This window comes from Streptomyces melanogenes (assembly GCF_014649795.1).
Classification (GTDB): domain Bacteria; phylum Actinomycetota; class Actinomycetes; order Streptomycetales; family Streptomycetaceae; genus Streptomyces; species Streptomyces noboritoensis.
On the sequence record NZ_BMTS01000005.1, the window covers coordinates 1 to 229251 of the forward strand.

The following is a 229251-nucleotide window of genomic DNA, read 5'->3' on the forward strand; positions in this document are numbered from 1 at the left end:
CGGACGCTTCCTTCGTTCCCGTTTCCGGGCCCTCCGGGCGCTTCCTTCGTTTCCGACTCTATCAGACTCTTTCGTGTCCGACTTCCTCGGCGCTTTCCAGGTTTTCGCTTTCGCGTTTCCCTTTCCGGCGGCTCCGACTCTATCAGTGCTTTTCCGTCTCCCTGACCACTTCGTTTTGCGGCGCACGGAAATACGGGCACAGCAGAGCGAGGTGCAGGATCAAGATCAGCAAGTAGAAGAGGAGCCTGCCCGTCCCGACACATTCACGTGAAGTTCACACGTTGTCGTCAGGCGGGACTTAGGACAGTACAGCCCCGGGAGCGGTCGGGGCAAATCGGCCCCCGAGCCCCTGGGGGTCTATGGTCTAGTCCACTACCGCACCGGTCTAGTCCAGTAGTCTCCGTCGGGGAAGCCCGGCCTGGAGTCATACCAGGCGAACCCGGACTTCTTATGACTTACCCTTCTGAAAAGTACGCCGTCACACAGCACGTAGTGACGGTGACACGAAGAAGCCCCACCCCTGGGAGGCCATCCATGACCACCGTGACGTCCCCGCTCGCCGGGCGTGCCATCGGACTCGCGGCAGTGCCCGATCCGGTGTTCTCCGGCGCAATGGTGGGCCCCGGTACCGCCATCGACCCCGTACGGGAGCCCTCGGAGGCGGTTTCCCCCGTCGACGGCGTCATCGTCTCCCTGCACCCGCACGCTTTCGTCGTCGTCGACGACGAGGGCCACGGTGTGCTGACGCACCTCGGTATCGACACCGTCCAGCTCAACGGCGAGGGCTTCGAGCTGCTCGTCAACAAGGGCGACACCGTCACGCGCGGCCAGGCCGTCGTGCGCTGGAACCCGGCTGCCGTCGAAGCGGCCGGGAAGTCCCCCGTGTGCCCCATCGTGGCCCTCGAAGCCACTGCTGACTCCCTCGGCGACCTCCGTGCGGACGGCGATGTGAAGGCCGGCGACGCCCTCTTCACCTGGAAGTAGTTCAGCCAGAAGTCGTGACGCCGCCGTCGTCGAGACGGTGAGTCGGACATCCACCGCGGTGGCGGAGACCGCCGCACCAATCGGAGACGGGTGAAATGGAGACAACGCTGCGAGGCGTCGGCGTGAGCCACGGTGTGGCGATCGGCCAGGTCCGGCACATGGGCACTGCGGTCCTGGAGCCGCCGGCCAAGCAGATTCCGGCGGAGGAGGCGGAGCGCGAACAGGGGCGTGCCCGCAAGGCCGTCGAGGCCGTGGCGGCCGACCTGAACGCGCGCGGCAACCTGGCCGGCGGTGAGGCGCAGGCGGTGCTGGAGGCCCAGGCCCTGATCGCCCAGGACCCCGAGCTGATCGCCGACGTCGACCGGCGCATCGCCGTCGGCAGCACCGCCGAGCGGGCCGTGTACGACGCGTTCTCGCACTACCGCGAGCTGCTCGCGGGCGCCGGTGAGTACATGGCCGGGCGTGTGGCGGACCTCGACGACGTGCGCAACCGCATCGTGGCGCGCCTGCTCGGCGTCCCGATGCCGGGGGTGCCGGACAGCGACGAGCCGTACGTACTGATCGCGCGCGACCTCGCTCCCGCCGACACGGCGCTGCTCGACCCGGCGCTGGTGCTCGGTTTCGTGACCGAGGAGGGCGGGCCGACCAGCCACAGCGCGATTCTGGCGCGGGCGCTGGGCGTCCCCGCGATCGTGGCGCTGCCGGGCGCCGGTGAGCTCGCCGAGGGCACGCTGGTCGCCGTCGACGGCAGCACCGGTGAGATCTTCGTCGACCCGAGCGACGACAAGCGCGCCGAGCTGGAGCGTGCCGCGGCCGAGCGCAAGGCCGCGCTGGCCGCGTCCTCCGGTCCGGGTGCGACCTCGGACGGGCACAAGGTGCCGCTGCTCGCCAACGTCGGCGGTCCCGCCGACGTCCCGGCGGCGGTGGAGGCGGGCGCCGAGGGCGTCGGTCTGTTCCGTACCGAGTTCCTCTTCCTCGACGACTCCGCGAAGGCGCCGTCGGAGGAGAAGCAGGTCGAGGCGTACCGCAAGGTGCTGGAGGCGTTCCCCGAAGGCCGTGTGGTCGTGCGGGTGCTGGACGCGGGCGCCGACAAGCCGCTGGACTTCCTGACGCCCGCCGACGAGCCGAACCCGGCGCTCGGCGTGCGCGGTCTGCGGTCGCTCCTGGACCACCCCGAGGTGCTCCGGACGCAGCTGACGGCGCTGGCGAAGGCCGTCGAGGGGCTTCCGGTCTACCTGGAGGTCATGGCGCCGATGGTCGCGGACCGTGCGGACGCCAAGGCGTTCGCGGACGCGTGCCGGGCGGCGGGGCTGCAGGCGAAGTTCGGCGCGATGGTGGAGATCCCCTCCGCCGCGCTCCGCGCGCGCTCGATCCTCCAGGAGGTCGAGTTCCTGTCGCTCGGCACCAACGACCTGGCCCAGTACACGTTCGCGGCCGACCGGCAGGTCGGCGCGGTGTCCCGGCTGCAGGACCCGTGGCAGCCCGCGCTGCTCGACCTGGTCGCGCTGTCCGCCGAGGCGGCCAAGGCCGAGGGCAAGAGCTGTGGTGTCTGTGGTGAGGCCGCCTCCGATCCGCTGCTCGCGTGTGTGCTCACCGGTCTGGGTGTGACCAGCCTGTCGATGGGTGCCGCGTCCATTCCTTACGTGCGCGCGACGCTGGCGAAGTACACGCTCGCCCAGTGCGAGCGCGCTGCCGCCGCGGCCCGTGCCGCGGACTCGGCCGAGGAGGCCCGCGTGGCCGCGCAGGCGGTGCTGTCCGGGGAGTGACCCGGTCGGCCGTCCGCTGCCTGGACGCGGTGTCTGAGTGAGAGGGGCTTCCCGTCGCCGGTGCGTCGGGGAGCCCCTTTCGCTTGTCGGTCAGTGGTTGGTGGCCAGGGGTCAGTGGTCGGTGGTGGGCTGGTCGAACGGGAAGCCCGCCCGGTAGTCCACTCCTGGTTCGGGTGCCACCGGGTCTCCGGTGTCGGCGTCGGTGCAGTACGCGCTGAAGACTTCCCCGGCGGTGAGCGGGAGCAGCCCGCCCTCGTGCAGCCGCCAGCCGTGGACGCGGTCGGGCGCGTCCGTCGCCGTGGTGCGCAGCACCAGGCCGCCCGGGCTGTGCTGGGCGATGCCCGCGGCGAGGACGGTGACGAACTCGGCGACGTCCGTCTCGTCGAGCAGGGCCGGGCCGTCGCCGCGGCCCTCGGCGTGGAGCACGGCGATGAGGTGCTCCTGCTGTGCCTGAACGCTGCACACCATGTGGTGCAGGCCCGGGCCCGCCGCCTCGATCAGGCGGGTGAGGATCGTCGAGGCGCGTTCGAAGGCGGAGCGGCCGATGTCCCGGCCGCATTCGGCGCACTCCCCCAGGTCGGCGAGGAGCAGGGTCGCGTAGTCCCAGGTCGCCTGGCGGACCGCTTTGTTGATGAGCTCGGGCACCAGGCTGTCGATGGGCTGGCCCGCATAGGCGACGCGGGCGCCGCCCGCCGCGATCTCGGCCGTGAAGCGGGTGCGGCTGTCGGCACTGTCGGGGTCGAGGCCTCCGGCCGTGCAGAACTCGGTGAACTCCTCCGGGTCGAAGAGGGCAACCGTGGTGTGCAGGCCCTGGGCGGCGAAGGATCTGAGGAGGCCGTCGACCTGGCGGAGGTAGGCGGTGTGGTCGTCGAAGGCGAAGGTCCGGTACCGCGTCATCGCCTCGAAGTCGTACGCGTCGGCCAGCAGCCCCACCGTGTTCGGCGTCTCCCTGCGCAGGGTCCGCCGCGTGGCTCTGGGCGCGTGGCCGGGCCGGGAGCCGCGGGGTGTTCGGGACCGGGTGGAGGCCGTCGGGCCGGTGGACTTCCTGGAGTTGCGGATGTGTGCCATGTTTCCCCCTGCGTACTGTCGATCAGTGCTCACTCACCGTAACGGAGGGCACTGACAACGCCGGGCGCGGCAGCCGGTCCCGTACCAGCCGGTGCTGAACGCAGCAGGTCAGAGCGATGACGGCGCCGAATGCCGTCCAGCCGACGGGGCCGGTCGCGATGGCCGCGGTGACGGCGAGCGGTCCCGCGCTGCGCTGGGCGGACTGGGCCAGCCCGTGCACGCCGAGGTAGCTGCCCTGGGCCTGTTCCGGCGCCAGCGCGATCGAGAGTTCCCACGAGACGGTGGCGTGGATCATCTCGGCCAGGGTGAAGGCGGCGGCCGAGACGGTCAGGCAGATGCTCGCGGGTACGGCGCCGTGGACCGCCGAGGCGGCCATGGCGACGCCGGCGGCGGCGAAGACGGTGGCGAGCGGGAGGAGCAGCCGGTGGGCCGCCTTGGTGGTCGCGCCGAAGCGGGCGAGGGGGACCTGGAGGCCCACCACCATCACGTTGTTGAGCACCATCAGGAGCGGTACGAGGCCGTGCGGCGCGTCCGTGGCGGAGACGGCCCAGAGGGGGATGCCGACCTTGAAGACGGCGTCGTCCATGAAGAGCACCGCTTCGGTGGCCACATAGGCCAGGTAGGTGCGGTCCTTCCAGGGGTTGGCCGGTCGTGCGGCGGGGGCGGGGTCCTTGGAGGTGGCGACCGTGCGCGTGGGCGAGGGCGGTTCGGCGCAGCGGGCGGCGACCAGGGCGGCGCCCACGAAGGAGAGGGCGTCTCCGGCGAGCAGCCACTGGTAGGCGGCCGTGGTGGCGAGTGCGAGGGCGAGTGCCGCGGCGAGGCCTCCGACGGCCCAGCCCGCGTTGGCCAGGGTGCGGCTGACAGCCTGGTAGCGGACGCGGTCGGGTCCGGCGACGCGGGCCGCGTACAGCTTGGTGAGCACGTTGGCGGAGCGGTCGCCGAAGCTGCCGACGGCCGAGTACACCAGCAGGAGCGCGTAGTTGTCGGTGGTGAGCAGGGCGGCGGAGGCCAGGGCGCGCAGGACCTGGAAGGCGATGAGCACGCGCGTGAGGGGCAGCCGGTCGGCGATGCGGCCTCCTATGGGCGCGCCCGCGATGCCGACCGCGCCGGCGAGGGCGACCAGCGTGCCGACCTGGGCGACGGAGAGCCCAGCCACGTAGGTGAAGTACAGGACCGAGACGGCGGCCCACAGGCCGCTTCCGGTCCGGTCGACGAAGGCCACCCAGAGCATCAGTCGGCCGTCGCGGCCTCCCGGGACTCGTTCCCACAGTGCGGCACGTCGGCTGCGCAAAGTCACTGCTCCCCCTTGACTGGCATTATGTATTGATACATAGTTCAGTACGTGGCAGAACAATATGCGATCAGTGGCACCTCGGCCAAGGGAATTGCCGCTTCCGTCGAACGGGGCGTCGCCGACGGCGGGTTGGCGCCCGGGGACACGCTTCCTCCGGTCCGCCGCCTCGCGGACGACCTGGGCGTGAGTCCGGGCACGGTGGCGACGGCGTACAAGGAGCTGCGCGGGCGCGGCGTCGTGGTCACCCACGGGCGGGGCGGGACCGTGGTCGCCGCCGCGCCCTCGGTCGCCTCACGGCGCCCGCCGAAGGTGCCGGAGGGGCTGCGGGACCTCGCGGGCGGCCACCCGGACCCGGCCTTCCTGCCCGAACTGCCCGCGCCGGTGCGGATGACGGCCGGTGCGCGGTCGCACCGCTCGACGCCACGGCTGCCGCTCCTTGAAAAGCGCGTCCAGGAGTGGCTGGGCGCCGACGGCGTGCCGAGCGGGTCGGTGACCTTCGCGCACGGCGCGCTCGACTGCGTCGCCCGGCTGCTCACCACCGAGCTGCGGCCCGGTGACGCGGTGGCCATGGAGGATCCCGGCTACCACCATCTGCTCGACCTGGTGCAGGTCATGGGGTTGCGTACGGTCCCGGTCGCCGTCGACGACGAGGGGATGCGGCCCGAGGCCCTGCGCGAGGCGCTGCGGGCCGGGGCGCGGGCCGTCGTGTGCAGCCCGCGGGCGCAGAACCCGTACGGCGGCTGCTTCTCGGAGCGGCGCCGGGACGACCTGGTGGAGGTGCTGCGGGCCGCGCCCGAGGTGCTGGTGATCGAGAACGACCACGCCGCGGAGATCGCGGGGGCGCCGCTGTACACGCTGACTGCGGGCGGGCGGCTGGCGCGCTGGGCGCATGTGCGGACGGTGACGAAGTACCTGGGCACGGACCTGCGGTGGGCGGCCGCCGCCTGTGACCCGGCGACGCTGGCGCGGCACGACGGCCGGCTGCTGCTGACCTCCGGCTGGGTGAGCCATCTGCTCCAGGGCACGGTGCTCGGGCTGCTCACCGACCGGATGGCACGGGAACTCGTGCACCGCGCGCGTGACGCCTACGCGGAGCGGCGGAGCGCTCTGGCGGGCGAGCTGGAGCGGCGCGGGATCGCCTCGCACGGGGCGAGCGGGATGAACCTGTGGGTGCCGGTGCGGGACGAGTCGGCGGTGGTGAACGGGCTGCGCTCGCGCGGCTGGTGGGTCGCCGCCGGGGCGCGGTTCCGGATCGCCTCGAGCGCCGGTGTACGGATCACCTCGGCGGGGCTGAAGCCCACCGAGGCGGCCCGGCTGGCCGCGGACTTCGCCGAGGTGCTGGGCGAGTCCGAGGCCACGTACGGAGGGTGACGGGCGGCGCCCCGGCCTTCGAAGGCTGGGGCGCGCACGGGTCAGCCGTGCTTGCGGCCCACCGCTTCGTAGAAGCGGAGGAAGTCGAGGTTGTCGACCGAGCCCGGGTTCACGGCCTTCTCCAGCGGGGTGCCCTGGAGCAGTCGCTTGACCGGCACCTCGATGCGCTTGCCCGTCAACGTGTGCGGGACGCCCGGGACCTCGATGATCTCGTCCGGGACGTGGCGCGGGGAGAGCTGCTCCCGGATCGCCTGCTTCACCTTCGTACGGAGGTCGTCGTCCAGGACGGCGCCCTCGGCGAGGTGGACGAAGAGCGGCATCCAGTAGCCGCCGTCCGGCTCTTCGATGCCGATGACCAGGGACTCGCGGATCTCCGGGAGGCGTTCGACGACTTCGTAGATGTCCGCCGAACCCATGCGGACGCCCTGGCGGTTGAGGGTGGAGTCGGAGCGGCCGTGGATGACCACCGAGCCGTGGTCGGTGATCGTGATCCAGTCGCCGTGGCGCCACACGCCGGGGAACATCTCGAAGTAGCTGTCGCGGTAGCGGCTGCCGTCCGGGTCGTTCCAGAAGCGGATCGGCATGGAGGGCATAGGGTTGACCACGACCAGCTCGCCCACCTCGCCCACGACCGGCTTGCCCTGCGGGTCCCACGACTGGAGGTCGGTGCCCAGACAGGCGGCCTGGAGCTCGCCGATGTGGACGGGCAGCGTCGGGACGGCGCCCGCGAAGCAGGAGCAGACGTCGGTGCCGCCGCTGACCGAGGCGATCCACAGGTCCTCGCGGACCTCGTCGTGGAGCCAGCGGAAGCCGTCCGGCGGGAGCGGCGAGCCGGTGGTGGCGACGCACTTCACGCGCGAGAGGTCGTGGTCGCGCGACGGGTGCACACCGGCCTTGCGGCAGGCCATCACATAGGCGGCGGAGGTGCCGAAGAGGGTGGCCCCGGTCCGCTCGGCGACGCCCCACTGGGCGCCGGTCTCCGGGTAGCCCGGGCTGCCGTCGTACAGGACGACCGTGGTGCCGGTCAGCAGGCCGGAGACGAGGAAGTTCCACATCATCCAGCCGGTGGAGGTGTACCAGAAGAACCGGTCCTCGGGGCCCAGGTCGCAGTGGAGGCCGAGCTGTTTGAAGTGTTCGAGAAGGATGCCGCCCTGCGACTGGACGATGGCCTTGGGCAGGCCCGTCGTGCCGGAGGAGTAGAGCACCCAGAGCGGGTGGTCGAAGGGAACTTGCTCGAAGACCGGCTCGTTGTCACTCTCAGTGAGCGATGACCATGCGAGAGTTCCTTGGGGGGCAGGGGTGCCGAGCAGCGGGATGTGGACGACGGCGCGCAGGGTGGGCAGTTCGCGGCGGAGCTCGGCGACGACGTCGGTGCGGTCGTGCTCCTTGCCGCCGTAGCGGTAGCCGTCGACGGTGAACAGGACGACGGGTTCCACCTGCTGGAACCGGTCGAGGACGCTGCGCGCGCCGAAGTCGGGGGCGCACGAGGTCCACACGGCGCCGACGGCCGCGGTGGCCAGGAGCGCGGTGACGGCCTGCGGGACGTTCGGCAGATAGCCGCTGACGCGGTCCCCGGGCCGGACGCCCAGGGCGCGCAGCTCGGCGGCGAGCGAGCCGACCTGGCGGCGCAGCTCCGCCCAGCTGGTGGCGACGGGCTCGTGCGTCTCGTCGACGTGCAGCAGCGCGGCGTCGTCGGCGCGGGCCGGGTCCTCGGCGGTGCGCAGCGCGTGCTCGGCGTAGTTGAGGGTGGCGCCGGGGAACCACTGGGCGCCCGGCATCGACCGGTCGGCGAGCACCGTCTCGTACGGGGTGGAGAAGCGCACGTCGAACCAGTCGGCGACGGCCTTCCAGAAGGTGTCGAGTTCGGTGACGGACCAGCGGTGCAGCGCCTGGTAGCCGCCCTCGGCGGGGGCGCCGTACCGCTCGGCGGCCCAGGTCTGGAACGCGGTGATCCGCGCCCCGGCGATGCGGTCGGGGCTCGGCTGCCACAGGGGCGCGGGCTGCGGCGCGGCGTTCGCTGGTGAGGTCATGGGTCGGCTCCCGGGCTGGTACGCGTGGTGTGCGTGTGCCGCGCGCACACGCGTAGGGGTGTGCGCATGCGGCGGCTCACAGGGACGATGCCATGTGATCGTCTTCCGCACCAGGGTGTGCCGCCCATAGTCCGGCACCTGACGATGTGGTGCCACCACGGGTGAACGGAAGTTGAACGGAGCACACAGCTCATGATCCGGATGGCAGGGTGAGCCGCATGGACGGCAATGACCTGGTGCGCTCGGTGAAGGCGGTCGGCTCGGTGCAGGGGCTGAGGGCGGTCCGCTCGGCCCTGCGGCGGCGCCGGGCGGACGCGTGGGGGCTGCCCGCGCGCGGTCCGGAGCGCGCCCGGGTGCCCGGTCAGGTCCAGGGCGCGGAGCCCCGGCCGGGCGGTGGCGTGGTGCGGTTCGCGCGCTCCGCCCTGGAGGTGCGGGTGGCGGCGGGCGGCGCCGTGTTCTGGGGCTGGGACGGAGCCGGCCCCGAGCCGTCGTACGCGCTGGCGGGGCCCGCGCCCGAGCCCGACGCGCGCGCCGTCCTGGAGCCCGACACGGACGGCGGCTGGCGGGTGGTCTCCGAACGCGTGATGGTGGCGGTGTCCCGGCACGGGGCGGTGGAGGTGCGCACCCCGGGTGGCGTCGTGCTCCGCCGCGAGCTGCCGCCGCGCTGGTGGGAGCCGGTCGGCGGCGGTCCCGCGCGCTGGGTGCAGCGCTCCGAAGTCGCGGCCGACGCGCGCGTGTTCGGGCTCGGCGGCCGGGCGGAAGGACCCCGGCTGCGCGACGGGGCGTACCGGCTGTGGAACACCGACCCGCGCGGCGGCTTCGCCCCCGGCGACGACCCGCTGTACATCACCATGCCGGTGCAGCTGGTGGTGGCGGACGCCGGGACGCATCTGGCGTTCTACGACAACACCTGGGACGGCCGGGTCCTGCTGCGCGAGGGCGAGGAGGGCGCCGGTTCCGGTCACGACCGGGCCGGGAGCAGCGAGCTGCGGATGGAGGGCGGCCCGCTGCGCTGCTGGGTGGTGGCGGGCACCCCCGCGCGCGTGCTGCAGGGCTGGACGGCGCTGACCGGCGCGCCCGCGCTGCCGCCGTCCTGGGCCCTTGGCCCGCAGCACGCCCGCTGGGGCTTCGGCAGCGAGGCCGAGGTGCGGCGGGTCGTCGCCGGGTACCGGGAGCGCGGGCTGCCGCTGTCCGCGCTCCATCTGGACATCGACCACTACGACGCCCACCAGGTGTTCACGGTCGACCGCGAGCACTTCCCGGACCTGCCCCGCCTCGCCAAGGACCTGGCCGAGGACGGGGTGCGGCTGGTGTCGATCGTCGACCCGGCGGTCAAGGCGCAGCGCGGCAACGCGGTGTACGAGAGCGGGCTCGCGGCGGACGCGTTCGTCCGGGACGCGCGCGGCGACAAGGTGCGGGGCGTGGTCTGGCCGGGCGAGTGCGCGTATCCCGACTTCACCGATCCACGTGCGCGCGAGTGGTGGGGCGGGCTCTACCAGGAGCGGCTCGACCAGGGCTTCGCCGGGGTGTGGCACGACATGAACGAGCCGACGTCGTTCGCGCCCTTCGGCGATCCGACCCTGCCCCGCTCCGCGCGGCACGCGCTGGAGGGCCGCGGCGGCGACCACCGCGAGGCCCACAACGTGTACGGCCTGACGATGGCGCGGGCGGGCTACGAGGGGCTGCGCAGGCTGCGCCCCGACGAGCGCCCCTTCCTGTTCAGCCGCTCCGGCTGGGCCGGGATGCAGCGCTACGGAGGCACCTGGTCGGGTGATGTGAGCACCGGCTGGCCGGGGTTGCGGGCCTCGCTCGCCCTGGTGCTCGGGCTGGGGCTGTGCGGGGTGCCGTACTCGGGTCCGGACGTGGGCGGGTTCAGCGGCACCCCGTCGCCGGAGCTGTATCTGCGCTGGTTGCAGCTGGCTTCCTGGCTGCCGTTCTTCCGTACGCACTCGGCGATCTGGGCCGGGCGCCGGGAGCCGTGGGAGTTCGGGCCGGAGGTGCTCGGCCACGCGCGCGTGGCGATGGCCGAGCGGGAGCGGCTGCACCCGTACTTCACGACGCTGGCGCAGCTCGCCCGGCTGACCGGGGCGCCCTACGCACGGCCGGTGTGGTGGGGCACGCCGGGCGATCGGTCGCTGCGGGAGTGCGAGGACGCGTTCCTGCTCGGCGACGCGCTGCTGGTGGCGCCCGTCTTCGAGCGGGGCACGGACCGGCGGGCGGTGCGGCTGCCGCGCGGCCGCTGGTACGACACGGCGACCGAGGAGCCCCACGAGGGGCCTTGCCAGGTCCTGGTGGACGCGCCCCTGGCCCGTATCCCGGTGCTGGCCAGGGCCGGTTCCGTCATCCCGGTGCGCGGCGCGCAGGGCGAGGTGGAGCTGGAGGTGTGGGCCCCGGCGGCCGGGCGCACCGGCGGCGGCCTGGTCGTCCGGGACGCGGGCGACGGGTGGGCGCCGACGGTGGTGGAGCGTTTCTCCACCCGGATAGCGGGCGGCCGGGTGGTGGTGGAGCGGATCACGGACGAGGGGGCGACGCGGGAGGTGGGGTACGAGGTGCGGGTGCGGGGTGGGGGGCGGTGAGGCGGGGCGGGTGTGCCTGGCCCCGGGAGCGGGTGCCCCTGGCCCTCGCCTCCTCAGCGCCCAGGCATCCTCAACGCCCGCCCGCCGTCACGACCAGCCCCCCTCACCGCACGACCCAGCCTCCCCTCACCGCACGAACCGCCCCGCGAACCACGCCCGTACCACCTCCGTATGCAGCGGAAACGCCAGTTCCTCGGGGCGGCGGAGCACCCGCCAGCCCGCCGTCTCGTCCGTCGGGGCGGGCGGTGGGAGTGCGGCCGCGGCGCGGGCGGGCAGCAGACCGAACAGGAGCACGTGGTGTGGGGAGCTGAGCGCGTCCGCGAGGCGCACCTCGGCGGCGGACGCCTCGATGCCCGTCTCCTCGTACAGCTCGCGGACCACCGCCTCCTGCCACAGCTCGCCGTCGTCGACGAAGCCGCCGGGCAGGGCACGGCGGCCTATATGGGGCTCCACCGCGCGGGTGATGACGACGAGTCCCGTACCGCGCGCGTCCGTCACGGGAAGGAGGGCGAGGGCGACGGGCAGCGGGTTGCGGTAGGTGATGGTCCCGCAGGCCGCGCAGGGGCGGGGCCAGCCGGCCGAGGCCGAGGGGTAGGGCGACCCGCACGCGGCGCAGTGCGAGTCCTTCACAGGCTGCTTCGAGGTCTTCGAGGTCCCGGTCACGCGCGGACTTTAACCGAATACATTCGGCCATCGGATCACATTGCCCCAACTTCCCCTTTTCTACGCCCCGTTGAGCCATGAAGGGTGTGCTCATGACACTCAGATCAACCGTGCGCGGCCTGGTCGCCGCTGCCGCAGCCCTGCTCGCCGTGACCGCCACCTCGTCCACCGCCCGGGCCACGCCCGAACCCAAGGCGCCCGCCGAGTTCGTGGCGCTGGCCACCGTGGACCCGACGATCATCCAGGAGATGCGCTACATCACGCCGCACAACTTCGTGGGCAAGCCGATCGACGGCTACAAGCAGCCGGTGTGCATCCTGACCCGCCAGGCGGCCCAGGCACTGCACCAGGCGCAGCTGAAGCTGCTCCGCCAGGGCTATTCGCTGAAGGTGTACGACTGCTTCCGGCCGCAGCGGGCCGTCGACAACTTCGTGGAGTGGGCCAAGGACCTCGACGACCAGCGGATGAAGACCGAGTTCTATCCGCTTGTCGACAAGTCGAGGCTGTTCGAGGACGTGTACATCGCGGCCAAGTCCGGGCACAGCCGGGGCAGTTCGATCGACGTCACCATGGTCCGGCTGCCCGCGTGGCCGACGCCGCCCTACCGCCCCGGTCAGCAGCTGGTGCCGTGCTTCGCGCCGAAGGACCAGCGCTTCCCCGACAACTCCGTCGACATGGGCACCGGCTTCGACTGCTTCGACACCCTCTCGCACACCGACGACCCACGCATCCAGGGCGTCCAGCGCGCCAACCGCCAGCTCCTGAAGGGCACGCTCCAGGCCGCCGGGTTCGTCGGGATCCCGCAGGAGTGGTGGCACTTCACCTTCCAGCCGGAGCCGTTCCCGGACACCTACTTCGACTTCCCGGTGGCGTGGCGCTCGGTGGCCGGTCACCACTGAGCGACACCCCCTGCCGGAGCACGGCCACCCGTGGCACACTTCTGACGTTCCGTCAGATACGAGCGCCGGGAGGGGTTTTGACGCGCATGCGCACACCCGTGGTGGCGGGCTGGTTCACGGAGGCGGAGGACGAGGGGTTCCGGCTGCTCGGCACCCGGTGCTCGGCCTGCGCCTCCGTGTTCTTCCCCCGCGAGGACTCCTTCTGCCGCAACCCCGGCTGCGCCGGGCGGGAGCTGACCGAGGTCCCGCTCTCCCGGCGCGGGCGCGTCTGGTCGTACACCGACGGGCGCTACCGGCCGCCCGCGCCCTACGTCTTTGACCCCGAGGCCGTCTGGCAGCCGTACACGCTGGTGGCGGTGGAGCTGGAGGCGGAGCGGATGGTCGTCCTCGGGCAGGCCGTGCCGGGGGTGACGACCGCCGACCTCGCCGTCGGGATGGAGGTCGAGGTGGTGCCGGGCGTGCTCAACGAGGAGGCCGGGACCACCTGGACGACCTGGCACTGGCGGCCCGTGGAGGCGGGCGCATGAGCGGCGCGGGCGACATCGCGGTCCTCGGTGCCGGAATGCACCCGTGGGGCAAATGGGGCAGGAGTTTTGTCGAGTACGGGACGGTCGCGGCCCGCGCCGCGCTAGCCGACGCCGGGCTCGACTGGCCGGACGTACGGTCCGTGGTCGGCGCGGCGACCGTGCGCGGCGGCTACCCCGGGTATGTGGCCGGGGCGACCTTCGCGCGGGCGCTCGGCTGGCAGGGCGCGCGCGTGACCAGCGTCTACGCGGCCTGCGCCTCCGGGGCGCAGGCGATCAACACCGCGCGGGCACAGATCCTCTCCGGGATGGCCGAGGTGGTGCTCGTGGTGGGCGCCGACGCGGCGCCCAAGGGGTTCTTCGCCCCGGCGGGCGGCGAGCGGCCCGACGATCCCGACTGGCTGCGCTTCCGGGTGCTTGGCGCCACCAACCCGGCCTACTTCGGCCTCTACGCCCGCCGCCGCATGGCCCTGCACGGGGACACGCCCGACGACTTCGCGCGCGTCAAGGTGAAGAACGCGGCGGCGGGCGCGCTCAACCCGTACGCCCGCTACCGCAAGGCGGTGTCCGCCGAGGAGGTCGCCGCCTCGGCGGTGGTCGCCGATCCGCTGCGGCTGCTCGACATCTGCGCGACCTCCGACGGGGCGGCCGCCCTGGTGCTGTGCGGCATGGACTACGCGCGCCGGCACGGGGCGGTGGACCCGGTCCGCATCCGGGCCGTGTCCACGGTCACGCCCACCTACCCGAACACGGTCCTGGACCTGCCGGACATCGCCACCGACTCGGCGGTCGCGGCCGAGCCCTCGCCGTACTCCTTCCGTGCCTCCATCGCCCGGGCCGCCTACGAGGAGGCCGGGATCGGGCCCGAGGACCTGTCGCTGGCCGAGGTGTACGACCTGTCGACCGCCCTGGAGCTGGAGTGGTACGAGGATCTGGGGCTGTGCGGCGCCGGGGAGGGCGCGAAGCTCGTACGGGAGGGCGTGACGGCGCTCGGTGGTCGCGTTCCGGTCAATGCGAGCGGGGGGCTCGCATCGTTCGGCGAGGCGGTGCCCGCCCAGGCGATCGCGCAGGTCTGCGAGCTGACCTGGCAGCTGCGCGGCACGGCGGGCGAGCGGCAGATCGACGGGGCGAGGACCGGGATCACCGCCAACCAGGGCCTGTTCGGGCACGGCTCGTCGGTGATCGCGGTGCGCTGAGCTCCCGGCCGCCGCCGTGCCCGTACCCCGGCGGCCGGTGCTGTCGGCGACCTTGACGCTCCATCACGGCCGGTGAACACTTCCCGTTGTCTCTCGGCGTCGCCGTTCCTCGGCTCCCGGCCGCGTGCCGTCGCACGCGGCCGCCGGGCTGCTCCCCCACCGGCGGCTCCGCCAGACGAGCACGCTCGTCACGGACGCCGGGCGGGGGCGAGCAGGCCCCCACCACCGGCGCCGCAGCCATGGGAAGCGCGCACCCTGCACGGCGGACCGGGGCCACGCCCCGGGCGAGGGCATAGGAGCAGCCATGAGCAACGGAGACATCTTCCTCGGTGAGGTCATCGGCACGTCCATCCTGATCCTCTTCGGGGCCGGGGTGTGCGCGGCGGTCACGCTCAACCACTCCAAGGCGAGAGGCGCAGGCTGGGTGGTCATCGCGTTCGGCTGGGGCTTCGGGGTGCTGGCCGGGGCGTACACCGCGGCGCCCCTGTCGGGCGGCCACCTCAATCCGGCGGTGACCGTCGGGATCGCCGTCGACACCGGCGAGTGGGACAAGGTCTGGCTCTACGTCCTGGGGCAGCTGACCGGCGCGATGCTCGGCGCGGTCCTCGCCTACCTCGTGTACTTCGCCCAGTTCCGGGCCAACGCCGACCGGGACGGCGCCGTCCCGACGCTCGGCATCTTCTCGACGATCCCCGAGATCCGGAATCCGGCCGCCAATCTCGTCACCGAGATCATCGCCACCGCCGGCCTGGTGCTGCCCGTGCTCGCCTTCGGCGACAACCAGGGCCTGGGCGACTCCGGCAGCACCGTGCTGATCGTGTCGCTGCTCGTCGTCGGCATCGGCCTCTCGCTCGGCGGGCCCACCGGTTACGCCATCAACCCGGCCCGCGACCTGGGCCCGCGCCTGGTGCACAGCGTGCTGCCGATCCCCCGCAAGGGGACGTCGGACTGGGGTTACGCCTGGATACCGGTGGCGGGACCGCTGGCCGGCGGGGCCCTCGGCGGCCTGATCCACCACGCGGCCTTCTGAAGACCCGCCGCCCACCCGCGGCCTTCCGACCTAGGGGTAGCCATGACGGAGAAGTTCGTCGCAGCCATCGACCAGGGCACCACCTCCAGCCGCTGCATCATCTTCGACCAGGGCGGCGCCATCGTCGCCGTGGACCAGCGCGAGCACCGCCAGATCTTCCCGAAGCCCGGCTGGGTCGAGCACGACGCCACCGAGATCTGGTCCAAGGTGCAGGCCGTGGTCGCGGGCGCGCTCGCCAAGGCCGGGATGCGCGCGGAGCAGCTCAGCGCGCTCGGCATCACCAACCAGCGCGAGACGACGGTCCTGTGGGACCGGGCGACCGGCAAGCCCGTGCACAACGCGATCGTCTGGCAGGACACCAGGACCTCCGCGCTCTGCGCCCAACTCGGCGCCGAGGACGGCCAGGACCGCTTCCGGGACGCCACCGGACTGCCGCTGGCCAGCTACTTCTCGGGGCCCAAGGCGGCCTGGCTGCTCGACAACGTACCCGGCCTTCGGACCCGTGCCGAGCGCGGCGAGATCGCGTTCGGGACCGTCGACTCCTGGCTGATCTGGAACCTGACCGGCGGCACGGACGGCGGGGTGCACGTCACCGACGTCACCAACGCCTCGCGGACCATGCTGATGAACCTGTCGACCCTGGAGTGGGACCCCTCGATCCTGGCCGCGATGAACGTACCGGAGGCGATCCTTCCGGAGATCCGGTCCTCGGCCGAGGTGTACGGCACGGCGGTGGGCCAGCTGGCGGGCGTGCCGGTGGCGTCCGCGCTCGGCGACCAGCAGGCGGCGATCTTCGGGCAGGCCTGCTACGACACGGGCACGGCCAAGAACACGTACGGGACCGGGAGTTTCCTGCTGCTCAACACCGGCGGTCGGCCGGTGGCCTCCAAGAGCGGTCTGATCACCACCGTCGGCTACAAGATCGGCGACCAGGCGCCGGTCTACTGCCTGGAGGGCTCGATCGCGATCACCGGGGCCCTGGTCCAGTGGTTCCGGGACCAGCTCGGGCTGATCCGCAGCGCCGCCGAGATCGAGACGCTCGCCGCGAGCGTCGAGGACAACGGCGGCGCCTACATCGTGCCCGCCTTCTCCGGCCTGTTCGCGCCCTACTGGCGCTCGGACGCGCGCGGCGTGATCACCGGCCTGACCCGGTACGTCACCAAGGCACACCTGGCCCGCGCGGTCCTGGAGGCCACCAGCTGGCAGACCCGCGAGGTGGTGGACGCGATGTACCAGGACTCCGGGGTGCGGATCACCACGCTCAAGGTCGACGGCGGGATGACCGTCAACAAGCTCCTGATGCAGCATCAGGCGGATGTGCTCGGCGTGCCGGTGATCCGGCCGAAGGTCTCCGAGACGACCTGTCTGGGCGCCGCCTACGCGGCGGGGCTCGCCACCGGGGTCTGGGCGGGCCTGGACGAGCTCAAGGCGCACTGGCAGAAGGACGTGGAGTGGGTGCCCGCGATGGAGGCGCAGGTGCGGGAGAGCGAGTACGACAACTGGCGCAAGGCGGTGGAGCGCAGCCTCGGCTGGCACGAGGAGGACGGGAAGTAGGCCGCACCGGCGAAAGCCCCCCAAGACGCACGGCCCGTACCCCAGTCGGTGGGGGTACGGGCCGTGTCCTCGCGTAAAGGCCTCAGATCGAGACCGTGCGGCGTCTGCGCTCGGAGAGGACCATCGCGTGTTCCACGACGGCGACCAGGACGTCCTTGACGGCCTCGCGGTCGCGCGCGTCCGTCATCATCAGCGGTACGTCCGGGTCGAGGTCGAGCGCGGAGCGCACGGCGTCGGCCGGGTAGCGGGCCGCGTCGTCGAAGCAGTTGACGGCCACCGTGAAGGGCAGCCCGCGGCGCTCGAAGTAGTCGATCGCCGCGAAGGAGTCCTCCAGGCGGCGGGTGTCCGCGAGGACCACCGCGCCGAGCGACCCCTGCGCCAGCTCGTCCCAGAGGAACCAGAAGCGGTCCTGGCCGGGCGTGCCGAAGAGGTAGAGGACCAGGTCCTCGCGCAGGGTGATGCGGCCGAAGTCCATCGCGACCGTGGTGGTGCTCTTCGCCTCCACGCCCTCGACGTCGTCGACCGGCCGCCCGGCCTCGCTGAGCCGCTCCTCGGTGCGCAGCGGCCGGATCTCGCTGACCGCGCCCACCAGAGTGGTCTTGCCGACTCCGAAGCCGCCCGCCACCAGGATCTTGAGGGTCACCGGTTCGACGGGCCGCTTCCTGCGGCTAGAGCGCCCGAAGGCCATTGATCACCTCGCGGAGAAGGGACTCGTCCGGCAGCTCGGCCGGCGGAACGGGTCGGGAGACGTGCACCAGCTGGTCCTGGACGAGATCGCCCACCAGGACGCGGACCACCCCGACGGGGAGGTCGAGTCCGGCGGCGAGCTCGGCGATGGACTGCGGGGTGCCGACGCAGCGCTCGACGATCTCGACGTGCTCGGGCGAGAGCGAGTGGTCGTGCCCCGGGTCGTCGGCGGCCGGTTCGGGCACCACCACCGCGATCAGGTCGAGCCGGTGCTGACCGACACTGCTGGTGCGGCCGCGTGTCATCGCGTACGGCCGCACCACCGGTCCCGCGTCGTCGTCGAACCAGTGGTGCTGCCGGGGCGGCGACTGCTGCGGCACCCGGTCCGGCTGCTGCGGGCCGTTCGCCGGCGCCCGCTGGTCTGCGTCACTCATACCGTCGCGCTCACCCTGCGGTGGGCAGGCCGGTCCGTGGTGCCGTCGTGAGGTGGGCCCCGACCCGCTTGACCATCAGGGTCATCTCGTACGCCACCTGGCCGACGTCCGACTCGGCGTCGGACAGGACGGCCAGACAGCTGCCGTCGCCCGCGGCGGTCACGAACAGGAAGGCGTCGTCGAGCTCCACGACGGTCTGGCGGACCCCGCCCACGTCGAAGTGGCGGCCGACCCCCTTGGCGAGGCTGTGGAAGCCGGAGGCCACGGCGGCCAGGTGCTCGCCGTCCTCCCTGGTCAGGTCCCTGGACGTGCCGGTGGGCAGGCCGTCGCTGGACAGGACGAGCGCCTTGCGGATGGAACCGACCCGGTCGACCAACTCGTCCAGCAACCAGTTGAGTTCCCCGGCGCCCTTCCCGATGACGTCGTGTGCTGCGGACTTCGGTGCGGTCATCGACCGTCCCCCTCCGGTGTATTGCGTCGTACGCCGCCCAGGGCCTGGTCGGGCCCGTCGGCTGTGGTCTCTGCGCTGGTCATCGCGTTGTGCCGACGCCCGCGCTGCCAGCCACGCTGCATCGACGCCATACGGTTGCGCACTTCCTCTGCGTCGCGCTCGGGCTGCGGCTGAGCGCCCGGGCCGCCCGGCCCGGTGCGGTCCGCGGGCTCGGCGGAGGTCTCTTTCAGCTGGGGGGCGAGGCTGGCCTGGCGGACCCGGCGGGGCAGGGCGCCCTGCAGTCCGGTTCCGTCGGCGCTCTCGCGGGCGTGGGCGGGCCGTCGCAGCGGCTCGGGCGCCGGAGCCGGCACGAGTCCGCTGGCGCGCAGCGCGTCGGCCCGCCGCAGCTCCGGTGACTGCCCGGCCGGACGGACCGGCTCCGCCGCGGACGACGGGTGGTCGCGCCCGGGCTGGTCGTCGACCCGGCGCCCGTGGTCGCTGACCAGGGTCGGCGCGGGCGGACGGCGGCGCGGCAGCGGTACGGGGCCGACCGGCCGGCCCGGGGCTCCGGCGCCCTCGTCGGCCGTCTGCTGGTGCTGCCGGCGGTCGGCCGGGATGCCTCGGGGCGCGCCGAAGAAGACGTCGTCGTCCCGCTCGTCGGCGCCCAGCGCGTGCGGGGCGTCCAGCTCCAACGGGTCCACGGGTGCCTCCAGTTCGACCGGCCCGTCGAGCAGGGCGCGGTCGGGGACGCCCACCGGGAGCGGGGAGAGCGCGCGGGGGCCCGCGTCCCGCTCGCGGCGCCCGGCCGCGTCGCCGTGGGCCGCCTTGCGGTCGAGGCGGAAGCCGGTGCCGTTGGTGTCCGGCGCGTCGGTGAGCAGGGCCGCCGGGATGAACACGACGGCCGTGGTGCCGCCGTACGGGGAGGGCTGGAGCGAGACGCGGACGTTCTGGCGCTGGGCGAGCCGGCTGACCACGAACAGGCCGAGCCGGTCGGTGTCGGAGAGCTCGAACTCGGGGGTCTCGGCGAGGCGCAGATTGGCGTCGAGGAGCGCTTCGGGCGTCATGCCCAGGCCCCGGTCGTGGATCTCCAGCGTGAAGCCGTTGGCCACCTGCTCGCCGTGCACCTGGACGGCGGTGTGCGGGGGCGAGAACACCGTGGCGTTCTCGAGGAGTTCGGCCACCAGGTGGGTGAGGTCGGCGACGGCCGGGCCGCCCACGCCGAGCCGGGGCAGCCTGCGGACCTCTATGCGCTCGTAGTCCTCGACCTCGGCCACGGCGGCGCGGACCACGTCCATCAGCTGGACGGGCTTGCGCCACTGGCGGGAGGGGGCGGCGCCGGAGAGGATCACCAGGCCCTCGGCGTGGCGGCGCATACGGGTGGTGAGGTGGTCGAGCCGGAACAGGTCGGCGAGCTCGTCGGTGTCCTCGGTGCGGCGCTCCATGGTGTCGAGGAGCGTGAGCTGGCGGTGCAGGAGGACCTGGTTGCGGCGGGCCAGGTTGACGAAGACCTCGGCCACCCCGCGCCGCACGTCGGCCTGCTTGACGGCGGCCTCGACGGCCGCGCGCTGAAGGGTGTTGAGGGCCTGGCCGACCTGGCCGACCTCGTCCTTCTCGTAGTCCAGGCGCGGCGCCTCGGTCTCGACGTCGACGTGCTCGCCTGCGGCGAGGCGGCGCATCACGCTCGGCAGGCGCACGCCGGACACCTCGTGCGCCTCCTTGCGGAGCCGGGTGAGGTCGCGGATCAGCTCGCGGCCGATGCGTACGGAGAGGAACAGCGAGAAGACGAGCGCGAGGAAGCCGAGGACGCCCGCGACACCGGCCTTGATGAGGACGTTGAAGGCGACCGGGTGGACGCGGTCGCGGTAGCGGTCGTCGGCGTCCGAGACGGCCTGCGAGAGGCGCGCGAGCAGCGGGGTCGCGGTCTGCTGCCAGCGGGCCAGGTCGACCTTCGGGTTCTTGGTGGGGCCGGCGGTGATGATGTTCTGCTCGGCGGCGCGCAGCGACTCGGAGCCGGCGGCGGCCCAGAACCGCTCGAAGATCTCGCGCTCGCCGCCGGGCAGGTTCTCCAGGCTGATCTCGTACAGGAGCGTGCGGTTGGCGACCAGGTTGACGACCTCGCGCAGTTCGTTCCAGGTGAACTGCGGCGGGGCGACCAGCGAGGAGGCGACCAGGGCGTCCTCGCGCGCCAGCATCTCGCGGGCCCGGGCGAGGCCCACGACCGCGCGGCCCTGCTTGTCCATGTCCACGTTCTCCAGCGCGTGGAGATTGGTCAGGAACGTGTAGCAGGGCTCGATGACGTCGCTGTACGCCTCCAGTGCCCGGGTGCGGTTGAGGCTGCGGCGGTCGACCTGCCGGCGCAGGTCGCCGATGCCGTCGAACTCCTGGAGGACGGTCTTCAGCCGCGCCCGGGCCGCCGGGCGCAGATCGTCGCGCACCTGGGAGTCATTGGCGGCGGAACGAATCTTCGCGACCGCGCGGTCGGTGTCCCGGCGGCGGTTCTGCAGCGCGGCGAGCGCGTCGGCGGCCCGCTGGTCGGCCAGGTAGACGAGCGTCTGGCGACGCTCCTCCTGGATGATCTGGACCGTGTCCTCCATCGGCGAGCCGACCTTGTCCACGATGTACGTGACGTTCAGCAGCTCGTTGGCCTCGCGGCCGGTGATGTAGGTCGTGAATCCCCACAGGGCGGTGAGGGAGACGAGCGGCACCAGCAGCAACGCCACGATCTTCCTGCGGATGGACTTCCCGCGAAAGCGCATGGCCTCCCCCAGATCAACCGTCAACAAACGGCGTGAGCCTACTACTGCCACACAGACAACTCGAAGGCACGTCCGGACGATTTTCGGCCGCCCTCAAGGGAGTTGATCATGGGTTGTCCTGGTATTACGTGAGATCACCTCCAGGGTGTGGCCGAGGACACCCGTAGGGCCGGTGGTTCCCGTCCGGACCCGGATGGCTGGAATTCTGCCTTCCACGCAAATCCGGGGAATCTTCGGGGAGTTCCGTTCGTCCTTCTGTACGGGGGTTGTGACGGGGATGTACGGACCCGTGCGCATCGGCAGGCATCGATGCGCCGGTGGTGGGGAGTGAGTATCCATGGGCACTGAAGGCATGAGTGCGGACCGTGGGGCGGCCGAGGGCTCGCGCGCGGACGGCAGGCATGACGACAGCGGGCACGGCGGAGGCGGGCGCGGCGGGGGTGAACTGCCGCCGCTGTGGGTGGAGGAGCCCGCGATCCGGCCGCGGCTGCCCGACCCGATCAGGGACGCGGCGGTGCGCTCGGTGCTGATCGTCGCGGTCACGCTGATCCAGGCGGTGATCGCGTTCCTGTGCACGGTGGCGGGTTCCTGGCTGGCCTTCCCGATGGTGCTGAGCAGCGTGGCGAGCACGGTGGTGGCGACCTGGGCGGTGCTGGACGTGTGGGTGACCCGCCAGGTGTGGAACCAGCGCAACGGCGTCGTGTCGGTGCCGAGCAGCACCGCGCGCCAACTGCGCCGGGAGCGGCGCCGGGTGCGGCGCGCGGCCCGGGCGGCCGAGCGGTCGGGGACCGGCCGAATAGGCACGGGCGAGACGGGCAGCCTCTCCCGGGCATAGCGGCCCGAGGGAGTGCCGGTGGGTGAGGTGCAGGAGCCGGACGCGGCCGTGGGCAGACGCCGCGGCGGCGCCGGGGCACTGCGGTCGGTCGACCGCGCGGTCAGCGTCCTGGAGGCGCTGGCCCGGCTCGGCGAGGCCGGAGTCACCGAGATCGCCGATGAGTTGGGGGTGCACAAGTCGACCGCGTTCCGGCTGCTCGGGGCGCTGGAGAACCGTGGCCTGGTCGGCCAGGAGAAGGAACGGGGGAAGTACTTCCTGGGCGCGGGGATGCTGCGTCTGGCCGGTGCCGCGGCCGTGCGGCTCGACATCTCGCAGGAGGGCGTGCCGGTCTGCCGCGCGCTCGCGGACCTCACGGGCGAGACCGCCAACGTCGCCGTGCTCGACGGCGACGCGGCCGTCAACATCATGCAGGCGCGCGGGGCGGCGGCCGTCACGGCGTTCAACTGGCTGGGCCGGCGCACCCCGCTGCACGCGACCGCGAGCGGCAAGGCGCTGCTCGCCCACCTCCCCGAGGAGCGCCGCGAGGCACTGCTCGCCCAGGGGCTGGCGCGCTTCACCGCGCACACCCTCACGGATCCGGCCGTGCTCCGCGCCGAGTTGGCGCGGGTGGTCGAGCGGGGGTACGCGCAGACGGCCGAGGAGCTGGAGGACGGGCTCAACGCCCTGGGGGTGGTGGTGCGCGGCCACGACGGCGCGGTGATCGGCGCGATCGGCGTCTCGGGCCCGGCGTACCGGATGCCGCGTGAGTCACTCCCGGAGGTCGCCGAGCGCGTCCTGGAGGCCGCCCGGGACCTCTCTCGTCGCATGGGGCATCCCGGGTAACAGCGGCGCTGACCGTACGTCACATTCGGTTCTGGCCAGGCATGTTCAGGTCCTGGAGCCCTCCGCCGACGTCCGGTCCGACCCTCTTGACGCTCTCCTGGGCCGTCCCCACCATGTCTCACATCGCGCAACCGGTAGTGCTCTGCGCAACAGGAGGGTGAGGCCGTGTCTCACGAGATCCGCACCGCCCCCGCACCCGACCCCGCCCACGCGCGCGTCGTCGTCATCGGCGCCGGGATCGTGGGCTGTGCGCTCGCCGACGAGCTCACCGCACGCGGCTGGTCGCACGTCACCGTGGTGGAGCAGGGGCCGCTGCCCGCACCGGGCGGATCCAGCTCGCACGCGCCGGGTCTGGTCTTCCGGACCAACGCCTCCAGGACGATGACGGCGTTCGCGGCGTACACGGTGGACACGCTCCGAGGGCTGAGCGTGGACGGCGAGCCCTGTTTCCGGGCGGTCGGCGGCCTTGAGGTGGCCACCACCCCGGAGCGCTGGGCCGATCTGCACCGCAAGGTGGGCCTCGCGGCCGCCTGGGGAGTGCGGGGCGAGCTGCTCACCGCGCACCAGTGCCGGGCGCTGTGGCCGCCGCTCGACGGGGAGAAGGTCCTCGGCGGCTTCCACACGCCCGACGACGGACTCGCCGACGCGGTGCTCGCCTCCCGGGCGCTGCAGGCCCGCGCCCAGGCCCGGGGCGCCCGCTTCCTGGCGCGGCACACGGTCACGGACATCGAGCGGGAGGACGGCCGCGTGACCGCCGTCGTCACCGACCGGGGCCGCTTCCCGGCCGACGCGGTGGTCTCGGCGGCCGGTTTCTGGGGCCCGGTGATCGGACGGATGGCCGGGGTGAGCGTGCCGCTGCTGCCGCTCGCCCACCAGTACGCGACGACCGCCCCGCTGGCCGGGCTCACCGCACGGGCGGCGGCCGCCCTGCCGATCCTGCGCCACCAGGACCGCGACCTGTACTTCCGGGCGCACACCGACGCGGACGGGGCCCGGCTGGGCATCGGCTCGTACGCGCACCGGCCGCTGCCGGTGGACCCGTTCGCGGTCCCGGCGTACGACGACGCACCCGTGATGCCCTCCTCGCTCGCCTTCACCCCACAGGACTTCGCGCCGAGCTGGGCGGACGCCACGGCGCTGCTGCCCGAGCTCGCGTACAGCTCGGTCGCACACGGGTTCAACGGCGTCTTCTCCTTCACGCCCGACGGCATGCCGCTGCTCGGCGAGTCCCGGGAGCTGCGCGGGTTCTGGCTGGCCGAGGCGGTGTGGGTGACGCACTCGGCGGGAGCGGCCAGAGCGGTCGCCGAATGGATGACGGACAGCCGCCCCTCGCTCGACGTGCACGCCTGCGACGTCCGGCGCTTCGAGGACGTGCAGCTCACGCCCCCGTACATCGAGGAGCGATCGGCCCGGAGCTTCGTCGAGGTGTACGACGTGGTCCATCCGCTCCAGCCGATGGAGCGCCCGCGCCCGCTGCGGACCAGCCCCTTCCACGGACGCCAGCGCGAGCTCGGGGCGTACTTCCTGGAGGGCGGCGGCTGGGAGCGCCCGCACTGGTACGAGACGAACGCGCCCCTGGTGGACGGGCTGCACATTCCCGTGCGGGACGCCTGGTCGGCGCGGTACTGGTCGCCGATCGCGGCGGCGGAGGCGAAGGCGACGCGCGAGCGGGTCGCGCTGTACGACATGACCCCGCTGCGGCGCCTGGAGGTGACCGGGCGCGCCGCCCTGGCGTTCCTCCAGCGGATGACGACCAACCAGCTGGAGAAGAAGCCGGGTTCGGTGACGTACACGCTGCTGCTGGACGCGGCGGGCGGGATCCGGTCCGATCTGACCGTGGCGCGGCTCGCCCCGGACCGCTTCCAGGTGGGCGCCAACTCCCCCGCCGACCTGGACTGGCTGCTCGCGCACGCGCCGGACTCCGTGACCGTCCGGGACATCACCTCCGGCACCTGCTGCGTCGGCGTCTGGGGCCCGCTCGCCCGCGAGCTGGTGCGGCCCCTGACCCGCGACGACTTCTCACACCCCGCGTTCGGCTACTTCCGGGCGAAGGAGACGGTCGTCGGGAACGTCCCGGTCACCGCGCTGCGGCTGAGCTACGTGGGCGAGCTGGGCTGGGAGCTGTACACGAGCGCGGACCTCGGGCTGCGGCTGTGGGACACCCTCTGGGAGGCCGGGCAGCGGCTCGACGTGGTCGCGGCGGGCCGCAGCGCCTTCGAGTCGCTGCGCCTGGAGAAGGGCTACCGCGCCTGGGGCCGCGACATGACGGCCGAGCACACCCCGTACGAGGCGGGGCTCGGCTTCGCGGTCCGGCCCGGCAAGGGCGAGTTCATGGGACGCGCGGCGCTCGGCGACCCTTCGGCGGTGACCCGCAGGCTCACCTGTCTGACCCTGGACTCCCGTTCCGCGGTGGTCCTCGGCAGTGAGCCGGTGCTCGTCGACGGCGTGCCCGCCGGTTACGTCACCAGTGCCGCGTACGGCTACACGATCGGCCGGTGCGTCGCGTACGCCTGGCTGCCCGTCCTGGCGCCGGGCACTCCGGTCCATGTCGAGTACTTCGGCGAGAAGGTCCCCGCGACCGTCGCCGAAGAGCCGCTGTTCGACCCGCGAATGGCCCACCTGCTGCGTTGACCGACGCCCTGCGGCGCACGGCGGCACGAGACGGGCCCGGCCGGGCACCGACCCCTCCGGGAGGAAGCATGGCTCCGACGTACGACGTGATCGTCCTCGGCCTCGGCGGCATGGGCTCGGCCGCCGCCCAGCACCTCGCCGCGCGCGGCGTGCGGGTCCTCGGCCTGGAGCGGTTCGGCCCGGTGCACGCGCACGGCTCCAGCCACGGCGGCTCGCGGATCACCCGGCAGTCCTACTTCGAGGACCCGGCGTACGTGCCGCTGCTGCTGCGGGCGTACGAGCTGTACGACCGGATCGAGCGGGACTCGGGGCGCGAGATCGCGCTGCTGTGCGGCGGGATGATGGTGGGCCGCCCCGACTGCCGCACGGTCGCGGGCGCGGTGCGCTCGGCCCGGCAGTGGGACCTGCCGCACGAGATGCTGGACGCCCGCGAGATCCGCCGCCGCTTCCCGACACTCAACCCGCTCGACGACGAGGTGGCGCTCCACGAGGCGCGGGCCGGGCTGCTGCGCCCGGAGACCACGGTGGCCGCCCACCTCCAGCTCGCCACCAAGGCGGGCGCCGACCTCCACTTCGAGGAGCCGGCGACCCGCTGGGAGGAGCTGCCGGGCGGGCGCGGGGTCCGCGTCCACACGCCCGAGAACAGCTACACGGCGGGCCAGCTGGTGATCTGCCCGGGCGCCTGGGCACCGGAGCTGCTCGCGGACCTCGGGGTGCCGATCCGTATCGAGCGGCAGGTCATGTACTGGTTCGGGCCCGAGGGCGGCACCAAGCCGTTCCTCCCGGAGCGCCAGCCGGTCTTCGTGTGGGAGGAGGCGGACGGGGTCCAGGTGTACGGGTTCCCGGCCATCGACGGGCCCTCGGGCGGCGTCAAGGTCGCGTTCTTCCGCAAGAACGGCGCGCCCTGCACGCCCGCCACCATCGACCGTACGGTGACGGCGGCCGAGGCCGAGGAGATGGCGGCGGCCATGCGCCGGGTGACCCCGACCCTGCCGGGAACGTTCCTGCGGGCCGTGACCTGCATGTACTCGACCACGCCGGACGAGCACTTCGTGATCGCGCGGCACCCGGCGCACCCCGCGACCGCCACCGTGGCCTGCGGTTTCTCGGGGCACGGCTTCAAGTTCGTGCCGGTGGTCGGCGAGATCCTCGCCGACCTGGCGCTCGACGGCACGACGGCCCATCCCATCGAGCTGTTCGACCCGCTCAGATTCGGTGCGGGGGCGGAGGCGGGCACCACGGCCCCCGCGAGCGCCCGTGGCGGCGCGCGATGACCGCCGGGGCCGCCGGACGCACCCCGAGCCTGCTGGAGACCCTGCCCGGCCGGTTCTACTGCGACCCTGCGGTCTTCGCCCAGGAGCAGGAGCGGATCTTCGAAACGCTCTGGTGCTGCGCGGTGCGCGCCGCCGACCTCGACCGGCCCGGCGCCTTCCGCACGGTCCAGGTGGGCCGCGAGAACGTGCTGGTGGTGCGGACCCGCGAGGGCGCGCTGCGGGCGTTCCTCAACGTCTGCCGGCACCGGGGCGCCCGGGTGTGCGCCGAGGAGAGCGGCACGGTCCGGCGCACCCTCCAGTGCCCGTACCACGCCTGGACGTACGACCTGGAGGGCAGACTCGTCGCCGCGCCGAACCTGGCGCGGATGCCGGACGTGGACCGCGAGGAGCGCGGGCTGCTGCGGGTCGCGCTGCGCGAGTGGCTCGGCTACGCGTGGGTGTGCCTGGCGGAGGAGCCGCCGTCGTTCGAGGACACGGTGGTCGGCGCGGCCACCGAGCGGCTGGGCGACCCGGCGGCGGTGGAGCGCTACCGGGCCGCGGAACTGGCCCTGGGCCGCCGGATCTCGTACGACGTGCGCGCCAACTGGAAGCTGATCGTCGAGAACTTCATGGAGTGCTACCACTGCGCGACGATCCACCCCGAACTCACCCACGTACTCCCGGAGTTCGCCAAGGGGTTCGCCGCGCAGTACTACGTGGGGCACGGCGCCGAGTTCGCGCGGGGCGCCGAGGGGTTCACCGTGGACGGCGGCGCGGGGTTCGGGCGGCTCGCGGGGCTGGCGGACGTGCAGGACCGCCGTTATTACGCGATCACCGTGAAACCGCAGGTGTTCGTGAACCTGGTGCCCGACCACGTGATCGTCCACCGGATGTTCCCGCTGGCCGTGGACCGCACGGTCGTCGAGTGCGACTGGCTGTACGCACCGGAGGTCGTGGCGTCCGGCGCCGACGTGTCGCGGTCCGTGGAACTGTTCCACCGCGTCAACGTGCAGGACTTCGAGGCGTGCGAGCGCACCCAGCCCGCCATGGATTCGCGCGCGTACCGGCGCGGCGGCGTGCTGGTTCCCAGCGAACACCACATCCGCGCCTTCCATGAGTGGGTTCTCACATGTCTGAAGCCTCACATGTCTGAAGTGTGAATACCTGGGTAGCGGCGCCCCGGGGCGCCGAGGTGATCACGGCTGCCCCGACTCGACTCCGGTGACCGAGGAGCTGAGGGAACTGACGGAAGTCAAGGAGCGTCATGCCTGAACTGTTCATCGGCGGCCGATGGAGCGCCGCCGTCGACGGGGAGACCCGCGAGATCCGCTGCCCGGCGGACGGCTCGCTGGTCGCCGTGGTCGACGAGGCGGGTCCCAAGGACGCGGCGGCGGCGCTGGCCGCCGCCCGCGAGGCCTTCGACCGGGGCCCCTGGCCCGGGACCCCCGCCGCCCAGCGGGCCGCGCTGCTGCTGCGCGTCGCCGACCTCATCGAGCGTGACGCGGCCGCGCTGGCCCGCGCCGAGTCCCTGGACACCGGCAAGCGCCTGGTCGAGTCCGAGTACGACATGGCGGACATCGCCAACTGCTTCCGCCACTTCGGCCACCTCGTCGCGGCCCAGGAGCCCGGCCGGGTCGTCGACACCGGCAACCCGGTCACCGACAGCCGTACCGTCACCGAGCCGGTGGGCGTCTGCGCGCTGATCACGCCGTGGAACTACCCGCTGCTGCAGACGGCGTGGAAGGTCGCGCCGGCCATCGGCGCGGGCAACACCTTCGTCCTCAAGCCCAGCGAGCTCACCCCGCACACCGCGATCATGCTGATGCGGCTGCTCACCGAGGCCGGACTGCCGGACGGCGTCGCCAACCTGGTCCTCGGCACCGGCCCCGCCGTGGGGGCGCCGCTGACCGAGGACGAGCGCGTGGACCTGGTGTCGTTCACCGGCGGACTGGCCACCGGGCGGCGCGTGATGGCGTCGGCGGCGGCCACCGTCAAGCGCACCGCACTGGAACTGGGCGGCAAGAACCCCAACATCGTCTTCGCCGACGCCGACTTCGAGACCGCCGTCGACTACGCCCTGACCGCCGTGTTCCTGCACTCCGGCCAGGTCTGCTCGGCGGGCGCGCGGCTGCTGGTCGAGGACTCGCTGCACGACCGCTTCGTCGACGAAGTGGTGCGCCGCGCCCGGCTGATCAGGCTCGGCGGCCCCTTCGACGAGCAGGCCCGCACCGGCCCGCTGATCTCGGCGGGCCATCTCGCCAAGGTCGAGGCGTACGTCGCGGCCGGGCTCGCCGAGGGCGCGGTGCTGCGCTGCGGCGGCGCCCGCCCCGAGGACCCGGCGCTGGCGTTCGGCCACTACTACCTGCCGACCGTCCTGGACGAGTGCACGGCCGACATGTCCGTGATCCGGGACGAGTCGTTCGGGCCGGTGCTGACCGTCGAGCGGTTCCGCGACGAGGACGAGGCGCTGGCGCTCGCCAACGACACCATCTACGGCCTGGCCGGAGCGGTGTGGACCCGCGACGAGGCACGCGCGCGCCGGGTCGCCGCCAGGCTGCGCGCGGGCACCGTGTGGATCAACGACTTCCACCCGTACGTCCCGCAGGCCGAGTGGGGCGGGATGAAGCAGTCGGGAACGGGCCGCGAGCTCGGGCTCGCCGGGCTCGCCGAGTACCAGGAGACCAAGCACATCTGGCGCAACACCGAGCCGCGCCCGCAGCGCTGGTTCGACTGAACGACCGCTGCCCGCGGCGCCGTTCCCCCTGGACTGCCGCCGCCCGCACCGTTCCGCCGCACGCCCGTCCCTGCCCTCCCCTCTGCACGATCCTGTACGAGGAGTGATCCCCGATGACCGCCACCACACCCCCGCCCCCCTCTCCCTCCCCAGCCCGGGCGGGCGCCGACGCCGATGACGCCGCGCTCGCCGAACTCGGGTACAAGCCGGGCCTCAAGCGCACCCTCGGCAACTTCCACACCTTCGCCGCCGGGATCAGCTACATCTCGATCCTGACCGGCACGTTCCAGATGTTCTACTTCGGCGTCAGCCTCGGGGGCCCGGCCTACTGGTGGTCGTGGCCCCTGGTCTTCGTCGGCCAGCTGATGGTCGCGCTCTGCTTCTGCGAGCTGGCCGCCCGCTACCCGGTCGCCGGATCCGTCTACAACTGGGCCAAGAACCTGGGCGGTCCGCACGTCGGCTGGCTGGCCGGCTGGATGATGACGCTGGCGAGCATGGTCTCGCTGGCCGCCGTCGCGCTGGCCCTCCAGCTGACGCTCCCCCAGATCTCGTCGTGGTTCCAGTTCGTGGGCGACGGCAGCGGGAAGTACGACGCGGCCGCCAACGCCGTCGTCCTGGCCTGCGGGCTTGTCCTCTTCACCACCCTGGTCAACGCGTTCGGCGTCAAGCTGATGGCCCGGATCAACACGGCCGGCGTCTTCATCGAGCTGGTCGCCGCGGTGATCCTGGTGATCCTGCTGGCCGCGCACATCACCCGCGGCCCCAGCGCCATCGTGGAGACCCACGGCATCGGCGCCGGCCAGAACCTGGGCTACTTCGGCGCCTTCCTCACCGCCTCGCTCGCCTCCGCGTACGTGATGTACGGCTTCGACACCGCGTCCTCGCTCGGTGAGGAGGCGGTCGACCCCAGCCGCAACGCGCCGCGCGCGATCCTGCGGGCGCTGATCGCCTCGTTCGTCATCGGCGGCCTCATCCTGCTGTGCGCGCTGCTCGCCACGCCGGACCTGAGCGCGCCCGAACTCTCCGTGGACGGGCTCCAGTACGTGGTCCTGAGCACGCTGGGCGACACCATGGGCCAGGCGCTGCTGTGGTGCGTGGTGATCGCGGTCGTGGTCTGCGAGCTCGCCGTGCACACCGCGGGCATCCGGCTGATGTTCGCGATGGCCCGGGACAACAACCTGCCCGGCGGCAGTCGGCTCGCCAAGATCAGCCCGCGCTTCCAGACCCCGATCGCGCCCGCCGTGGTCTGCGGTCTGGTCGCCATCGGCATCCTGCTGGTCAACATCAAGCAGCCGCAGATCTTCTCGGTCGTCACCAGCATCGCGATCATCATGATCTACGTGGCGTATCTGCTGGTCACGATGCCCATGCTGGTCCGCAGGCTGCGCGGCACCTGGCAGCCCGCGCCCGGGCGCTTCTCGCTCGGCCGCTTCGGCCTCCCCGTGAACATCGTCGCGGTGCTGTGGGGCCTGGGCATGACCGTCAACCTGCTGTGGCCGCGCGCCGCCGTCTACAACGCGGCGGCCCCGTACCACTGGTACCTGCGCTGGGGCGGCGTGCTGTTCGTCGGCGCCGTCACCGTGGGCGGCTTCGCCTACTACTGGTTCGTCCAGCGCCACCGCACCGGCGTCCTCGCCGACCACGCCGCCGAGAAGCAGGACACCGACCCCACCACCACCCCCGGCACCACCGCCGCCGCCACCGGCTGAAGCAAGGAGCGAAGGAATCATGAACGAGGCCAACACCGGTACGCACCCGGACGAGTTCGACTACGTCGTCGTCGGCGGCGGCACCGCGGGCAACGTTGTCGCGGCCCGGCTCAGCGAGGACCCCTCGGTGACCGTGTGCGTCCTGGAAGCGGGCCCCTCGGACGTCGGCGACGACAACGTGCTGCGCCTGGAGCGCTGGATGGGGCTGCTCGAATCGGGCTACGACTGGGACTACCCGGTCGAGCCGCAGGAGCGCGGCAACAGCATGATGCGCCACGCGCGCGCCAAGGTGCTCGGCGGCTGCTCCTCGCACAACTCCTGCATAGCCTTCTGGGCGCCCGCCGAGGACCTGGACGGCTGGGCGGCCGAGGGCTGTACGGGCTGGGGCGCCGAGGACGTCTTCCCGCTCTACCAGCGCCTGGAGAACAACGACGCGCCCGGCGAGCACCACGGCCGCAGCGGCCCGGTGAAGCTGCGCACCATCAAGGGCGAGGACCCGTGCGGCAGCGCGCTGCTCGACGCGTGCGCCCAGAACGGCATCCCCACCACGCCCTTCAACACCGGCCGTACGGTGGTCAGAGGCGCCAACTGGTTCCAGATCAACTCGGACGAGAACAACATCCGCCAGTCGTCCTCGGTCGCGTATCTGCACCCGATCATCGGCAAGCGGCCCAATCTGACCGTACGGACCGGGATCCGCGCCAAGCGGCTGGTGATCGGCGAGGACCGGCGCTGCACCGGCGTCGAGTACCTGGACCCCGACCTGGTGCACACCCGTACCGTCTCCGCGCGGCGCGAGGTCGTCGTCAGCTGCGGCTCGATCGACACGCCCAAGCTGCTGATGCTCTCCGGGATCGGCCCCGCCGACCATCTGCGCGAGGTGGGCGTGGAGCCGCTGGTGCACTCCCCCGGCGTCGGCGAGAACCTCCAGGACCACCCCGAGGGCGTCATCATGTGGGACGCCAAGCGGCCGATGCCGACCCGCTCCAACCAGTGGTGGGAGATCGGGATCTTCGCGGACACCGAGCCGGGCCTGGACCGGCCGGACCTGATGTTCCACTACGGGTCGGTGCCGTTCGACATGAACACCGCCCGGCACGGCTACCCGACCAGCGAGAACGCGTTCTGTCTGACGCCCAACGTCACGCACGCCAAGTCGCGCGGCACGGTCCGGCTGCGCACCCGCGACTACCGCGACAAGCCGATGGTCGACCCGCGCTACTTCACGCACGAGCACGACGTGCGGGTGATGACGTACGGACTGCGGCTCGCCCGGGAGATCGCCGCGCAGCCCGCGCTGGCGGACTGGGCGGGCGCGGAGCTGGCGCCCGGGCCCGACGTCCGCACCGACGACGAGCTGTTCGAGTACATCCGCACTACGCACAACACGGTCTACCACCCGGCGTGCACGGTGAAGATGGGCGCCGACGACGACGCGATGGCCCCGCTCGACGCCCGCCTTCGCGTCAAGGGCATCCGCGGACTGCGCGTCGCCGACGGGTCGGTGATGCCGGAGCTGGTCACCGTCAACCCGTGCATCACGACGATGATGATCGGCGAGAAGTGCGCGGACATGATGAAGGCGGACGCGAGCTGAGGGTCCGGGGGGCGCTTGCGCGCCCCCCGGCTCACGCCGGCTTCTTGAACATCCTGGTGGCCGTGATCTCCCCGTGCACCGACCCGTCCGGGTCCTTCGGCAGGCCCGGCCGCAGGTGCTCCTCGACGCTGATGTACTTCAGGCCCGCCCGCAGGTCCGCGTCGTTGCGCAACCGGATGACCAGCGGGAACTCCGCGAGCGCCGTCGTGTCGAACAGGCCCGTGGTGTACAGGAGCTGGACGCCGAGCGCGTCCGACACGGCCCGCTGGAGCTCAAGGAGATACGTGGCGTTGGCGCGGCCGATCGGGTTGTCCAGGAACAGCGTGCCCGCGTGGCGGTGCTTGTCGCGGCCCCGGTCGTTGCTGCGCAGCGCGGCCATCGTGCAGTACAGCGCGATCGCGGCGGTGAGCAGCTGTCCGCCGGAGAACACGTCGCCCATCTGCCCGACCGGGACGCGCTCGGCGCGCAGCACCGCGTCCGGCTTCAGGATCTCCACGGCGATGCCGCGCGGCTCAAGGGCGGCCTGAACTCCCCGCAGCAGCAGGGACATTCCGTCCCGGCGCATGTCGGAGTTCTTCTTCAGGGCCGCGCGCGTCGCCTCGTCGATGACCTCGCCAAGCCGCTCGGTGAGCGTGGCCTGGTCGGGCTCCTCGAAGCGGATCCGCAGGAACTCCTGCCCCGACCACTCGCCGAGCCCCTCCGGCAGCTGCGAGAGCCGCTGGGCCGAGCGCAGCGTGGTCAGCGCCGACTCGACGAGCCCGCGCAGCCGGTCCACGATCGAGTCGCGGTTGCGCTCCAGCTGCTCCAGCTCGTCGGTGAGGACCCGCAGCCGGGGCGCGAACGCCGCCGCCCAGGACGCCGCGTGCTCGGGCAGCGCGGCGGCGGGCAGCTCCCGGATCTGCTGGCGGGCGGGGGTGCGCACCTGCTCGTACCGGGTCGCGTTGGCGTGCCGGACCAGGACGTCCGAGGCCTCCCGGACGGCGGCCTCGGCGCCCGACAGGTCGCCCGCGCAGCCGCGCAGCGACCGCCGGGCCTCGGCGGCCGACTGCCGGGCCTCGGCGAGGTCGCCGGGGAACGGCTCGGGCGACTGCTCGTCCTCCTCCTGCTGGTGGTCGCGGAGCAGGTCGCGCAGGAGCGCGGCCGTCTCGTCGAAGCCGCCGACCGCGTCCTCGGCGGCCCGGTGGGCCTGGAGGAGCTCGGCGTGCGCGGCGCGCGAGGTCTCCAACTCGGCGGTGCGGGCGGCCAGTTCGGCCGTCGCGGTGCGCAGCAGGGCCTGGGCCTGCTCGGCGTCGCCGGGGACCTGCTCGGCGGGCAGCTCGGTGTGCGCCTCGCCGTCCTCGGGGGCCAGCCGCTCGGCCTCGCCGCGCAGCCGCCCGAGCTGCTCGCTCGCCGCCGACGCCCTGGTCTCAAGCAGCTGTACGAGGGATTCGGCGCGGGCCGCGGCGGCCTGCCGGGACGGGCCGTCGGCGCCGTCGGTGCCCTCCAGGAGCTGGGCGGCTCGGGTGCGGACCTTGTTGGTGAGCCGGTCCAGCTCGGCGACCGCGGCGCTCTCGTCGCTCTCCGCGCGCGCCTGCTCGGCGCGCAGATCGGCGCCGACGCCGACCTTCTCGTACAGCTGGGAGGCGGCCCGGTAGGCCTCGCGCAGGGCGGGCAGCGCGGCCTTGGGGGCGGCGGCGTCCGGCTCCGGCAGGTTCTCCGGCGCGCCCGCGATCTCGGCGCGCTCGGCGCGCAGCGCGCGGGCGGTGCGGTGGGCGTCGTCGGCGGCGCGCTGGGCGCCCCTGCGGTCCTCGTCGGCGGCCCGGGCGCGCTCCAGGAGGGACTGGGCGCGGGCCTCGGACTCGGCGGCCTCGTCGACGAGTTCGCGCAGGGTGCTCTGCCAGCCCGCGCGCTCGCGCAGCCGGAAGGCGAGCCCGGCCAGCGCGTCGGCGGCGCGGCGGGCGCGCTGGGCGGCCTCCTGGCGCTCGTCGCGGACCCGGGACGCCTCGGCGGCGGCCTCGTCGGCCTCCGCCCGTTCCGTACGGGCCTCGGCCAGCTCCTCCAGGGCGGCCTTGGCGGCGGCGCGCGCGTCCCGCGCGGCCGTGGCGAGCTCGTCGAGCATCCCGGGCGGGCAGTCGGCGCGCCAGGAGCCGAGCCGCGCGGCGAGCCCCCGGTCGCCCGCGAGGCGGGCGGCGAGGGCGCGGATCTCCTCGTCTCGGGCGGCGGCGCGGGTGCGCAGCGCCTGCCGCTCCTCGTCGGCGGCGTGCTCGTCGTGCATGGCCGGGTTCGGCGGGACGAGGAAGACGTCCGTCTCACTCGCGCCCTGCTCGCCCTGCCGGGGAACCGGCGCGAGCACCGCGGCGGCGGTGCCGACGGCCACCGCGGACCGGGGCAGCAGCGCCGCGCCTGCCAGCGCCTCGCGGGCCCGGACGTGCGAGGCGGGGTCGGTGATCACCACGCCGTCGACCAGCTCGGGGCGGGCCGCGAGGACCGATGCGTGGTCGGCCGGGTCGACGGCCTGGGCGAGGTAGCGCCAGCCGGGCAGGGCGGGGATGCCGTGCTCGCCCAGGTACTCGACGGTGGCGAGGACGTCGGGCCCGGGCGGCAGCAGTCCGCCGTCGCCGAGGGCGCCGAGGATGCGGGCGTCGTCGGCGGCGGCGGTCCGCAGCTCGAACAGGTGCCGCTCGGCGGAGGCGATGCCCTGGTCCAGGAGCTGCCGCAGCTCGTCGGCCTGGCGGTCCAGCTCCTCGGCGGTCAGCGGGGTGTCCGCGCCGTCCGCCCCGAAGGCGGCGGGGGTGCCGTGCACCGCGTGGTGGACGGCCTCCGCCGCGTACATCGCCTTGCGCGGCAGCGGGACCCCGGCCGCCGGGGCGGACGGGAGGCCGAGGAGCTCGGCGAGGCGCTCGTCGGCGGCGATCGACTCGGCGGCGCGGCGCTCCGCGTCGTACGCGTTCCCTGCGGCCTCGGCCGCGTCCTGGGCGCGGGCCGCGGCCAGTTCGGCGCGGGCCTGCTCGGCGGTGGCCTCGCGGGCGCGGTCGGCGGTGGCGCGGGCGCTCTCGCGGGCCGTGTCCCAGGCGGCGACCGCCGTCTTCTCGGCGTCGCTGGCGGCGAGCGCGGCCCTGGCCGGGTCGGCGTCCGGGGCGCTGTCGTCCAGCCAGCCGGCCCGGACCGCCTCGGCGGTCTCCTGCTCGACCTCGGCGAGGCGCTGGCGCAGGTGCCCGGCCTCGCTGCGGGCGCGCTGCGCCTCGGTGGCGGCGGCCGTGGCGTCGCGGTGGGCGGCCTCGCTCGCCTCCTGGAGCGCGGCGGAGCGCTCCTCCTCCTCGGCGGCGACCCGCTCGCCGTCCTCGGCGGCCGTGTGCAGCGCCCGTACGAGATCGGCGGCGGCGGTGGCGCGGGCGGCCAGCGCGGGCGCGGCGTCCCGCTCGGCCTCGCGGATGGCCGCGGCCACGCGCGCGGAGCGGTCGGCGGCGGCCTTGTGCCGCAGCACGGCCTCGGCGGCCTGCCAGGCGGAGTGCAGCGTACGGGCGTCGGCCAGCTCGCGGCGCTGGGCGGTGGCGGCCTTCTCGGCGACGGCGAGCGCCAGCGAGGCGTGCCGGTAGGCGAGTTCGGAGGCGATCAGGGCGCTGCGGCCGCGCGCCTGCTCGGCCTCGGTGACGGTGTGCGCGGCGGCGGTGACCCAGCCCGCGAGGTCGGTGGCGCGTCCGCGCTCCTGGCCCGCGCGCGCGGAGAGCCTGCGCGCCAGCGTACGCGTACGGCGCTCGGCACCGGCGTGGATGTCGCGCGCGCGGGAGCGGGCCTCGGCGGCCTCGACGATCTTGTTGAGCAGGTCCACCGAACCGGCGGTGAAGTCGCGCTCGGCGGTCAGCTCGGCGCGGCGGCCCAGCTTGTTGCCGAAGCCGCCGACCAGGTCCGCGAGGCCGTCGGTGTCCCGGGTGTCGGTGACGGCGCGCAGCAGCAGGTCGGTGAAGTCGGAGTCCTTCTTGACCGCGAAGAGACCGGCGGCCTCGCCCTCGTCCGCGTTCATCTCGCGCTGGTAGCGGAAGAGTTCGGGGTCCAGGCCGAGGTCGCCCAGGTGCTCGTTCCAGCGGTCGTGGATCTCCTCCCAGACCACGTCGAGGTGCGGATACGCCTTGCCCGCCTCGGTGACCGCGTCGCGGAAGCCCTTCATGGTGCGGCGCCTGCCCTGGGCGCCGGAGGCGCCCTCGGCGGCCGGGCGCATCGCGCTGGACTCGGCGACCGGCAGCGAGTCCAGGCTGAGGCCCGGGCCGGGCCGGAACGAGTACCAGGCCTCGGCGAACTTCCTCGGGTCGTTGGAGACCTGCCGCCCCCGCCACTCGCTCACCTTGCCGACCACGACCAGCTCGCCGGTGAGGGTGTGCTGCCACTCCAGGGCGACGTGGCCGCAGTCGTCGGCGAGCAGGAACTTGCGCAGCACGCCGGAGCTGGCGCCGCCCAGGGTGTTGCGGTGGCCGGGCAGCATCACCGAGAAGATCAGCTTGAGCAGGACGGACTTGCCACCGCCGTTCTCCAGGAAGAGCACGCCGGCGGGGGCGGGGCGGCGCGGCGGGCCGACCGGCTCGTCCTCGAAGAACTCCGCCTGGGTGGGCGCCGGGTGGGGCACGGGCGCGCCCACGCCGCGCAGGTCCAGCACGGTGTCGGCGTAACGCGCACCGGCGGGGCCGATGGAGTAGAGGCGGACCCGGGACAGCTCGTACATGGCGGACTCTCGTAGATGGGGCGGGCAGGTACGGGGGGGGTGCTCAGGCGTGGAACGGGAGGCCGGCGTCGGCGGCCAGGTCGAGGTCGTCGCCGTCGGGGGGCGGCAGCAGGGTCGCGCTGCCGTCGCTGACCGCGACGACGCCGAGCTCCAGGAGCTCGGCGAGGGCGGCGCTGCCCGCCATGTCGCGGACCTGGAGCTGGTAGCGGGCGGTGGTGCGGTACGCGCCGCCCGCGTCGTCGCCGGTCCGCTGGAGAAAGCCGGACTCGGTGAGGAACGCGACGGCCTTGGCCACGATGCCGGTGGTGGATCCGGCGAGGCGGCGGGCGTCCTTGGTGGCGCCGGTCGAGCTGCGCCGGGCGTAGATGCGCCAGGCCGCCTCCAGGCCGGGGGCGCCGGTCTCCGGGTCGGTGTTCTCGCCCTGCTCGGCGGCGCGCTCCTCCAGACGGCGGCAGGCCTGGCGGACGAACGCGTCGACGCCGTTGACCGTGATCCGCCCGATGTAGCCGTCGTCGGCCAGGTCCTCGGGGCGGGGGAAGGCCATCGCGGCGACCGCGAGGTGGGCGAGGCCGTGCAGGAAGCGGTCGGCCGAGTCGGTGGCGGCGCGGCGGGCGTAGTCCCCCATGCGGACGGCGAAGACGGAGTCCTCGGCGGCGGTCACGGCCATGCCGGCGCGGGGCGAGACCTCCAGGACGACGAGTCCGAGGCCGGCGGCGACGGCGTCCGCGAGGCGGGCGAACGCGGGGTCCTCGCGGTGGCGGCGGAGCAGTTCCGCGTACTCCGCGTCGCGGGCGGGGAGGAGTTTGGGCTGGAGTCCGAAGGCGACGAGGCGGGCGGCGTCGGCGGCGTCGGCGGGGGTGATGCGCCGCTCGCCCCCGTCCCGGGGTACGTCGACGCCACCGTCGCCGGCGTCGGGCTCACGCTCGGGGTGGTGGTCGGTCACGGGGTCTCCTTGGGGGGTGTTCGTACGTTCGTGGTGGTGCGGGCGGACGTCGCCTGCGGCGGGCTTGCTTCCCCACCCCACCCCTTCCCTGAAGCCCTCTGGCGGGCGGCCGGGTGGTGGGTCGGTGTGGGCTGCTGGGGGCTATGCCCCCAGACCCCCTGGGTTCGTCTGCGGACCGTGCTGGGTTGCGCGCGCAGTTCCCCGCGCCCCTAAAAGCGCCCCTGCGGGGCGCCCCGGGGATTGCCGCGCAGCGGCATCTAAGGGGCGCGGGGAACTGCGCGACCAGCCACAGACGGCCCGCAGACGAAGACAGCGGGGTGCAGTGGCCGCAGGCCCCGCCGCGGGGTCCGGGGGCGCAGCCTCCGGGAGCGGGCCTCCACCACCCACCCACCCCCGGAGGGTTTAGGGAAGGGGCGGGGAGGGGCAATCACGCCGCCTCCCGGGCCGCCGCCATCCCCGCCGCGTCCAGCCGGGCCGTTCCCACGATCAGGTCCGCCCCGCCGAACTCCGGGTCGTCCAGCTGCGTCCCGTCGTCGACGGCGAACAGCAGCCGCTCCTCGCCCTGCCGGTACGCCGTACCGACCGGCGGGCTCGCCGCGTGCACCGCGAGCAGTGCGACCAGGTACGGCAGCTCCGGGTCGAGCCCGCGCGCCTCGGCGAGCAGGCCGGACAGCCGGCGCGGCGCGTCGTGCTCCAGGTCGAGCAGCTCCATCGCCGCCGCCAGCTGCTCCTCGCTGAAGCGGCTGTCGTCGGGCGTGGCGATCAGATCGGGCTCGGGCATCTCCGCCCCGAGGTGCTCCCGCTCTATCGGAGGCGTGAGCAGTATGTCGACGAGGTCGGCCACCCGCACCGAGACGGGCGTGCGCAGCCCCGTACCGCGCGCGAAGAACGCGTCCGTCACCCGTGTCGCGTCCTCGACCGGCAGCGGCAGCAGCGGTGCGACCAGCTGCCCGTACAGGTCGAGGCCGGTCCGGGCGGCCGGGCGGGCGAACGCCTGGCGGTCCTGCTCGGCGCGGAACAGCGGCCCGGCCTCCAGGAGGCGCGACTGCAACTGCGTGTGGCGGCGGATGCAGTCCTTGACGATGTCGACGAGCTCGGCGGCCCGCCGCTTGTTCTCGGGCTCCTCCGCCTCGTCCCGGGCCTTGCGGATGTTGGTCAGGATCGCGTTCTCGTGGCGGTAGCGGTCGGCCACGTGGTCGAGCGCCTCCGCGATCATGTCCGGGACCGCGTTCAGCCAGTCGACCGCCCGCACGTTGCGCCGGGTCGCTTCCAGGGTGCGGCGCAGCGTCTCCGCGTACTGCACGGTCCGGTAGCGCGCCTGCTCGGCGGCGAGCTGGGCGTCGGCGAGCCGGCCCCGGCTGATCAGCACCTCGAGCTTCACCTCGGCGGCGATCTGCGCGCTGGTGACGTCCGTGTCGAGCGCGCCCACCAGCACGTTCACGGCCTCGTCCGTCGTACGGAGGTAGACGCTGCCCCCGTACCCCGGGACCTCTTCGATCAGCTTGAAGTCGTAGTCCCGGCGGACGTAGACGCCGTCCGGGCTGAACGTCCCGTACACCGCGCGGAAGCCGCGGTCCACGCTGCCGACGTTGATCAGGTTCTCCAGGACCCAGCGGGCCACCCGCTCGTGCTCGGCGGCCGGGCGGCCGGGCGCCTGGGCGGCGACCCGCGGGATCAGCCTGGCCACTATCTGCTCGTGGTCGGCGCCCGTGTCGAAGTCCATGTTCAGCGTGACGAGGTCGATCGAGGCGAGGGCGACCTCCGCCATCGCGTACACCGAGTACTCGCCCGCGAGGTTCGCCTTGCGCACGTCCAGGTCGTGCAGCGGGGCGGTGCAGGCGAGCGCGCGCAGCCTGCGCGCCAGCCCCTCGTCGGCGGCCGGGCCCGGTGCCGGGCGCGGCCCCGCGCTGAGCTGGGGCGGAACGGGTTCCGTCGAGGCAGGCGAAGTCACGCTGCACAGATTAGGTCCTCGCACTGACAACGGTCGAAACGGCGCAGATACGACCGCCGTGACCGCCCTGCCGCCGTCTAGTCCCCGGCCGCCACCAGCCCCGCGTACGCCTCCACCAACTGCCTGCGGGAGTCGTCGAGATAGTCCGCGAGGAGCCGGACCGCCCCGTTCCGCTCGCCCGACCGCAGGGCTTCCAGAATCTCCCGGTTCCGTATGAGATAGGGCTGATGGAGCCGTTTCGGGTCGTCCACCACATGGAAGGCGAGCCGCAGTTCGGCCAGGACGCCGCGCATCAGCTCGTCCGTGCGCGCGCTGCCCGCGAGGCCCACGAGCTCCCGGTGGAAGTGGATGTTGGCGGTGGCCACGCCTTTCCAGTCGTGGCGCCGGGCCGCCTGCTCCCCGTCCGCGACCGCCGCGTCCAGGGGCTCCAGTGCGTACGGCGGCCTGCCCAGGCCCTGGACGACGGCGCACTCGACCAGGCGTCTGGTCCGGTAGATGTCCTCGACGTCCTCGACCGCCAGGATCCGCACGAACACCCCGCGGTTGAGCTCGTGGACCAGCAGCCGCTCGTGGGTCAGCAGCCGGAACGCCTCGCGCAGCGTGTTGCGCGAGACCCCGAGCGCCTTGCCGATCGCGTCCTCCGCGAGGCGCTCCCCTGGCGGGAAGTAGCCCTCGGCGATCCGGCCGCGCAGGATGTCCGCGACCCGCTCGGCCGTACTGGTGCGGCCGAGCAGCGGGCGGTCCTCCACCAGCCCGCCGACCTCGGACTCCGTCGTCCCCACGGCATCCTCACTCCCCCGCCGGACTCCCGGCGACGCACGGCTCCCATCGTAGGACGCGGGCGCGGAACGCAGGACGAGCCGACACGACTCTTGTCGGATTGTTCAACGATCCTCTAGCTTGGGCGGCACCGCACGGCCCCACCCCCACGCACGCCCTCCCCCTGCGAGGTGCAGATGAGCACGACCCAGGCACAGCCGGAACAGGGCGAACTCCCCGGCAGCGGCGGCCCCTTCGGGTGGCTGCGCGCCCTCGGCCCGCGCGGCCGCCGCGCCTTCGGCGGCGCGTTCGGCGGCTACGCCCTCGACTCCTACGACTACTTCACGCTGCCGCTGAGCATGGTCGCGATCGGCGCGTACTTCGGCCTCGACCACGGCCAGACCGGTCTGCTCACCACGGTGACCCTGGTGGTCTCGGCGGTCGGCGGCGCGCTCGCCGGGATCCTGGCCGACCGCATCGGCCGGGTGAAGGCGCTGATGATCACGGTGATCACGTACGCGGTGTTCACCGTGGCCTGCGGCTTCGCGCCCACGTACGAGACGCTGATGGTCTGCCGCGCCCTCCAGGGCTTCGGCTTCGGCGGTGAGTGGGCGGTCGGCGCGATCCTGGTCGCCGAGTACGCCTCGGCCAAGGAGCGCGGCCGCACCCTGGGCGCCGTGCAGAGCGCCTGGGCGGCGGGCTGGGCGCTGGCCGTGATCGTCTACACGCTGGTCTTCCACTACGTGGACGCGGACACCGCGTGGCGCGTGATGTTCTGGACGGGCGCGCTGCCCGCCCTCCTGGTGATCTACATCCGGCGCCATGTGAGCGACGCCCCGGAGGCCGCCGAGCAGCGGCGCGCGGCCGGCTCCGGGCGCGGCTCGTTCGCCGCGATCTTCAAGAAGGACCTGCTGCGCGCGACCTTCTTCGCGACGCTGCTCTCCACCGGCGTCCAGGGCGGCTACTACACGCTCGCCACCTGGGTGCCGACCTATCTCAAGACCGACCGCGGGCTCACCGTCGTCGGCACCGGCGGCTATCTGACGTTCCTGATCTCCGGCGCCTTCCTCGGCTACCTCACCGGCGGCGTGCTCAGCGACCGGCTCGGCCGCAAGCGGAACATCCAGCTCTTCGCCGTGCTCTCCGCGCTCTGCATTCTGGTCTACACACACATCCCGTCCGGCGCGAACACCTTGCTGCTCGTCCTCGGCTTCCCGCTGGGCTTCTGCATGTCGGCGATCTTCAGCGGCTTCGGCTCGTTCCTGAGCGAGCTCTATCCGACGGCGGTACGCGGCACGGGCCAGGGCTTCACGTACAACAGCGGCCGGGCCGTCGGCGCCTTCCTGCCCACTTTCGTGGGCTACCTCTCCGACAGCTGGGGCGTGGGCGGCGCGCTGGCCCTCGGCGCGATCGGCTACGCGCTGGCCGTCGTGGCCCTGTTCGGACTGCCCGAGACCCGTGGACAGGAGCTCAAGTGACCCCGGTCATCGACCTCAACGCCGATCTGGGCGAGGGCTTCGGCCGCTGGCGGCTGACCGACGACGAACAGTTGCTGTCAGTCGTCACCAGCGCCAATGTGGCCTGCGGCTTCCACGCGGGCGACGCGGCCACCATGCGGCGCGTGTGCGCGCTGGCGGCCGAGCGCGGGGTGCGGATCGGCGCCCAGGTCTCCTACCGCGATCTGGCCGGGTTCGGACGGCGGGCCATGGACGTCCCGCCGGACGAGCTGGCGGCCGAGGTCGCCTACCAGATAGGCGCGTTGGAGGTCTTCGCGCGCGCCGCGGGCAGCCGCGTCGCCTACGTCAAACCGCACGGCGCGCTCTACAACCGCGTCGTCCACGACGAGGAGCAGGCGGCGGCCGTCGTCGAGGGCGTGCGTCTGGCGGGCGGCGCGCCCGCGGTGCTCGGGCTGCCGGGCTCCCGCCTTCTGGCGCGGGCCGCGAAGGCCGGACTGCCCGTGGTCACCGAGGCGTTCGCGGACCGTGCGTACACCTCGCGCGCGACGCTCGTCCCGCGCGGCCAGGACGGCGCCGTCATCACCCACCCGGACGCGGTCGTGGAGCGCTCGCTCTCGCTGGCCAGGACCGGGACGGTGGTCGCCGCCACGGGCGAGAGCGTCGAGGTACGCGCGCGTTCGCTCTGCCTGCACGGCGACACCCCCGGCGCCGCCGCCCTCGCCCACCGGGTACGGCGGTCCCTGGAGGGCGCGGGCGTACGGGTGGAGGCGTTCGCGTGAGGCGTGTCCTGCCGATGCGGACGCTGCCCGTCGGCGACCGCGCGCTGCTGGTCGAGCTGGACAGCGGCGCGGACGCCGAGGCCCTGCACGCCGAGCTGCTGCGCCGCCGCGCCGCCGGAAGCCTGCCGCCGGTACGGGAGATCGTCCCGGCGGCCCGTACGGTCCTGCTCGACGGTCTGGACGACCCGGCCGGCCTCGCGGCGCTGCTGCCCGGCTGGGAGGTCGCGGCGCCGCGCGCGGACACGGGCGCCGTGGTGGAGATCCCGGTCCGCTACGACGGCCCCGACCTGGCCGAGGTCGCGCGCGCGTGGGGCGTCTCGCCCGAGGCGGCGGTACGGATCCACCACGCGGCCGAGTTCCGGGTGGCGTTCTGCGGGTTCGCGCCCGGCTTCGGCTATCTGACCGGGCTTCCCGAGCGGTACGGGGTGCCCCGCCGCGCCACTCCGAGGACCTCGGTCCCGGCCGGGTCGGTGGCCCTGGCGGGCCCGTACACCGGCGTCTATCCGCGCTCCTCGCCGGGCGGCTGGCAGCTCGTCGGCTCCACGGACGCCGTGCTCTGGGACCCGGAGCGGGAGCCCGCCGCGCTCCTGGCACCGGGCACCCGGGTGCGCTTCGTCCCCCGGGGCGGGGCATGACGGACCGGGCCTTCTGCGCGGTGCGGGCCGGGGCGCTCACCTGCGTCCAGGACGAGGGGCGCCACGGCCACGCCCACCTCGGCGTGCCGCGCTCGGGGGCGCTCGACCTGCCCGCGAGCCGCGTCGCCAACCGGCTGGTGGGCAACCCGCCGGGCGCGGCCGTCCTGGAGACGACGCTGACCGGGTGCGCGGTGCGCCCGCGGCGGGCCGTCACGGTCGCGGTGACGGGGGCACCCTGCCCGGTGTCCGTCGACGGGCGGCCGGCGGCGTGGGGCGCGCCGGTGCGGGTGCCCGCGGGGGCCGTCCTGGAGGTCGGCGCCGCCGTGCTCGGGGTGCGCTCCTATGTGGCGTTCGCCGGGGGGATCGCCGTCGAGCCGGTCCTCGGCAGCCGCTCCACCGACCTCCTCTCGGGGCTCGGCCCGGCGCCGCTCACCGACGGCGCCGTCCTGCCCCTGGGGCACCCGGCCGAGCACTACGCGCGCGTGGACGCGGCCCCGGCGCCTGGCCCGCCACGGGAGTTGGTTCTGCGGATGCTGCCGGGGCCGCGCGCCGACTGGTTCACGCAGAACGCCTTCGCCGCCCTCGCCACCGGCCGCTACCGGGTCTCCGCCGCGAGCAACCGCATCGGCCTGCGCACCGAGGGCCCGGCGCTGGAGCGGGCGGTCCACGGCGAGCTGCCCAGCGAGGGCATGGTGTGGGGCGCGGTCCAAGTGCCGCCGGACGGGCGCCCGGTGGTGTTCCTGGCCGACCATCCGACCACCGGCGGCTACCCGGTGGTGGGCGTGGTCGCCGGGGCGGATCTGGCCGCCGCCGCACAGGCCGCGCCCGGCACCCCGCTGCGGTTCGTGCCCGTACGACATGCCGTACGGACGCGTCAGGCGCCGTAGCCGCCGCCTCCGGGCGTGCGGACGACCAGAACGTCCCCGGGGCCCACCTCGACCGTGTCCACGCCCTCCAGCGGCTCGCTGCGGCCGTCCGCGCGCTCCACCAGGTTCGCGCCGAGCCCGCCCGGCTCACCGCCCGCCATGCCGTACGGCGCCACGCGCCGGTGGCCGGTCAGCAGGGCCACGGTCATCGGCTCCAGGAACCGGATCCGGCGCTCGACCCCGCACCCGCCGGTCCACCGGCCCCGCCCGCCGCTGCCCTCCCGTACGGCGAAGGCGTCCACCCGTACCGGATAGCGCCATTCAAGGACCTCCGGGTCGGTGAGGCGCGAGTTGGTCATGTGGGTCTGCACGGCGTCCGCGCCGTCGAAGCCGTCACCGGCGCCCGAACCGGAGGCCACCGTCTCGTAGTACTGCACCCGGTCGTTGCCGAAGGTCACGTTGTTCATCGTGCCGGAGCCCTCGGCCTGGATCCCCAGGGCCGCGTAGAGCGCGCCGGTGACGGCCTGCGAGGTCTCGACGTTTCCGGCGACGGTCGCGGCCGGGTACCGCGGCGCCAGCATCGAGCCGGGCGGCACCCGTACCTCCAGCGGTTTCAGGCAGCCGCTGTTGAGCGGGATGTCGTCGTCCACCAGCGTCCGGAAGACGTACAGGACGGCCGCCATCACCACCGACCGGGGCGCGTTGAAGTTGCCCGGCTGCTGCGGCGAGGTGCCGGTGAAGTCCAGTACGGCGCTGCGGCTCTCGCGGTCCACGGTGACGGCGACCTGAATGACGGCGCCGCCGTCGGTCTCGTACCTGTACGACCCGTCGCTCAGCTCCGCCACGATCCGCCGCACGGACTCCTCGGCGTTGGCCTGGACGTGCCCCATGTAGGCCTGGACGACGTCGAGCCCGAACTCGTCGGTCATGCGCCGCAGTTCGGCGATGCCCTTCTCGTTGGCGGCGATCTGGGCGCGCAGGTCGGCGAGGTTGGTGTCGGGGTCGCGCGAGGGGTACGCGGCACCGGTCAGCAACGCGCGCGTCTCCGCCTCGCGCAGCCGTCCGTCCCGTACCAGCAGCCAGTTGTCGAAGAGCACGCCCTCCTCCTCGACGGTGCGGCTGAAGGCGGGCATGGAGCCGGGGGTGATGCCGCCGATCTCGGCGTGGTGGCCGCGCGAGGCCACCAGGAACCGCAGCTCCTCGCCGTCGAACACCGGGGTGACCACGGTGACGTCGGGCAGATGGGTGCCGCCGTGGTACGGGTCGTTGATGGCGTAGACGTCACCGGGCCGCATGGCGCCCGCGTTGCGGCGCAGCACTTCCTTGATGGACTCGCCCATCGAGCCCAGGTGCACGGGGATGTGCGGGGCGTTGGCGATCAGGTTGCCCTCGGCGTCGAAGAGCGCGCAGGAGAAGTCGAGGCGCTCCTTGATGTTGACGGAGTGGGCGGTGTTCTCCAGGCGTACGCCCATCTGCTCGGCGATCGCCATGAAGAGGTTGTTGAAGACCTCCAGCATCACCGGGTCGACGTCCGTGCCGACGGCGGTGCGGCCGGGGCGGGGGCGCGCCCGGGTGAGCAGCAGGTGCCCGAGGTCACCGGCGGCGGCCTGCCAGCCGTCGTCCACCACGGTGGTGGCGTCGGCCTCGGCGACGATCGCGGGCCCGGCCACGGTGTCGCCCGGCCGCAGGGCGGCGCGCCGGTACAGCGGGACGTCCCGGCGCCCGCCCGCCACGAACATGGACACGGTGGCGGACGGGCCGTGCTCGCCCTCGCGCGCGTACTCCTCGATCTCGGGGGCGCCGTGCGGCCCGGCGGCGCCGACGGCCTCCACCGACACCGCCTCCACGACCAGCGGCTTGTCCATGGTGAAGGCGTACCGCGCGCGGTGTTCGCGCTCGAACGCCTCCTTCATGGCGTCGGCCGCGTCCAGGGCGACCGGCAGGCTGGCGTCCGTACCGGCGTAGCGGAGCAGCACGCGCGCGTGGGTGGTGATCGCCTCGTCCGGGATGCTGTCGGCGCGCAGTTCGCCACGCGTGCGTGCCGCGAGTTCACCGCACAGCTCGCGCACCCGCCCGACGCAGGCTTCGTCGAGCTCCGCCTCGACGGACCGCTCGCGCATCGCGGTCGCGTCGGCGAGGCCGATGCCGTAGGCGGAGAGGACGCCCGCCAGCGGCGGTACGAGGACGGTGTCGATGCCGAGCGCGTCCGCGACCGCGCAGGCGTGCTGGCCGCCGGCGCCGCCGAAGCTGGTCAGGGCGTAGCGGGTGACGTCGTGGCCGCGCTGCACGGAGATCTTCTTGACCGCGTTCGCCATGTTGAGCACGGCGATCTCCAGGAATCCGGCGGCGACCTCCTCGGGGCTGCGCCCGCCGCCGGTGCGCTCGGCCAGCTCGGCGAACCGCTCCCGTACCGCCTCGGCGTCCAGCGGCAGATCGCCGCCGGGGCCGAACACCGCCGGGAAGTGGGCCGGTTGGACGCGGCCCAGCATCACATTGGCGTCGGTGACGGTGAGCGGGCCGCCGCGCCGGTAGCAGGCCGGGCCCGGGACCGCGCCCGCCGAGTCCGGGCCGACCCGGTAGCGCTGCCCGTCAAAGTGGAGCACCGAGCCGCCGCCCGCCGCCACGGTGTGGATGTTCATCATGGGGGCGCGCATCCGGACCCCGGCGACCTGGTTGGCGAAGTCCCGCTCGAAGGCGCCCGCGTAGTGCGAGACGTCGGTCGAGGTGCCGCCCATGTCGAAGCCGATCACGCGCGCGTGGCCGGCCTGTCCGGAGGTACGGGCCATGCCGACCACGCCGCCCGCCGGTCCGGAGAGCACGGCGTCCTTTCCCCGGAAGTGCGCGGCCTCCCGCAGGCCGCCGTTGGACTGCATGAACATCAGCCGTACGCCGTCGAGTTCCTTGGCGACCTCGTCGACATAGCGGCGCAGGATCGGCGAGAGGTAGGCGTCCACCACGGTGGTGTCGCCGCGCGGCACCAGCTTGATGAGCGGGCTCACCTCGTGCGAGCAGCTGACCTGGGTGAAGCCGAGCGCCCGTGCGGCCTCGGCGACGGCCGTCTCGTGGTCGGGATAGCGGTAGCCGTGCATCAGGACGACGGCGGCGCTGCGCAGACCCTCCGCGCGGGCGGCCCGCAGCCCCTCGGTGACGCCCGCGAGGTCGAGCGGGCGGACGGTGGCGCCGTGCGCGTCGACCCGCTCGGCCACCTCGACGACCCGCTCGTACACCGCGTCCGGCAGCACGATGTGCCGGTCGAACAGCCGCGGCCGGTTCTGGTACGCGATCCGCAGGCCGTCCCGGAAGCCCTCGGTGACGACCAGGACGGTCGGCTCGCCGCGCCGCTCCAGGAGGGCGTTGGTGGCGACCGTGGTACCCATCTTGACGACGGAGATCCGGTCGGCCGGGACCGGCTCGTCGGGACCGAGGCCGAGCAGCAGCCGGATCCCGGCGACCGCGGCGTCGCGGTCGCGGTCCGGGTCGTGGGAGAGGAGCTTGCGGCTGACCAGGCGCCCGTCGGGCCGTCTACCCACCACGTCCGTGAAGGTGCCGCCACGGTCGATCCAGAACTCCCAGCGCCCTGTCATCCCTCCATTCTGGCAAGGCGGCCCTGGCCGGGGGGAGCGCTGACGGCCGCGAGCGCGGCGGAGAGCGCCTCCGCGGCGCGCAGATCGAGGTGGGCGGCGGTGCCGCGCGCGGCGTGCCGCAGCTCGGCCCCGGCCAGGCCGAGGAGCTGGGGCAGCAGGTCCGTGGAGCGCCGCGCCACCCAGGCGGTCCCGGCCGTCGCCAGCCACAGCAGCGCGGCGGACCGGCCGGGCGGCGGCCGGTCCGGCTCGTACGAGGGCGGGGCGCCCGGTGCGAGGCCGCGCTCGGCGAGCAGGGCGTGGCAGGAGGCCGCGATCAGCCGGTGGCCGCGCTCGCCCGGGTGCAGCCGGTCCGCGCTCCACAGCGAGCGGTCGCCGACCCAGGCCCGGTCGGCCAGGTGCAGATGCGCGGCGCCGTACCGCGCGGAGAGGGCGTGCACCACGGCGTTGACCGCCTGCTGGCGGCGGGCCAGCGGACGGGCGAGCGGGCCGGGCAGGGCGAGCGTCGCCCCGGGGTCGGGCAGACAGGCCGTGAGCAGCACCGCCCCCTGCGCGGCGAGCCCGCCGTAGACCGCGTCGAGCCGGGCGGCGACGTGGTGGATGTCGAAGGAGCGGCGCAGGGTGTCGTTGACCCCGACCACCACGGAGGCGAGGTCGGGCGCGAACGCACGCGCGCGTGGCGCCTGTTCCTCGGCCACGTCCCGGGTGAGCGCTCCGCTGACGGCGAAGTTGCGGAACTCGCACCCGGGCCCGTCCCCGGCCAGCAGCGCGGCCCAGCCGCGCCACCCGCCGGGCACGGGGTCGCCGACGCCCTCGGTGAGCGAGTCCCCGAGCGCGGCGAACCGCAGGGGACGCGCAGGGCCGAGGGGCGCGGCCGTCAGGGGCGGCAGGGCCGCGAGCGACGCGGTCATGCCGCCACACCCGGTTTCCGGGGGCGCGGAACGGCGGCGGGCGGTGCCTGGACGACCCGTGCCCTCGCCCGCGCGGCGAGCGCATCCCCCGATGCCCGCACGGGCGCGTCGTGTGCCGCCAGGAACGCCGCCACCGAAGCGTCCCACCCGAAGAGTTCGGCACGCGCGCGTGCCGCGTGCCTGCGGGGCTCCTCCGGTCGGGACAGGAGGTCCTGGACCGCGTCGGCGAAGGCCGCGCCCGTGTCGGCGGCGGCCAGGCCCGCCGTGCCCACCACCTCGGGCAGCGCAGAGGACCGGCTGCACACCACCGGCGTCCCGCCCGCCAGCGCCTCCAGGGCCGACAGGCCGAACGTTTCAGCAGGCCCCGGCGCCAGACAGACGTCCGCCGCGGACTGGAGGTCCGCGAGCCGCGCCCGGTCGCCGACGTACCCCAGGAACTCCACCGGCAGCCGCGCGGCCCGCGCCCGGCGTTCGAGCCCCGCCGCCAGCGGCCCGTCCCCGGCCACGACGAGCCGCGCACGCACGCCCCGGCGCCGCAGCTCCACCAGCGCGTCCAGGGCGGTGCCCGGCCGCTTCTCCACCGAGAGGCGGGAGCACAGCGCCAGCAGCACGCTCTCGCCACGCAGCCAGTGCTCGCGCAGCGGCAGGGAGCGCCGCCCGGGGCGGCACCCCACCAGGTCCACGCCGAGCGGCGCGCGCGTGACGTTGCCCGCCCCGATCCGTACGAACTCGCGCTCGGCCCACTCCGTGGTGCAGACGATGCGCGAATACGCCCAGGCGGAGCGCCTGTTGAGCCGGTCGGCGGCGGCGCGCGCGAGGTGCTCGGGGGCGCCCCAGGTGCGCAGCACGCCGTCCGCCGTCTCGTGCGAGACCATCACCGACGGCACCCGCTCGCGCCGCGCCCACTCCCCGGTCCAGCGCAGGGTCGTCCGGTCCGACACCTCGATCCGGTCGGGGCCGAGCGCCTCCAGGACGCGCCGCACCCGGCGGCGGTCGGCGAGCACCCGGTAGCCGCCGGTGCCGGGCAGCACCACGCCGGGCAGGGTGATCACCCGGCCCTGTTCGGTGTGCTCGTCGCGCGCGTGGGTGCCGGGGACGATCAGCACCGGGTCGTGGCCGGCCGCCAGATAGCCGCGGCCGAGCTCGCGCAGGGCCGTGCGCAGCCCGCCCGAGGAGGGCGTGACGAAGTTCGCCAGGCGGACGATCCGCAGCCCGCTCATGCCGCCACCACCGGGCGCTCGCAGAGCACTTCGGCGTAGTGGTCGAGCAGTTGGTCCCCGACGGCGGCCCAGGTCCGGCCCGCGACGGCGGCCCGCCCGGCCCGCCCGTACGCCTGCCGCAGCGCGGGATCCGCGAGCCGCAGCACCGCGTCGCGGACCGCGTCGGCGTCGCGCGGCGCGACGAGGAGGCCGGTGCGCCCGTGGTCCACCAGGTCGAGCGGCCCGCCCGCCGCCGGGGCGATCACCGCCACCCCGCTCGCCATGGCCTCCTGCACGGTCTGGCAGAACGTCTCGTACGGCCCGGTGTGCGCGAAGACGTCCAGGGAGGCGAAGACCCGGGCGAGTTCGTCGCCGGCGCGGCGGCCCAGGAACAGCGCCCCGGGCAGCGCGCCCCGCAGCGCCCCGGCGCTCGGCCCGTCCCCGGTGATCACCACCCGGACGCCGGGCAGCGCGCAGACCCCGGACAGCAGCTCCACCTGCTTCTCGGCGGCGAGGCGGCCCACATAGCCGACGATCAGCTCGCCGCCGGGGGCGAGTTCGCGCCGCAGCGCCTCGTCGCGCAGCTCTGGCCGGAACCTTTCGGTGTCGACGCCGCGCGGCCACAGCCGCACCCGCTCCACCCCGTGCTCCGCCAGATCGCGGACGGCGGCGGTGGAGGGGGCGAGGGTGCGGTCGGCGGCGCCGTGGACGGCTCTGAGCCGCCGCCAGGCGGTGTTCTCGCCGGTGCCCATGTACGTACGGGCGTACCCGGCGAGGTCGGTCTGGTAGACGGCGACGGCGGGCACCCCGAGCCGGGCGGCGGCCGCCATCCCGCGCACCCCGAGCACGAACGGGCTCGCCAGATGGACCAGTTCGGCCCGGTGGGCGGTGAGGGCGGCGGCCACCCGGCGGCTCGGCAGGGCCACCCTGACCTGCGGATAGCCGGGCAGCGGCAGCGAGGGGACGCGGACCACGGGACAGGGGGCCGTGGTGTCGTCCCCGGCTGCCGCGGCCGGGGCTACTACGAGCGGTTCATGACCGCGGGCGGCGAGGTGCCGGGCGGTCTGCAGGGCGCAGTGGGCGACGCCGTTGACATCGGGCGGGAAGGATTCGGTGACGATGACGACACGCATACCCGTGTTGTCGTCGCTGCCGGGGTGGCCCCGCCGACTTGGATCTTTCCGCCCGGGGAACGTCCCATGAGCTTTTCAGACAGCGTGTCTTTCGGACAGCGCTCCCAGCTCGTTCGGACGGTGCCCGTGGAGCCCGGTCGGCTCATATCGCGGGTGCGTCCGGGCCCATCCGGTTGTGGATGGCGCTCTGTACCTCGGCCTCCTCGGCCGGGTCGTCGGCGAGGCGCCGCAGCCGCTCGGCCACGCGCGCGTCGACGAGCTCGGCGTACTGCGCGGCCACTTCGCGGGTGGTCTCCTCGCAGTCCCACAGGCACTCGACGGCGAAGCCGGTGGCGAAGGAGGGGTCGGTGGCGGCGAGGGCGCGCGCGGTGCGGCCGCGCAGCTCGGAGGAGGCGGTCTCGCGGTAGAGGTGCCGCAGCACGGGGGCGGCGCAGCCGATGCCGAGCCGTCCTGCCCCGTCGACCAGGGGGCGCAGCAGGGGCGCGTCGGGCCCTTCGGAGCGCACGCACTCGCGCAGTGCGCCGAGGACCAGCTGGGCGTCCTCGGCCTCGCCCCGGCAGGCCAGGACGCCCGCGGCGGCGGCGCCGAGCGCGTCGGGCCGGTGCACCCAGCCGCGCGCCCGGTCGACGGCCTCGGGCCCGCACATCCGCTCGAAGGCGTGGACGGCGGCCTCGGCCACGGTGCGGGAGCCGCCGGCGACGGCGGCCTCGATGAGGTCGAGCACACGGGGGTCGCGTGACTCGGTGAGGTAGTGCAGGGAGGCGCAGCGGGCGCCGTCCGAACCGGCGCGCGCGGCCTCGACGATCAGGTCGCGGTCGTCGGGCCCGGCCACCGCGCCCAGGCAGCGGGCGGCGGGCAGAGTGAGGTCGGCGCCGCGCTCCAGGCCCTCCTGGGCCCAGTCGAAGACGGCTTGGACGCTCCAGCCGGGGCGGGGTCCGGACGGCCGCATCTGGCGCTGCCAGCGGTCGAAGGACCCGGCTTCCTGGGCGGCGCGCACCCGGGCGCCGACCGCGTCCCGGGTGTCCTCGGCCCACAGCCGCCAGGGCCGGGGCTCGAAGGCGTCCCGGACGGTGGCGGCCAGTTCGGCGTCGCCCTCGGGGGTGCCGGGGAAGCGGGCCAGGACCGGCTCGGCGAGGGCGCGCAGGCCCGCGTCGTCGTCACGCAGAGCGAGCTCGTCCAGGGCCCAGCCCCAGTTGGCACCACGCACGGCGTACCGCCGCAGCAGCACGAGCGCGTCGTCCCTCCCGTAGGAGGCGAGGTGGCCGAGGACCGCGAGCGCGAGACCGGTGCGGTGCTCGTCGGCGTCGAGGACGTCCTCGGAACTGAAGAGATGGGCCTCGATCTCGTCGAGTCCGCCGTCGAGATCCAGGTAGAGGCGCGCGTAGTACAGGGAGCGGTTCTCCACCTGCCAGTCGTGGCGGGGGTCGCCCAGTACACAGTGGTTCAGGGCCGCCAGGGCTTCTGGGCGCGGGGCGGCGAGCGCGTGCAGGGTGCCGTCGCCGCGGCCCCGCTGCAGCAGGCCGAGCAGCGTACCGCTCGGCGCTATGACCGGATCAAACATGGAAGTAGCCTCACATCAAGCTGTCGACGCAACCGGGATTCGTGCCGTGCCCTAGTAGGCCGCGCGCCAACATGTTCGGCCGTCCGCCGTCTTCCGCTTGCTGTGAGTCATCTTCCTGCCTCTCGTCGTATGGCCCCCGTTGTAAGGACCCTGCCCCTGGTGTGGGGGCTCGTCGTCATGATGACCCAGGCATTTCGCCACCGCGACCACATTTACGAGCCCCTCTCACCAGGTACGCAGGGGGTACCCGGCGCAAACCTCAGCGGTCGCCGAAGAGTGCGATCAGTTCTGTCTTGCCGAACATCCGTGCGGTGTCGAGCGCGGACGGCGTTCCGGCGGAAGGATCGGCTCCGCCTGCCAGCAGCGCCTTGACGACCGCGTCCTCGCCCTTGAAGACGGCACCCGCGAGCGGCGTCTGGCCGCGGTCGTTGGCGCGGTCCGGGTCGGCACCGCGCGCGAGGAGCGCGGAGACCGCCTCCGCGTGCCCGTGGTAGGCGGCGAGCATGACGAGCGTGTGGCCCTTGTCATTGGTGAGGTCGGGCGAGACGCCGGCGTCGACGTAGGCGGCGAGCGCCTCGGCGTCCCCCTGGCGCGCCAGATCGAAGATCCTGCCCGCCAGCTCGACCACCTCGGGATCGAGGGCATCGCTCATCGCACGAACCGCCTTTCGTCTTGTCCGAAGCGCTCATCGGAACGCCTGTGACCTGGCCCGTACGGCATCGGGGCCGTACGAGTGAATCGACAGGGTACTGCCCGTCGGACGACATGGTTCGGTCCGCCCGGGGCAAAGCTCACCGCGAGTGACGGCTTCCGGCCCCGCGGCCGCACAGTGTCCCGCCCGCGACCCGGTTCCGTATCCGCCACTCCAGTGAAAATCAGAGAATTTCACCCGATTGCAGCTTTTATCACATAGATACTTCCTGTGATCCTGGAAGAACTCATGGTGACTGTCCCCATCAACCAGGAGAACTCCTCATGATCCTGTCCATCTCAGGCGTCGTCCTGCTCGGAATCATCGTCTTCCTCTTCTTCCGGAAAGACGGTCTGAAGGCGTCGCACGCCATGGTCTGCGCCCTCTTCGGCTTCTACCTCGCGGGCACCGCGATCGCCCCGAGCATCAAGGCCGGCGGCCAGAGCCTGGCCAGCCTGCTGGGCGGGATCAAGTTCTGACCTCCCGCAGTCCCGACCACCCCCTCAGGAGACCGACGTGGCCCGGCGACCACTCCCCCGCATTCTGAGCAGCACGAGCGTTCCGATCGCCCGCAGCCGCGAGATCGCGCGCACGGCCGCCGACAGCGCCACCGACGTCCTCCATCCGCTCATCACGATCAGCCGCGGCCTGCGGCTGATCGCCGCCGCCCTGCGCGGCAAGTGGGCCGCCACGCCGAGGGAACGGCGTGGTCCCGCGCTGTTCCTGGTGGCGGCCGTGGTCCTGGTGGTCGCGCTCATCCCGTACGGGCCGCTGCTCGCCCTGATCACGGTGATGGCCGCGGCCGCCTGGAAGGGCCGTGAGCGCACCCCCGTCAGGACCGGCCCCGACGAGGCCGAGACCGGCCGCCTCCAGGCGCTGTACGAGGCGCTGGTGCCGTACTTCTCGGTGGCGGAGGACCCCAGCCCGCTCTTCGCCCACGGCGGGGAGTGGGCCAAGGCCTTCAGCGAGTACGAGTTCGACGACGCGGGCCGCGTCACCCGGCTCCTCATCCGCTACCCCGCGTACTTCACGGACGGCGAGCCCGAGGCGCGCGCCCGTATCGAGCAGCTGCTGCACACCAAGTCCGGGCGCGGCCGGGAGTACCGGTTCGAGTGGGACGAGGAGGGCAACCAGCTCGTCATGCGCGTCCTGGACGCGCTCTCCACCTCGATCGCCGCCCAGCGCTTCGTGGCGGGCCCCGGCGAGACCGTGCTCGGGTTCACCGACGCGGACGCGGTGCAGCGGACCGTGCCGGTCACCGAGGGCGAGGACGTCCGCGACGCGCCGCCGGTCGTCTGGCGCACCGGCCCCCGCTCCACCGAGCCGCACCTGCTGGCGGTGGGCGAGCCCGGCAGCGGCACCACGACCCTGCTGCGCTCCATCGCCCTCCAGGCGCTCCAGCACGGCGACGTGCTCGTGGTCGAGGGCAGCGGCACGGGCGAATACGCCTGTCTGACCGGGCGCCGTGGAGTGCTCGCCGTGGAGTGCGGCCTCGCCGGGGCGCTGGCCACCCTGGAGTGGGCCGCGCACGAGACCGAGCGCCGGCTCATCGCCGCCAACCGCGCCCGCCAGGGCGGCCACCCGGCCCCCGACGACATCAAGCGGCCGCTGTGGATCCTGCTCGACCGCCCGAGCGTCTTCGGGCACCTGGCCGCGGCCGACGGGCGCCCCGACCCTCAGCAGCTGCTCCAGACCCCGCTGCGGCACGGGCGGGCGGCCGGGGTGACCGTGGTGGTCGCCGAGCAGTTCGACAGCCTGGAGGCGCTGACCGAGCCGGTCCGCACGCACACCCGCGCGCGCGTGGTGCTCGGCCCCTGCTCCCCGACTCTGGCCGAGTGGGTCCTCGGCGTCCCGCCGCACACCACCCCGACCACCGCGGTCCCGCCCGGCCGCGGCTACGCCCGCCTCGGCACCGGGCCCGTGCTGCGCCTCCAGGTCCCGGCGACGCCGGACCCGTACGACGACGCGACCAGCGAGCAGCACCGCCAGGCGGTCCTGGACCTGCTCCCGGAGCGCGACCTGCCGGTGGAGGCGGCGCCGCCCCAGCAGGCGGTGCCCGCGGAGGGCTGACGGCTGACGGCTTGTGGGCTTGGCTGACAGGCAACAGAAGCTGTCAGCCCACGCCCCTCACGCCACAAACGTCCGCGGCGACTCTCCCCCGTTGCTCGCGCCCTTCTCCACCAGGCGGGCCGCCGCGGCGAGCCGGGCCGCCGCCTCCTCGGCGACCGGGCCGCTGACGGTGAAGGGCAGCCGTACGTACCCCTCGAAGGCGCCGTCCACGCCGAACCGGGGGCCGGAGGGCACCCGGACGCCGACCCGTTCGCCCACCTCCGCCAAGCGCGAGCCGGAGATCCCGCCGGTGCGCACCCAGAGCGTGAGCCCGCCCACCGGTACGTCGAACTCCCACTCCGGCAGCTCCCGGCGGACCGCCGCCACCAGCGCGTCGCGGTTCTCGCGCGCCTGGGTGCGGCGCAGGTCGACCGCCTGCTCCCAACCGCCCGTGGCCATCAGCCAGTTGACGGCGAGCTGCTCCAGGACCGGGGTGCCCAGGTCGGCGTAGGCGCGGGCGGCGACCAGGGAGCGGATCACGTCGGGGGCCGCGCGCACCCAGCCGATGCGCATGCCCGCCCAGAACGCCTTGCTCGCCGAGCCCACCGTGAGCACGGTCGCGCCCGCCGGGTCGAAGGCGCAGACGGGGCGCGGCATGTCGATGCCCTCGTCCAGCCAGAGCTCGGACATGGTCTCGTCGACGACGAGCACGGTCCCGGCCGAGCGGGCCGCGTCGACCAGGGCGCGGCGCTGGTCCTCGTCGGCCAGCGCCCCCGTCGGGTTGTGGAAGTCGGCGACGACATAGGCGAGCCGGGGCGCGGAGTCGCGCAGCACCTGGCGCCACAGCGGAAGGTCCCAGCCGGTCAGACCCTCGGCCATGGCGACCGGCACGAGCCGGGCCCCGGCCTCCCGCATCAGCTGGAGGATGTTGGCGTACGAGGGCGACTCGACCGCGATCCGCTCGCCGCGCCCGGCGAAGAGGTGGCAGATGGCGTCGATGGCGCCCATCGCGCCGGTGGTGACCATGATCTGCTCGGGCATGGTGGGGATGCCGCGCGCGGTGTACCGCTCGGCGAGCATCTGGCGCAGCGCGGGCAGCCCGGCCGGATAGTCGCCGTGGGTGTGCGCGTACGGCGGCAGCTCCTCCAGGGCGCCCTGGACCGAGCGGGTCAGCCAGGGCTCGGGCGCGGGCAGCGCCGCGCACCCCAGGTCGATCATGGAGCCCAGCGACTCCGGCGGCAGCGGCTCCAGGCCGCGCGCGGGCAGCGGGTTGCCCGCGGGCACGGCCGTCCAGCTGCCCGCGCCCCGGCGGGACTCCAGGAAACCCTCGCCGCGCAGCGCCTCGTAGGCGGCGGCGACCGTGGTGCGGCTGACCGACAGGGCCAGGGCGAGCTCCCGCTCGGCGGGCAGGCGGGCGGCCACCGGCACCCGTCCTTCGAGGACGAGCAGGCGGATCCCGTCGGCGAGGGCCCGGTAGGCGGGCGGCTTGCGGGTGCCCGCCGGGCGGGGCTGCTGCTGTGCGTTGAGCTGACGGGCGAGCTGTGCCGGCCCGACCGCCGAGGTCCACTGCGCCATGGAAGTCAGTCCACCTTCCCCGAATTGGCCATGGTTGGGATGGGTTTCCCAGCCACAGAGTGTCATGCGCCGGTCCACCACCACCAGACAGGGGGGCATTCACGTGTCCACGCACCTCACCCGCAGGCTGCTCCAGCTCTACGTCGGCCTGACGCTGTACGGCGTGAGCTCCGCGCTGCTCGTGCGCAGCGGGCTCGGGCTCGAACCGTGGGGCGTGCTGCACCAGGGGATCGCCGAGCGCACCGGAGTGACTATCGGCGTCGTCTCGATCATCGTGGGCGCGCTGGTGCTGCTGCTGTGGATACCGATCCGGCAGCGCCCGGGGCTGGGCACGGTCTCCAACGTCTTCGCCATCGGCATCGCGATGGACGCCACGCTCGCCCTGGTGCCGGAGGTGCACGGGCTCGCCGCCCGGATCCCGCTCCTGGTCGGCGGGATCCTGCTCAACGGCGTGGCGACCGGTCTGTACATCGCGGCGCGGTTCGGCCCCGGCCCGCGCGACGGGCTGATGACGGGGCTGCACCGGCTCACCGGCCGCTCGATCCGGCTGGTGCGCACCTCGCTGGAGGTGGTGGTCGTGGTGACCGGCTTCCTGCTCGGCGGCTCGCTGGGCGTCGGCACGGTCGCGTACGCCCTCGCGATCGGCCCGCTCGCCCAGTTCTTCCTGCGCTACTTCGCCGTCCCCGAGGCGGCGCCCGCCGAGCCCGTCACCGGGGCGACACCCGCACAGGCGATACTGCGCGGGTGACTCGCGTACGCCACCCGTATCTGGACCATCCGACGCCGATCGCCTTCGCCCACCGCGGCGGGTCGGCCGACGGCATCGAGAACACCGCGGCCGCCTTCGGCCGGGCCGCGGCGGCCGGTTTCCGGTACTTCGAGACCGATGTGCACACCACGGTCGACGGCCGTCTGGTCGCCTTCCACGACTCCACGCTTGACCGGGTCACCGACTCGGTGGGGCGGATCGCCGATCTGCCGTGGGCCGAGGTGCGCCAGGCCCGGGTGGCGGGCCGCGAGCCGCTGCCGCTCTTCGAGGAGCTGCTCGAAGCGTTCCCCGAGGCGCGCTGGAACGTCGACCTCAAGGCCGAGTCCGCGCTCGTCCCGCTGGTGGAGCTGATCCGCCGGACCGACGCGTGGGACCGGGTGTGCGTGGGCTCGTTCTCGGAGGCCCGGGTCGCCCGGGCCGCGAAGCTGGCGGGCCCGCGCCTGGCCACCTCGTACGGCGTGCGCGGCGTCGCCGCCCTCAGGCTGCGCTCGCTCGGCCTGCCGGTGCCTCTGCGGCGGGGCGCGGTATGCGCGCAGGTGCCCGAGGCCCAGAGCGGGATCCCGGTGGTGGACCGCCGCTTCGTGGAGACCGCGCACGCCCTGGGCCTGCAGGTACACGTATGGACAATCAATGATCCCGATCGGATGACGAAACTCCTGGACCTCGGCGTCGATGGCATCATGACCGATCATCTGGAGACGCTGCGCAAGGTACTGACCGACCGGGGAACCGGGTTCTGACACCCGGCGCGCGCCCGAGGAACGAACGAGAGGGCGCGGGGTTTGACCGCCGAGACCATGGGCCGGGCCGCCGCACAGGTGGCGCCGGACGCCGACCGCCGCCGCGAGCAACGCGGCTGGTACTTCTACGACTTCGCGTGCTCGGTCTACTCGACGACCGTCCTGACGGTGTTCCTCGGGCCCTATCTGACGGCCATCGCCAAGGACGCCGCCGACGCGGACGGCTTCGTGCACCCGCTGGGCGTCCCGGTGCGCGCCGGGTCCCTCTTCGCGTACGCGGTGTCCGCCTCGGTGGTGCTCGCGGTGGTCCTGATGCCGGTGGTGGGCGCCGCGGCGGACCGCACCGGCCGCAAGAAGCCGCTGCTCGCGGCGGCCGCGTACACCGGAGCCGCCGCGACGGCGGGCATGTTCTTCCTGGACGGGCACCGCTATCTGCTCGGCGCGGTGCTGCTGATCGTCGCCAATGCCGCGCTGTCCGTCTCGATGGTGCTCTACAACGCCTATCTGCCCCAGATCGCCGGCCCCGAGGAGCGCGACCGCGTCTCCTCGCGCGGCTGGGCCTTCGGCTACACCGCGGGCGCGTTCGTCCTCGTCCTCAACCTGGTCCTCTACTCGGGCCACGACAGCTTCGGGCTCTCCGAGGGCACGGCCGTACGGATCTGTCTGGCCTCGGCGGGGGTCTGGTGGGGCGCGTTCACGCTCGTACCGCTGCGGCGGCTGCGGGACCGGCGCGCGCCCGCCGGGCACGTCCCGGCCGAGGGCAGGGTGGGCGCGGGCTGGCGCCAGCTCATCGCGACGCTGCGCGACATGCGCGCGCGTCCGCTCACCCTCGCCTTCCTGCTCGCGTACCTGATCTACAACGACGGCGTGCAGACCGTGATCTCGCAGGCCTCGCTGTACGGCTCCGAGGAGCTCGGGCTCGACCAGAACACGCTGATCGTCGCCGTGCTCCTGGTGCAGGTGCTCGCGGTGGCCGGGGCGCTCGGGATGGGGCGCCTCGCGCAGACGTACGGCGCCAAGCGCACGATCCTGGGCTCGCTGGCGGTGTGGGCGCTGATCCTGGGCACCGGGTACTTCCTGCCCGCCCACTCGCCCGCGCTCTTCTTCGTGCTGGCCGCGGCGATCGGCACGGTCCTCGGCGGCAGCCAGGCGCTGTCGCGGTCGCTTTTCTCACACATGGTGCCGAGCGGCAAGGAGGCCGAGTACTTCTCGGCCTACGAGATGAGCGACCGCGGGCTGAGCTGGCTGGGGCCACTGGTGTTCGGGCTCGCGTACCAGCTGACCGGGAGCTACCGGGATGCGATCATCTCTCTCGTGATCTTCTTCGGCATCGGCTTCGTGCTGCTCGCCCGGGTGCCCGTGAGGGCCGCCGTGGCGGCCGCCGGGAACCCGGTTCCGGCGCGGATTTAGACGTTGAAGTGAAAGGCCGGTAGTGTACGCCTTTGGCCTGCCAGGCGGACCGTTACTGCGTGCTCAAGTAGTGAAGACGCTGGGTGACATCTGCTGCCAGATGTGACAAACCGGGCACTGGTGGGTACAACAAGGGGCGGCACGACGGCGACACATGACCCACAACGGGAATCTTTACCGCCGACCGGACGTTGACCGGATGACGACGACAGCGACACCTGTCCTGTGGGCGACAAGCCCGGGAGGCACGATTCATGAGTGAGCGAGCTCTTCGCGGCACGCGCCTCGTGGTGACCAGCTACGAGACCGACCGCGGCATCGATCTGGCCCCGCGCCAGGCGGTGGAGTACGCATGCGAGAACGGACATCGATTCGAGATGCCGTTCTCGGTGGAGGCGGACATCCCGCCGGAGTGGGAGTGCAAGGCGTGTGGCGCCATGGCACTCCTGGTGGACGGCGAAGGTCCTGAGGAGAAGAAGGGCAAGCCCGCGCGTACGCACTGGGACATGCTCATGGAGCGACGCACCCGCGAGGAGCTGGAGGAGGTTCTGGCCGAGAGGCTGGAGGTCCTGCGTTCCGGCGCCATGAACATTGCCGTGCATCCGCGCGACAGCCGTAAGTCTGCTTAAGCGTTAGCGCAGAGGCAGAAGCAAGAGTCGAGGGCCGGTCACACCGTTTCGGTGTGACCGGCCCTCGACTTTTGTCAGGCTTTGTCGGGCGCCCTGTCGGGCCGGCCCGTCAGGTCAGCGGCGGCCGCGGCCCCCGGTCCTCCCGGTACGGGGCGGAGCCCGCGTCCTCCCGGATGACCTCGCCCTGCACCACCTTGCCGTCCGGCTGGTGCATCCGGGCCTGCTGGAAGGCGTCGCCCAGGCTGCCGGGGCGGGCGGCGCTCATCCGCTTCTCCAGCGAGCGCTCCGCGTACCTGCCGAGCGCCTTGCGCACCGGCGGCACCAGGCAGAGCAGCCCCAGGACGTCCGAGAGCAGTCCCGGGACCATCAGGAGCAGACCGCCGAGCATCGTGAAGGTGTTGCCCTCGCTGCCGGGCTGCGGCCCGGCGACCGGGCCCGCCGCCCCGTACTGCTGCTGCTGAAGCGTTTCCGTGAGGTTCCGGAAGGCCCGGCGCCCGGCGCGCTTGATCACGTATCCGCCGAGCACGGCGCCGCCGACCAGCAGGGCCAGCACGGTCAGTCCCCCGGCGGCGCTCGCCACCGTGATCAGCAGCCAGATCTCCGCGAGGAGCCAGGCGGCGATCGCCAGCGGGACGAGGGTGCGCGCACGGGAGCGCTTGGGCGGGGCGGAGGGCGGGATGCCGGTCGTCATGCTCCCAGTGTGCCTGGGAGCATGACAGGACGGCGTAAGGGATCCGTCAGCGGACGGCGAACAGGAGCGCCGTCACTCTGATCAGGACGGCTTGCGGCCCAGGAGCTTGTTGGCGCGCGAGCCGACGCCCCAGGCCGTGACCCGCCACAGCGCCTCGACGATGATGTCGTTGCTCATCTTGGAGTCGCCGCGCTCGCGCTCGACGAAGGTGATCGGCACCTCGACCACGTGGTAGCCGGCGGCCACCGCGCGGCGGGCCAGGTCGACCTGGAAGCAGTAGCCCTGCGAGGCCACCTCGTCCAGGCCGAGGCCTTCGAGGGTCTCGCGGCGGAAGGCCCGGAAACCGCCGGTGACGTCGCGGATGTCCACGCCGAGCAGCAGCCGGGAGTACGTGGAGCCGCCTCGGGAGATGAACTCGCGGCTCTTGGGCCAGTTCACCACCCGGCCGCCCGGCACCCAGCGCGAGCCGAGGACCAGGTCGGCGCCCTTGAGCGCGGTGAGCAGCCGGGGCAGCTCCTCGGGCTGGTGGGAGCCGTCGGCGTCCATCTCGACCAGGACGCCGTAGCCCTCGTCGACGCCCCAGCGGAAGCCCGCGAGGTAGGCGGCGCCCAGGCCCTCCTTGCCCTTGCGGTGCAGGACGTGGACGTGGTCGTCGTCGGCGGCCAGCTCGTCGGCGAGCTTGCCGGTGCCGTCGGGGCTGTTGTCGTCGGCGATCAGGACGTGGGCCTCGGGGACCGACTCCCTGACGCGGGAGACGATCGGCTTGATGTTCTCCGCCTCGTTGTAGGTCGGGATGATCACCAAGGCTCTGCCGAGCGGGCCGTATCGCCTCTGACCGCCGTCGTTCACTGCTGCCCCTTATTGTCCGTACGCAGGGCACCACCATAGCGAGCGGTCCGGGCACTCCCGCACCGCGAGGTCCCGGGGTGTCGGAATGGGGGCCCGGCGCCCTTCGGGCCGGCCTGGGACCCGCTGGCTGCGGGCTGCCTGGAGCCGTTGTCTACTGAACGTCCGGACCCCATCCGGGTCGCACCCTCCCCCGAGCTCCCGCGGAGCAGGGGGGACCCCCCGGACGGCAGAAACCTTCTGTCGGCCGGACGTCCTGTGGTGGACCCGGCCGAACCTACCGGCCCCCGGCCGCTCTCTGTCAACAGTCGTTTGACCTGCGGCGTCGAGCCGAAACCGCAGGTCAACGAGGAAGATCCGCAGGTGGCGGCGGCGCCGGGAGGGCAGCCTGACGGGTGTACGAAATGTCCCTACGTCACTCGTTCGGCCGGACGAAGACCGTTTGTCCGAACACCACCGTGCGCAGACAGACCGGCAGCTCCGCCCCGGGGCTGAGGTCCGGCAGTCCGGGCGTGCCCGAGCGCGGGTCGGTCGACCAGCGGGCCACCCGGTCGTCCGGCGCCTGCACCACGAGCTCGTCGGTGCGCCACACCGCGTAGTCCGCGGGCGCGCCCGGCACCAGGGTGCCCGCGTCGTCCCGGCCGATGGCGCGCCAGCCGCCCCGGGTGTGGGCGGTGAAGGCGGCGCGGGCCGAGACCCGGTGTTCGGGGGTCCGGTGGAAGGCGGCCGCGCGGACGGTGCCCCACGGGTCGAGCGGGGTGACCGGCGAGTCCGAGCCGAAGGCGAGCGGCACCCCGGCGCGCAGCAGGGCCGCGTACGGGTTCAGGGTGCGCGCCCGCTCGGCGCCCAGGCGCTCGGCGTACATGCCGTCCTCGCCGCCCCACAGCGCGTCGAAGGCGGGCTGTACGGAGGCGGTGAGGCCGAGCTCGGCGAAGGCGGCGATGGTCTCGGGGGTGAGCATCTCGGCGTGCTCGACGCGGTGCCGGGCGGCGCGGATGCGGGCCAGGCCCACCTTGGCGGCGGCGGCCCGGACGCCCTCGACGACCGCGGTGACGGCGGCGTCCCCGATGGCGTGGAACCCGGCCTGGAGCCCGGCCTCGGTGCAGGCGACCACATGGGCGGCGACGTCGGCCGCGTCCAGGTGGCCGGTGCCGGTGTGCGGGGCGTCGGCGTACGGCTCGTGCAGACAGGCGGTGTGCGAGCCGAGGGCGCCGTCGACGAAGAGGTCCCCGGCCGCGCCGAGCGCGCCGAGTTCGCGGATGCGATCGGCGTCCTTGGGGCCGGTGACGCGCTCGGCCCAGTAGCCGAAGACGCGCGGACCGGCCTCCTCACGGGCCAGCTTGAGGAGCGAGGTGAAGTCGTCCTCGTCGGAGATCTCGGGGCCGCCGCACTCGTGGAGGGTGCCGATGCCGAGGGAGGCCGCCCGGTGCAGGGCGGCCCGCTGGGCCTCCTCGCGCTGGCGCGGGGTGATCGCCGCGTGGGCGGCGGCCCGGACCGCGTGGTGGGCGGCGGCGGTCAGCGGGGCGTCCGGGTGGTAGCCGTCGAGGCCGGTGGCGCCCGGGATCCGGTCGAGCAGGGCGGTGGTGGCGACGGCCGAGTGGACGTCGATGCGCGGCAGGTAGAGCGGGCGGCCGCCGGTGGCCTCGTCGAGCTCGGCGCGGGTCGGCGGGGTCCGCTCGGGCCAGCGCGCGGAGTCCCAGCCGTGGCCGAGCAGCACGTCGTCGTCGGGGCGGGACGCGGCGTACGCCCGTACCGCCGCCAGGGCCTCGGCGCGGGTGGCCGCCGACGACAGGTCGAGGCCGGTGAGCGCGAGACCGGTGGCCGTGGTGTGCACATGCGCATCGGTGAACGCCGGGGTGACCAGGGCCCCTTCGAGATCGACCACCTCGTCGACGCCGGCCGCGAAGGCGTCGGCCGCGCCCTCGGAGCCGACCCAGGCGACGTGTCCGCGCTCGACGACCATCGCCGTGGCGAACGGGTCGGCGGGGCTGTGGACCTCGCCGCCGCACAGCAGCACGGTGCGGTGGTCGGGCTCGCCGGTGGACAGCGGGGCGACGGTTCGGGCCGGCAGGGCGGCGGCGCTCTCGGAACTCATGGGAACAGCCTAGATACGCGGCGGCCGTGCCTCGTACGGGGTCGAGAGAACGACGGTCGTCCGGGTGGACACCCCGGCCAGCGAGCGGATGCGGGTCAGCAGGTGCTCCAGCTCCAGGGGCGTGGCCACGCGCACCTTGAGGATGTAGTTCTCGTCGCCCGCGACGCTGTGGCACGCCTCTATCTCCGGCACGTCGGCCAGCCGTTCGGCGATGTCGTCGGGCGCGCTCGGGTCGAACGGCTTGACCGAGATGAACGCGGTCAGCGGCAGCCCCACCGCCTCGGGGTCCACGACGGCGACATAGCCGCGGATGACTCCGCGCTGCTCCAGCCGGCGTACCCGCTGGTGCACCGCCGAGGTGGACAGGCCCGTGGCCTTGCCCAGGTCGGTGTAGCTCATCCGCCCGTCCTTGACGAGCAGATCCACGATCTGACGGTCCAGCTCCTCCATGCGGATCAACCTATTCCCCCAGGTCCCCTCCGGCACAGTCGGCGGCAACCGGAAGGGGCACCTGCGGGCGGCATGTGACGAAGACCACAGCCTTGTAAGGGCGCTCGGGGGCACTGCGCGGTTACGGGCGGGTCTTGGCGGGAATTGCTTGCTGTGGTCGCGGCGACGGCGCCTTGCCGGCCCACCCGAGGGGGAGAACCCAATGCAGAACATCAAGCGTGGCGGACGTGTGTCGAATGAACGCACCGATCCGGAGCCCGTCGAACCCACCGTCGAGGACGACCTCGACGACGAGCTCGCGGCCGACGCCTACGACACCTTCGAGATGTACCGGGTGATCTGCCCGGACTGCGCCCAGCCGATCGCGCTCCTCGCGGACGAGACGGTGCTGCCGGAGCACGCGCTGTGCCCCAGCCCCTGGAACCCGTTCGTCCTCACGGTGTGCGCCGGGACCGGCCGCCCGGCCTCGCAGAGCAGGCCTGCGGACACCTCCAAGGACGTCCAGGAGCAGGACACCGCGCTGCTCCTGACGCTCCCCCAGGGCCTCGACTGGCGGACGCAGCCCTTCTCGCACGTCGGCGGTCCGGGCTCGCGTCCGATGCGGGTCCCGCACATGCGACGCGCGGCGTAGCCGCCCTCAACTCCAGTACGTTCCCCGCACCATCGCCTCCAGGCTGCCCCGGTGCAGGATCAGCGCGTCCGGGTCCTCGGGGACCCGGACCTCGCCGAAGTGCAGCTGCCGGTAGGCGATCCTGAGCATCACCACCGCGTGCCGCAGGGCGGCGTAGAGCGTGTGGAACTCCATGGCGCGCGGCGCGTGCCCGGTCAACTCGGCGTAGCGTGCCTCGATGTGGTCGCGCCGCAGGAAGTCGGGCAGGCCCGGTTGGCCGAAACTCACCGTCAGATCCTGGAAGAAGCGGTGCAGATAGACGGTCCAGCCGAGGTCGAGTTCGCGCGGGCCGAAGGCCGCCATCTCCCAGTCGAGGACGGCGGCGGGCTCGAAGCCGTCGTAGACGATGTTGCCGATCCGCGCGTCGCCCCAGCAGAGCACCGCCGGGCCTTCGTCGGCGGGCCAGTGCGCGTCGAGCCAGTCGAACGCGGACTCGATGAGCGGCGAGCGCGGCAGCCCGTCCACCACCCACTCGTAGTAGGCCCGTTGGGACTCCACATGGCGCCGCAGGGGTGAGCCCTCGCCCTCCGGCAGCAGGAAGGCGGCCTCTCCGGCCGGGAACTCGTCGTGCAGCCGGGCGAGCACCCCGACCGTGGCGTCCTGAAGACGCGCCCGCTCGGCGTCGCTCGCGGAGTGCAGCCAGTTCCCCTCGTACGTATAGGGCATGACGTCGGGCGGTACGCGCCCCTCGGCGCGCTCCATCACGAAGAACGGGGCGCCGAGCGCGGTGGGGTCCTCTTCCAGCCACAGCGCCCGGGGCACCGGGACGTCGGTGTGCTCGGCGACCAGGCGCATCACCCGGTGCTGGCGGGCCATGTCGTAGACGGGGAAGACGCTGTACGCGGCGGGGTCGGCGGCGAGCCGCAGGGCGCAGGCGCGCACCGGTGCGTCCGGGTGGTCGAGGGCGAAGAGCAGGGTCTCGCTGGACATGCCGTTGGAGGCCGGGACCTCAACGCCGGTGACGCGGGCGCCGGGCAGCCGGGCGTCGAGCCAGCCGGTGAGCCTGCGGCCGAGCTCCTGGGGGTCGCGCGTGGTGGTGCGGGGGCGTGGTGCCGTGGCCATGGGCGTATCCCTTCTCGGGGGCGCGCAGGGGCGCGCGGGGGTCAGGGCGCGACGGAGGTGTGGTCGGCGAAGCCGCTGGGGTCGTGGCGGCCGAAGCTGCCGTGCTCGAAGATCCCGTAGCCGGTGCGCCCGTCGAGCGTGAAGCGGGCGGCGTGGTCGGTGACGCCGTAGGCGGCCATCGGGTGGGCGGCCGGGTCGGAGAGGTCGTAGACGCGGCGGTCGGTCCAGGCCCGGCCCCGCCAGGTGCCGTGCTGCCAGTCGTCGGCGGGCGGATAGCCCGCGCCGACGGCCAGCGGCGAGGAGGTGAGCACCTCGACGCCGAGTTCGAGGGGCTTGCGGGCGGCGTCGGTGAGGTGGACGACCGCGCGCTCGGGGTGGCGGGTGCCGGACCGGTAGGCGATGTCGGCCTGGGGCCAGCCGAGTTGGGCGTCGGGGTGGCCGTCCCGTACGAGCACGGCCTCGTTGAGGGTGCGGTAGCCGTCGGCGTCCTCCTGGGCGATCACCATCAGGAAGCGGTCGTCGAAGCGGACCGGCGCCCAGAGCCAGTGGAACCCCTCGGGCCGGTGCTCGTCGGCGCGCCCGTCGCTCTCGCCGGGGATCGGGCGCACCCCCCAGCTGCGGTCCCGGGTGCCCGTCCACTCGCCGGCCGTGACGGGTATCTCCTCGCCCGCGACCCTGATGGCGCCGGTGCAGCGGCCCGCCTGGACGAAGCGGCGGCCCTCCAGGCTGAGGCGGTCGCCCCGGCGCTGGACGTGGTGCGGCTCCCAGACGGCCGGGAAGTCGGCCTGCCAGCCGATCTCGTACGAGAGCGAGGCGGGGGCGGCCGGGTCGGGGGCGCAGTGCAGGGTGAGGCGGCGCAGCGGCTCGTCGACGGTGATCCGCAGCGGACCCACCGAGAGGTCCATCCGGTCGTCGGTGAGCGCGTCGCTGGCCCGGACGGCGTGCAGCCGGTCGCCGAGGCGCAGGGTGGCGTAGGCGTCGATGACCCCGGTGTTGGGGTAGACCCCGAGCCCGGCGATCAGCAGTGCGCGGCCGTGGTGGTCGAAGACGTGGAAGATGCAGCGGTCGTAGGCGTTGCGGTCGCCGGTGGCGACGTGTTTCAGGGAGAGCGGGACCTGGTGGATCGGGTATTCGTCGAGTGCGATCGGACGGTCCTGGGACACGGCAACCTCCTGGACGACAAGGAAAGTTGACGGTACGTCAGAAGCCGAGAAAAACAAGCCCCCGGGAGCCGGGGCGTGCGGACATGGTCCGCGCGCCCCGGCCCGTAGGAGTGGTCAGCGGGTCTCGGGACCGGCCAGGTGGCGGGCGACGACCATCCGCTGGATCTGGTTGGTGCCCTCGACGATCTGGAGGACCTTGGCCTCGCGCATCAGGCGCTCGACCGGGAAGTCGGCGGTGTAGCCGTAGCCGCCGAGCACCTGGACCGCGTCGGTGGTGACCTTCATCGCCGCGTCCGTGCAGAACAGCTTCGCCATCGCGGCCTCCTTGGAGAAGGGCCGTCCGGCGTCCCGCAGCCGCGCGGCCGACAGGTACAGCGCCCGGCCCGCCTCGATCTGGGTGGCCATGTCCGCCAGCATGAACCGCAGGCCCTGGAAGTCCGCGATCGGCCGGCCGAACTGCTGCCTGCCGGTCGCGTACGCCACCGCCTCGTCCAGGGAGGCCTGGGCGACGCCGATGGCGCAGGCGGCGATCCCGAGGCGGCCGGAGTCCAGGGCGGACAGCGCGATCGCGAAGCCCTGGCCCTCCTCGCCGATGCGGCGGCTGTCGGGCACCCGGACGCCGTCGAAGTGCAGCTGGGCGGTGGGCGAGCCCTTCATGCCCATCTTCTTCTCGGGCGCGGCCGCGCTGAGGCCCTCGGCGTCGCCGGGGACCAGGAAGGCCGTGATGCCGCGGGCGCCCTCGGCGCCGGTGCGGGCGAGGACGGTGTAGAAGTCGGCGATCCCGCCGTGGGTGATCCAGGCCTTGGTGCCCGTGATCACCCAGTCGTCGCCGTCCCTGACGGCCTTCGTGCGCAGTGAGGCCGCGTCCGAGCCCGCGGCGGGCTCGGAGAGGCAGTACGCGCCGAGCAGCCCGCCGCCGAGCATGGCGGGCAGATGGTCGGCCTGCTGCTGCTTGGTGCCGTAGCCCGCGAGGGCGTGGCAGGCCAGCGAGTGGACGCTGACGCCGAGGCCGACCGTGAGGCGGGCGGCGGCGAGCTCTTCGAGGACCTGGAGGTACACCTCGTACGGCTGGTCCCCGCCGCCGAACTCGGAGTCGTACGGAAGGCCGAGCAGCCCGGACTCGGACAGCAGCGAGAAGACCTCGCGCGGAAAGCGTCCGGCGTCCTCCTGCTCGGCGGCATGAGGAGCGATCTCCCGCTGGACGATGTCGCGTACCAGCGCGACGAGGTCCCGGGCCTCCTCGGTGGGCAGCTGTCGGTCCACCGGCTGCGGGGCGCGGTCGGGCATGGCGGCGCTCTCCTCCCTGTCGGGCGCTTCGGCGGACGCGCGCGCAGGGTGTGGCGGCGCCGCCGGTGACTCTGCTGGACAGCCGATGCCTACCCTCCCGGATCACGGAAGCTGCAGGCTGGTGGCTGTGGCGCTGTGAGTATGCCCGATCGGACGCGTCCCGTCACGGGGTCCAAGATCACGTTTAGGACAGGGCCGTTCGAGGCGCGGACGTGCGGCGCCGCGCGGGAATCCGCGCTTCCGGAGTTGGTCCAAACCATTGACGAAGTGGTCTAGTCCTTCTAGCGTCTGGGCGAACGCGTTACCGCGTTCATGCCAAGCACCCGTGAACGGCTCCCCTCCCCCACGAGGAGATCACGATGCTCAGACCACCTCGCGCCACCGGTGTGCGCGCCCTGCTCGCCGCCGCCTGCACCGCGGCCCTCGGCGTCACCCTGCTCGCCGGGACCGGCAGCGCCACCGCCTCACCCGAACCCGTCGCCGCCCGGGCCCCGTCGGCGGCCGGGTCCAAGGTCGTCGGCTACTTCACCGACTGGGGCGTCTACCAGCGCAACTACCACGTGAAGAACATCGAGACCTCGGGCTCGGCCGCCAAACTCACCCACATCAACTACGCGTTCGGCAACGTCACCGGCGGCAAGTGCGCCGTCGGGGACGCCTACGCCGACTACCAGAAGACCTATGACGCGGCCTCCAGCGTCGACGGCACCGCCGACAAGTGGGACCAGCCGGTCGCGGGCAGCTTCAACCAGCTGCGCGAGCTGAAGAAGAAGCACCCCGGGCTCAAGGTCCTGTGGTCGTTCGGCGGCTGGACCTGGTCGGGCGGGTTCGGGGAGGCCGCCAAGAACCCGGCGGCGTTCGCCAGCTCCTGCTACAGCCTGGTCGAGGACCCGCGCTGGGCGGACGTCTTCGACGGCATCGACATCGACTGGGAGTACCCCAACGCCTGCGGGCTCTCCTGCGACACCAGCGGGCGGGCGGCCTTCAAGAACGTGATGGCCGCGCTGCGGGCCAAGTTCGGCTCCTCGAACCTGGTCACCGCCGCGATCACCGCCGACGCCTCGGCGGGCGGCAAGATCGAGAAGGCCGACTACGCGGGCGCGGCCCAGTACGTCGACTGGTACAACCCGATGACGTACGACTTCTTCGGCGCCTGGGCGGCGCAGGGCCCCACGGCCCCGCACTCCCCGCTGACCTCCTACAGCGGCATCCCCACCCAGGGCTTCCACACCGACGCGGCCATCCAGAAGCTGAAGGGCCTCGGTATCCCGGCGAACAAGCTGCTGCTGGGCATCGGCTTCTACGGGCGCGGCTGGACCGGAGTGACACAGAAGGCGCCCGGCGGCACGGCCACCGGCCCGGCGTCCGGCACCTATGAGCAGGGCATCGACGACTACAAGGTGCTCAAGACCAAGTGCCCGGCCAACGGCACGGTCGCGGGCACGGCGTACGCGTACTGCGGCAACAACTGGTGGAGCTACGACACCCCGTCCACCATCGCCGGGAAGATGACCTACAAGAACAACCAGGGCCTCGGCGGCACCTTCTTCTGGGAGCTGAGCGGCGACACCTCCAACGGTGAGCTGATCAAGTCCATCAAGTAGCCCGGGAGCGGGGAGGGGCGGGGCGGCCGGCCGTGTGGCCCGGCCGCCCCTCCTTCGTCATGCTCCGGGCGGGGGCGAGGGGCAGGCCGGCTCGAACTCGCCGATGGTGTCCATGGTCCGGCGCAGCATCCGCACCAGCAGATCGCGGACGGTCGCGCGCTCCGGCTCCAGCGTCCCCAGCCACTCCAGGGTCACGCTCTCCACACAGCCCATCCAGCCGAGCAGCGCGAGCCGGGCGAGCACCGGAATGTCCCGTCTGCCGTAGGCGCCCTCCGCGAGGGTGGCGATCAGCTCCTCGCGGACGGCGTCGCGTATCGCCTGCACCTGGGTGTCGAAGCCGACGCCGCCGGTCACGATGGTGCGGTAGGCCGCCTGGTGGTGCTGGGCGTACAGCAGGTAGCCCTCCATCGTGCGGTGGACGCGGTCGGCGCGCGGCAGCTCGGTGTCGCTCGCGGCCCGGGCGACCAGATCGGCCACCGAGTCCTCGACGATGGCCAGGTAGTAGCCGCGTTTGCTCTTGAAGTAGTAGTAGATGAGGCCCTTGGCGACCCCGGCGTGCTTGGCGATGTCGTCCATCGACAAGGCGTCGTACGACGTGTCGGCGAACAACTTCCGCCCCGTCGCGATGAGTTCGGAGCGACGCACCTGGGATTTCTCGGTCGTGCCTCGCTGTTGACTATTATTCAAATTCGGCCCTAGTCTCCAACTGCCACAGGATCTCCGCAGTATGGCAGACCTGCACACGCACTCCCCCTGCACCGCTTCGGGCACGGACGTACGGGAGGAACAAGTGAGCGCAGACAGGCGGCCGTCGGCCGAGGGAAGAACCGCCTGGAAGAAGGCGGCGCTGGTGGCGATGCCGGCGGTCCTCGCGGTAGGGGTCATGGCCAATGTGATGGCCGAGGGCGCGCTGGCCGCCTCCTTCGCCGTCTCGGGCACCAGCTTCCAGGTCTCCTCGGGGAAGCTGACGAGCCAGGGCCTCGCCTCCTACGTACAGACCGACAAGTCCGTGGACGGCAAGGGCCATCCGGTCGCCCTGCTCGGCATCGGGGACGCCCGGCTCAGCGACATCTGCCAGTCCGCCGAGGTCAAGACGCCGGTCGGCACGGTGGTGTTCAAGCTGACGGCGGGCGGCGACGCGGGCGAGGTCACCGCGAGCAACCTGGTCATCGACGGCGAGGACCTGGTCGGGGACGCCCGGTTCGGCACCGCCGAGATCGGCCGGGACGCCTCCACGCTCGACCAGGTGCCCGGGGTCCACGGCGAGAAGGGCAAGTTCGGCCTCCAGGCCGGGGACATCGAGGTCGCCGGGGTGCGCTCGCACGCCTGGTCGGCGACCGGCGGGAACTTCCGGCTGAAGGGCATGCGGGTCGATGTGAGCATCGGCGGCAAGAAGTGCTTCTGAGCGAGGGGTGGCTGGACAAGCGCCTCCCGCTGCCGGACGCCCGCCGGGCCGCCCGGCGCTGGCGCCGCACCCGCCCCTTCTGGGCCGGAGTGCTCCTGGTCCTCGGCGGCGCGGAACTGCTGCTCGTCCCGCTCTCCCCGCTGACGATCCTGGTCAGCCTGGGGCTCGGCGGGATCGCGGCCATCGGGATCGGGCTGGCGCTGATCGTCGCCGGGCTCTTCCTGTGGTTCCTGCCGCACACCCGCCACTACGTCTCGATCAACGCGCTGCTCCTGTCGGTGCTCTCGTTCGTCGCGACCAATCTGGGCGGCTTCCTGGTCGGCATGGGCCTGGGCATCGCGGGCAGCGCCATGGGATTCGCCTGGACCCCGGCGCGCGAGCCGGAACCGGGGCTCTCCGAGCCTCGGGAGGGTCGCGGCACCCGCACGCTCGCGGCCGCGCTGCCGGTCGCGCTGCTGCTGGGGCTCGGCGGCCGAGCGGGCGTGGAGCGGGCCCCCGCGCCGGGCGCCGTCGAGGTGCCGCGCGTCCCGCCGACCGTCACCACCACCCTCTTCGCGCCCAACGGCTTCCTGCTCGCCGGGGTGCGCACGGTACCCAGCGCGGGCGGCCCGGTGAAGGTGATGGTCCTCAAGATGGCCTCCGCCTCGCTCACCGACTACCGGCTGCGCACCCGCGACGGCCACGACGAACTCGCCCTTGGCGCCGACACGTTGGACCTCAGCGGCCATGTGACGCTCTACCTCACCAAGTTCAGCGGCTGTCTGGAGGGCGTCCTCTGTCTGACCTTCACCCCGGACCGGCTGCCGGTGCCGCCGATCGTCCCGCCCTTCGTCTTCATGACCCGGGTCAGCGCCGAGCAGGCACTGGTCACCTCGGACTCGATCGTGGCGGGCGGACTGAAGCTGGAGGCCTCGTGATCCAGATCCAGGCCGCGCTGTTCTGGGCGTACGCGACGGGCGCGACCTTCGCCGTCTCGGCCGGGCGCCAGCTCCAGTGGTGGGAGCGTTCGGTGTACGGAGAGGGGGTCCGCACCCGCAGCCGTGCCGCCAACCCCTATCTGGCGCTCACCCTGCTGTACGCGGCGGTGCTGCTCGTCCCGACCGGTCTGTTCATGCTGTGGCGCAACCCGTCCTGGGCGACCATGCAGGTGGCCCGGGACCACGACGGCGTCTGGGCGGGGTTCGTGCTCTGCTACGCGGGCGGCATCGTCGTCGCCGCGCTGCTCGGCTTCCTGGCCGCCCAGCTCCTGGTGCTGGTCGGGGCGGGGTACTGGGCCTACCTCCAGAGCGTCGGCGGCCACTTCCTGCTGTTCGGGACGCTCATCCACGGCTGGGACGGCAACGGCTATCGCAGAACGCTGACCACCAGCGCCCGGGGCTACCGGGAGTGGCCGCGGGACAGCGTGGTCAACAACGTGCTGCACTTCCTGACCTCGGGCACGTTCCTCGCCCTGCTCGTCCTCGGCTCGGCGGTGCTCGGCACCCTGTTCCTGACCGAGATCGGCTGGCTGGTGGAGGGGTGGCAGCTGCCGGGCGCCGACGAGGAGCGCAAGGTGCCCCGGCCGGTCGCGGTCGCCATCGCGGCGGCCGGGGTCTACGGCCTGCCGTTCACCGGGGCCCTGGGCGCGAGCCTGCTCGTACGTCTGGCGGGGTGGCCGCTGGGGCTCGCGGCCTTCGCGGTCCTGGCGGGAGTGGCGCTGCTCGCCCGGCGCTCGCCGGTGCGGTGGCTCTACGGGCTTGTGGGCGTTCCGGGCCGGCACTGGAAGGCCGGCCTGGAGGTCACAGCAGGCCGGTCTGCGTGACGAGCATCGCCAGCACCACCACGAGGGTCCAGCCCAGGAAGTGCTCCAGGATCTTGGGGCCGTCGTCGGGGCCGCCGGTGCGGGCGCGCAGTTCTGCCAGGGCGCGCGGGTCGTCGGCGGTGGTGGCGTGCAGGGTCATGGGAACTCACTCGGTCGTCTGGCGGTGGACGGTCCCCCCGGGTGCCATTTCAGAGTGCCAGTGGATGCGGCCCCGGAGGGAGAGACGTTGGTCACTGCCGTCGGGGCCGCCGGGTGTCACGCCCGTACGCCCACCGAGGCCAGTGCACGCCTCTGAGCTGCGGAGACGCGCGCGGGCCAGTACAGATAGCAGACCCCGCCGGTGCCCGAGACGACCTTGCCGCTCGCGTTGTACCGCTTGGTGCGCAGCCAGATGTTCTCCCACTCGCGCCGCAGATAGACCCGGCGCACCTCGGGGTCGCCCGGCGAGGCCGGGTCGTTGGCGATCACGTCGCCGTCGGCCGTGAAGCCGATCACCGTCATGAGGTGGCCCGAGGTGCCGTACCCGGCGCCGGTCAGCTCGGTCTTGAGGAACGACTGGGACGTTATCGCCGGGATGCCCGCCCGGATCAGCCTCTCCAGGTCGTTCAGGGACTGCAGCCGGGTCACCACCGCGCTCATGTTCCGGTACGTGGTGGCGTACGCGGCGTTGAAGGGCCAGTTGCCGCAGCCGCCGTACTGGTAGTCATAGGTGTACCGGGCCGCGTGGCAGACCTGCGGGTCGGCGAAGGACGGGTCCACCCAGGCCAGGTCGGCGGCGCTGGGCCTGCGGCCCCAGTACTCGACGATCATCTGCGAGGAGGTCGGGCTGCACCAGGCCTCGCCGCCGTTGTCGTACTGCGGGTACTGCCCCTTGTGGATCTCCTGCGAGTAGCGGGGTACGAGCAGCTCGCCCGCGTACGCCGGGGTCGAGGCGGGGACCGTGAAGCGGTCCGGGACGTCGGAGGCCATCGCGCCGAGCCGCCACACCGTGGGGGTGAGACCGCTGTCCGGGGTGCGGTAGAGGGTCAGCCGCAGCCGGTAGGAGGCCAGGCGCAGCCCGCTCGCCGCGTCGTCGACGGCGAAGGTGTCGGTGTAGATGGTGCTCTTCCCGTCCTTCTGCCCGTCGACCGAGGTGCGCCGGATGTCGGCGTCGCCGTCGCCCGCCGTCCAGCGGCCCAGTACGTACGCCGGGGTCGCCGTGCCGTCCGAGTAGGTGCCGAGCAGTTCGACCTGGAGCCAGGTCCCGGCGGGGGCGTGCGCGTTCCAGTGGGCGATGACCTCGGTGGCCGGGACGGCCGCGCGGTGCACCGGCGAGGTCCAGGTGGCGTACTCCCAGGGGGCCGTCTTCTGGGTGTGCGGGTCCGTGTAGTCGATGCGGCCCGCCGGGCGGGCGATCACCAGGCCGGGGCGGCGGCCCGGCACGGCCCGCACGCCGGCGGCGTCGCCCGAGCGCCAGTCGGCGTGCGTGGTCCAGGAGCGGTTGTCCACCAGCGAGGGGATGCCTTTCGAGGGCCTGTCCGCGGCGGCCCGCGCGGTCGGCGGGGCGGGGGCGGCCGCGGCGGAGGCCGGAACGGCCGTGCCCGCCGCGGCGGCGAGCGCGGCGACTAGGACGGTTCTGCGCGGAGTGGTGCCGGTCATGATCGGGACCCCCAGTCGGACGAGGATGGGGCGGTGGGCGCGACAGTGCGCCAACTATCCCGGGTCCCGGGCGACTTCTGCCAGTGATGCGCGCCGTGCCGCGCCACCAATATGGGTCTGGACCACTGGCACGACCTGCGCCGCCGTCGCCGAGGGATGTCGATCTAGGGTGGGGGCATGGCAGAAATCGACCGAATCGCGGCCGCCGTGCGCGCCCTGCCGCCCTCCTGCGGCCCGGTCCGGCTGGTCGCGGTGGACGGGCACGCGGGCTCCGGCAAGTCCACCTTCGCCGGGCGCCTGGCCGCCGCGCTCGGCGGGGCGCCGGTCGTCCGCCTCGACGACCTGGCCACGCACGAGGAGTTCTTCGCCTGGACGCCCCGGCTGCGCGCGCAGGTGATCGAGCCGCTGGCGCGCGGCGAGGCCGGGCGCGTCACGCCGTACGACTGGAACCTGCGCCGGTGCGGTGCGCCCACCCGGCTGGAGCCCGCGCCCGTGGTGCTGATCGAGGGCGTCGGGGCGGGGCGGCGCGAGGTGCGGCCGTGGCTGGCGCTGCTGCTGTGGATGGACATGGGCGCCGAGGGGTCCTGGGCGCGCGGGCGCCGACGGGACGGAGCGGCGCTTTCCGGCTTCTGGGACGAGTGGACGGAGGCGGAGATGCGCCATTTCGCCGCGGATCCATCCCTTCCGTATGCGGATGCGCTGGTACGGCAGTGTCAGGAGGGATACGAGTGGCTCCCGAGGCGCGATTCCGCACCTCTCGCACACCATTCGGTCACGGACAGTGAGCGACTGCCCCCATCGGGCTGAACCGTCGGAAAACCACCCCTCGCAGTCGTCCAACTCCGCTTGACCCAAGGGCCGTACAGGTCTTACGTTCTGAATGTGCGGCTTTCCGGAGCCGCCGCAGACGCGAAGCCCCCGGTTGTTCCCCCGTGATCGGGGGCTTCGTTCTGCCTTTTCAAGCCCTTTCGGGCCCTTGCGGCACGCCGTTGCAGCGACTTTCGCTCACCCTCGGTCACCGGCCAAGTCGTGCTGCCACTGCCCTCGCGACACCCTTCGGTCCGGGGCCCCCTCGCGGGTACGATGCAACTGGTGCGGTCAATTCCCGTCAATTCCTTTCTGCACTCTGTGAATTGGCGGTTCAGCACGGGGGCACGGTGGTGGGGGACGTGATGGACTTCGGCACGCAGGGCGCGCACGCCCCGGCCGATCTCGCCTGGCTGCGGGGCATCGACGCGTACACCATGGGCGCGTATCCGCAAGCCGAGGAGGAGTTCCGGGCCGCGGTACGGATGGATCCGGGCATGGTGGACGGCTGGCTGGGACTGCACGCACTGCGGGTGGACACCACCACCGCGCTGCTGCGGATGTACCGCCACCGCGAGCGCTTCGGCGAACAGCGCGCCCGGCACCGACGCACCCTCAACTCCTGGTACTGGCTGGGCTGGTGGGTCCAGCCGGTCCTGGAGAGCCCGCGCGACCTGCTGCTCGCGCACGCCTCGCACTGGCTCGACGGCCGCCATGTGCCGGAGCTGGACCGGGCGCTGGCCGGTCTGCCACCGGTCGACACCGACCCCCAGGTCCGCTTTCTGCACGCCTGCCGGGCGTATCTGGTCAAGGACTGGGACCAACTGGTGCGGCACACCGAGCCGTTGCTGAACGATCCGCTGCTCGGGATCGAGGCCGGACTGTTCGGCGGGATGGCGCGGGTGCGCCTGGAGATGTTCGGGCAGGCCGAGCCGCTGCTCTCGGCGGCCCTGATGCGCTGCCGCAGCGAGCAGCCGCAGCGCAAGGAGCTGCGCTACTGGCTGGCCCGCGCCCACGAGGGCACCGGCCGCTCGGCCGCCGCGCTGCCGCTGTACCGGGCGGTGCACCGGGTCGACCCGGCGTTCATGGACACCTCGGCGCGACTGGCCGCGATCACCGAGTCGGACGGCCTGGACGGGTCGTACGGCTCGGACGACCCGGCCGATCTGGCGGCCGTCTCGCTGGCCGGGTTCGGCCAGGACACCGCGGCGGACGGCGCCGAGCCGGAGGCCGCGCCGCTGGAGCCGCCGGAGGGGCGCGAGGTGCGGGTGCCACTCGCCGGCCCGGCGGTGGTGGTGCCGCCGCCCGACGGCATACGGGAGAAGGCGGGCGTCCCGGCCCAGCCGGCCCCGCCCCCGGTGCCGACCGGCCCGACGGACTCCGCGCTGCTCGCCCAGGCGCTGGCGGAGCTGGAGCGGATGGTGGGCCTGGAGCCGGTGAAGCGCCAGGTGAAGGCGCTGTCCGCGCAGCTCAACATGGCCCGGCTACGGGTCGGCCAGGGGCTGCCCGTCCAGCCGCCGAAACGTCACTTTGTCTTCTCCGGCCCCAGTGGCACCGGCAAGACCACGGTCGCGCGGATCCTGGGGCGGGTCTTCTACGCGCTCGGTCTGCTGGGCGGCGACCACCTCGTGGAGGCCCAACGGGCCGACCTGGTGGGCGAGTTCCTCGGCCAGACGGCGGTCAAGGCGAACGAGCTGATCGACTCGGCGCTCGGCGGGGTGCTGTTCGTGGACGAGGCGTACAGCCTCTCCAACTCGGGCTACAGCAAGGGCGACGCGTACGGGGACGAGGCGCTCCAGGTGCTCCTCAAGCGCGCCGAGGACAACCGCGACCACCTGGTGGTCATCCTCGCGGGCTACCCCGAGGGCATGGACCGCCTCCTGGCCACCAACCCCGGCCTGTCCTCCCGTTTCACCACCCGGGTGGACTTCCCCTCCTACCGGCCCTTGGAGCTCACCGCGATCGGGGAGGTCCTGGCGGCGGAGAACGGGGACGGGTGGGACGAGGAGGCGCTGGACGAGCTCCGCTCGATCAGCGGGCACGTGGTGGATCAGGGGTGGATCGACGAGCTGGGCAATGGGCGGTTCTTGCGGACGCTGTACGAGAAGAGCTGCGCGTACCGGGATCTGCGCCTGTCGACGTACCCCGGTACGCCGGGACGCGAGGACCTCGCGACGTTGCGGCTGCCGGATCTGATGCAGGCGTACGGGGAGGTGCTGTCGGGGAGGGGCGGCCCCGGGGACCCGCTGTAGCTTCCCCACCCCACCCCTTCCCGAAAGCCCTCTGGCGGGCGGCCGGATGCTTCGTCTGCGGACCGTGCTGGGTTGCTCGCGCAGTTCCCCGCGCCCCTAACTACCTAGGGGCGCGGGGAACTGCGCGCTCAGCCCACCACCGGCCCGCACCCGACGAACCAAGCCGCCCGGCCGAGGGCTTTCGGGAAGGGGCGGGGTGGGGGCTTCTCAGCCCGCCAGGGCTTGCTCCGGGCGCGGCTGGGTCGGGAACGGGCGGTGGGACGGGTCGCGGACCTCGCCCACCAGCATTTCCAGGACGTCCTCCAGGGCCACGAGGCCCAGGACACGGCCGGACGCGTCCGCCACCTGGGCGAGATGGGCCGCCGCACGCCGCATCACCGTCAGCGCGTCATCCAGCGGCAACTCCGCCCGCAACGTCACCAACGGCCGCCACACCTGCTGCGGCACCCCCCGCTCCCGCTCCTCCAGATCCAGCACGTCCTTGACGTGGAGGAAGCCCATGAAGGCACCCCCCTCCGCGCACACCGGGAAGCGGGAGTAGCCCGTACGGACCGTCAGCTCCTCCACCTGCCGGGGCGTCACCGAGCAGCCCACCGTCACCAGCGACGACCGGTCGAGCAGGACGTCCGTCACCGGGCGGCTGCCCAGCTCCAGCGCGTCCTCCAGGCGCTCCATCTCCTGCGGGTCCAACAGACCCGCCTGCCCGGAGTCCTCCACCAGGCGGTTGAGCTGCTCGCTGGTGAAGACCGCCTCGACCTCGTCCTTGGGCTCCACCCGGAACACCCGCAGCACGAGCCGCGCGCACGCGCCCAGCGCCACCGTGACCGGACGGCACACCCGGGCGAAGGCGACGAGGCCCGGGCTGAACCACAGCGCGGTCTTCTCCGGCGCCGCCATCGCCAGGTTCTTCGGGACCATCTCGCCGATGACGAGGTGGAGGAAGACGACGAGGGCGAGCGCGATCGCGTAACCGAGGGGGTGGATCAGGCCCGCCGGGACCCGGGCCGCCGCGAAGACGGGCTCCAGGAGGTGGGCCACCGTGGGCTCCGCCACCGCGCCCAGCGTCAACGAGCAGACGGTGATGCCGAATTGCGCGGCCGCCATCATCTGCGGCAGGTTCTCCAGGCCGTGCAGCACCTGCCGGGCCCGCGCCGACTGGGCCGCGAGCGGTTCGATCTGACTGCGGCGCACGGACACCAGGGCGAACTCGGCCCCGACGAAGAAGCCGTTCGCCAGCACCAGGAGCAGGGCGAAGAAGAGTTGCAGCACGCTCATCGCACGGCCTCGCTCAGGACGTCGGCGGTGCGCACGAACCGCACCCGCTCCGCGCGGTACCGCCCGACCCGGCGGACCTGGATCCGCCAGCCGGGCAGTTCGGCCCGGTCGCCGGGGACCGGGATCCGGCCGAGCAGATCGGCGACGAGCCCGGCGACCGTCTCGTACGGACCGTCGGGCGCGTCCAGTCCTATCCGGCGCAGGCTCAGCACCCGGCAGCTGCCGTCGGCCTCCCACGCGGGGCGGCCGTCGTCGCTCGCCACCGCGGCGAGGTCGGGTCCGGTGTCGCCCTCGGCGTCGTGCTCGTCGCGCACCTCGCCGACCAGCTCCTCGACGATGTCCTCCAGGGTGACGACCCCGGCCGTACCGCCGTACTCGTCGACGACCACGGCTATCGGCTGCTCGCTGCGCAGCCGCTCCAGGAGCTGCTGCACGGGAAGCGTCTCGGGCACCAGGAGCGGCGCCACCGCGATCCGCGCGGCGGGCGTGCGGTGGCGCTCCTGCGGCGGCACCGCCAGCGCGTCCTTGAGGTGGACCATGCCGACGACCTCGTCGATCCGCTCCCGGTAGACGGGGAAGCGGGAGAGCCCGGTGGCCCGGGTGAGGTTGAGGACGTCGGCGGCGGTCGCGGAGGTCTGCAGCGCGCTCACCTTCACGCGCGGCGTCATCACGTTCTCCGCGGTGAGCCGACCGAGCGCGAGGGTGCGGACGAAGAGGTCCGCGGTGTCCTGTTCGATGGCTCCGGCCCGCGCCGAGTGGCGGGCCAGCGAGACCAGTTCGCCCGGGGTGCGGGCGGAGGCCAGTTCGTCTGCGGGCTCCACGCCCAGCGCCCTCACCAGCCGGTTGGCGACGGTGTTCAGGAGCGAGATGACCGGCCGGAACAGCCGGGAGAAGCGGCTCTGCGGTCCGGCGACGAACCGCGCGACCTGGAGGGGCCGCGACACCGCCCAGTTCTTGGGGACGAGTTCGCCGATCACCATCTGGACGGCGGAGGCGAGCAGCATGCCGACGACGACGCTCACCCCGGGCACCACCCCGTCCGGCAGGCCGGTCGCGGTGAGCGGCCCGTCGAGCAGTCCGGCGAGCGCGGGCTCCGCGAGCATGCCGACGACGAGCGAGGTGATGGTGATGCCGAGCTGGGTGCCGGAGAGCTGGAAGGACAGCTCGCGCAGGGACTCGACGACGGTGCCGGCGCGGCGGTCGCCGTCGGCGGCGGCCTTTTCGGCGTCCGGGCGCTCCACGGTGACCAGGCCGAATTCGGCGGCCACGAAGAATCCGTTGGCGAGGATGAGAAGGAATGCCGCGGCGAGCAGCAGAAGCGGGATGGTCATGCCGCCGCCTCGTGCGAGGGGGCGGCGCAGGTACTACCGGACGATCCGTCCATTGCTGGAGGGAGTCACTCCTCGGGTCGCTGGTGCCCCGCAGGCCGATGGTGCCGCCTTGGTGCGCGGGGCGGGCGCGTTGAGCGCCACCGTCACCAGGGTAGCTATTGAGATCGTCGTCGCAACGCTTGCCCCGGTGCTGAAAAGGGCGGGTCAGCCGTCCTGGCGGGTGCCGTGCGACTCGGCGAGCGCGCGCAGCGCCCGGGCGTCGCGGATGGCTCGCTCCTTGGCGATGCCGGGCTGGATGCCGAGCGCGGGCAGGCTGGTGCCGTCGCTGAGGTCCAGGAACACCCAGGGGTCGCCCGGGCGGAGGTTGACGCGCAGGATCTCCGCCCAGGCGAGCCGCCGTGTCCGGGTGAGGTTGACGACCGTGACGCCCGTGTCGTCGGCGACGACCTTGGGGCGGCTCAGCAGCGCGAGGACCGCGAAGAACATCGCCGCGGTGAACACGAAGCTGGCCCGCTCGCCCCCGCTCATGTTCTCCAGGAGCAGTGCGACGCCGGTGATCACGGCGAACATCACGGCACCCACGCTCAGCAGCACGGCCCGGGTGCGGGTCGGCCGGAACGTGACCGGGAGAGCGGGGAGTTGGGGCGCGGGGGCGGACACGGGGTACGTCACTTCCGTACGGGAGGAAAAGGAGGAAAAGGGGTCGGTCAGAGGCGGCAGGCGTGGATGGCCGTGGTGAGGATGGCGCGGGCGCCCAGCTCGTACAGGTCGTCCATGATCCGCTGGGCCTCCTTGGCGGGGACCATGGCGCGCACCGCGACCCAGCCCTCGTTGTGGAGCGGCGAGATCGTCGGCGACTCCAGGCCGGGGGTGAGGGCGACGGCCCGCTCCAGGTGCTCGGCGCGGCAGTCGTAGTCCATCATCACGTAGCTGCGGGCGACCAGGACGCCCTGGAGGCGGCGCAGGAACTGGGCCACCTTGGGGTCGTCGCCGTCGGCGCCGGAGCGGCGGATGACGACGGCCTCGGACTTCATGATCGGCTCGCCGAAGACCTCCAGGCCGGCGTTGCGCAGCGAGGTGCCGGTCTCCACCACGTCCGCGATGACCTGGGCGACGCCCAGCTCGATGGCGGTCTCCACGGCCCCGTCGAGGTGGACCACGGAGGCCTCGACGCCGGACTCGGCCAGGTGCTTGGCGACGATGCCCTCGTAGGAGGTGGCGATCGTCTTGCCCGCCAGGCCCTCGACGCCCGAGACGGTGCCGGGCTTGGCCGCGAAGCGGAAGGTGGAACGGGCGAAGCCGAGCGGCAGGATCACCTCGGCGTCGGCGCCGGAGTCGATCAGCAGGTCCTCACCGGTGATGCCGATGTCGAGCTTGCCCGCCGAGACGTAGATCGCGATGTCCTTGGGGCGGAGGTAGAAGAACTCGACCTCGTTCGTGGGGTCGACGAGGACGAGCTCCTTCGACTCCTTGCGCATCCGGTAGCCGGCCTCATGGAGCATCGCCGCCGCGGGTCCGGACAGTGCACCCTTGTTGGGGACGGCGATGCGCAGCATGAGGTCGGCTTCCTTACGTGGAGACGTGTGGAGACGTACAGAGGGAATGTGCGGGTGTGCTCAGAGGTGGGCGTAGACGTCGTCGAGGGAGATCCCGCGCGCGACCATCATCACCTGGACGTGGTACAGCAGCTGCGAGATCTCCTCGGCGGCGGCGTCCTTGCTCTCGTACTCGGCGGCCATCCAGACCTCGGCGGCCTCCTCGACGACCTTCTTGCCGATGGCATGCACGCCCTTGTCCACCAGCTCGGCGGTGCGGGAGGTGGACGGGTCGCCGTTGGCGGCCTTGAGCTGGAGCTCCGCGAAGAGCTCTTCGAAACTCTTGGAGGGTTTGTTCGCCATGATGCTTCTCAGGGTAAGGGGTGCGTCCCTGACACTCAGCGCCAGGGTTCGCTGACGGTGCGCAGCGTGGCGGCCGTGGCGACGGCGGCGGTGACCGCTTCGTGCCCCTTGTCCTCGTTCGACCCTTCGAGGCCGGCCCGGTCCAGGGCCTGCTCCTCGGTGTCGCAGGTCAGCACGCCGAAGCCGACGGGTACGCCGGTGTCGATGCTGACCTGGGTGAGACCGTTGGTGACACCCTGGCACACGTAGTCGAAGTGCGGTGTACCGCCCCTGATGACGACGCCGAGGGCGACCACCGCATCGTACCCGCGACCCGCGAGCACCTTGGCGACGACCGGCAGCTCGAAGCTGCCGGGGACGCGCAGCAGCGTCGGCTCGTCGATGCCGAGCTCGTGCAGGGCGCGCAGGGCGCCGTCGACGAGTCCGTCCATGACCTTCTCGTGCCACTGCGCCGCGATCACGGCGACCCGGAGGTCTGCGCAGTTGCGTACGGACAGTTCGGGTGCGCCCTTGCCACTCACGTGCTACTCCTCGGTGATCTTTCAGCTGTGTACGGGTGAAGCTGTCAACGGGTGTCGTTGTGCGGGTGTCGCTACTGGTTGCCGCAGGCCGACGCGGTCGCGTCCAGCCACGGCAGGTCGTGCCCCATCCGGTCGCGCTTGGTGCGCAGGTACCGCAGATTGTGCTCGCCCGCCTGGACGGCCATCGGCTCCCGGCCGGTGACCTTGAGGCCGTGGCGCACCAGCGCGGTGGTCTTCTCCGGGTTGTTGGTCATCAGCCGCAGGCTGCGGACGCCCAGGTTCCCCAGGATCTGCGCGCCCGCCGCGTAGTCGCGGGCGTCGGCGGGCAGCCCCAGCTCCAGGTTGGCGTCGAGCGTGTCGCGGCCCTGCTCCTGGAGCTCGTAGGCACGCAGCTTGGAGAGCAGTCCGATGCCGCGCCCCTCGTGGCCGCGCAGATAGACGACCACGCCGCGGCCCTCCTTGGTGATGGCCTCCATGGAGGCCTGCAGCTGGGGGCCGCAGTCGCAGCGCAGCGAGTGGAAGATGTCACCGGTCAGGCACTCGGAGTGGACCCGGACCAGCACGTCCTCGCCGTCGCCGATCTCGCCGTGGACCAGCGCCACGTGCTCGACGCCGTCGACGGTGGAGCGGTAGCCGAAGGCGGTGAACTCGCCGAAGGAGGTGGGCAGGTGGACCTCGGCCTCGCGGCGCACGGTCGGCTCGGCGGAGCGGCGGTAGGCGATCAGGTCCTCGATGGAGATGATCGTCAGACCGTGCTTGCGGGCGAACGGAACGAGCTCGGGCAGCCGCAGCATCACGCCGTCCTCGCCCGCGATCTCCACGATCGCGCCGGCCGGGGCGAGCCCCGCGAGCCGGGCGAGGTCGACGGCGGCCTCGGTGTGGCCGTTGCGGACCAGGACGCCGCCGGGCTTGGCGCGCAGCGGGAAGATGTGCCCGGGGCGGACGAAGTCCCCGGCCTCCGAGTGCCCGTCGGCCAGCAGCCGCAGCGTGGTGGCGCGGTCGGCGGCGGAGATGCCGGTGGAGACGCCGTGCGCGGCGGACGCGTCGACCGAGACGGTGAACGCGGTCTTCATCGACTCGGTGTTGTGGTCGACCATCTGCGGCAGCTGGAGCCGGTCGAGCGCCTCGCCCTCCATGGGCGCGCAGATCAGCCCGCGGCACTCGCTCATCATGAAGGCGACGATCTCGGGGGTCGCCTTCTCGGCGGCGATGACGAGGTCGCCCTCGTTCTCGCGGTCCTCGTCGTCGACGACCACGACCGGCCGGCCGGCCGCGATGTCGCGGATGGCCTGCTCGACGGGGTCGAGGGAGAGGTCCTCGCGGTTGTCGGTGGAGTACCAGGTGGGCGTGGTGGCGCTCATGCCGCCGCTCCTTCCAGGACGGGCTGCGCGCTCGTACGGGAGCGCAGCCACCAGTCGCGCAGGCCCCACAGGACGATTGCGCCGTAGATGACGTAGACGAAGCCGGAGAAGGCGAAGCCGTTGGCGAAGTTGAGCGGCACGCCCACGGCGTCGACGAGGAGCCAGGCGAGCCAGAACTCGACCATGCCGCGCGCCTGGGCGTACATGGCGACGATGGTGCCGACGAAGATGTACGCGTCCGGCCACGGGTCCCACGACAGCGTCGGGAATGCGGTGAACAGCCCGCCGACCGCGAGCGTGCCGACGGCGGCGCCCGCGACGAGCAGACCGCGCTCGCGCCAGGTGGCGAACCGCACCGCGACCGAGCCGTCCTGCGCCTTCCCCCGGCCGCCCTGCCACTGGTACCAGCCCCACAGCGCGACCACGATGACCACGACCTGCTTGCCGGCGCTGCCGGAGAGGTGGGCGGTGGTGAACGCGGCGAGCAGGATGACGCCGGAGAGGAACTGGGCGGGCCAGGTCCATATGGAGCGCCGCCAGCCGAGCGCGAGGGCGGCCAGGCCCACCGTGTTGCCGATCATGTCGGACCACATGATGTGCTGGTCGAAGGCGGTGAACGCCTCGGAGTTGAGCCAGTTCACTTCGGGTCCTCCTGGCCGCGCGCGCCCATGAGGCGCTCGACGTACTTGGCGATCACGTCGACCTCCAGGTTGACCGGGTCGCCGGGCTGCTTGAGGCCGAGCGTGGTCAGCGCGAGGGTGGTGGGGATGAGGCTGATGGTGAAGTAGTCGGGGCCCGCGTCGACGACCGTGAGGCTGACGCCGTCGACGGTGATCGAGCCCTTCTCCACGACGTAGCGGGAGAGCTCCGCGGGCAGCGAGACCTTGACGATCTCCCAGTTCTCCGAGGGGGTGCGCGCCACGATGGCGCCGGTGCCGTCGACGTGGCCCTGGACGATGTGCCCGCCTAGGCGGCCGCCGACGGCCATGGGCCGCTCCAGGTTGACGCGGGAGCCGACGTCGAGGGCGCCGAGGCTGGAGCGCTTCAGCGTCTCCTCCATGACGTCGGCGGTGAACTCGCCGTCGCCGGTCTCCACGACGGTCAGACAGACGCCGTTGACGGCGATCGAGTCGCCGTGCCGGGCGCCCTCGGTGACGACGGGGCCGCGCAGGCGGAAGCGGGAGGAGTCGCCGAGCTTCTCGACGGCGGTGACCTCACCCAGCTCTTCGACGATTCCGGTGAACACGCTCATCGCTCCTTGGGAGTGGCACTGATACGGAGATCGGGGCCGATGCGGACGGTCTCGGTCAGTTCGAGCCGCAACGCTTCGGCGATCGTGGTGATTCCGCCGCCGGTGAGGGCCGCGGGGCCCGCCCCGAGCAGGACGGGTGCGAGGTAGCCGACGACCTTGTCGACGGCGCCCGCGGCGACGAAGGCCCCGGCGAGAGCCGGGCCGCCTTCGAGGAGTACGGACCGGACGCCGCGCCCGTGCAGGGCGGCCAGCAGCGCCGGGATGTCCAGACCGGTGGCGGCGCGCGGCAGACGCACGACGTCGGTGTCGGCCAGGTGGGCGGTGTCGGCGTCCTCGGCGACCGCGACCAGGGTCGGCGCGGCGTCGTCGAGGACCCGGGCGCCGGGCCGCACGGCCTCGGCCTCGGTGTCGACGACGACCCGCAGCGGCTGGACGGCGCCCTCGACGCCCCGTACCGCGAGGTGGGGGTCGTCGGTGCGGGCGGTGCCGGAGCCGACCACCACGGCGTCGGCCTCGGCGCGCAGCCGGTGGACGTCCGCGCGGGCCTCGGGCGAGGTGATCCAGCGGCTGGTGCCGTCCTCGGCGGCGATCCGGCCGTCGAGGGTCGCCGCGTACTTCCACAGGACGTAGGGCCGGCCGAGCCGTACGGAGGTGAGCCAGGCGGCGTTGCCCGCCTCGGCCTCCTTCGCGAGCAGGCCCTGCTCGACCTCGACCCCGGCCGCGCGCAGGGTGTCGGCGCCGCCGGTGGCCTGCGGGTTCGGGTCGCCGACCGCGTAGACGACCCGGGCGATCCCGGCCTGGAGGAGCGCCTGGGAGCAGGGGCCGGTGCGGCCGGTGTGGTTGCAGGGTTCGAGGGTGACGTACGCGGTGCCGCCCCGGGCCTTGTCGCCCGCGGCGGACAGGGCGTGGACCTCGGCGTGCGGGCCGCCGGCCCTCTGGTGGAAGCCCTCGCCGACGACGGCGCCCGAGGCGTCGGTGATGACGCACCCGACGACCGGGTTGGGGCTGGTGGAGCCGAGTCCGCGCGCGGCGAGCCCAACGGCTCGGCGCATGGCGTCTGCGTCGGCTGCGGTGGCCACCGGGTCCTCCTGCCTCTTCGGGCACGGACTCCGGGGCTGTCGATGAACGACAGAGAGCGGGAACAAGGCCGTACAGACAGCTCACGCATGGCCGAAAGACACCGACCGCCGCGGACGACGATCAGCACACAACGGCCGGCCTGAGCCCTGCTGGGGCCCGCCCGCCGCGCACTGCCTCCCATCCGGACTTTCACCGTCGGTCCAGGAATTCCACCTGGTCAACCGGCCACTGGATGCGGCCGGGTCGCGGACTATTACCGCCGGTTCGGAATTACACCGACCCCGGAGTGCGCTGCTGCTGGTACAGGGTCAGTGTGCCACGACTGATCGTCGGCCATACGGGCGAACATCTATGGCCTGGGTCACAGTGCGGTCGCGGCCCGTAGCGGAGGTTCACCGTCCGCCACATCGCGCGGCAATCAGGGAGCCAGCATTGGTCCATACCTATTGACGCTCTGGTCTAGTCCTCTTAATCTCCGTGTCACCTCAGAGGTGAGGCCCGCCGGTGTGCGCACGCCGGGGCCGCCGCACGACCGCCCGCAGTCCTGTGCCCCACCGACCTCCCCTGGAGGAACAGATCGTGCTGTCCCCCACTCGTACGAGAGCCACGCTGCTCGCGGCCGGTGCCGCGGTCGCGGGGCTGGTGCTCTCCTCGCTCTCCGCGGGCGTCTCGCACGCCGCCGACAACGAGACCTGTCGCCCGGACGGGCTCTACAAGACGCCCGGCGTCGACGTCCCCTACTGCTCCGTGTACGACGCGGACGGCCGCGAGAAGATGGGCGCCGACCACCAGCGCCGGGTCATCGGGTACTTCACCGGCTGGCGCACCGGCCAGGACGGGACCCCCGCCTACCTCGCCTCCGACATCCCGTGGGACAAGGTCACCCACGTCAACTACGCCTTCGCGCACATCGGTTCCGACAACAAGATCTCGGTCGGAAGTGACGGCGAGAAGAACGCGGCGACCGGAATGACCTGGCCGGGCGTCGCCGGGGCCGAGATGGACCCCGCGCTCCCCTACAAGGGCCACTTCAACCTCCTGAACAAATTCAAGAAGCAGCACCCGAACGTCAAGACGCTCATCTCCGTGGGCGGTTGGGCCGAGACCGGCGGCTATTTCGGCGACGACGGAAAGCGCGTCGCCTCGGGCGGCTTCTATTCGATGGCCACCAATGCCGACGGTTCGGTGAACCAGCCGGGCATCGACACCTTCGCGGACTCGGCCGTCGCCTTCATCAAGAAGTACGGGTTCAACGGCGTCGACATCGACTACGAATACCCCACGACGATGAAGGACGCGGGCAACCCGCTGGACTGGAGCCTGTCCAACGCGCGCCGGGCGGGCCTGGTCAAGGGCTATGCGGCGCTGATGAAGTCGCTGCGCGAGAAGCTCGACCGCGCGGGAGCGACCGACGGAAAGCACTATCTGCTGTCCGTCGCCGCGCCTTCGTCCGGCTATCTGCTGCGCGGCATGGAGACGTTCCAGGTCCAGAAGTACCTGGACTACGTCAACATCATGTCGTACGACCTGCACGGCGCCTGGAACGAATACGTGGGGCCGAACGCCTCGCTCTTCGACGACGGCAAGGACGCGGAGCTCGCGGCGGCGGGCGTCTATTCGACCTCCCAGTACGGCGGAATCGGCTATCTCAACGCCGACTGGGCCTATCACTACTTCCGCGGGTCGATGCCGGCCGGGCGCATCAACATGGGCCTGCCGTACTACACCCGCGGCTTCAAGAACGTGACCGGCGGGACGGACGGGCTGTGGGGCAAGGCCGCCACCACCACCTGCCCGGCCGGGTCGGGGCTGACCAAGTGCGGTGACGGCGCGACCGGCATCGACAACCTCTGGCACGACCTCGACGACAACGGCAAGGAGGCCCCGGCGGGCTCCAACCCGATGTGGCACGCCAAGAACCTGGAGAAGGGCGTCGTCGGCGACTACGCGGCCAAGTACGGCTTCCCCGCCGACACCAAGCTGACCGGCACCTACGCCCGCAAGTACGACTCGACGCTGGTGGCGCCCTGGCTGTGGAACGACCAGAAGAAGGTCTTCCTCTCCACCGAGGACGAGCAGTCGGTGAACGCCAAGGCCGACTACGTGGTCGACAAGGGCATCGGCGGCACGATGGTCTGGGAGCTGGCGGGCGACTACAAGTACAACGCCGCCAAGGGCCAGTACGAGCCGGGCTCGACGCTGACGTCCGCGATGTACGACAAGTTCAAGTCGGCCGCCCCGTACGGCGCCAAGCGCTCCTCGGTCACGCTGCCCACGCAGGCGCTGAACATCGGCGTGGACTTCGGGCAGTTCCCGCTCGGCGACTCCAACTACCCGATCAGCCCGAAGGTGACGCTCACCAACAACACCAAGGCGACGCTGCCGGGCGGCACGGAGTTCCAGTTCGACTACGGGACCTCGGCCCCGGCGAACGCCAAGGACCAGTCGGGCTTCGGCACGACGATCGTCCGCAGCGACCACAGCGGCAGCAACGTGGGCGGTCTCAAGGGTGACTACAACCGGGTCTCGCTGAAGCTCCCGGCCTGGCAGTCGCTGGCCCCGGGCGCCTCGGTGACGCTCGACTTCGTCTACTACCTGCCGGTGTCGACGCCCTCCAACTGGACGGTGACGTTCGGCGGCCGCAGCTACGCGCTGGCCGGGGACCTCACCCGGGGCGCGACGGCCACCGAGCCGGACACGGGCACGGGCACGACGGGCGGCACCACGGGCGGTACGACCGGTGGGTCGACAGGTGGCACGACGGGCGGCACGACCGGTGGGTCGACGGGCGGCACGACCGGCGGTTCCACGGGCGGCGGCTCCTGCACCGCACCCGCCTGGACGGCCACGGCCGAGTACGGTGGCTCCACGACCGTCTCGCACAAGTCCCACAACTGGAAGTCGAAGTGGTGGACGAAGGGCGAGGAGCCCGGAACCACCGGCGACTGGGGAGTCTGGCAGGACCTCGGGGCCTGCTGACCCCCGTGCCCCCCGCACGCCCGGCGACGCGACTCGAGGCCCTTGCCGCTGTCGCCGGGCACCCCTGGTGAAGCCCGCACCCCGGCCGGATCTCCCGGCCGGGGTGCGGCGCGTCAGAACAGCTCGTCCTGCGCCGCGTCCCGGGCCGCGAGCAGGGCGCCGCGCAGCACCGCCCGGTCGCCGAGCTCGCTGGGCCGGACCTCGGCGCCCAGCGGGGTGAGCGCGGCAAGCCTGCGGTGCACCCGGGCGGCGAGCAGCGCGCCGCCCGCGTGGCCGAGTTCGCCGCCGAGCACGATCAGGCCCGGGTCCAGTACGGAGACCACGGCGGCCGCGCCGATGGCGATCCGCTCGGCCAGCGCGTCGAGGAACGCACCGCTCGCCTCGCGCACCAGGGTCTCGGCGCTGCCCGTCAGACCGTGTGCGGCGGCGAGCCGCACCACCGCTTCGGCGCCCGCGAGCGCGTGGAACCCGCCGTCGCAGTCGGTCGCGGACGGCAGCGCGCCGGTGCCCGGGACCGGCAGGAAGCCGATCTCACCCGCGCCGCCGGACGCCCCCCGGCGCAGCTTCCCGTCCAGGAAGACCGCCGCGCCCACGCCCTGGCCCAGCCAGAACAGCACGAAGTCGCTCTGGCCGCGCGCGGCGCCGAGCCGGTGCTCGGCCGTCGCCGCCAGGTTCACCTCGTTCTCCACCAGGACCGCGGCCGACAGCCGCCGCTGGAGGGCGGGGACCAGCTCCCGGTGCCAGGCGGGCAGGCCCGTGCTGTCGCGCAGCTCGCCCGTCGCCGGGTCGATCAGGCCGGGCGCCCCGATGCCGACGCTGTGCAGCCGCTCGGCGCCCGCCTCCTTCGCGGTGCGCTCCAGGAGCGCCACCGTCCGCTCCACGGCGGGCCCGGTCCCGGCCTCGGCCCCGATCGGGAGGGCGGCCTCGGCGAGGGTCGCGCCGAGCAGATCGGCCACGAGCACGGTGACGCCGTCGGTGCGCACGTCGAGGGCGGCGAGGTGGGCCCGGTCCGCGACGATGCCGTACAGCCGCGCGTTGGGTCCGCGCCGCTCGGCGCCGGACTCCCCCACGACCTCGACGAGTCCCGAGCCCTGGAGCCGTTCGACCAGGTCGGCGACGGTGGGGCGGGACAGTCCGGTGAGCTTCTTGAGCTGACCCGCCGTCAACGGGCCCTCGTCCTGGAGCAGGCGCAGGGCGAGGCGGTCGTTGATGACCCGGGCGGTGCTGGGTGATGCGGGCATGCCGGGAATCCTTCCAGACGACCGAAACCCGATGGACGGCGGAGTATTTATCAGGCAGGGTTCCTGATAGTTTATCGCGCACCGGCATCCAGGGGAGGACCGCGCTGATGGCGACCGAGGCGGACGACGGCGTACGGCAGTTGAGGCGGGCCAGGATCGCGATCGCCGCGGTCTTCTGCGTCCACGGCACGGTCACCGGCAACTTCGCGACCCGGGTCCCGTGGATCCAGGACCACACCGGTGTCTCCACCGGCCAGCTCGGCCTGGCGCTGGCGTTTCCCGCCATCGGCTCGTCGCTGACGATGCCGCTCTCCGGCGCGGTCACCCACCACTTCGGGGCGCGCCGGGCGCTGCGCGGGCTGCTCGCGCTGTGGACCCTCGCCCTCGCGCTCCCGGCGCTGGCGCCGAACCTCTACACGCTCTGCGCGGCGCTCTTCGTGTTCGGGGCGACCGCGGGCATGTCCGACGTGGCGATGAACGCGCTGGGCGTGGAGACCGAGGACCGGCTCGGCCGGTCCATCATGTCCGGGCTGCACGGCATGTGGAGCGCGGGCGCCCTGATCGGCTCGACCGCCGGCACGCTCGCCGCGCACCTCGGCGTCGACGCGCGCGTGCACCACCTGGTCGCGGCGGCCGTCCTCACCGCGCTCGGCGCGCTCGTCTGCGGCGGCGTGCTCGACCTGCGCAGCGCGCCGGACGAGACCCCGCCGCCGCGCTTCGCCAGGCCGCCGAGGGCGGCGCTGGTCATCGGGCTCGTCGCGTTCTGCGCGGTGTTCGCCGAGGGGGCGAGCCTGGACTGGTCGGCGGTGTACCTGCGGGACACCATGGACGCCTCGGCCGGTCTCGCCGCCGCCTCGACCACCGCGTTCACCCTGACCATGGCGGTGGTGCGGATCGCGGGCGACAAGGTCGTGGACCGGTTCGGCGCGGTACGGACGGTCCGCTGCGGGGGCGTGCTGGCGACCGTCGGCGGGCTCGCGGTGGTCCTCGCGCCCGGGCCCGCCGTGGCGATGGGCGGGTTCGCCCTGATCGGCCTGGGGGTCGCGGTCGTGGTGCCGCTGGCCTTCGCGGCGGCCGGGCGCAGCGGCCCCAACCCCAGCCAGGCCATCGCGGGCGTCGCCACCATCACGTACACCTCGGGTCTCATCGCCCCCTCGACCATCGGCGGCATCGCCGATCTGACCTCGCTGATGGTGTCGTTCGGCCTGGTCACGCTGTTGGCGCTGGGGCTGGTGGCGGGGGCGGAGGTGCTGCGTACGGGAGTGCGCGCCCGGACGGCGGGCGGGGGCGCGGCGAAGGCGGCGCCGGTGGGGTCCACCGACGCCGCCCCGTAGCCGACGGCCGAACCGTATGGGGGGCGGTTCGGCCGGGGCGCCTCAGCCCGCGATCGAGTCCAGCTGTTCGGCCGCGGGCCGCAGCGCCCAGAGGTCGCCGGCGGGCGGCGCCTGGAGCTTCGGTACGGCCGCGCGGGCCTTCTTGTCGCCCGCGTCGGCCGCCGCGTGCACCACGTCGCTCGCGGCGTACCGGTAGAACTCCAGCTCCGGGTGCGGCCAGGCGGCCGCGCCGGTCGCGGCGGGCAGCAGATAGTCGACCGCCTTGAACAGGCTCTGCCCCTGCGGCCCCCGGTAGCCCCACAGGTCCACCCCGACCTGCCTGCCGATGGCCGCGAGCCGCGCGTACGCCACCAGGTCGAAGGTCGAGTAGTGCCAGCTGCGGGTGCGGGCGAGCTCCTGGGGCTGGCTGCCGTCGGCGGCGATCTGCGGATCGATCCGCAGCTTCCCGGCGGCCCGGACCGTCTTCGCCGCGAGGGCCTTGTCGCCGGTGGCCAGCGCGAGCGCGGCGATCTGCATGTCCTGGAAGGTGCCGTGGTTGTTCTTGGCCGCCGACTCCTCCTTGCCGAAGGGCGATGTCACCAGCCAGTTCAGGAACTCCTTGTTCCAGTCGAGCATCCGCGCGCGGTCGTCCGCCCGCCAGCCCGGCGCGCCCAGGTCGAGGACGGCGACCGCGTCGAGGACGCTGGTGTACTGCTGCGAGAAGTCGATGATGCCGATCGCCCGGCCGTCGTACTTGCAGGGGATGAACTGCCCGTGGTTCAGGTTGGGGTTCATCCGGGTCGCCGGGTCGAGGAACCAGGTGCGCAGGGCGGTCGAGGCCTGCTCGGCGTACTGCGCCCGGCCGGTGTAGTACCAGGCGAGGCTGAGCGTGGTCACGGAGGTGACGAGCTTGCCGAGGTCGGGGCGGTCGGTGCCGGTGTCGACCTCGGGGTTGCGCTGCCCGTCCTTCTGCACGTACGGGCAGCCCCAGGGGTTGTCGGCGGTCCTCGGCTTCGAGGGCCACCAGTACGGGGCCTGGCTCAGGTAGTCGTGGGGGTCGCCGCCCGGCGCGGGCTTCGGCTTGTCCACGACCGTCCAGGGGCCCTGGCCGAGCCAGCCGTCGGCGGCCGCGGTCAGCTTCGCCACCGCCGTGCGCAGCGCCGGGTCGCCGGCGTCGAGCCGCAGCCGCGCGTCCCGCATGCGCGCGCCGTCGACGACCACGGTGTGCGGGGCCTTCACGGCGGCGGGCTTCGTGGTGGCGGCGCGCGAGGCGGCCGGTACGAGCGCCGACGCGAGCACCGCGGCCGTGGCCAGCAGGGCCACGAGCCCGCTGCGAGATCTTCGGCCGTCCATCAGGGCATCCCCCTCGGTTAGGGTTCACGGGATTTCACATACTTGAACTCTGTTCATGGATAGGGCGGTTGGAGCGTAGGGCCAGCAGTTCCGGGTGACAATGCCTCGCGCAGGATTCACGGATGGGACCTGGGATCACCGGGCCCACTACCATTGCGCTGATTCTTCTCAGCGGATCCTTCTCGGTGGATTCTTCTCAGCACGGAACGAACTGGAGCAAACTCATGGGCCTCGGCGTGCGCTGGACCCTGCACGGTGACGGGCGGACCCCCGCCCCCGGCGCCGTCGTCCGCCCCGACGAGCGGCTGTCCTGGCCGCGGACGATCGGCCTCGGCGCCCAGCACGTGGTGGCCATGTTCGGCGCGTCCTTCGTGGCGCCGGTCCTGATGGGCCTGGACCCCAACCTCGCGATCATGATGTCCGGCGTCGCCACGGTCATCTTCCTGCTCGCCACCAAGGGCCGGGTGCCCAGCTATCTGGGCTGCTCGCTCTCCTTCGTCGGCGTCGCGGCCGCGATCCGGGCCACCGGCGGAACCAGCGCCACCGTCACCGGCGCCGTCTTCGTCGTCGGGATCGTTCTGTTCGCGGCGGGGCTCGCGGTGCAGCGGTTCGGCGCGCGGATCATCCACGCCGCGATGCCGCCCATCGTGACCGGCGCGGTGGTCATGCTGATCGGCTTCAACCTGGCGCCGGTCACCGCGTCCACCTACTGGCCGCAGGACCAGTGGACCGCGCTCCTGGTGATGCTCTTCACCGGGCTCGCCGTGGTCTGTCTGCGCGGCTTCTGGTCCCGGGTCGCGATCTTCCTCGGCCTGCTCTTCGGCTACGGCATCTCCTGGCTCTTCGACCGCGTCTTCGGCAAGATCCACTCGGTTGCGGGCGCGGGCGAGGCCACCGACCACTGGCGGCTCGACCTCTCCGGCGTCGGCCGGGCCGACTGGATCGGCCTGCCCTCCTTCCACGCCCCGCACTTCGAGTGGTCCGCCATCCTGGTCGCCCTGCCGGTCGTGATCGCGCTGATCGCCGAGAACGCCGGACACGTCAAGGCCGTCGGCGAGATGACCGGCGACAATCTCGACGACAAGCTGGGCACCGCGATCGCCGCGGACGGCGCCGCCTCGATGCTCTCCACCGCCGTCGGCGGCCCGCCCAACACCACGTACTCCGAGAACATCGGCGTCATGGCCGCCACCCGCGTCTACTCGACCGCCGCCTACTGGGCCGCCGCCGCCTTCGCGCTGCTCTTCGGCGTCTGCCCCAAGTTCGGCGCGATCGTCGCGGCCATCCCCGGCGGCGTCCTCGGCGGCATCACCGTCATCCTGTACGGCATGATCGGCCTCCTCGGCGCCCAGATCTGGATCAACGCCAAGGTGGACCTGCGCAATCCGCTGAACCTGGTCCCGGCGGCCGCGGGCATCATCATCGGCATCGGCGGCGTCACCCTGAAGTTCACCGACGACTTCCGCCTCAGCGGGATCGCGCTGGGCACCATCGTGGTCATCACCGGCTACCACGTGCTGCGCGCCCTGGCCCCGGCCCATCTGAAGGAGCAGGAGCCGCTGCTCGACGAGGGCACGTCCTCGTACGACGAAGGCAGCGCCGAAGACGCTCAGCGCGCCAAGTCGTAGGCGTAGTCGGGGGTGAAGCTGCCCGCCGCGCCCCGGCAGCCGTCGGACTCGCCGGGGAGCTTCACCCACAGATAGGCGTCGATGCGCGCCTCGCCCGTGTGCGTGGTCGGGGCGTTGCCCAGCGCCCGCCCGGCCGGGTCGCACCACTGTCCGTCCGGCGGCGCGCCCCTGCCGTTGCGGCTGGTGTCGATCACCGCGCCCAGCCGCGCGGGACCGCCCAGCGCCTTGAGCACCCGCCGCGCGTACGCCACCTCGTCGGCGGTGCGGTGGAAGTTGGAGACGTTGGTGAAGACGCCGTCGCCGCTGGTGGCCGCGCCCGCCGCGCGCAGCAGACCCGCCATCTCCTCGGCGTCGCGCCAGCCGGAGTGGCCCGCGTCGAAGTACACCCTGGCCCGGGCGTCGGCGGCGTGGATCGCCCGCCCCGCCCTGGCCAGCGAGGCGAACCGGGCGGCGCGCTCGCTCTCGGAGAGGCAGTCCGACTGGGCGATCGCGTCCGGCTCCAGGACCACGATGACCGGTGAACGCCCGAGCCCCGCAGCGAAGTTCCCGATCCAGGTGTCGTACGCCTCCGGGCTCGGCGCACCGCCCTGGGAGGCGCCGCCGCAGTCCCGGCCAGGAATCGCGTACGGGACGAGCACCGGCACCCGGCCCTGCCCGGCCGCCGCCGAGGTCACCGCCCGCACCTCGCGGGTGATCGCGCCGGGGTCGTACTCGGTGAACCAGACCGCTGTGGGCTGGTCCGCGATCCGCCGCTCGATCAGCGCCCGCCGGGGGTCGTCCGGGTGGGCCCGCACCCAGTCCAGGACCTGCGAGTCGGGCGAGCGGTAGAGCGCGGCGGAGACCGCCGACCGCGACGGCGACGGGGTGGCCGAGGGCCTCGGGGCGGGGGACGGCGTGGCCGGGCGCGGCGTCGCGCGCGTGGCGGACGGCTTAGCGGACGGCGAGGCGGGCACGGCGGGCAGGGTCACCGTGGCGGGCGAGGCGGTCGCCGCGGCCCGGGCCGTGTCGTCACCCCCGCCGCCGAGGGCCGCCACGGCGCCCGAGACCGCGCCGACGGCAGCGACGGCGCAGGCCAGCGCCACCATGGCGGTGCGCCGCACGGCCGAGCGGCGCGCGGCTCTGTCGTCCCGGCGCCTGCGCGCGCGTGACGGCGGTGTTCCCGACACCGTGAACTCCCCTCCCCCGAGGCCCCGATGGCCCCTCGTTCACCCGTTCCGGGGAAGCCCCGGGCCCGGCGACGTCCCGCGGAGCGCGGTGCTGGGACGCTGCCCTCATGGTGCTGATCGAACAGCGGGCAGGTGGAACGGCGCCCTGCGGGGTGTCGGTGGACACCGTAGCGGCGCGGATGCGGGCGCTGCGCGCGAGCCTGCCCCCCAAGGACGGTCTGGCCGTCTTCAACCGGGTCTATCTGGCGGTCACCGAGGAGATCGGCCGGTCCCTCACCCAGGGCGCGTTCGACGACCCTCGGGCCGCGGCGACGCTGGACGTGCTGTTCGCCGGGCGCTATCTGCGGGCCGTCGACGCGGTGGCGGCGGGGCTGCGGCCGCCCGCCTGCTGGCGGCCGCTGTTCCAGTACCGGCGCCACCCGGGCGTCCGCCCGCTCCAGTTCGCGCTCTGCGGCATCAACGCCCACATCGGGCACGACCTGGCGCTCGCCGTCGTCGACAGCTGCCGCGCCCTGGGCTGCGAACCGGAGGGCCTTGAGCGGGACTTCGAACGGGTCGGCGACACGCTGGTGGCGCTGGAGGAGCGGGTGCGCGAGGAGCTGATGCCCGGGCCCGACCTGCTGGAGGTCGCGGACCCGCTCACCCACCTGCTGGCGTCGTGGAGCCTGGAGCGGGCGCGGGACGCGGCCTGGTCGTCGGCCCGGTTGCTGTGGAGGCTGCGGGAACTTCCGGACCTCTCCCGGGAGTTCAGGGAGCGGATGGACGCGGGTGTCGGCCTGGTGGGGCGGTGCCTGCTGACGCCGCACGCAGGTCCTTCTTCCGCACGAGGAGTTCACTCATGGCGATCCGGCTCGGACTCGGCCTTCCGCAGATGAGGCAGTACGACATCGGCCGCGACATCCCCGCGGTCGCGCGCGCGGCCGAGGAGGTGGGCTACGAGAGCCTGTGGGTGTTCGAGCGGGTGATCTTCCCGACGCCGGCGACCCAGGGGCTGTACGGGATACCGGACCTGCCCTGGCCGGACGCGTACCGGTCGGTGGCCGACCCGCTGGTCTCGCTCACCCTCGCGGCGGCGGCCACCGAGCGGGCGCGGCTGGGCACCAGCGTGCTGGTGGCGCCGCTGCACGTGCCGTTCCAGCTGGCCCGCTCGCTCGCCTCGCTGGACGCGGCGAGCGGCGGCCGGGTCCTGGCGGGGATCGGCACGGGCTGGTCCCTCGACGAGTACGCGGCGGCGGCCGTGGCGCCGTTCGAGCGGCGCGGCAAGGTGCTCGACGAGACCCTGGACGTGTTCGCGGCGGTCTGGGGCCCGGACCCGGTCGCGTACGAGGGCGAGCTGACCACCATCGCCCCCTCCGAGGTCGGCCCCAAGCCGGCCCGGCCGATCCCGGTGTACCTCGCGGCGGCGGGCCCGAAGGCGGTGCGGCGGGTGGTGGACCGGGCGGACGGCTGGATGCCGGTGGCGCAGGGCGCGGACCAGCTGGCCGAGGGCTGGTCCGGGCTGCAGGCGCTCGCGGCCGAGCGCGGCCGGGAGCGCCCGATCGAGGTGTGCGTGCGCGTCAACGCGCGCTACACCCCGAAGCCGTACGAGAACGGCGAGCGCCCGCCGTTCGCCGGCAGCGCCGCCCAGATAGTCGAGGACCTGGTGGCCCACGCCCACGAGGGCATAGGCGAGTTCCTGCTCGACCTCCAGGGCTCCGCGCGCGACGCGGAGGAGCTGAAGGACGTGGCGGCGGAGGTGTACGGGCTGGCGCGCGAGGCGGGGCTGTAACCGGAAAGGGGCCCGGGGGCAAAAGCCCCCGAGCCCCTCGCGATCAACAGCCGTCAGTCCTCCGGCAGCTCGACCGGCGCGATCTCGTCGTACAGGTCGCCCGGGCCGGGGTTGGTGGAGTCGGTGGCGCCGCCGAGGTGGTGCATGACGCCCCACACCGCGTTCAGGGCGGTCTGCACCGCGCCCTCGGCCCAGCCCGCCGTCCAGGAGATGTCGTCGCCCGCGAGGAAGATGCCCCGCTTGTCCTCGGGCAGCGAGTCCTGCATGAAGTGCGTGAACAGACGGCGCTGGTAGCGGTAGTGGCCCGGCAGGTTCGCCTTGAACGCGCCCATGAAGTAGGGCTCGTTCTCCCACGACACGGTCACCGGGTTGCCGATGATGTGCTTGCGGATGTCGACCTTCGGGTAGATCTCGCCGAGCGACTTGAGCATGACCTCCATGCGCTCGTTCGCCGACAGCGGGAGCCACTTCAGGCTGTCGTCGCACCAGGTGTAGGAGAGGCAGATGACGGCGGGCTGGTCCGGCCCGTTGTCCAGCAGGTAGGTGCCGCGCGTCATGCGGTCCGTGAGCGTCATCGACATGACGTCCCGGCCCGTCTCCTCGTCCTTGTCCAGCCAGAACGGACGGTCCACCGGAATGAAGAGCTTCGAGCTCTCCATGTAGTGGGTGCGCTCCATCGCCGTCCAGTGGTCGATCGGGAACAGCGAGTCGTCGCACTCGATCTTGGACAGCAGCATCCACGACTGCGCGGTGAAGATCGCCGCGCGGTAGGTGCGGATGTCGCCGGAGGCGTCGGTGACGGTGATGCGGTTGCCGGCCGTGCGGTGCAGCCGGGTCACCGCCGGGCGCGGGGTGCCGTCGTGCAGGGAGGACAGCGAGGTGCCCTGCGCCCAGTGGACGATCTTCTCGGGCTCGCGCTCCCACAGGCGCAGCGGCAGCTGCTGCGAGCCGCCGACGATGCCGCGGTGGTGGTCGTCCGCCTCGGTGTAGACGACGCGCAGGATCTCCAGGATGGAGTTCGGGAAGTCGGTGTCCCAGCCGCCGGTACCGAAGCCGACCTGGCCGAAGATCTCGCGCTTGCGGAAGGACTGGAAGGCCTCGGACTTGCAGAGGTAGCCGTAGAAGGTCTCGTCGTCGAGCTTCTCGACGAGCTTGGCCCAGATCTCGCGGATGCGCGGGACGTCCCGCTCGCGCATCGCGGTGTTCATGTCCGAGAAGTCGGCGCCCTCTTCGAGGCAGGCGTTCCACGCCTCGGCGACGTCGCGGTAGATCTGCGGCAGGTCCGCGATCGTCTCCGCGTAGTGCGTCTCGCCCTTGAGGTCGACGACCGTCGAGGGGGTGGCCTCGGCGAGCGGGTTCGGGAACGGCTCGGTGACCAGGCCGACGAGGTCGATGTAGTGCTGGAGCGCCGTCGAGGAGGGCGGGAAGCGCATCGCGCCCATCTCGGCGGTCAGACCGGCCGTGCCGGGCCCGTCGAACTCGACGGTGCGCAGCCGCCCGCCGATCTGGTCGGCCTCGTACACGACGGGCTTGAGGCCCATCTTCATCAGCTCGTACGCCGAGATGATGCCGGACAGGCCGCCGCCGATGACGGCGACCTCGGTGCCGTGCTCGGTCGCCGGTATCTGGCCGAGCCCGGCCGGGTGGGCCAGGAAGTCGTCGTACGCGTAGGGGAAGTCCGGACCGAACATGGTGATCGGCGGCTGGCCGTCGGTGTGCGGGACGGCGGTGGGCACCGTGGACGTCATGGGGTACGGACTCCTTGCGCGGTACGAAGGGGGGTGGGGGTGGCCGGAAGGTCCGGGTCAGACGAGGGAGGTGTAGAGGCCGGGGCGGCGGTCCCGCAGATACGGGTTCTCGGCGCGCGAGGCGGCCAGGAGTTCGGGGTCGGCGTCGCCGACGACCAGTTCGGCGTCGCGGCCCGCGCGGGCCCGGGCGGTGCCGTCGGGCCCGGCCAGGCAGCTCAGCCCGACGAACTCGAACTCGCCCTCGGGGCCGGTCCGGTTGACGTACGCGATGTACATCTGGTTCTCGAAGGCGCGCACCGGCACCACGGACCGGGCGACGAACTCGGCGGGGTGCATCAGCGCGGTCGGCACCAGGAGGAGGTCGGTGCCGGCCAGCGCGTGCGCCCGGACGTTCTCGGGGAACTCCACGTCGTAGCAGATCACGATCCCCAGCCGAAGCCCGTTCAGCTCGGCCTGGACGACCTGCTGGTCGCCGGGGGTGAACCGCTCCTGCTCGAAGCAGCCGAAGAGGTGGGTCTTGCGGTAGTTCGCCAGGCGCCGCCCGTCGGCGGCGACGAGCTGCGCCGCGTTGTAGACGGTCTCGCCGTCCCGCTCCGGGTAGCCGTAGAGGACCGCGAGCCCGTGGCGCACGGCGATCTCGGCGACGGCCTGCGCCGCGGGGCCGTCGGCGGCCTCGGCGAGCCTCGGCACGTCGTCCCCGATGGCGTAGCCGGTGAGGAACATCTCGGGGCAGACGAGGAGCCCGGCCCCGGTCGCCGCCGCCCGGCCCGCCGCCTCGTCCAGCACCTTCAGGTTCGCGGCCACGTCACCCGGACAGCCGGAGCTCTGAAGCAGGGCGGTGCGCAGCGGCGGCATGGCAGACCTCGGGGGGCGTAAGGGGGTGAGGGGGTCGCATATGACGGTACGTTCCGGGCTTCGGCCCGGACAAGGCGCGACCGTTGCGCGCCGGAGGATGATTCATTGCGCGTCGGTGGCCTTCGGCGGCGATTCGTTGCGTCGCGTTGACGGGGCCCTTACGCCTCGGGGGGTACGCGGGGGCCCACTCCCCCGCCGTACGGCGGAGGCGGTCCCTCCTCGGGTGCGATGCGGGGGACCCCGCCGCGGCGGGAAGCTGAGTGCGCCCGGGGGAACCGGGACACCACGACCGCTTCGGAGGACCCGCCATGAACCGTCCCGCCCTCTCCCGTCCCCGTACCCGCACCCTGGCGCTGGCCGCCACCCTGCTGATCGGGGCGGGCGCCGCCGGGTCGGCGGTGGCCTCCGACAGCGGGGCCGGGCCGGACGCGCCGCGCGAGGCGGCCGCGCTGACGGGCACCGCCAAGCTCTACCGCCCGGCCGGTGACGACATCACTTTCTCCTTCGACGCGCATCTGGCGGCGAAGGACGTCAAGGACCCGGAGAAGGCGTTCGGCACGTTCAGCTTCCGGCACGTCTTCCCGGACGGCCGGACCGGGACGGCCAAGGCGAAGGTCGACTGTCTGATCACCGGCGGCAAGGTCGCGGTGGTGACCGGGATCGTCACCGAGAGCGACACCCCGTTCAAGGGCAAGCGGGTCGGTGTCTCGGTCAACGACCAGGGCTCGCACGACCGGCTGGGCTACAGCTGGATCGGCTCGGAGGACGAGGCGACCAAGAAGCTGCCCAAGTGCATGAGCGCCGCGCCGTTCGAGAAGGTGAAGGCGGGCACGGGCGACTTCCACGTGCTGCCGTGGCAGGTCCCGTACGAGTAAGGGCCGGTCAAGCGGGCGAGCCCGACGAGAACCGCCTCAGCAGGGGGGAGAGCACCAGGACCGACTTGGTGCGCTCCACGTACGGCTCGCCCGCGATCCGTTCGAGGACCCGCTCGAAGTGGCGCATGTCCGAGGCGAAGACCTGGACGATCGCGTCCGCCTCACCGGTGACGGTGGAGGCGGACGCGACCTCGGGGTACCGCTCGAGGCCGCGCTTGATGGCCTCGGGCGAGGTGTTGCGGCGGCAGTAGATCTCGATGAAGCCCTCGGTCTCCCAGCCGAGCGCCGCGGGGTCCACCCGGACGGTGAATCCGGTGATGGCCCCCTCGGCGCGCAGCCGGTCCACGCGCCGCTTCACGGCGGGCGCGGACAGGCCGATCAGCGAGCCGATGTCGGCGTAGGAGCGGCGGGCGTCTTCAGCGAGCGCGTGGACGATGCGCTCGTCGAGGTCATTGAGTCGCACTGCGGGTGGATCACTTCTCTGCGGATGCGGTCTCCGTGGCCGTGGCCAGTCGGGAGCGGCGGATGCCGTATCCGAAGTAGATCACGAGACCGACGGCCATCCAGCCACCGAAATACTGCCAGGTGATCCCCGGCAGGTTCCACATCAGATAGCCGCAGCTGAGGAAGCCGAGCACCGGGATCACCCAGCCGAACGGCACCCGGAAGGTGCGGTGCATCTCGGGGCGGGTGTACCGCAGCACCACCACGGCGACGTTGACCAGGGCGAAGGCGAAGAGCGTACCGATGCTGGTCGCGTTCGCCAGCTCGCCGAGCGGGATCGCGGCCGCGAGCACACCGCAGAACAGCGACACGATGACGGTGTTCACGACCGGCGTCTTGGTGCGCGTGCTGACCTTCGCGAAGGTCTTGGGCACGAGGCCGTCGCGGGACATGGCGAAGAGGATGCGGGTCTGGCCGTACAGCACGGTCAGGACGACACTCGCGATCGCGATCACGGCGCACGCGGCGAGGAGCGTGGCCCAGAAGGACTGACCGGTGACGTCCTTCATGATCCCGGCCAGGGCCGCCTCCGAGCCCTCGAACTCCTTCCAGGGGCGGGCGCCGATCGCGACGACCGCCACGAGGACGTACAGCGCGGTGACGATGACCAGCGAGAGCATGATCGCCCGCGGCAGGTCGCGCTTCGGGTTCTTCGCCTCCTCACCGGCCGTGGAGGCGGCGTCGAAGCCGATGTACGAGAAGAAGAGGGTCGAGGCCGCGCCGCTGACGCCCGCGGTGCCCATCGGCATGAAGTCCGAGTAGTTGCCCGACTTGAAGCCCAGGAAGCCGATCACGCAGAACAGCACCAGCGCGGCCATCTTGACGCACACCATGATCGTGTTGGCCCGGGCCGACTCACGCGCGCCGCCGAGCAGCAGCACCATCGCGAGCACGACCACGATCAGCGCGGGAAGGTTGAAGTACCCGCCGTCGCCCGGCGGTGCGGCGATCGCGTCCGGGATGGTGACGCCTATCGTCCCGTCCAGGAACTCGTTCAGGTACTGGCCCCAGCCGACGGCCACGGCGGCGACCGAGACGCCGTACTCCAGGATCAGGCACCAGCCGCAGATCCAGGCGATGAACTCACCGAGCGTTGCGTAAGCGTACGAGTACGAGGAGCCCGCGACCGGGATGGTGCCGGCCAGTTCGGCGTAGGCGAGGGCCGAGAACAGCGCGGTGAGACCGGCGATGATGAAGGAGATCGTGACGGCCGGACCGGCCTCGGGGACGGCCTCGCCGAGCACGACGAAGATGCCCGTGCCGAGCGTGGCGCCGATGCTGATCATCGTGAGCTGCCACATGCCGAGGGTGCGGCGCAGAGTGCCGCCCTCGCCCTTGCCACCCTCGGCGACCAGCAGTTCTACCGGCTTACGCCGCATCAGCGGGTTGCCGGGCCGCTTCCCCTCGGTGGCCGGTGCTGCTGCGGCGGGGGGCGCTGTGCCGTGGTCCAACACTTCAGTGGGCTCCTTGTCGCTGCCTTCGGAAGCCGACGACCGCGACGGTCCGGCCGTTCCCTTGCGAGGGGGAATCCGGGCATGACTGAGCACACCGTGGCCGGTACCGCCGAGCAGGCGGTCGCCGCCACTCCACGTATGGCGAGAAGAGTAAAGGGTTCCGCTTCCCGCTCGTAATGCAGCAACCTTGCGCATCGGTGAATGATCATTGCGCACAAGGGCGACGGATGGGTGTTTGTTGCGCATCAGCGTTCGATCCGTGCGTGAAGGGCGCTCATCGGTGTCCGTCGGCGGGGTAGGAGTGAGGTCCCGCACGTCCCTCTCCGGAGGGTTCGAAGACGATCGGTGGTGCCTGGGTGAACTGGCTGGATCCGGAGCCGTTTCTGCGCGGAGTCGCCTGGCGGGGCAGGTCGGGGAGGCCGCTGCGCGCCGACCCGGCCCAGCTCGGCCGACTGCCCCTGGACGTCGTCGAACGGGCCGCGCTGCCGGTCGGCGTACGGCTGGAGTTCACCGCCGAGGGCGCGTCGGCGGTCGAGATCCGCTACCGGGCCGAGGTGCCCGCGCCGTCGCGGCCGCTCGCCCCGCTCGCCCACACCTTCGCGCTCTGGACGAGCGAGCGGCAGGTGGCCGAGACGACGGTTCCACCGGCCGGGGAAGCGGTGGTCAGGCTTCAACTGCGGCCCTGCGGAGGCCCGTTCACCGTGCATCCGCCGCAGGCCGTGGCGTCCCGGATCCTGGCCCTGCGCGGCATCGGCGGCGCCCTGCGGCCCGTGCCCGCGGGGCCGCGCTGGCTGGTCCACGGCGACTCCATCACCGAGGGCTGGTGGTCGACGCGCCCCGCCCACGCCTGGCCCGCCGCCGTCGGACGGGCGCTGGGCCTGGACACCGTCAACCTCGGTTACGCGGGGTCCGCGCGCGGCGAACTGGCCACCGCCGAACAGCTCGCGTCCCTGCCCGCCGACGTCCTGACCCTCGCGTTCGGCACCAACTGCTGGTCGGGCGTGCCGAGTTCGGCGCCGCTGCTGTACGAGACGACGCGGGCGTTCCTGGCGCTGGTGCGCCGGGGTCACCCGCGCACCCCGCTCCTGTTGCTCTCCCCGCTGCCGCACCCGGCCGCCGAACGCACCCCGAACGCCCTGGGCGCCACGCTGAGCGCCTTGCGCGCCGCGATGGAGGCCGCGGCCCGGGACCGCGTCACAGACGGCGACAACCACCTCCACGTGCTTCCTGGAGGCGACCTGGTGACTCCCGCGGACCTGGCGGACGGCTTGCACCCGAACGACGAGGGGCACAGGAAGATCGCGGGGGCGGTGGCGGAGGTGCTGCGCCCCCACGTATGACGAAGGCCCCCGCGCAAAGCGCGGGGGCCTTCACCTAAGGGCGCGGGGAACTGCGCGACCAGCCACATACGGCCCGCAGACGACCCCCGGACCTAGCTCCAGCTCGCATGCAGCGGCTTGCCCTCCGCGTAACCCGCCGCGGACTGGATCCCCACGACCGCCTTCTCCTCGAACTCCGCCAGCGAGCTCGCACCCGCGTACGTGCACGAGGACCGCACACCCGCGATGATCGAGTCGATCAGGTCCTCGACGCCCGGCCGGGTCGGGTCGAGGAACATCCGCGACGTCGAGATGCCCTCCTCGAACAGCGCCTTGCGGGCCCGGTCGTACGCCGACTCGTCGCTCGTACGGTTGCGGACGGCACGCGCCGAGGCCATGCCGAACGACTCCTTGTAGAGACGGCCGTCGGCGGTCTGCTGGAGGTCGCCCGGGGACTCGTACGTACCGGCGAACCAGGAGCCGATCATGACGTTGGAGGCACCGGCGGCGAGCGCCATGGCGACGTCGCGCGGGTGGCGCACGCCACCGTCGGCCCACACGTGCTTGCCGAACTTCTTCGCCTCGGCGGCGCACTCCAGGACTGCGGAGAACTGCGGGCGGCCCACGCCCGTCATCATCCGGGTGGTGCACATGGCGCCGGGGCCCACACCGACCTTGATGATGTCGGCGCCGGCCTCGATGAGGTCGCGCACGCCCTCGGCGGCGACGATGTTGCCCGCGACGATCGGGACCTGCGGGTCGAGGCCGCGGACGGCCTTGATCGCGGCGATCATCGACTCCTGGTGGCCGTGCGCGGTGTCCACGACGATCGTGTCGGCGCCGGCGTCGAGGAGCTGCTTGGCCTTGCCCGCCACGTCGCCGTTGATGCCGACGGCGGCGGCGATGCGCAGCTTGCCCCGGGCGTCGGTGGCCGGGCTGTACAGGGTCGCGCGCAGGGCGCCCTTGCGGGTCAGGATGCCGGCCAGGCGGCCGTCCTTGTCCACGGCCGGGGCGTAGCGGCGGTTGGCGTTGTCGAGCTTGTTGAACGCCTCGCGCGGGTCGATGTCCGCGTCGAGCAGCAGCAGGTCCTTGGACATGACCTCGGAGAGCTGCGTGAAGCGGTCGACGCCGGTCAGGTCCTCGTCGGTGACGACGCCGACCGGGCGCTGGTCGCCGTCGACGACGACACCGGCGTTGTGGGCGCGCTTGGGCAGCAGCGCCAGGGCGTCGGCGACGGTCTGCGTCGGGGCGAGGACGATCGGGGTGTCGAGCACGTGGTGACGCGTCTTGACCCAGGTGATGACGTCGGTGACGACCTCGATCGGAATGTCCTGCGGAATGACGACGATGCCGCCGCGGCGCGCCACGGTCTCGGCCATCCGCCGTCCCGCGATGGCCGTCATGTTGGCGACGACGAGCGGGATCGTGGTGCCCGTGCCGTCGGGCGAGGCCAGGTCGACGCCCTGGCGGGAGCCCACCGCGGAGCGGCTGGGGACCATGAACACATCGTCGTACGTCAGGTCGTACGGCGGCTTGATGTCGTTGAGGAAACGCACGTGCAGAACATCCCAGTCGATCGGAGTGACCCCAGGCATTTCAGCCGGGGCTAAACGCACGTACTTCATTGTCCCATGTTCGGATGATTGCGCCGCCCGGGCCGATCATCCAGGGCTCGGGCACCGGCCTGGTGGGATCACACGAACGCGCCGAGCGCGAGCACCACGGCGAGGGTGCCGCCGGCGCCGCCGACCGCCGCCTCGTCGAACACGTCCCGCGCGGTCTCCCACTCGTCGGGGCGGGCCGCCGCGTACCCCTGCCAGCGCCGCACCACGAGGAGGCGGCCGGGCTCGGCCGGGCCCCAGTCGGGGTCGCCGAGGCAGTCGGCGAGGGCGTCCCAGTTGCGGCCGAACCACTCCGGCAGGCGCAGCGCGCGGGCGCAGCGGTCCATGAATCCGGCCTTGTCGGTGACCCCGGCGAGGTCGAGCACGTCGACCTGCCAGCCGGAGGCCCGTACGGCGTCGAACGGGTCGGCCGTCATCGCAGCACCGCCTTGAACGTCTTGTAGTGGTCGCCGGTGTAGTAGACCTCGCCGCTCTGCCCGGTGACCAGGCGCCGGGCGCCGCGGTCGCGCGACTTCGGGGTGGTGACCGTGTACTCGTGGTAGTAGCCGCGCTTCTGCTGCGGCAGGGCCTTCTCGAAGTTCCCGAAGACCGTGCCGTCCTTGGCGTACGGGAACGGGCCGCCCTGGTCGATGAGCTTCAGGGTCTGCTGGGCCTCGGGCGGCAGCTGGGAGGCGCGGACGGTGGCCCTGCCCTTGGCCCAGCCGGGGGTGGCGGCGGCGCTGGAGGCGGTGGCCCCGGACGGCTCCGCGCTCTTCTTCGAGCCGCCGCCGCACCCCGCGAGCAGGAGTGCGAGGCAGGCCAGCAGGACGGCGACGGTCGTTCGGGCGGACCTGGTGAGCATAGGCCGATGCTGCCATCCAGAGCCTGCGGGCGCGAACGCGCCGAGTGACGATGAGGGCATGCTCCTCGCCGATGTGGCCACCACCTCCCGGGAGATCGCGGCGACCTCCTCCCGTACGGAGAAGTCCGCGCTGCTCGCCGCGCTGTTCCGCAAGACGGCGCCGGAGGAGGCCCCGCTGGTGGTCACCTATCTGGCGGGACGGCTGCCGCAGCGCCGCACCGGGCTCGGCTGGAGCACGCTCAAGGACCGCCCGCCGCCCGCCGCGAGCCCCGCCCTGACGGTCCGGGAGGTCGACGCGGCGCTCGACCGGATCTCCGCCCTGGCGGGCAAGGGCGCCGGGAGCGAGCGCAAGCGGCTCGCCGGTGAGCTGATGGCCGCCGCCACCGAGGAGGAGCAGCGCTTCCTCTTCGGCCTGATCACCGGCGAGGTCCGCCAGGGCGCGCTGGACGCGGCTGCCGTGGAGGGGCTCGCCGAGGCGGCCGGAGCCCCGGCGGCGGACGTGCGGCGCGCGGTGATGCTCGGCGGCTCGCTGGGGGCGGTGGCCGAGGCTCTCCTCGGCGGTGGCACCGGGGCGCTGGCCGCCTTCCGGCTGGACGTGGGCCGGCCCGTGCTGCCGATGCTGGCGCAGACCGCCAAGGACGTGGACGAGGCGCTGGACCGGCTCGGCCCGTGCGCGGTGGAGGAGAAGCTCGACGGCATCCGGGTGCAGGTGCACCGCGACGGCGACGAGGTGCGGGTGTTCACCCGTACGCTGGACGAGATCACCGGACGGCTGCCCGAAGTGGTGGCCGCCGCCCGCGAGTTGACGGCTCAGCGGGCGATCCTCGACGGCGAGGTGATCGCACTGGACCGGGAGGGGCGGCCGCGGCAGTTCCAGGACATCGCGGGCCGGGTCGGCTCGCGGCTGGATGTGGCCGGGGCGCAGGACCGGTTGCCGCTGTTTCCGGTCTTTTTCGATCTGCTCGCGGTGGACGGCCGCGACCTGCTCGACCTGTCCGTACGGGAGCGCGGCGCGGAGCTCGTCCGGGTGGCGCCCGAGCCGCGCCGGGTGCGGCGGGTGACAGTGGAGGACCCGGACGATCCCGAACAGCGCGCGGCGGCACGGGAGTTCGCGGCCCTGACGCTGGAGCGCGGCCACGAGGGCGTGGTGGTGAAGGCGCTGGACTCGACCTACAGCGCGGGCCGCAGGGGCGCGTCCTGGCTGAAGGTCAAGCCGGTGCACACCCTCGACCTGGTGGTGCTGGCGGCCGAGTGGGGGCACGGCCGGCGCACCGGCACGCTCTCCAACCTGCACCTCGGCGCCCGCCGCCCGGACGGCTCGTTCGCCATGCTGGGCAAGACCTTCAAGGGGCTCACCGACGCGCTGCTCGCCTGGCAGACCGGACGGCTGCGGGAGCTGGCGGTGGCTGAGGAGCCGTGGGGGGTGCGGGTGCGGCCGGAACTCGTCGTAGAGATCGCCTTCGACGGGGTGCAGAGATCGTCGCGCTACCCGGAGGGGGTGACACTGAGGTTCGCGCGGGTAGTGCGCTACCGCGAGGACAAGAGTGCCTCGGAGGCGGACACGGTCGCCACGGTGAAGGCACTGGGCGGCGGGAGGGACTGAACAAGTGCGGTCGGAGCAGGTGCGGGAGCGGGTACAGCGGGCCCGGCAGGAGGCGGCGCGACTCGTCGCCGAGGGGGTCCGCGTGGTGGCGCTGACCTCGGTGGACAACGCGGGCATCGCGCGCGTGAAGGCGGTGCCCGCGGGCCGCCTCCCGGCGGTCGTGGAGCGCGGGGTCGGCATGTCGCCGTGCTTCGACGCGTTCCTGGTGGACGACTCAGCCACTTCCAGCCGCTTCAGCGGCGGCCCGGACGGCGATCTGCGGCTCTTCCCCGACCTGGACCGGCTCACCGTGCTCGCCGGGCAGCCCGGCTGGGCCTGGGCCCCGGTCGACCGCTACGACCAGCAGGGCGGCGAACACCCGGGCTGCCAGCGGCTGTTCGCCAAGCGGATGGTGCGCCGGGCCGCCGACCGGGGCCTCTCGCTGCGGATGGGCTTCGAGACGGAGTGGACGGTCTCGCCCTCCCTCGAAGGCCCGGCGTACGGAATGGCGCGCGTCGTGGAGCGCTCCGCCTATGTGGGTGATGTGCTCGGCGCACTCCTGGAGCAGGGCGTGGATGTGCTCCAGATCCACCCCGAGTACACCGAGGGCCAGTTCGAGGTGTCGGTGGCACCCACCGATCCGGTGGGCGCGGCGGATCTGGCGGTGCTGGTGCGCGAGACGATCCGCGCGGTGTCGGTACGGCACGGGCTCACTCCGTACTTCGGCCCGGTCGTCACGGCGGGCGGCGTCGGCAACGGCGCCCACCTCCACCTCAGCCTCTGGCAGGACGGCCGCAACCTGTGCGGCGGCGGGGACGGCCGCTTCGCCATGACGGCGGACGGCGAGTCGTTCCTCGCGGGCGTCCTGGCGGCCCTGCCCGCCCTCCTCGCCGTCGGCGCCCCCTCCCCCGCAAGCTACCTCCGCTTGGAACCCTCCCGCTGGGCCGGCGCGTTCCAGTGCTGGGGGCTGGAGAACCGGGAGGCCGCCCTCCGCTTCATCGCCGGCGCCCCCGACGACCCGGACACCGCCAACGCCGAGGTCAAGTGCTTCGACCCGGCCGCCAACCCGTATCTGGCGGTCGGCGCGGTGATCGCGGCGGGTCTGGCGGGCCTGGAGGCCAAGGCGATGCTGCCCGAGCCGGTCACGGGCGACCCGGCGGTGGTCGGCGGCCACCCCCGGCTCCCCGCCTCCCTGCCCGAGGCGCTGCGCCACTTCACCGCCTCCGACATCCTGCGCGAGGCGATGGGCGACCCGCTGTTCGAGGCGTTCGCGGCGGTCCGCCAGGCGGAGGCGGCCCTGTTCGAGGGCAAGTCCGCCCAGGAGATCGCGGACGCGACGCGGGGAAGGTACTGAGGTGGCCGGGCAGGACGCGCACCGGAAGGCAGCCGTGCAGGCACCCCCGGGCACCCTCCTCGACCACCACTGCCATGGCGTGCTGCGCACCGACCCCGACCCGGCGGCCTTCGAGGCGTTCCTGACCGAGGCCGACGGGCCCGCCGCGCCCGGGACCAGCTTCTTCGACACCCAGCTGGGCTTCGCGGTGCGCCGCTGGTGCCCACCGCTGCTCGGTCTGGAGCCGCACTGCACGCCGGAGCGCTATCTGGCCCGGCGCCGCGAACTCGGCGCCCGCGAGGCGACCCGGCTGCTGCTGCGGGGCAGCGGCATCGGCGCGTACGTCATGGACACCGGCCTCCCCGGCGACATCACCGGGCCCGCCGAGCTCGCCGAGCTGAGCGGCGCCCCCGTCCACGAGATCGTGCGCCTGGAGCGGCTGGCCGAGCTCACCGCCGACACGACCGGGGACGCGGACGCGTTCCTGGCGGAGCTGGCGGCGGGGATCCGCACGGCTGCGGCCACGGCGGTGGGCTTCAAGTCGGTGGCCGCGTACCGGTACGGGCTCGACCTCGCCCCCGAGCCGCCCGCGCTCCACGAGGTGCGTGAAGCGGCGGCGAATTGGCTGAAAAAACGGCCGAAGGGCGACCGCCCGAGAGAGAAGGACGACCGCCTGAAGGATCCGGTCCTGCTGCGCCATCTGCTGTGGTCGGCGGTGGCCACCCGGCTCCCGCTCCAGCTGCACACCGGCTTCGGCGACCCGGACCTGCGGCTGCACCGCTGCGACCCGCTGCTCCTGACCGACTTCATCCGGGCCACCCGCCGCTCCGGCACCCCGCTGATCCTGCTGCACGGCTACCCGTACCACCGCAACGCGGCCTACCTCGCCCATGTCTATCCGCACGTGTACGCGGACATGGGCCTCACCCTCAGCCACACGGGCACCCGGGCCGGTGCCGTACTGGCCGAAATGCTGGAACTCACCCCGTTCGGCAAGCTCCTCTTCTCGACGGACGCCTACGGCCTACCAGAGCTGTACGTGGTCGGCGCCCGCCTCTTCAGGGAGGGCCTGGACGAACTGCTGGGGGCGTGGACGGGGTCGGGGGCGTGGTCGCGTAAGGACGCGGAGAGGGTGGCGGAACTCTTGGCGAGCAAGAACGCGGAGCGGGTCTACGGATCCCCTTAGCGTCCACGGATCCCCCTCAGCAATGCGGCGTGCAGCGCCCCCGTCCCCCTAGGGGCGCGGGGAACTGCGCGACCAGCCCCCCACGGTCCGCAGACGAAAGGGGGCCGGGGCGAAGCCCCGGAAAGGGGCCCGACACCGACAGGGGGCTCAGTCCCCGTCGGGGTCGGCCCGATCCAGCGCGGGCCGAGGCTGCGCACCAGTCTCATGCAGCAGGAAATCCGCCGCAGCGGTGTCCGTCACCAAACTGGTGACAAGCCCCGACCGCAGCACCGCGTCGATCGCGGAAGCCTTCCGCTGCCCCCCGGCGATCGCCACGACCTCCGGAATCCGCCGCAGCCGGTCCGCCTCGACCGTGATGCACCGCTCCCCGAGGTCCCGGCCGACCCGTCGGCCCTCCGCGTCGAAGAGGTGCGCGGACATCTCCGCCGCGACGCCGAGCGAGGCGTAGTGCGCCCGCTCCTCGTCGGTCAGCATGTCGTGCACCGTGGAGATGCCCGGCTCCCACGAGCCGATGGAGACCGCCGCGACCGTCACCTTGTCGAAGTACTCGAAGGCCCGCGCGATCCCGGTCTGGTTGCGCAGCGCGGCCGCGGTGGCCGCGTCCGGCAGCAGCATCGGCGCGTAGATGGGGTGGGCGTCGCCGCCGGAGACCTGGGCGGCGCGCCGCACGGCCTCCACCGAGCCGCGCTCGGCCGTGCCCGCGTCGTACACCCCGGTGAGCTGCACGACCGTGCACGGCGGCAGCCGGTCGAGGGCCGCGGCCATGTGGATGGTGGACCGGCCCCAGGCCAGGCCCAGCACATCGCCCTCGCTGACCAGCTCGCCGAGCAGGTCCGCGGCGACCTCGCCGAGGTTCTCCGGGTCGGGCGACGACTCGTCCTCGCCGGCCTCCGGGGACTCGACGACGACGGCGTGCCGCAGCCCGTACCGGGCGCGCAGCGCGTCCGAGCGCTCCGCGTCCAGCTCGGCCGGGACGCGGATCTCGATCCGCACCAGGTCGCGCTCCAGGGCGGTCTCCAGGACCCGGGCCACCTTGAAGCGGCTGACGCCGAACTCCTCGGCGATCTGGATCTTGGACTTGCCCTCCAGATAGAAGCGGCGGGCCATGGCCGCCGCCTGCACCAGCTCCGCGGGTCCCATCCGCAGGGCTGACCGACCCGCCGACATTGCAGACACCGCGATCTCCTCACTGCTGTTCACACTCTGGACTCGCTGTTCATCCTGTCAGATCCAACGGTCCTTGATCAGCCCCGTAGGGCCGCGTTCACCGAGCCGTGGCTCAGTGGCCGCATGCCCATGGGGCGCTCGCCGTGCTGCGTTCCGCCATCGAGCGCAGGGTACGCACCGCGTCGGCGGGGTCCTTCGCTCCGTATACGGCCGACCCGGCCACGAAGACGTCCGCGCCCGCCTCCGCGCACCGCTCGATGGTCGTCGCGGAGACCCCGCCGTCCACCTGGAGCCACAGTTCGAGGCCGTGCTTGGAGATCAGCTCCCGAGTGCGGCGGATCTTCGGCAGCATCACGTCCAGGAACGGCTGGCCGCCGAAGCCCGGCTCCACCGTCATGATGAGCAGCATGTCCAGCTCGGGCAGCAGGTCCTCGTACGGCTCGATGGGCGTCGCGGGCTTGAGCGCCATCGACGCCCGCGCCCCCTTGGCCCGGATCTCCCGCGCGAGCCGCACCGGCGCGGCGGCGGCCTCCGCGTGGAAGGTGACCGAACCGGCCCCCGCCTCGACGTACTGCGGGGCCCATCGATCCGGGTCCTCGATCATCAGATGGCAGTCCAGCGGGGTCTCCGTCGCCCGGCGCAGGGATTCCACGATCGGCACGCCGAGCGTGAGGTTCGGCACGAAGTGGTTGTCCATGACGTCCACGTGCAGCCAGTCGGCGCCTTCGACGGCCTTGGCCTCTTCGGCGAGGCGTGCGAAGTCGGCGGAGAGAATGCTGGGGTTGATCTGAGCCATGCCCCAAGCCTGCCATGCCTCGCAGCACTTGCCTGCCACGGTACGGATACGAGGCCTCCGGGAGGCGAGACCTACGTCTCTCCTACGACTCGCCGGAGCGGGAGACTCCGTGTAATCCTGGTGTTTCAGGCCATTTCGGGAGCGGCATCCCGCGCCGACCGCGGGCCCCTGGGGGACGTGATGTCCGACGCGCGCAACCATCCCGACCACAGCGAAGTACGCCCCGCGGCGACCGGGCAGGGCCCCGGCCCCCGCGGAGTCGCGTGGCTGGTATGCGGCCGCCGCACCAAATGGCTGGTGCTGGTCCTCTGGCTGATCGTGGTCGCGGTCGCCTTCCCGCTGGCGCAGAAGCTCACCGACGCCCAGGACAACGACGCCACCTCGTGGCTGCCCGGCAGCGCCGAGTCCACCCAAGTCTTCAACTCCGCCAAGGCGTTCAGGCCCGAAGAGGTCCCGGCGGTCGTCGTCTACGCGCGCGACGGCGGCCTCACCGTCGCCGACAAGCAGAAGATCGGCGCCGACGCGACGGCGATGCGCGCGATGAGCGCGGACGGGATCCAGGGCGCCCGCGTCCAGGGCCCGCAGTTCGACGCGAGCGCCACCGCCGCGCAGATCCTCGTGCCGATCAAGATGGACAAGAACGGCTGGAACCACATCGCGGACGCGGTGGACCGGCTGCGCGACCGGTCGGGGACCAGCGACAACGGGCTCCAGGTGCACATCACCGGCCCGGGCGGCACCTCCGCCGACTTCGCCAAGGCCTTCTCCGGCATCGACTCCACCCTGCTCTTCTCAGCGCTCGCGGTGGTCGTGGTGATGCTGCTGATCACGTACCGCAGTCCCACCCTGATCCTGGTGCCGGTGATCTCCGTGGTGTGGGCGCTGTCCGCCGCGCAGGCGCTGATCTATCTGCTGGCCCGGCACGCGGGCCTGACCGTCAACGGCCAGAGCGCGGGCATCCTCACCGTGCTGGTCTTCGGCGCGGGCACCGACTACGCGCTGCTGCTGGTCTCCCGCTACCGCGAGGAGCTGCGCCGCCACGAGGACCGCCACGAGGCGATGGCGCGCGCCCTGCACCGGGCCGGGCCCGCGGTCCTCGCCAGCGGCGCCACGGTCGTCCTCGGCATGCTGGTCCTGATGGTGGCCGAGATGAACTCCACCAAGGGCCTCGGCCCGGTCGCGGCCATCGGCGTCGCGGTCGCGCTGCTCGCCATGCTCACGCTGTTCCCGGCGCTCCTGGTGATCTTCGGCAGGTGGATCTTCTGGCCGGTCAAGCCGGTCTTCGGCTCCTTGGACCCGACCGCGCGCGGGGTGTGGGCCCACACCGGCCGCCGCATCGCCACCCGGCCCCGTACGGTCTGGGTGACGACCGCCGTGGTGCTCGCGGCGTGCTCGCTCGGCCTGCTCCAGCTGAAGGCGAACGGCTTGAGCAACGCGGACTCGTTCACCGGCAGGCCGGACTCGATCGTGGGCGCCGAGGTCCAGGCGAAGCACTTCCCCGCGGGCAGCGGCGACCCCCTGGTGATCATCACGGCGGCCGACAAAGCCGCGGACGTACGCCGGGTCGTCGCGGCCACCGACGGCGTGGTCCCCGCGTCGATCGGGGTGCCACCGGGCACCGCGGCCGAGCACGACGGCGAGGTCCTGCTCGAAGCCACCATGACCGCGCGCCCGGACAGCGACGCGGCGCACGCGACCGTCGAGCGGGTGCGGGACGCGGTCCACGCGGTGCCCGGCGCGCACGCCCGGGTGGGCGGCGGCACGGCTGCCGTACTGGACATGGAGAAGGCCACCACGCACGACAACAAGCTGGTCATCCCGCTGGTGCTGCTGGTGGTGCTGTGCGTCCTGGCGATCCTGCTGCGGGCGCTGGTCGCGCCGCTGCTGCTGATCGCGACAGTGGTGCTGTCGTTCGCGGCGGCGCTCGGCATCAGCGCGCTCGCCTTCCGCCACCTCTTCGACTACGCGGGCGAGTCCACCGACTTCCCGCTGTTCGTCTTCGTCTTCCTGGTGGCCCTGGGCATCGACTACAACATCTTCCTGTCCACCCGCATCCGCGAGGAGGCGGCCCACCAGGGCACCCGCCGGGGCGTGGTGACGGCCCTGGCCGCCACCGGCGCCGTGATCACCTCGGCGGGCCTGGTCCTGGCGGGCACCTTCGCGGTGCTGGGCACCCTGCCGATGGTGGCCTTCGCCGAGATCGGCTTCGCGGTGGCGCTGGGCGTCCTGCTCGACACCTTCATCGTCCGCTCGATCCTGGTGACGTCGCTGTTCCTGGACGTGGGGCGGCGTGTGTGGTGGCCGCACCGGCTGTCCCGGGACCCGGAGGAGGGCCCGGCGGCGGTACCGGCGGAGGCCGGACACGGACGCGGAAGCTCACCCAACTAGCAGAAAAGGGCCCGGAGTTACCGACTCCGGGCCCCTCTCTCACGCCGTGCGCCGCAGCAGCGCCAGATACATCGCGTCCGTCCCGTGCAGATGCGGCCACAGCTGTACGTCGGGGCCCTCGCCCAGGCCGGCCACGCCCGGCATCAGCGGCCGTACGTCGATCCACTCGGCCTCGACGGGCGCCCCGCCCCGGCCCTTGAGCACGTCCTCCACCACGATCCGCGTCTCGGCGAGGTGCGGCGAGCAGGTCGCGTAGCCGACCACGCCGCCCACCCGGACCGCCGAGAGCGCCTCGCGCAGCAGCCCGCGCTGGAGCGGCGCGAAGCCCTCCAGGTCCTCGGGGCGGCGGCGCCACCGGGCCTCGGGGCGGCGGCGCAGCGCGCCGAGCCCGGAGCACGGCACGTCCATCAGGACCCGGTCGAAGGAGCCCTCCCGCCACGGCGGCCGGGTGCCGTCGGCCGCGATCACCTGGTACGGGCCGGGGTTGCCGGCGAGCGCGCGCTCCACCAGCCGGGCCCGGTGGGGCTGCTTCTCGGAGGCGAGCAGGGCGGCTCCGCGCTCGGCGGCGAGGGCCGCGAGCAGCGCCGCCTTGCCGCCGGGGCCCGCGCAGCCGTCCAGCCAGCGCTCGTCCCGGCCCTCGATCGGCGCGTTCGCGAGTGCGACGGCGACCAGCTGGCTGCCCTCGTCCTGCACACCGGCCCGGCCGTCCTTCACGGCCTCCAGCGCGCCCGGCTCGCCGCCCTCGGCCATCCGTACGGCATAGGGCGACCAGCGGCCGGGCAGCGCGCCCTCCTCGCCGAGCGCGTCCGTCAGTTCGTCGGTGGTGGACCGGCCGGGGCGGGCGACCAGGGTCACCTCGGGCCGCTCGTTGTCGGCCTCCAGGAGGTCCTCGATGCCCGCGCGGCCGCCGCCCAGCGCGTCCCAGAGCGCCGAGACGACCCATCGCGGATGCGAATGCACGATGGCGAGATGGTCCTCGGCATCCTCGTCGTACGGGGGCGCGACCTTCTCCAGCCAGCCGTCCAGGTCCTCCGCCGCGATCTTGCGCAGGACGGCGTTGACGAACCTGGCGCGGCCGTCGCCGAGCACCACGCGGGCGAGCTCGACGCTGGCGGAGACCGCCGCGTGGCTCGGGATGCGGGTGCCGAGCAGCTGGTGCGCGCCGAGCGCGAGCACGTCGAGGACCGGCGGGTCCACCTCGCGCAGCGGGCGGTCGATGCAGGCCGCGATGATCGCGTCGTAGGTGCCCTGGCGGCGCAGCGTGCCGTAGACGAGCTCGGTGGCGAGCGCCGCGTCGCGGCCGTCGAAGTTGCCGCCCTCGCGGGCCTTGCGCAGCAGCGGCGGCAGGACGAGGTTGGCGTACGCGTCCCGCTCGTCGACTGCGCGCAGCGCCTCGAAGGCGAGGATGCGGACGGGGTCCTTCTTGGGGCGGCGGTACGGCTTGCCGCCGCCCTTGCCGTCGCTGTTCCGGGGACGGCTACGCGGCTGATCGTTCACGTGAAAGGTGCTCCGCTGGTCAGATGGTGCGAACCCGACCAGCGTACGACTCTTCACCGCGCGCCCCCACCCGGGTCGGCGCGCCTCGTCGCCCGAGGCGCGCCGGGGCTGCGCTCCGGCTCAGCCGACGTGCTCGTCCGGCGCGATCCGCACGCCCCGCGCCCAGTCCGCGCCCTTCATCGGCTTCTTGCCCTGCGGCTGGACCCAGAGCAGCTCGACGGCGTGCGAGCCGGTGCCGACGTACACGTTGTTCTTCCCGGCGGACAGCTCGCCCGGCGCCAGGTCGGTGCGGTCCGGGACCGGCACCGCCTGGACCAGCTTGAGCCGCTCGCCGCGGAAGACGGTCCAGGCACCCGGAGCCGGGGTGCAGCCGCGCACCACGCGGTCGACCCGCATTGCCGGGGCGGACCAGTCGATCTGCGCGTCCTCGACGGTGATCTTCGGGGCGAGGGTGATCCCGTCGGCGGGCTGCGGAACGGCCTTGAGGGAGCCGTCCTCGATGCCGTCCATGGTCGCGGCGAGCAGCCCGGAACCGGCGAACGCGAGCCGGGTCAGCAGGTCGCCGCTGGTGTCGGTGGGGCGGACGACCTCGGTCACCGTCCCGTACAGGGGACCCGAGTCGAGCCCGCGCTCGATCTGGAACGTCGAGGCGCCGGTGATCTCGTCGCCCGCCATCAGCGCGTGCTGCACGGGGGCGGCGCCGCGCCAGGCGGGGAGCAGCGAGAAGTGCAGGTTGACCCAGCCGTGGACCGGGATGTCCAGCGCGACCTGCGGGAGCAGCGCCCCGTAGGCGACGACCGGGCAGCAGTCGGGGGCGATCTCGCGCAGCCGCGCCAGGAAGTCCTCGTCACCCGGCTTCACGGGCTTCAGCACCTCGATGCCGGCCTCCTCGGCGCGCTGGGCGACGGGGCTGGCCACCAGCCGACGGCCGCGTCCGGCGGGCGCGTCGGGCCGGGTCACCACGGCGGCGACCTCGTGGCGGCCGGAGGCGATCAGGGCGTCCAGGGCGGGAACGGCGACCTCGGGGGTGCCTGCGAAGACGAGCTTCACTGGGGGATACCTCGCTTTGTAGAGAGCGACGCCCAGTCTATTGGGTGTCCCGGCCCGCCGGTTGGGTGTCCCGGCCGTGCCGCCGGGGCTCCCGTCGGGGGTTTCGCACACGGCAGGAGGGCAGGGGCGTACGCGGCCCCGCGCGCCCTGTGCATATGCCCATACGCCCCCGCAGCGTGACCACAAGAGCAGGTGGCGCGTTGGTCAAGAGAGATTGACCGAAACGGGCCGCGCGTGCGGCCCGATCCCTTTTCAACAACGCCGGTTCGAGAGGCTTGTTCATGGCCGACCACGCAACCCACGACGCCCAGGCACGGGCCAGTCTGCACCTGTTGGTGCGGGACATCGAGCGGGTCCGCCGGCAGGTGGACGCGCTGCGCACCCTGACCGCGCAGCTCGGCAACGTCTACCGTCCGCGCCGCTCCGGCCCGTCCACGGGCTTCGTCGTCTACGGCAGGGCGCCCGCCCCCACCGTCCGGCTCGCCCAGGAGCTGCGGGACAGCGTGGAGACGCTGGTGACCGCGGCGGTGGACTTCGACCGCTCCCTGGGCTTCTCGTGGGACGCGGTGGGGTCGGCGCTGGGGGTCACCAAGCAGGCGGTGCACCGGCGTTACGGGGCGCGGCGGGCCGCCGCCCAGACCGCCGAGGCGGAGCGCCCGGCCGAGGCGACCGTGACGCGCACCCTGCCGGTCCCCGCCGGGATCCCCGCGGTGCCGGCCGCGCGCTCGATGCCGCCCCAGCCGACGGCCACCACGCAGTCGCTGCGCGAGGAGGCCCGTACGACGGCGTTCCCGGGCCCGCGCAACGGCTGACCGCACGCCCCTTTCCGTGCCCTCGTCACACCTGACCGTGCGCCGGGGGCACCTGTCTGCGCGTGCGCGCCTTTTGGAGGGCGTACGGGGTGGGGCAGGCCAGGTGCGACGGCACAGGCCTCCGGGAGCCGGGCCACCACGCACGGCAGCCCGCCCAGCCTCCCCTCAGCCGATGTCCGGCGGATCCACCCTGATCCGCACCGGATCGCCGCCCCCGCGCGCCAGCCGTCCCGCCTGCGCGGTCTTCAGTGCGGCGGCCAGGGCCGAACCGCTGCCCGGGGGCACCCGGAGCAGGGCCCGCTCCCAGGTCTCCCCCACCGGCGGGGCGCCGGGACGCCGGGCCCGGCCCGGCTCGCTCGGCCGCATCAGGACCGGGCCGAGCACCTGTGCGTCGGACGGCAGCTGAGCGCTCGTCAGGAACGCCTCGACCGCCTCGGGGCGGCCCAGGACCTCGGCCATCCGGGAGACCGGCGGGAACCCCAGCTCGGCCCGCTCGGCCAGCTCGCGCAGGGCGTGGCCGACCGGGTCCCAGCGGACCAGGGCCTGGACCGGCCGCAGGGTCGGCTCGGCGACCACCACCACCGTGCCGCCCTCGTCCTGGCCGCGCACCAGCGAGGCCGCGCCGATCCAGCGCCGCAGGGCCTCCTCCCCGGCGCGCAGGTCGGGCCGCCCGAGCATCGCCCAGCCGTCCAGCAGCAGCGCCGCCGCGTAACCGCCCTCGGCGACCGGCTCGGCGCCGGGCGTGGAGACGACCAGCGCGGGCCGCCCGGGCACGCTGTCCAGCACGTGGTCGCGCCCGGACGTCCGGACCGGCACCGCGGGGAACGCCCGGCCGAGCTCCTCGGCGGTCCGGCGCGCCCCCACGACCGCCGCCCTCAGCCGCACGCCGCCGCACTCCGCGCAGCGCCACTGCGGCTCGCCGCGCCCGCACCACCCGCACTTCAGGTCCCGCTCGTCCGGCGCCTCCAGGGGCCCGGAGCAGTGCCGACAGCGCGCGGGCGTGCGGCACCGCTCGCAGGACAGCCGGGGTACGTATCCCCGCCGGGGCACCTGGACCAGGACCGGGCCGCTCTTCAGCCCTTCCCGGACCGCCTGCCAGGCGAGGCTGGGCAGCCGGGCGGCGCGCGCCGCCTCGTCCCGGGCCAGTTCGCCGTCGCCGACGGTGCGCACCAGCGGCGCCGCCGCCCGGACGGTGGCCCGGTCGGCCACCAGCGGCGCCGCCCAGCCGCTCTCGACGAGCTGGGCGGCCTCGACCGTACAGCTCGTACTGCCCAGCAGGAACGCGCACTTGTCGTGGGTGGCGCGCAGTTCGAGGACCTCGCGGACGTGCGGGAAGGGCGCGTGGTCGTCGCTGTGGCTGGAGTCGCCGTCCTCCCAGACGACGACGAGGCCGAGCTTCTCGACCGGGGCGAACATCGCGGCCCGGGTGCCGACCACGGCCCGCACCGAGCCCCGCCGCACCGCGAGCCACTGCCGGTAGCGCTTCTCCGGGCCGGACTCGGCGGTGAGCAGCGCGTGCCGCCCCTCGCCGAGCAGCGCGGTGAGCGCGGCGTCGACCCGCCCGGCGCTGCGCCCGTCGGGCACCACGACCAGCGCGCCGCGCCCGCCCGCGAGCGTGGCGGCGACGGCCCGGGCGATCTCGTCGGCCCAGGTCGCCCCGGGCAGCGCGGTCCACACCGCGCGCGGCGCCCCGCCCGCGGCCAGCGCGCGCAGGAACGCGCCCCCGTTCCCGTACCGCACCCACGTCCCCGCGTCCGGCACCGGCGGCGGCCCCGGCGGCTCGGGCGACGGCTTCGACTCGGCCCGCGCGTTCCTGGGCGGCACCGCGAGCTGCAGCACGTCCGCCAGACTGCCCGCGTACCGGTCGGCGACCGCGCGGGCCAGGGCCAGCATCTCGGGGCTGAGCACCCGCTCCGGCGAGACGACGCCGGCGAGGGCGGCGAGCGGACCCGAGTAGTCGGACTCGGCGAGGCGCTCGACCACGAACCCGTCGATCAGACCGCCGCCCTCCCGGCGCCCGCCCTGCACATTGCGCGCCCCGGCCCCGAACCGCACCCGCACCCGCACCCCCGGCTGCGCGTCCGCGTCCAGCTCCTCCGGCACCGCGTAGTCGAAGTACCGGTCGAGGTGGACGCCGCCCTTGTCGACCACGACCCGCGCCACCGGCAGCCCCTTGGCCAGGGCGGCCCCGCGCCAGGTCCGCGGCTTGGCCTTGGGCACCTTGGCCTTGCGCACGGTCTCCCGAATGAGCGCGAGCTGCTCCGCCCCGCCCCCTTCGGCGCCCCCACCCGGCTTCTCGTTCTCGCTGCTCACAGCCAAATTCCTACCAGACGGCACTGACAGCGGCCCGGGCCCGGACGCACGACGGCCCCGGACCGCAGGGGTCCGGGGCCGTCGGGAAGCCGGGTCGGGTTTACAGACCCGCGGCCTTGCGCAGCGCGTCCACGCGGTCCGTGCGCTCCCAGGTGAAGTCGGGGAGCTCGCGGCCGAAGTGGCCGTACGCCGCGGTCTGGGCGTAGATCGGGCGGAGCAGGTCGAGGTCGCGGATGATCGCGGCCGGGCGGAGGTCGAAGACCTCGGCGATGGCGTGCTCGATCTTGTCCGTGTCGATCGTGGCGGTGCCGAAGGTCTCCACGAAGAGGCCGACCGGCTCGGCCTTGCCGATCGCGTACGCGACCTGGACCTCGCAGCGGGCCGCGAGGCCGGCGGCGACGACGTTCTTGGCGACCCAGCGCATCGCGTACGCCGCGGAGCGGTCGACCTTGGACGGGTCCTTGCCCGAGAAGGCGCCGCCGCCGTGGCGGGCCATGCCGCCGTACGTGTCGATGATGATCTTGCGGCCGGTCAGACCGGCGTCGCCCATCGGGCCGCCGATCTCGAAGCGGCCGGTCGGGTTGACCAGCAGGCGGTAGCCGTCGGTGTCGAGCTTGATGCCGTCCTCGACGAGCTGCTTGAGCACGTGCTCGACGACGAACTCGCGGATGTCGGGCGCGAGGAGGGAGTCCAGGTCGATGTCGGACGCGTGCTGCGAGGAGACGACGACCGTGTCGAGGCGGACGGCCTTGTCGCCGTCGTACTCGATGGTGACCTGGGTCTTGCCGTCGGGGCGCAGGTAGGGGATGGTCCCGTTCTTGCGCACCTCGGACAGCCGGCGCGACAGGCGGTGCGCCAGGTGGATCGGGAGCGGCATCAGCTCGGGCGTCTCGTCGCACGCGTAGCCGAACATCAGGCCCTGGTCGCCGGCGCCCTGCTTGTCGAGCTCGTCCTCGTCGCCCTCGACCCGCTTCTCGTACGCTGTGTCGACGCCCTGCGCGATGTCGGGGGACTGCGCGCCGATGGAGACCGAGACGCCGCAGGACGCGCCGTCGAAGCCCTTCTTCGACGAGTCGTACCCGATCTCCAGGATCTTGTCCCGGACGAGCTGGGCGATCGGCGCGTACGCCTTGGTCGTGACCTCGCCCGCGACGTGGACCAGACCCGTGGTGATCAGGGTCTCCACGGCGACGCGGGACGTCGGGTCCTCGCGCAGGAGCGCGTCGAGGATCGTGTCGCTGATCTGGTCAGCGATCTTGTCGGGGTGACCCTCGGTCACGGACTCCGAGGTGAACAGACGACGGGACACAATGCTCCCTGGGGTTGCAGCGGCTGCTGGCTGATCATGGGTGGGACGGGCCGGAGGCTGCGCCCGGCGTCGTTCCACCACCAGTTTATCGGTCGGCACCCGCCATCGGGCCACTTGTCTCGCACATTGAAAGCTCTGTGACCTGCGACACCGCATTCCGCGGTGTGAAGATCGGCCTTCGCCGGGGGCTGTGGCACCGGAATTTGGCGGGTTTGGAGCAGCCTCGGGGATGAACGTGAATTTACGCGAAACGCGGAACGACGAGATCCCACACCACGTCGGCGAGCGCTTCCTTGGGCCCGTACGGAACCGGGGTCTCGGTCCCGTCGGCGGCCAGCACGACCGCCTCGTTCTCCTCCGAGCCGAAGGTCTTGCGCTCCCCCACCTCGTTGACGACCAGCAGGTCACAGCCCTTTCGCCGCAGTTTCTGGCGGCCGTTGGCGAGCACGTCGTCGGTCTCGGCGGCGAAGCCGACGACCACCTGGCCCGGGCGCGGCCGGTCGGCGGAGAGCTCGGCGAGGATGTCGGGATTGCGGACCAGCGCGAGCGGCGCGGGCTCCTGTCCGTCCTTCTTCTTGATCTTTCCGGCGGCGTACGACTCCGGCCGGAAATCGGCCACGGCGGCCGCCATGACCACCGCGTCCGCGTCCGAGGCGGCCTTCAGGACGGCCTCCCGCAGTTGAACGGCGGTGCCCACCCGGACGACGTCCACCCCGGCCGGATCGGCGAGACCGGTGTTGGCCTCGATCAGCGTGACCCGGGCGCCCCGGGCCACGGCGGTGCGGGCCAGGGCGTACCCCTGCTTCCCGGAGGAACGGTTCCCCAGGTAGCGGACCGGGTCCAGCGGCTCGCGCGTGCCGCCCGCGCTGACCACCACGTGGCGGCCCTCCAGGTCCCGCTCGGCGCTGCCCCGGGCCAGCACCCTGCGGCACACCTCGAAGATCTCGGCGGGCTCGGGCAGCCGCCCCTTGCCGGTGTCGACGCCGGTGAGGCGGCCCACCGCGGGCTCGATGACGACCGCGCCCCGGCGGCGCAGCGTCGCCACGTTCTCCTGGGTGGCGGGGTGCTCCCACATCTCGGTGTGCATCGCCGGGGCGAAGACCACCGGACATCGCGCGGTGAGCAGGGTGTTGGTGAGCAGGTCGTCGGCGAGGCCGTGGGCCGCCTTGGCCAGCATGTCGGCGGTGGCGGGGGCGACCACCACGAGGTCGGCCTCCTGGCCGATCCGCACGTGCGGCACCTCGTGGACGTCGTTCCAGACCTCGGTGGAGACCGGGTGCCCACAGAGCGCGGACCAGGTGGCCGCGCCCACGAAGTGCAGCGCCGACGCGGTCGGCACCACGCGCGTGTCGTGCCCGGACTCGGTCAGCCGGCGCAGCAGCTCGCACGCCTTGTAGGCGGCGATCCCGCCGCTGACCCCCAGAACGACCTTCGGCTTGTCCACCGCGTCTCCCCGCATTCGGATACGTACTCCCCTATGACACACCACAGGCCCGGCAGTCGCGCTGCCGGGCCTGTGGTCAGATGAAACGGAGGCCTTACTGGGCCGGGCCCTCGATGGCCTCGGAGGTCAGCAGACCCGCGTTGATCTCGCGAAGCGCGATGGAGAGCGGCTTCTCGTGGACGTGGGTGTCCACCAGCGGGCCGACGTACTCCAGCAGGCCCTCACCGAGCTGCGAGTAGTACGCGTTGATCTGGCGCGCGCGCTTGGCGGCGTAGATCACGAGGCTGTACTTCGAGTCGGTTGCTTCGAGCAGCTCATCAATCGGCGGGTTGATGATGCCCTCGGGCGTGGTGATGGAAGAGGACACGTCTGCCTTCCGAAGGGGGATAAAGATCAAGCAACTTTCATCAAGGCTAGCAGCTCGCGTGCTACGTCCTCGACGGAGGTGTTGACCAGGGTCGTATCGAACTCCGCCTCGGCGGCCAGTTCGATCTTCGCGGCGGCCAGCCGGCGCTCGATGACCTCGGGCGCCTCGGTCCCGCGGCCGGTGAGCCGGCGGACCAGCTCGTCCCAGCTCGGCGGGGCCAGGAAGACGAGCTGGGCCTCGGGCATCGACTCGCGCACCAGCCGGGCGCCCTGGAGGTCGATCTCCAGGAGGACCGGCTCGCCGGCCTCCAGTCGGTCCAGGACGGCGCGGCGCGGCGTGCCGTAGCGGTTGCCCGCGAACTCGGCCCATTCGAGCAGCTCGCCGTTGGCGACGAGCTTGTCGAACTCCTCGTCGTCCACGAAGAAGTAGTGAACGCCGTGGCGTTCGCCGGGGCGCGGCTTGCGGGTCGTCGCCGACACCGAGAGCCAGACCTCGGGGTGAACCTTGCGCATATGAGCGACGACCGTGCTCTTGCCGACCCCGGAGGGGCCGGAGAGCACGGTCAGCCGCGGACGTGCGTCCGGGGGTACGGGGGATGACCCCCGGGGTGAAGCTGCCATGTAGCGATTATTCCAGCTTCCCGGGGGTGCCCGGGACGTCAGGCCCCGGAGCCGCCGAACTCGCGCTCAAGGGATGCGATCTGGTTGGAGCCGAGACCCCGCACTCGGCGGCTCTCGGAGATCCCCAGCCGCTCCATGATCTGCTTGGCCCGGACCTTGCCCACGCCGGGCAGGGACTCAAGGAGGGCGGAGACCTTCATCTTGCCGATGACGTCGTTCTCCTGGCCCTGCTTGATGACCTCGTGGAGGGAGGCGCCGGAGTGCTTGAGTCGATTCTTGACCTCGGCCCGCTCCCGGCGAGCCGCGGCGGCCTTTTCGAGCGCGGCTGCGCGCTGTTCAGGGGTAAGGGGCGGAAGAGCCACGCCTACGTCACCTCGGATGTCGAACTGTCGGATACGGACCGGTGAGGAACCTAGTCGCCCCACACCAGGCGAGCAACGAGCGACGCACAATGCCCGTTCGCTCGTCTCTGCTCTCGTCGGAGACTAGCGGCCTAGACCGCTCCAGTCAGCGAGAACAGACGAAAAGTCCTGGTCAGCCTCTGCCGACCAGGACATTCGCGACATAACACCCCGGTTTTGGGTAAGGATTGCGTCAACCTTTGGCGCGCGGACTCCGGCGAGGAGCCCGCGGACCCCTAGGCCGAGGCCACCGCCGTACGGATCTCGTCCGCGAAACGGGCGGCCGAATCCCGCAGTCCGGCGAGGTCGGGACCGTGACGCAGAACACCTCGGCTGACGTTCGGGACCACGTTGCGGACGGCCGCGCCGAACACCGCGGGCAGGTCCGCGGCCGTCGCGCCCTGGGCGCCGATGCCCGGAGCGAGCAGCGGCCCGTTGATGTCGAGGTCGAAGGCCGACAGATCGCCGAGCGTCGCCCCCACCACGGCGCCGAAGGAGCCCATCGGGGTCGCGTCGGCGTTCTCCTGCGCCAGGTGCGCCAGCATGGTCGCGCCGATCGTGCGGCCGTCCTCGCGCACCGCGCGCTGCACCTCCGCGCCCTCCGGGTTGGAGGTCAGGGCGAGCACGAAGAGCCCGGCGCCGCTCTCGCGGGCCAGCTCCACGGCGGGCCTGAGGGAGCCGTAGCCGAGGTAGGGCGAGACGGTGAGCGCGTCGGAGAACAGCGGCGCGTCCTTGTGCAGGAAGGTCTCGGCGTACGCGGCCATGGTGGAGCCGATGTCGCCGCGCTTGGCGTCCATCAGGACCAGCGTGCCGGCCGCGCGGGCGTCCGCGACGGTCCGCTCCAGGACCGCGATGCCGCGCGAGCCGAAGCGCTCGAAGAACGCCGCCTGCGGCTTGAAGACGGCCACGCGCTCGGCCAGGGCCTCCACGACCGTGCGGGAGAACCGCTCCACGCCCGCCACGTCGTCGCCCAGGCCCCAGTCGGCGAGCAGCGAGGCGTGCGGGTCGATGCCGACGCAGAGCGGACCGCGCTCGTCCATGGCGTGGCGCAGCCGCGCGCCGAATGTCAGGGGCCGGCCGAAGGCCGTCGATGAGGGGTGGCGGTCGGGCGACGGGTGGGCGGTCACTACTTCACGGCCTTTCGGGTCTCGGCGCCGACGGCCTCGGCGAGGGTGGCGTACGGGGAGGCGGCGAGCCGGGCCGCGAGGCCCTTGTGGATCGCCCGGCCCCAGAAGGGGCCCTGGTAGATGAAGGCGCTGTAGCCCTGGACCAGGGTGGCCCCGGCCAGGATCCGCTGCCAGGCGTCCTCGGCCGTCTCGATGCCGCCGACGCCCACCAGGGTGATGGAGTCGCCCACGCGCGCGTAGAGGCGGCTCAGGACCTCCAGGGAGCGCTCCTTGAGCGGGGCGCCGGACAGGCCGCCGGTCTCCTTCACCAGCGCGGGGTCCGACTTCAGGCCGAGGCCCTCGCGCGCGGTGGTGGTGTTGGTGGCGATGATGCCGTCCAGGCCGAGCTCGACGGCGAGGTCGGCGACGGCGTCGACGTCCTCGTCCGCGAGGTCCGGGGCGATCTTGACGAGCAGCGGCACCCGCCGGTCGGTGACCGTGCGGTCGGCGGCCTCGCGCACCGCGGTGAGCAGCGGCCGCAGCGACTCGGTCGCCTGGAGGTTGCGCAGCCCCGGCGTGTTCGGCGAGGACACGTTCACCACGAGGTAGTCGGCGTGCGCGGCGAGCCGCTCGGTCGACTTCACGTAGTCGGCGGCGGCGTCCGCCTCGGCGACGACCTTCGTCTTGCCGATGTTGACGCCGACGGTCGTACGGAACACGGCCTTGCGGGCCGCGAGCCGCTCGGCGACGGCCGCCGAGCCCTCGTTGTTGAAGCCCATGCGGTTGATCAGCGCGCGGTCCTGGACCAGCCGGAACAGCCGCTTCTTGGGGTTGCCGGGCTGCGCCTCGCCGGTGACCGTGCCGATCTCGATGTGGTCGAAGCCGAGCATCGACATGCCGTCGATGGCCACGGCGTTCTTGTCGAAGCCCGCGGCGAGGCCGAACGGGCCGTGCATCCGCAGGCCGAACGCCTCGGTGCGCAGCTCCTTGTGGCGGGGGGCGAGCGCGGCCGCGACGAAGGTGCGCAGGACGGGGATCCGGGCGGCGAGGCGGATCCAGCGGAAGGCCAGGTAGTGGGCCTGCTCCGGGTCCATCCGCTTGAAGACCAGGTTGAAGAACAGCTTGTACATGTCGTCGTCCTCATGCGGAGGGGGACACCGGATTCCGGTGTCCCCCTCGGGCGGTTGCTAGTCGCGGGCCGCGGTCAGGTGTTCCGCGTGTTCCTGGAGCGAACGGACGCCCACGTCACCGTGGTTGAGGGCGTCGATGCCCTGGACGGCGGCCGCGAGGGCCTGGACCGTGGTCAGGCAGGGGACGCTGCGCGCCACCGCCGCGGTACGGATCTCGTAGCCGTCGAGGCGGCCGCCCGTTCCGTACGGCGTGTTGACGATGAGGTCGACCTGGCCGTCGTGGATGAGCTGGACGATGGTCTTCTCGCCGCCCGGGCCCTCGCCCTCGGACTGCTTGCGCACGACGGTGGCGTTGATGCCGTTGCGCTTGAGGACCTCGGCGGTGCCGGAGGTGGCGAGGAGTTCGAAGCCGTGGGCGACGAGCTCGCGCGCCGGGAAGATCATCGAGCGCTTGTCGCGGTTGGCGACCGAGATGAAGGCGCGGCCCTTGGTGGGCAGCGGGCCGTAGGCGCCGGCCTGCGACTTGGCGTAGGCGGTGCCGAAGACCGAGTCGATGCCCATGACCTCGCCGGTGGAGCGCATCTCCGGGCCCAGCACGGTGTCGACGCCGCGGCCGTGGATGTCGCGGAAGCGGCTCCAGGGCATCACGGCCTCCTTCACGGAGATCGGCGCGTCCAGCGGCAGCGTGCCGCCGTCGCCGTTCTTCGGCAGCAGGCCCTCGGCGCGCAGCTCGGCGACGGTGGCGCCCAGCGAGATGCGGGCGGCGGCCTTGGCGAGCGGCACCGCGGTCGCCTTCGAGGTGAAGGGGACCGTGCGGGAGGCGCGCGGGTTGGCTTCGAGGACGTAGAGGATGTCCCCGGCCATCGCGAACTGGATGTTGATCAGACCGCGCACGCCGACGCCCTTGGCGATGGCCTCGGTGGAGGCGCGCAGCCGCTTGATGTCGTAGCCGCCGAGGGTGATCGGGGGCAGCGCGCACGCCGAGTCGCCGGAGTGGATGCCGGCCTCCTCGATGTGCTCCATGACGCCGCCGAGGTAGAGCTCGGTGCCGTCGTAGAGCGCGTCCACGTCGATCTCGATGGCGTCGTCCAGGAAGCGGTCGACCAGGACCGGGCGGGTCGGGGAGATCTCGGTGGACTCCGCGATGTAGGACTCCAGGCGGGTCTCGTCGTAGACGATCTCCATGCCGCGCCCGCCGAGCACGTACGAGGGGCGGACCAGGACCGGGTAGCCGATCTCGTCCGCGATCGCCTTCGCACCCGCGAAGGTGGTGGCGGTGCCGTGCTTGGGGGCGGGCAGCCCGGCCTCGGCGAGGACCTGGCCGAAGGCGCCGCGGTCCTCGGCGGCGTGGATGGCCTCCGGCGGGGTGCCGACGACCGGGACGCCGTTGTCCTTGAGCGCCTGGGACAGGCCCAGCGGGGTCTGGCCGCCGAGCTGGACCACCACGCCCGCCACCGGACCGGCCAGCGTCTCGGCGTGGACGATCTCCAGCACGTCCTCGAGCGTGAGCGGCTCGAAGTAGAGGCGGTCGGAGGTGTCGTAGTCGGTGGAGACGGTCTCCGGGTTGCAGTTGACCATCACCGTCTCGTAGCCCGCGTCGCTCAGCGCGAAGGAGGCGTGCACGCACGAGTAGTCGAACTCGATGCCCTGGCCGATGCGGTTGGGGCCCGAGCCCAGGATGATCACCGCGGGCTTCTCGCGCGGCGCGACCTCGGACTCCTCGTCGTAGGAGGAGTAGAAGTACGGGGTCTTCGCGGCGAACTCGGCGGCGCAGGTGTCGACCGTCTTGTAGACCGGGCGCACGCCCAGGGCGTGGCGCACCTCGCGCACCACGTCCTCGCGCAGGCCCCGGATCTCGGCGATCTGGGCGTCCGAGAAGCCGTGCCGCTTGGCCTCGGCCAGCAGCGCCGGCTCCAGCTTGTCGGCGGCCGCGAGCTCGTCCGCGATCTCCTTGATCAGGAAGAGCTGGTCCACGAACCACGGGTCGATCTTCGTCGCGTCGAAGACCTCCTCGGGGGTGGCGCCGGCCCGGATGGCCTGCATGACCGTGTTGATCCGGCCGTCGGTCGGGCGCACCGACTCGCGCAGCAGCTCCGCCTTGTCGCCCGGCTCACCGGTGAAGGCGAACTGCGAGCCCTTCTTCTCCAGCGAGCGCAGCGCCTTCTGCAACGCCTCGGTGAAGTTGCGGCCGATCGCCATGGCCTCGCCCACCGACTTCATGGTGGTCGTCAGCGTCGAGTCGGCCGAGGGGAACTTCTCGAAGGCGAACCGGGGAGCCTTGACCACCACGTAGTCGAGGGTCGGCTCGAAGGACGCCGGCGTCTTCTCGGTGATGTCGTTGGGGATCTCGTCCAGCGTGTAGCCGACGGCCAGCTTCGCCGCGATCTTCGCGATCGGGAAGCCGGTGGCCTTCGACGCCAGCGCGGAGGAGCGCGAGACCCGCGGGTTCATCTCGATGACGATGATCCGGCCGTCGTCCGGGTTCACCGCGAACTGGATGTTGCAGCCGCCGGTGTCCACACCGACCTCGCGGATGATCGCGATGCCGATGTCGCGCAGCCGCTGGTACTCCCGGTCGGTCAGCGTCATCGCCGGGGCCACGGTGATCGAGTCACCGGTGTGCACGCCCATCGGGTCGAAGTTCTCGATGGAGCAGACGACCACGACGTTGTCGTTCTTGTCGCGCATCAGCTCCAGCTCGTACTCCTTCCAGCCCAGGATGGACTCCTCCAGGAGCACCTCGGTGGTCGGCGAGAGCGTGAGGCCCTGTCCGGCGATGCGGCGCAGCTCCTCCTCGTCGTGCGCGAAGCCGGAACCGGCGCCGCCCATGGTGAAGGAGGGGCGCACCACGACCGGGTAGCCGCCGAGCGTGTCGACGCCCGCGATCACGTCGTCCATCGAGTGACAGATCACCGAGCGGGCCGACTCGCCGTAGCCGATCTTCGCCTTGACGGCCTCGACGACACCCTTGAACAGGTCGCGGTCCTCGCCCTTGTTGATCGCCTCGACGTTGGCGCCGATCAGCTCGACGCCGTACTTCTCCAGGACGCCCTGCTCGTGCATGGAGATCGCGGTGTTCAGCGCGGTCTGGCCGCCCAGCGTCGGCAGCAGCGCGTCCGGCCGCTCCTTGGCGATGATCTTCTCGACGAACTCCGGGGTGATCGGCTCGACGTAGGTGGCGTCGGCGATCTCCGGGTCGGTCATGATCGTGGCCGGGTTGGAGTTGACCAGGATGACCCGCAGGCCCTCGGCGCGCAGGATGCGGCAGGCCTGGGTGCCGGAGTAGTCGAACTCGGCGGCCTGGCCGATGACGATCGGGCCGGAGCCGATGACCAGGACGGACTGGATATCGGTGCGCTTAGGCACGCTGGCCCTCCATGAGCTCTACGAAGCGGTCGAACAGGTAGGCGGCGTCGTGCGGGCCCGCTGCCGCCTCGGGGTGGTACTGGACGCTGAAGGCCGGCTGGTCGAGCAGCTGGAGGCCCTCCACCACGTTGTCGTTGAGGCAGACGTGGGAGACCTCGGCGCGGCCGAAGGGGGTGTCGGAGACCTTGTCGAGCGGGGCGTCGACGGCGAATCCGTGGTTGTGCGCGGTGACCTCGACCTTGCCGGTCGTGCGGTCCTGCACGGGCTGGTTGATGCCGCGGTGGCCGTACTTCAGCTTGTACGTGCCGAAGCCGAGCGCGCGGCCCAGGATCTGGTTGCCGAAGCAGATGCCGAACAGCGGGGTCTTGCGCTCCAGGACGGCCTTCATCACGGAGACCGGGCCGTCGGCGGTGGACGGGTCGCCCGGGCCGTTGGAGAAGAACACGCCGTCCGGGTTGACCGCGTAGACGTCCTCGGCCGTGGCGGTCGCGGGCAGTACGTGCACCTCGATGCCGCGCTCGGCCATCCGGTGCGGGGTCATGCCCTTGATGCCGAGGTCGACGGCGGCCACGGTGAACTTCGCGGAACCCACCGGGACGGCTTCGCCGTCGGGGCCGATCGCGGGGACGACGTACGTCTCCTTGGTGGCGACCTCGGCGGAGAGGTCGGCGCCCGACATCTCGGGGGCCTGGCGGACCTCGGCGAGCATGGTGCCCGCGTCGGGCAGCGCGTTGCCGGAGAAGATGCCGACGCGCATCGCGCCCCGCTCGCGCAGATGGCGGGTGAGCGCGCGGGTGTCGATCCCGGAGATGCCGACGACGCCCTGCTTGCGCAGCTCCTCGTCCAGCGAGCGCCGCGAGCGCCAGTTGGAGGGCACGCGCGCGGGGTCGCGCACGACGTAGCCGGCGACCCAGATCCGCTGCGACTCGGGGTCCTCGTCGTTGACGCCGGTGTTGCCGACGTGCGGCGCGGTCATCACGACGACCTGGCGGTGGTACGACGGGTCGGTGAGGGTCTCCTGGTAGCCGGTCATGCCGGTGGAGAACACGGCCTCGCCGAAGGTCACCCCCACGGCCCCGTAGGCGCGGCCGTGGAACGTACGGCCGTCCTCCAGGACGAGTACTGCGGGAGCCTTGGCTCCTCTGGTGGAGGTCGTCATCGTGCGGCGCCTTCCGTCGTGGTGGTGGGGTGGTTCATGGAGTTGATGGCCTCGATCCAGGCGGCGTGCTCGGACGCCCGGTCGGAGCGGAAGCCGGAGTCGATCAGCTTGTCGCCGTGGGCCCAGGTGACGACCAGCAGGCCGCCCTCCGGGAGGACCTTTCCGGCGATCGCCTTCTCGGTCCGGGCCTCGCGCAGCGCGGCGGCCGGGATGAAGAAGTCGTTCGCCCCGGGGCGTACGACGTTCACTCCCTCGGCCGTCAGGGTGAGCTCGGCCTTGCTGCGGACGCCCAGACCGTGCGCGACGATCCGGTCGAGCCACTGCCCGGCCGTGGTGGAGCCGTGGTAGCGGCCGCTCATGCTCAGTGTCGCCGGGCCGGTCGCCTTGGGCACGGCGGGCAGCTCCGGCAGGTCCGACTGGAGGGTGCCGCGCCACTTCCAGCCCTGGCGCATCAGCCAGTACACGAAGCCGATGAAGATCAGCACGCCGACGACCCAGGCGATCCGGGCCCCCCAGTGCGTCACCTCGGCCGACTTCTGCTCGGCGGCCAGCGTCTGTACGCCGAGATTGAAGAGTGCAGGTGTCATGCCAGCTTCCCGTCCACGACCGTCGCCCTGCCCCGCAGGAAGGTGTGGGTGACGCGACCCGGCAGCTCACGGCCCTCGTACGGGGTGTTGCGGCTGCGGGAGGCGAAGCCCGCGGGGTTCACGGGACCACGGTATGCCGGATCCACCAGGGTCAGGTTGGCGGGCTCGCCTGCCGAGACGGGGCGGCCGTGGTCCTCGGCGCCGCCGATCCTGGCGGGCTTGACGGACATCCGGTCGGCGACGTCGGCCCAGTTCATCAGGCCGGAGTCGACCATCGTGTGCTGGACGACGGAGAGCGCGGTCTCCAGGCCCACCATGCCCATGGCGGCCGCGGCCCACTCGCAGTCCTTGTCCTCGTGCGGGTGCGGGGCGTGGTCGGTGGCGACGATGTCGATCGTGCCGTCCGCGAGCGCCTCGCGCAGCGCCAGCACGTCGGCCTCGGTGCGCAGCGGCGGGTTCACCTTGTAGACCGGGTTGTACGAGCGGACCAGCTCGTCGGTGAGGAGCAGGTGGTGCGGGGTGACCTCGGCGGTGACGTCGATGCCGCGCGACTTGGCCCAGCGGACGATCTCGACCGAGCCGGCCGTGGAGAGGTGGCAGATGTGCACCCGGGAGCCGACGTGCTCGGCGAGCAGCACGTCGCGCGCGATGATCGACTCCTCCGCGACGGCCGGCCAGCCGCCGAGGCCGAGCTCGGCCGAGACGACGCCCTCGTTCATCTGGGCGCCCTCGGTCAGACGAGGCTCCTGGGCGTGCTGGGCGACGACGCCGCCGAAGGCCTTCACGTACTCCAGGGCGCGGCGCATGATCACCGCGTCGTCGACGCACTTGCCGTCGTCGGAGAAGACGGTGACGCCCGCGGCCGAGTCGTGCATCGCGCCGAGCTCGGCGAGCTGCTTGCCCTCCAGGCCGACGGTGACGGCGCCGATGGGCTGCACGTCGCAGTAGCCGTGCTCGCGGCCCAGGCGCCAGACCTGCTCGACGACGCCCGCGGTGTCGGCGACCGGGAAGGTGTTGGCCATGGCGAACACCGAGGTGTAGCCGCCGCGCGCGGCGGCCCGGGTGCCGGTCAGGACGGTCTCGGAGTCCTCGCGGCCCGGCTCGCGCAGATGGGTGTGCAGGTCGACCAGGCCGGGGAGCAGGATCTGCCCGTCGGCCTCGATCACCTGGGCGCCCTCGGCGGAGAGCCCGGTGCCGACGGCCGCGACCGTCTCGCCGTCGATCAGGACGTCCTGGACCTCGCCGCCCAGCACCTTCGCACCACGGATGAGGATCTTACTCATGATTACTTGGTCTCCGAATCGACGGGGCGGGCGTGGCTGACGGCGGGCTCGTTGCCGCCCAGGAGCAGGTAGAGGACCGCCATCCGGGTGTGGACGCCGTTGGCGACCTGCTCGATGACGGTGCAGCGGTCGGAGTCGGCGACCTCGGCGGTGATCTCCATGCCCCGGACCATCGGGCCGGGGTGCATCACGATGCCGTGCTCGGGCATCCGCGCCATCCGCTCGCCGTCCAGGCCGTAGCGGCGCGAGTACTCGCGCTCGGTCGGGAAGAAGGCGGCGTTCATCCGCTCGCGCTGCACACGCAGCATCATCACCGCGTCGGACTTCGGCAGCACGCTGTCGAGGTCGTAGGAGACGTCGCAGGTCCAGTGGTCGACGCCGACCGGCAGCAGGGTGGGCGGGGCCACCAGGGTGACCTCGGCGCCCAGGGTGTGCAGCAGGTCCACGTTGGAGCGGGCGACCCGGCTGTGCAGCACGTCGCCGACGATGGTGATCCGCTTGCCCGCCAGGTCCTGGCCGAGCCCGGCGTCCCGGCCGACCAGGCGGCGGCGCATGGTGAAGGCGTCGAGCAGGGCCTGGGTGGGGTGCTGGTGGGTGCCGTCGCCGGCGTTGATGACGGCCGCGTCGATCCAGTCGGAGGTGGCGAGCCGGTAGGGCGCGCCGGAGGCGCCGTGCCGGATGACGACGGCGTCCACGCCCATCGCTTCCAGGGTCTGGGCGGTGTCCTTCAGGGACTCGCCCTTGGACACGCTCGATCCCTTGGCGGTGAAGTTGATGACGTCGGCCGACAGGCGCTTCTCGGCGGCCTCGAAGGAGATCCGGGTGCGCGTCGAGTCCTCGAAGAAGAGGTTGACGACGGTACGGCCGCGCAGGGTGGGCAGCTTCTTGATCGGCCGGTCGGCGACCCGGGCCATCTCTTCGGCGGTGTCGAGGATGAGCACGGCATCGTCGCGGGTGAGGTCGGCGGCCGAGATGAGGTGACGCTTCATCTGGTTTCTTCTCCAGGAGGGTGGAGGTTCGGGCGTGCGGGCGCGCAGAAGTGCCGCACGGGCCGGTACGACCCGTGCTCCGTGCGGAGGTGGCTTACTGCTCGCCGTCCTGGGCGGTCCGCTTGGCACCGAGCAGCACGGCGTCGCGGCCGTCCTCCTCGGCGAGCAGGACCTTGACCGTCTCCCGCAGCGACGTCGGGAGGTTCTTGCCGACGTAGTCGGCGCGGATCGGGAGTTCGCGGTGGCCCCGGTCGACGAGGACCGCGAGCTGCACGGCACGCGGGCGGCCGAGGTCGTTCAGCGCGTCGAGGGCGGCCCGGATGGTGCGGCCGGAGAAGAGCACGTCGTCGACGAGGACGACCAGTTTGCCGTCCAGGCCGTCACCGGGGATCTCGGTGCGGGCCAGCGCGCGCGGCGGGTGCATGCGCAGGTCGTCGCGGTACATGGTGATGTCGAGGGAGCCGACCGGGACCTTGCCCGCGGTGATCTCTTCGAGCTTGTCGGCCAGCCTGCGGGCGAGGAAGACGCCACGGGTGGGAATGCCGAGCAGCACCACGTCGTCGGCGCCCTTGGCGCGTTCGACGATCTCGTGGGCGATGCGGGTCAGTACCCGCGCGATGTCGGGGCCCTCGAGAACCGGGCGGGCCGCATCGGGCTGTTGCGTGTCCATACGAAACGGACCTCCTTCTCCGCCTCACGGGACGGACCTTAAAGGACGTCGGAATTACTCCGTCCACGGTACCAGGGCCTTTGCCCGTCTTCACACGGGGTCGTCACCCGTCTGGGGTGGGGGTATGGACCATTCGGCTTGACGCGGGCAAGTAACGCTGCGTAACCTCACAGTGAGTTACCAGCCACGCGGCGGAGCCGCACGTTGTCACAGCGTCCGGGGAGCTATATGTCCAGCGAATACGCAAAACAGCTCGGGGCCAAGCTCCGCGCCATCCGCACCCAGCAGGGTCTGTCCCTCCATGGTGTGGAGGAGAAGTCCCAGGGCCGCTGGAAGGCCGTCGTGGTCGGGTCGTACGAGCGCGGCGACCGCGCCGTGACCGTACAGCGCCTCGCCGAGCTCGCGGACTTCTACGGGGTCCCGGTGCAGGAGCTGCTGCCCGGCACCACGCCCGGCGGGGCCGCCGAGCCGCCGCCGAAGCTCGTGCTCGACCTGGAGCGCCTCGCGCACGTCCCGCCGGAGAAGGCGGGCCCGCTGCAGAGGTACGCGGCGACGATCCAGTCGCAGCGCGGCGACTACAACGGCAAGGTGCTGTCGATCCGTCAGGACGACCTGCGCACCCTCGCCGTCATCTACGACCAGTCGCCCTCGGTCCTCACCGAGCAGCTGATCAGCTGGGGCGTCCTGGACGCGGACGCGCGCCGCGCGGTCGCCCACGAGGACAACTGACGCCTCCGCCGCTTCAGCAGAAACGTGCCGCCGCCGGGCCGGCCGGAACCTTCGGGTCCTGGCCGGCCCGGCGGCTTTCTGCGCTCCCCGCACGGCCGGGCGGGCACCCGGGTCCCGGACACGGCGAAGGGCCCGCCGTACGTGCGTACAGCGGGCCCTTCGTGTGCCTGGTGCCTGGCCTGGGCTAGGCGTCCCGGCGAAGACTCGGCTTGAGGTCCTTGAAACGGGCGAGCAGCCCGTTCACGAAGGCCGGGGAGTCGTCCGTGGAGAACTCCTTCGCCAGCTGCACCGCCTCGTCGATGACGACGGCGTCCGGCGTCTCGTCCTCCCAGACGAGCTCGTACGTCCCGAGCCGCAGGATGTTGCGGTCGACGACCGGCATCCGGTCGAGCGTCCAGTCGACGGCGTACGTGGAGATGAGGTCGTCGATGCGCGCCTCGTACTGCGCGTACCCCTCGACGAGCTGCATCGTGTACTCGTTGACCGGCGGCTGACGGTCGTCGGACCGCGAGTGGCGCACCCAGTCCGCGAGGACCGTCTGCACGGACTCGCCGCGCTGGTCGGCCTCGAAGAGGATCTGGAAGGCGCGCTTGCGCGCCTTGTTCCGGGCAGCCACGGTTAGCTGTTCACCCGGCCGAGGTAGTCGCTGGTGCGGGTGTCGACCTTGACCTTCTCACCGGTGGTGATGAAGAGCGGGACCTGGATCTGGTAGCCGGTCTCCAGGGTGGCGGGCTTGGTGCCACCGGTGGAGCGGTCGCCCTGGACACCCGGCTCGGTCTCCTGGATGACGAGCTCGACGGCGGCCGGCAGCTCCACGTAGAGCACCTCGCCCTCGTGCTGCGCCACGGAGGCGGTGAAGCCCTCGATCAGGAAGTTGGCGGCGTCGCCGACGTTCTTGCGGTCGACCATCAGCTGGTCGTAGGTGTCCATGTCCATGAAGACGAAGTACTCGCCGTCCATGTACGAGAACTGCATGTCGCGGCGGTCGATGGTGGCCGTCTCGACCTTCACGCCGGCGTTGAAGGTCTTGTCGACGACCTTGCCGGAGAGCACGTTCTTGAGCTTGGTGCGCACGAAGGCCGGGCCCTTGCCGGGCTTGACGTGCTGGAACTCGACGACGGACCAGAGCTGGCCCCCGTCGAGCTTGAGCACCATGCCGTTCTTGAGGTCGTTCGTGGAAGCCACGGTTGCGGAATCTCCTGGACTGAAGCTGGTGGGACCGAGGGTGCGCGGCACAGCGGAGCTAGAGCGCGAGCAGTTCCTTGGTCGTAATGGTGAGTAGCTCTGGCCCGCCATCCGCCTCGGGGCGGACGACGAGCGTGTCATCGATTCGGACACCACCCCGGCCCGGGAGGTGGACCCCCGGTTCGACGGTGACCGGCACGCAAGCGTCCAGTTTACCCATGGCTCCAGGTGCGAGCTGCGGGTCCTCGCTGATTTCGAGGCCGACGCCGTGTCCGGTGCACGCTCCCAGGCCCTCCGCGTGGCCCGCCGCGTCCAGCACCTGGCGTGCCGCGCGGTCCACCGCACGGTACTCGGCGCCCGGCGCCAGGGCCTCCCTCCCGGCCCGCTGAGCGGCGAAGACGACGTCGTACAGCTCGATCTGCCAGTCGGCGGGAGTCGTCCCGATGACGAACGTACGGCCGATCTCGCAGCGGTAGCCGCGGTAGGTCGCGCCCAGGCAGACGGAGAGGAAATCTCCTTCCTCCACCCGTCGGTCGGAGGGCCGGTGGCCGCCGCGGCCGGAGTTGGGGCCGGTGCCGACGGAGGTGGCGAAGGCGGGGCCGTCGGCGCCGTGGTCCACCAGTCTTCGCTCCAGCTCCAGAGCGAGGTGGCGCTCGGTGCGGCCGACGAGGATCGACTCCAGGAGCTCGCCGAGCGCCTGGTCGGCGATCTCGGCCGCGATGCGCAGGCACGCGATCTCCTCCTCGTCCTTGACCAGCCGCTTCTGCTCGACCGCTCCCCCGAGGTCGCCGAGGAGCAGCCGGGGCGCGACCGAGCCGATCGCCCGGTGGCGGGCGACGGTGAGGTCGTGCTCCTCCACGCTGAGCGAGTCGGCGCCGGAGGCCTGGGCGAGGTCGGCCGCGGCGACCGCGGGGTCGCCCGAGGGCGTGGGCAGCACGGTGATCCGCAGCTGCTCGTCCAGCCGGCCCTCGACGAGGTCGCCGGTGGGCGTACGGGGGCAGAGCAGGACGTCCTCGGCCGGGCCGAGCAGCAGGACGGCGCCGGGCGGGGCGCCGCCCGCGAGATAGCGGACGTTGGCGGGGCGGGAGACCAGGGCCGCGGCGCTGCCGGTGGCGGCGCAGCGGTCCTTGAGCCAGCCGCGGCGGGTCGCGTACACCTCTGACATGCGTCGAGCGTATTTGGGGGGCGGGTGGTTGGCCGTCTCTGCGCGTCCGACCGGGGGGCGGCCCGGTGGCCGGTGCGTCCTCAGTGGCCGGACCGGCTGTCGGCTCCCGCCGGTTGTCGGTTTGCTGCGGGCCGCCTTGGGCTGGTCGCGCAGTTCCCCGCGCCCCTTATCGGCCCTTCGGGCCTCGTCCTCAAACGCCGGACGGGCTTGATTTCACCAGCTCGGCGGGCTTGCGATCGCTCTCGCCAAAACGTCGTCCAGTAGGCGGGCCGTCGTGGGGACGTCGTACTGGGAGTTGTCGATGATGGGGAGGCCCGAGCCGTACCAGCCCGCCATGCGGCCGTGGATGCCTGCGACCTCCTCGTCGGAGAGGCGGCGGTTGCCGGAGCGTTCGGCGTTGCGCTCCAGGACGATGTCCAGGCCCGGGAGGAGGACGACAGGCAACAAGCCCGGGCCCACGTGGCGCTTCCAGCCGCCCAGGCCCACCACCGGGCGGTCCGGGAAGACCGCGTCGTCCAGGATGCAGGAGATGCCGTTGGCCAGGAAGTTGCGCGCGGCGAAGCCGCAGGTGCGGCGGGCCAGGCGGTACTGCGCCTCGGAGTGGTCGTTCCAGCCCGACTGCGGGTCGGCGAAGCCCGCGCAGACCCATTCCCGTACGTCGTCGAGGCTGATGTGGGCGGTGGGAACGCGGCGGTGCTGGGCCCAGTAGCGGGCGACCGTGGTCTTGCCCGCGCCCGCCGGGCCTATGAGCAGCACCGCGAGCGTGGTGACCCCGGTGCCCTCCGGGGCCTGCGGCAGCGGCACGGGGCCGCCCGGGGGCAGCTGGACGTGCCCCGTGGTGTCCCGGGACGGCGGCGCGTGCCAGCCCGGGGCCGTCGGCGGCGGAGGCGGCGGGCCGGGCACGGGGGGCGGCTGGGTGCCGTGGGCGAGGGGCTGGTGGGCACCCGGTGCCGCGGGACCTGCCGGGGCCGCGGGTCGGGCCACGGGCTGGTGGGGGGCGACGAAGGCCCAGTCGGGCCCCGCTCCGTGCCCCGGCGCGTGGGGCGGCGGAAGCGGCGCTCCCGCTTCGTGCTGCATCCGGTGCCACTCCGTCTCGTACAAGGCAACTGGCGCTGTTCCGACGCCCGTCGGAGGCGTCCGGTCCAGAACCGTACCTTCCCCGGCCGTCCCAGTGTGAACGGCCGGGGTGCGGCGAAGGTGCCCGGTCAGCCGCCGATCTCGTCGGCGAGCGCGCGCAGCGCCAGGCGGTACGAGCCGATGCCGAAGCCCGCGACGGTGCCGCTCGCCACGGCCGCCACCACGGAGGTGTGGCGGAACTCCTCGCGGGTGTACGGGTTCGAGATGTGCACCTCGATGAGCGGGGCGGTGCGCTGGGCGGCCGCGTCCCGCATTCCGTACGAATAGTGGGTGAACGCGCCCGGATTGAGAACGACCGGAATCTTTCCGTCGGCCGCCTCGTGCAGCCAGCGGATCATGTCGCCCTCGTCGTTGGTCTCGCGGACCTCCACGTCGAAGCCGAGCTCCTTGCCGAGGGTCTGGCAGACCTCGACGAGACCGGCGTACGTCGTCGCCCCGTAGACGTCCGGCTCGCGCGAGCCCAGGCGGCCCAGGTTGGGGCCGTTGAGCACCAGGACGCGACGGCTCACGACGACACCTCCCCGTACGCCGCGAGCAGCACCGCCGGGTCCGGGCCCTCCAGGACCGTCGGCTTGGCGAGCCCGTCCAGGACGATGAAGCGCAGCAGGTTGCCCCGCGACTTCTTGTCCAGCTTCATGTTCTCCACCAGCTTGGGCCACTGGTCGGCGCGGTAGGTCAGCGGCAGGCCCACCGACTCCAGGATGGAGCGGTGCCGGTCGGCCGTGGCGTCGTCGAGGCGCCCGGCGAGGCGGCCCAGCTCGGCCGCGAAGACCATGCCGACGGAGACGGCGGCGCCGTGGCGCCACTTGTAGCGCTCGTTCTTCTCGATGGCGTGCGCGAGGGTGTGCCCGTAGTTCAGGATCTCGCGCAGGCCCGACTCCTTGAGGTCGCTGGAGACGACCTCCGCCTTCACCCGGATCGCCCGCTCGATCAGCTCGGCCGTGTGCGGGCCCTGGGGGGTGCGGGCGCCCGCCGGGTCGGACTCGATCAGGTCGAGGATGACCGGGTCGGAGATGAAGCCCGCCTTGATGACCTCGGCCATACCGGAGACGAAGTCGTGGACCGGTAGCGAGTCCAGCGCGGCCAGGTCGCACAGGACGCCGACCGGCGGGTGGAACGCGCCCACCAGGTTCTTGCCCTCGGCGGTGTTGATGCCGGTCTTGCCGCCGACGGCCGCGTCGACCATGCCGAGCACGGTGGTCGGGACCGAGATCCAGCGCACCCCGCGCAGCCAGGTGGCCGCGACGAAGCCCGCGAGGTCGGTGGTGGCGCCGCCGCCCACGCCGACGACGGCGTCGGTCCGGGTGAAGCCGGACTGGCCGAGCGCCTTCCAGCAGTAGGCGGCGACCTCGTAGGTCTTCGCCTCCTCGGCGTTGGGCACCTGGATGGCGATGGCCTCGTAGCCCTGCGCGGCCAGGTCCTCGCGGATGGCGTCGCCGGTGCCGGCCAGCGCCTCCGGGTGGATGACGGCGACCTTGCGGGCCTTGGTGCCGATCAGGCCGGGCAGTTCGGCCAGGAGGTTGCGGCCGACGAGCACGTCGTACGGGTCCGCCCCGGCGCTGCCGCCGACGTGGATCCGGGTGGGTGCCTGCTCGCTCATGCGGATTTCAGCTCCAGTGCGTCGAGGACCGCCTGGGCGACCTCTTCGGGGGTACGGCCGTCGGTCTCGACGACGACCCGGGCTACTTCGGTGTACAGATGGCGCCGGGCGTCCATCAGTTCGCGCCACTGGCGGCGCGGGTTGACGGCGAGGAGCGGGCGGGCGGTGTTGAGGCCGACCCGCTTCACCGCCTCCTCGACGTCCATCGACAGATAGACGACCGGCAGGCCGGACAGCAGCGCGCGCGTGGACGCGTCGAGGATGGCGCCGCCGCCGAGGGCGAGCACACCGCTGTGCTCGGCGACGGCGGCGCGCACCGCCTCCCGCTCCAGCTCGCGGAAGTGCGACTCGCCCTCGTCGACGAAGATGTCGGCGATCTCCCGGCCCTGGGCGGCCACGATGTCGGCGTCGGTGTCCCGGTAGGGCGCGCCGAGCCGCTCGGCCAGCAGCGCGCCCACGGTGGACTTCCCGGACCCCATCGGGCCGATCAGGACGACCAGCGGACCGGTGGTCACCGGATCTGCAGGTTGTCGAGGTAGGACTGGACGTTGCGGCGGGTCTCGGGGACCGAGTCGCCGCCGAACTTCTCCGCCACCGCGTCCGCGAGGACCAGCGCGACCATGGCCTCGGCCACGATCCCGGCGGCGGGCACGGCGCAGACGTCCGAGCGCTGGTGGTGGGCCTTGGCGGCCTCGCCCGTGACCACGTCGATGGTGGCCAGCGCGCGCGGCACGGTCGCGATCGGCTTCATCGCGGCGCGGACGCGCAGCAGTTCACCGGTGGTCAGACCGCCCTCGGTGCCACCGGAGCGGCCGGTGGTGCGCTTGACGCCGTCGGCGGTCTTCACGATCTCGTCGTGCGCCTTCGAGCCCGGCACCCGGGCCAGGTCGAAGCCGTCGCCGACCTCGACGCCCTTGATCGCCTGGATGCCCATCAGGGCGGCGGCGAGCCGGGCGTCCAGACGCCGGTCCCAGTGGACGTGCGAGCCCAGGCCGACGGGTACGCCGTACGCCAGGACCTCGACCACGCCGCCGAGCGTGTCGCCGTCCTTGTGAGCCTGGTCGATCTCCGCGACCATCGCCTTCGACGCGTCCGCGTCCAGGCAGCGCACCGGGTCGGCGTCGAGCTTCTCGACGTCGGCCGGGGTCGGGTACACGCCGTACGGCGCCTTCGCCGAGGCCAGCTCGACCACGTGCGAGACGACCTCGATGCCCGCCGTCTCCTTCAGGTACGAACGGGCCACCGCGCCGAGGGCCACCCGGGCAGCCGTCTCGCGGGCGCTGGCGCGCTCCAGGATCGGCCGGGCCTCGTCGAAGCCGTACTTCTGCATGCCCGCGAGGTCGGCGTGGCCGGGGCGCGGGCGCGTCAGCGGCGCGTTGCGGGCCAGGTCGGCCAGGATCTCGGGGTCCACGGGGTCGGCCGACATGACCTGTTCCCACTTGGGCCACTCGGTGTTGCCGACCATGACCGCGATGGGCGAGCCCATCGACAGGCCGTGCCGGACGCCGCCGAGGAAGGTCACCTCGTCGCGCTCGAACTTCATCCGGGCGCCGCGTCCATAGCCGAGGCGTCGCCGGGCCAGGTGGTCCGCCACCATCTCCGTGGTGATCGGGACGCCGGCGGGAAGGCCCTCCAACGTCGCCACCAGTGCGGGTCCGTGGGACTCCCCCGCGGTCAGCCAGCGCAACCTGCTCAACGGTGCTCCTCTTGCTCTCGCGCCTTGGAACTGCGACGGCGCGGCCGGGTGCGCGGCCCTGGCCCGCCTCCCCTGATCCTCCCATGTCCGGTGCGCCGACCTGCCCGACGGTCCAGCAAACGGACGCTTCTTCGTCAGGTGCGGGAGCGTCGTGGCTGGTCGCGCAGTTCCCCGCGCCCCTAGGAGGTACGCCTCAGCGGGACGCCAACGCTTCCTCGCCCGCCCTGCGCATCGCCGCCAAAGGCGCCTTCTCCACACCCGTCATCTGTTCCACCTGGAGCACCGCCTGGTGTACGAGGAGGTCCAGGCCGCCCACCACCGGTCCGCCGTTCGCCGACCAGGACGCCGCCAGTGCGGTCGGCCAGGGGTCGTACAGGACGTCGAAGAGTGTGCCGGGGCTGTCGGGGACAGCGGACGCGAGGGTGTCGGTGGTGCCCGCCGGGGTGGTGGCGATGACCAGGGGGGACTCGAAGGCCTCCGCCGCGTCCGTCCAGTCGGCGGTGCGCACGGCGACCCCGAGCCGCTCGCCCCAGCCCCGCATCTCCTCGGCCCGGGCGGCGCTGCGCACGTACGCGGTGACCTCCCCCGTACAGATGCGGGCGAGGGCGGCCAGCGCGGAGGACGCGGTGGCGCCCGCGCCGAGCACGGCGGCGGACGGCACGCGCTCCACGCCGCGCTCGCGCAGCGCGGCGATCATGCCGGGGATGTCGGTGTTGTCGCCGTAGCGGCGCCCGTCGGCGGTGAGGACGACCGTGTTGACCGCCTCCACCGAGGCGGCGGTGTCGCTGATGCCGTCGAGCAGCGGGATGATCGCCCGCTTCAGCGGCATCGTGAGCGAGAGCCCCGCCCACGACCGGTCGAGCCCGTCGACGAAGGCGGGCAGCGCGTCCTCGTCCACCTCGAACCGGTCGTACGACCAGTGGGCGAGGCCGAGTTCCCGGTAGGCGGCGCGGTGCAGCACCGGGGAGAGCGAGTGCGCGATGGGCGATCCCAGTACGGCCGCCCGGCGCGCACCGCTCTCCTGGCTCACTGAGCTCACTGGCCGGATTTCTCCTTCTCGTACTTCTTGCGGTTCTGCTCGTGCTCTTCGTTGGTGACCGCGAACAGGGTCTCGTTCTCGGTGACGGAGACGAAGTAGTACCACGGGCCCGGCGTCGGGTTGAGCGCCGAGTGCAGCGCGGACTCACCGGGGTTGCCGATCGGACCGGGCGGCAGACCGTGGATGTAGTACGTGTTGTACGGGTGCTTGAAGTGGCGCAGGTCCTTGACCGCACCGGTGTCCAGGGTCGACTCGCTCTTGGCGTAGTTGACCGTGGAGTCGAAGTCGAGCAGGCCGTAGGTCTCGGTGTTGTTCGGCTTGAGGCGGTTGAAGACGACCCGCGCGACCTTGTCGAAGTCGTGCTTGTACTTGCCCTCCGCCTGGACGAGGCTCGCGACCGTGATGACCTGGAGGGGCGACTTCAGGCCGAGCTTGGACGCCATGCCCTTCAGGTCGACCTTGCCGTACTCCTGGTTGGCGCGGGAGACCATCTTGCGCAGTACGTCCTCGGGCTTGGCGCCCTTGGCGACCGGGTAGCTGGCCGGGTAGAGGAACCCTTCCAGCGGGTCGGCGATCTCCTTGTTGTCGTTCGCCCAGTCCGGCAGGCCGAGGTTCTTCGCCTGGGACTTGGCGACGTCCTTGGTCGTGCCCGGCTTGAGTTCGAGGCGCTTGTCGATCTGCTCGTAGACCCAGGCGTTCCGCTTGCCCTCGGGAATGATGAAGTTGCTGCGGCTGGCCGGGTTGAGCATGGCCGCGACCGCGTTCGCCGCCGACATTCCCTTGTTGAGCGTGTAGACGCCCGCCTGGAGCGTCTTGCCCTTGGGGTTGTCGTTCTGCGCGGAGACGAACGCGCCCTGGCTCTTGACCACTCCGGCCTTGGCCAGGATGCTGCCGATCTCGTAGCCGCCGGCGCCCTGCGGGATCTCCACCTGGACCGGGGTGCTGCCGGTGCCGACGTAGTCGGGAGCCGCGCCGAACTTCTTCTGCCAGAACTGGTAGCCGAAGTACCCGGCGCCGCCCACGCCGAGCGAGAAGACCACGACGAGCACCAGGCAGGCGCGTCCGCTCTTGCCCTTCTTCTTCCCCTTGCCGCCCCGGCGGTCGCGGCCACCGCCGCCACGCCGGGAGCCGCGCGGCTCCTCCTCGTCGGAGTCGGTTTCGTCGCCGCCCTTGCCGTCGGTGAAGAAGGGGTGGTTCTCCTCCTCCGGCTCCTGCTCCTCGGGGGTCCACTCCGGTGCCTGCTCGGGCACCGCGCGCCGCTGGCCCGGGGGCTGCGGCGGCGGATACGCCTCGGGCGTGCCGTAGTAGTCCTGGGTCTCGGTGCCGTACCCCGGGTAGCCCTCGGTGGGCTGCTGGGCCGCGTAGGGCATGGCGGCCTGTTGGCCGGTGGTGTCCCAGCCCGCGGTGTACTGCGCCTGCTGCTGTACGTACTGCTCCTGCGGGTAGCCCTGCTGGGGATGCTGGGCCTGCTCACCGTAGTGCTGCTGCCCGTACTGGTCCTGCGGCTGCTGCGCGTACTGCTGCTGGTGCTGAGGATGCTGCTGGTGCTGCTGGGCCTGCGGGTTCTGCTGCTGGGCGTACTGCTGGTGCGCCTGCTGCTCGGCGTACTGAGCCTGACCGGGCGCGGGCTGCTGCTGCGCTCCCCACCCCTGGTCCCCGTAGAGGGGATCCTCGGGATGCCACGGTTCGGAGCCTGCGCCCCGGCCATACTCAGTCATCGGTCCCCTAGAGCCGCGAGGCATCCGGACGGTCCGCCTCTTTTGCTGTGCGGCCGCTGTTCGAATGTCGCCGCATCGCGCGGAACGTTACCGTATCGCGATCAGATAACCACTTCGACGCCCTCGCCGGGCGGGCGTCCTGACACCCGTTCGGCCTCAAGCGCGTTCTGCAGGATGACCACCGCGGCGGCCTGGTCGATGACCGACCTGCCCTTCTTCGCCTTCACACCGGAAGCGCGCAGTCCGTGGGTGGCTGTGACCGTTGTCATCCGCTCGTCGACCAGCCGGACCGGGATCGGGGCGATCCCCTTCGCCAGTTCCCCGGCGAACTTGCGGACCTTGACGGCCGCCGGGCCCTCGCCCCCGCTGAGGGAGCGGGGCAGTCCGACGACGACCTCGATGGGCTCGTACTCCTCGACGAGTCGGCGCAACCGCCGGTGGGCGGCCGGGACATCGCGTCCCGGCACGGTCTCCACCGGCGTGGCGAGGACCCCGTCGGGGTCGCACGAGGCGACCCCGATCCGGGCGTCCCCGACGTCGATCGCGAGACGGCGTCCGCGTCGCATCAGGCGGTCTCGCCGACCTGGCGCTCGACGGCGTCGACGGCGTCGCCGATCGCGTCCGGGTTCTGACCGCCGCCCTGGGCGACGTCCGGCTTGCCGCCACCGCCGCCGCCGAGGGTCTTGGCGGCGGTACGGACCAGCTCACCGGCCTTGAGACCGCGCTCGCGGGCGGCCTCGTTGGTGGCGATGACCGTGACCGGGCGGCCGTTGGCCGTGGTGAACAGCGCCACCACGACCGGACGGTCCGAGGAGATGCGGCCGCGCACGTCGAGGACGAGCTTGCGCAGGTCGTCGGCGGAGGTGCCGTCCGGCACCTGACCGGTGACCAGGGCGACGCCCCGGACGTCCTTGGCGCCCTCGGCCAGCCCGGCGGCGGCCTGGAGCACCTTCTCGGCGCGGAACTTCTCGATCTCCTTCTCGGCGTCCTTCAGCTTGCCGAGCATGGTGGAGATCTTCTCCGGCAGCTCCTCGGGACGGCCCTTGACCAGCTCCTGGAGCTGGGCGACGACCGTGTGCTCACGGGCCAGGAAGTTGTACGCGTCCACGCCGACCAGGGCCTCGATGCGGCGCACTCCGGAGCCGATGGAGGACTCGCCGAGCAGCTTCACCAGACCCAGCTGGGCGGTGTTGTGGACGTGCGTACCGCCGCAGAGCTCCTTGGAGAAGTCCCCGATGGTGACCACGCGGACGCGCTCGCCGTACTTCTCGCCGAACTCGGCGATGGCGCCCTGCTTCTTGGCCTCGTCGATCGACATGACCTCGGCCTGGACGTCGAGTTCCCGCGAGAGGACCTCGTTGATCCGCTGCTCGACGTCGGTGAGGACCGTGCCGGGAACGGCGGCGGGCGAGCCGAAGTCGAAGCGGAAGCGGCCCGGCGAGTTCTCCGAACCGGCCTGGGCGGCCGTCGGGCCGAGCGCGTCGCGCAGCGCCTGGTGGGTCAGGTGCGTGGCGCTGTGGGCGCGGGCGATGGCGCGGCGGCGCTTGATGTCGATGCTGGCGTAGGCCGAGGCGCCGACGGTGACCTCGCCGACCTGGACGACGCCCTTGTGGACGTGGACGCCCGGGACCGGCTTCTGCACGTCGCGGATCTCGATGACCGCGCCGGTGTCGAGCCGGATGCGGCCCTGGTCGGCGAGCTGGCCGCCGCCCTCGGCGTAGAACGGGGTGCGGTCGAGGACGACCTCGACCTCGTCGCCCTCGGAGGCGGCGGGCGAGGGCACGCCGTCGACGAGGAGGCCGACGACCGTCGACTCGTTCTCGGTGAGCGTGTAGCCGGTGAAGTCGGTCTCGCCGGAGTTGTCGGCCACCTCGCGGTAGGCGGACAGGTCGGCGTGGCCGGTCTTCTTGGCCTTGGCGTCGGCCTTGGCGCGCTCGCGCTGCTCCTTCATCAGACGGCGGAAGCCGTCCTCGTCCACGGAGAGGCCCTGCTCGGCGGCCATCTCCAGGGTGAGGTCGATGGGGAAGCCCCAGGTGTCGTGGAGCAGGAAGGCCTTCTCGCCGGCCAGGACCGTGCCGCCGGAGGCCTTGGTCTCGGTGACGGCGGTGTCCAGGATGTTGGTGCCGCCCTTGAGGGCCTTGAGGAAGGCGGCCTCTTCGGCGAGCGCGACCGTCTCGATGCGCTTGCGGTCGGTGATCAGCTCCGGGTACTGCTGGCCCATCGTGTCGATCACGACGTCGATGAGGTCCTGGACGACCGGCCCGGTGGCGCCCATCAGGCGCATGTTGCGGATCGCGCGGCGCATGATGCGGCGCAGCACATAGCCGCGGCCCTCGTTGCCGGGGGTCACCCCGTCGCCGATGAGCATCACGGACGTACGGATGTGGTCGGCCACCACACGCATGGAGACGTCGGTGTCGTGCTTGTCGCCGTAGCGCACACCGGTCAGCTCGGTGGCCTTGTCCATGACGACGCGCAGGGTGTCGGTCTCGTACATGTTCTGCACGCCCTGCAGGATCATGGCGAGGCGCTCGAGACCGAGACCGGTGTCGATGTTCTTCGACGGCAGGTCGCCGAGGATCGGGAAGTCCTCCTTGCCCTCGCCGGCGCCCCGCTCGTACTGCATGAAGACGAGATTCCAGATCTCCACGTACCGCTCGTCGTTGACGGCCGGGCCGCCCTCGACGCCGAACTCGGGGCCGCGGTCGTAGTTGATCTCGGAGCAGGGGCCGCAGGGGCCGGGGACGCCCATGGACCAGAAGTTGTCCTTCTTGCCCAGGCGCTGGATGCGCTCGGCGGGGACGCCGATCTTCTCGCGCCAGATCTGCTCGGCCTCGTCGTCGTCGAGGTAGACCGTGATCCAGAGCTTCTCGGGCTCAAGGCCGAAGCCGCCGTCCGCCACGGAGCTGGTCAGCAGCTCCCAGGCGTACTTGATGGCGCCTTCCTTGAAGTAGTCGCCGAACGAGAAGTTGCCGCACATCTGGAAGAACGTGCCGTGCCGGGTGGTCTTGCCGACCTCTTCGATGTCCGGCGTGCGCACGCACTTCTGCACGCTGGTGGCGCGCGGGGCGGGCGGCTTGGTCTCGCCCAGGAAGTAGGGCTTGAACGGCACCATGCCCGCGTTGACCAGGAGCAGAGTCGGGTCGTCCGCGATGAGCGACGCCGAAGGGACGACGGTGTGACCGCGCTCCTCGAAGAAGCTCAGCCAGCGGCGGCGGATTTCAGCCGACTCCATCAGTGGTCCTCATTCCGGTTGTACGAGATCTTCTTGTAGGAGATCTTCGGGTTCTGCTGGTTGGGTTGGTCGATGGCCGCGAGGCGGCGCTGCGCCGGGAGTTCCCGCACGTTGGAGGCGTTCAGCCCGAGCGCGTCGTTGAGTTCGGACTCGCGCTCGACCATTCCTGCCTTCACGTCGAGCGCGAAGTCCTTGAGCTTGTGGCCCGCCTCGATCGCCTTGTCGGCGGTGCGCGCGGCCAGCGACTCCGGGGTGAGCTGCTTCAGCTTCCGGTTGACCTTGGTGGTGGCCCACACACCGGCTGCGGCGCCCGCGGTGAACCAGAACGTACGGCGGAACATCGCAGCGTCAGCCCTTTCGCTTGCTCCGCCGCGCGGACGGCAGAGTCCGCCCGACGATCACCGTACGAGGCGGCTCGGCGGGCCCGGTTTTCCGTCCGATGGCCCGGCGCACCCCGTACCCGAAGGCCGCGACCTTCACCAGGGGGCCGCCGAAGGTCGAGGCGACCGTGGTGGAGAGCGCCGAGGCGTTGGAGGTGACCTCCTGGACGTCCGAGGCGATCGCGTCGACCCGGTCCAGCTGGGTCTGCGCCGAGCGCACCGCCGTCGAGGCGTCCGCCAGGAGCGGGACGGCCTGTTCGGTCACGTCCGCCACCAGCTTGGTCGTCGCCTTCAGCGTCTGGGCCAGCCGCACGAGGACTACGGCGAGGAAGGACACCAGGATCGCCCAGAAGACGGCCACCAGGATCCCGGCCACCTCTCCACCGGACACTTCGCACCGCTCCCTGCGCATCGACCGTCGGACAAGAAAAAGTTGTTCCCCGACCCTATCGCGCCGAGGGTCTTGCCCCCTACCGCATTAGGGCCGCGCGCGAGCGGAGTCGCGCAAGCCGCTTGTACGCACCGCACACGGCTGAGTACTCTGCGTGTTTCATGCGCTCCCCTCTGCCCTCGGAGCTGAACGGCTTCGTCGGGCGCGAACGTGAACTGGCCGCGCTGCACGGGCTGCTGGCCGAGGCGCGGCTGACCACCGTGGTCGGGGTCGGCGGCGTCGGAAAGACCCGGCTGGCCCTGCGCGCCGCGTCGGCCACGGCGGTGCAGGAACGCTTCTGGGATGGGGTGTGGCCCGCGGACCTCTCCACGGTCACCGACCCGGAACTGCTCGACCACGCGGTCCTGGAGGCGCTCGACCTCACCGACCACACCAGCCGCCCGCCCCGCCGCGTCCTCCTGGACCACCTCGCCGACCGCACCCTGCTGCTGGTCCTGGACGGCTTCGAACAGCTCGTGGACGCCTGCGCGGAGCTGGTGTGCGAGCTGCTGCGGCGCTGCCCCGGGCTGCGGGTGCTCGCCGCCGGGCGCCTGCCGCTGCGCCTGGCCGGGGAGCGGCTGCTCGCGCTGGCGCCGATGGACGACGAGGACGCGGTGGCGCTCTTCGCCGACCGGGCCGCCGCCGGACGCGGCGGCTTCGCGCCCACCGACGAGTCGGCGGCGGCCGTCCTGGAGCTGTGCCGCAGGCTCGACGGGATCCCGCTCGCCCTGGAGCTGGCGGCCGGGCGGCTCGGCGCGCTCTCGGTGGAGCAGGTGCTGCGCCGCCTCGACGACCGGTTCCGGCTACTGACCGGCGGCGGGCGCGGGGTGCTCGCGCGCCACCAGACCCTGCGCACGACGATCGGCTGGAGCCACGAGCTGTGCACCCCGGCCCAGCGGCTGCTGTGGGCGCGTCTTTCGGTGTTCGCCGGGCAGTTCGACCTGGAGGCCGTCGAGTACGTCTGCGTCGGCCCGGACCTGCCGCCCGAGTCCGTCCTGGACGTGGTGCAGGAGCTGCTCGACCACTCGCTCGTGGTGCGCGAGGACGGCCCGGCGGGCGTGCGCTTCCGGATGCTCGACACCGTACGGGAGTACGGCGCCGACTGGCTGGCGGCGACCGGCGACGCGGAACGGCTGCGCCGAAGGCACCGCGACTGGTACCTGGGGCTCGCCACCTGGTGCGAACTGGACTGGTTCAGCCCGCGCCAGGCCGAGGTGGCGGTGCGGGTGGAGGCCGAACTGCCCAATCTGCGCGCGGCGCTGGACCACTCGCTGGACCGCGGCCAGGACGCGCACCTGGCCCAGTACCTGGCGGGCACGCTCTGGTTCTGCTGGGTGGGCTGCGGGCGGCTCGCCGAGGGCGCGCACTGGCTTTCCCTGGTCCTGGAGGCCGAGGGCGGCGACCACGACGGCGCCCGGCTCAAGGCGCTGTGGGTGCTCGGTTACGTCTCGGTGCTGCGGGGCGAGACCACGGCGGCGATCGCGGCCCTGCACGAGTGCCGCGAGGAGGCCGAACGCACCGGCGACGCGGTGGCGCTGGCGTACGCGGTGCACCGGACGGGCTGTCTGGCGCTGGTCTCGGACGACATGCCGAGGGCCGAGGAACTGCTGCGCGCGGCCCTCGCCCGGTACGAGGAGATCGGCGAGCTCAACAGCAACGTGCTGATGGCGCGGATCGAGCTGGCGATGGCGGTGGCCTTCGGCGGCCACCTCGAAGAGGCCGTCGTGATGTGCGAGCAGGTGGTGGAGGTCTGCGCGGACCACGGCGAGCGCTGGGCCCGGGCGTACGCGCTGTACGTCCTCGGGTACGCCGCCTGGCACGCCAAGGACCTGGGCCGGGCGCGGGCGCTGCTCGCCGAGTGCCTGGTGATCGACCACGCCTTCCACGACCTGCTGGGCACGGTGCTGGCGCTGGAGCTGCTGGCGCTGGTCGCGGTGGACGGCGGCGATCCGGCGGAGGCGGCGGTGCTGCAGGGGGCCGCCGAGGGGATCTGGCCGTCGGTGGGGCTGCCGCTGTTCGGCTCGGCGTGCTTCAACGCGGCGCACGTGCTGTGCGAGCAGCGGGCCCGGGAGCGGCTGGGCGACCCGGCGTACGGCACGTTCCGGAACCGGGGCCGGGGGCTCGGCCTGGACGCGACGGTGGCCCGGGCGCTGGCGGGCCCGGAAGAACCGGCGCCCGAGGTGCCCGGGGCCCATGACGTACCGGGCCCGCAAACGCGAGGGCCCGCCGCCTCCCGCTCCGTGCGGAGCGAGGGGACGGCGGGCCGGAGCGCGGAGCGCTGACTACTGCGCCTGGATCAGCGGGCGTAGTACTCGACGACGAGCTGCTCGTCGCAGATGACCGGGATTTCCTTGCGGTTCGGGTCGCGGTCCAGGCGGAAGGCCAGGGCCTTCAGGTTCACCTGGAGGTAGCGCGGGGTCTCGCCCTCGCCGGCGTAGCCACCCTCGCGGGCAACCTGGAAGGGGTGCTTCTCGCGGCTGCGCTCGCGGACGGTGATGACGTCGTCCGGACGGACGCGGAACGACGGCTTGTCGACCTTGCCACCGTTGACCTCGATGTGGCCGTGGACGACCATCTGGCGGGCCTGGTAGATGGTGCGGGCGATGCCCGAACGCAGGACCAGGGCGTCGAGGCGGCGCTCGAGCTCGACGACCAGCGCCTCGCCCGTCTTGCCCTCGGCCTTCTTGGCGCGGTCGTAGGCACGCGCCATCTGACGCTCAGAGATGTCGTACTGGGCGCGCAGACGCTGCTTCTCGAGCAGACGGACCTTGTAGTCCGAGTTCTGCTTGCGGCCACGGCCGTGCTCGCCCGGCGGGTACGGACGGGCCTCGAAGTACTTGACGGCCTTCGGCGTCAGCGCGATGCCGAGCGCACGGGACTTCTTGACCTTGGGACGCGACTGGTTAGGCACGTTCTCCAAACCTCCATGGTTGGGTTAGGTTAGGCTCACCTTACTCAAGGAGATCGTATGTCTCGTCCGGGGAACACCAGTCACATCACGGACAGCACGAAGAAGGCCGACCCTCAAGAAGGGGCCGGCTCCACCAGCCCTCAGAATGGGGCCGGTACCGGTGCGCAGCATGCCACCGGTCACGTGACGGAGGTCCGATCAGATCGTGGTCAGCCGCGTCCCAGCGGACTTGAAATCGCACGGATGCCGTCAGCAGCCGAGCGCACACGAACTCTCGTACATCGTACCTGCTCGTCGGCGCTCCTCATCACCGGCCTCCAGGGCGCCCGCCCGGAGCAGCTGGAGCCCCGGCTGCGGAACGTGGGCCCCGAAGGCGATCTCTTCCTGCTCTTCCCCGCCGACTCCCCCGTCGTCCGGGCCGCGACCCACGCCCAGGACGACGAGCTGTCGGCCGTCCTGGAGATCACCGACGTGGCGCCGGTCTCCGTCCCCCACCGCATCCGCGGCCGCGCCTGGATCACCGGCTGGCTCACCCGCGTCCCGGGCCTGGCCCCGCCCGGCAGCATGACGCTGCGCCTGGAGGTCAACGAGGCGTACGTGGACGACCTGTGGGGCGCGAGCGCGGTGGAGCCCGAGGCCTTCGCGGCCGCCCTGCCCGACCCGCTGGTCCGGGACGAGACGGAGCTGCTCCAGCATCTGCACGCCCACCACGGGGAGCAGGTGCGGTCGCTGTGCGGGCTGGTCGAGCGCGAGGGGCACGAAGGGCACGACGGGGGCCGGCGGATGAAATCGGTCACGCCGCTGGCGCTCGACCGGTTCGGACTGCGGGTCCGCTTCCAGGACACCGGCGGGCGCTGCTTCGACGCGCGCTTCGAGTTCCCGGAGCCGGTGACCGGCCTCGGCCCGCTGCGCCGGGCCATGCGCCGGCTCTTCGAGGCGGCGACGGACTGAGGGAGTCGGTGGTACGAGGCCGGGGTACCGGAGGCGAGGGACGCTACTCGCCCCGGCCCAGCCGCTCGCGGACCTTCTCCACCACGTCCGCGTACCGCGCCTCCGCGCCGTAGCGCGTCGGCTCGTAGTAGCGCTTGTCGGCCACCGCGTCCGGTGCGTACTGCTGCGCCGCGATCGCGCCCGGCACGTCGTGCGGGTACACATACCCCTGAGCGTGGCCGAGCTTGGCCGCGCCCTTGTAGTGGCCGTCGCGCAGATGCGGCGGGACGGGCCCGGCAAGGCCCTTGCGGACGTCCTCCATCGCGGCGAAGATCGCGTTCGTCGCCGCGTTCGACTTCGGGGCCAGCGCCAGGGCGATGGTGGCGTGGCTGAGCGTGAGGGCCGCCTCCGGGAAGCCGATCATGGCGACGGCCTGGGCGGCGGCGACCGCCGTCGGCAGCGCCGTCGGGTCCGCGAGACCGATGTCCTCGCTCGCGGAGATCATCAGACGGCGCGCGATGAACCGCGGGTCCTCGCCCGCCTCGATCATCCGGGCCAGATAGTGCAGCGCCGCGTCCACGTCCGAGCCGCGGATGGACTTGATCAGGGCGCTCGCCACGTCGTAGTGCTGGTCGCCGTCCTTGTCGTACTTCACCGCCGCCCGGTCGACCGTCTCCTCGACCGTCTGGAGCGTGACCTCCGGCTCCTCCTTGGCCAGGGCCGAGCCCGCCGCCGCCTCCAGGGCGGTCAGCGCGCGCCGGGCGTCGCCGCCCGCGATCCGCAGCAGATGCGCCTCGGCGTCCTCGGCCAGCGTCACCGCGCCGCCGAGCCCGCGCTCCTCCTCGACCGCCCGGCGCAGCAGCGCGCGCAGGTCGTCGTCGGTGAGCGGCTCCAGGGTCAGCAGCAGGGAGCGGGAGAGCAGCGGGGAGATCACCGAGAAGTACGGGTTCTCCGTCGTCGCCGCGATCAGCGTCACCCAGCGGTTCTCCACCGCAGGGAGCAGTGAGTCCTGCTGGGCCTTGGAGAAGCGGTGGATCTCGTCGAGGAAGAGGACGGTCTCCTTGCCGAAGCCGCCGATGGCCCGGCGGGCCCCGTCGATCACGGCCCGCACTTCCTTGACGCCCGCGGTGATCGCGGAGAGCTCGACGAACCGCTTGTTGGTCGCCTTCGACACCACGTACGCGAGCGTCGTCTTGCCGGTGCCGGGCGGGCCCCAGAGGATCACCGAGGAGGGTCCGGCGGGGCCGCCGCTGCCCTCCCCCACCAGGCGCCGCAGCGGTGAGCCGGGCTTCAGCAGGTGCTGCTGCCCGACCACTTCGTCGAGGGTGCGCGGGCGCATCCGGACGGCCAGAGGGCTGCCCGCCGGGTCTTTCTCCTGGCGGTCCTCTGCGGCTGCGGTGAACAGGTCGGGCTCCACGTCGAGAACCCTATGCCACCCCACTGACAACGCCGCCGCCGCAGGGAAACCCCCTGGTCAGCAGGGTCAGCTGGTCCAGAAGTCCCACCAGCGCGTCAGGATCAGCATCCCGATGATCCCGACGTGCACCACGGGCAGGACCCAGGTGAACTCCGACAGGAACGACTTCAGCCAGCCCGGCGCCGGCAGCAGGCCGCGGCGGATGTTGTGCGAGGTCAGGTACCAGAACATGAAGATCGTGGCGACCCACGCCAGGCTGCACCACAGGCAGAGCGCGTTGATCCGGTACAGCGACTGGAACTGGAGCCAGGTGCAGAACCCGACGCCGAAGAGCGTGCCCGCGTTGAAGGTCAGCCAGTACCAGGGCCGGAAGCGCGCGCCCGCCAGCAGGCTCATACCGACCGCGATCACGATCCCGTACGCCACCAGACCCAGCATCGGGTTCGGGAAGCCGAACGCCGATGCCTGGTCGCTCTTCATGATGTTGCCGCAGGAGACCACCGGGTTGAGGCTGCAGCCCGGCGTGAAGTTCGGGTCCTCGAGCAGCTTGAACTTGTCGATGGTGATGACCCAGGCCGCGAGCAGTCCGGCGGCGCCCGTGATCACCAGGAGCCACGCGAACGCGCGGCTGCCGCCGACGGTGCCCTTGGTGCTCACCTGCTCCTGGCCGGAGGAGACGTCGTCAACTGTTGTGGTCATATCGCCGTTCCGTCATTCCGTGGCTGCTGGGCAGGGGCCATTGTGCCGCAATCGGTGGCCCGGCCACCGTTCGATGGAGATAAGGACGGCGGCGAGCGCCGTGCCGAGTCCGGCCCGCGGGGACCGGACTTGGCACTTCGGCCCCGGCGTCATCCATCAGGACGACGCCGTACGTACCGAGTTGACCCGGGCGTCAGGCCAGGCGCGCGCGCACGGCCTCGACGACCTCCGTGACGGGGACCGCCACCTGGTCGCCGGACTCCATGTCCTTGAGCTGGACCAGGCCCTCGGCCAGGTCCCGCTCGCCCGCGACGATGGTGAGGCGGGCGCCGGAGCGGTTGGCGTTCTTCATGGCGCCCTTGAGGCCCTTGCCGCCGTAGCTGAAGTCGGTCGCGACCCCGCCCCGGCGCAGCTCGGTGACCACGCGGAACAGCACCCGGCGCGCCTCCTCGCCGAGCGGCACCGCGAACACGCTGGTCGCGGCTGGGATGTCGAGGGTGACGCCCTCGGCCTCCAGCGCCAGGACCGTACGGTCGACGCCCAGCGCCCAGCCCACCGACGGCAGCGCGGGGCCGCCGATCATCTCGGAGAGGCCGTCGTAGCGGCCGCCGCCACCCACCGCGGACTGCGAGCCGAGACCGTCGTGGACGAACTCGAAGGTCGTGCGGGTGTAGTAGTCGAGGCCGCGCACCAGCTTCGGGTCGTCCTCGTACTCGACGCCTTCGGCGTTCAGCAGCTCGCGCACCTCCTCGTGGTACGCCTTGCAGGCGTCGCACAGGTAGTCGCGCAGCAGCGGCGCCCCCACGAGCTGCCTCTGGACCGCGTCCCGCTTGTCGTCGAGCACCCGCAGCGGGTTGATCTCGGCCCGGCGCAGGGTGTCCTCGTCGAGGTCGAGGCCGCGCAGGAAGTCCTGGAGGGCGGCCCGGTAGACGGGACGGCACTCCTGGTCGCCCAGCGAGTTCAGCAGGATGCGGAAGTTGCGCAGCCCCAGCGAGCGGTACGCGTCGTTCGCCAGGATGATCAGCTCGGCGTCCAGCGCCGGGTCCTCCGCGCCGATCGCCTCGGCGCCGACCTGCGAGAAGTGCCTGTAGCGGCCCTTCTGGGGGCGCTCGTAGCGGTAGTACGAGCCCGAGTACCAGAGCTTGACGGGCAGGTTGCCGGCCTTGTGGAGGTTGCCCTCCAGGGCCGCGCGCAGCACGGACGCGGTGCCCTCGGGGCGCAGCGCGAGCCTGTCGCCGCCCTTCGTCTCGAAGGCGTACATCTCCTTGGTCACGATGTCGGTGGACTCGCCGACACCGCGCGCGAAGAGCTCGACGTTCTCGAAGCCCGGGGTCTCCACGTAGCCGTAGCCGGAGTTGCGCAGCGGGGCCGCGATCGCCTCGCGGACGGCGAGGTAGGTGGAGCTGTTCGGCGGCAGCAGGTCGTAGGTGCCCTTGGGGGCCTGGAAGGTACTCATGGGGAAGCTTCTCGTCACATTCCTCGTCGGGGAGAGGCGATGCCCTCTCCCAGGCCGGCGGCCACCTGCCGCAGATACGGGTTGGTGGCGCGCTCCTGGCCGATGGTGGTCTGGGAGCCGTGGCCGGACAGCACCACGGTCGAGTCGTCGAGCGGCAGGCACACGCGGCCCAGCGACTCGAGGAGCTCGGCGTGGCTGCCGCCGGGCAGGTCGGTGCGTCCGACGGAGCCGGCGAAGAGCAGGTCGCCCGAGAACAGGATCGGAGGGATGTCCTCCGCCTCGGGCAGCCCGAACGTCACCGACCCCTTGGTATGGCCGGGCGCGTGCGACACGGTGAGCTCCATACCGGCCAGCGCCAGCTTCGCGCCGTCCGTCAGCTCCTTGACGTCGTCCGGTTCGCCGACGGTCAGCTCGCCCATGATCTGCGCGCCGAAGGAGCGGCCGAGCGCCTTCTCCGGGTCGCTCATCATGTACCGGTCCGAGGGGTGGATCCAGGCGGGCACGTCGTGCGCTCCGCACACCGGGACGACCGAGGCGCAGTGGTCGATGTGGCCGTGGGTGAGGACGACGGCGACGGGCTTGAGCCGATGCTTCCTGAGCGCGTCCTCGACTCCCTGGGCGGCCTGGTGGCCCGGGTCGATGATCACGCACTCCTCGCCTGCGGCGGGGGCGACCAGATAGCAGTTGGTGCCCCAGGCCCCGGCGGGGAACCCGGCAATGAGCACGATCGTCCTCAATTTCTCGTACGACGGGTGATTGCGGCTGTTCAGAGCCTACCGGCGCTGCTCCTGTCACAGCGAACCCATATACGGTACGGGCACAGTCCGCGCGTACACGCGTCCTACCCGACTACACCGCACAAGGAGACCACCGGTGGTCAGCAGCGATCAGCGCCGGCGCCAGCTCGCCCGGGAGAAGTTCGAGCGTCAGCAGCGCCGCCGCGAGGAGGCCCGGCGCAAGTCCAAGCTCCGCAACACCGTCATCGCGGCCGCCCTCGCGGTGGTCGTCGTGGGCGGCGGGGCGGCCTTCGCCACGGGAGCCTTCGACGGCGACGACAAGAAGAAGTCGGACTCGGCCGCGCCGAGCGAGACCCCGAAGCCCTCGACGAGCAAGGACTCCGCGCCGGAGCCGAAGATGGCGATCGACCAGAAGGCCTCGTACACGATGTCGCTGAAGACCAGCGCCGGGGACATCGCGTTCAAGATGGCGGCGGAGAAGACCCCGCACACGGTCAACTCGTTCAAGTCCCTCGCCGACAAGGGCTACTTCGATAACACGAAGTGTCACCGACTGACCACGCAGGGCATCTTCGTGCTGCAGTGCGGCGACCCCAAGGGCGACGGCACGGGCGGGCCCGGCTACACGATCCCCGACGAGAACCTGACGGGACTCGGCAAGGCGGGCGCGGACGGCACCGTGACGTACCCGGCGGGCACCGTCGCCATGGCCAACACGAGCCAGCCGCACACCGGCGGCAGCCAGTTCTTCCTGGTCTACAAGGACAGCAAACTGCCGCCCAGCTACACGCCGTTCGGCACGATGGACGCCGCGACGCTGAAGGTGGTGCAGGACGTGGCGAAGGCGGGCGTGGCCGGCGGCGCCGGGGACGGCGCGCCGAAGACGGCCGTCACCATCACGAAGGCCGCCGTCAACAAGGACTGACCCGCGGAATTCGGCCGCGCTGAGTGCGGACAGCCGGGCGGCCGGTCGCCTAGATTGGCGTTGTGCAGCGCGGTGGAAAACGCGTTGTGGAGGGCGGGCGAGGCCCGTCCCGGAAACTGTGGACGATGCCACGAGGGCCGAACCCCTCGCGCCGGCATCATGTGGAGGAGGCGCTGTGAGCAGCGACCCGTGGGGCCGCGTCGACGAGACGGGCACCGTGTATGTGCGTACAGCCGAGGGCGAAGTGGTCGTCGGATCGTGGCAGGCGGGGACTCCCGAGGAGGCCCTGGCCTACTTCGAGCGCAAATACGAGGGCCTGGTTGTCGAGATCGGCCTCCTCGAACGACGGGTGAAGACCACCGACCTGTCGGCGAAGGACGCCCAGACCGCGATCGACCACCTGCGCACCCAGGTGGACGAGCACCACGCGGTGGGCGACCTCGAAGCGCTGCGGAAGCGGCTCGACAAGCTCGTCGAGACCGTCGAGTCGCGGCGCGAGGAGCGCAAGGTCCAGAAGGCCAAGCAGACCGACGAGGCCAAGCACGCCAAGGAGGCGCTGGTCGCCGAGGCCGAGGAGCTGGCGCAGAGCGAGCAGTGGCGCTCGGCCGGCGAGCGGCTGCGGGCTCTCGTGGACACCTGGAAGGGCCTGCCCCGGCTCGACCGGAAGTCCGACGACGAGCTGTGGCACCGCTTCTCGCACGCGCGCTCGGCGTTCTCCAAGCGCCGCAAGGCGCACTTCGCGTCGCTGGACGCGCAGCGCGAGGAGGCCCGCAAGGCCAAGGAGAAGCTGGTCGTCGAGGCCGAGTCGCTGTCCTCGTCCACGGACTGGGGCACCACGGCCGCCCGCTACCGCGAGCTGATGGCGGACTGGAAGGCGGCGGGCCGCGCCCAGCGCGAGGCCGAGGACGAGCTGTGGAACCGCTTCCGCGGCGCCCAGGACGTGTTCTTCGCCGCGCGCGGCGAGGTCTTCGCGGAGCGTGACGCCGAGCAGACGGAGAACCTGAAGCTCAAGGAGGAGCTGGCCGTCGAGGCCGAGAAGCTCGTCCCGGTGACCGATCTGAAGGCGGCGCGCGCCACCTTCCGCGGCATCAACGAGCGCTGGGAGGCCATCGGCCACGTGCCGCGCGACGCCCGCCCGAAGGTCGAGGGCCGGATGCACGCGGTGGAGCGGGCCCTGCAGGAGGCCGAGGAGTCGGAGTGGCGCCGCACCAACCCGGAGGCACGCGCGCGTGCCGCGGGTCTGACGGGCCAGCTCCAGGCGGCCGTCGACAAGCTGCGCGGCCAGATCGACGCGGCGCGCGCGGCGGGCAACAACGCCAAGGCCGACAAGCTCGCCAAGGAGCTGGAGGGCCGCCAGGCCCTGCTCGACCAGGCCCTGAAGGGCCTGGAGGAGTTCGGCGGCTGACACACCGCCGTCGCCGCACCTGAAGGGGCCTCCCGTACGCGACGTACGGGAGGCCCCCTTCGTGTGTGCGGCTCAGGCCGCGAGCGCCCGGCAGACCCCGGCGGGCGCCCGCGAAGGGGTCAGGGCCTGCGTGCCGACGTCACCCGGTACACGTCGTACACGCCCTCCACTCCCCGGACCGCCTTGAGGACGTGGCCGAGGTGCTTGGGGTCGCCCATCTCGAAGGTGAAGCGGGAGGTGGCCACCCGGTCGCGGGACGTCTGGACGGCCGCCGACAGGATGTTGACGTGCTGGTCGGACAGGACGCGGGTGACGTCCGAGAGGAGCCGGGAGCGGTCGAGCGCCTCCACCTGGATGGCGACCAGGAAGACGGACGACTGGGTGGGCGCCCACTCGACTTCGAGGATCCGCTCCGGCTGCTGCGAGAGCGAGTCGACGTTGACGCAGTCCGCGCGGTGCACCGAGACGCCGCTGCCGCGCGTCACGAAGCCGATGATCGGGTCGCCGGGGACGGGCGTGCAGCAGCGGGCCAGCTTGACCCACACGTCGTCGACGCCCTTGACCACCACGCCCGGGTCGGCGTTGGCGCGGCGCTTGCTGCGGCCGCGCGAGGGCGGCGCCGACTCGGCGATGTCCTCGTTGGCGGCCTCCTCGCCGCCGAGCGCCTGCACCAGCTTCTGCACGACGCCCTGCGCGGCCACATGGCCCTCGCCGATCGCCGCGTAGAGGGACGAGATGTCGGGGTAGCGCATCTCGTGCGCGAGGGTGACCAGGGAGTCGCCGGTCAGGATGCGCTGGATCGGCAGGTTCTGCTTGCGCATGGCGCGCGCGATGGCGTCCTTGCCCTGCTCGATCGCCTCGTCGCGGCGCTCCTTGGAGAACCAGCCGCGGATCTTGTTGCGGGCGCGCGGCGACTTGACGAAGCCCAGCCAGTCGCGCGAGGGTCCGGCGCCGGCCGCCTTGGAGGTGAAGACCTCCACCAGGTCGCCGTTGTCCAGGGTGGATTCGAGCGGCACGAGCCGTCCGTTGACCCGTGCGCCTATGGTGCGGTGGCCGACCTCGGTGTGGACCGCGTACGCGAAGTCCACCGGCGTGGCACCCGCCGGGAGCGCTATGACATCGCCCTTGGGGGTGAAGACGAAGACCTCGTTGCGGGACAGGTCGAAGCGCAGGGACTCCAGGAACTCGCTGGGGTCCTCGGTCTCCTTCTGCCAGTCGAGCAGCTGGCGCAGCCACGCCATGTCGTTGATGTGGTCGTCCTTGCCGGCCTTCTTCGGTACGTCGGTGCGCACCTTGGAGGCGCCGGCGACGGCCTCCTGCTTGTACTTCCAGTGCGCGGCGATGCCGTACTCGGCGCGGCGGTGCATGTCGAACGTGCGGATCTGCAGCTCGACGGGCTTGCCGTTGGGGCCGATGACCGTCGTGTGCAGCGACTGGTACATGTTGAACTTGGGCATCGCGATGTAGTCCTTGAACCGCCCCGGAACCGGGTTCCAGCGGGCGTGGACCGTGCCGAGCGCCGCGTAGCAGTCGCGGACGGTGTCCACCAGGACGCGGATGCCCACCAGGTCGTAGATCTCCGCGAAGTCACGGCCGCGGACGATCATCTTCTGGTAGACGCTGTAGTAGTGCTTCGGGCGGCCGGTGACCGTGGCCTTGATGCGGGCCGCGCGCAGGTCGGACTGGACCTCGTCGGTCACTATGGCCAGGTACTCGTCGCGCTTGGGCGCCCGCTCGGCGACGAGGCGGACGATCTCGTCGTACATCTTGGGGTAGAGGATCGCGAAGGCGAGGTCCTCCAGCTCCCACTTGATGGTGTTCATGCCCAGCCGGTGGGCCAGCGGGGCGTAGATCTCCAGGGTCTCGCGGGCCTTCTTCTCCTGCTTCTCCCGCTTGAGGTAGCGCATGGTGCGCATGTTGTGCAGGCGGTCGGCGAGCTTGATGACCAGGACGCGCGGGTCCTTGGCCATGGCGACGACCATCTTGCGCACGGTCTCGGCCTGCGCGGCGTCGCCGAACTGGACCCGGTCGAGCTTGGTGACGCCGTCGACGAGCAGGGCGACCTGGTCGCCGAAGTCGCGGCGCAGGGTGTCCAGGCCGTACTCGGTGTCCTCGACGGTGTCGTGCAGGAGGCCCGCCATCAGGGTCGCCGGGTCCATGCCCAGCTCGGCGAGGATGGTGGTGACGGCGAGCGGGTGCGTGATGTACGGGTCGCCGCTCTTGCGCTTCTGGCCGCGGTGCCAGCGCTCGGCGACCTGGTAGGCCTTCTCGACCTGGCGCAGCGTGGCGGTCTCGATCTTCGGGTCGTTGCTGCGCACTATCCGCAGCAGCGGTTCCAGGACCGGGTTGTACGCGGAGGAGCGCTGCACTCCGAGGCGGGCGAGCCGGGCGCGGACGCGGTTGGAGGAGCCGCCCGAGCGGGCCACCGGGCTCGCGGGGGGCGTGGGCTTGGGGGCCGGGGCCGCCGCGAGGGGCCGCTGGGGCGTGGGCGGCTTGGGCTCCGCCACGGGCTGCTGGGGCGCGGCGGGGGCCGCCGTGGCCTGCTCGGCCTGCTGGTCGGGCCGCTCGGCGGAGAGTGGCTGGGCCTCGTCTGGCAAGGGCGCTCCTCTGAGGGTCCCCCCGGACGGAGTCTGGGGGAGGATCCGGGTCCCCCGGTCAGGCCCGGAAAGCCCATGGTATCGATCCTGGGCGGCCGGTTCGTGCCGGGCGGGTGTGACGGGGTGTACCCGGTAAACACGAGAGGCGGGCGCCGGATTCCTCCGACGCCCGCCTTCCGGGGTTTACCGCCCTGGTCAGAGCGTGATGAGAGCCTCCAGCGGGGCCCCGCGCAAGGCGGGTTCCAGCCGGTTGCGCCCGGCCAGGAAGCCGAGCTCCATCAGGACCGCCACTCCGGCCACCTCGGCCCCGGCCCGCCGGATCAGCTCCAGGGAGGCCTCGGCCGTGCCGCCGGTCGCGAGCACGTCGTCGATGACCATGACGCGGTCGCCCGCGGCCAGGTCCTCGGCGTGCACCTCGATCTCGGCCGTGCCGTACTCCAGCTCGTACGCCTGCGAGAGCGTCGCTCCGGGGAGCTTGCCCGCCTTGCGCACGGGGATGAAGCCGATGCCGGCGCGGACCGCGACCGGGGCCGCCAGGATGAAGCCGCGCGCCTCCAGGCCGACGATCTTCGTCGCGCCGTGCCGTACGCACAGCTCGGCGAGGGCCTCGGTCAGGGCCGTGAACGCCTGCGGGTCCGCGAGCAGCGGCGTGATGTCCTTGAACAGCACGCCCGGCTTCGGGTAGTCCGGTACGTCACGGATGCGGCTGAGCAGCAGCTCCTGGGTGGAGACCGTCATCGGCGCTTCCCCCGGTTGTTGCGGGAGGGCTGGCGGCGCTGGCCGACGACCGCGCCGGCGGTCTCGGCCTCGGCCTCGTCCTGCGGCTCGGCGTCCTGCGGCTCGTCCGTCTCGCCCTTGGCAACGGCGGCGGCCCGCTTGGCGAGCACCCGCTTCTTGAGGGCCTTCATCTGCGGGTCGCGCTCCTTGAGGTCGGCGACCAGCGGGGTGGCGATGAAGATCGAGGAGTACGCACCGGCCGCGAGGCCGACGAACAGCGACAGCGAGATGTCGTTCAGCATGCCGGCGCCGAGGACGCCGCCACCGATGAACAGCAGGCCCGCCACCGGAAGCAGCGCGACGACCGTGGTGTTGATGGAACGCACCAGGGTGCCGTTGAGGCTCTTGTTCGCCATCTCGCTGTAGGTGAACCTGGTCTGCTTGGTGAGGCCCCGCTGGCCCTCCTTGAGACCGTCGAAGACGACGACGGTGTCGTAGAGGGAGTAACCGAGGATGGTGAGCAGACCGATCACGGTGCCCGGGGTGACCTCGAAGCCGACCAGCGCGTAGACACCGACGGTGATCGTGATGTCGTGGATCAGCGCGACCAGGGCCGCGAGCGCCATGCGCCACTCGAAGGCGATCGCCAGATAGATCACCACGAGGATCATGAACACGATCAAACCGGTCCACGCCTTGTTGGCGATCTGGTCGCCCCAGCTGGGGCCGACGAGGTCGGCGTTGATGTCCTCGGCCGGGACCTTGAGCTCCTTGGAGAGCTCGGTCTTGATCGCGTCCGACTTGTTGGTGTCGATGCCGCTGATCTGGATGCGCAGGCCCTTGTTGCCGAGCTTCTGGACGATCGCGTCGTGGCCGGAGGCGCGCTGCGCGACATCCTCCGCCTGGGCAACCGTGGCGCTGGTCTTCGGGGTGGTGAAGACCGCGCCGCCCTCGAACTCGATGCCCATCGTCAGACCCCGCACCGCCAGGCCCACGATGGCCGTGATGGTGATCAGGATCGAGATGCCGTACCAGATCTTCCGCTTGCCGACGAAGTCGTAGCCGACCTCACCGCGGTAGAGCCGGGCGCCGAGATGACCGAGTCGCGACATCTCACGCCTCCTTCGGGTCGGTGGGGGCGGCGGGGGTGCGGCGGGAGCGGCGCAGCGGCGGCTTGGCGCCGAGGCGCTGCGGGTCCAGGCCGGACCACGAGTGGCCGTTGGCGAAGAACTTCTTGCGCGCCAGGAGCGTCATCACCGGCTTGGTGAACAGGAACACCACGACGACGTCGAGCAGGGTGGTCAGACCCAGCGTGAACGCGAAGCCCTGGACCTTGCCGACGGTCACGATGAACAGCACCGCGGCGGCGAGGAACGACACGAAGTCGGAGACCATGATCGTGCGCCGCGCGCGGGGCCAGGCCCGCTCGACGGCCGGACGCAGCGTGCGGCCCTCGCGGATCTCGTCCCGGATCCGTTCGAAGTACACGATGAAGGAGTCCGCGGTGATGCCGATGGCGACGATGGCGCCGCAGACCGCGGGCAGGTTCAGCGCGAAGCCGATGGCCGGGCCGAGCAGCGCCATGATCACGTACGTGAGGATCGCGGAGACCACGAGGCTCATGATGGCGACCAGCGCCAGACCCCGGTAGTAGAGCACCAGGTAGATGATGACCAGCGCCAGACCGATGGCACCGGCGATCAGACCGGCGTGCAGCTGGTCGGCGCCGAGGGCCGCGGTGACGGTGGTGACGCTCTGCTCCTCGAAGGAGAGCGGCAGGGCGCCGTAGGACAGCACGTTCGCCAGGTCGGTGGCGGAGCGCTGGTTGAAGCTGCCGGAGATCTCGGCGCTGCCGCTGAGCGTCTGGCTCACCGACGGGGCCGAGACGACCTGGCCGTCCAGAGCGATGGCGAACTGGTTCTGCGGGGACTGCTGCTTCGACAGCTTGCCGGTGATCGACTGGAACTTCTTCGAGCCCTTGCCCGTGAAGTCCATCTGGACGATCCACATGCCGCGCTGCTGGTCGATGACCGCCTTGGCCTTCTTGACGTCCGTACCCTCGATCTCGGCCGGGCCGAGGATGTACTTGGCGTCACCCGTCTGGCTGCAGGCCGCGATCGTGTCGGTGGCCTTGCTGCCGAAGGCGGCCTTGGCGCGCGACTCCTTGGTGGAGCAGTCCAGCGACTCGAAGTCCTTCTGGAGTTTGGCGACGGCGGCCGCGTCGTTGCCGGACGGGGTGGGCGGCGTCGTGCCCGGCGTGCTGCCCGGCTTCGGGGTGCCCGGCGGCGTCGTCTTCGGGGACGGCTTGCCGTCCGCCTTCAGACCGTCGGTGAGGGCGCGGCCCTGCGGCGTCGACTTCGAGCTCGGGTTGGCCGACGGCGTCGAGGACGGCTTGTTCTTGTCGCCGTTCTTGTCCGCGCCCTTGCTGGCCGAGGGGCTCGGCGTGGTGCTGGGGGCGGGCTTCGTCGGGGTGCCGGCGGCGACCGTCAGGACGGGCCGGAAGTAGAGCTTGGCGGTGGTGCCGACCTGCTGGCGGGCCTGCTCCGAGTTCGTCCCCTTGGGGATGTTGACGATGATGTTGCGATCGCCCTGGGTCTGGACCTCGGCCTCGGAGACACCCAGGCCATTGACACGACGGTTCATGATCGAGACCGCGGTGTCCATGTTGGCCTTGTTGATCGCCTTCTCCTGGCCGGGCTCGGCCTTCGCCTTGAGCGTGATGCTCGTACCGCCGGCGAGGTCGATGCCCAGGCGCGGGGTCTTGTGCCCGGAGGCGAACATGCCGCCCGCGAGGGCCACCATGGCGATCAGGAACAGGACCAGGGTGCGCCCCGGCCTGCCCTGGGCCCCCGCCGGCCTTCGGCCCTTCTTCGGTGCTGCCACCTTGTCGTTTCTCCCTGTCCAACCGCCCGCGCCGGGTGTGCGCCTGGGCGGCCACGAAGTGTTGTGGGGACGTCCCCCGTGGAAGTCGTCACCCTCGGCGGGACCGGCGGGCGCGGGTGCGCGCCCAGCGGTCCCCGAGAGTGGCTACTTCGCGTCCGACTCGCCGTCTGCCTTGCCGTCCTTGGGCGCGGCGGCGTCGTCCGCCTCGTCCTTCTTGCCCAGGTCGATCTTGTCCGCCGGGGCGGCCTCGGCCGCCTCTTCGGCGGCCTCGGTCAGCGACGAGGCGTCGTCCGGCACGGCCGGGAGGTCGGGCGTCTCGCCCGAGTCGCCGTGCACGATGCGGTTGTACTCCTCGTCGGAGAGGACCGCGCCGATCGCGTTCTTCGCGTAGACGGCGTGGACTCCCGGCGCCACCTCCAGAAGGACCGTGTCGTCGCCGAGCTCCTTCACCGTGGCGTACATACCGCCGATGGTGCGGACGCCGGTGCCGGGCTGCATCTCCTCGCGCATCGAGGCGGCCTGCTGCTGCTTCCTCTTCGCCGAGCGGGTCATGAGGAACATGGCCCCGATGAGGACGATGAAGGGGAGAAGGGTCACGAGACTCACGGGACGAACTTCCTTCGCACGACCGCGCAAGGAGTGCGGCCTGATCTGGGGGTGGGTATGCCGACCTGTAAATGTAAGGGCGGCATCGGCGGAGTCTAAGCGAGTCCGCACAGCTGGAACAACGCCCAGCATCCCACCGGGGTTCCTCCCCGCGCACCCACCCGCGCCGTCACGGCCCGAAGAGCCCCTGTTGTCCGCTTCCCGAGACACCGCCCTGGCCCTGCTGGGGCGGGACCAGGCCCAGGTGCGCCCAGGCGGCCGGGGTGGCGACGCGCCCGCGGGGGGTCCGCGCGAGCAGGCCTTCCCTGACGAGGAAGGGCTCGGCCACCTCCTCGACGGTCTCGCGCTCCTCCCCCACGGCGACCGCCAGCGTGGACAGGCCGACCGGGCCGCCACCGAACAGTTTCAGCAAGGCCTGGAGCACCGCCCGGTCCAACCGGTCGAGCCCTCGGCCGTCCACCTCGTAAACGCCCAGGGCCTTCGCGGCGATCTCTCGGGTGATCACACCGTCGGCCTTCACCTGCGCGTAGTCCCTCACGCGGCGCAGCAGGCGGTTGGCGATACGGGGCGTGCCGCGCGAGCGGCCGGCGATCTCGGCCGCGCCCGCCGGGTCGATCTCCACGTCGAGGAGGCGGGCCGAGCGGTGGATCACCCGCTCCAGCTCGGCGGGCTCGTAGAACTCCATGTGCCCGGTGAAGCCGAAGCGGTCGCGCAGCGGGGGCGGCAGCAGCCCCGCGCGCGTGGTGGCGCCGACCAGGGTGAACGGGGGCAGCTCCAGCGGGATGGCGGTGGCGCCGGGGCCCTTGCCGACGATCACGTCGACCCGGAAGTCCTCCATCGCCATGTAGAGCATCTCCTCGGCGGGCCGCGACATCCGGTGGATCTCGTCGAGGAAGAGGACTTCACCCTCCTGGAGGGAGGAGAGGATCGCGGCGAGGTCGCCCGCGTGCTGGATCGCCGGGCCGCTGGTGATGCGGATGGGGGCGCCCATCTCGGCCGCGATGATCATCGAGAGCGTGGTCTTGCCGAGGCCGGGGGCGCCGGAGAGCAGCACGTGGTCGGCGGTGGCGCCGCGCGCGCGGGCGGCCCGCAGCACCAGGTCGAGCTGCTCGCGGACCTTCTCCTGGCCGACGAACTCCTCCAGGTCCTTGGGGCGCAGGGCGGCCTCCACGGCCTGGTCCTCGCCGTCGGCCACCGAGTCGACCAGCCTCGGGTCGGTGGCGTCGGCTCCGGTCTCGTCCCAGTTCATCAGTGTGGTTCTCTCGTCGGCTCGGTCAGCGGGCGCGGTTGAGGGTCTGCAGCGCGGCCTTCAGGAGCGCTCCGATGTTCGGCTTCCCGTCGGCCTCGGCCTGCGGGGCGACGGCGGCGACCGCCTCGTCGGCCTCCCGGGTCGCGTAGCCGAGGCCGATCAGGGCGGCGTGCAGCTGGTCGCGCCAGCCCGCCGTGACCGGGGCGCCGACGGCCGGGGCGCTGCCGACGGGCGCGCCGAGCCGGTCCTTCAGCTCGATGAGGAGCTTCTGGGCGCCCTTCTTGCCGATGCCGGGCACCGCGGTCAGCGCCTTCTCGTCGCCGGAGGCGAAGGCCCGGCGCAGCGCGTCCGGGGTGTGCACCGACAGGACCGCCTGGGCGAGCCGGGGGCCCACCCCGTTGGCGGTCTGGAGCAGCTCGAAGACCTGCTTCTCGTCGTCGTCCGCGAAGCCGTACAGCGTCAGCGAGTCCTCGCGCACCACCAACGACGTGGCGAGCTTGGCCTGTTGGCCGATGCGGAGGGAGGCCAGCGTGTTGGGGGTGCACTGGAGGGCCATGCCGACGCCGCCGACCTCGACCACCGCGGTGTCGGGGGCGAGGGCGGCGACCGGGCCGCTGACGAAGGCGATCATCGCGTGACCTTCTTTACGGAGAGTTGGGCACGGCGGGCCTGCTCGTGCGCCTGCTGGAGGCGGTTGACGGCGGGGGCGCGCCAGATGTGGCAGATGGCGAGGGCCAGCGCGTCCGCCGCGTCGGCCGGTTTGGGCGGGGATTCGAGCCTGAGGAGCCGGGTGACCATGGCGCCGACCTGGGCCTTGTCGGCCCGGCCGCTGCCGGTGACGGCGGCCTTGACCTCGCTGGGGGTGTGCAGGGCGACCGGGATGCCGCGGCGGGACGCGCAGAGCATGGCGACGGCGCTGGCCTGGGCGGTGCCCATCACCGTACGCACGTTGTGCTGGCTGAACACCCGCTCCACGGCGACGAATTCGGGCCGGTGCTCGTCCAGCCACGCCTCTATGCCCTGCTCGATGGCGACGAGGCGGTGGCCCAACTCGGCGTCCGCGGGGGTCCGCACGACACCGACGCCGAGCATGGTGAGCGGCCGGCCCGCGACGCCCTCGACGACGCCCACGCCACACCGCGTCAGCCCGGGGTCCACTCCGAGAACGCGCACGGCCCCTCCCCTCGGTGATCTTCGACTTCCTGCCAGGCTATCCGCTGCCACCGACAACAGCGGCGGGCCGGTGGGACGTGTCCCATCGGCCCGCCGAAACTGCGCGGTTCGCGGCAGCGTTACGCGTCGACCTTCTCCATGACCTCGTCGGAGACGTCGAAGTTGGCGAAGACGTTCTGCACGTCGTCGCTGTCCTCCAGCGCGTCGATCAGCTTGAAGATCTTGCGCGCGCCCTCCTCGTCCAGCTCGACCTGCATGGTCGGGACGAAGCTGGAGTCGGCCGAGTCGTAGTCGATGCCCGCCTCCTGGAGCGCGGTGCGGACCGCGACCAGGTCGGTGGCCTCGCTGATGATCTCGAAGGTGTCGCCGTTGTCGTTGACCTCTTCGGCACCGGCGTCCAGGACCGCGCCGAGCACGTCGTCCTCGGTGAGCTCCGCCTTGGGCAGGATGATGACGCCCTTGCGGTTGAAGAGGTACGAGACCGAGCCCGGGTCGGCCATGTTGCCGCCGTTGCGGGTCATGGCGACGCGGACGTCCGAGGCGGCACGGTTGCGGTTGTCGGTGAGGCACTCGATGAGCACCGCGACACCGTTCGGGCCGTAGCCCTCGTACATGATCGTCTCGTAGTCGGCGCCGCCCGCCTCGAGACCGGCACCGCGCTTGAGCGCGGAGTCGATGTTCTTGTTGGGCACCGACTGCTTCTTGGCCTTCTGCACGGCGTCGAAGAGCGTCGGGTTGCCGTCGATGTCCGCGCCGCCGGTGCGGGCCGCGACCTCGATGTTCTTGATCAGCTTCGCGAAGAGTTTGCCGCGCTTGGCGTCGATCACGGCCTTCTTGTGCTTCGTCGTAGCCCATTTAGAGTGGCCGGACATCTGCCTGTCTCCTTCGCGTAACCAATTCTGCGTCGTTCGGCAGAGATCCTACCGGGAGCCGGTCACCTGGCGTCGCGCACCATCTCCACGAAGAGCGCGTGCATCCGGTGGTCGCCGGTCAGCTCGGGGTGGAACGAGGTCGCCAGCGCGTTGCCCTGGCGCACCGCGACGATGTGGCCGCCGTGCTCGGCGAGCACCTCGGTCTGCGCGCCGACCGACTCCACCCAGGGCGCCCGGATGAAGACGCCCTCGACGGGGCCGACTCCGGTGACCTCCACGGTGGCCTCGAACGACTCGTTCTGCCGTCCGAAGGCGTTGCGGCGCACGATCATGTCGATGCCGCCGATCGTCTCCTGGCCCGAGCGCGGGTCGAGGATCTTGTCGGCGAGCATGATCAGGCCGGCGCAGGTGCCGTAGACGGGCATGCCGTCGGCCACGCGCGCGCGCAGCGGCTCCATCAGCCCGAAGAGGACCGCGAGCTTGGAGATGGTGGTGGACTCGCCGCCGGGGATGACCAGGCCGTCCACCTCGGCGAGCTCCTCGGGGCGCCGGACCGGCCTGGCCACGGCGTCCGCCGCGGCCAGGGCGATCAGGTGCTCCCGTACGTCGCCCTGGAGGGCCAGGACGCCTATGACGGGTGTGCTGCTCATGTCCTTCGGTACCTGTGCCTTACCAGCCGCGGTTGGCGTAGCGCTCGGCCTCGGGGAGGGTGTCGCAGTTGATGCCGACCATGGCCTCGCCCAGGTTGCGGGACGCGTCCGCGATGATCTTCGGGTCGTCGTAGAAGGTGGTGGCCTTCACGATGGCGGCGGCGCGCTTGGCCGGGTCGCCCGACTTGAAGATGCCGGAGCCGACGAAGACGCCCTCGGCGCCGAGCTGGCGCATCAGCGCGGCGTCGGCCGGGGTGGCGACGCCACCGGCGGAGAACAGCACCACGGGGAGCTTGCCGAGCTCGGCGACCTCCTTGACCAGCTCGTACGGGGCGCGCAGCTCCTTGGCGGCGGCGAACAGCTCGTTGTTGTCGAAGCCGCGCAGCTTGGCGATCTCGTTCTTGATCTGGCGCAGGTGGCGGACGGCCTCGACGACGTTGCCGGTGCCGGCCTCGCCCTTGGAGCGGATCATGGCCGCGCCCTCGGCGATGCGGCGCAGGGCCTCGCCCAGGTTGGTGGCACCACAGACGAAGGGGGTCGTGAAGGCCCACTTGTCGGAGTGGTTGACCTCGTCGGCCGGGGTGAGGACCTCGGACTCGTCGATGTAGTCGACGCCGAGGGACTGCAGCACCTGGGCCTCGACGAAGTGGCCGATGCGGGACTTGGCCATGACGGGGATGGAGACGGCCTCGATGATCTCTTCGATCATGTTGGGGTCGGACATGCGCGCCACGCCGCCGTCCTTGCGGATGTCGGCGGGCACCCGCTCCAGGGCCATGACGGCCACGGCGCCGGCGTCCTCGGCGATCTTCGCCTGCTCGGCGTTGACCACGTCCATGATCACGCCGCCCTTGAGCTGCTCGGCCATGCCGCGCTTCACGCGCGCGGTGCCGGTCTCGGGGTTCTGGGCGCTGGTGGGCAGGGTGCTGGACACGGGACCTCGCTGGAGTGAAGAAGGGGTTCTCTACTGCCTCAGAGGGTCGCCGTGCGGACCAGTCCACCGCAAGGGCCAATGTGCAGGCGGTGGATCGTTTTGGCAGGCGGGACGCGGTGTGCGCGGGCGCCCGCCCCGTTACGGCTGGGACCCCGGGCGGTCCGCCAGCGCGGCCGGGGGCTCGTCGTCCATCTCGAAGGCGAGGGGGAACGGGGCGTGTCCGGCCAGCCGGAACCAGCGCACCTTGCGGTGCCTGCGCAGGGCGCGGGCGGCGCGGACGGCGTCGTTGTGGAAGCGGCGGGCCATCGGGACGCGGCGCACGGCCTGGGCCAACTCCTCCGCCGCGTCCACGCCGCCGGGGGCCTCACGGACCGCGTCCACCTGGGCGGGCTCGCCGAAGACGGCCCGCAGCGCCTGGCTGAGCTCGCTCTCGGCGACCTCCCGGTGCTCCTCCTCGGCCTGGCGGGCCGCGTGCGCCGCCTCGTACAGCACGATGGACGCGGCGGGGTCCAGGACGCCGGAGGTGGCCAGTTCCTGGGTGACCGAGGCTCGGCGCAGCAGCTGGGCGTCGAGGGCGGCGCGGGCGGCGTCGATGCGGGCGTGCAGGCGGTCGAGGCGGCCGGCGGTCCAGCTGAGGTAGAGGCCGATCGCTACGAGGGCGATGGCGGTCCAGATGAGGGTTACGGTCACGGGCGGCAAGGCTACCGGGCCCTCCGGGGGAGGCGGAGGTAAGCGGCGGTCTCCCTGGGGCTATGTCCCCCTGACCCCGTTGCGGGGCCTGCGGCCCCTGCACCCCGCTTTCGGGGCTGCGCCCCGGACTCCGTTCGTCTGCGGCCCGGTGGGGGCTGGTCGCGCAGTTCCCCGCGCCCCTGGAAGCGCCCCTCCGGGCCGCCCAGGGGGATTGCCGCGCAGCGGCATTTTTAGGGGCGCGGGGAACTGCGCGACCAGCCCGCCACAACCCGCAGACGAAAACGCGCCCCGGAAGCCCCCGCCCGTAGGCGAACGGAGTCCCTGGACTCAGTCCCGCGCCAAACCGAACCTCGCCCGGAACCCAGGCCGTTCGTCCGTGGCCACCGACGCCGCCCCGTCCGTCACCGTCTCGTAGACCGCGAGGATGTCCGCCCCGACCGTCGACCAGTCGAAGCGGCGCACATGGGCGGAGCCGCGTGCGCCGAGTTCGGCTCGGCGGGCCGGGTCCGACAGGAGGGAGACGGCGGAGCGCGCCAGCGCGTCCGCGTCCTCGTTGGCGAAGAGCTCGCCCGCACCACCCTGGTCCAGGACCTGCGCGAACGCGTCCAGGTCGCTCGCCAGGACCGCCGCCCCGGCCGACAGCGCCTCGACCAGGATGATGCCGAAGCTCTCGCCGCCGGTGTTGGGCGCCACGTACACGTCGACGCTGCTCAGGAAGCGCGCCTTGTCCTCGTCGCTCACCATGCCCAGGAACTCCACCCGGGAGCGCAGCTCCGCGGGCAGGGACGCCACGGCTTCCTGCTCGTCGCCCCTGCCCGCCACCAGCAGGCGGGTCTGCGGGCGTTCGGCCAGGATCTTCGGCAGCGCCTTCATCAGGACCGGCAGGCCCTTCCGCGGCTCGTCGATGCGCCCTATGAAGCCGAGCGTGTCGCCCTGCCACTGTGGCCGGGGCTCGGCCTTGGCGAAGAAGTCGACGTCGACGCCGTTGGGGATCACCACCGCGTCGCCGCCGAGGTGCTCGACCAGCGTGCGCCGCGCGTACTCGCTCACCGCGATCCGCGCGCTGATCTTCTCCAGGGCGGGCTGGAGGATCGGATAGGCCGCGATCATCGCGCGCGAGCGGGGGTTGGAGGTGTGGAACGTCGCCACGATCGGGCCCTGCGCCGCCCAGCAGCTCAGCAGGCCCAGCGACGGCGAGGCGGGCTCGTGGATGTGGATCACGTCGAACGTGCCCTCGTGCAGCCACCGCCGCACCCGGGCCGCCGAGAGGAAGCCGAAGTTGAGCCGGGCCACCGAGCCGTTGTAGGGCACCGGCACCGCCCGGCCCGCCGAGACCACGTACGGCGGGAGCGGCGTCTCGTCGTCGGCGGGGGCCAGCACGGAGACCTCGTGGCCGCGCCGGATCAGATGCTCGGCCAGGTCCCTGATGTGGAACTGGACGCCGCCGGGGACGTCCCAGGAGTACGGGCAGACGATGCCGATCCTCACGCCCGGCGCTCCTCAAGGTCGGCGAGCCACAGTCGCTGCAGCATGTGCCAGTCCTCCGGGTGTTCGGCGATTCCGGTGGCGAAGGCGTCCGCCAGCGCCTGGGTCATCACGGACGTCTTCTCCGCGCGCGTGCCCGTCTCGGGCACCTCGATCGGCGGGTGCACCCGACCCCGCATGACGGCCGACTCGTCGTACCAGAGCGTCACGGGCAGCAGCAGCGCGCCCGTCTGCTGGGCAAGCAGCGCGGGCCCCGCGGGCATCCGCGCGGTGTCCCCGAAGAACTTCACCTCGACGCCCGAGGCCGACAGATCGCGGTCGGCGACCAGGCAGACCAGACCGCCGTCGCGCAGCCGCCGGGCCAGCGTGCCGAAGGCCGAGCCGCCGGTGTGCGGCAGGACCTCCATGCCCAGGCTCTCGCGGTAGGCGACGAACCGGTCGTACAGCGTCTCCGGCTTGAGCCGCTCGGCGACCGTGGTGAACGGGGTGTCCAGCTTGGTGGTGACCCAGGCGCCCGCCAGGTCGTAGTTGCCCATGTGCGGCAGCGCGAGCACCACGCCCCGGCCGGAGGCGAGGCCGTCGACCAGATAGTGCACGTCCTGCGGCTCGAAACCGGTCTTCATCCGGTCCTTGCTCCAGGCGGGCAGCCGGAACGACTCCATCCAGTACCGCATGTACGAGCGCATTCCGGCCTTGGACAGCTCGGCCAGGCGCTGCGGAGAGGCGTCGGGCACCACGCGCGCGAGGTTGGACTCAAGGCGCAGCACGCTCTTGCCGCGCCGCTTCCACACCGTGTCCGCGATCCGCCGGCCCAGGCCCGTGGCCATCGGCTCGGGGAGCTTCTTGACGGTGGCCCAGCCCAGTCCGTACAGCGTGTCCGTCAGCCGTTCCCTCATGAGGCCGCCTCGCTGGTCGCGGCGGCGGCATCGGCCTCCGCGGCCTCGCGGCGCACCGTCACCACCCGCTGGACCAGCGTGATCAGACTGCCCACGGCCACGATCCACAGCGCGATCGGCAGCAGGACCTGGATGCCCGGCACGCCGAACTTGTGCAGGCCCGCGAAACCGGCCGCGACCAGCGAGATCACCAGGCGCTCGGCCCGCTCGATCAGGCCGTTGACGGCGACCGGCAGCCCGATCGACTCGCCGCGCGCCTTGGTGTACGAGACGACCTGGCCGCTGGCGAGGCAGAAGATCGCGACCGCGCACAGGACGTTGTCGTCCCCGCCGCCCGCGTACCAGAGGGCGAAGCCGCCGAAGATCGCGCCGTCCGCGACGCGGTCGAGCGTCGAGTCGAGGAACGCGCCCCAGCGGCTGGAGATCCCGGCCTGGCGGGCCATGTTGCCGTCGACCAGGTCGGAGAAGACGAACGAGGTGATGACGATCGTGCCCCAGAAGAACTCGCCCCGGGGGAAGAAGACCAGCGCACCCGCCATCACTCCGGCCGTGCCGAGCAGGGTCACGGCATCCGGGCTCACCCCCCGGCGGAGCAGAAACGCGGCGAACGGCGTGAGGACACGCGTGAAGAATGCACGCGCGTACTTGTTCAGCATGGCCTTCCCGACGGTCGGTGTGGCCGCGCGGCCCTGCTGGCCACCGGCTGGCCCATCGTAGCCAGGCCCGGGGACCTCCACCGCCGCGCACCCTTCCCCGCCCGCGTTCCCGTACGACGTATGGACGCACAGTGACCGGAGTGGAACGCTGGAAAGACCGCGGGCACGCGAAGCCGCCTCCGCCGGGGACCTCCCGGGCCGGGGGCCGGGGGAGGATTCCGCGCGGCCGCGCCCTTTCACCACCTCACCGTGCAAGAAACGGAAGCCATACGGGAGGAACGGCATGGGCGACAAGGCGAGTGCACATCCCGGAGCCGCCGGCAGGGCAGCTACGGCCGACCACCCCTCATCCGTACGGAATGTGGTGCTGGTCGGCCACAGCGGATCCGGGAAGACGACATTGGTGGAAGCGCTCGCGCTGACGGCGGGAGCCGTCAACCGCGCGGGCCGGGTCGAGGACGGCGGGACCGTCTCCGACTACGACGAGATCGAACACCGGCAGCAGCGCTCGGTCCAGCTGTCGCTGGTCCCCGTGGAGTGGGCCGGCTGCAAGATCAATATCCTGGACACCCCCGGATACGCCGACTTCGTCGGGGAACTCAGGGCCGGTCTGCGAGCGGCGGACGCGGCCCTTTTCGTCGTCTCCGCCTCGGACGGCGTGGACGGCGCGACCCGGATGGTGTGGGACGAGTGCGCGGCCGTGGGCATGCCCCGGGCCATCGTGGTCACCCACCTGGAGGCGGCCCGCGCCGACTTCGCCGAGATGACCCGGGTGTGCGCGCAGGCGTTCGGCGGCGACGACCCCGACGCCGTACTGCCGCTCTACCTGCCGCTGCACGGACCCGAGGGGCGGGACGGGCACGCGCCCGTCACCGGCCTGATCGGGCTCCTCTCGCAGCGCGTCTTCGACTACGCCTCCGGCGAGCGCAAGGAGGCAGAGCCCGGACCCGAGCAGCTCCCGCTCGTCGAGGAGGCCCGCAACCGGCTCATCGAGGGGATCATCGCCGAGAGCGAGGACGAGACCCTCATGGACCGCTACCTCGGCGGCGAGGAGATCGACGTCAAAACACTCATCGACGACCTGGAGCGGGCGGTCGCGCGCGGCACCTTCCACCCGGTCCTGGCGGCCGCCCCGGCCGCCGAGGGCGCCCGCCAGGGCATCGGCACCGTCGAGCTCCTGGAACTCGTCACGGGCGGCTTCCCGACCCCCCTGGAGCGCACCGCGCCCGACGTGACGACCCCGCAGGGCTCCGCGCGCCCCACCCCCGTCTGCGCGCCCGACGGCCCGCTGGTCGCCGAAGTGATCAAGACCTCGTCCGACCCGTACGTGGGCCGGGTCAGTCTGGTCCGCGTCTTCTCCGGCACCCTGCACCCCGACGAGACCGTGCACGTCTCCGGCCACGGCATGACCGACCGCGGCCACGAGGACCACGACGTCGACGAACGCATCGGCGCCCTCTCCTCGCCCTTCGGCAAACAGCAGCGCACCCTCGCCTCCTGCATCGCGGGCGACATCGCCTGCGTCGCCAAGCTGACCCGCGCCGAGACCGGGGACACCCTCTCCGGCAAGGACGACCCGCTGCTCATGGCGCCCTGGGCCATGCCCGACCCGCTGCTCCCCCTGGCCATCCAGGCCCACAGCAAGGCCGACGAGGACAAGCTCTCGCAGGGTCTCTCCCGGCTCGTCGCCGAGGACCCGACCATGCGCCTGGAACAGAACCCGCACACCCACCAGCTCGTCCTGTGGTGCCTGGGCGAGGCCCACAAGGACGTCGCCCTGGAGCGGCTGCGCAGCCGCTACGGCGTGCAGGTCGACGTCGTCCCGCACAAGGTGTCGCTGCGCGAGACCTTCGGCATCGCCGCCACCGGACGCGGCCGCCATGTCAAGCAGTCCGGCGGCCACGGTCAGTACGCGATCTGCGAGATCGAGGTGGAACCGCTGCCCGCCGGATCCGGCATCGAGTTCGTCGACAAGGTCGTCGGCGGCGCCGTGCCGCGCCAGTTCATCCCCTCGGTCGAGAAGGGCGTACGCGCCCAGGCCGCCAAGGGAGTCGCCGCGGGCTACCCCCTCGTCGACGTACGGATCACGCTCCTGGACGGCAAGGCCCACTCGGTGGACTCCTCGGACGCCGCCTTCCAGACCGCCGGGGCCCTCGCCCTGCGGGAGGCCGCCGCCGACGCCCGCATCCACCTCCTGGAACCCGTCGCCGAACTCCAGGTGCTGGTCCCCGACGACTACGTGGGCCCGGTCATGAGCGACCTGTCCGGCCGCCGCGGCCGCGTCGTCGGGACCGAGCAGGCGGGCCCCGGGCGCACCCTCGTACGGGCCGAGGTGCCCGAGATCGAGATCGGACGGTACGCGGTGGACCTGCGCTCCGTCTCGCACGGCACCGGCCGGTTCGACCGCAGCTACGCCCGGCACGAACCGATGCCTCCGCAACTGGCCGACAAGATCCGGGAATCGCTGGAAAAGACAGCTTAGGTACGGTACTTGACGGATCGCCGGAAACGCCGCCCGCCCAACCCCTTTGCGGCGGGCGGCATTCCGATGCGCCGTGTACCACGGGCACCGACCCCGATACGCTGTGTCCCTGCTCAGCAGGTGTGCGGGGAACGGCAGTCGGGAAGAGGCCGCAGAGCGACAGCGTGCGGCGATGGGGGCGGCAGTGGCGGACGAACCATTCGACTTCTCACCCGGGGCCCAGGTCCCGCTCCAGGGCGCGGCGGGCCAGACGGCCGCGACCCAGGCGCTGGCCTCGGCCGCCTACCGGGACAGCCCGGTCGCCGACATACTCAAGGCCAACAACGAGTGGCACGAGTCGACGGTCACCAAACCCCGGCTCTCCCTCTTCGAACCCAACCTCGGCGAGGCCTTCTCCCGCGCCGTGCAGTCCCGCATGCTCGGCGCCACCCGCAAGGCACTCATCCAGTCCTTCGGCACCGAACCGCAGACCGTCGTCGAGCACTGCCTCGCCGCGATCCGCATCCGCAAGGAGCGCGACGCCAGGCTCACCGTGATCACCGGCGTCTTCGGCGTGCTCTTCCTGCCCGGACTGCTGCTCTGGCTCGGCCTCTTCCAACTGCGCCGCACCCTCGCCGGCGCCAAGGACCGCCGCGTCGGGGCACTGGGCAACCTGCTGCTCGTCGCGTTCGCCGTGCTCGCCGTGATCGCCCTGGTCAAACTGCCCTTCGGTGGCTTCCTCGCGATCTACCTGCGGGCCATGCTGGTGATGCCCGTCCTCGGCTGGTTCTGGGCCAAGCAGATCTGCGAATCCACCGCCAAGGACCTGCGCGCCCGCTGGAGCGGCCTCCTCGCCGGCGGCGGAGTCGGCGCCAGGATCCCCGAAGCCGTACCGAAGAACCCGCACGAGACGGCCGCCGAGCAACTGCGCCAGAACCTCGCCAAGCTCACCGCCGAGCAGCACAGCAACGCCGTCTTCTACGCCGGCCCCAAGGGCATACTCGGCATGGGCACCCGCTGGGGCAGCTGGCAGCTCGCCGAGGAACTCGTCCCCAAGGAGCCGGGCAAGGAGATCCACGGCTTCCGCAGCTGGGACGTCATAAGGTCCATCCAGGACCGCCTCCAGCTGCTCGAACGCGGCCCCCTGCACACCGGCGGCTTCCCCAGGCCCGCCGTCAACAACTGGGTCGTCTCCCCCGTCGGCGAGAACGCCAAGGAAGTCGCCCGGCCCACCGGCCAGGACGTCGACAACTTCCAGGTGCGCCAGCACGAGGTCCAGCGCATCTGCAACGAGCAGCAGTTCTCCAGCGGTAACCGCCACTACCTCGGCGTGCAGTTCACCCTCTGGGACGGCCAGCTGGTGATCACCATGATGATCACCGTGACCGTGCTCCACGAGACCCTGCGCATCGAGGTCACCGGACACGCCCTCGGCCCGGTGCACGCCCTGTTCACCACCAAGCCCAGCCCCAAGACCAAGTCGGTCGACAAGACCTTCAAGTTCTGGGAGAAGAAGGAGATACAACTCCCGCTGGTCGAGCCGCGCGAGGTCGTCCGCCTCGCCGCCCGCGCCCCGCTCACCTGGTACCCACCGCTCCTGGACCACCTCGGCGGCAAGCTGGTGCTGCCCGAGCCGTTCGGCCTGCGGCACGCCTGGGCCGACAAGCCCTGGCGCCACCGCTTCATGGCCGACGACGCGATGCGCGCGGCCACGCCCGTCCTGCGCGTGGTCCACGCCGCCGCGATGAAGGTGCTGGACGAGAACGGCGTGGACATCGAGCGCTTCAACAACCGCTCGATGATGCTCAGCGGCATGGTGCAGGACCCGTCACCGCGGAAGGCGGACTCGTACGACGCGTGAACCTCAGCCCCTGGGCGGCCAGGTGTCCGCGAGCATCTTGCGGGTGTCGCCCAGGAGTTGGGGCAGGATCTTGGTGTGGCCGACGACCGGCATGAAGTTGGTGTCGCCGCCCCAGCGCGGCACGATGTGCTGGTGCAGATGGGCGGCGATACCGGCCCCGGCCACCGTGCCCTGGTTCATGCCGATGTTGAAGCCGTGCGCCCCCGACGCCGTCCGCAGGGCCGTCATGGCCTGCTTGGTGAGCTCCGCGAGCTCCACGGTCTCGGCGGCGTCCAGGTCCGTGTAGTCGGCGACGTGCCGGTAGGGCACGACCATCAGGTGGCCGCCGTTGTACGGGTAGAGGTTGAGCACCGCGTACACATGCTCACCGCGGGCCACGATCAGCCCGTCCTCGTCGGATTTGGCCGGGATGGAGCAGAAGGGACAGCCGTCGCCCGCACCCGGGCCGGTCGGCTTGTTCTCACCCTGGATGTAGGCCATCCGGTGGGGCGTCCACAGGCGCTGGAAGGCGTCCTGGACACCCACCCCGATCTGCTGTTCCGGCTCACTCGTCATGCTGTGCAGCATATGACTTCACGTGCGGGGACGAGGAGCGGCCCCCGGGGAGCAGGGCTTCCTGGGGGCCGCGTCGTTCGTGAGGGGCGTCAGACCTGCGCCCGCTCCTCCACGACCTTGAGCAGCTTGGCCAGCGCCTCGTCACGCGCGATGCCGTTCTCCTGCGACCCGTCGCGGTAGCGGAAGGAGACCGTCCCCGCGGCCATGTCCTCGTCACCGACGATGATCATGAACGGGACCTTCTGCTTCTGCTGGTTGCGGATCTTCTTCTGCATCCGGTCCGAGGACGCGTCCACCTCGACCCGCAGGCCCTTCTTCTTCGCCTCGGCGGCGAACTCCTGCAGGTACTCGACGTGCGCGTCACCGATCGGGATGCCGACCGCCTGGACCGGGGCCAGCCACGGCGGCATGGCGCCCGCGTAGTGCTCGAGGAGCACCGCGAAGAAGCGCTCGATGGAGCCGAACAGCGCGCGGTGGATCATGACCGGGCGCTGCTTGGTGCCGTCGGGGCCGGTGTACTCCAGGTCGAAGCGCTCCGGCAGGTTGAAGTCCAGCTGCACGGTCGACATCTGCCAGGTGCGGCCGATGGCGTCCTTGCACTGCACCGAGATCTTCGGGCCGTAGAACGCGGCGCCGCCCGGGTCCGGGACCAGCGGGAGGCCCTGCTTCTCGGCCACCTGCCGCAGGGTCTCGGTGGCCTCCTCCCAGATCTCGTCCGAGCCGACGAACTTCTCCGGGTCCTTGGTGGAGAGCTCCAGGTAGAAGTCCGTCAGACCGTAGTCGCGCAGCAGGTTCAGGACGAAGGTGAGGGTGCGGTCCAGCTCCTCCGCCATCTGCTCCTTGGTGCAGTAGATGTGCGCGTCGTCCTGCGTGAACCCACGGGCACGGGTCAGACCGTGCACGACGCCCGACTTCTCGTACCGGTACACGGTGCCGAACTCGAACAGGCGCAGCGGCAGCTCACGGTAGGAGCGCCCGCGCGCGTCGAAGATCAGGTTGTGCATCGGGCAGTTCATGGGCTTGAGGTAGTAGTCCACGCCCTCGTCGAGCTGCATGGGCGGGTACATGCCGTCGGCGTACCAGTCCAGGTGGCCCGAGGTCTCGAAGAGCTTCCCCTTGGTGGCGTGCGGGGTGTAGACGAACTCGTACCCCTCCTCCTCGTGGCGGCGCCGCGAGTAGTCCTCCATCACCCGGCGGATGATGCCGCCCTTGGGGTGGAAGACGGCGAGGCCGGAGCCGATCTGCTCCGGGATGGAGAACAGGTCGAGCTCGGCGCCGAGCTTGCGGTGGTCGCGCTTCTCGGCCTCGGCCAGGAAGTCGAGGTGCGCCTTCAGCTCGTCCTTCGACGGCCAGGCGGTGCCGTAGATGCGCTGGAGCATCGGGTTCTTCTCGCTGCCCCGCCAGTACGCGGCGGCGTTCCGCATCAGCTTGAACGCCGGGATGTTGCGGGTGGTCGGCAGGTGCGGACCCCGGCAGAGGTCCTTCCAGCACAGCTCGCCCGTCTTGGCGTCCAGGTTGTCGTAGATGGTCAGCTCGCCGCCGCCCACCTCGACGTCCGCGCCGTCGTCGCTCGACGCGGAGCCCTTGATGCCGATGAGCTCCAGCTTGTACGGCTCGTTCGCGAGCTCCTCGCGGGCGGCCTCGTCGGTGACGACGCGGCGCGAGAAGCGCTGGCCGCGCTTCTGGATCTCCTGCATCCGCTTCTCGATGGCCTTGAGGTCCTCCGGGGTGAAGGGCCTCTCGACGTCGAAGTCGTAGTAGAAGCCGTCCCGGACCGGCGGGCCGATGCCCAGCTTGGCCTCGGGGAAGAGCTCTTGGACGGCCTGGGCCATCACGTGCGCGGTGGAGTGGCGCAGGATGTTGAGGCCGTCCTCGGAGGAGATCTCGACGGGCTCGACCTCCTCGCCGTCCTTCACCTCGTACGCGAGGTCCTTCAGCTCGCCGGCCACGCGGGCCGCGACGATGGTGCGCTCACCGGTGAAGAGCTCGGCAGCCGTAGTGCCCGTCGTCACCACGCGCTCTTCCCGCTCGGAATCGCGTTGGATGATCACACGGACGTCTGACACCGGTCTCTCCTGACTGAAGGGGTACGCACGCTCGTAACCGCGTACGCGGGAGAATCCTACCGAGCCGGTGGGACCGGTCGCGAAACGGTTTGTGCCGCGCCGACCGGCCCGCCCCCTCACTCCTCCCCCGTGCACGCCTCCTCGAAGAAGTCCAGATTCTCCTGGAGCGACTTCATCAGGCGGTCCCGCTCGGCGTCGTCCACCTGGACCGGCACCACCCCGGTGGCCCCGGCGAGCCTGCGGAAGCCGCCCCGGCTCTCCAGGCGGCCCACGACCCGGATCGGCAGGCCGACGAGGTGGGCGTGGCCCGCGATCCGGTAGGCCTCCTCGTCGAGCTGCATCCGTACGTACGGGATCTCCGCGCCCGCCAGGACCCGCAGCCGTACGGTTCCCGGGCCGCGCGGGCCCGAGCGGCGCAGCCGGACCACCGCGCCGGTGACCCGGACGGGCAGCGAGGGCTCGTCGTCGAGGTAGCGCGCGCCCGCTTCTCGGAGCGCGGGCAGGTCGCCGGGCGAGAACTCGACCGGTTCGGGGCGCGGCGCGCACCCGGCCGGGACGCCTGCCGCCGGGGCCCACTCCAGGGCGATCCGGACGCCTTCCGAGCCCGATACGAGGGCGATGAGGGCCTCGGTGAGCTCGCGGCTGGCGCCCGCGCCGACGGCCGCGTCGAAGGCCTCCATGCCGCCGGTGGTGCGGCGGTAGTCGATGGCCTCGCGGACCGCGTACAGCGCCTCGTAGAGCCGGACGACCACCGCGCGGCCGGGCTCCACGGGGACGAACGCGGTGAGCCGCCCGCCGGGTGCCGGGCCGACCAGGACGTCTTCCAGGGCGGTCAGTGCCTGTCTGCGGTGGCGGGCTCCGTAGTAGCCGGCCCGGCCGCGGACGGCGAGCGCGCCCGCGAGGAGCATGCGGTGGGCGGCGCCGCGCAGCCGTTCCTGCTCGGTCCAGGGGGCGGCACCGGAGGGGGCGGGCGGGGTGTCGCGCCACCAGCGGACCTCGTCGCTGGGCACGGCGAGCGAGACGAGCACTTCGCGCGCGGAGGGCGCGGCGGAGCGGGCGAGGGCGGTGAGCGCCTCGCCGATGAGGTCCTCGCTGTCGGGGTACGCGCGACTCTCGGGCACCAGCAGGCTGGTGCCGGCGGCGGCGCCCCCGGGCGGGGTCCAGCGTGTGTACCGCCCGGCCGCGCTGCCGCGCCGCTGCCAGCCGTGCCGGTGCAGCAGCACGCCGAGCACGGCCGGGTCCACCTGGGCCGGAACCGGCTCCACCGTCTCCGGTCCGCCAAACTCCCCGCTCGACAGACGCATCAGGGCCTCCCTCCCACCCCGACCCGGGTCATGATCTCGCAGAGCGCGCGATCGTCGAAGATCCGCGTGGTCGGTATCCGCACTGTGGTCCTGCGCCGCCCGGTCACCGCGTGGCCGGCCAGGTTGGTCCAGTAGCAGCAGTGCCGCAGCGCGAGCCGGTCGTGGCCCGCGCGCAGCCACTCGTCCCGGCTTCTGGGCACGAGCATCACGACCAGGATCTTGTGCACCGAGACGGGTGTGCGGGCCAGCTTCACCAGGTGGTCGTTGTCGAGGGTGAAGGAGAAGGCCCCGCCCGGGGGGTGCGGCGGGATCTGGTACGTGCACTTGAGCTGCACCTTGATCGTGACTTCGTCGTCGACGGTGTGGCCGGGGGCGCTGTGGCTCACGTGCCAGTCGATTCCGTTGTCCGGAAAGGGCTGGGAGAGCGAACACCCGGCGGCGGCCGCCACGGCGTGGAGGTAGCCCACCTGGAGGGTCTCCATGCAGGCGGTGGTGGCGAGTGAGCCGCGCAGTGGTGCGATCCGCTCGGATATCAGCCCGTCCGGCTCCGGCTGCGCGATCGCCATGGCCGTCGTACGCCTTCCGTCAACTTGCGGGGCCGTCACCTGTGTTGTTGCCGGAGGGCGTACGCCGCAAACGGCCCGGGTATCACGGAATCGGGCAGGGGACGCACGCCATCTGCCAAGGGCACAAAGGGAGTTGAACCATGACGTGCTGGTACGAAGGCCCCCTGGCCGCATTCGACACCGAGACGACGGGCGTGGACGTGGAGCGGGACCGCATAGTGTCGGCCGCCCTGGTGGTCCAGGACGGGCCGGGTTCGCGGCCGCGGGCGACGCGCTGGCTGGTGAACCCGGGCATATCCGTGCCGGAGGGCGCGACCGCCGTGCACGGGCTCACCGACGAGCACCTCCAGTTGAACGGGCGGTGGCCGGCGCCGGTGATGGAGGAGGTGGCCAGGGCGCTGGCGGAGGAGTGCGCGGCGGGGCGGCCGCTGGTGGTGATGAACGCGCCGTTCGACCTGACGCTGCTGGACCGGGAGTTGAGGCGGCACCGGGCCTCGTCGCTGGCGCGCTATCTGGACGGGGCGCCGCTGCGGGTCCTGGATCCGCGGGTCCTGGACAAGCATCTGGACCGCTACCGCAAGGGGCGCCGCACCCTCACGGATCTGTGCGCGCACTACGGGGTGGAGCTGGAGGGCGCGCACGACGCGGCGGCGGACGCGCTGGCGGCGCTCGAGGTCGTACGGGCGGTGGGGCGCCGGTTCGCGGCGCGGCTCGAACGGCTGACCCCGGCGGAGATCCACGCCTTGCAGACGGGCTGGCACGCGGCCCAGGCGCGGGGCCTGCAGGCGTGGTTCACGCGCAACGGGACGCCGGAGGAAGTGGACCCGGCGTGGCCGCTGCGGCCCGAGCTGCCCGCGGCGGCGTGACGCCCGTACAGGTCCCGTACATGCGGAAAGGCCGGTCCGTCGATGACGGACCGGCCTTCTCCCGGTGGGCGATACTGGGTTCGAACCAGTGACCTCTTCGGTGTGAACGAAGCGCTCTCCCACTGAGCTAATCGCCCGGGAACGGACTGAACCATACAGGCCCGGGCGGCCTGGGTTCAAACTCCGTTCAGGACGGCGGTCAGTCCCCGCCGGCCGGCGCGCATCATCAGGGCGTGGTTGGCGAGGAAGACGGGGCGCCCGGGGACGGCGAGCCGCCGCATCAGGGGCTTGCGCACCTCGACCTCCTGCTCGTACACCGCGCGCGTGCCGCCGTCGTACGCGCTCAGGGTCCAGCGGGCCCAGCCGTCCAGGTCGCCGCTCATGGCGACTTCCAGGACGCCGGCCGCCTCGTCGCGGCGCCGCTCGCGGGCGGTGACGACCAGGTCGTACGGAAGGACGGAGCGGAACCTGGCGATGCCGGTGCGCTCGTCGACGGCGGTCACCTCGCGGATCTGCGGCCACCAGTGGGGGTAGCCCTCGGCGCGCTCCAGGACCGCGTAGACGGCGGCGGGCGGGGCGGGCAGGTGCCAGACGCTGCGGAACCGGTAGTGGCTCCAGCCCGCGGTTCTCGGCTTCATGGTTCAAGTCTGCGCCGGGGAGCGGGAAGTACACCGGGAGGTGTGCGGGCTTCCGGGAACGCCGAAGGCCCGGAGATCGTTGTCGATCTCCGGGCCTTCGGTCCGGGTGGGCGATACTGGGTTCGAACCAGTGACCTCTTCGGTGTGAACGAAGCGCTCTCCCACTGAGCTAATCGCCCGGGCGCACCGCAAACATTACCGCATGTCAGCGGGGCGTTTGACCATGGTGGCCGGTCCCGCTCGTCACTCGTTGATCTTCCACGGCATGACGAGGCCGAACTTCCAGAGGTAGACCGCGGCGAGCGCCGCCACGATCGCCAGGCCGATGGCCGTCAGGATGATGTTGCGCCGCCGCACCTTGGGGTCGAGGGCCCGCTGGGCGGCCTCGGTCACCTTGCGCCTGGTCCAGCGCAGCACCAGCTGGGCCCAGACGAACTCGGTCGCCCAGATCGCCATGCCACCGAAGATCACCAGCCAGCCCGGTCCCGGCAGCGGAAGCATGATGATGCCCGCGACCACGACCGCGAGGCCCACGATGAAGACGCCGACCTGCCAGCTCAGGTGCAGCGGCCTGGACGCCTTGATGAAGGCGGGCGCGCGCGATCCGAGGACCGCCTCCGGCGCACCGGCCTGCTCGTCACTCCCCGTATTCATGCGGTCCAACCTACCTGACCGCATCCCCTCACCAGAATGGCCGCATAACCCAAAGTAATACTCCGCCGTACGAGCTACCTGAACGACCGCAAAACGGCCAGAGGGGTTTACAACGGCACCGTAGGTGGCATGTCGATTTCGCCGACGTGCGAATCCCCGAGCGCACACTGAGCGAAAGGCCCTGGCGCTTATGAACACCACGGTCAGCTGCGAGCTGCACCTGCGCCTCGTTGTGTCGAGCGAGTCCTCACTGCCTGTACCCGCGGGCCTGCGGTATGACACGGCCGATCCCTACGCCGTGCACGCCACCTTCCACACCGGAGCCGAGGAGACCGTCGAGTGGGTGTTCGCCCGCGACCTTCTCGCCGAGGGCCTGCACCGGCCCACCGGTACCGGAGACGTCAGAGTCTGGCCATCGCGCAGTCACGGCCAGGGCGTCGTCTGCATCGCCCTCAGCTCCCCGGAAGGAGAGGCCCTGCTCGAAGCCCCGGCGCGGGCTCTGGAGTCGTTCCTCAAGCGGACGGATGCCGCGGTGCCACCGGGCACCGAACACCGTCACTTCGATCTGGACACGGAGCTCTCGCACATCCTGGCGGAGAACTGAGCCAGACCGAGAGCCGCACGGCGCCGTCCGACTCGGGGAGACGGCGCCGCGCGGACATCCGCATAGGAACGCCCACCGCATAGGCACCCCACCGGCGCCCGTCCCGCGAACACCCTCGCGGGACGGGCGCCGGTGCGCTCGCGCCCGAGCCGCTAGAGTCACCGGGCATCGGCGGGCACCGGCCCGCAGCAGGCCAGGGAGCGAATCGTGCTGATCCCTCACGACACCCGGATCGCCCTCGACATGGTGGTCGATCTGGTGAACACCTCGCCGGAGAGCGAGGAGCCCGACCGGCTCGCCGACGTCGAGGCGCTGTACGGCTTCGTACGGGACCACGACATCAGCGGCGTCGAGAGCCTCACGGCGCGCGACCTCTCCGGCGTACGGACCGTACGGGGCCGTTTCGCGGGTGTTTTCGAGGCGGCGGACGCCCGGGCGGCCGCCGGTCTGGTGAACGAGATCGTGGCGGAGGCGGGCACCACGCCCCAGCTCACCGACCACGACGGCTACGACTGGCACGTGCACTACTTCGCGCCCGGCGCCTCGATCGCGGACCACCTGGCCGCCGACGGCGGGATGGCGCTGGCGTTCATCGTGGTGGCGGGCGAGCAGGAGCGGCTGCGCCGGTGCGAGGCGCCGGACTGCGGGCGGGCCTTCGTGGACCTCTCGCGCAACCGCTCGCGCCGCTACTGCGACAGCCGCACCTGCGGGAACCGGCTGCACGTGGCCGCCTACCGGGCCCGGCGCAAGGAAGCCGCGGGCTGAGACCCGGCCTGACGCTCCCGTACGCCCTGTCACAGCAGGTACAGATCGTGCAGGGCCGCCATGAGCAGCAGGCAGCCGATCACCCCGAGGAAGATCATCAGGGGTGGCTGCGAAAGGGCGAAGAGACAGCCGCGCGGCTCGTCGGACGGGGGCGCGGCGTGCGGCTCTTCGGGCGGCGCGGGGACGTGCCCCGGGGAAGTGTCCAGCATCTCGGGGTGATGATGGACCAGCGACGGCGCGACGGGGCGCCAACACGCCCACCCGCAGGGGGAGTTACCTCGATCTTGCCGCGCGGGCCCGGCACCGGGTGCCGCCTGGACCGGCGCCGGACGGACGCCCGGCGGGAAATTCGCGGCGGGGTCGGGAAGGAGTCATGGGAGCGCTCCCGCCACTCGGCCGGAATTCACCCCAACTGGAATTCCGCGTAAGGGAATTCGCGACCACGGGAATTCCCCGGTCAGGCCGGTCACGGGAAGTTACGGAGGGTCAGATTCCGACGCTCTTTCAGATTCCGCGCCGGGTTCCGCATCGCGCCCGGGGTCCCGTACCGGGGTTCCGTATCCGGGCGTTCGCACCGGCGAAGGCGCGGCTCGCGGGGGGCGTGGCTCAGATGCCGTGCTTCTTCAGGATCGCCTCGATGTCGCTGAAGTCCTCGGCGCCGCCGGACTTGCCCTTCGCCTTGGGGGCGGGCTGGGCGGCTCGGCGCCCGGCGCCCAGGGAGGGCGCGGAGGCCTTGGGGGCGATCGCCTCTCCCCCGGCTGCCTCGGCCGCCCTGCGCTCCTTGCGGGTGCCGCCCTCGGAGCGCCGCTCCACGAAGCGGGTGGCCGAGAAGAGCAGCCAGGCGATGCCGAGCAGGCCGAAGCCCGCCCAGACGCTCGGCTTGAACACGATGCCGGACACCCATCCCACGACACCGGTCATGACCAGGGCGACGGGGACCAGCGAGTAGGCGGCGATCCGCGTGGCCGACAGGAAGCGCTTGCGGTACGCCGTGACGACGGCGATGCCCAGTCCGGCCGCGGACGCGGCGGAGCAGACGGTCTCGGCAAGCATCCGGTTCCTCCAGACATGGGGGGTGTGGCCCTTCCATCCTGCACCGGAGCGGGCCGTCCGGGCCACGGTGCGCCAGGACATCAGGGAGATCTCGGGGGCGGATCCTCCCCAGGTCCCGGTTGGGGCCCGTCGGGCGGGGCTGGAAGACTGGCCCCATGACCGAGACCACCCCCGAAACCCCCGGCTCCGCCCCCGTCGTCCTCGACGTGTGGTGCGAGCTCCAGTGCCCCGACTGCCATGCCGCCCTCGACGACGTCCGCGCCCTGCGGGCCCGCTACGGCGACCGGCTGGACATCCGGCTGCGGCACTTCCCGCTGGAGAAGCACAAGCACGCCTACGCCGCCGCCCAGGCCGCCGAGGAGGCGTTCGAGCAGGGGCAGGGCTGGCCGTACGTGGAGGCGGTGCTCGCCCGCACCGAGGAGCTCGGCGAGCGGGGAGAGCGCGTACTGCTCGACACCGCGCGGGAACTCGGCCTGGACGCCGAGGAGTTCGACACCGCCCTCGTCGACGGCCGGCACCTGCTGATCGTCGACGCCGACCAGGCCGAGGGCAAGGCGATCGGCGTCACCGGCACGCCCACGTACGTCATCGACGGGGAGCGCCTGGACGGCGGCAAGAGCCAGGAGGGCCTGCGGACCCGCATCGAGGAGATCGCGGACCGGCTGCTGGGCGCCTGATCCCTACAGGAGTGCCTTGGCCCGGTTGTACTCCGTCGGCTCGTACCCCAGCGACTCGTACAGCCGCACGGCCGGGGTGTTGTCGCTGAAGACGTGCAGGGCCAGCGTGGACATGCCGTCGGCCAGCGCCGCCCGCTCGGCCAGCAGCATCAGGGCCCGGCCGTGGCCCCGGCCCCGGTGCTCCTCGGCGACCGCCACGTCGTAGACGTAGGCGGCGGGACCCGTCTCCAGCTCCTTGCGGGCGACCCAGACGTGCCCGACCACAAAGTCGCCGCTGACCAGCACCTCCAGGTGGACGCCGGGCGTCGCCAGGCCGTCCGGCAGCAGGCCGCGGTGGTCGGCCTCGGCCTTGGCGCGGGCCTGGTCTGCCGGGACGCCCCGGGCGATCCAGCTGCGGGCGTAGTTCTCCTGCTCGTCGTGGTGCCAGACGGTGTACTCGGCCTCGGTCATCGGGCGCCCGGTGACCGAGACGGGCAGGGCGGGCGGCTCGGCGGGCAGCCGTTTGGCCATGTTGCGGCTGCGTTCGGTGTAGCCGAGCGCGTCGGCGAGGCGCAGGGCCGCCACGGCATCCGCGGGCACCGCCGCGCGTACCTGGGTGCAGCCCCAGCCGCGCAGCACCTCCTCGGCGGCGAGCGCGGCGACGGTCCCCCGCCCGCGCCCCCGGTCGGGCTCGTCGACGCGCAGCCCGCTGATCACCCCCATGGCGCGGCCGAAAGCCGGGTCGGTGGCGACGGTGATGGTGCCGACGCGTCTGCTGTTGACACAGACGTCGTAGGTACGGGAGGCGGCGCCGTCGGCGCCCTGCTGGAGCGGCCCGGTCGGCCGAATGGTGGTGGTCATCAAGGCCGTTGTACCGGCCGGGCCGCCGTCCGTCACCGGGTTTTGCCGGGCCGGAACCGCTCGCTCGCGGTCTCTACGGGTCGAGGTCGGAGGCGGCCCGCTCGTCGAAGACGCGCATCGCCTTGGCGGTGACCGGCCCCGGCGTGCCCGTCAGCTCCCGGCCGTCGACCCGGTGCACCGCCTGGACGTCCCGCAGGGTGGAGGTCAGGAAGACCTCGTCGGCGGAGGCGAGCACGTCGAGCGGCAGGTCGGTCTCCTGGGCACCGGTCCACTCCACGACCAGTTCGCGGGTGATCCCGGCGAGGCAGCCGGAGGCGAGCGGCGGGGTGTGCAGCTGTCCGTCGACGACGACGAAGACGTTGGAGCCGGTCCCCTCGCAGAGCGCGCCGACGGTGTTGCCGAAGAGCGCCTCGGTGGCCCCGTGCTGGTGGGCGCGGGCGAGCGCGACGACGTTCTCGGCGTACGAGGTGGTCTTGAGCCCGGCGACGGCGCTGCGCTCATTGCGCGTCCAGGGGACGGTGACCACGGCGGTGGTGTCGGGGCGGCGCGAGGTCTCGCCGACGGCCACGACCAGCGTCGGGCCGGTGTCGCCGCGCTCGGAGCCGAGCGGGGAGAGGCCGCCGGTGTAGGTGATCCGCATCCGGCCGAGCGCGACCGGGTTGGCGTCGAGCACGGCGGCGCAGGCGCGGCGGACCTCGTCCAGATCGGGGTCGGGCAGCCCGAGGCCGCGGGCCGAGCGGGTCAGCCGGGCGAGGTGGCGGGTGAGCGCGAACGTCGTCCCCTTCTCCGCCTTCACCGTCTCGAAGATGCCGTCGCCCACGGTCATGCCGTGGTCGAGGACGGACACCTGCGCGGCGTCGGCGTCCCGCAGCCCGCCGTTCACCCAGATCTGCATTTACGCGGTCCTTCCACTCTGCGTGTACGCGCCCGACGCTACCGCGAGGAGCCGTGACGCCTTCAGCTCGGTCTCGGCCCACTCCCGCTCGGGGTCCGAGCCCCAGGTGATGCCGGCGCCGGTGCCGAAGCGGAGCACGCCGTGGGGGCGGTCGATCCAGAAGGTGCGTATGCCGACGGCGAGCTCGGCCGTGCCCCGGTCGGCGTCGACCCAGCCGATGCCGCCGCAGTAGGGGCCGCGCGGGGCGGTCTCCAGGGCCTCGATGATCCGCAGCGCGCTGGACTTGGGCGCCCCGGTGACCGAGCCGGGCGGGAAGGAGGCGTCGAGCAGCTCCTTCCACCCCGCTCCCTCGCGCAGTTCCCCGCGGACGGTCGAGACGAGGTGGACCAGGCCGGGGTGCGGCTCGACCGCGCAGAGCTCGGGCACGGTGACCGAGCCGGTGGCGCAGACCCGCCCCAGGTCGTTGCGGACCAGGTCGACGATCATCACGTTCTCGGCGTGGTCCTTCTCCAGGAGGTCCTCGGCCGTGCGGCCGGTCCCCTTGATGGGTCCGGACTCCACGACCCGGCCCGTACGCCGCAGGAAGAGCTCGGGCGAGGCGGTGGCGATCTCCACGCCGTGCGCGGGCAGCCGAATCGTTCCGGCATAGGGGGCGGGGTTGCCCCGGGCGAGCAGTGCGGTGAGCGCGTCGACGTCGGCGGCGGCCAGGTCGGGCAGTGGCGCGGTCAGTACGCGGCAGAGGTTCGCCTGGTAGACCTCGCCGGCCGCGATGTGCTCGCGGATCCTGCGCACGCCCGCGGTGTACGCGGCGCGGTCGAGGGACGACGCCCAGTCACCGGCGGCGGGCCCGCGCCAGGCGCCCGGGACGGGCGCGGGGACGGGGGCGACCCGTACGTCCGCGAAGCGGGCACAGACGAGACGGCCCTCGAAGTCGGCGGCGACGGCCCAGAACCCGGCGGAGTCCAGCGCCTCCGGGTCGGCGGTCACATCGCGGAGATCGGAGGCGAGGAGCCCGCCGAAACGGGCCAGAGGAGCGAGGTCATGCACGGTTGTGAGTCTAGGGGGGCGACGATGCGGCCGCCCTGGACCGGGCGCGGACCAGGGGCGACGCCGGGTGCGGGCCGAGCACACCGCAGCACGCTGCGGAAACGCGTTTTTGTACTGGCCCAGGAATCCGCTAGAGTTCAACACGTCGCCGGGACGCGCAAGCGAAACGGAAACGACAAGCGGACGTGGCTCAGTTGGTAGAGCATCACCTTGCCAAGGTGAGGGTCGCGAGTTCGAATCTCGTCGTCCGCTCGATGTGGGGGATCTTCCCGAACCCCTGCTCTCACTCCTGGTGGAGTGGCCGAGAGGCGAGGCAACGGCCTGCAAAGCCGTCTACACGGGTTCAAATCCCGTCTCCACCTCCAAGGACGATTAGCTCAGCGGGAGAGCGCTTCCCTGACACGGAAGAGGTCACTGGTTCAATCCCAGTATCGTCCACTGGATCTTCTCGAAGATCTGCCCGCGCGATTAGCTCAGCGGGAGAGCGCTTCCCTGACACGGAAGAGGTCACTGGTTCAATCCCAGTATCGCGCACGCAGTACCACCCGGTCCGGAACCGTCCTGTAGGGTTCTGACCGACCCCGCGCGATTAGCTCAGCGGGAGAGCGCTTCCCTGACACGGAAGAGGTCACTGGTTCAATCCCAGTATCGCGCACAGCCCGGAGCCCCCGGCCTTCTCGAAGGCCGGGGGCTTCGTCGTGCGCGGACGGGGCCCCGACATGTGGGGCCGCGCCGCTCAGGACGAGAAGAGCATGTGACCGAAGCCCTTGTGGCGCTTGTGGCCGCCGTAGTGGCCACCGCCGTGGCCGCCGTGCTGCGGGGCGCCCCAGGCCGGGGCGTGCGGGGCCTGGGCCGGGTAGCCCTGCGGGGCCGGGGGCGCGGGGTAGGCCTGCGGAGCGGGCGGCGCCTGCTGCACCCACTGCGACTCCAGTCGGGTCAGCGACTCCAGCTCCCCGTAGTCGAGGAAGATCCCCCGGCAACCGCTGCACTGCTCGATCTGGACACCGTTGCGGTTGTACGTGTGCATCGGTGCGTGGCACTTGGGACACTGCATGACCGGCTCAACTCCTCGCCGTTTCTACGATGGGCAACCAGCACCCTACGTCGGCCGCCGTCACGGGAACTCGGGCGGGAGTGCTGCGATTCGGGCACAGCTCCCGATCATGGCCAGCTCCGCCTCGTCCGGCACGCGGCGCTCCCCCGCGCATTTGGCCAGGGCCAGGGCCGCCGTCTGTACGGTCAGGGCGCGCGCGGGAACGTCGAGTTGGGGCCAGGGATCGCCCTCCGGGGGCACGGCGGGACCGCCCGCTTCCCGGTAGGCGGCGAGGAACCGGGTCCAGTCGTCGGGGTCGAGCAGGCCCGCCGCGTACCAGGCGGCCGGCCGCGCCAAGTCCCAGGCGGGCTCGCCCAGTCCCAGGTCGTCCACGTCGATGAGCAGCCAGTCGCCGGTGCGAGCGTGCCGGATGAGCTGGCCGAGGTGGAGGTCGCCGTGGCAGAGCGTGCCCTCGGCCGGGCGGGGGTGCGGGGTCTGGACCGGGCCGGGGTATGGGGTCTTGGCCCGGGCCCATGGGGGGAGTTGGGCCCAGGCCCGCAGGACGGGGTCGGCCTCCGTCCCCTGGACCCCGGCTTCCCGCATCCGCGCCACGGCCCTGGCGGCCTTGACGGGGCCCCGCATGGCGGGCAGCGGCCCAGGCAGCGCGGCGGTCGGTACCAGGTGCAGGGCCGCCAGCAGCCGCCCGGCCTCTGCCCAGGGGGCGCTGTCGGGGTCCGTGGGGTCTACGGGGGTGCCGTGGGGCCAGAGGGTGAGGGGGCGGCTGTGTAGGAGGGCTGCGTGTTCGTCTGCGGGCCGGTGGGGGCTGGGCGCGCAGTTCCCCGCGCCCCTTACAGGGGCGTGCTTGAGGGGGGCCAGCAGCACTCCGTGCAGGAGGGGGTGTGCGGCCACGGCCAGGCGGACGTCGAGCGCGGCCAGGTCCGTGTCAGGGGCATGCGCCTTGGCCACGATGTGCCCGTGCCGGACGACGGTCCCGTCAGGCCGGTCGGCGAGGACCTCGGTACTGGGCGTGTGAAGCCCGTCCCCAGGCTCGTGCCCGGCCGCCGTACGAGCGGCTTCGGCCAGCGTGTCGACGAGTGAGGGGGACATAGGTCTCCCAGCGTACGGGCTCGGCCTGCACCCCCAGGGGGCGCGGGGAACTGCGCGACCAGCCCCCACCGGCCCGCAGACAAAGACCGGGCACATACAAAAGGCGTTGCCCGGCCGGCTCCCCAGCCGTCCGGGCAACGCCTTTTCACTGCCGTCCGCCGCACCCCCGTCCCCACGGGGCTGAAAATGGCCGGATGTCCCCGACCCGGTCCGCTCTACCGGGTCCGAGGCGCCGCTCAGCGCCCCAGCATCACGCCCACGGACGACGCTTGTGTGACCACCGCGTCCCAGCCGCCGAAGACGACTGTCAGCAGGGCCGCCAGGGGAAGGGCCATGGCCGTCGCCACCAAGGGGTGGCGCGGACCGGACCGGCGGGCGCCGAACGCCGCGGCGTAAGCCCTGCGTCCTCGCGTGCGGAGAACCGTCCGCGTTGCCGTGTCCGCCATGGTCCCTCTCCTGTCGAATCGACAGCGGCGGGCGTCTGACCTCGGGGGACGAGTGCTGCGCCCGCCGCTTGACTTCAACAGTAGGGAAACGGCGGACGCCGGGCGTCATGCCCTCGTACCGATTGCCGGGCCTCCCAGGGGATGAGTGGGTCCCCACTCTCGTACTCCCCTGGGTGGAGACGGGGTCCTAGGACTTGGGGTCTTCCCGGAGGGGACGGGCCTGCGCCTCCGACGCGTCCTCCCTGGGGACGGGCTGCTCTACCAGGGCCAGGACCCGGTTCGCCATGAAGCGCGCGGTGCGCACCACGGTGCCGCTACGGGTGACTTCGCTCACTTCCACCACCCCTCTGCGGACCGCCGTCTCCACCCTGCGACCCGCCCGGCTTGCCACCACTTCGTACGTCCGTGTCGTGTCACCCGCGTCCACGACTATCTCCACTCGGTCACCCTTCACCGATCCAATCCCCCTTCTGCGACGAACAATTGAGAGCGCGCTCCCGGCAGCGCGCCGCGCACGGCGCGTTGCTGACCACTCTTCAAGTTTCCCACCGGGCACTGACAATCGATGGGTGCGCGAGGGCGCGGCCTATGAGCACACCGGCCCGGGGGTACGTAAGCTGTGCCACGTCAACAGGACCGGGCAGCGGGGATGAAAATGGCGATGATGCGGCTCCGGCGCGAGGACCCGCGTGTCGTCGGCTCGTTCCGGCTCCACCGGCGCCTCGGCGCGGGTGGCATGGGTGTCGTCTACCTCGGCTCCGACCGGCGCGGCCAGCGGGTCGCGCTGAAGGTGATCCGGCCGGACCTCGCCGAGGACCAGGAGTTCCGCTCGCGCTTCGCCCGCGAGGTGTCGGCGGCCCGGCGCATCCGCGGCGGCTGCACGGCCCGGCTGGTCGCGGCCGACCTGGAGGCCGACCGCCCCTGGTTCGCGACGCAGTACGTGCCGGGCCCCTCGCTCCACGACAAGGTCGCCGAGGAGGGCCCGCTGGCCGCGGCCGAGACCGCCGCGATCGGCGCCGCGCTCTCCGAGGGCCTGGTGGCGGTCCACGAGGCCGGTGTGGTGCACCGGGACCTCAAGCCGTCCAACATCCTGCTCTCCCCCAAGGGCCCCCGGATCATCGACTTCGGCATCGCCTGGGCGACCGGCGCCTCCACGCTGACCCACGTCGGCACGGCGGTGGGCTCGCCCGGCTTCCTCGCGCCCGAGCAGGTGCGCGGCGCGGCGGTCACGCCCGCCACGGACGTCTTCTCGCTGGGCGCGACGCTGGCGTACGCGGCGATGGGCGACTCGCCCTTCGGGCACGGCAGTTCGGAGGTCATGCTCTACCGCGTCGTCCACGAGGAGCCGCAGCTGCACGGGGTGCCGGACGCGCTGGCGCCGCTGGTGCGGGCCTGTCTGGCCAAGGACCCGGAGGAGCGCCCGAGCACGCTCCAGCTGTCGATGCGGCTCAAGGAGATCGCGGCGCGGGAGGCGCAGGGCGGCGGTCTGGACGCGCGCCCGCCCGCCCAGCGCGACCGCTCCGAGGCGGACCGGCCCACGGGACGGCTGCCTGAGCGCACCGAGCGGTACGAGCACGATGAGCGCACCCAGCGCTACACGGACACGGGCCGGGGTACGGGGGCGGGTCAGCGGTCGGGGGCGCCGCGTCCCAGCGGGCCGCGCACCGGTGGCTCTCGGCCGCCCGCGCCTCGCAACGGTGCGCGCCCTGCCAGCCGTACCAATGGGACCAACGGCCGACCCGGTACGCGTCCGGGTGCCCGGACCGGCACGGGGCGGTTGCGCCCGGCCAACCCTCGGCTGCTGCGCCAGCGGCTGATCGTGTTCTTCGTCGTCACGCTGATCGTGGCATTGGGGATCGCTGCGGCGCAGCAGCTGTAGCGCTCTTCGGGCCGGCTTTCGGCTGCGGGTTGACTGTGGCTGGTCGCGCAGTTCCCCGCGCCCCTTCAGTACGCCCCTGCGGGGCGATCACCCCGCTGGTCGCGCCCACGCGGCGGAGCCGCAAATGTCACAGCCCCGCGCCCCTTAAGCCCCTGCGGGGCTCGCTACTCCGGTCTGCCCGTCGCCACCGCGTAGAACGCCACCGCCGCCGCCGCGCCCACGTTGAGTGAGTCGACGCCGTGGGCCATCGGGATGCGGACCCATTCGTCGGCCGCGACCAGGGCCTGGGTGGAGAGGCCGTCGCCCTCCGCGCCGAGCATCAGGGCCACCTTGTCCAGCCGGTGGGGCGCCGCCTCGTTGATGGCGGAGGCCTTCTCGTCCGGGGTGAGGGCGAGCAGTCGGAAGCCCGCCTCTCGTACGGTCGCCAGGCTCTTGGGCCAGGACTCCAACCGCGCGTACGGGACGGAGAAGACCGCACCCATGGAGACCTTCACCGAGCGGCGGTAGAGCGGGTCGGCGCAGTCCGGCGAGAGCAGCACGGCGTCCATGCCGAGGGCCGCCGCGCTGCGAAAAATGGCGCCGATGTTCGTGTGGTCGTTCACGGCTTCCATCACCGCGACCCGGCGGCTGGTCGCCAGGATCTCCTCGGCCGTGGGCAGCGGCTTGCGCTGCATCGAGGCGAGGGCGCCGCGGTGCACGTGGTAGCCGGTGACGCGCTCGGCGAGGTCGGGGCTGACCGCGTAGACCGGCGCCGGGAGCTCGTCGATGACGTCGCGCATGACGTCGACCCACTTGGCGGAGAGCAGCATGGACCGCATCTCGTAACCGGCGTCCTTGGCGCGTCTGATGACCTTCTCGCCCTCGGCGATGAACAGGCCCTCGGCGGGCTCGCGCTTGCGCCGCAGCTCGACGTCGGTCAGGCCCGTGTAGTCGCGCAGGCGCGGGTCGTCGGGGTCGTCGATGGTGATGAGATCAGCCACAGGGTGATACTGCCTTGTCCTGGGTGTGGTGCCAACGGCCCGGACCGAGATCCGTTACCGCGGGTTACGTAGTGGGTCGGGCAGGGCCCACGGCGACGACGTCACCGATCACGATGACGGCCGGCGGCCGTACGTCCTGCGTGGTCACAGTCTCCCCCACCGTGGCGAGGGTCGCGTCGACCCGGCGCTGGGCGGCGGTGGTGCCCTCCTGCACGAGGGCGACGGGGGTGTCGGGGTTCTTGCCGTGGGCGATCAGCGTCCGGGCGATCGCGCCGATCTTGTCGACGCCCATCAGGATCACCAGCGTGCCCGTCAGCCGGGCGAGCGCCTCCCAGTCGACGAGCGAGCGCGCGTCGTCGGGCGCCACGTGGCCGCTGACCACGGTGAACTCGTGCGCCACACCCCGGTGGGTGACCGGGATGCCGGCCGCGCCCGGCACCGAGATGGAGCTGGAGATGCCCGGGACGACCGTGCACGGGATGCCCGCGTCGGCGAGCGCCTGGAGCTCCTCCATTCCGCGGCCGAAGACGTACGGGTCGCCGCCCTTGAGCCGGACGACGGCCTTGCCCGCCTTGGCGTGCTCGATCAGCGCGTTGTTGATGGCCTCCTGGGCCATGAACCGGCCGTACGGGATCTTCGCCGCGTCGATCACCTCGACGTGCGGCGGGAGTTCGTCGAGCAGGTCGCGCGGGCCGAGCCGGTCGGCGATGACCACGTCGGCCTCGGCGAGCAGCCGGCGGCCGCGCACGGTGATCAGGTCCGGGTCGCCGGGGCCGCCGCCGACGAGGGCGACGCCAGCCGTACGGGTGCGGTGGTGCGGGGCGACCAGGGTGCCGTCGCGCAGGCCCTCGACGACCGCGTCGCGGACGGCGGCGGTGCGGCGGGGGTCGGGGGCGCCGCCGGTGAGCACGGCGACCGTGACGCCTTCGCTGCGGCCGGTGGCCGGGGTCCAGGCGGTGGCCTGGGTCGCGTCGTCGGAGCGCACGCACCAGACGCGGTGGCGCTCGGCCTCGGCGGAGGCCCGCCCGTTGGCCTCGGTGTCGCTGCTGGCGACCAGGGCGTACCAGGCGTCCGCGAGGTCGCCGTCCTGGTACGGGCGGCGGTGCCAGGTGATCTCGCCGGTGTCCGCCATCGCCTCCACGGACGGGGTGGCGGACGGGGAGACCAGGACGATGTCGGCGCCGGCCGCGATCAGGGCCGGGAGGCGGCGCTGGGCGACCTGGCCGCCGCCGATGACGACGACGCGGCGGCCGGTGAGGCGCAGGCCTACGGGGTACGCGGGGTGTTCTGCCATGGCGGGTGGCTCCTGGTGCGGCGTCGGCGGGCGTCGTCGGAGGACGGGGCGTCGCCCCGGACCCCATTGTCTGCGGACCGTCGCCCGGCGCGCTCCCCCGTTCCGTACTGCGGAACGGGCGGGCACGCCGGGTACGACCGTGGCTACTTCTCGGTAACTCCGGCCGAGTCGAAGGTCGCGACCTCGTGCATCGCCCGGGCCGCGCTCTGCACCAGCGGCAGCGCGAGCAGCGCGCCGGTGCCCTCGCCCAGGCGCAGGTCCAGGTCGACCAGCGGGCGCAGGCCCAGCTTGTTCAGAGCCGCGACGTGGCCGGGCTCCGCGCTGCGGTGGCCCGCGATGCACGCCGCCAGGGCCTCCGGTGCGATGGCCCGGGCGACCAGGGCCGCCGCGCCCGCGCTCACGCCGTCCAGGATCACCGGCGTACGCAGCGAGGCGCCGCCGAGGATGAAGCCGACCATGGCCGCGTGCTCCAGGCCGCCGATCCCGGCGAGGACGCCGATCGGGTCGGCCGGGTCCGGGCTGTGCAGCTCCAGGGCGCGGCGGACCACGTCGACCTTGCGGGCGTGCGTCTCGTCGTTGATGCCGGTGCCGCGGCCGGTGACCTCGGCCGGGTCCACGCCCGTATAGAGGGAGATCAGGGCGGCCGACACCGTGGTGTTGGCGATGCCCATCTCGCCGGTCAGCAGCGCCTTGTTGCCCGCCGCCACCAGGTCGCGGGCGGTCTCGATGCCCACCTCGACGGCGGCGACGACCTCCTCGCGGGTCATGGCGGGTCCGGTGGTCATGTCGCCGGTGCCGGGGCGCACCTTGCGGGGCAGCAGGCCCGGGGTGGCCGGGAGTTCGCTGGCCACGCCGACGTCGATGACGCAGACCTCGGCGCCGACCTGGTTGGCGAACGCGTTGCAGACCGCGCCGCCGCCCAGGAAGTTGGCCACCATCTGGCCGGTGACCTCCTGCGGCCAGGGGGTGACGCCCTGGGCGTGCACCCCGTGGTCGCCCGCGAAGATCGCCACGGCGGCGGGCTCCGGGATCGGCGGCGGGCACTTGCGCGACAGACCGCTGAGCTGCGCGGAGATGATCTCCAGCATGCCGAGCGCGCCGGCCGGCTTGGTCATCCGCTTCTGCCGCTCCCACGCCTCGCCGAGCGCCTTGGCGTCCAGCGGGCGGATGTTGGCGACGGTCTCCTGGAGCAGGTCGTGCGGGTCCTCGCCGGGCAGGGCGCGGCGGCCGTACGTCTCCTCGTGGACCACCCAGGACAGCGGGCGCCGCTTGGACCAGCCCGCCTGCATCAGCTCGGGCTCCTCGGGGAACTCGTCCACGTACCCCACGCAGAGGTAGGCGACGACCTCCAGGTGCTCGGGCAGGCCGAGCGCGCGGACCATCTCGCGCTCGTCGAAGAAGCTGACCCAGCCGACGCCGAGGCCCTCGGCGCGGGCGGCGAGCCAGAGGTTCTCGACGGCGAGCGCCGAGGAGTACGGGGCCATCTGCGGCTGGGTGTAGCGGCCCAGGGTGTGGCGGCCGCCGCGCGTCGGGTCGGCGGTGACCACGATGTTCACCGGGGTGTCGAGGATGGCCTCGATCTTCAGTTCCTTGAACTGCTTCGCCCGGCCCTTGGGCAGCGACTTCGCGTACGCGTCGCGCTGGCGCTGGGCGAGCTCGTGCATGGTGCGGCGGGTCTCGGCGGACCGGATGACCACGAAGTCCCAGGGCTGCGAGTGGCCCACGCTGGGGGCGGTGTGCGCGGCCTCCAGGACGCGCAGCAGCACCTCGTGCGGGATGGGGTCGCTGCGGAAGCCGTTGCGGATGTCGCGGCGCTCGCGCATCACGCGCAGCACGGCCTCGCGCTCGGCGTCGGCGTAACCGGGGGCCGGGGCGCCCGCCTCGACGAAGGCGTCCTCGTCGTCGGCGTCGGCTCTCTCGGCCTCCGGGGCGGCGTCGGCCGGGAGCGGCTCGGCCTGCTCGACGGCCTCGGCGGCTTCGGCGACGGCCGGGGCGATCTCCTCGGTCTCGTCCTCGTCGTCCTCGATGATCACGGGAACGGGCGCGGGCTGCTCGGGCGCGGCCTCGGCGGCCAGGGGCTCGGGCTCGTCCGTGACGAGCACGGGCGCCGGTGCCTCGGGGGCGGCCGGGACCGTCTCGGGCTGCGGCTCCGGGAGGGACTCCGAGCGGGGTACGGGCACGACCGGCGTCGCGACGGCCGGGACGGGCACGGGCTGCGGCTCGGCCGCGTCCGGCTCCTCGACCCGCACCTGGACGTGGATCTGCTCCTGGGCCTGCTCCTGCACCTCGGCCACGGGCTCGGCGGGCGCGGGGGCAGCCACGGGCTCCACGGCGACCGGGGCCTCGACGACCACCGGCTCGGGCGCGGGCGCGACCGGCTCGGCCACGGCGTCCTCGGCCTCCTCCACGACCACGGGGCCCACGGCGATCGGCGCGACGGGCTCGACGACCGCCTCGGCCACCGGCTCCGGCTGCACGGCCTCGGGCTGGGAGGGCTGGGACTGCTGGGCGGGCTGCACCGGCTGCGGCTGGGCGGCCTGTGCCGACGGCTCCGCAGGCATGGCGGCCACGACCGGCGCGGCCACCGGCTCGGCGGCGGGCACCGCGACGGGCTCGGGCGCGTGCTCGGCGACAGGCGCGGCCACCGGCTCCACCGGCGACGGGGCCAGGTGCGGCCCGGTCGGGACCGAGCCCTCCACCGGCACGAACTGACCGACGGCGGGCGGCTGAACGGCCGCCACCGGCAGCACGGGCGTGACCGGCTGCACCGGTGCCATGACCGGCGACGGCTGCTCGGAGGCAGCCACGGCGTGGGCGGGCACACCGGCGGGCGCGAGCTCCTCCGGGACGACCGTTTCTGCGGGGCTGACCAGGTCGTTCGACGACTCCTGGGGCTCAGGCTGCGCAAGGGACTGCTGGGGCTGTACGGCCTGCGGCGCGGCGGCCTCGGCCCGGACGGGCTCGGGCCGGCGGACCCGCTGGGCCTGCTGCGGCTCGGGCGCGGGCTGCGGCGCCGGGGCCTGCACGGCCTCCTGCGGCGCCACGGACTCCCACGGCGTCGCACCCTGCGGCGGGAGCTCGCTCAGCTGGGGGCCGGACAGCGGCGCGGGCGCCTCCTCGCGGGGCACGTCCAGGTATTCGGGGCCGGTGGTCGGCGGGCCGGGGGTACGCACCGGGGCCGGGTTCGCCGGGGCGCCGGCGGCCGGTCCGCGGTCGGCGAGGGACCGGACGACACCGCCGGTGGCGTCGGGCACCGGCGGGCCCATGTGCAGCGGGCGGCGTGCGGGCGGCGGCGCGGACGCGGTGCGCACGGCGCCCAGGTCCACCGAGCCGGAGTCGCGGCCGCCGGCCTCGTGGGCGCCGGGCTCGGCGGGCTGCTCCGGGGCGGGGGCGGCGTGCACCGGGGTCGGCACCGGCACGGGGGCCGCGAGCGGGGCGGGCGCGGACTGCGGGTCGATCCAGGCGCCCTGGGCGCCCGGCATCAGCAGGAGGTCGTCGTCGTCCGCGCCGAGCGCCGAACCGTCGGAGGGGTCGAGGAAGGTGTACGCGCCGGGAGCGGGGACGCCCGGCTGCTCCACCATGCCTGCGTCCTCCGGCAGTCCCTCGCCCGGGACCTGGCCGGTGTCAGTCATGCGTACCCCTCGCCCATCTGTAGTGCTTCTTCGGCCTGCGCCCGGGGACCGCCCACGCAACGAGCGCCCCGCACCCGTCAACAAGAACGAGCGGGCACGCCGCGCGGTGCGAACGGCCCGCGAACACAAAGCATTCTCGCGGGAGATCGCCGACCTGGCGCCCCGTCTCGGCCACGGAACGTGTGGGGTGCGCCACGTTGCGCTTCCCCGGGATCCGACGTACCGCGACAGGGCCCCAAACCGGTTCCCCATTCCGGACATTGACGAACGTAGCGCCGAACGGCCCGGTGCGGTACAACAGTCGGCCAGCCTACCCCGGACGACACGCCGGAGAGATCACGGGGACCTTTCCCGGCGCCTTCCGGAGAGCAGGAATGCGACCGAGCGTTCGCGTTCCGACCAGGCGCTCGCGTCCAGTTCCACGGACTGGAGGAGGGCGCACTCCACGTCGTACCCGCCGGCTTCGAGGGCGGCTCCGATCGCCTCGGCGCCGTCGCGGGTGGCGGCGTGCGCGACGATCCGCTCCGGGCGGCGGTCGGCGCAGGCGGAGACGACCTCCGCTCCCCCACCGCCGACGCGGACGACGTCGGGCTCGGGCAGCGACTCCAGTACGTGCGGGGCGCGGCCGGCCCGCACCTGGACCTGGACGCCGAAGCGGCGGGCGGCGGCCTCGGTGCGGGCGCAGGCGTCCGGGTCGGCGTCGACGGCGATGACGGCGGCCCCGAACCGGGCGGCCTCGGCGGCCAGCGCCCCGCTGCCGCAGCCGATGTCCCAGACCAGGTCGCCGGTGCGCGGGCCGAGCCGGGCCAGCTGGGCGGCGCGCAGCCCGGCGGATTCTCCGGAGCCGAGGTCGTCCCCGTACTCGTGCGCGGGCAGGGCCCAGCCGCGGACCTGCTGCGGGTGGCCCGGGTCGCGTCCGGCGATCCAGCCGGGGCCCGGTACGGCGCCCTGGCCGCCGCCGATCACGATGACCAGGTTGGGGTCGCGCCAGGCGTGGTCGGCGACCTTGTCGGAGGTGAGGACGGTGACCTGTTCGCGCTCGCTGCCGAGCTCCTCGCAGATGACGAAGGTGCGGTGGACGCCTTCGAGGAGCAGGGCGAGCTCGGCGGGACCGGCGCCCGGCGAGGTGAGGACGGCGACCTTGGTGTGCGCCCGGCACACGTTGACGGCCCGGCGCAGGGTGCGGCGGTGGGCGACGACGATCTGGGCGTCGTCCCAGGGCATCCCGGCCCGGGCGAACGCGGCGGCCACCGCCGAGACGGCGGGCACCACTTCGACTTCCAGGCCGTGCTCGGGGGCGCGCAGGGTGCGGACGACGCCGAAGAACCCGGGGTCCCCGTCGGCGAGGACGACCGCGCTGCCGCGGTGTCCGGCGATGCGGCGGGCGGCGAGGTCGACGCTGCCGAGGCGGATCCGCTCGGCGCGCGGGGGCACCTCGGGCAGCGCCAGGTGGTGGGCGGCGCCGGCCACCAGGGTGGCGGCGGACAGCGCGGACCTGGCCGCCGGGGTGAGCGGCGAGCCGTCCCAGCCGATCACCGTGACGCGGTCGGCCATCGTCGTCAGTCTCCTGGAGTTGTCGCAGGTCGGGGCGGCCCCGGTGGGCCCGGCCACGGTGAGGGTACCTGGTGCGGCAGGGGTGCGGTCGGGCGAGCGGGCGGCCGCCCGGCTCAGTTCCAGTCGGCGTACGAGGCGTATCCGGCGTCCGCGAGCTGGTCGGCGACGCCGTCCAGGTCCTCGGGGAGCAGGCTCCACACGATCAGGTCGGTGCGGATGTCCGCCCAGCCGCCGTCCTCCGTCTGCGTGCGCGCTATCCACGCGTTGCGCAGCACGCCCTCGCTGATGCAGCCGATCTTCTGCGCGACCTGCTGGGAGGCGGTGTTGTCGGCGGCGGTGCGCAGCTCGACGCGCTCGAAGCGCTGGTCCCTGAAGAGCCACTGCGCGGCGGCGAGCACGGCCTCGGTGGCGTAGCCCTCGCCGCGCGCCCAGGGGGCGACGACGTAGCCGACCTCGGTGGCCAGGGTGCGCCAGTTGGTGTTCTGCAGGTGCACGACGCCGACCAGGCGCTGGGTGAGGAACTCGGTGACGGCGAAGACGATCCCGCGCCCCGAGGTGCGCTCGGCCGGGGCGTGCAGGCGGACGAACTCCAGGGCGTCGCGGGCCGTGTAGGGATGGGGCACGGAGGTCCAGGCGATGACGTGCTCGTCGTTCATCATCTCGATGTGCGCCGGGATGTCGTCCTCGTCGAAGGCGCGCAGCACCAGCCGGTCGGTGCTGATGGAGATGTCCGGGAACACCGGGGTCGGGGTAGTCATGTGCCGCTCCATGCCGGGGGACGGTCGTCAGGCCGTAAAGGCACAGCATGCAGCATCGGCGCGGGGATGTGCATGGCCGGGGGGCCTGCCCGGGAGGCGGAGCACGCGCCGGGGCCCCGCACACCGTGTGGTGTACGGGGCCCCGGGGCGGTGGCCGGAACTGACCGGCGGGGGTCAGGACTTGACGGCGCCGAAGGCCGGGATGACCGAGCCCTGGTACTTGTCCTGGATGAACTTCTTGACCTCGTCGGAGTTGAGGAGCTGGGCCAGCTTCTGGACCCGCGGGTCGGCCTCGTTGCCCTTCTTGACGGCGAGGAAGTTGGCGTACGGGTTGCCGTCCGCCGTCTCCAGGACCAGCGAGTCCTTGGCCGGGCTGAGCTTGGCCTCGATGGCGTAGTTGCCGTTGATGACCGCTGCGTCGACGTCGTTCAGGGCGCGGGGCAGCGTGGCGGCCTCGATCTCCTTGAACTTCAGGCCCTTGCTGTCCTTGATGTCGGAGAGCTTGGCGGAGGTGCCGACGCCGTCCTTGAGGGTGATCAGGCCGTTGCCCGCGAGCAGCTGGAGCGCGCGGCCCTCGTTGGTGGTGTCGTTCGGGACGGCGATCGTCTGCCCGGAGGCGATCTCCTTCACCGACTTGACCTTCTTGGAGTAGAGGCCGAGCGGCTCCAGTTCGACGTTCACGACCGGCACGATGGTCGTGTTGTTCTTCTTGTTGAAGTCGTCGAGGTACGGCTTGTGCTGGAAGAAGTTGGCGTCGACCTGGCCCTGCTGGGTGGCGGTGTTCGGCAGGACGTAGTCCGTGAACTCCTTGACCTCCAGCTTGAGTCCGGCCTTCTCCGCCAGGTTCTTCTTGACGAAGTTCAGGATGTCGGCGTGCGGGGTCGGGGACGCCGCGACGACGAGCGCCTTGGAGGTGTCGGCCGAGGCGCCCTTGGCGCTCGACGTCTTCGGGTCGGAGGAGGTGCCGCAGGCGGTGAGGCCGAGGGCGAGCGCGGCGGTGGCGGCAGCAGCGGTGATCTTGATGTTGTTACGCACGAAAAGTGCCTCTTTCTGGTGATGCGGTCGGTCGCCCGGACAAGGAGTGCGGGCTCTGGGAGAAGAAGTTCAGGAGGTACGGCCCCGGCGGGCCAGGAGCCGTACGGCGCCGTCGCCGATCAGCTGGATCACGGTGACGATGGCGATGAGCACACCGACGGTGATGAGCATGAACTGCGTCTCGAAGCGCTGGAACCCGTAGGTGATGGCCTTGGAGCCGAGGCCCTCGCCACCGACCGCGCCGGCCATCGCCGAGTAGCTGACCAGGGTGATCACGGTGGTGGTGAGTCCGGCGATCAGCGAGGGCAGCGCCTGCGGGAGCAGCACCTTGCGGACGATGGTCGGGATGGAGCCGCCCATCGACTGGACGGCCTCGACCAGACCGTGGTCGACCTCGCGGATCGCGGTCTCGACGAGCCGGGCGAAGAACGGGATGGCGCCGACGGCGAGCGGCACGATCATCGCGGTGGGGCCGATGAAGGTGCCGACCACCCAGGTGGTGAAGGGGATCAGCGCGATCAGCAGGATGATGAAGGGCATCGAGCGGCCGATGTTCACGACCACGCCGATGACCTTGTTCACCGGGCGGTTCTGGAGCAGCCCGCCCTTGTCGGTGAGCACGAGCAGCACACCCAGCGGCAGTCCGCCCGCGACGGTGACCAGGCTGGACCAGAGCACCATGTAGAGGGTGTCGATGGTTCCCTGGGACAGCAGCGGCTGCATCTCGGACCAGCTCACTTGGCACCTTCCTTGACCGGGGCGGCGACGGCCTGCGCCGGGATCTCCACCGCGGTGTCGACCGCGTCGGCTTCGACGACGTCCACCTGGAGGCCCTGCTCGCGCAGGAAGCCGACGGGGACGACGTTCTCCTCGTACCGTCCGGGCAGCTCGATGCGCATCCGGCCGATCTGCCGGCCGCCGACGGTGTCCATCGCGGCGCCGAGGATCGAGATGTCGACGTTGTACGTGCGGGCCAGCTGCGAGATGACCGGCTGGGTGGCCGACTCGCCGTGGAAGGTCACGTCGACGACCGTGCGCTCGGGGCCGGTGGCCTCGCCGGTCACCGGGAACAGCTCGGCGGCGAGCTCGGAGCCGGGGGTGGCGAGCAGTTCGCCGACCGTCCCGGACTCGACGATCCTGCCCCGCTTCATTAGCGCGGCCGAGTCGCAGACCGTCTTGACGACATCCATCTCGTGCGTGATGAGCAGGACGGTCAGACCGAGCTGCTGGTTGAGGTCGCGCAGCAGCTGGAGGATGGAGCGGGTGGTCTCCGGGTCCAGCGCGCTGGTCGCCTCGTCGGAGAGCAGCACCTTGGGGTCGCCGGCCAGGGCGCGGGCGATGCCGACGCGCTGCTTCTGGCCGCCGGAGAGCTGGGCGGGGTAGGCCTTGGCCTTGTCGGCGAGGCCGACCAGGTCGAGGAGTTCGAGGGCCTTGCGGGAGCGCTCCTTGCCGGAGACGCCGAGGATCTCCAGCGGCAGCTCGATGTTGGCCTGCACGGTGCGCGCGGAGAGCAGGTTGAAGTGCTGGAAGACCATGCCGATGCGGCTGCGCGCCTGGCGCAGCTCCTTGCCGGCGCGGCGGCCGCGCCCGGCGAGGGCGGTGAGGTCGACGCCGTCGACGGTCACCGTGCCGGTGGTCGGCCGCTCCAGCAGGTTGACGCAGCGGATGAGGGAGGACTTGCCGGCGCCGCTCTGGCCGATGACGCCGAAGACCTCGCCCTCGCGGACGTGGAGGTCTACGCCGTCCAGGGCGGTGACCTCACGGCCGCGCGACTGGTAGACCTTGGTGAGGCCCGTAGTGGTGATCACAGGATTTCCGTCACTGTCGAGTGCGCGGCGCGGTGTCCGCCGGGCACGGGGCATTCGTGTTCGGGACGCGTCACAGCCACAATCGGTGGTAACCGGGGAGCATGGCGTGCGCGGGCATGGCTCATGGGTCTCGCTTCGGGGCGCGAGGCTCAGGCGGGGGCCCTCAGAAGGCGCACATTCGACACATACAACGAGCACCGGGCGCGTTCATCGCCTCGGTCGCAAGGGTGCGGCTGCTCGTCGTGGTCATGCATGAAGTAAAGCAGAAGGAGCGAAGAGCGGATCAAGGCTGTCCGCATTCCGGACGAGCATGGCCCGCGATGCGGACGCGCCCGGGACGGCCCCGAGAGGGCGGAGACACCCTCTCCCACCCCCCTCTCCCCCGTCTGGCCTGCGCCGATACGGAGGGCGCCACCCGCTTCCCCACGGCGGCGATCACACCTCACCCCAGGGCGTCCTGTGGCCAAGGCCACGATGGCCTGATCGCCCCGGCCGGTCCCGCCCGGGGCGGGCGCGTCGGGCGCTTCGGGCCGTAATACGCTCGTTCTCATGCTTGACGCCCTGACGGTCGCGGTCGCCGCCGCCGCGCTCGCCCTCGCCGCCTGGTGCGGCTTCGCCGCCTACCGGGACCAGCCCACCAAGGACTGGCACTTCATCGGCATGGCCGTGGTCTCCGTGCTCGCCCTGGCGCAGCTGGTGGTCGGCATCGTGCAGCTCGGGCGGGGCGAGCGGCCCGACCAGGGCATGGCGATCTTCATCGCCTATCTGGTGGGCTCGTTCGCGGCGGTCCCTGCGGCGGGTCTGCTGTCGCTGAGCGAGCGGACCAAGTGGGGCTCCGTGACGGTCTCGGCCGGCGCGGTGGTGCTCGCGGTGCTCGAAGTGCGTCTCTACGACATCTGGGGAGGGTGACCGTGGCCGAGTCCACCACCGAGTCCACCGGGCGGAACGAGTCCGAAGGCGGGAAACTGGGCAGCGGCCCCGGCCGCGTGCTGGTCTGGTTCTACGGGGTGTTCACCGTCGCCGCCGCCTCCCGCTCGATCGTCCAGATGATCCAGGACTTCGGTAAGGCACCGCTGGCGTACGTGCTGTCGGCCGTGGCGGCCGTGGTGTACGGCTTCATCACGTTCTCGCTGGTACGTGGCGGGGAGCGGCTGCGGCGGACGGCGCTGGTGTGCTGTGCGGCGGAGCTGGTCTTCGTCCTGACCGTCGGCACGTGGACGCTGGCGGACAAGTCGGCGTTCCCCGACGCGACGGTCTGGTCGGACTACGGAGCGGGCTATCTGCTCATCCCGGTGATCCTGCCGGTGCTGGGCATGCTGTGGCTGCGCCGAAACAGGGCTGCCGCCTGATGGTGCCTCGCCTGCGGACCGTGCTGGGTTGCTCGCGCAGTTCCCCGCGCCCCTAGGTATTTAGGGGCGCGGGGCTGTGACATTGTGCGGCTCCGCCGCGTGGGCGCGAGCAACCCAGCACGGTCCGCAGACAAAGCACCCGACTCCCGCGGAGCGCTACGCGCTGGCCACGAACTCCCGAGCCGACGCGTCCTTCTCCAGAGTGACCAGGGAAAGCCCGGGACTCAGCGCCTCCGTCGCGACCGGCGCATACCCGTGCTTGCGATACAGCCGCAGATTCGACTCGCTGCGATGCCCCGTGAAGAGCCGGAACCGCTTGGCCGACAGCTGACCGGCGAAGTGTTCCTCTATGGCGCTGAGCAGCCGGCTCCCCAGCCCGTGCCCCTGCATCCGCGGGTGCACGATCAGCTTGTCGATCCGGCCGGTGCCCGACCCGTCCACGCTGCCTCTGACCGAGGCGACCACCTCGTCGCCGAGCCGCGCCACCAGCGCGTACCCGCTGCCGAGCTCGTCCCGCAGGCCGTCGAGTGTCTGGGTGAGCGGCTCGATGGAGTAGTCCCCGTAGAGCTCCGCCTCGCTCTGGTAGCAGAGGTACTGAAGCTTGAGGATCTGCTCGCAGTCGCCTTCACGCGCCGCAGAGATGGTCACGCTCATGCCCATGTGTGCATGCCTTCCGCTCACCTGTCCGCCGGTTGTCTAACGCTCCATTCCCCGCAGGCCAGGAGCCGCAACCTCCGCCGCGAGCATTCTGCGCAGGCATCCCAGGCAACGGGAACGCATCGGCCCCAGACTCCCCTGTGAGATATCCAACTCCCCTGCGATTTCTCGGTAAGTGAGGTCGCTGGGCGAAAGAAGTGCGGTCAGCAGGCGCGGGCAGTTTCCCGGAGTCCTGGCCACGGCCGTACGCAGCGCACGGCTCAGCTCCTCGCTCAGAACCCGGCGTTCCGGGCCTGTTTCCGGGTCGGCGGCCGGTTCCGCGGCGAACGGCAGTTCGTGCCGCGCCCGGCGGCGGGCCCGTCTCACTTCCGCCCGAACGGCCCAACGCACCCAGGGCACGGGGTCCGCCGGACGGCTTTCGAGCAGACGCACCCAGACGTCCTGTTCGAGGTCCGCGGGGTCGACTCCGGCGCCCGGCGCCTCCGCGGCGGCCTCGGCGGCCAGCAGCGGGCTCAGCTCTTTGACGAGGTCCATGCCGGGCGGGACGCGGCCGCCGCGCGAGGCGGTTTCGACGGCGGCCGCATCTCACCCGTAAGTGAAGACTCGTATACGAGAGCTACCGATACGGGGACTAGCGCTTCGCGCGGAAGTCTGCTGCCGCGAGCAGTGCCGTGTCCGCGTTGTCGGAGAAGACGGCGTCGATACCGGTCGTGAAGTACGCCTTGAAGGCCCCGAACGCGTCGCCGTACGCGTTGGGGTCGGTGCCGCGCCGGAAGTCGGCGGGCAGGAAGGTGTTCTCGTTGCGCATCGTGTACGGGTGGAGGATCAGCCCCTGCGCGTGGGCGTCCGCGACCAGGGTGGTCGGCGTGGTGAGCCGGCCCGCCGCGTCCTTGGGGACGATCAGGTCCAGGGTGGGGCCGATGCCCTGGGCGTACGAGGCGATCCATTTCAGGCCCGCGGGCTTGACCAGGTCGTCGGTGGTGCGCGGGTCGCCGCTCACCACGAAGTCCCAGGGCTTGGAGCCCTTGCCGGAGAGCAGCACGACCGACGGGGTGTCGACCAGCCGGCTCAGCCGCTGGATGCTGCTGGGCTCGAAGGACTGGAGGAACTGCGGGGAGTCGGCGCGGTGGCGCCCGTACCGGCGCAGCAGACGTGCCACCCGGTCCTCCAAGGCAAGGCCGAGCCCCCGGAAGTAGGTGGGGTGCTTGGTCTCGGTGTGCAGCCAGATGCGACGGCCCAGGCGGCGGCCCTCGCGCTCGGCCCACTGGAGGACCTCCTCGAAGGTCGGCACGTCCCAGCGGCCGTCGTAGAGCGTGTTGCGCTGGCGGACGGCGGGCAGCCGCTCCTTGGCGCGCAGGGTCTTCAGCTCGGCGAGCGTGAAGTCCTCGGTGAACCAGCCGGTGACGGCCACGCCGTCGACCGTCTTGGTGGCCTTGCGGGCGGCGAACTCGCGGTGGTCGGCGACGTCCGTGGTGGCGGTGATGTCGTTCTCGTGGCGGCAGACCAGATGCCCGTCCTTGGTGGGGACGAGGTCCTGCTCGATGACGTGGGCGCCGAGGTCCAGGGCGTGCTGGTAGGAGCCGAGGGTGTGCTCGGGGCGGTACCCGGCGGTGCCGCGGTGGCCGATCACGTACGGGACCGGCAGGTCCTTGTACGTTCCGTGACGGCGCGCCCCGCCGTGCTGCGGCCGGGTCTGCGCGCTCGCGGCCGCGGCGGGCAGCCCGGCGGCCGCCGTGCCCAGCACCGCCGCGCCGAGCACCGTGCGCCGGCCGGGGCTCATCCGCTCACCCTGTGTCATGAACGCTCCTTGGAAGTATGGCTGGTTCCACGTGTCCCGCACCTGTCAACGGGAGGGGTCGAGCGTAGGCGTACACCCCTTAAGGAGGGGAGCCCCCACGGCCAATGGCGGCCGAACGTGGCGCGAACACGCGTCAACATCGCGTATCCACTCCGTGAACCCGATGTGCGATCAGGCGCGGGCCGCGAGTATCGTCCTCACCTGCGCGGACCTCGGTTCCGCGCGGACCCGTCAGCCCACGACACCGGAGGAAGCGTTGTCCCGACTCGCGCTCATCAAGGCAGTGCTCGGACCGATCATGCGCCTGATGTTCCGTCCGCAGGTGGAGGGCGCCGAGAACATCCCCGGGACGGGTCCGGTCATCCTCGCGGGCAACCACCTGACGTTCATCGACTCGATGATCATGCCGGTGTGCCTGGACCGTCCGGTGTACTTCATCGGCAAGGACGAGTACGTCACGGGCAAGGGCCTCAAGGGCCGGCTGATGGCGTGGTTCTTCAGCGGCGTCGGCATGATCCCGGTCAACCGCGACGGCGGGCACGGCGGGGTCGCGGCGCTGATGACGGGGCGCCAGGTCCTGGAAGAGGGCAAGGTCTTCAGCATCTACCCGGAGGGCACCCGCTCCCCCGACGGCCGCCTGTACCGCGGCCGCACCGGTATCGCGCGGCTGACCCTGATGACGGGTGCGCCGGTCGTGCCGTTCGCGATGATCGGCACGGACAAGATCCAGCCGAGCGGGGCGGGGCTGCCGCGGCCCGGCAAGGTGACGGTCCGCTTCGGCGAGCCGATGGAGTTCTCGCGGTACGAGGGCATGGACCGGGACCGCTATGTCCTGCGGGCCGTCACGGACTCGGTGATGGCCGAGGTCATGCGGCTGTCCGGGCAGGAGTACGTCGACATGTACGCCACGAAGGCGAAGGCGGCGTAAGGCGGCGTAGCCGCCGGGTTTTGGGTTTTGGCTTTTAGGGGCGCGGGGAACTGCGCGACCAGCCCCCACCGGCCCGCAGCCGAAGAACAAGCTGTCGTATGGCTGCGGACCGTGCTGGGCTGAGCGCGCAGTTCCCCGCGCCCCTTTGGGGCGCACGTGGCCGGGCGCGAGCCCAAAGCGGGGGCGCAGGCGGGGCTCAGGGGTGCTCCAGGCCCTCCTCCAGGCGTTGGCCCCGCAGCAGGAACCACGCCGCCGCCGCCGTCGCGAACAGCACCGCGCTGCCGACCGCGGCGGCCGTCTGGAAGCCGTCCGTGAAGGCGTCCCGGGCGGCGGACAGCATGGGGGCCGCCTGCTCGGCGGGAAGCCGCGTGGCCGCCTCCACCGCGCCGCCGAGCGAGTCGTGCGCCTCCGCCGAGACGCCCGCGGGCAGGTCCGCCGGGGCCGTGAAGCCGCGGTAGATGCCCGTGACCACGGAACCGAGGAGCGCGATGCCGAGGGCCGCGCCCAGCTCGTACGCCGTCTCGGAGACCGCCGACGCCGCCCCCGCCTGCTCCTTCGGCACGCTGGAGAGGATCACGTCGGCCGTCACCGTGAAGGCGAGACCGGCGCCCAGGCCGCCCACGAACAGCGCGATGCCGAGGGCCACCACGCCCGTGTCGGCCGTTATCGCCATGCACGCCGCCAGGGCCGCGCCGACCGCCGCAAGCCCCACGGCGACCGCGCTGCGCACCGAGGCCCGGCGGGCCACGTAACCCGCCGCGAGCCCCGCGCCCACCGCGCCCACCGCCGCGGGCAGTTCGATCAGACCGGCCTCCAACGGCGAGCGCACCTGGACCAGTTGGAGGAACTGGGAGAGGAAGAAGACCAGGCCGGACAGGCCCAGGATGGTCAGCAGGTCGGCCAGGACCGCACCGGAGAAGCCCTTGTGGTGGAAGAGCCGCATGTCGAGCAGCGGTGAGTCCAGGGTGAGCTGGCGGCGTACGAACCAGATCAGCGCCAGCACGCCCACCAGCGCCACCCCGGCGATCTCCAGGCCGAACCCGTTGACCGCCGCCTCCTTCACCGCGTACACGATCGCGACCATGCCCACCAGCGACAGCAGCACGCTGACCAGGTCCCACGGGCCGGGGTTGGGGTCGCGGGACTCGGGGAGCAGCTTGATGCCGACGAGGACGAGGACGGCCATCACGGGCAGGTTGATCAGGAAGACCGAGCCCCACCAGAAGTTCTCCAGGAGGAAGCCGCCGACGACCGGCCCGACGGCCGCGCCCGCCGAGGCCGCAGCCCCCCAGATGCCGACGGCGAGGCTGCGCTCGCGCGGGTCGTGGAAGATGTTCCGGATCAGCGCCAGCGTGGACGGCATCAGGGTCGCGCCCGCCACACCGAGGAGTGCCCGCGCCAGGATCATCATCTCGGGGCTGGAGGCGTACGCGTTGAGCACCGAGACCGCGCCGAAGGCCACCGCGCCGCACAGCAGCAGCCGCTTGCGGCCGATCCGGTCGCCGAGGCTGCCCATGGAGACGAGCAGGCCCGCGATGACGAACGAGTAGACGTCGCCGATCCACAGCAGCTGCGGGCCGGACGGCTTCAGGTCCTCGCTGAGGAACGGGGTGGCCAGTCCCAGGACGGTCGCGTCGACCGCGACGAGGAGCACGGCCAGGACGAGCACGGCGAGGGCGAGCCAGCGGCCCGGGTTGCGTACGTCGTGGGTGGACTCGGCCCGCCGGTCGGTACTGGTCATTTCTCCACGCTCCGTCGCGCTCCGCCGAGCAGCAACTCGACGATCATGTACTGGAAGTCGTTGGCGGCCACCCGGCCGACCTGGACGGCCCAGGCGCAGGTGCCGATCAGGCCGTACAGGGCCTCGGTGAGCCAGGCCGGGGTGAGGTCGATGCGGAACTCGCCCTGCTCCTGGCCGCGCCGGAAGAGCGCGGAGACGCGGGCGTCGAGCCGGGCCCAGCCCTCGTTCATCTGGTCGCCCTCGAAGAGCTGGTTCTCGGTGACCAGGAAGGCGAGCAGCCCGGCCGCGGGCTCCACCTCGGCGATCAGCCGGCGCAGCGCGTCGGGGGCGGGCCCCTCGTCCAGCCGGGCCGCGTCCAGGGCCGCTTCGAACTGCTCGATGCCGAAGTTCTCCAGCGCCCTGACCAGCGCGTCGCGCCCGGCGAAGTGGCGGTGCAGGGTGGCGCGCCCGATGCCGGCGGCGCGGGCCACCTCGTCCATCGTGGCGGTCGATTTGCGGGAGAGCAGGGCGGCTGCCGTACGCAGCACCTGGTCGCGGTCCACGGTCATGAGACGACCATAGCCCGAATGAGACGTTGACGTCTCATTCGAAAGCCCGTCGACTCGCCACCCGTTGATCACTAACCTGGCGGGCGATCCTCAACGCCCTCGAAAGGACCCCGAAGTGACCGACAACCGCGTGCCGCCGCCCCTGCTCGCCGGTGAGCGCGAAACGCTGCGGGCCTTTCTCGACTACCAGCGCGCGACGCTCGCGATGAAGTGCGAGGGCCTGACCGACGAGGAGCTGCGCGCCACGTCCATGCCGCCGTCGACGCTCTCGCTGCTCGGTCTCGTACGGCACATGGCGGAGGTGGAGCGCACCTGGTTCCGCAAGGTCGTCAACGCCGAGGACATCACGCTGGTCTACTCGGACGTGGACGACTACCAGGTGGCGTACGACGCGAGCGGCGCCACCCGGGCGGACGCGTTCGAACGGTGGCAGGCCGAGGTCGAGCACTCCCGCCGCATTGAGCGCGAGGCCGAGTCGCTCGACACGGTCGTCCACGCCGCCCGGTGGGACACGGACGTCTCGCTGCGGCTCGTGATGGTGCATGTGACGCTGGAGTACGCCCGCCACAACGGCCATGCCGACTTCCTGCGCGAGGGGATAGACGGAACGGTCGGGGCGTAGCACGCGAAAAGGGGCCCGGACGGCCTTCTCAGGCTGTCCGGGCCCCTTCCGTACGTGAGGTGTCTCAGCGGGTGTTGCGCCGGCGCCTGCGCAGCAGCACGATCGGAGCCGCGCCCAGCAGGCCGAGCGCGGCCGGCGCCGCCGCCGCGACCGTGCCGATGCCCGACTGGCCGAAGGTGCTCGGCACCGGGAGCGTGTCCCAGCGGTTGACCGGCCAGGCGATGACGAGCGCGCGCCCCACGACCTTGTCGACCGGCACCGAGCCGCCGCCCGGCTGCTCCTGGTGGTAGCGGGAGTCCGCCGAGTTCTGCCGGTGGTCGCCCATGACCCAGATGCGGCCCTTGGGCACCGTGACCTTGAACTGGCTCTCCGGGTCCGTGCTGCACGGGGTGTTCCCGGCGAAGACGTACGGCTCGTTCAGGGCCTTGCCGTTGACCTTCAGCGGGCCCGTGCCCTTGCACTCGACGGTGTCGCCGCCGACCGCGACGACCCGCTTGATCAGGTCCTTCTCCTCGGCTGAAGGCATCAGCCCGACGAAGCTGAGCACCTTCTGCACGGCGTTGGGCTGCGGCGTGGGCTCGCCCTGGAGCCAGTTGCCCGGGTCGTGGAAGACGACGACCTCGCCGCGCTCGGGCTCGGAGCCGAACCACGGCGTCAGCTTGTCCACCAGCACGCGGTCACCACGCTGGAGGGTGTTCTGCATCGAGTCCGAGGGGATCGAGAACGCCTGCACCAGAAACGTCTTGATCAGCAGCGCGAGGATCAGCGCGATGCCGATGAGCAGCGGCAGCTCCTTCCAGAAGGAGCGCTGCTTCCTGGGGGCGCCGACCGGGCCGCCGTCCGGCTCGCCGGGTCCGCCCGGCTCGTCGGGCGCCGCCTCGGGCGCCGTCCGCTCGGTCTCCTGGGGCCGCTCGGCCTCCCCGTGTCCTTCTTGCGCGCCGACCGCCACGTCCCCCACGTCCACTCCCTCACAGCCGAAGGGACCATGGTCGCACGAAACGGGCGCCGCTGATCGACATCTCCGGGCCACTCCATCCGTACGGGGCACGCGCGGCGCGCACACCCCGTACCGGTATGTCAGTTCTTGGCGGTGGCCCAGGCGTGCTGGACGGTCAGGTCGGCCTTGACCTCGGCGAGTTGGACGGCGACCGCCGAGGGGGCGGTGCCGCCGCGGCCGTCGCGGGAGGCGAGGGCGCCGGGGACGTTGAGGACGGTCCGCACCTCGGGCGTCAGATGCTCGGAGATCTTGGCGAACTGGTCGTCGGTGAGCTCGTCGAGCTCGATCCCGTGCACCTCGCAGACCTTGACGCACTCCCCCGCGACCTCGTGCGCCACCCGGAACGGCACGCCCTGCTTGACCAGCCACTCCGCGATGTCGGTGGCGAGCGAGAAGCCCGCGGGCGCCAGCTCCTCCATGCGCTCCCGGTTGACGGTGAGGGTCGCCATCATCCCGGTGAACGCGGGCAGCAGCACCTCCAGTTGGTCGCAGGAGTCGAAGACCGGCTCCTTGTCCTCCTGGAGGTCCCGGTTGTACGCGAGCGGCAGCGCCTTCAGCGTCGCCATCAGACCGGTCAGATTGCCGATCAGACGGCCCGACTTGCCGCGCGCCAGCTCCGCGATGTCCGGGTTCTTCTTCTGCGGCATGATCGAGGAGCCGGTGGAGAAGGCGTCGTGGAGGGTGACGAAGGAGAACTCCTTCGTGTTCCAGATGATGACCTCCTCGGCGATCCGGGAGAGGTTGACGCCGATCATCGCGGTGATGAAGGCGAACTCCGCCACGAAGTCGCGGGAGGCCGTGCCGTCGATGGAGTTGGCGACGGAGCCGTGCTCGAAGCCGAGGTCCTTCGCCACCGCCTCCGGGTCCAGGCCGAGGCTGCTGCCCGCGAGCGCGCCCGATCCGTACGGCGAGACCGCCGTGCGCGCGTCCCACTGCCGCAGCCGCTCGGCGTCCCGGGACAGGGACTGGACGTGGGCCAGGACGTGGTGGGCGAAGAGCACCGGCTGGGCGTGCTGGAGGTGGGTGCGGCCGGGCATCGCCACGTCGGGGTGCGCCTCGGCGAGGCCGACCAGCGCGTCCTGGAGCTCGGCGATCAGACCGGCGATGATCCGGGCGTGGTCGCGCAGGTACATCCGGAAGAGCGTGGCGACCTGGTCGTTGCGGGACCGGCCGGCCCGCAGCTTGCCGCCGAGGTCGGGGCCGAGCCGCTCGAGCAGGCCCCGCTCCAGGGCGGTGTGGACGTCCTCGTCGGCGATGGTGCCGACGAAGGAGCCGGCGGCGACGTCGGCCTCCAGCAGGTCGAGCCCCGCGATCATCCGCTGGAGCTCGTCCTCGGTGAGCAGGCCCGCCTTGTGGAGCACTCGGGCGTGAGCGCGCGAACCGGCGATGTCGTACGGCGCGAGCCGCCAGTCGAAGTGGACCGACGCCGACAGCTTCGCCAGCGCCTCGGCCGGACCGTCGGCGAACCGGCCGCCCCAGAGCCGGACGTCACCGTTGTTGCTGCTCACAGCTGTTGCTCCTCACAAGGGTGGATACGCGGCCGCCTCCCCGCCGCGGAGGATCGGGGAGGCGGCCGTACAACGACTCAGGATTACGCCAGGTCCCGCTTGGCGGCGATCTTCGAGGAGAGGCCGAAGATCTCGATGAAGCCCTGCGCCTTGGACTGGTCGAAGGTGTCGCCCGAGTCGTAGGTGGCGAGGTTGAAGTCGTACAGCGACTCCTCGGACTTCCGGCCGGTGACGACGGCGCGGCCGCCGTGCAGGGTCATCCGGATGTCGCCGGTGACGTGCTGGTTGGCCTCGTTGATGAAGCCGTCCAGGGCGCGCTTGAGCGGGGAGAACCACAGGCCGTCGTAGACCATCTCGCCCCAGCGCTGCTCGACCTGCCGCTTGTAGCGGGCGAGCTCGCGCTCGACGGTGACGTTCTCCAGCTCCTGGTGGGCGGTGATCAGCGCGATCGCGCCCGGCGCCTCGTACACCTCGCGGGACTTGATGCCCACGAGCCGGTCCTCGACCATGTCGATCCGGCCGATGCCCTGGCCGCCCGCGCGCTCGTTGAGCTGCTGGATCGCCTGGAGCACGGTGACGGGCTTGCCGTCGATGGCGACCGGGACGCCCTCCTTGAAGGAGATGACGACCTCGTCGGCCTCGCGCTGCTCGGCCGGGTTCGAGGTGTACTCGTAGATGTCCTCGATCGGCGCGTTCCAGATGTCCTCCAGGAAGCCGGTCTCGACGGCCCGCCCGAAGACGTTCTGGTCGATCGAGTACGGCGACTTCTTGGTGGTGGCGATGGGCAGGTTCTTGGCCTCGCAGAAGGCGATCGCCTTGTCCCGGGTCATCGCGTAGTCACGGACCGGGGCGATGCACTTCAGGTCGGGGCCGAGGGCGGCGATGCCGGCCTCGAACCGCACCTGGTCGTTGCCCTTGCCGGTGCAGCCGTGGGCGACCGTGGTGGCGCCGTGCTTCTTCGCGGCGGCCACCAGGTGCTTGACGATGGTCGGCCGGGAGAGGGCGGAGACCAGCGGGTAGCGGTCCATGTACAGGGCGTTGGCCTTGATCGCCGGGAGGCAGTACTCGTCGGCGAACTCGTCCTTCGCGTCCGCGACCTCGGCCTCGACGGCACCGCAGGCGAGCGCGCGCTTGCGGATGACGTCCAGGTCCTCGCCGCCCTGGCCGACGTCCACGGCAACGGCGATGACCTCGGCGCCCGTCTCCTCGGCGATCCAGCCGATGGCGACGGAGGTGTCCAGACCGCCCGAGTAGGCGAGTACGACGCGCTCGGTCACGGGTTTCTCCTTACGGTGCATTCGGTGATGGGTATAACTATGCAGTGCTCCGTATGTTTTGTCAACGAGAGGTCCCTCAAGAGAGGCAAGGGGGTGCCGGGAGCCCGGCCGGGGTAACGGTTGGGTCCCCTGAGAGGACGTCAGCGGGCGGGCCGCGTACGGTCTCCGGCATGATGCGTACCGCTCTCGCGCTAGGCGCGGCCCTGCTCGCGCTCGCGACCCCGGCCGCCACCGCGGACTCCTGCCCGTTCCACTCGCCGCACCTGCCCAACCGGATGGCCGACACCGGCGGCGGCACCCAGCTGATCACCGCCGAGGCCTCCTCCACCGGCGCCACCACGGGCACCGTGACCTGGTGGAACAAGCGCGGGCCGCTGTGGGTGGTGGCGGGCCGGGCCGACGCCAGGTTCGGCTCCAACGGGCTGGTCGAGGGCACCGCCCGCAAGCAGAGCACCAGCACCACGCCGACCGGCCTCTACGACCTGCCGTACGCCTTCGGCACCACGGCCGCGCCCGCCGGGACCCGGTTCTCCTACCGCCGCGCCACGGACAGGTCGTGGTGGTGCGAGGACACCGCCTCGCAGGCGTACAACCGCTGGGTGGAGGGCCTGCCCGCCGACTGCCGCGCGAGTGAGTCCGAGAAGATCACCGCCTTCCCGACGCAGTACGCCCGCGCCCTGGTGGTCGGGTTCAACTACGACCAGCCGGTGCGCGGGCGGGGTGCGGGGATCTTCCTGCACGTCAACGGGAAGGGGGCGACGGCCGGTTGCGTGTCCGTCCCGGCGGACGCGATGGCCCGCATCCTGGCCTGGGCGGACCCGGCCAAGCACCCCCACATCGCGATCGGCACGGCGTCCGGGCCGACCGCGATCACTCGTTACTGAACCGCTGTCCCTCAGCGGTCGTTCTGCGCCAGGCGCAGCAGATGGTCGGCCAGGGCCTGGCCGCCGGCCGGGTCGCGGCTGATCAGCATCAGGGTGTCGTCACCCGCGATCGTGCCGAGGATGTCGTGCAGTTCGGCCTGGTCGATGGCCGAGGCGAGGAACTGGGCGGCGCCCGGCGGCGTACGGAGCACCACCAGGTTGGCGGAGGCCTCCGCGGAGATCAGCAGCTCCGCGGAGAGCCTGCGCATCCGCTCCTCCTTGGCCGACTCGCCGAGGGGGGCCTTGGGCGTGCGGAAGCCGCCCTCGCTGGGTACCGCGTAGATCAGCTCGCCGCCGGTGTTGCGGATCTTCACCGCGCCCAGCTCGTCGAGGTCGCGGGAGAGCGTCGCCTGGGTGACGCTCAGCCCGTCGTCCGCGAGCAGCTTGGCGAGCTGGCTCTGGGACCGCACCGGCTGCCGGTTGAGGATGTCCACGATCCGGCGGTGGCGGGCGGTGCGGGTCTGCGGTACGGCGGGGCCGCCGAGCTCTTGGTCCTGCGCCTCGTCGGTCATCGTCGTCGTCTCATTCTGATCGTCCGTCCCCGTTGGTCACTGCGTCGAGGACGCCGGGCAGCGACTGGAGGAACGCGTCCACCTCCGCGTCACCGATGATCAGCGGCGGCATGAGCCGTACGACATCGGGGGCGGGCGCGTTGACCAGGAAGCCGGCATCCTGGGCCGCGCGCTGCACCTGGGCGGCGACGGCCTCGGTGAGCACGATACCCAGCAGCAGGCCCGCGCCACGGACATGGGAGACCAGCGGGTGCGCCAGCGCCTCGATTCCGCCCCGCAGCCGCTCGCCGAGCCGCTTCACCCGGTCCAGGGCGCCGTCGGCGGCCAGGGTGTCCAGCACGGCGAGTCCGGCCGCGCACGCCACCGGGTTCCCGCCGAAGGTCGTGCCGTGCTGGCCGGGCCGCAGGAGGTCGGCGGCCCGGCCGAAGGCGACGGTGGCGCCGATGGGCAGTCCGCCGCCGAGGCCCTTGGCGAGCGTGACGAGGTCCGGCTCGACGCCCTCGTGCTGCTGGTACGCGAACCAGGTGCCGGTCCGGCCGATGCCGGTCTGCACCTCGTCCAGGACGAGCAGCGTGCCGGTGGCCGCGGTGATCTCGCGGGCCGCCCGCAGATAGCCCTTGGGCGGGACGACCACGCCGTTCTCGCCCTGGATGGGCTCGATGACCACCAGCGCGGTCTCCTCGGTGACCGCGGCCCGCAGCGCCTCGACGTCCCCGTACGGCACATGGGTGACGTCGCCGGGCAGCGGCCGGAAGGGCTCCTGCTTCTTGGGCTGGCCGGTGAGGGAGAGCGCGCCCATCGTGCGGCCGTGGAAGCCGCCCTCGGTGGCGACCATGTGGCCGCGCCCGGTCAGCCGCCCGATCTTGAAGGCGCCTTCGTTGGCCTCGGCGCCCGAGTTGCAGAAGAAGACCCGGCCGGGCCGCCCGAAGAGCTCGATCAGCCGCTCGGCGAGCGCCACCGGGGGCTCGGCGATGTACAGGTTGGAGACGTGGCCGAGCGAGGCGATCTGGCGGGAGACCGCCTCGACGACGGCCGGGTGGCCGTGGCCTAGGGCGTTGACCGCGATGCCGCCGACGAAGTCGGTGTACTCGGTGCCGTCCACGTCCCACACCTTGGCGCCCGCGCCGCGCACCAGCGCGAGCTGGGGGGTGCCGTAGTTGTCCGCCATGACCCGCTGCCACCGCTGGGTGAGGCCGCTCATCATTCCCCCTGTCCGTCCGGCACGACCATCGTGCCGATGCCTTCGTCGGTGAAGATCTCCAGCAGGATCGAGTGCTGGACGCGGCCGTCGATCACGCGCGCGGTGGTGACGCCGTTGCGCACGGCGAACAGACAGCCCTCCATCTTGGGGACCATGCCGCTGGAGAGGTCGGGCAGCAGCTTCTCCAGCTGGCTCGCCGTGAGCCTGCTGATGACCTCGTCGCTGTGCGGCCAGTCCTCGTACAGGCCCTCCACGTCGGTGAGGACCATCAGGGTCTCGGCGCCCAGCGCAGCCGCAAGAGCCGCAGCCGCCGTATCAGCATTGACGTTGTAGACATGTCCGTCGTCCTGGGAGCGGGCGATCGAGGAGATGACCGGGATCCGGCCGTCCGCGAGCAGCGCCTCGATGGCGCCGGTGTCGATCGCGGTGATCTCACCGACCCGGCCGATGTCGACGAGCTCGCCGTCGATCTCCGGCCGGTGCTGGGTGGCGGTGATGGTGTGGGCGTCCTCGCCGGTCATGCCGACGGCGAGCGGGCCGTGCTGGTTGAGCAGCCCGACGAGCTCGCGCTGGACCTGCCCGGCGAGCACCATCCGTACGACGTCCATGGCCTCCGGCGTGGTGACGCGCAGGCCCGCCTTGAACTCGCTGACCAGGCCGTGCTTGTCGAGCTGGGCGCTGATCTGGGGGCCGCCGCCGTGCACCACGACGGGTTTGAGGCCGGCGTGCCGCAGGAAGACGACGTCCTGGGCGAAGGCGGCCTTGAGCGCCTCGTCGACCATGGCGTTGCCGCCGAACTTGATGACGACGGTCTTGCCGTGGTGGCGGGTCAGCCAGGGCAGCGCCTCGATGAGGATCTGCGCCTTGGGGAGCGCGGTGTGCTTGCGCGTGCTCATGAGCTGTACGCGCTGTTCTCGTGGACGTAGTCGGCGGTGAGGTCGTTGGCCCAGATGACGACGGGCTCGGCGGATCCGGCGGCGAGGTCGGCGGTGATCCGGACCTCCCGGTAGCGCATGTCGACCAGGTCGCGGTCCTCGCCGACCGAACCGTTCTTGCAGACCCACACGCCGTTGATGGCGACGTTCAGCTGGTCCGGGTCGAAGGCGGCCTTGGTGGTGCCGATGGCGGAGAGCACCCGGCCCCAGTTGGGGTCCTCGCCGTGGATGGCGCACTTGAGGAGGTTGTTGCGGGCGATGGAGCGCCCGACCTCGACGGCGTCGTCCTCGCTCGCGGCGTTCACCACCTCGATGCGGATGTCCTTGCTGGCGCCCTCGGCGTCGCGGATCAGCTGCTGGCCGAGGTCGTCGCAGACGGCCCGGACGGCCTCGGCGAACTCCGCGTACTCGGGGGCGACTTCGGCCGCGCCGGAGGCGAGCAGCAGCACGGTGTCGTTGGTGGACATGCAGCCGTCGGAGTCGACCCGGTCGAAGGTGGTCCGGGTGGCGGCGCGCAGGGCCTTGTCGAGGGTGGCCGCGTCCAGGTCGGCGTCGGTGGTGAGGACGACGAGCATGGTGGCGAGGCCGGGGGCGAGCATGCCCGCGCCCTTGGCCATCCCGCCGACGGTCCAGCCGTCCTTGGTGACGACGGACGTCTTGTGGACGGTGTCGGTGGTCTTGATGGCGATGGCGGCCTTCTCGCCGCCGTGCGCGCAGAGCTCGGCGGCGGCCGTCCCGATGCCGGGCAGCAGCTTGTCCATCGGGAGCAGTACGCCGATGAGCCCGGTCGACGCGACGGCGACCTCGCCCGCGCTGTGGCCCTCCAGCACCTCGGCCACCTTCTCGGCGGTGGCGTGGGTGTCCTGGAAGCCCTTGGGGCCCGTACAGGCGTTGGCGCCACCGGAGTTGAGGACGACGGCGGTGACCGCGCCGCCCTTGAGGACCTGCTCGGACCAGAGGACCGGCGCGGCCTTGACGCGGTTGGAGGTGAACACGCCGGCGGCGGCTCGGCGGGGCCCGGTGTTGACCACGAGGGCCAGGTCCGGGTTGCCGTTCTCCTTGATCCCGGCGGCGATGCCCGCCGCCGTGAATCCCTTGGCTGCCGTCACGCTCACGGCGCAACTCCGATCGTGGTCAGGCCCGTGGTCTCGTCGAGGCCCAGGGCGATGTTCATGCTCTGCACCGCGGCGCCCGCGGTGCCCTTGGTCAGGTTGTCGATGGCGGCGACCACCACGATCCGGTGGGCGCTCTCGTCGTACGCGACCTGGATCTGCACGGCGTTGGAGCCGTACACGGACGCGGTGGCGGGCCACTGCCCCTCGGGGAGCAGATGGACGAACGGCTCGTCGGCGAACGCCTTCTGGTACGCCGCCCGTACGGCCTCGGCGCCCACCCCCGGCTTCGCCTTGGCGGAGCAGGTGGCGAGGATGCCGCGGGCCATCGGGGCGAGGGTCGGCGTGAAGGAGACGGTGACGGGCTCCCCGGCGGCCGCGCTGAGGTTCTGGACCATCTCGGGGGTGTGCCGGTGGCCCCCGCCGACGCCGTACGGCGACATGGACCCCATGACCTCGCTGCCCAGCAGGTGCGGCTTGGGGGCCTTGCCCGCGCCGGAGGTGCCGGAGGCCGCGACGATCACGGCTTCCGGTTCGGCGATGCCGCTCTCGTACGCCGGGAAGAGCGCGAGCGAGACGGCGGTGGGGTAGCAACCGGGGACCGCGATGCGCTTGGACCCCTCCAGCGCGGCGCGGCCGCCCGGCAGTTCGGGCAGCCCGTAGGGCCAGGTCCCGGCGTGCGGCGAGCCGTAGAACCTCTCCCAGTCGCCGGCGTCCTTGAGCCGGAAGTCGGCGCCCATGTCCACGACCAGCACCTCGTCGCCGAGCTGCTCGGCGACGGCGGCGGACTGCCCGTGCGGCAGCGCCAGGAACACGACGTCGTGGCCGCGGGCGAGCACCTCGACGGTGGTCGGCTCAAGGACGCGCCCGGCCAGCGGCAACAGGTGCGGCTGGAGCGCGCCGAGCCGCTGCCCGGCGTTGGTGTTCCCGGTCAGGGCACCGATCTCGACGCCGGGGTGCGCGAGGAGCAGCCGCAGCAGCTCCCCGCCCGCATACCCGCTCGCCCCGGCCACTGCCGCTCGTACCGCCATCGAAGCCTCCTCGTCGATGGCATGACTATACGCAGCTATGCAGTTTTATGCAAAGGTCTTCAGTGCCCCCGGTTCAGTACCCCGTCGGCCGCACCAACCCGCTCTCGTACGCGAACACCGCCGCCTGGGTGCGGTCGCGCAGGCCGAGCTTCACCAGGATGCGGCTGACGTGGGTCTTCACCGTCTGTTCGGCCACTACCAGAGCGGTGGCGATCTCCGCGTTGGACAGGCCCTGGGCGATCAGGGACAGGACCTCCGTCTCGCGTTCGGTCAGGGTGGCCACGCGGTCCTTGAGCGGGGTGCGGGGGGCGCCCGCCGTGCGGGAGAACTCGGCTATCAGGCGCTTGGTGATGCCGGGCGCGAGCAGGGCGTCGCCCGCCGCCACCACCCGTACCGCATGCGCCAGTTCGGCGGCGGAGGCGTCCTTCAGGAGGAAGCCGGAGGCGCCCGCGCGCAGGGCCTCGTAGACGTACTCGTCCAGGTCGAAGGTGGTCAGGATGAGGACCTTGACCGTGGCGTCGGCGGGAGCGGTGACGCGGCGGGTGGCCTCGATGCCGCCGAGCTCGGGCATACGGACGTCCATCAGGACGACGTCGGGGGCGAGTTCGGCGACCTTGGCCACGGCGTCGAGGCCGTCGACCGCCTGGCCGACCACCTCGATGCCGGGTTCGGCGTTGAGCAGCACCGTCAGGCCCTGCCGGACCATCATCTGGTCGTCGGCGATCAGGACGCGGATGGCGGTGGTCGTCATGGGGTGTCCTCGGTGGGGTTCGTGGCGGTGGTGCGGTCCGTGGGCAGGAGCGCCGTGATCTCGTAACCGCCCTCCGGGGTCGCGCCGGTGGCCAGTTCGCCCCCCAGCATCGCAGCCCGCTCCCGCATCCCGAGCAGACCGTGCCCGGTGCCCGGCGAGGGCGGAGCGTCCCTGGTGGGCGGGGTGTTGGTGACGCGGACGGTGAGCGTGGCCGGGTGGTAGCCGATCGCCACGCGCACGCTCGCCCCGGGCGCGTGCCGCATCGCGTTGCTCAGCGCCTCCTGGACGATGCGGTACGCGGAGAGCCCGACGCCCGGAGCGAGCGGGCGCGGGGTGCCCGCGGTCTCGGTGGCCACTTCCAGACCGGCGGCCCGGACGCCCGCGACCAGTTCGCCGAGCCGGTCGAGGGTGGGCTGCGGGGCGTGCCGGACGCCCTCCGCCTCCGGGTCCGCGGAGCGCAGCACGCCCAGGACCCGGCGCAGTTCGGTGAGCGCCTGGACGGCGTTCTCGCGGATGCCCGCCAGGTTCTCGGTGAGCTCCGGGGGCGGGTCGGCCACCAGGTGCGGGGCGACCTGGGCCTGGATGGAGATCACCGACATGTGGTGGGCGACCACGTCGTGCAGCTCGCGGGCGATGCGGCCGCGCTCCTCCAGGAGGGTGCGCCGGGCCCGTTCGTCGGCGGTGAGCACCTCCTGCTCGACGAGGCGGGAGCGGGCCACCCGGCTGGCGCGCAGCGAGGCACCGACCATCACGGCGGTCCCGAAGGCGATGGCGGCCCGGGTGACGTCCTGGTTGTGGCTGCGGCCCGACAGGGCCAGGTCGAGCAGCCCCGACCCGACGGTGATGACCAGCGCGGAAGCCGCGACCCGGGGCCGAACCCGCAGCGACAGCAGGAGCAGCACCACGGTGTGCAGCGCGATCCCGGCGACGCTCCACGGCCACACCCGGCCCTCGGGGACCGTGGCGCCCACGGACTCCGCCGATACGAACATCGCGGCCGTGGAGAGCCACCAGGCGGCCACCGGGCGGGAGAGCGCCATGACGACGGCTCCGGCCTGCGCCACCGCGCACACCGCGACGAAGGCCCTGGCCCACCCCGCCGCATACGTGTACTCCACCCCGTTGGTGATCCCGACGGCCAGCGCGAACAGCACCACATGGACGTGCGGCAGCCAGCCCAGCACACCTTGGCGCGGCAGCGGGTCGCGCTCCGCCGTCCACAGCTCCCGGCGCATGCCGCGCGCCCCCGCCTTTACGGCTTCCACCAGCCGTTTCCTGTCCACGCGCAAGCCCCCCTCGACGATCCCGCCCACCCTAGGCACGCTCCACCACCGCCCCGCTCCCGGCCCGGTGCACGCGCACGACCCGGCCGCCGCCGCGCGTACGCCCGCCGCCCTGCTCGTACGTACGGAACGCGGCCCAGCACACAAGCAGCGCCCCCGCGAACACCGGCAGCCAGGCAAGGCGGGCGAGGATCCAGCCCACGCCGTCGGGCACGGTGTGCAGGCCCGATAGCGGGCGGCCCGCGAGCAGTCCGGTCGCGGTGACGGCGATCATCGCGGTCTGGTGCCAGAGGAAGACGGTCATCGCGTACAGGTTGAGCAGGGCCACCGCCGCCCAGGCCGCCGGGCGGCGCAGCACCCGCCGCAGCGGGCCGAGCAGCAGCAGGGCCGCACCGCACTGGGCGAGGCCGAAGGTGACGGCCGCGAGGGTGGGCGGGTTCAGGTTGGAGACGGCGGCGCCGGGCACGCCGACCATGGACGCCGGGTAGCCCGCGCACAGCACGAGGGCGGCGGTGGCGGCGGCGCCCCCGACGAGCAGCACCAGGCCCGTGGTCCGGGACCGCAGTCCGCCGCGCGCCCGCAGCGCGCCCAGGCAGTACGGGACCATCCAGCCC

204 protein-coding genes, 7 tRNA genes and 1 riboswitch (1 of these 212 only partly in view) are annotated in these 229251 nt (G+C 72.4%); of the genes, 69 read left to right on the forward strand and 142 right to left on the reverse strand.

What is annotated here, in order from left to right:
• The 3 genes from IE252_RS43155 to ptsP form a co-directional block, all read left to right on the forward strand.
• Positions 1-271, forward strand: a 271-nt coding sequence (locus IE252_RS43155) for a hypothetical protein (protein ID WP_229848291.1), incomplete at its 5' end; no start/stop codon positions are given.
• 263 nt (positions 272-534) lie between these two features.
• Positions 535-984, forward strand: a complete 450-nt coding sequence (locus IE252_RS12405; protein WP_190089451.1) for a PTS sugar transporter subunit IIA — start codon at positions 535-537, stop codon at positions 982-984.
• 95 nt (positions 985-1079) lie between these two features.
• Positions 1080-2750: a phosphoenolpyruvate--protein phosphotransferase gene (ptsP, locus tag IE252_RS12410; RefSeq protein WP_190089452.1), complete on the forward strand. Its 1671-nt coding sequence runs from the start codon at positions 1080-1082 to the stop codon at positions 2748-2750.
• Positions 2751-2861: 111 nt separating this feature from the next.
• On the opposite strand, the gene IE252_RS12415 is transcribed toward ptsP, so the two are convergent.
• Both IE252_RS12415 and IE252_RS12420 read right to left on the reverse strand, forming a co-directional pair.
• Entirely contained in the window at positions 2862-3818 is a 957-nt protein-coding gene (locus IE252_RS12415) for a DUF8829 domain-containing protein (RefSeq protein ID WP_190089453.1), read from the reverse strand.
• A gap of 22 nt (positions 3819-3840) precedes the next feature.
• Complete coding sequence (locus IE252_RS12420) at positions 3841-5115, reverse strand: MFS transporter (RefSeq protein WP_308434534.1); 1275 nt, start codon at positions 5113-5115, stop codon at positions 3841-3843.
• Positions 5116-5160: 45 nt separating this feature from the next.
• Here IE252_RS12420 and IE252_RS12425 point away from each other — a divergent pair, with 45 nt between their 5' ends.
• The gene (locus IE252_RS12425) at positions 5161-6483 is read left to right on the forward strand and encodes an aminotransferase class I/II-fold pyridoxal phosphate-dependent enzyme (protein WP_190089454.1); all 1323 of its coding nucleotides are present in this window, start codon (positions 5161-5163) and stop codon (positions 6481-6483) included.
• A gap of 41 nt (positions 6484-6524) precedes the next feature.
• Here the strand turns inward: IE252_RS12425 and IE252_RS12430 are convergent, their stop codons facing one another.
• Positions 6525-8513: an acetoacetate--CoA ligase gene (locus tag IE252_RS12430; protein ID WP_190089455.1), complete on the reverse strand. Its 1989-nt coding sequence runs from the start codon at positions 8511-8513 to the stop codon at positions 6525-6527.
• A gap of 218 nt (positions 8514-8731) precedes the next feature.
• Between IE252_RS12430 and IE252_RS12435 the strand changes: the two genes are divergently transcribed.
• Positions 8732-11089 (forward strand): glycoside hydrolase family 31 protein, encoded by a 2358-nt coding sequence (locus IE252_RS12435; protein WP_190089456.1) that lies wholly within the window; start codon positions 8732-8734, stop codon positions 11087-11089.
• Between the two features lie 126 nt (positions 11090-11215).
• On the opposite strand, the gene IE252_RS12440 is transcribed toward IE252_RS12435, so the two are convergent.
• Positions 11216-11752 carry an NUDIX domain-containing protein gene (locus IE252_RS12440; RefSeq protein ID WP_190089457.1) on the reverse strand — a complete coding sequence of 179 codons (537 nt, stop codon included), beginning with the start codon at positions 11750-11752 and terminating at the stop codon, positions 11216-11218.
• 92 nt (positions 11753-11844) lie between these two features.
• On the opposite strand from IE252_RS12440, the gene IE252_RS12445 reads away from it, so the two are divergent.
• The 5 genes from IE252_RS12445 (at position 11845) to glpK (ending at position 16955) form a co-directional block, all read left to right on the forward strand.
• Positions 11845-12651, forward strand: coding sequence for a M15 family metallopeptidase (locus IE252_RS12445; RefSeq protein ID WP_190089458.1), 807 nt, complete (start codon positions 11845-11847; stop codon positions 12649-12651).
• 98 nt (positions 12652-12749) lie between these two features.
• Positions 12750-13178, forward strand: a complete 429-nt coding sequence (locus IE252_RS12450) for a Zn-ribbon domain-containing OB-fold protein (protein WP_190089794.1) — start codon at positions 12750-12752, stop codon at positions 13176-13178.
• The gene (locus tag IE252_RS12455; protein WP_190089459.1) at positions 13175-14371 is read left to right on the forward strand and encodes a lipid-transfer protein; all 1197 of its coding nucleotides are present in this window, start codon (positions 13175-13177) and stop codon (positions 14369-14371) included. The genes IE252_RS12450 and IE252_RS12455 overlap by 4 nt, the downstream gene beginning before the upstream one ends.
• Positions 14372-14675: 304 nt before the next feature.
• The gene (locus IE252_RS12460; protein WP_190089460.1) at positions 14676-15401 is read left to right on the forward strand and encodes an MIP/aquaporin family protein; all 726 of its coding nucleotides are present in this window, start codon (positions 14676-14678) and stop codon (positions 15399-15401) included.
• Between the two features lie 42 nt (positions 15402-15443).
• The gene (gene glpK / locus IE252_RS12465) at positions 15444-16955 is read left to right on the forward strand and encodes a glycerol kinase GlpK (protein WP_190089461.1); all 1512 of its coding nucleotides are present in this window, start codon (positions 15444-15446) and stop codon (positions 16953-16955) included.
• 82 nt (positions 16956-17037) lie between these two features.
• On the opposite strand, the gene IE252_RS12470 is transcribed toward glpK, so the two are convergent.
• The 4 genes from IE252_RS12470 to IE252_RS12485 are packed head-to-tail and all read right to left on the reverse strand — an operon-like array spanning position 17038 to position 21262.
• The gene (locus tag IE252_RS12470; RefSeq protein ID WP_190089462.1) at positions 17038-17643 is read right to left on the reverse strand and encodes a GTP-binding protein; all 606 of its coding nucleotides are present in this window, start codon (positions 17641-17643) and stop codon (positions 17038-17040) included.
• Entirely contained in the window at positions 17624-18076 is a 453-nt protein-coding gene (locus IE252_RS12475) for a DUF742 domain-containing protein (protein ID WP_101387295.1), read from the reverse strand. The genes IE252_RS12470 and IE252_RS12475 overlap by 20 nt, the downstream gene beginning before the upstream one ends.
• A gap of 10 nt (positions 18077-18086) precedes the next feature.
• Positions 18087-18527, reverse strand: a complete 441-nt coding sequence (locus IE252_RS12480; RefSeq protein ID WP_101387296.1) for a roadblock/LC7 domain-containing protein — start codon at positions 18525-18527, stop codon at positions 18087-18089.
• Positions 18524-21262 carry a sensor histidine kinase gene (locus IE252_RS12485; RefSeq protein WP_190089463.1) on the reverse strand — a complete coding sequence of 913 codons (2739 nt, stop codon included), beginning with the start codon at positions 21260-21262 and terminating at the stop codon, positions 18524-18526. Before IE252_RS12485 ends, IE252_RS12480 begins: the two co-directional genes overlap by 4 nt.
• Before the next feature lie 352 nt (positions 21263-21614).
• Here IE252_RS12485 and IE252_RS12490 point away from each other — a divergent pair, with 352 nt between their 5' ends.
• The 8 genes from IE252_RS12490 to IE252_RS12525 all read left to right on the forward strand — a co-directional run bounded on the left by IE252_RS12490 (position 21615) and on the right by IE252_RS12525 (position 32843).
• A complete protein-coding gene (locus tag IE252_RS12490) occupies positions 21615-22097 on the forward strand; it encodes a hypothetical protein (protein WP_229848293.1) in 483 nt (160 codons plus the stop codon).
• Between the two features lie 18 nt (positions 22098-22115).
• The gene (locus IE252_RS12495) at positions 22116-22919 is read left to right on the forward strand and encodes an IclR family transcriptional regulator (protein ID WP_229848295.1); all 804 of its coding nucleotides are present in this window, start codon (positions 22116-22118) and stop codon (positions 22917-22919) included.
• A gap of 165 nt (positions 22920-23084) precedes the next feature.
• A complete protein-coding gene (locus tag IE252_RS12500; RefSeq protein WP_229848296.1) occupies positions 23085-25550 on the forward strand; it encodes a GcvT family protein in 2466 nt (821 codons plus the stop codon).
• A gap of 68 nt (positions 25551-25618) precedes the next feature.
• Entirely contained in the window at positions 25619-26824 is a 1206-nt protein-coding gene (solA, locus tag IE252_RS12505; protein WP_190089464.1) for an N-methyl-L-tryptophan oxidase, read from the forward strand.
• Positions 26821-27963 (forward strand): aromatic ring-hydroxylating oxygenase subunit alpha, encoded by a 1143-nt coding sequence (locus tag IE252_RS12510; RefSeq protein ID WP_190089465.1) that lies wholly within the window; start codon positions 26821-26823, stop codon positions 27961-27963. Before solA ends, IE252_RS12510 begins: the two co-directional genes overlap by 4 nt.
• 104 nt (positions 27964-28067) lie before the next feature.
• A complete protein-coding gene (locus tag IE252_RS12515; protein ID WP_190089466.1) occupies positions 28068-29537 on the forward strand; it encodes an aldehyde dehydrogenase family protein in 1470 nt (489 codons plus the stop codon).
• A 113-nt stretch (positions 29538-29650) separates the two neighbouring features.
• Positions 29651-31246 carry an APC family permease gene (locus IE252_RS12520; protein ID WP_190089467.1) on the forward strand — a complete coding sequence of 532 codons (1596 nt, stop codon included), beginning with the start codon at positions 29651-29653 and terminating at the stop codon, positions 31244-31246.
• Positions 31247-31265: 19 nt separating this feature from the next.
• Entirely contained in the window at positions 31266-32843 is a 1578-nt protein-coding gene (locus IE252_RS12525; RefSeq protein ID WP_190089468.1) for a GMC family oxidoreductase, read from the forward strand.
• A gap of 31 nt (positions 32844-32874) precedes the next feature.
• Here IE252_RS12525 and IE252_RS12530 read toward each other — a convergent pair whose 3' ends face one another.
• From IE252_RS12530 to IE252_RS12545, 4 genes are all read right to left on the reverse strand, one after another.
• Positions 32875-37536: a coiled-coil domain-containing protein gene (locus IE252_RS12530; protein WP_190089469.1), complete on the reverse strand. Its 4662-nt coding sequence runs from the start codon at positions 37534-37536 to the stop codon at positions 32875-32877.
• 43 nt (positions 37537-37579) lie between these two features.
• Positions 37580-38479 carry a hypothetical protein gene (locus tag IE252_RS12535; RefSeq protein WP_101387304.1) on the reverse strand — a complete coding sequence of 300 codons (900 nt, stop codon included), beginning with the start codon at positions 38477-38479 and terminating at the stop codon, positions 37580-37582.
• Positions 38480-38906: 427 nt separating this feature from the next.
• Positions 38907-40430, reverse strand: coding sequence for a hypothetical protein (locus IE252_RS12540; RefSeq protein WP_190089470.1), 1524 nt, complete (start codon positions 40428-40430; stop codon positions 38907-38909).
• A gap of 77 nt (positions 40431-40507) precedes the next feature.
• A complete protein-coding gene (locus IE252_RS12545; protein ID WP_190089471.1) occupies positions 40508-41212 on the reverse strand; it encodes a GntR family transcriptional regulator in 705 nt (234 codons plus the stop codon).
• 174 nt (positions 41213-41386) lie between these two features.
• Between IE252_RS12545 and IE252_RS12550 the strand changes: the two genes are divergently transcribed.
• The 4 genes from IE252_RS12550 to IE252_RS12565 are packed head-to-tail and all read left to right on the forward strand — an operon-like array spanning position 41387 to position 44947.
• On the forward strand, positions 41387-42667 hold the full coding sequence (locus tag IE252_RS12550) for an MFS transporter (RefSeq protein ID WP_190089472.1): 1281 nt from the start codon (positions 41387-41389) through the stop codon (positions 42665-42667).
• The gene (locus tag IE252_RS12555; protein WP_190089473.1) at positions 42664-43425 is read left to right on the forward strand and encodes a LamB/YcsF family protein; all 762 of its coding nucleotides are present in this window, start codon (positions 42664-42666) and stop codon (positions 43423-43425) included. The genes IE252_RS12550 and IE252_RS12555 overlap by 4 nt, the downstream gene beginning before the upstream one ends.
• A 14-nt stretch (positions 43426-43439) precedes the next feature.
• Entirely contained in the window at positions 43440-44060 is a 621-nt protein-coding gene (pxpB, locus tag IE252_RS12560) for a 5-oxoprolinase subunit PxpB (protein ID WP_190089798.1), read from the forward strand.
• Positions 44057-44947, forward strand: a complete 891-nt coding sequence (locus IE252_RS12565) for a 5-oxoprolinase subunit C family protein (RefSeq protein ID WP_190089474.1) — start codon at positions 44057-44059, stop codon at positions 44945-44947. Before pxpB ends, IE252_RS12565 begins: the two co-directional genes overlap by 4 nt.
• Here IE252_RS12565 and IE252_RS12570 read toward each other — a convergent pair.
• The 6 genes from IE252_RS12570 to IE252_RS12595 form a co-directional block, all read right to left on the reverse strand.
• Complete coding sequence (locus IE252_RS12570) at positions 44935-48510, reverse strand: hydantoinase B/oxoprolinase family protein (RefSeq protein ID WP_190089475.1); 3576 nt, start codon at positions 48508-48510, stop codon at positions 44935-44937. The genes IE252_RS12565 and IE252_RS12570 overlap by 13 nt on opposite strands.
• Positions 48507-49418 (reverse strand): SGNH/GDSL hydrolase family protein, encoded by a 912-nt coding sequence (locus tag IE252_RS12575; protein WP_190089476.1) that lies wholly within the window; start codon positions 49416-49418, stop codon positions 48507-48509. Before IE252_RS12575 ends, IE252_RS12570 begins: the two co-directional genes overlap by 4 nt.
• Entirely contained in the window at positions 49415-50638 is a 1224-nt protein-coding gene (locus IE252_RS12580) for a glycosyltransferase (protein ID WP_190089477.1), read from the reverse strand. Before IE252_RS12580 ends, IE252_RS12575 begins: the two co-directional genes overlap by 4 nt.
• Complete coding sequence (locus IE252_RS12585) at positions 50635-51750, reverse strand: glycosyltransferase family 4 protein (protein WP_190089478.1); 1116 nt, start codon at positions 51748-51750, stop codon at positions 50635-50637. Before IE252_RS12585 ends, IE252_RS12580 begins: the two co-directional genes overlap by 4 nt.
• A gap of 142 nt (positions 51751-51892) precedes the next feature.
• Positions 51893-53311: a Mic19 family protein gene (locus IE252_RS12590; RefSeq protein WP_190089479.1), complete on the reverse strand. Its 1419-nt coding sequence runs from the start codon at positions 53309-53311 to the stop codon at positions 51893-51895.
• Between the two features lie 259 nt (positions 53312-53570).
• Complete coding sequence (locus IE252_RS12595) at positions 53571-53963, reverse strand: ankyrin repeat domain-containing protein (RefSeq protein WP_190089480.1); 393 nt, start codon at positions 53961-53963, stop codon at positions 53571-53573.
• A 323-nt stretch (positions 53964-54286) separates the two neighbouring features.
• On the opposite strand from IE252_RS12595, the gene IE252_RS12600 reads away from it, so the two are divergent.
• Together IE252_RS12600 and IE252_RS12605 are read left to right on the forward strand one after the other, a co-directional pair.
• Positions 54287-54481, forward strand: coding sequence for a hypothetical protein (locus tag IE252_RS12600; RefSeq protein ID WP_067155558.1), 195 nt, complete (start codon positions 54287-54289; stop codon positions 54479-54481).
• Positions 54482-54518: 37 nt separating this feature from the next.
• Positions 54519-56072 carry a hypothetical protein gene (locus tag IE252_RS12605; RefSeq protein ID WP_190089481.1) on the forward strand — a complete coding sequence of 518 codons (1554 nt, stop codon included), beginning with the start codon at positions 54519-54521 and terminating at the stop codon, positions 56070-56072.
• A 57-nt stretch (positions 56073-56129) separates the two neighbouring features.
• On the opposite strand, the gene IE252_RS12610 is transcribed toward IE252_RS12605, so the two are convergent.
• A complete protein-coding gene (locus IE252_RS12610) occupies positions 56130-57626 on the reverse strand; it encodes an SCO1417 family PLP biosynthesis transcription factor (RefSeq protein ID WP_190089482.1) in 1497 nt (498 codons plus the stop codon).
• 64 nt (positions 57627-57690) lie between these two features.
• On the opposite strand from IE252_RS12610, the gene yczE reads away from it, so the two are divergent.
• From yczE to IE252_RS12630, 4 genes are all read left to right on the forward strand, one after another.
• Positions 57691-58374, forward strand: a complete 684-nt coding sequence (gene yczE, locus IE252_RS12615; RefSeq protein WP_190089483.1) for a membrane protein YczE — start codon at positions 57691-57693, stop codon at positions 58372-58374.
• The gene (locus IE252_RS12620; RefSeq protein ID WP_190089484.1) at positions 58371-59135 is read left to right on the forward strand and encodes a glycerophosphodiester phosphodiesterase family protein; all 765 of its coding nucleotides are present in this window, start codon (positions 58371-58373) and stop codon (positions 59133-59135) included. The genes yczE and IE252_RS12620 overlap by 4 nt, the downstream gene beginning before the upstream one ends.
• A 57-nt stretch (positions 59136-59192) precedes the next feature.
• Positions 59193-60545 (forward strand): MFS transporter, encoded by a 1353-nt coding sequence (locus IE252_RS12625; protein WP_190089799.1) that lies wholly within the window; start codon positions 59193-59195, stop codon positions 60543-60545.
• Positions 60546-60799: 254 nt separating this feature from the next.
• Positions 60800-61174 (forward strand): RNA polymerase-binding protein RbpA, encoded by a 375-nt coding sequence (locus tag IE252_RS12630; protein ID WP_067155573.1) that lies wholly within the window; start codon positions 60800-60802, stop codon positions 61172-61174.
• A 109-nt stretch (positions 61175-61283) separates the two neighbouring features.
• Here IE252_RS12630 and fxsA read toward each other — a convergent pair whose 3' ends face one another.
• The 4 genes from fxsA to IE252_RS12650 form a co-directional block, all read right to left on the reverse strand.
• Positions 61284-61865 carry an FxsA family membrane protein gene (gene fxsA / locus IE252_RS12635; RefSeq protein ID WP_190089485.1) on the reverse strand — a complete coding sequence of 194 codons (582 nt, stop codon included), beginning with the start codon at positions 61863-61865 and terminating at the stop codon, positions 61284-61286.
• A gap of 81 nt (positions 61866-61946) precedes the next feature.
• Positions 61947-62714 (reverse strand): polyprenol monophosphomannose synthase, encoded by a 768-nt coding sequence (locus IE252_RS12640; protein ID WP_101387320.1) that lies wholly within the window; start codon positions 62712-62714, stop codon positions 61947-61949.
• A 412-nt stretch (positions 62715-63126) separates the two neighbouring features.
• A complete protein-coding gene (locus IE252_RS12645; RefSeq protein ID WP_190089486.1) occupies positions 63127-64806 on the reverse strand; it encodes an amidohydrolase in 1680 nt (559 codons plus the stop codon).
• 9 nt (positions 64807-64815) lie between these two features.
• Positions 64816-65256 carry an Lrp/AsnC family transcriptional regulator gene (locus tag IE252_RS12650; protein ID WP_067155585.1) on the reverse strand — a complete coding sequence of 147 codons (441 nt, stop codon included), beginning with the start codon at positions 65254-65256 and terminating at the stop codon, positions 64816-64818.
• 202 nt (positions 65257-65458) lie between these two features.
• Here IE252_RS12650 and IE252_RS12655 point away from each other — a divergent pair, with 202 nt between their 5' ends.
• The gene (locus tag IE252_RS12655; protein ID WP_190089487.1) at positions 65459-65887 is read left to right on the forward strand and encodes a hypothetical protein; all 429 of its coding nucleotides are present in this window, start codon (positions 65459-65461) and stop codon (positions 65885-65887) included.
• A gap of 6 nt (positions 65888-65893) precedes the next feature.
• Here IE252_RS12655 and IE252_RS12660 read toward each other — a convergent pair whose 3' ends face one another.
• The 3 genes from IE252_RS12660 to IE252_RS12670 all read right to left on the reverse strand — a co-directional run bounded on the left by IE252_RS12660 (position 65894) and on the right by IE252_RS12670 (position 69438).
• Positions 65894-66988 (reverse strand): phosphotransferase family protein, encoded by a 1095-nt coding sequence (locus IE252_RS12660; protein ID WP_190089488.1) that lies wholly within the window; start codon positions 66986-66988, stop codon positions 65894-65896.
• 41 nt (positions 66989-67029) lie between these two features.
• A complete protein-coding gene (locus IE252_RS12665) occupies positions 67030-68151 on the reverse strand; it encodes an Rv3169 family protein (protein WP_190089489.1) in 1122 nt (373 codons plus the stop codon).
• A 114-nt stretch (positions 68152-68265) separates the two neighbouring features.
• Positions 68266-69438: an acyl-CoA dehydrogenase family protein gene (locus IE252_RS12670; protein ID WP_190089490.1), complete on the reverse strand. Its 1173-nt coding sequence runs from the start codon at positions 69436-69438 to the stop codon at positions 68266-68268.
• 359 nt (positions 69439-69797) lie between these two features.
• On the opposite strand from IE252_RS12670, the gene IE252_RS12675 reads away from it, so the two are divergent.
• Positions 69798-71042, forward strand: a complete 1245-nt coding sequence (locus IE252_RS12675) for a glycoside hydrolase family 18 protein (protein ID WP_190089491.1) — start codon at positions 69798-69800, stop codon at positions 71040-71042.
• Positions 71043-71099: 57 nt separating this feature from the next.
• On the opposite strand, the gene IE252_RS12680 is transcribed toward IE252_RS12675, so the two are convergent.
• A complete protein-coding gene (locus tag IE252_RS12680; RefSeq protein WP_229848298.1) occupies positions 71100-71729 on the reverse strand; it encodes a TetR/AcrR family transcriptional regulator in 630 nt (209 codons plus the stop codon).
• A gap of 169 nt (positions 71730-71898) precedes the next feature.
• Here IE252_RS12680 and IE252_RS12685 point away from each other — a divergent pair, with 169 nt between their 5' ends.
• From IE252_RS12685 to IE252_RS12695, 3 genes are read left to right on the forward strand one after another with little or no spacing between them, the layout of a single operon-like run.
• Complete coding sequence (locus tag IE252_RS12685; RefSeq protein ID WP_229848347.1) at positions 71899-72447, forward strand: DUF6230 family protein; 549 nt, start codon at positions 71899-71901, stop codon at positions 72445-72447.
• A complete protein-coding gene (locus IE252_RS12690) occupies positions 72438-73364 on the forward strand; it encodes a DUF6114 domain-containing protein (protein WP_229848300.1) in 927 nt (308 codons plus the stop codon). Before IE252_RS12685 ends, IE252_RS12690 begins: the two co-directional genes overlap by 10 nt.
• Entirely contained in the window at positions 73361-74248 is an 888-nt protein-coding gene (locus tag IE252_RS12695) for a hypothetical protein (RefSeq protein ID WP_190089493.1), read from the forward strand. Before IE252_RS12690 ends, IE252_RS12695 begins: the two co-directional genes overlap by 4 nt.
• On the opposite strand, the gene IE252_RS12700 is transcribed toward IE252_RS12695, so the two are convergent.
• Positions 74226-74387 carry an SCO1431 family membrane protein gene (locus IE252_RS12700; protein WP_107503676.1) on the reverse strand — a complete coding sequence of 54 codons (162 nt, stop codon included), beginning with the start codon at positions 74385-74387 and terminating at the stop codon, positions 74226-74228. The two genes, IE252_RS12695 and IE252_RS12700, sit on opposite strands and share 23 nt — an antisense overlap.
• Before the next feature lie 116 nt (positions 74388-74503).
• Complete coding sequence (locus IE252_RS12705) at positions 74504-75886, reverse strand: C39 family peptidase (RefSeq protein WP_190089494.1); 1383 nt, start codon at positions 75884-75886, stop codon at positions 74504-74506.
• A gap of 177 nt (positions 75887-76063) precedes the next feature.
• Between IE252_RS12705 and IE252_RS12710 the strand changes: the two genes are divergently transcribed.
• Both IE252_RS12710 and IE252_RS12715 read left to right on the forward strand, forming a co-directional pair.
• Positions 76064-76693, forward strand: coding sequence for a uridine kinase family protein (locus IE252_RS12710; RefSeq protein ID WP_190089495.1), 630 nt, complete (start codon positions 76064-76066; stop codon positions 76691-76693).
• Between the two features lie 365 nt (positions 76694-77058).
• Entirely contained in the window at positions 77059-78945 is a 1887-nt protein-coding gene (locus IE252_RS12715) for an AAA family ATPase (protein ID WP_190089802.1), read from the forward strand.
• A 207-nt stretch (positions 78946-79152) separates the two neighbouring features.
• On the opposite strand, the gene IE252_RS12720 is transcribed toward IE252_RS12715, so the two are convergent.
• The 10 genes from IE252_RS12720 to ribD all read right to left on the reverse strand — a co-directional run bounded on the left by IE252_RS12720 (position 79153) and on the right by ribD (position 87662).
• On the reverse strand, positions 79153-80220 hold the full coding sequence (locus IE252_RS12720; RefSeq protein ID WP_190089496.1) for a hemolysin family protein: 1068 nt from the start codon (positions 80218-80220) through the stop codon (positions 79153-79155).
• On the reverse strand, positions 80217-81551 hold the full coding sequence (locus IE252_RS12725; protein ID WP_190089497.1) for a hemolysin family protein: 1335 nt from the start codon (positions 81549-81551) through the stop codon (positions 80217-80219). The genes IE252_RS12720 and IE252_RS12725 overlap by 4 nt, the downstream gene beginning before the upstream one ends.
• Positions 81552-81755: 204 nt before the next feature.
• Entirely contained in the window at positions 81756-82211 is a 456-nt protein-coding gene (locus tag IE252_RS12730; protein WP_190089803.1) for a PH domain-containing protein, read from the reverse strand.
• Positions 82212-82258: 47 nt separating this feature from the next.
• A complete protein-coding gene (gene hisG, locus IE252_RS12735; protein ID WP_190089498.1) occupies positions 82259-83107 on the reverse strand; it encodes an ATP phosphoribosyltransferase in 849 nt (282 codons plus the stop codon).
• A 60-nt stretch (positions 83108-83167) separates the two neighbouring features.
• Positions 83168-83449 carry a phosphoribosyl-ATP diphosphatase gene (locus IE252_RS12740; protein ID WP_101387335.1) on the reverse strand — a complete coding sequence of 94 codons (282 nt, stop codon included), beginning with the start codon at positions 83447-83449 and terminating at the stop codon, positions 83168-83170.
• A gap of 35 nt (positions 83450-83484) precedes the next feature.
• Positions 83485-83970 carry a 6,7-dimethyl-8-ribityllumazine synthase gene (ribH, locus tag IE252_RS12745; protein ID WP_101387336.1) on the reverse strand — a complete coding sequence of 162 codons (486 nt, stop codon included), beginning with the start codon at positions 83968-83970 and terminating at the stop codon, positions 83485-83487.
• 71 nt (positions 83971-84041) lie between these two features.
• Positions 84042-85331, reverse strand: a complete 1290-nt coding sequence (locus IE252_RS12750; RefSeq protein WP_190089499.1) for a bifunctional 3,4-dihydroxy-2-butanone-4-phosphate synthase/GTP cyclohydrolase II — start codon at positions 85329-85331, stop codon at positions 84042-84044.
• The gene (locus IE252_RS12755; protein ID WP_190089500.1) at positions 85328-85972 is read right to left on the reverse strand and encodes a nicotinamide mononucleotide transporter family protein; all 645 of its coding nucleotides are present in this window, start codon (positions 85970-85972) and stop codon (positions 85328-85330) included. Before IE252_RS12755 ends, IE252_RS12750 begins: the two co-directional genes overlap by 4 nt.
• The gene (locus IE252_RS12760; protein ID WP_190089804.1) at positions 85969-86577 is read right to left on the reverse strand and encodes a riboflavin synthase; all 609 of its coding nucleotides are present in this window, start codon (positions 86575-86577) and stop codon (positions 85969-85971) included. Before IE252_RS12760 ends, IE252_RS12755 begins: the two co-directional genes overlap by 4 nt.
• Positions 86578-86579: 2 nt before the next feature.
• A complete protein-coding gene (gene ribD / locus IE252_RS12765; RefSeq protein WP_190089501.1) occupies positions 86580-87662 on the reverse strand; it encodes a bifunctional diaminohydroxyphosphoribosylaminopyrimidine deaminase/5-amino-6-(5-phosphoribosylamino)uracil reductase RibD in 1083 nt (360 codons plus the stop codon).
• 164 nt (positions 87663-87826) lie between these two features.
• A riboswitch (FMN riboswitch) is annotated at positions 87827-87957 on the reverse strand.
• A gap of 285 nt (positions 87958-88242) precedes the next feature.
• On the opposite strand from ribD, the gene IE252_RS12770 reads away from it, so the two are divergent.
• On the forward strand, positions 88243-90642 hold the full coding sequence (locus tag IE252_RS12770; protein ID WP_190089502.1) for a chitinase C-terminal domain-containing protein: 2400 nt from the start codon (positions 88243-88245) through the stop codon (positions 90640-90642).
• 113 nt (positions 90643-90755) lie between these two features.
• Here IE252_RS12770 and IE252_RS12775 read toward each other — a convergent pair whose 3' ends face one another.
• Positions 90756-91883, reverse strand: a complete 1128-nt coding sequence (locus IE252_RS12775; RefSeq protein ID WP_190089503.1) for an ROK family transcriptional regulator — start codon at positions 91881-91883, stop codon at positions 90756-90758.
• A gap of 107 nt (positions 91884-91990) precedes the next feature.
• On the opposite strand from IE252_RS12775, the gene IE252_RS12780 reads away from it, so the two are divergent.
• Entirely contained in the window at positions 91991-93217 is a 1227-nt protein-coding gene (locus tag IE252_RS12780; RefSeq protein ID WP_190089504.1) for an MFS transporter, read from the forward strand.
• A gap of 42 nt (positions 93218-93259) precedes the next feature.
• Here IE252_RS12780 and IE252_RS12785 read toward each other — a convergent pair whose 3' ends face one another.
• Positions 93260-94549 (reverse strand): alginate lyase family protein, encoded by a 1290-nt coding sequence (locus IE252_RS12785; RefSeq protein WP_190089505.1) that lies wholly within the window; start codon positions 94547-94549, stop codon positions 93260-93262.
• A gap of 224 nt (positions 94550-94773) precedes the next feature.
• Between IE252_RS12785 and IE252_RS12790 the strand changes: the two genes are divergently transcribed.
• On the forward strand, positions 94774-96177 hold the full coding sequence (locus IE252_RS12790) for a uracil-xanthine permease family protein (RefSeq protein ID WP_190089506.1): 1404 nt from the start codon (positions 94774-94776) through the stop codon (positions 96175-96177).
• On the opposite strand, the gene IE252_RS12795 is transcribed toward IE252_RS12790, so the two are convergent.
• Complete coding sequence (locus IE252_RS12795) at positions 96159-97262, reverse strand: glycoside hydrolase family 6 protein (protein WP_190089805.1); 1104 nt, start codon at positions 97260-97262, stop codon at positions 96159-96161. The genes IE252_RS12790 and IE252_RS12795 overlap by 19 nt on opposite strands.
• Positions 97263-97450: 188 nt before the next feature.
• Here IE252_RS12795 and IE252_RS12800 point away from each other — a divergent pair, with 188 nt between their 5' ends.
• Both IE252_RS12800 and IE252_RS12805 read left to right on the forward strand, forming a co-directional pair.
• Positions 97451-98218 (forward strand): DUF5995 family protein, encoded by a 768-nt coding sequence (locus IE252_RS12800; RefSeq protein WP_190089507.1) that lies wholly within the window; start codon positions 97451-97453, stop codon positions 98216-98218.
• Positions 98182-99111, forward strand: a complete 930-nt coding sequence (locus tag IE252_RS12805) for an LLM class F420-dependent oxidoreductase (RefSeq protein ID WP_190089508.1) — start codon at positions 98182-98184, stop codon at positions 99109-99111. Before IE252_RS12800 ends, IE252_RS12805 begins: the two co-directional genes overlap by 37 nt.
• A 53-nt stretch (positions 99112-99164) precedes the next feature.
• Here IE252_RS12805 and IE252_RS12810 read toward each other — a convergent pair whose 3' ends face one another.
• Together IE252_RS12810 and IE252_RS12815 are read right to left on the reverse strand one after the other, a co-directional pair.
• Complete coding sequence (locus IE252_RS12810) at positions 99165-100859, reverse strand: flavin monoamine oxidase family protein (RefSeq protein ID WP_190089509.1); 1695 nt, start codon at positions 100857-100859, stop codon at positions 99165-99167.
• A gap of 57 nt (positions 100860-100916) precedes the next feature.
• On the reverse strand, positions 100917-101714 hold the full coding sequence (locus tag IE252_RS12815; protein WP_190089510.1) for a carbon-nitrogen hydrolase family protein: 798 nt from the start codon (positions 101712-101714) through the stop codon (positions 100917-100919).
• A gap of 308 nt (positions 101715-102022) precedes the next feature.
• Between IE252_RS12815 and IE252_RS12820 the strand changes: the two genes are divergently transcribed.
• Positions 102023-102589, forward strand: coding sequence for a Repetin (locus IE252_RS12820; protein ID WP_190089511.1), 567 nt, complete (start codon positions 102023-102025; stop codon positions 102587-102589).
• A gap of 7 nt (positions 102590-102596) precedes the next feature.
• On the opposite strand, the gene IE252_RS12825 is transcribed toward IE252_RS12820, so the two are convergent.
• Together IE252_RS12825 and IE252_RS12830 are read right to left on the reverse strand one after the other, a co-directional pair.
• Positions 102597-103052: an Lrp/AsnC family transcriptional regulator gene (locus IE252_RS12825; RefSeq protein ID WP_190089512.1), complete on the reverse strand. Its 456-nt coding sequence runs from the start codon at positions 103050-103052 to the stop codon at positions 102597-102599.
• 10 nt (positions 103053-103062) lie between these two features.
• Positions 103063-104547, reverse strand: coding sequence for an amino acid permease (locus IE252_RS12830; protein ID WP_373298547.1), 1485 nt, complete (start codon positions 104545-104547; stop codon positions 103063-103065).
• Between the two features lie 356 nt (positions 104548-104903).
• On the opposite strand from IE252_RS12830, the gene IE252_RS12835 reads away from it, so the two are divergent.
• The gene (locus IE252_RS12835; protein WP_190089513.1) at positions 104904-105887 is read left to right on the forward strand and encodes a GDSL-type esterase/lipase family protein; all 984 of its coding nucleotides are present in this window, start codon (positions 104904-104906) and stop codon (positions 105885-105887) included.
• 92 nt (positions 105888-105979) lie between these two features.
• On the opposite strand, the gene IE252_RS12840 is transcribed toward IE252_RS12835, so the two are convergent.
• The 3 genes from IE252_RS12840 to IE252_RS12850 all read right to left on the reverse strand — a co-directional run bounded on the left by IE252_RS12840 (position 105980) and on the right by IE252_RS12850 (position 108329).
• On the reverse strand, positions 105980-107461 hold the full coding sequence (locus tag IE252_RS12840; protein ID WP_229848302.1) for a GuaB1 family IMP dehydrogenase-related protein: 1482 nt from the start codon (positions 107459-107461) through the stop codon (positions 105980-105982).
• A 98-nt stretch (positions 107462-107559) separates the two neighbouring features.
• Positions 107560-107904 (reverse strand): barstar family protein, encoded by a 345-nt coding sequence (locus IE252_RS12845; protein ID WP_190089515.1) that lies wholly within the window; start codon positions 107902-107904, stop codon positions 107560-107562.
• Complete coding sequence (locus IE252_RS12850) at positions 107901-108329, reverse strand: guanyl-specific ribonuclease (protein WP_190089516.1); 429 nt, start codon at positions 108327-108329, stop codon at positions 107901-107903. Before IE252_RS12850 ends, IE252_RS12845 begins: the two co-directional genes overlap by 4 nt.
• A gap of 58 nt (positions 108330-108387) precedes the next feature.
• Between IE252_RS12850 and IE252_RS12855 the strand changes: the two genes are divergently transcribed.
• From IE252_RS12855 to IE252_RS12865, 3 genes are read left to right on the forward strand one after another with little or no spacing between them, the layout of a single operon-like run.
• Positions 108388-109932, forward strand: coding sequence for an ATP-dependent DNA ligase (locus IE252_RS12855; RefSeq protein WP_190089517.1), 1545 nt, complete (start codon positions 108388-108390; stop codon positions 109930-109932).
• 4 nt (positions 109933-109936) lie between these two features.
• Positions 109937-111265, forward strand: coding sequence for a type I glutamate--ammonia ligase (locus IE252_RS12860; RefSeq protein WP_229848304.1), 1329 nt, complete (start codon positions 109937-109939; stop codon positions 111263-111265).
• A 1-nt stretch (position 111266) separates the two neighbouring features.
• Positions 111267-112430, forward strand: a complete 1164-nt coding sequence (locus IE252_RS12865) for an amidohydrolase family protein (protein WP_229848306.1) — start codon at positions 111267-111269, stop codon at positions 112428-112430.
• 147 nt (positions 112431-112577) lie between these two features.
• Here IE252_RS12865 and IE252_RS12870 read toward each other — a convergent pair whose 3' ends face one another.
• Positions 112578-113630, reverse strand: coding sequence for a sugar-binding transcriptional regulator (locus IE252_RS12870; RefSeq protein ID WP_101387357.1), 1053 nt, complete (start codon positions 113628-113630; stop codon positions 112578-112580).
• Positions 113631-113709: 79 nt separating this feature from the next.
• Positions 113710-114393: a ribulose-phosphate 3-epimerase gene (rpe, locus tag IE252_RS12875; protein WP_101387358.1), complete on the reverse strand. Its 684-nt coding sequence runs from the start codon at positions 114391-114393 to the stop codon at positions 113710-113712.
• A 180-nt stretch (positions 114394-114573) separates the two neighbouring features.
• Between rpe and IE252_RS12880 the strand changes: the two genes are divergently transcribed.
• Positions 114574-116781, forward strand: coding sequence for an MMPL family transporter (locus tag IE252_RS12880; protein WP_190089518.1), 2208 nt, complete (start codon positions 114574-114576; stop codon positions 116779-116781).
• 39 nt (positions 116782-116820) lie between these two features.
• Here the strand turns inward: IE252_RS12880 and IE252_RS12885 are convergent, their stop codons facing one another.
• Complete coding sequence (locus IE252_RS12885) at positions 116821-118278, reverse strand: RsmB/NOP family class I SAM-dependent RNA methyltransferase (protein ID WP_190089519.1); 1458 nt, start codon at positions 118276-118278, stop codon at positions 116821-116823.
• A gap of 120 nt (positions 118279-118398) precedes the next feature.
• A complete protein-coding gene (fmt, locus tag IE252_RS12890; RefSeq protein WP_190089520.1) occupies positions 118399-119328 on the reverse strand; it encodes a methionyl-tRNA formyltransferase in 930 nt (309 codons plus the stop codon).
• 281 nt (positions 119329-119609) lie between these two features.
• Here fmt and IE252_RS12895 point away from each other — a divergent pair, with 281 nt between their 5' ends.
• Positions 119610-120140: a hypothetical protein gene (locus tag IE252_RS12895; RefSeq protein ID WP_101387362.1), complete on the forward strand. Its 531-nt coding sequence runs from the start codon at positions 119610-119612 to the stop codon at positions 120138-120140.
• 165 nt (positions 120141-120305) lie between these two features.
• Here the strand turns inward: IE252_RS12895 and IE252_RS12900 are convergent, their stop codons facing one another.
• The 14 genes from IE252_RS12900 to pyrR form a co-directional block, all read right to left on the reverse strand.
• The gene (locus IE252_RS12900) at positions 120306-122453 is read right to left on the reverse strand and encodes a primosomal protein N' (RefSeq protein ID WP_190089521.1); all 2148 of its coding nucleotides are present in this window, start codon (positions 122451-122453) and stop codon (positions 120306-120308) included.
• A 100-nt stretch (positions 122454-122553) separates the two neighbouring features.
• Entirely contained in the window at positions 122554-123762 is a 1209-nt protein-coding gene (metK, locus tag IE252_RS12905; protein WP_101387364.1) for a methionine adenosyltransferase, read from the reverse strand.
• Positions 123763-124003: 241 nt separating this feature from the next.
• Positions 124004-125221, reverse strand: a complete 1218-nt coding sequence (gene coaBC / locus IE252_RS12910) for a bifunctional phosphopantothenoylcysteine decarboxylase/phosphopantothenate--cysteine ligase CoaBC (RefSeq protein ID WP_190089522.1) — start codon at positions 125219-125221, stop codon at positions 124004-124006.
• 79 nt (positions 125222-125300) lie between these two features.
• Positions 125301-125573 (reverse strand): DNA-directed RNA polymerase subunit omega, encoded by a 273-nt coding sequence (gene rpoZ / locus IE252_RS12915; protein WP_003970369.1) that lies wholly within the window; start codon positions 125571-125573, stop codon positions 125301-125303.
• Between the two features lie 26 nt (positions 125574-125599).
• Positions 125600-126193 carry a guanylate kinase gene (gene gmk, locus IE252_RS12920; protein ID WP_190089523.1) on the reverse strand — a complete coding sequence of 198 codons (594 nt, stop codon included), beginning with the start codon at positions 126191-126193 and terminating at the stop codon, positions 125600-125602.
• A 38-nt stretch (positions 126194-126231) separates the two neighbouring features.
• Positions 126232-126555 carry an integration host factor gene (locus IE252_RS12925; protein ID WP_016638838.1) on the reverse strand — a complete coding sequence of 108 codons (324 nt, stop codon included), beginning with the start codon at positions 126553-126555 and terminating at the stop codon, positions 126232-126234.
• Between the two features lie 275 nt (positions 126556-126830).
• The gene (gene pyrF, locus IE252_RS12930) at positions 126831-127664 is read right to left on the reverse strand and encodes an orotidine-5'-phosphate decarboxylase (RefSeq protein ID WP_190089809.1); all 834 of its coding nucleotides are present in this window, start codon (positions 127662-127664) and stop codon (positions 126831-126833) included.
• Between the two features lie 56 nt (positions 127665-127720).
• The gene (locus IE252_RS12935) at positions 127721-128830 is read right to left on the reverse strand and encodes a quinone-dependent dihydroorotate dehydrogenase (protein WP_190089524.1); all 1110 of its coding nucleotides are present in this window, start codon (positions 128828-128830) and stop codon (positions 127721-127723) included.
• 57 nt (positions 128831-128887) lie between these two features.
• Positions 128888-132196 carry a carbamoyl-phosphate synthase large subunit gene (gene carB / locus IE252_RS12940; protein ID WP_190089525.1) on the reverse strand — a complete coding sequence of 1103 codons (3309 nt, stop codon included), beginning with the start codon at positions 132194-132196 and terminating at the stop codon, positions 128888-128890.
• On the reverse strand, positions 132189-133355 hold the full coding sequence (carA, locus tag IE252_RS12945; protein ID WP_190089526.1) for a glutamine-hydrolyzing carbamoyl-phosphate synthase small subunit: 1167 nt from the start codon (positions 133353-133355) through the stop codon (positions 132189-132191). Before carA ends, carB begins: the two co-directional genes overlap by 8 nt.
• Positions 133352-133942, reverse strand: a complete 591-nt coding sequence (locus IE252_RS12950) for a PH-like domain-containing protein (RefSeq protein ID WP_190089527.1) — start codon at positions 133940-133942, stop codon at positions 133352-133354. Before IE252_RS12950 ends, carA begins: the two co-directional genes overlap by 4 nt.
• On the reverse strand, positions 133939-135225 hold the full coding sequence (locus IE252_RS12955; RefSeq protein WP_190089528.1) for a dihydroorotase: 1287 nt from the start codon (positions 135223-135225) through the stop codon (positions 133939-133941). Before IE252_RS12955 ends, IE252_RS12950 begins: the two co-directional genes overlap by 4 nt.
• Before the next feature lie 2 nt (positions 135226-135227).
• Positions 135228-136214, reverse strand: a complete 987-nt coding sequence (locus IE252_RS12960) for an aspartate carbamoyltransferase catalytic subunit (RefSeq protein WP_101387372.1) — start codon at positions 136212-136214, stop codon at positions 135228-135230.
• A 94-nt stretch (positions 136215-136308) separates the two neighbouring features.
• A complete protein-coding gene (gene pyrR, locus IE252_RS12965; RefSeq protein WP_101387373.1) occupies positions 136309-136884 on the reverse strand; it encodes a bifunctional pyr operon transcriptional regulator/uracil phosphoribosyltransferase PyrR in 576 nt (191 codons plus the stop codon).
• Between the two features lie 228 nt (positions 136885-137112).
• On the opposite strand from pyrR, the gene bldD reads away from it, so the two are divergent.
• Positions 137113-137613: a transcriptional regulator BldD gene (gene bldD, locus IE252_RS12970; protein WP_067155757.1), complete on the forward strand. Its 501-nt coding sequence runs from the start codon at positions 137113-137115 to the stop codon at positions 137611-137613.
• A gap of 184 nt (positions 137614-137797) precedes the next feature.
• Here the strand turns inward: bldD and nusB are convergent, their stop codons facing one another.
• The 14 genes from nusB to IE252_RS13040 all read right to left on the reverse strand — a co-directional run bounded on the left by nusB (position 137798) and on the right by IE252_RS13040 (position 151159).
• Positions 137798-138229, reverse strand: coding sequence for a transcription antitermination factor NusB (gene nusB / locus IE252_RS12975; protein WP_190089529.1), 432 nt, complete (start codon positions 138227-138229; stop codon positions 137798-137800).
• A gap of 2 nt (positions 138230-138231) precedes the next feature.
• Entirely contained in the window at positions 138232-138798 is a 567-nt protein-coding gene (gene efp / locus IE252_RS12980) for an elongation factor P (RefSeq protein ID WP_190089530.1), read from the reverse strand.
• 58 nt (positions 138799-138856) lie between these two features.
• Entirely contained in the window at positions 138857-139963 is a 1107-nt protein-coding gene (locus IE252_RS12985; protein ID WP_190089531.1) for an aminopeptidase P family protein, read from the reverse strand.
• 213 nt (positions 139964-140176) lie between these two features.
• Positions 140177-141040 (reverse strand): Pro-rich N-terminal domain-containing protein, encoded by an 864-nt coding sequence (locus tag IE252_RS12990; RefSeq protein WP_190089532.1) that lies wholly within the window; start codon positions 141038-141040, stop codon positions 140177-140179.
• Between the two features lie 128 nt (positions 141041-141168).
• Positions 141169-141609: a type II 3-dehydroquinate dehydratase gene (gene aroQ / locus IE252_RS12995; protein ID WP_190089533.1), complete on the reverse strand. Its 441-nt coding sequence runs from the start codon at positions 141607-141609 to the stop codon at positions 141169-141171.
• Positions 141606-142700, reverse strand: coding sequence for a 3-dehydroquinate synthase (gene aroB, locus IE252_RS13000; protein ID WP_190089534.1), 1095 nt, complete (start codon positions 142698-142700; stop codon positions 141606-141608). Before aroB ends, aroQ begins: the two co-directional genes overlap by 4 nt.
• Positions 142697-143215, reverse strand: a complete 519-nt coding sequence (locus IE252_RS13005; protein ID WP_190089535.1) for a shikimate kinase — start codon at positions 143213-143215, stop codon at positions 142697-142699. The genes aroB and IE252_RS13005 overlap by 4 nt, the downstream gene beginning before the upstream one ends.
• Positions 143212-144396, reverse strand: a complete 1185-nt coding sequence (gene aroC / locus IE252_RS13010) for a chorismate synthase (protein ID WP_190089536.1) — start codon at positions 144394-144396, stop codon at positions 143212-143214. Before aroC ends, IE252_RS13005 begins: the two co-directional genes overlap by 4 nt.
• Before the next feature lie 193 nt (positions 144397-144589).
• Positions 144590-145435, reverse strand: coding sequence for a shikimate dehydrogenase (locus tag IE252_RS13015; protein ID WP_229848307.1), 846 nt, complete (start codon positions 145433-145435; stop codon positions 144590-144592).
• Complete coding sequence (gene mltG / locus IE252_RS13020) at positions 145432-147153, reverse strand: endolytic transglycosylase MltG (protein ID WP_190089537.1); 1722 nt, start codon at positions 147151-147153, stop codon at positions 145432-145434. Before mltG ends, IE252_RS13015 begins: the two co-directional genes overlap by 4 nt.
• Before the next feature lie 101 nt (positions 147154-147254).
• Positions 147255-147719 carry a Holliday junction resolvase RuvX gene (ruvX, locus tag IE252_RS13025; RefSeq protein ID WP_190089538.1) on the reverse strand — a complete coding sequence of 155 codons (465 nt, stop codon included), beginning with the start codon at positions 147717-147719 and terminating at the stop codon, positions 147255-147257.
• Positions 147719-150388, reverse strand: coding sequence for an alanine--tRNA ligase (alaS, locus tag IE252_RS13030; protein ID WP_190089539.1), 2670 nt, complete (start codon positions 150386-150388; stop codon positions 147719-147721). Before alaS ends, ruvX begins: the two co-directional genes overlap by 1 nt.
• Entirely contained in the window at positions 150388-150729 is a 342-nt protein-coding gene (locus IE252_RS13035) for a DUF6167 family protein (RefSeq protein ID WP_190089540.1), read from the reverse strand. The genes alaS and IE252_RS13035 overlap by 1 nt, the downstream gene beginning before the upstream one ends.
• A gap of 7 nt (positions 150730-150736) precedes the next feature.
• A complete protein-coding gene (locus IE252_RS13040; protein ID WP_079125788.1) occupies positions 150737-151159 on the reverse strand; it encodes a DUF948 domain-containing protein in 423 nt (140 codons plus the stop codon).
• Between the two features lie 161 nt (positions 151160-151320).
• On the opposite strand from IE252_RS13040, the gene IE252_RS13045 reads away from it, so the two are divergent.
• On the forward strand, positions 151321-153480 hold the full coding sequence (locus tag IE252_RS13045; protein WP_229848309.1) for an ATP-binding protein: 2160 nt from the start codon (positions 151321-151323) through the stop codon (positions 153478-153480).
• 14 nt (positions 153481-153494) lie between these two features.
• On the opposite strand, the gene rpsD is transcribed toward IE252_RS13045, so the two are convergent.
• Positions 153495-154109 carry a 30S ribosomal protein S4 gene (gene rpsD, locus IE252_RS13050; protein ID WP_101392271.1) on the reverse strand — a complete coding sequence of 205 codons (615 nt, stop codon included), beginning with the start codon at positions 154107-154109 and terminating at the stop codon, positions 153495-153497.
• A 243-nt stretch (positions 154110-154352) separates the two neighbouring features.
• Between rpsD and IE252_RS13055 the strand changes: the two genes are divergently transcribed.
• Complete coding sequence (locus tag IE252_RS13055; RefSeq protein WP_190089541.1) at positions 154353-155060, forward strand: DUF2470 domain-containing protein; 708 nt, start codon at positions 154353-154355, stop codon at positions 155058-155060.
• Between the two features lie 43 nt (positions 155061-155103).
• Here the strand turns inward: IE252_RS13055 and IE252_RS13060 are convergent, their stop codons facing one another.
• From IE252_RS13060 to IE252_RS13075, 4 genes are all read right to left on the reverse strand, one after another.
• Positions 155104-156456 carry a replication-associated recombination protein A gene (locus IE252_RS13060; RefSeq protein WP_190089542.1) on the reverse strand — a complete coding sequence of 451 codons (1353 nt, stop codon included), beginning with the start codon at positions 156454-156456 and terminating at the stop codon, positions 155104-155106.
• 66 nt (positions 156457-156522) lie between these two features.
• On the reverse strand, positions 156523-157155 hold the full coding sequence (locus tag IE252_RS13065) for a vitamin K epoxide reductase family protein (protein WP_190089543.1): 633 nt from the start codon (positions 157153-157155) through the stop codon (positions 156523-156525).
• 193 nt (positions 157156-157348) lie between these two features.
• Positions 157349-158611 (reverse strand): histidine--tRNA ligase, encoded by a 1263-nt coding sequence (gene hisS, locus IE252_RS13070; protein ID WP_190089544.1) that lies wholly within the window; start codon positions 158609-158611, stop codon positions 157349-157351.
• Between the two features lie 14 nt (positions 158612-158625).
• The gene (locus IE252_RS13075) at positions 158626-159336 is read right to left on the reverse strand and encodes an MBL fold metallo-hydrolase (protein WP_190089545.1); all 711 of its coding nucleotides are present in this window, start codon (positions 159334-159336) and stop codon (positions 158626-158628) included.
• A gap of 148 nt (positions 159337-159484) precedes the next feature.
• Between IE252_RS13075 and IE252_RS13080 the strand changes: the two genes are divergently transcribed.
• Entirely contained in the window at positions 159485-160273 is a 789-nt protein-coding gene (locus tag IE252_RS13080) for a peptidylprolyl isomerase (RefSeq protein WP_190089546.1), read from the forward strand.
• A gap of 175 nt (positions 160274-160448) precedes the next feature.
• The gene (locus IE252_RS13085) at positions 160449-161678 is read left to right on the forward strand and encodes a DUF349 domain-containing protein (RefSeq protein ID WP_190089547.1); all 1230 of its coding nucleotides are present in this window, start codon (positions 160449-160451) and stop codon (positions 161676-161678) included.
• Positions 161679-161797: 119 nt separating this feature from the next.
• On the opposite strand, the gene IE252_RS13090 is transcribed toward IE252_RS13085, so the two are convergent.
• The 15 genes from IE252_RS13090 to pgsA all read right to left on the reverse strand — a co-directional run bounded on the left by IE252_RS13090 (position 161798) and on the right by pgsA (position 177086).
• Positions 161798-164275 (reverse strand): RelA/SpoT family protein, encoded by a 2478-nt coding sequence (locus IE252_RS13090; RefSeq protein ID WP_190089548.1) that lies wholly within the window; start codon positions 164273-164275, stop codon positions 161798-161800.
• Positions 164276-164470: 195 nt separating this feature from the next.
• Positions 164471-165013, reverse strand: coding sequence for an adenine phosphoribosyltransferase (locus IE252_RS13095; protein WP_190089549.1), 543 nt, complete (start codon positions 165011-165013; stop codon positions 164471-164473).
• The gene (secF, locus tag IE252_RS13100) at positions 165010-166104 is read right to left on the reverse strand and encodes a protein translocase subunit SecF (RefSeq protein ID WP_190089550.1); all 1095 of its coding nucleotides are present in this window, start codon (positions 166102-166104) and stop codon (positions 165010-165012) included. The genes IE252_RS13095 and secF overlap by 4 nt, the downstream gene beginning before the upstream one ends.
• 1 nt (position 166105) lies before the next feature.
• Positions 166106-167875 carry a protein translocase subunit SecD gene (secD, locus tag IE252_RS13105; protein WP_190089551.1) on the reverse strand — a complete coding sequence of 590 codons (1770 nt, stop codon included), beginning with the start codon at positions 167873-167875 and terminating at the stop codon, positions 166106-166108.
• A gap of 144 nt (positions 167876-168019) precedes the next feature.
• Positions 168020-168481 carry a preprotein translocase subunit YajC gene (gene yajC / locus IE252_RS13110; protein ID WP_190089552.1) on the reverse strand — a complete coding sequence of 154 codons (462 nt, stop codon included), beginning with the start codon at positions 168479-168481 and terminating at the stop codon, positions 168020-168022.
• A 169-nt stretch (positions 168482-168650) separates the two neighbouring features.
• On the reverse strand, positions 168651-169730 hold the full coding sequence (gene ruvB / locus IE252_RS13115; RefSeq protein WP_190089553.1) for a Holliday junction branch migration DNA helicase RuvB: 1080 nt from the start codon (positions 169728-169730) through the stop codon (positions 168651-168653).
• Positions 169731-169755: 25 nt separating this feature from the next.
• Positions 169756-170361, reverse strand: a complete 606-nt coding sequence (gene ruvA, locus IE252_RS13120) for a Holliday junction branch migration protein RuvA (protein ID WP_190089554.1) — start codon at positions 170359-170361, stop codon at positions 169756-169758.
• The gene (gene ruvC, locus IE252_RS13125) at positions 170358-170903 is read right to left on the reverse strand and encodes a crossover junction endodeoxyribonuclease RuvC (protein ID WP_190089555.1); all 546 of its coding nucleotides are present in this window, start codon (positions 170901-170903) and stop codon (positions 170358-170360) included. Before ruvC ends, ruvA begins: the two co-directional genes overlap by 4 nt.
• 119 nt (positions 170904-171022) lie before the next feature.
• Positions 171023-171775: a YebC/PmpR family DNA-binding transcriptional regulator gene (locus tag IE252_RS13130; protein WP_101387404.1), complete on the reverse strand. Its 753-nt coding sequence runs from the start codon at positions 171773-171775 to the stop codon at positions 171023-171025.
• Positions 171776-171837: 62 nt separating this feature from the next.
• Positions 171838-172425, reverse strand: a complete 588-nt coding sequence (pdxT, locus tag IE252_RS13135; protein ID WP_190089556.1) for a pyridoxal 5'-phosphate synthase glutaminase subunit PdxT — start codon at positions 172423-172425, stop codon at positions 171838-171840.
• 19 nt (positions 172426-172444) lie between these two features.
• A complete protein-coding gene (pdxS, locus tag IE252_RS13140) occupies positions 172445-173359 on the reverse strand; it encodes a pyridoxal 5'-phosphate synthase lyase subunit PdxS (protein WP_190089557.1) in 915 nt (304 codons plus the stop codon).
• 138 nt (positions 173360-173497) lie between these two features.
• Entirely contained in the window at positions 173498-174049 is a 552-nt protein-coding gene (locus IE252_RS13145; protein WP_190089558.1) for a LemA family protein, read from the reverse strand.
• A 327-nt stretch (positions 174050-174376) separates the two neighbouring features.
• Positions 174377-175537: a glycosyltransferase family 4 protein gene (locus tag IE252_RS13150; RefSeq protein ID WP_190089559.1), complete on the reverse strand. Its 1161-nt coding sequence runs from the start codon at positions 175535-175537 to the stop codon at positions 174377-174379.
• Complete coding sequence (locus tag IE252_RS13155; protein WP_190089560.1) at positions 175534-176430, reverse strand: phosphatidylinositol mannoside acyltransferase; 897 nt, start codon at positions 176428-176430, stop codon at positions 175534-175536. The genes IE252_RS13150 and IE252_RS13155 overlap by 4 nt, the downstream gene beginning before the upstream one ends.
• The gene (gene pgsA / locus IE252_RS13160; RefSeq protein WP_229848311.1) at positions 176427-177086 is read right to left on the reverse strand and encodes a phosphatidylinositol phosphate synthase; all 660 of its coding nucleotides are present in this window, start codon (positions 177084-177086) and stop codon (positions 176427-176429) included. The genes IE252_RS13155 and pgsA overlap by 4 nt, the downstream gene beginning before the upstream one ends.
• Positions 177087-177369: 283 nt before the next feature.
• On the opposite strand from pgsA, the gene IE252_RS13165 reads away from it, so the two are divergent.
• Positions 177370-179568: an elongation factor G-like protein EF-G2 gene (locus IE252_RS13165; RefSeq protein ID WP_190089562.1), complete on the forward strand. Its 2199-nt coding sequence runs from the start codon at positions 177370-177372 to the stop codon at positions 179566-179568.
• A 184-nt stretch (positions 179569-179752) separates the two neighbouring features.
• Entirely contained in the window at positions 179753-181408 is a 1656-nt protein-coding gene (locus IE252_RS13170) for an AbeC-like domain-containing protein (RefSeq protein WP_190089563.1), read from the forward strand.
• Between the two features lie 3 nt (positions 181409-181411).
• On the opposite strand, the gene IE252_RS13175 is transcribed toward IE252_RS13170, so the two are convergent.
• From IE252_RS13175 to IE252_RS13190, 4 genes are all read right to left on the reverse strand, one after another.
• Complete coding sequence (locus tag IE252_RS13175; RefSeq protein WP_190089564.1) at positions 181412-181975, reverse strand: HIT family protein; 564 nt, start codon at positions 181973-181975, stop codon at positions 181412-181414.
• A 77-nt stretch (positions 181976-182052) separates the two neighbouring features.
• Positions 182053-184029, reverse strand: coding sequence for a threonine--tRNA ligase (gene thrS / locus IE252_RS13180; RefSeq protein ID WP_190089565.1), 1977 nt, complete (start codon positions 184027-184029; stop codon positions 182053-182055).
• A 116-nt stretch (positions 184030-184145) separates the two neighbouring features.
• A complete protein-coding gene (locus tag IE252_RS13185; RefSeq protein ID WP_190089566.1) occupies positions 184146-185333 on the reverse strand; it encodes a hypothetical protein in 1188 nt (395 codons plus the stop codon).
• Positions 185333-185899, reverse strand: a complete 567-nt coding sequence (locus IE252_RS13190; protein WP_190089567.1) for a DUF4365 domain-containing protein — start codon at positions 185897-185899, stop codon at positions 185333-185335. Before IE252_RS13190 ends, IE252_RS13185 begins: the two co-directional genes overlap by 1 nt.
• 140 nt (positions 185900-186039) lie before the next feature.
• Between IE252_RS13190 and IE252_RS13195 the strand changes: the two genes are divergently transcribed.
• Positions 186040-186765 carry a 3'-5' exonuclease gene (locus tag IE252_RS13195; protein ID WP_190089568.1) on the forward strand — a complete coding sequence of 242 codons (726 nt, stop codon included), beginning with the start codon at positions 186040-186042 and terminating at the stop codon, positions 186763-186765.
• A 65-nt stretch (positions 186766-186830) separates the two neighbouring features.
• Here IE252_RS13195 and IE252_RS13200 read toward each other — a convergent pair.
• The 4 genes from IE252_RS13200 to IE252_RS13215 form a co-directional block, all read right to left on the reverse strand.
• A tRNA-Val gene (locus IE252_RS13200) sits at positions 186831-186902 on the reverse strand.
• A gap of 39 nt (positions 186903-186941) precedes the next feature.
• Positions 186942-187403, reverse strand: coding sequence for an SRPBCC family protein (locus IE252_RS13205; protein WP_190089569.1), 462 nt, complete (start codon positions 187401-187403; stop codon positions 186942-186944).
• 107 nt (positions 187404-187510) lie between these two features.
• A tRNA-Val gene (locus IE252_RS13210) sits at positions 187511-187582 on the reverse strand.
• 64 nt (positions 187583-187646) lie between these two features.
• Positions 187647-188057 carry a TIGR02611 family protein gene (locus IE252_RS13215; RefSeq protein ID WP_190089570.1) on the reverse strand — a complete coding sequence of 137 codons (411 nt, stop codon included), beginning with the start codon at positions 188055-188057 and terminating at the stop codon, positions 187647-187649.
• 190 nt (positions 188058-188247) lie between these two features.
• Between IE252_RS13215 and IE252_RS13220 the strand changes: the two genes are divergently transcribed.
• Both IE252_RS13220 and IE252_RS13225 read left to right on the forward strand, forming a co-directional pair.
• Positions 188248-188661 (forward strand): SsgA family sporulation/cell division regulator, encoded by a 414-nt coding sequence (locus tag IE252_RS13220; RefSeq protein ID WP_003987206.1) that lies wholly within the window; start codon positions 188248-188250, stop codon positions 188659-188661.
• Between the two features lie 207 nt (positions 188662-188868).
• Positions 188869-189426, forward strand: a complete 558-nt coding sequence (locus IE252_RS13225) for a CGNR zinc finger domain-containing protein (RefSeq protein ID WP_190089571.1) — start codon at positions 188869-188871, stop codon at positions 189424-189426.
• A gap of 29 nt (positions 189427-189455) precedes the next feature.
• Here the strand turns inward: IE252_RS13225 and IE252_RS13230 are convergent, their stop codons facing one another.
• Positions 189456-189635, reverse strand: a complete 180-nt coding sequence (locus IE252_RS13230) for a hypothetical protein (protein WP_190089572.1) — start codon at positions 189633-189635, stop codon at positions 189456-189458.
• A 397-nt stretch (positions 189636-190032) separates the two neighbouring features.
• Positions 190033-190479 (reverse strand): hypothetical protein, encoded by a 447-nt coding sequence (locus IE252_RS13235; protein ID WP_190089573.1) that lies wholly within the window; start codon positions 190477-190479, stop codon positions 190033-190035.
• A gap of 155 nt (positions 190480-190634) precedes the next feature.
• Here IE252_RS13235 and IE252_RS13240 point away from each other — a divergent pair, with 155 nt between their 5' ends.
• A complete protein-coding gene (locus IE252_RS13240) occupies positions 190635-191156 on the forward strand; it encodes a DsbA family protein (RefSeq protein WP_190089574.1) in 522 nt (173 codons plus the stop codon).
• Between the two features lie 3 nt (positions 191157-191159).
• Here IE252_RS13240 and IE252_RS13245 read toward each other — a convergent pair whose 3' ends face one another.
• The 3 genes from IE252_RS13245 to IE252_RS13255 form a co-directional block, all read right to left on the reverse strand.
• Complete coding sequence (locus IE252_RS13245) at positions 191160-191996, reverse strand: GNAT family N-acetyltransferase (RefSeq protein WP_190089575.1); 837 nt, start codon at positions 191994-191996, stop codon at positions 191160-191162.
• 73 nt (positions 191997-192069) lie between these two features.
• A complete protein-coding gene (locus IE252_RS13250) occupies positions 192070-192891 on the reverse strand; it encodes an aminotransferase class IV (protein WP_190089576.1) in 822 nt (273 codons plus the stop codon).
• Positions 192892-193938, reverse strand: coding sequence for a chorismate-binding protein (locus IE252_RS13255; RefSeq protein WP_190089577.1), 1047 nt, complete (start codon positions 193936-193938; stop codon positions 192892-192894).
• Between the two features lie 179 nt (positions 193939-194117).
• On the opposite strand from IE252_RS13255, the gene IE252_RS13260 reads away from it, so the two are divergent.
• The 5 genes from IE252_RS13260 (at position 194118) to IE252_RS13280 (ending at position 194593) form a co-directional block, all read left to right on the forward strand.
• A tRNA-Gly gene (locus IE252_RS13260) sits at positions 194118-194190 on the forward strand.
• A gap of 39 nt (positions 194191-194229) precedes the next feature.
• Positions 194230-194303, forward strand: a tRNA-Cys gene (locus IE252_RS13265).
• Between the two features lies 1 nt (position 194304).
• Positions 194305-194376, forward strand: a tRNA-Val gene (locus IE252_RS13270).
• Positions 194377-194400: 24 nt separating this feature from the next.
• Positions 194401-194472 (forward strand) — tRNA-Val (locus IE252_RS13275).
• A 49-nt stretch (positions 194473-194521) separates the two neighbouring features.
• A tRNA-Val gene (locus tag IE252_RS13280) sits at positions 194522-194593 on the forward strand.
• Positions 194594-194674: 81 nt separating this feature from the next.
• Here the strand turns inward: IE252_RS13280 and IE252_RS13285 are convergent.
• The 4 genes from IE252_RS13285 to IE252_RS13300 all read right to left on the reverse strand — a co-directional run bounded on the left by IE252_RS13285 (position 194675) and on the right by IE252_RS13300 (position 196978).
• Entirely contained in the window at positions 194675-194992 is a 318-nt protein-coding gene (locus tag IE252_RS13285; protein ID WP_101387425.1) for a TFIIB-type zinc ribbon-containing protein, read from the reverse strand.
• A 60-nt stretch (positions 194993-195052) separates the two neighbouring features.
• Positions 195053-196078, reverse strand: a complete 1026-nt coding sequence (locus IE252_RS13290; RefSeq protein ID WP_190089578.1) for a phosphotransferase family protein — start codon at positions 196076-196078, stop codon at positions 195053-195055.
• 236 nt (positions 196079-196314) lie between these two features.
• Positions 196315-196524: a hypothetical protein gene (locus IE252_RS13295; RefSeq protein ID WP_190089579.1), complete on the reverse strand. Its 210-nt coding sequence runs from the start codon at positions 196522-196524 to the stop codon at positions 196315-196317.
• Positions 196525-196711: 187 nt separating this feature from the next.
• Positions 196712-196978 carry a DUF8836 family protein gene (locus IE252_RS13300; RefSeq protein ID WP_190089580.1) on the reverse strand — a complete coding sequence of 89 codons (267 nt, stop codon included), beginning with the start codon at positions 196976-196978 and terminating at the stop codon, positions 196712-196714.
• A 201-nt stretch (positions 196979-197179) separates the two neighbouring features.
• On the opposite strand from IE252_RS13300, the gene IE252_RS13305 reads away from it, so the two are divergent.
• On the forward strand, positions 197180-198403 hold the full coding sequence (locus IE252_RS13305) for a serine/threonine-protein kinase (protein WP_190089581.1): 1224 nt from the start codon (positions 197180-197182) through the stop codon (positions 198401-198403).
• A 164-nt stretch (positions 198404-198567) separates the two neighbouring features.
• Here IE252_RS13305 and IE252_RS13310 read toward each other — a convergent pair whose 3' ends face one another.
• The 8 genes from IE252_RS13310 to IE252_RS13345 all read right to left on the reverse strand — a co-directional run bounded on the left by IE252_RS13310 (position 198568) and on the right by IE252_RS13345 (position 209464).
• Positions 198568-199383, reverse strand: coding sequence for a TrmH family RNA methyltransferase (locus IE252_RS13310; RefSeq protein WP_190089582.1), 816 nt, complete (start codon positions 199381-199383; stop codon positions 198568-198570).
• A gap of 64 nt (positions 199384-199447) precedes the next feature.
• On the reverse strand, positions 199448-200677 hold the full coding sequence (gene cobA / locus IE252_RS13315; RefSeq protein WP_190089583.1) for a uroporphyrinogen-III C-methyltransferase: 1230 nt from the start codon (positions 200675-200677) through the stop codon (positions 199448-199450).
• A 143-nt stretch (positions 200678-200820) separates the two neighbouring features.
• Positions 200821-204309: a nicotinate-nucleotide--dimethylbenzimidazole phosphoribosyltransferase gene (gene cobT / locus IE252_RS13320; protein WP_190089584.1), complete on the reverse strand. Its 3489-nt coding sequence runs from the start codon at positions 204307-204309 to the stop codon at positions 200821-200823.
• Positions 204310-204645: 336 nt separating this feature from the next.
• Positions 204646-205863 carry a precorrin-6y C5,15-methyltransferase (decarboxylating) subunit CbiE gene (gene cbiE / locus IE252_RS13325; protein ID WP_190089811.1) on the reverse strand — a complete coding sequence of 406 codons (1218 nt, stop codon included), beginning with the start codon at positions 205861-205863 and terminating at the stop codon, positions 204646-204648.
• Positions 205864-205976: 113 nt separating this feature from the next.
• Complete coding sequence (locus IE252_RS13330; RefSeq protein WP_190089585.1) at positions 205977-206633, reverse strand: GNAT family N-acetyltransferase; 657 nt, start codon at positions 206631-206633, stop codon at positions 205977-205979.
• A 162-nt stretch (positions 206634-206795) separates the two neighbouring features.
• Positions 206796-207656 (reverse strand): MetQ/NlpA family ABC transporter substrate-binding protein, encoded by an 861-nt coding sequence (locus IE252_RS13335; protein WP_190089586.1) that lies wholly within the window; start codon positions 207654-207656, stop codon positions 206796-206798.
• A 69-nt stretch (positions 207657-207725) separates the two neighbouring features.
• Positions 207726-208394: a methionine ABC transporter permease gene (locus IE252_RS13340; protein WP_190089587.1), complete on the reverse strand. Its 669-nt coding sequence runs from the start codon at positions 208392-208394 to the stop codon at positions 207726-207728.
• Positions 208391-209464, reverse strand: coding sequence for a methionine ABC transporter ATP-binding protein (locus IE252_RS13345; protein ID WP_101387437.1), 1074 nt, complete (start codon positions 209462-209464; stop codon positions 208391-208393). The genes IE252_RS13340 and IE252_RS13345 overlap by 4 nt, the downstream gene beginning before the upstream one ends.
• Positions 209465-210013: 549 nt before the next feature.
• Here IE252_RS13345 and IE252_RS13350 point away from each other — a divergent pair.
• Both IE252_RS13350 and IE252_RS13355 read left to right on the forward strand, forming a co-directional pair.
• A complete protein-coding gene (locus IE252_RS13350; protein WP_190089588.1) occupies positions 210014-210373 on the forward strand; it encodes a hypothetical protein in 360 nt (119 codons plus the stop codon).
• 2 nt (positions 210374-210375) lie between these two features.
• Positions 210376-210813 (forward strand): hypothetical protein, encoded by a 438-nt coding sequence (locus IE252_RS13355; protein ID WP_190089589.1) that lies wholly within the window; start codon positions 210376-210378, stop codon positions 210811-210813.
• Between the two features lie 156 nt (positions 210814-210969).
• Here the strand turns inward: IE252_RS13355 and IE252_RS13360 are convergent, their stop codons facing one another.
• The 3 genes from IE252_RS13360 to IE252_RS13370 all read right to left on the reverse strand — a co-directional run bounded on the left by IE252_RS13360 (position 210970) and on the right by IE252_RS13370 (position 213268).
• Positions 210970-211473, reverse strand: coding sequence for a GNAT family N-acetyltransferase (locus IE252_RS13360; RefSeq protein WP_190089590.1), 504 nt, complete (start codon positions 211471-211473; stop codon positions 210970-210972).
• Between the two features lie 36 nt (positions 211474-211509).
• Complete coding sequence (locus IE252_RS13365) at positions 211510-212004, reverse strand: RNA polymerase sigma factor (protein WP_190089591.1); 495 nt, start codon at positions 212002-212004, stop codon at positions 211510-211512.
• A gap of 97 nt (positions 212005-212101) precedes the next feature.
• On the reverse strand, positions 212102-213268 hold the full coding sequence (locus tag IE252_RS13370) for a glycerophosphodiester phosphodiesterase (protein ID WP_190089592.1): 1167 nt from the start codon (positions 213266-213268) through the stop codon (positions 212102-212104).
• Between the two features lie 256 nt (positions 213269-213524).
• Between IE252_RS13370 and IE252_RS13375 the strand changes: the two genes are divergently transcribed.
• A complete protein-coding gene (locus IE252_RS13375; RefSeq protein WP_101387443.1) occupies positions 213525-214196 on the forward strand; it encodes a lysophospholipid acyltransferase family protein in 672 nt (223 codons plus the stop codon).
• Positions 214197-214392: 196 nt separating this feature from the next.
• On the opposite strand, the gene IE252_RS13380 is transcribed toward IE252_RS13375, so the two are convergent.
• Positions 214393-215937 carry an MFS transporter gene (locus IE252_RS13380; protein ID WP_190089593.1) on the reverse strand — a complete coding sequence of 515 codons (1545 nt, stop codon included), beginning with the start codon at positions 215935-215937 and terminating at the stop codon, positions 214393-214395.
• Positions 215934-216485: a TetR/AcrR family transcriptional regulator gene (locus tag IE252_RS13385; RefSeq protein WP_190089594.1), complete on the reverse strand. Its 552-nt coding sequence runs from the start codon at positions 216483-216485 to the stop codon at positions 215934-215936. Before IE252_RS13385 ends, IE252_RS13380 begins: the two co-directional genes overlap by 4 nt.
• A 115-nt stretch (positions 216486-216600) precedes the next feature.
• Here IE252_RS13385 and IE252_RS13390 point away from each other — a divergent pair, with 115 nt between their 5' ends.
• Positions 216601-217107, forward strand: coding sequence for a DinB family protein (locus tag IE252_RS13390; RefSeq protein ID WP_190089595.1), 507 nt, complete (start codon positions 216601-216603; stop codon positions 217105-217107).
• Positions 217108-217171: 64 nt separating this feature from the next.
• Here the strand turns inward: IE252_RS13390 and lepB are convergent, their stop codons facing one another.
• The 3 genes from lepB to IE252_RS13405 all read right to left on the reverse strand — a co-directional run bounded on the left by lepB (position 217172) and on the right by IE252_RS13405 (position 220889).
• Positions 217172-218056 carry a signal peptidase I gene (lepB, locus tag IE252_RS13395; RefSeq protein WP_190089812.1) on the reverse strand — a complete coding sequence of 295 codons (885 nt, stop codon included), beginning with the start codon at positions 218054-218056 and terminating at the stop codon, positions 217172-217174.
• 128 nt (positions 218057-218184) lie between these two features.
• The gene (gene argH, locus IE252_RS13400; RefSeq protein ID WP_190089596.1) at positions 218185-219612 is read right to left on the reverse strand and encodes an argininosuccinate lyase; all 1428 of its coding nucleotides are present in this window, start codon (positions 219610-219612) and stop codon (positions 218185-218187) included.
• Positions 219613-219695: 83 nt separating this feature from the next.
• Positions 219696-220889 carry an argininosuccinate synthase gene (locus IE252_RS13405; RefSeq protein ID WP_190089597.1) on the reverse strand — a complete coding sequence of 398 codons (1194 nt, stop codon included), beginning with the start codon at positions 220887-220889 and terminating at the stop codon, positions 219696-219698.
• A gap of 173 nt (positions 220890-221062) precedes the next feature.
• On the opposite strand from IE252_RS13405, the gene IE252_RS13410 reads away from it, so the two are divergent.
• Entirely contained in the window at positions 221063-221773 is a 711-nt protein-coding gene (locus IE252_RS13410; protein ID WP_190089813.1) for a L,D-transpeptidase family protein, read from the forward strand.
• A gap of 11 nt (positions 221774-221784) precedes the next feature.
• On the opposite strand, the gene IE252_RS13415 is transcribed toward IE252_RS13410, so the two are convergent.
• From IE252_RS13415 to IE252_RS13450, 8 genes are all read right to left on the reverse strand, one after another.
• The gene (locus tag IE252_RS13415; RefSeq protein WP_190089598.1) at positions 221785-222324 is read right to left on the reverse strand and encodes an arginine repressor; all 540 of its coding nucleotides are present in this window, start codon (positions 222322-222324) and stop codon (positions 221785-221787) included.
• A gap of 10 nt (positions 222325-222334) precedes the next feature.
• Entirely contained in the window at positions 222335-223525 is a 1191-nt protein-coding gene (locus tag IE252_RS13420; protein ID WP_190089599.1) for an acetylornithine transaminase, read from the reverse strand.
• Entirely contained in the window at positions 223525-224421 is an 897-nt protein-coding gene (argB, locus tag IE252_RS13425) for an acetylglutamate kinase (protein WP_190089600.1), read from the reverse strand. Before argB ends, IE252_RS13420 begins: the two co-directional genes overlap by 1 nt.
• Positions 224418-225575, reverse strand: coding sequence for a bifunctional glutamate N-acetyltransferase/amino-acid acetyltransferase ArgJ (gene argJ, locus IE252_RS13430; protein WP_190089601.1), 1158 nt, complete (start codon positions 225573-225575; stop codon positions 224418-224420). Before argJ ends, argB begins: the two co-directional genes overlap by 4 nt.
• Entirely contained in the window at positions 225572-226603 is a 1032-nt protein-coding gene (gene argC / locus IE252_RS13435) for an N-acetyl-gamma-glutamyl-phosphate reductase (protein ID WP_190089602.1), read from the reverse strand. The genes argJ and argC overlap by 4 nt, the downstream gene beginning before the upstream one ends.
• Positions 226604-226676: 73 nt before the next feature.
• Positions 226677-227354: a response regulator gene (locus tag IE252_RS13440; RefSeq protein WP_190089603.1), complete on the reverse strand. Its 678-nt coding sequence runs from the start codon at positions 227352-227354 to the stop codon at positions 226677-226679.
• A complete protein-coding gene (locus IE252_RS13445; RefSeq protein ID WP_190089814.1) occupies positions 227351-228589 on the reverse strand; it encodes a sensor histidine kinase in 1239 nt (412 codons plus the stop codon). The genes IE252_RS13440 and IE252_RS13445 overlap by 4 nt, the downstream gene beginning before the upstream one ends.
• A gap of 79 nt (positions 228590-228668) precedes the next feature.
• A protein-coding gene (locus IE252_RS13450; RefSeq protein ID WP_190089604.1) for an acyltransferase family protein crosses the window boundary here: on the reverse strand, positions 228669-229251 show its 3' portion. The gene runs 587 nt beyond the window's last position; the window shows 583 of its 1170 coding nt (coding positions 588-1170); the start codon falls outside the window, past its right edge — the gene reads right to left on this strand; it ends in the stop codon at positions 228669-228671.

Coding starts and splice junctions, on each gene's coding strand:
- IE252_RS12800 (WP_190089507.1), top strand. CDS start 97,451: ATGGTGCTGATCGAACAGCGGGCAGGTGGAACGGCGCCCTGCGGGGTG.
- pgsA (WP_229848311.1), bottom strand. CDS start 177,086: ATGCTGAACAAGTACGCGCGTGCATTCTTCACGCGTGTCCTCACGCCG.
- IE252_RS12565 (WP_190089474.1), top strand. CDS start 44,057: ATGACGGACCGGGCCTTCTGCGCGGTGCGGGCCGGGGCGCTCACCTGC.
- IE252_RS13235 (WP_190089573.1), bottom strand. CDS start 190,479: ATGCTTGCCGAGACCGTCTGCTCCGCCGCGTCCGCGGCCGGACTGGGC.
- IE252_RS13360 (WP_190089590.1), bottom strand. CDS start 211,473: ATGGGCATGAGCGTGACCATCTCTGCGGCGCGTGAAGGCGACTGCGAG.
- IE252_RS12475 (WP_101387295.1), bottom strand. CDS start 18,076: ATGAGTGACGCAGACCAGCGGGCGCCGGCGAACGGCCCGCAGCAGCCG.
- cobT (WP_190089584.1), bottom strand. CDS start 204,309: ATGACTGACACCGGCCAGGTCCCGGGCGAGGGACTGCCGGAGGACGCA.
- IE252_RS13165 (WP_190089562.1), top strand. CDS start 177,370: ATGGGCGACAAGGCGAGTGCACATCCCGGAGCCGCCGGCAGGGCAGCT.
- IE252_RS12415 (WP_190089453.1), bottom strand. CDS start 3,818: ATGGCACACATCCGCAACTCCAGGAAGTCCACCGGCCCGACGGCCTCC.
- glpK (WP_190089461.1), top strand. CDS start 15,444: ATGACGGAGAAGTTCGTCGCAGCCATCGACCAGGGCACCACCTCCAGC.
- IE252_RS12950 (WP_190089527.1), bottom strand. CDS start 133,942: ATGACACCTGCACTCTTCAATCTCGGCGTACAGACGCTGGCCGCCGAG.
- IE252_RS12820 (WP_190089511.1), top strand. CDS start 102,023: ATGAACCGTCCCGCCCTCTCCCGTCCCCGTACCCGCACCCTGGCGCTG.
- IE252_RS12435 (WP_190089456.1), top strand. CDS start 8,732: ATGGACGGCAATGACCTGGTGCGCTCGGTGAAGGCGGTCGGCTCGGTG.
- argC (WP_190089602.1), bottom strand. CDS start 226,603: ATGGCGGTACGAGCGGCAGTGGCCGGGGCGAGCGGGTATGCGGGCGGG.
- IE252_RS12530 (WP_190089469.1), bottom strand. CDS start 37,536: ATGTACGAGCTGTCCCGGGTCCGCCTCTACTCCATCGGCCCCGCCGGT.
- pxpB (WP_190089798.1), top strand. CDS start 43,440: ATGCGGACGCTGCCCGTCGGCGACCGCGCGCTGCTGGTCGAGCTGGAC.
- IE252_RS12740 (WP_101387335.1), bottom strand. CDS start 83,449: ATGGCGAACAAACCCTCCAAGAGTTTCGAAGAGCTCTTCGCGGAGCTC.
- ruvX (WP_190089538.1), bottom strand. CDS start 147,719: ATGCGACGCGGACGCCGTCTCGCGATCGACGTCGGGGACGCCCGGATC.
- coaBC (WP_190089522.1), bottom strand. CDS start 125,221: ATGCGGGGAGACGCGGTGGACAAGCCGAAGGTCGTTCTGGGGGTCAGC.
- IE252_RS12660 (WP_190089488.1), bottom strand. CDS start 66,988: ATGGCCACGGCACCACGCCCCCGCACCACCACGCGCGACCCCCAGGAG.
- IE252_RS13380 (WP_190089593.1), bottom strand. CDS start 215,937: ATGACCAGTACCGACCGGCGGGCCGAGTCCACCCACGACGTACGCAAC.
- IE252_RS12855 (WP_190089517.1), top strand. CDS start 108,388: ATGCTCCTCGCCGATGTGGCCACCACCTCCCGGGAGATCGCGGCGACC.
- IE252_RS13420 (WP_190089599.1), bottom strand. CDS start 223,525: ATGAGCGGCCTCACCCAGCGGTGGCAGCGGGTCATGGCGGACAACTAC.
- IE252_RS12580 (WP_190089477.1), bottom strand. CDS start 50,638: ATGAGCGGGCTGCGGATCGTCCGCCTGGCGAACTTCGTCACGCCCTCC.
- IE252_RS12720 (WP_190089496.1), bottom strand. CDS start 80,220: ATGAGCGTGCTGCAACTCTTCTTCGCCCTGCTCCTGGTGCTGGCGAAC.
- IE252_RS13055 (WP_190089541.1), top strand. CDS start 154,353: ATGCCGTCAGCAGCCGAGCGCACACGAACTCTCGTACATCGTACCTGC.
- IE252_RS12460 (WP_190089460.1), top strand. CDS start 14,676: ATGAGCAACGGAGACATCTTCCTCGGTGAGGTCATCGGCACGTCCATC.
- IE252_RS13195 (WP_190089568.1), top strand. CDS start 186,040: ATGACGTGCTGGTACGAAGGCCCCCTGGCCGCATTCGACACCGAGACG.
- cbiE (WP_190089811.1), bottom strand. CDS start 205,863: ATGGCCGACCGCGTCACGGTGATCGGCTGGGACGGCTCGCCGCTCACC.
- IE252_RS12880 (WP_190089518.1), top strand. CDS start 114,574: ATGTCCGACGCGCGCAACCATCCCGACCACAGCGAAGTACGCCCCGCG.
- IE252_RS12845 (WP_190089515.1), bottom strand. CDS start 107,904: ATGACGGCCGACCCGTTCGACGCCGTACGGGCCTCCGGCTGGCAGGTC.
- IE252_RS12725 (WP_190089497.1), bottom strand. CDS start 81,551: ATGACCATCCCGCTTCTGCTGCTCGCCGCGGCATTCCTTCTCATCCTC.
- IE252_RS12935 (WP_190089524.1), bottom strand. CDS start 128,830: ATGTACAAGCTGTTCTTCAACCTGGTCTTCAAGCGGATGGACCCGGAG.
- IE252_RS12685 (WP_229848347.1), top strand. CDS start 71,899: ATGCCGGCGGTCCTCGCGGTAGGGGTCATGGCCAATGTGATGGCCGAG.
- mltG (WP_190089537.1), bottom strand. CDS start 147,153: ATGACTGAGTATGGCCGGGGCGCAGGCTCCGAACCGTGGCATCCCGAG.
- ptsP (WP_190089452.1), top strand. CDS start 1,080: ATGGAGACAACGCTGCGAGGCGTCGGCGTGAGCCACGGTGTGGCGATC.
- IE252_RS12630 (WP_067155573.1), top strand. CDS start 60,800: ATGAGTGAGCGAGCTCTTCGCGGCACGCGCCTCGTGGTGACCAGCTAC.
- pyrR (WP_101387373.1), bottom strand. CDS start 136,884: ATGGACACGCAACAGCCCGATGCGGCCCGCCCGGTTCTCGAGGGCCCC.
- IE252_RS13290 (WP_190089578.1), bottom strand. CDS start 196,078: ATGTCCCCCTCACTCGTCGACACGCTGGCCGAAGCCGCTCGTACGGCG.
- IE252_RS12985 (WP_190089531.1), bottom strand. CDS start 139,963: ATGTCAGAGGTGTACGCGACCCGCCGCGGCTGGCTCAAGGACCGCTGC.
- carA (WP_190089526.1), bottom strand. CDS start 133,355: ATGACGACCTCCACCAGAGGAGCCAAGGCTCCCGCAGTACTCGTCCTG.
- IE252_RS12775 (WP_190089503.1), bottom strand. CDS start 91,883: ATGCCCGCATCACCCAGCACCGCCCGGGTCATCAACGACCGCCTCGCC.
- IE252_RS12585 (WP_190089478.1), bottom strand. CDS start 51,750: ATGCGTGTCGTCATCGTCACCGAATCCTTCCCGCCCGATGTCAACGGC.
- IE252_RS13205 (WP_190089569.1), bottom strand. CDS start 187,403: ATGAAGCCGAGAACCGCGGGCTGGAGCCACTACCGGTTCCGCAGCGTC.
- IE252_RS13385 (WP_190089594.1), bottom strand. CDS start 216,485: ATGACCGTGGACCGCGACCAGGTGCTGCGTACGGCAGCCGCCCTGCTC.
- IE252_RS13035 (WP_190089540.1), bottom strand. CDS start 150,729: ATGTTCCGCCGTACGTTCTGGTTCACCGCGGGCGCCGCAGCCGGTGTG.
- IE252_RS12750 (WP_190089499.1), bottom strand. CDS start 85,331: ATGAGCGCCACCACGCCCACCTGGTACTCCACCGACAACCGCGAGGAC.
- IE252_RS13350 (WP_190089588.1), top strand. CDS start 210,014: ATGCTTGACGCCCTGACGGTCGCGGTCGCCGCCGCCGCGCTCGCCCTC.
- IE252_RS13215 (WP_190089570.1), bottom strand. CDS start 188,057: ATGAATACGGGGAGTGACGAGCAGGCCGGTGCGCCGGAGGCGGTCCTC.
- bldD (WP_067155757.1), top strand. CDS start 137,113: ATGTCCAGCGAATACGCAAAACAGCTCGGGGCCAAGCTCCGCGCCATC.
- IE252_RS12485 (WP_190089463.1), bottom strand. CDS start 21,262: ATGCGCTTTCGCGGGAAGTCCATCCGCAGGAAGATCGTGGCGTTGCTG.
- IE252_RS12455 (WP_190089459.1), top strand. CDS start 13,175: ATGAGCGGCGCGGGCGACATCGCGGTCCTCGGTGCCGGAATGCACCCG.
- IE252_RS13330 (WP_190089585.1), bottom strand. CDS start 206,633: ATGGAGCGGCACATGACTACCCCGACCCCGGTGTTCCCGGACATCTCC.
- IE252_RS13440 (WP_190089603.1), bottom strand. CDS start 227,354: ATGACGACCACCGCCATCCGCGTCCTGATCGCCGACGACCAGATGATG.
- IE252_RS12675 (WP_190089491.1), top strand. CDS start 69,798: ATGCTCAGACCACCTCGCGCCACCGGTGTGCGCGCCCTGCTCGCCGCC.
- IE252_RS12710 (WP_190089495.1), top strand. CDS start 76,064: ATGGCAGAAATCGACCGAATCGCGGCCGCCGTGCGCGCCCTGCCGCCC.
- IE252_RS12575 (WP_190089476.1), bottom strand. CDS start 49,418: ATGACCGCGTCGCTCGCGGCCCTGCCGCCCCTGACGGCCGCGCCCCTC.
- IE252_RS13155 (WP_190089560.1), bottom strand. CDS start 176,430: ATGAGGGAACGGCTGACGGACACGCTGTACGGACTGGGCTGGGCCACC.
- IE252_RS12625 (WP_190089799.1), top strand. CDS start 59,193: ATGGGCCGGGCCGCCGCACAGGTGGCGCCGGACGCCGACCGCCGCCGC.
- IE252_RS12780 (WP_190089504.1), top strand. CDS start 91,991: ATGGCGACCGAGGCGGACGACGGCGTACGGCAGTTGAGGCGGGCCAGG.
- IE252_RS12960 (WP_101387372.1), bottom strand. CDS start 136,214: ATGAAGCGTCACCTCATCTCGGCCGCCGACCTCACCCGCGACGATGCC.
- IE252_RS13370 (WP_190089592.1), bottom strand. CDS start 213,268: ATGACACAGGGTGAGCGGATGAGCCCCGGCCGGCGCACGGTGCTCGGC.
- IE252_RS12895 (WP_101387362.1), top strand. CDS start 119,610: ATGGCCGACCACGCAACCCACGACGCCCAGGCACGGGCCAGTCTGCAC.
- IE252_RS13175 (WP_190089564.1), bottom strand. CDS start 181,975: ATGCTGCACAGCATGACGAGTGAGCCGGAACAGCAGATCGGGGTGGGT.
- IE252_RS12595 (WP_190089480.1), bottom strand. CDS start 53,963: ATGAGCGATGCCCTCGATCCCGAGGTGGTCGAGCTGGCGGGCAGGATC.
- IE252_RS12550 (WP_190089472.1), top strand. CDS start 41,387: ATGAGCACGACCCAGGCACAGCCGGAACAGGGCGAACTCCCCGGCAGC.
- IE252_RS12785 (WP_190089505.1), bottom strand. CDS start 94,549: ATGGACGGCCGAAGATCTCGCAGCGGGCTCGTGGCCCTGCTGGCCACG.
- IE252_RS12650 (WP_067155585.1), bottom strand. CDS start 65,256: ATGGAGGAGCTGGACCGTCAGATCGTGGATCTGCTCGTCAAGGACGGG.
- ruvB (WP_190089553.1), bottom strand. CDS start 169,730: ATGAACTGGGACGAGACCGGAGCCGACGCCACCGACCCGAGGCTGGTC.
- yczE (WP_190089483.1), top strand. CDS start 57,691: ATGCGCCGGTCCACCACCACCAGACAGGGGGGCATTCACGTGTCCACG.
- IE252_RS12470 (WP_190089462.1), bottom strand. CDS start 17,643: ATGGCCTTCGGGCGCTCTAGCCGCAGGAAGCGGCCCGTCGAACCGGTG.
- IE252_RS12645 (WP_190089486.1), bottom strand. CDS start 64,806: ATGAGTTCCGAGAGCGCCGCCGCCCTGCCGGCCCGAACCGTCGCCCCG.
- IE252_RS12840 (WP_229848302.1), bottom strand. CDS start 107,461: ATGCCTGGGGTCACTCCGATCGACTGGGATGTTCTGCACGTGCGTTTC.
- IE252_RS13245 (WP_190089575.1), bottom strand. CDS start 191,996: ATGACCACCACCATTCGGCCGACCGGGCCGCTCCAGCAGGGCGCCGAC.
- alaS (WP_190089539.1), bottom strand. CDS start 150,388: ATGGAGTCGGCTGAAATCCGCCGCCGCTGGCTGAGCTTCTTCGAGGAG.
- solA (WP_190089464.1), top strand. CDS start 25,619: ATGGCTCCGACGTACGACGTGATCGTCCTCGGCCTCGGCGGCATGGGC.
- IE252_RS13045 (WP_229848309.1), top strand. CDS start 151,321: ATGCGCTCCCCTCTGCCCTCGGAGCTGAACGGCTTCGTCGGGCGCGAA.
- pdxT (WP_190089556.1), bottom strand. CDS start 172,425: ATGAGCAGCACACCCGTCATAGGCGTCCTGGCCCTCCAGGGCGACGTA.
- IE252_RS13445 (WP_190089814.1), bottom strand. CDS start 228,589: ATGCGCCGGGAGCTGTGGACGGCGGAGCGCGACCCGCTGCCGCGCCAA.
- IE252_RS12670 (WP_190089490.1), bottom strand. CDS start 69,438: ATGCCCGACCGCGCCCCGCAGCCGGTGGACCGACAGCTGCCCACCGAG.
- IE252_RS12590 (WP_190089479.1), bottom strand. CDS start 53,311: ATGTTTGATCCGGTCATAGCGCCGAGCGGTACGCTGCTCGGCCTGCTG.
- IE252_RS12430 (WP_190089455.1), bottom strand. CDS start 8,513: ATGACCTCACCAGCGAACGCCGCGCCGCAGCCCGCGCCCCTGTGGCAG.
- IE252_RS13240 (WP_190089574.1), top strand. CDS start 190,635: ATGACCGAGACCACCCCCGAAACCCCCGGCTCCGCCCCCGTCGTCCTC.
- IE252_RS12790 (WP_190089506.1), top strand. CDS start 94,774: ATGGGCCTCGGCGTGCGCTGGACCCTGCACGGTGACGGGCGGACCCCC.
- IE252_RS13410 (WP_190089813.1), top strand. CDS start 221,063: ATGCGTACCGCTCTCGCGCTAGGCGCGGCCCTGCTCGCGCTCGCGACC.
- ruvA (WP_190089554.1), bottom strand. CDS start 170,361: ATGATCGCCTTCGTCAGCGGCCCGGTCGCCGCCCTCGCCCCCGACACC.
- IE252_RS13250 (WP_190089576.1), bottom strand. CDS start 192,891: ATGCAGATCTGGGTGAACGGCGGGCTGCGGGACGCCGACGCCGCGCAG.
- IE252_RS12570 (WP_190089475.1), bottom strand. CDS start 48,510: ATGACAGGGCGCTGGGAGTTCTGGATCGACCGTGGCGGCACCTTCACG.
- IE252_RS13295 (WP_190089579.1), bottom strand. CDS start 196,524: ATGGCGGACACGGCAACGCGGACGGTTCTCCGCACGCGAGGACGCAGG.
- secF (WP_190089550.1), bottom strand. CDS start 166,104: ATGTCGCGACTCGGTCATCTCGGCGCCCGGCTCTACCGCGGTGAGGTC.
- IE252_RS13065 (WP_190089543.1), bottom strand. CDS start 157,155: ATGACCACAACAGTTGACGACGTCTCCTCCGGCCAGGAGCAGGTGAGC.
- IE252_RS13305 (WP_190089581.1), top strand. CDS start 197,180: ATGGCGATGATGCGGCTCCGGCGCGAGGACCCGCGTGTCGTCGGCTCG.
- IE252_RS12815 (WP_190089510.1), bottom strand. CDS start 101,714: ATGCCGCCGCTGCGCACCGCCCTGCTTCAGAGCTCCGGCTGTCCGGGT.
- IE252_RS12490 (WP_229848293.1), top strand. CDS start 21,615: ATGAGTGCGGACCGTGGGGCGGCCGAGGGCTCGCGCGCGGACGGCAGG.
- rpe (WP_101387358.1), bottom strand. CDS start 114,393: ATGGCTCAGATCAACCCCAGCATTCTCTCCGCCGACTTCGCACGCCTC.
- IE252_RS13365 (WP_190089591.1), bottom strand. CDS start 212,004: ATGGACCTCGTCAAAGAGCTGAGCCCGCTGCTGGCCGCCGAGGCCGCC.
- IE252_RS12655 (WP_190089487.1), top strand. CDS start 65,459: ATGCAGAACATCAAGCGTGGCGGACGTGTGTCGAATGAACGCACCGAT.
- hisG (WP_190089498.1), bottom strand. CDS start 83,107: ATGCTGCGCATCGCCGTCCCCAACAAGGGTGCACTGTCCGGACCCGCG.
- IE252_RS13130 (WP_101387404.1), bottom strand. CDS start 171,775: ATGTCCGGCCACTCTAAATGGGCTACGACGAAGCACAAGAAGGCCGTG.
- argB (WP_190089600.1), bottom strand. CDS start 224,421: ATGAGCACGCGCAAGCACACCGCGCTCCCCAAGGCGCAGATCCTCATC.
- IE252_RS12480 (WP_101387296.1), bottom strand. CDS start 18,527: ATGACCGCACCGAAGTCCGCAGCACACGACGTCATCGGGAAGGGCGCC.
- IE252_RS12850 (WP_190089516.1), bottom strand. CDS start 108,329: ATGCTCACCAGGTCCGCCCGAACGACCGTCGCCGTCCTGCTGGCCTGC.
- IE252_RS13185 (WP_190089566.1), bottom strand. CDS start 185,333: ATGCGTCTGTCGAGCGGGGAGTTTGGCGGACCGGAGACGGTGGAGCCG.
- IE252_RS12795 (WP_190089805.1), bottom strand. CDS start 97,262: ATGGTGGCGCTGGCCTGCGCCGTCGCTGCCGTCGGCGCGGTCTCGGGC.
- IE252_RS12955 (WP_190089528.1), bottom strand. CDS start 135,225: ATGAGTAAGATCCTCATCCGTGGTGCGAAGGTGCTGGGCGGCGAGGTC.
- IE252_RS13190 (WP_190089567.1), bottom strand. CDS start 185,899: ATGGCGATCGCGCAGCCGGAGCCGGACGGGCTGATATCCGAGCGGATC.
- IE252_RS12810 (WP_190089509.1), bottom strand. CDS start 100,859: ATGACGTCCACGGTGCCCACCGCCGTCCCGCACACCGACGGCCAGCCG.
- IE252_RS13095 (WP_190089549.1), bottom strand. CDS start 165,013: ATGACGGTCTCCACCCAGGAGCTGCTGCTCAGCCGCATCCGTGACGTA.
- IE252_RS13285 (WP_101387425.1), bottom strand. CDS start 194,992: ATGCAGTGTCCCAAGTGCCACGCACCGATGCACACGTACAACCGCAAC.
- IE252_RS12445 (WP_190089458.1), top strand. CDS start 11,845: ATGACACTCAGATCAACCGTGCGCGGCCTGGTCGCCGCTGCCGCAGCC.
- IE252_RS12525 (WP_190089468.1), top strand. CDS start 31,266: ATGAACGAGGCCAACACCGGTACGCACCCGGACGAGTTCGACTACGTC.
- IE252_RS12405 (WP_190089451.1), top strand. CDS start 535: ATGACCACCGTGACGTCCCCGCTCGCCGGGCGTGCCATCGGACTCGCG.
- IE252_RS13230 (WP_190089572.1), bottom strand. CDS start 189,635: ATGCTGGACACTTCCCCGGGGCACGTCCCCGCGCCGCCCGAAGAGCCG.
- IE252_RS12520 (WP_190089467.1), top strand. CDS start 29,651: ATGACCGCCACCACACCCCCGCCCCCCTCTCCCTCCCCAGCCCGGGCG.
- hisS (WP_190089544.1), bottom strand. CDS start 158,611: ATGAGTACCTTCCAGGCCCCCAAGGGCACCTACGACCTGCTGCCGCCG.
- IE252_RS12990 (WP_190089532.1), bottom strand. CDS start 141,040: ATGCAGCACGAAGCGGGAGCGCCGCTTCCGCCGCCCCACGCGCCGGGG.
- fxsA (WP_190089485.1), bottom strand. CDS start 61,865: ATGACGACCGGCATCCCGCCCTCCGCCCCGCCCAAGCGCTCCCGTGCG.
- IE252_RS12610 (WP_190089482.1), bottom strand. CDS start 57,626: ATGGCGCAGTGGACCTCGGCGGTCGGGCCGGCACAGCTCGCCCGTCAG.
- gmk (WP_190089523.1), bottom strand. CDS start 126,193: ATGGCAGCTTCACCCCGGGGGTCATCCCCCGTACCCCCGGACGCACGT.
- IE252_RS13415 (WP_190089598.1), bottom strand. CDS start 222,324: ATGACCGACGAGGCGCAGGACCAAGAGCTCGGCGGCCCCGCCGTACCG.
- IE252_RS12805 (WP_190089508.1), top strand. CDS start 98,182: ATGGCGATCCGGCTCGGACTCGGCCTTCCGCAGATGAGGCAGTACGAC.
- IE252_RS12715 (WP_190089802.1), top strand. CDS start 77,059: ATGGACTTCGGCACGCAGGGCGCGCACGCCCCGGCCGATCTCGCCTGG.
- IE252_RS12705 (WP_190089494.1), bottom strand. CDS start 75,886: ATGACCGGCACCACTCCGCGCAGAACCGTCCTAGTCGCCGCGCTCGCC.
- cobA (WP_190089583.1), bottom strand. CDS start 200,677: ATGGCAGAACACCCCGCGTACCCCGTAGGCCTGCGCCTCACCGGCCGC.
- IE252_RS12700 (WP_107503676.1), bottom strand. CDS start 74,387: ATGACCCTGCACGCCACCACCGCCGACGACCCGCGCGCCCTGGCAGAA.
- aroB (WP_190089534.1), bottom strand. CDS start 142,700: ATGAGCGAGCAGGCACCCACCCGGATCCACGTCGGCGGCAGCGCCGGG.
- IE252_RS12515 (WP_190089466.1), top strand. CDS start 28,068: ATGCCTGAACTGTTCATCGGCGGCCGATGGAGCGCCGCCGTCGACGGG.
- IE252_RS12510 (WP_190089465.1), top strand. CDS start 26,821: ATGACCGCCGGGGCCGCCGGACGCACCCCGAGCCTGCTGGAGACCCTG.
- IE252_RS12600 (WP_067155558.1), top strand. CDS start 54,287: ATGATCCTGTCCATCTCAGGCGTCGTCCTGCTCGGAATCATCGTCTTC.
- IE252_RS13220 (WP_003987206.1), top strand. CDS start 188,248: ATGAACACCACGGTCAGCTGCGAGCTGCACCTGCGCCTCGTTGTGTCG.